Below are 227431 nucleotides of genomic sequence, written 5' to 3'. Positions count from 1 at the left end.
CCGGAAGGCCAACTGGCCACCGGCGACGACCGCCCCCAATGCCACCAGGTGCGCCGCCCCCTTCGCCAGCCATACCCCCAGGAACGGTGCGCCGAAGAACATCCAGGCGACGAGCGCGATCCCCGCGGCCATCATGGCGAGGCCCGCTATACGTTGTAATCCGTTGGTCATGCGGCCCATCGTCGCCTACCCGTTCGAGAGCGGGCCACTTCATTGGCGCGGGCGGCAACGTCAGACGTCCGCCGCCTCCCGCCCACCCGGATGGCGGTGCCGCCACGCCCAGAAGACGGTGCAGGACAGCACCGCCCAGCCGGCCAGCACCAGATACGGGAAGAGGTGCTGGTAGCCGCCGAAGTAGACGGCGGTGTGCTGGGCGTTGACCGAGGCGCCGGGCGGCAGCCAGCGGCCGATGTGGCCGAGGGCGGACGGGAGCAACGGCCAGGAGACCGCGCCGCCCGAGGACGGGTTGCCCAGCAGGACCATCAGGCCCCAGGTGGGGATCATCGCCCAGCGGCCCATCAGGGTGTTGAACATCGAGAAGACCATGCCGGACGCGAACATCGTCAGCGCGAGGATCCCCCAGGACTGCAGGAACGGCAGGTGCACCGCGCCCAGCCACCAGTCGACCACCGCGACGATGGCGAAGCCGCCGAGCAGCGCGTAGAGGACGGTGAAGGCGATCCGTTCGGCCGGGTTGAGGGCGCGGGCGTGCACGCTGAGCTGGATGGCGCCGACGAAGCCGATGACCACGGCGGCCAGTGAGATGTAGAAGAGGGCGAGACCGCGGGGGTCGCCCCTCTGGAGCGGCTTGATGTCCCGGATGCGGACGTCCACGCCCGCCGCCTCGGCGACCCGGGCGCCCGTCTCGGCCAGCAGCTGCGCCACCGACGCGCCCGTGGCGCCCGCCACATCCAGCTCCACCACCTGCCCGCGGGACCGCAGCACGGCGAACTCCCGCTGTTCCTCGACGGCCCTGGCGGCCCCGGCGTAGGTGCCGTACTCGGTCAGCCGCAGCGTGCCGTGCAGCGCCTTCTCCATGCCCGCGGCGAACGCCCGCCCCTTGGGGACGTCGCGCAGGCCGACCACGGCCGTCGGGATGCGCCGGGGCGTCGGATTGGCCATGGCGTAGGTGTAGGAGCCGGCGAAGAGGCCGGCGGCCGCGGCGAGGATGAAGACGAGGACCATCGCGGGAAAGAACGGTGATTTCTTGGCCGCCGTCCATTTCTCCCTGGCGGTCAGCGGCCGTCCGTGGGCGCCGTGCGGCGCGGAATCGCCACGCTGATCGGACATGGGAAACACGCTAAAGGACTATTCCCCGGCATACCCGTGCAGATCACCCACCTGCGCACAGTGCCGGGGCGCCCGTCCGCAAATGGTTCGCCACTCGATTCGGCGAGGTGAGATCCTGGGGGTCGTATGTCCAGTCAGCCTGCCTCCGCCCTGCCCGACGACACCGGGCCCACCCTGCCCGCTCTGTCGGAGCGACTTCCCGAGTTGATGCTGCGCGACCAGCAGCGGCTGGGGCGCCGTCTCGACGGCGCACGCCGGATCCGTAAGCCCGAGGCCCGCGCGGCCGTGCTCGCCGAGATCTCCGACGGCATCGACGAAGCGGAGCTGCGGGTCGCCCAGCGGCGCGCCGCCGTGCCGGAGATCACGTATCCGGAAGAGCTGCCGGTCAGCCAGAAGAGAGACGAGATCTTCGCCGCGATACGCGACCACCAGGTCGTGATCGTCGCGGGCGAGACCGGCTCCGGCAAGACGACGCAGATCCCGAAGATCTGTATGGAGCTGGGGCGGGGTGTCCGCGGCCTGATCGGGCACACCCAGCCGCGCCGGATCGCGGCCCGTACGGTCGCCGAGCGGGTGGCCGAGGAGCTGCGGACGCCGCTGGGCGAGGCGGTCGGCTGGAAGGTCCGGTTCACGGACCAGGTCGGCGGCGACACGCTCGTGAAGCTGATGACGGACGGCATTCTGCTCGCGGAGATCCAGACGGACCGCGAGCTGCGCCAGTACGACACGATCATCATCGACGAGGCACACGAGCGCAGCCTCAATATCGACTTCATCCTGGGCTATCTGGCGCAGCTGCTGCCCAAGCGCCCGGATCTCAAGGTGGTCATCACCTCCGCGACCATCGATCCCCAGCGGTTCTCCCGGCATTTCGGGGAGGCGCCGATCGTCGAGGTCTCGGGGCGTACGTATCCGGTGGAGGTGCGGTATCGCCCGCTGCTGGAGGAGGACGGCCAGACTGCGGCTGATTTCAAGGACGCCGACCGCGACCAGATCACCGCGATCTGCGACGCCGTGGACGAGCTGCAGGCCGAGGGACCGGGCGACATCCTGGTCTTCCTCTCCGGCGAGCGGGAGATCCGCGACACCGCCGACGCGCTGATAAAGAAGAACCTCCGGTCGACGGAGGTGCTGCCGCTCTACGCCCGGCTGTCGCACGCCGAGCAGCACCGCGTCTTCCAGCGGCATACGGGCAGACGGATCGTGCTGGCCACGAACGTCGCCGAGACCTCGCTGACCGTCCCGGGCATCCGGTACGTCATCGACCCGGGCATGGCCCGTATCTCCCGCTACAGCTTCCGCACCAAGGTGCAGCGGCTGCCCATCGAACCGGTCTCGCAGGCCAGCGCCAATCAGCGCAAGGGCCGCTGCGGCCGGACGAGCGACGGCATCTGCATCCGGCTCTATTCCGAGGACGATTTCCTCACCCGGCCGGAATTCACCGACGCGGAGATTCTCCGTACGAATCTGGCCTCCGTCATTCTGCAGATGACCGCGGCCGGCCTGGGCGACATCGAGAAGTTCCCGTTCATCGATCCGCCGGACCGCCGCAACATCAAGGACGGCATCGATCTGCTGAGCGAGCTGGGTGCGCTCGATGCGAAGCAGAAGGATCCGAAGAAGCGGCTCACGCCGCTCGGCCGCAAGCTCTCCCAGCTGCCGGTGGACCCGCGGCTGGCCCGGATGGTGCTGGAGGCGGACCGTAACGGCTGCGTCCGCGAGGTCATGGTCATCGCGGCGGCGCTGTCCATCCAGGACCCCCGCGAGCGGCCCTCGGACAAGCAGCAGCAGGCCGATCAACAGCACGCCCGTTTCAAGGACGAGACGTCCGACTTCCTGGCGTTCCTCAATCTGTGGCGTTATGTCCGCGAGCAGCAGAAGGCGCTGTCCTCGTCGGCTTTCCGCCGGATGTGCCGGACCGAGTTCCTGAACTATCTGCGGATACGCGAGTGGCAGGACATCTACTCGCAGCTGCGTACGGTCGCCAAGTCCATGGGCATTCACCTCAGCGAGGAGGATGCCGCACCGGACCATATCCACACCGCGCTGCTCTCCGGTTTGCTTTCGCATATCGGACTGAAGGACACGGACGCCAAGAACGAATATCTGGGCGCCCGCAACGCCAAGTTCGCGGTGTTCCCCGGCTCCGCGCTCTTCAAGAAACCACCGCGCTGGGTGGTGTCCGCGGAGCTCGTCGAGACGTCCCGGCTGTGGGCCCGGGTGAACGCCAAGATCGAGCCCGAATGGGTCGAGCCGCTCGCCCAGCACCTGGTCAAGCGCACCTACAGCGAGCCGCACTGGGAACAGAAGATGGCCGCGGTGATGGCGTACGAGCGGGTCACGCTCTACGGCGTGCCGCTCGTCGCACAGCGCAAGATCACCTACGGACGGATCGACCCGGAGACCTCGCGCGATCTGTTCATCCGCAACGCCCTGGTGGAGGGCGATTGGCGTACCCACCACCAGTTCTTCCATGACAACCGCAAACTGCTCGGCGAGGTCGAGGAGTTGGAGCACCGCGCCAGGCGCCGCGACATCCTCGTGGACGACGAGACGCTCTTCGATTTCTACGACCAGCGCATTCCGGCGGATATCGTCTCCGGCGCGCATTTCGACGCGTGGTGGAAGCAGAAGCGGCAGGACGAACCGGAGCTGCTCAACTTCGAGCACTCGATGCTGATCAATGAATCCGCCGAGGCCGTCACCAAGGACGACTATCCGGATTCCTGGCGCCAGGGAAAGCTGAAGTTCAAGGTCACGTACCAGTTCGAGCCCGGCGCGGACGCGGACGGTGTCACCGTCCACATCCCCCTCCAGGTGCTCAACCAGGTCGCCTCCGAGGGCTTCGACTGGCAGATCCCGGGGCTGCGCGAGCAGCTGGTGACGGAGCTGATCCGGTCGCTGCCCAAGCCGATCCGGCGCAACTACGTGCCGGCACCGAACTTCGCGGCCCGCTTCCTGGACTCCACGGTGCCCCTGCAGGGCGCCCTCACCACCTCGCTGGCCGCCGGGCTGCAGCGGATGGTGGGCGTGCCGGTGCAGGCCGCGGACTTCGACACCGCCAAGATCCCCGACCATCTGAAGGTCACCTTCCGGGTGGTCGACGAACGGCGCCGCAAGCTCGCCGAGGACAAGGACCTGGAGGCGCTGCGGCTCCAGCTGAAGCCGAAGACCCGGGCCGCCATCTCCAAGGCCTTCGAGCAGGCCGCCGAACGCCCCGCCAAGGACCGCACGGGCGAGGGCGCGGCGCCGGCCGGCCCGGAGCAGCGCACGGGGCTCACGTCCTGGACGATCGGCGCGCTGCCGCGCACCTTCGAGACCCGGCGCGGGGGCCAGCCGCTGAAGGCCTACCCGGCGCTGGTGGACGAGGGCAGCAGCGTCGCCGTACGGCTCTTCGACACCGAGGCCGAGCAGCTGCAGGCGATGTGGGCGGGCACCCGCCGCCTCATCCTGCTCAACGTCCCCGCCAACCCCGCCAAGTTCGCCCAGGACAAGCTGAGCAACCAGCAGAAGCTCGCGCTGTCCCGCAATCCGCACGGCTCCATCCCGGCCCTCTTCGAGGACTGTGTGACGGCCGCCGCCGACCGCCTGATCGCGGCACGGGGCGGCCCGGCGTGGGACGAGGAGTCCTTCCGGAAGCTGTTCGACGCGGTGCGCGCCGACCTGGTCGACGCCACGCTGAAGACCATCCAGCAGGTCCAGGAGGTGCTGGCCGCCTGGCAGGCGTGCGAACGCCGCCTGAAGGACACCACGTTCCCCTCGCTGCTGCCGTCGCTGACGGACATCAGGGAACAGCTGGCGGCGCTCATCAGGCCGGGCTTCGTGACGGCGCACGGCGCCAAGCGGCTGCCGGACCTGATGCGCTATCTGGTGGCCGCCGACCGCCGGCTGCAGCAGCTGCCCACCAACGCCGAACGGGACCGCACCCGGATGGCGAAGGTGAAGGAGATGCAGGACGAATACGCCTGGCTGCTGGAGCAGTTCCCCAAGGGACGGCCGGTGCCGGCCGCCGCCCGGGAGATCCGCTGGATGATCGAGGAGCTGCGGGTGAGCTACTTCGCGCACGCGCTGGGCACCGCGTATCCGGTCTCGGACAAGCGCATCGTGAAGGCCGTGGACGCCGCCGCGCCCTGACGGGCGGGCGGCCGGCGGCATCGAGTTCGACCGCACCCCCTGACCTGCTGTAGAGTCTTGCTTCGCAGCCCGCCGCAAGCGGAAAGCGAAACGCAAGGTCCTGTGGAGCAGCTTGGAGTGCTCGCCACCCTGTCAAGGTGGAGGCCGCGGGTTCAAATCCCGTCAGGACCGCACTATTTACGGCCCGTATCCCCAGTGGATGCGGGCCGTTTTGCTGTGCTCACAGCGCCCGTACGGCCTTCGGGCCCCTCCGGCCGTCTTGACGGCGGCACGGGCCCCCGGTACTCACAGAGAAAGCATGGGGGCCGGGGAGGTGCGTGCGATGAGGACTGCGGCAAGGCACGAGACGAGGGCGCTGTTGCGGGCCCATCTGTCGGCCGCCACGAGGTACCGCCATCTGACGCGGCACTGCCCCGTCTGCCATCGGCTGCTCCGGCTCGTCATGGAGCCGCGCAAGGGCCGCTCGGGGGCGCCCACACCCGCGGAGCCCGCCGCCTCGTCGCCGGCCGTCTGTGGGCGACCTGCGGCGGAGGACCAAAGTCCCCCCACTCAGTGACCTGTGCCGCCTGCCCCACCCGTCTTGCGGTGGGAGGCTGTTGAGGCGGGACCGGGGAAAACGCATTACCGCAGCCGCCGCGTCTCCTTCAAGAAGTGCACCATGTGACGGGTGTCACCGAACAAGTTTCACGAAGTGCGGAACTTACACCCGTCCTACAACCAGTCAATTTAATATGTGCAATTGCACCACCCTCCGAAGACCCCGGATCGAGGGAGCGGGTCCGCGCAGGCGGGCCCCTCCAGGACCCCTGACGGCACCCTGGCCGCCGCCGGAGGCGACGTCGGCGCCAGGCCGACCCGGCCGCCGCGAGCGGCCGTAGAGCGGCCGTACACAAAAAAGATCGCGCTGGACCCGGCGGAGTCCAGCGCGATCGGTGACGTACCCAGATGGTGCGGGTGTGGGGCCTGTTGGGGCAGGCACCGCGTCATATGGAGCTGTAGTGCGGCAATGCGGGGTGGAGCAGGTCGAGCTATGTGGTGCGATGTCGGCATTTCCCGGGTTGGGGGGCCCGAAAACGGCCTGGTTATGCGGTTATTCAGGCCTCGCTGCGCTGCTGCGGGATACCCGCGAGCAGTGCGCGGACCTCAGCCTCGCGGTAACGCCGGTGCCCTCCGAGCGTGCGGATGGACGTGAGCTTGCCTGCCTTGGCCCAGCGGGTCACCGTCTTCGGGTCCACGCGGAACATCGTGGCAACCTCAGCGGGGGTAAGCAGCGGCTCGGCGTCAGGGGTGCGAGCGGTCATGAGCGGCCTCCTCGGGAGAACCGAACCATCACGGTTCTTTCCTCTAAATTCTGCACCTTGACCCGCGTTGCCCGAAATGGCGGACGCGGGCCGAGTCGGTTATAGGACGAACGGCTTGTCCTCGGCACTACAACTACACCATCTGTCCAGCCACGTCGGCCAAACCGATGGAATTGCCCTCTGAGGTGTTCAACCTCGGCGGAAGCCGATGGACCATGCCATAACGGACAGTCACTCGACCGTGACGATCAGTCACAACGTGATCAGGTGTCACAGACTCCTCAAGGAGCGCAATACCGATCTATCCGCCCTTAGTTGGACGGAAGGAGCCCCGGTAAGGCTCCTTGTCCTATTTTGGCACGAGGGTACGTCTTGGAGGCAAGGCCCGAAGTCAGTGCTTTAGGTCACGCTTGTTCCAATAGCCCGGATCAGGACCTACGTCCCGCACCTGTGGCCCTCAGCTGGAGAACTGGCGCTCGCGTACCGCACGCCACCGTTCCGCGAGCTTCTCGTAGGCGGCGCCGGCCCGCTCGCCGTCCCCGTCGCGCAGCGCCGCCAGCCCCTCCGCCACTTCCGCGGCGGAACGGTCCTCGGCGAGCTGCCCTTCGGGCACCGCGTGCACCAGGCCTCCGTAATCCAGCTCCACGAGGGAACGCGGGTGGAATTCTTCGAGCCAGCGCCCCACATCTACCAGGCCGTCGATCAGCGGACCCTCTTCCAGGGAGTCCCGCAGCGTACGAAGTCCGCGCGCGACCCGCCGTCTGGCCTGCACCATTGGCGTCCGGTAACGCAGCAGGAGACCGTCGTCACTCTTGGTGAACTCCCGCTCGACGTCGTCGAACAGCACGAACCAGCGCACCGGGACATGCCAGGTGGCGGCACGGATCCAGGGCCGGGCCTCCGGGTTGCGCTCGCGCCACTGTTCGTAGTCGGTGGCCGCCTGCCGGCGCACCACCGGGGGCAGCGCCACGTCCAGCACCGACGCCGGCAGCAGCTCCTCCAGCCCCTCCAGGGCCTGCCAGCCGCGCAGCCGGGTGCGCCACGGGCAGACGCAGGTCACGTCGTCCACGACGGCGATGAACGCGTCCGCGCTCTCGTGGACCGGCACCGGTACCGGCGGCACCGGCAGCAGATCGGCCAGCGCCCGGCGCTGTTCGTCCTGCGCGGTGGGGGTTTCCTCGCGCTTGGCGTAGCGCGCCCAGTGAGAGCGTTCCGGCTCGGGGAACGCTGCGAGCGGCTCATAGACCCGCAGATACGCCACATACGGGACCATCACCGACGACGCCAAGGCCACGCCCGCTCCTTCACAGGAAAGTCCGTTCAAGGGCCGTTGAAAGGGAAGCCCGCCACCAGGAGCTGTCTGCCCCGCCCGGCCCGGGATACGGCAAATCGTCCCATGCCCTTCCCTCGCGAGGGGGTGATCCCCGGTACCCGGCCGATCAACCCGCAGCGCAGGTCTTACGCTCTTCACAACCGGCCCTCCCCACCCGCAGGGGGGCGTCCTCCGCGACTTATGGGAGTCACCACCGTGACTGACGTACGTCCTGCCTCCGTCAGTGTCGACGGCGGCGTTCTGCAGAGCCTGTTCCGGTCGGAGCAGGGCGGCCATGAGCAGGTCGTTCTCTGCCAGGACCGTGCCAGCGGCCTCAAGGCCGTGATCGCCATCCACAGCACCGTCCTGGGCCCCGCCCTCGGCGGCACCCGCTTCCACCCGTACGCCTCCGAGGAGGAGGCCGTACAGGACGCGCTCAACCTCTCGCGCGGCATGTCCTACAAGAACGCCCTGGCCGGGCTGGACCACGGCGGCGGCAAGGCGGTGATCATCGGCGATCCCGATGTGATCAAGACCGATGAACTGCTGCTCGCCTATGGCCGGTTCGTGGCTTCCCTCGGGGGCCGCTATGTCACCGCGTGCGATGTCGGTACGTACGTCGCCGACATGGACGTCGTCGCCCGTACGAACAAATGGACCACCGGCCGCTCCCCCGAGAACGGCGGCGCCGGCGACTCCTCCGTGCTGACCGCCTACGGCGTCTTCCAGGGCATGCGTGCCTCGGCCCAGCACCAGTGGGGCGACCCGACGCTGCGCGGCCGCAAGGTCGGTATCGCGGGCGTCGGCAAGGTGGGCCACCACCTGGTCGAGCACCTCCTCCAGGACGGCGCCGAGGTCGTGATCACGGACGTACGCACCGAGTCCGTGGACCGGATCCTCGCCCGGCACCCCCAGGTGACCGCCGTCGCGGACACCGAGACGCTGATCCGCACCGAGGGCCTGGATGTGTACGCACCGTGCGCCCTGGGCGGCGCGCTCAACGACGCCTCGCTGCCCGTGCTGACCGCCAAGGTGGTGTGCGGCGCGGCGAACAACCAGCTCGCGCACCCCGGCGTCGAGAAGGACCTGTCCGACCGCGGCATCCTCTACGCCCCGGATTACGTCGTGAATGCCGGCGGCGTCATCCAGGTGGCCGATGAGCTGCACGGCTTCGACTTCGACCGGTGCAAGGCCAAGGCGACGAAGATCTTCGACACCACGCTGGCGATATTCGCTCGAGCGAAGGCGGACGGCATCCCGCCGGCCGCTGCCGCCGACCGGCTCGCCGAGGCCCGGATGGCGGCGGGCACGCCCGCCTGACCTGCGGGGGGGCAGCTCGCCACGCGATCTCCTGGCCGAAAACATGCCCTTGCGCGGCCCGCCACGGGAGGTTGAGGAGACTTCGCTCACCACCCGTCGGCGGGTCGCCGTACAGGACAGGTTAAAATCGCAGATGACCAGCGGGGAAAGGGCGACCCGCAGGTCATGCCGAGCGGTGGGTGATGCGGGCGACGTACCGTATGGCCGCGGAAGCAGGTACCGTTAAAGCTCTACGGGCCGGTCTCTCTGTCGAGAGCCCGCTCTGAATCATGAACGCGTGTCAAGACTCTGGGGCCATTGAGCCCCGTCATTGAGGGGGTCGACCCATGGGGCGCGGCCGGGCCAAGGCCAAGCAGACAAAGGTCGCCCGCCAGCTGAAGTACAGCAGCGGTGGGACGGATCTCTCACGACTGGCCGACGAGCTGGGAGCATCGCCGTCGAGCCAGCAGCCGCCGAACGGGGAACCGTTCGAGGATGACGAGGACGACGACGACCCGTACGCCCAGTACGCGGATCGGTACAACGATGACGACGAGGACGAGGGAGACTCCTCCGACCAGCGTCGTCGCGCCTGACGCTCTGTGCGTACGCGGCACCGAGAAAAGCATCAAGGACCCGGTCCGGGCATGTGCCCGGAGCCGGGTTCTGTGCTGCTCAGGTAGTTCTGTGCTGCTCGGAGGATCAGAGGATCTGCGCTGCCCGAATGATGGCGGGTGACGGCGCAGCGCGCCGCCGGGGCCGCCGGTGCGGCGGCCCCCTGCCTCGGTTGGCTGTAGCCCGGCCGACCGCTCAGCCGGCGTAGTCGCCGGTCAGCGTCACGGCCTCGGTGTGCTCGCCGCGGTCGACGATCTCGCCGCTGACCCAGGCGTCCACTCCGCGGTCCGCCAGCGTGGTCAGGGCGACGTCCACCGACTCCTGCGGGACCACGGCGATCATGCCGACGCCCATGTTCAGGGTCTTCTCCAGCTCCAGGCGCTCGACGGAGCCCGCGGAGCCGACCAGGTCGAAGACCGGGCCCGGCGTCCAGGTGGAGCGGTCGACGGTGGCGTGCAGGCCGTCCGGGATCACTCGGGCGAGGTTGTTGGCCAGCCCGCCGCCGGTGATGTGCGAGAAGGCGTGCACCTCGGCCGTACGGGTCAGTGCCAGGCAGTCCAGCGAGTAGATCTTGGTGGGCTCCAGGAGCTCCTCACCGAGCGTGCGGCCGAACTCGGCGATCTCCTGGTCCAGGGCCATGCCCGCCCGGTCGAACAGCACATGACGGACCAGCGAGTACCCGTTCGAGTGAAGTCCGGAGGACGCCATCGCGATCACCGCGTCACCCGTACGGATGCGATCGGCGCCCAGCACCCGGTCCGCCTCGACGACGCCCGTACCGGCGCCGGCGACATCGAACTCGTCCACGCCCAGCAGCCCCGGGTGCTCCGCGGTCTCGCCGCCGACCAGCGCACAGCCGGCCAGGACGCAGCCCTCGGCGATGCCCTTGACGATCGCGGCGACCCGCTCCGGGTAGACCTTGCCGACGCAGATGTAGTCGGTCATGAACAGCGGCTCGGCGCCGCAGACGACCAGGTCGTCGACGACCATGCCGACGAGGTCGTGGCCGATGCTGTCGTAGACGCCCATCTTGCGGGCGATGTCGACCTTGGTGCCGACGCCGTCGGTGGCCGAGGCCAGCAGCGGGCGCTCGTACCGCTTGAGGGCGGACGCGTCGAAGAGGCCGGCGAAGCCGCCGAGCCCGCCGACGACCTCGGGGCGGGTGGCCTTCTTCACCCACTCCTTCATCAGGTCCACGGCACGGTCGCCGGCTTCGATGTCGACGCCCGCGCTCGCGTAGCTGGCACCAGTGGACTCTGCAGCGGACATGGCTGAGAACTTTCGTTGTGGGTGTGTACGAGCTCTACGGGCGACGCAGCGCGTCGGCGCCGCCGACCCCGGCCGTGAGCGACTGCACGCCGTCCACGTCGGACTTCGTCGGGGCCCCGGTCTCCGACTCCAGGAGGTGCTTGCCCAGCAGCCCCGGGTCGGGCAGCTCCATCGGGTACTCGCCGTCGAAGCAGGCGCGGCACAGATTCGGCTTGGCGATCGTGGTCGCCTCGATCATGCCGTCGATGGAGATGTACGCCAGGGAATCGGCGCCCAGCGACTTACCGATCTCTTCCACGCTCAGGCCGTTGGCGATCAGCTCCGCGCGGGTGGCGAAGTCGATGCCGAAGAAGCACGGCCACTTGATCGGCGGGGAGGAGATCCGGATGTGCACCTCGGCCGCGCCGGCCTCGCGGAGCATCCGCACCAGCGCGCGCTGGGTGTTGCCGCGGACGATCGAGTCGTCGACGACCACCAGGCGCTTGCCGCGGATGACTTCCTTGAGCGGGTTGAGCTTGAGACGGATACCGAGCTGGCGGATGGTCTGCGAGGGCTGGATGAAGGTCCGGCCGACGTAGGAGTTCTTGACCAGGCCGGAGCCGTACGGGATGCCGCTGGCTTCGGCGTAGCCGACCGCGGCGGGGGTGCCGGACTCCGGCGTCGCTATCACCAGGTCGGCGTCGGCCGGCGCCTCGGCGGCCAGCTTGCGGCCCATCTCCACCCGGGAGAGGTACACGTTGCGGCCGGCGATGTCGGTGTCCGGGCGGGCGAGGTAGACGTACTCGAAGACACAGCCCTTGGGCCGGGCCTCGGCGAAGCGGCTGCTGCGCAGGCCGTTCTCGTCGATGGCGACCATCTCGCCGGGCTCGATCTCCCGGATGAAGCTGGCGCCACAGATGTCCAGGGCGGCGGTCTCGGAGGCCACCACCCAGCCGCGCTCCAGGCGGCCGAGGACCAGCGGGCGGATGCCCTGCGGGTCGCGGGCGGCGTAGAGCGTGTGCTCGTCCATGAAGCAGAGCGAGAAGGCGCCCATGACCTTGGGGAGCACGCGGGGCGCGGCATCCTCCACGGTCAGCGGCTTGCCGTCCTCGTCGACCTGGCCGGCCAGCAGGGCCGTCACCAGGTCGGTGTCATTGGTGGCCGCGACCTGGGTCGCCCGGCCGCCCTCACGGGGCAGCGCGGCGACCATGTCCGCCAGCTCCGCGGTGTTGACCAGGTTGCCGTTGTGGCCGAGCGCGATCGAGCCGTGCGCGGTGGCGCGGAACGTCGGCTGGGCGTTCTCCCACACCGAGGCACCGGTGGTGGAGTAGCGGGCATGGCCCACGGCGATATGGCCCTGGAGGGAGCCGAGGGAAGTCTCGTCGAAGACCTGGGAAACCAGGCCCATGTCCTTGAAAACGAGGATCTGGGAGCCGTTGCTCACCGCGATGCCCGCGGACTCCTGTCCACGGTGCTGCAGCGCATACAGCCCGAAATAGGTGAGCTTGGCGACCTCTTCACCCGGAGCCCAGACACCGAAGACGCCGCAAGCGTCCTGGGGGCCCTTCTCGCCGGGGAGCAGGTCGTGGTTGAGTCGTCCGTCACCACGTGGCACGTCCCCGAGTCTAGGGCAGGTCGCGCATTCATCCGAACCGGGGATGGTCCCGAACCTGGATGACTGCATGAACGCAGCGTTAAGCGTGCTTGACGCGGCCGCGCGATCACGGCCAGGATTTCTGCTCATGCAGACCCCGCAGCCCTTGGCGCGCCTGGTGTGTCGCCGGGTGCCCCGCCTCGCGCGGCCTCTGGTGCGGCGCCGCCACGTCGACCTCGGTCACGTCGCCAGCGCCATCTGTCGCTGTGCGTCTGCGCAGTAGCCACGGGTAGCGACGTCTTCGCTCACGCGTCGGCGACACCCTCACTGAGCTGCGTCTTCTAGCGTTTTCAGCCACTCACCCTGTATGGCGGATTTTCCCTGCATCCGGCTTTTATGCCGAATGGGCCCCGTCCTGCCCGTGTGAGATACGCGACGCCCCGAGTGCCGCCGCCGTCCCCGGGGGCCGACGCGCCGCATCACGGCCCATCACGATCTCCCTGGAGAGCCGAACCGATGTCTTCCGTCGACCCTGCCCACCCTTCCGCGCCCGAAAAGTCCGATGGTTCCGCAGGCGCGTCCGCCATATCGCGGCGCAGTTTCGGCGGCCTGGCCGGCGGCGTGGGTGCCGTGGCCGCCGTGGGCGGTCTCGGTGCCGTGGCAGGCGCGCCGAGCGCCGCCGCCGCCGAACCGCCGCGGCCCCATGAGCGGGCGTTCCGCGCCGTACCCGGCCGCCATTCGCGCCGCCCCAACATCCTCTTCATCCTCGGGGACGACCTGGGCTGGGCCGATCTGTCCTCCTACGGATCGCCCGACATCCGTACGCCCCATCTGGACCGGCTCGCGCGACAGGGCGTGCGCTTCACCCAGGCCTACGCGGGCTCCGCGACCTGCTCGCCCACCCGCTTCAGCCTCTACACCGGTCGCTATCCGGGCCGTACGAAGGGCGGCCTGGCCGAGCCCATCGCCGACAAGAGCGTGGGGCTGGACCCGCACCACCCCACCCTCGCCTCGCTGCTGCGCACCGCCGGCTACGACACCGCGCTGATCGGCAAATGGCACTGCGGCTATCTGCCGGACTACAGCCCCACCAGGTCGGGGTGGAACACATTTTTCGGGAACTTCGGCGGGGCGCTGGAGTACTACTCGAAGCTGGGGCTCGCCGGGGAGTACGACCTGTACGAGGGCGACGCCGAGTACAAGGACCTGCGGTACTACACGCGGATCATCACCGAGCGGGCCGTCGACTACCTCGCGCGCGACCACGACAAGCCCTGGCTGCTCAATCTGAACTTCACCACTCCCCACTGGCCGTGGATCGCGGACGGCGACCAGGCGGAGAGCGCGAAGATCGTCCGCCGGATCAAGGCGGGCGAGCCGGGCGCGCTGTGGCACGAGGACGGCGGCTCGCTGGAGAAGTACCGGGAGATGGTCGAGGACCTGGACCGCTCGATCGGCGAGGTGCTGGCCGCGCTGAGGCGCTCCGGCCAGGAGGAGGACACCCTCGTCTTCTTCGCCAGCGACAACGGCGGCGAGCGGTGGTCGTACAACTGGCCGCTGTCCGGGAACAAGGCCTCGCTCCAGGAAGGCGGCATCCGGGTGCCGACCATCGTGCGCTGGCCGTCCCGGCTCGACGGCGGCCAGGTCAGCCATGAGCCGGTGTTCACCCCGGACTGGACGGCGACCCTGCTGGAGATCGCGGGGGCCCGCCCGGACCGCGCGTACCCGCTGGACGGTACGAGCCTGGCGGGCTATCTGCTGCGCGGTGAGCGGCTCGCCGAGCGCGATCTGTTCTGGCGGGTACGCGGCGAGCGGGCGCTGCGCCGCGGCGACTGGAAGTACTACCGGGGCAAGGACGGCAAGGACCGGCTGTTCGACGTGGCGAACGATCCCCGCGAGCAGGCTGACAAGGCGACGGACGACAAGCAGCTGCTGGGGCGGCTGCGGGCCGCCTGGGAAGCCGTGGACGGGACGCTGCTGGCCTATCCGGCGAAGTAACCGGCACGGGATCGGTACGGGACTCCGGTCAGCTCAGTACGGGCAGATACCCGCCGATGTCGGCGCGCTCACCGCTGGCGCTGACGGCCGCCGCCTCCAGCGCCTCGCCCCATGCCGCACGGCCGGTGGCGAGGCGCAGCCAGGTCAGCGGGTCGGTCTCGACGACGTTGGGCGGGGTGCCGCGGGTGTGCCGGGGGCCCTCGACGCACTGCACCACCGCGAACGGGGGCACCCGCACCTCCACCGACCCGCCGGGCGCCTTGACTGCCAGCGCGTCGGCCAGCAGCCGGGTGGCTATCGCCAGGGCCTGCCGGTCGTACGGGATCTCCGCGCCCAGCGCCGCCGCCAGGTCATCGGTGTGCACCACCAGCTCGATACACCGGGTGACCAGATAGTCCGCCACCCGCATCGCGCCGAGGCGGGTGGTGATGACGCGGTCGTCGGCGGTGCGCGGAAGCACCTCGGCGAGCTCCTCGGCGGTGCGCGTGAGCAGCTCGAGCGGATCGTGCGCGGCGGCCAGGGCGCGGGTGTCGTCGTCGATCCCGGCGGCGAACCGGACGGTGGCGGACGGCCAGTCCAGCAGCTCGGTCTCGACGGCCGGCGGGGCCGGCTCCCGCAGATTCCGCGCCACGCTGCCGATCGCCATCGACAGATGCGCGGCCAGCTCCCGCACCGTCCAGTCGCCGAGCCGGGTCGGCAGCGCGAACTGCTCGGGCGTCAGATCCGCCACGGCCTGACGGACCTGATCGAACTGGGCCGTGACGGCGGCACGGGTCTTCTTCGCGTCGTACTGGCGAACGCGCGGCTTCCGGGCGGCGGATGACATGAGATCAGCGTAGGCGGCACCACTGACAGCCGCCCCGGGATTCAGTGGCCCGGCGTCGCCACCGGCCCCGCAACGGCCACGAACCTCTCGCCGTTGTGCGGGACCCCGAGGCCACGCCAGGTGAAGGGCACGCCGTCGGCGGTGTCCGGTTCGGCGGTGTTCATGAGCTGGAAGTGGACGTGCGGTTCGGTGCTGTTGCCGGAGTTGCCGCACTGGCCGAGCTGCTGTCCGGCCCGTACCCGGTCGCCGGGACGGACGGTGAGCGAGCCGCGCCGGACGTGGGCGTAGAGCGCGTACGTACCGTCGCCCAGGTCGAGGATCACATGGTTGCCGATCACGCGCCGGGCGCCGCCCACCGGGCGGACGACCGCCTCGACGAGGAAGAAGTAGGCGAGCGCGAGCCAGGACGTACGGCTGAGGTGGTCGCGCTGGCCGTCCTCGGCGTGTACGACGGTGGCGTCGGCGACGGCGAGCAGATCCGCGCCGAACGCCGGGAAGTCCTCGTTGCGCCGCGCCAGGGGCCACCAGCCGAACCCGGGGCGGCAACGGTCCTCCGGCTCCGCCGTGATGTCGATGGCGTAGGCCTGTCCGTAGGCCCGTGTGCCATGACTGGGGACCTTGTCGGCGGGGCTGTTCAGCGCCCTCCAGCGGCCGGTGACGGGTGCGGCGATCGCTACCGCCTCGGCGGTGGACTCGGTCACCGGGCGCTCCTCGGCCCCGCCGGCCCTGCGGTTCACCCCGAGCCCGATCACCAGCCACAGGCCGAGCGGGATCCAGCCCCACCAGTAGAGGCCGTCGACGAAGTAGCTCGCGACGGATATCACCAGGAAGGCCGCCAGGCAGACACGGGCGGCCCACTGGGAGATCTTCCGCAGCGACCGGGACCGGGCGGACCGGGACCGGGTGGAATGGGTCTGGGTGGACTGGGTCTGGGTGGACTGGGTCTGGGACTTCATCGGTGTTCCCCCTGGAATCGGCCGGGCGGCGTCAGCGCTCGGCGGCGGTCAACATCACCAGCAGCGGTACGACCCGGGCGACCGGTACCTCGTATCGGCCGCGGGCGGCCGTGTGCAGCCAGCCGGCGGCGGTCAGCTGCCGCAGATGGTGGTAGATCTGGCCGGTCGTACCGGTGCCCTCGAGCTCGGTGAGTTCGGCGGCGGTGCACCGGCCACCGAGGATCTCGCGCAGCAGACGCAGCCGTACGGGCTGGCCGAGCGCCGCGAAGGACTCCGCGGCCTCGCCCCAGTCGCGGTCCAGCACGCTGTCGGTGACCAGGCCGTACTGCCACTCGTAGCGCTTGCCGGAGGGCGTCCGTACGGCGCCGGTGAACAGCACCCCGCCATTGTCCGCACCCAGCTCGGCGAGCTGCTCCTTCAGGCCGCGCAGGGCCCACAGGTCGTCTCCGGCGTCCCGTTCGGGCGCGGGCGCGGGCTCGGCAGCCCGCTCGGAGGCCTGCTCCAGCGCGGCCAGGCGGCGCTCCAGATCGGCGACCCGCTGCTCAAGATCCATAGGCAGATGTTACGTAATTACGTAATCGCTGACAAGTCTTGTCCCGGAAGCCGAAACGGCCCGCCGGGCGTACCGGCGGGCCGTTTCGTGGGACGTACGGAAGAGCAGCGCTCAGGCGATCAGCGCCGGGATCGTCGCCTCATGCGACTCCTTCAGCTCGCTCAGCGGGATGCTGAACTGCCCCTGGAGGTCGATCTCCGCGCCGTCGATCACGCCGATGCGGGTGGCCGGCAGCCCCCGCGCACCGCACATGTCGGTGAAGCGAAGCTCCTCGCTGCGCGGAACGGCGACGATCGCCCGGCCCGCGGACTCCGAGAAGAGGAAGACGAACGGGTCGATACCGTCCGGAACGACCAGGCGAGCGCCCTTGCCGCCCCGCAGGCACGACTCCACCAGGGCCTGGACCAGACCGCCGTCGGAGAGGTCGTGCGCCGCATCGACCATGCCGTCGCGCGAGGCCGAGATCAGGATCTCGGCAAGCAGCCGCTCACGCTCCAGATCGACCTTCGGCGGCAGCCCGCCGAGGTGGTCGTGCACCACCTGCGACCACGCCGAGCCGCCCAGCTCCGCGCGGGTGTCACCCAGGAGGTAGATCAGGTGGCCCTCGTCCGCGAACGCCATCGGCGTACGACGGTTGACGTCATCGATGACTCCCAGCACCGCGACCACGGGCGTCGGGTGGATCGCCACGTCGCCGGTCTGGTTGTAGAGCGAGACATTGCCGCCGGTGACGGGCGTACCGAGCGTCTGGCAGGCGTCGGCCAGACCACGGGTGGCCTCGGCGAACTGCCACATGACCGCCGGGTCCTCGGGCGAGCCGAAGTTGAGGCAGTCGGAGATGGCGAGCGGCTTGGCGCCGGTGGCGGCGACATTGCGGTACGCCTCGGCCAGAGCCAGCTGCGCACCCGCGTACGGGTCGAGCTTGGCGTACCGGCCGTTGCCGTCGGTGGCCACCGCCACGCCCAGGTCGGAGTCCTCGTCGATGCGCACCATGCCGGAGTCCTCCGGCTGGGCGAGCACGGTGTTGCCCTGGACGAACCTGTCGTACTGGTCGGTGATCCACGCCTTGGAGGCCTGGTTGGGCGAGGCCACCAGCTTGAGGACCTGCGCACGCAGCTCCTCGGCGTTGGCCGGCCGCGCCAGCTTGCCCGCGTCGTCCGCCTGGAGGGCGTCCTGCCAGTCCGGGCGCGCGTACGGCCGGTGGTAGGTCGGGCCCTCATGGGCGACGGAGCGCGGCGGTACGTCCACGATCTGCTCGCCGTGCCAGAAGATCTCCAGCTGCGAGCCGTCCGTCACCTCACCGATGACGGTCGCGATGACGTCCCACTTCTCGCAGATCTCCAGGAAGCGGTCGACCTTCCCGGGCTCGACGATCGCGCACATCCGCTCCTGCGACTCGCTCATGAGGATTTCCTCGGGCGAGAGGGAGGAGTCACGCAGCGGGACGGTGTCCAGCTCGACGCGCATACCGCCCGAGCCGGCGCTGGCCAGCTCGCTGGTGGCGCAGGACAGCCCGGCGCCGCCGAGGTCCTGGATGCCGTCGACCAGGTCTTCCCGGAAGATCTCCAGGGTGCACTCGATGAGCAGCTTCTCCTGGAAGGGGTCGCCCACCTGGACGGCCGGCCGCTTGGCGGGCTTGCTGTCGTCGAAGGTCTCCGACGCCAGCACGGAGACGCCGCCGATGCCGTCGCCGCCCGTGCGGGCACCGTAGAGGATGACCTTGTTGCCGGCGCCGGACGCCTTGGCGAGGTGGATGTCCTCGTGCTTCATCACGCCCACGCAGAGCGCGTTGACCAGCGGGTTTCCCTGGTAGCAGGGGTCGAAGACGACCTCGCCGCCGATGTTGGGCAGGCCCAGGCAGTTGCCGTAGCCGCCGATGCCGGCGACGACACCGGGGAGCACCCGCTTGGTGTCGGGGTGGTCGGCCGCACCGAACCGCAGCGGGTCCATCACGGCGACCGGCCGGGCGCCCATCGCGAGAATGTCGCGGACGATGCCGCCCACTCCGGTGGCCGCGCCCTGGTAGGGCTCGATGTACGAGGGGTGGTTGTGCGACTCCACCTTGAAGGTGACCGCGTAGCCCTGGCCGACGTCGACGACACCGGCGTTCTCCCCGATGCCGACGAGCAGGGCGTCGGTCTTCGGGGCCTTCTCGCCGAACTGCTTCAGATGGACCTTGCTGCTCTTGTAGGAGCAGTGCTCGGACCACATGACCGAGTACATGGCGAGCTCGGCGCCCGTGGGACGGCGGTCCAGGATCTCCCTGATCCGCTCGTACTCGTCCTGCTTCAGGCCCAGTTCGGCCCACGGCTGGTCGACGTCGGGCGTCTCGGTTGCGTGCTTGACGGTGTCGAGAGTCATGCGTTGACCAGCTTCTTCAGGATCGAGGTGAAGAATCCGAGGCCGTCGGTACGGCCCGTACCGATCAGCGGCTCGACGGCGTGCTCGGGGTGCGGCATGAGGCCGACGACATTGCCCGCCTCATTGGTGATGCCGGCGATGTCCCGGAGCGAACCGTTGGGGTTCTTGTCCAGATAGCGGAAGGCAACCCGGCCCTCGGCCTCCAGCATGTCGAGCGTGCGCTCGTCGGCGACGTACCGTCCGTCGATGTTCTTCAGCGGTACGGAGATCTCCTGGCCGGCCGTGTAATCGGTGGTCCAGGCGGTGGTGTCGTTCTCCACCCGCAGCTTCTGGTCGCGGCAGATGAAGTGCAGATGGTTGTTGCGCAGCATGGCGCCGGGCAGCAGGTGGGTCTCGGTGAGCACCTGGAAGCCGTTGCAGATACCCAGAACCGGCATACCGGCCTTGGCCCGCTCGATAACGGTCTCCATCACCGGCGAGAAACGGGAGATGGCCCCGGCCCGCAGGTAGTCGCCGTAGGAAAAGCCGCCGGGCAGGACCACGGCGTCGACCTGCTTGAGGTCCTTGTCCCGGTGCCACAACGGCACCGCTTCGGCTCCGGCCACTCGGACCGCACGCTGGGTGTCGCGGTCGTCGAGTGTGCCGGGGAAGGTAATGACTCCAATACGAGCGGTCATGATCCGGCCTCGGCCGGCTCGTCAACCCGAACGGTGAAGTCTTCGATAACGGTGTTTGCGAGGAAGGTCTCGGCCATCTCGTGGATGCGAGCGAGGGCGGCGTCATCGACCGGACCCTCCACCTCGAGTTCGAAACGCTTGCCCTGACGGACGTCGGCGATCCCCTCGAAACCCAGGCGTGGCAGTGCGCGCTGCACCGCCTGCCCCTGCGGGTCGAGGATCTCCGGCTTGAGCATGACGTCGACTACGACGCGTGCCACTGGCACTCCCGGTGGTGTGGTGCGTAAGGCGGTGACCTCACAGTACCGTGTTCGAAAATCTACGCGCATAGATATCCGGCACCTCCATCACGGTCCGGTATCGGCCGGAGTGCGCGCCAAGGAAAATCCTCGAAAAGATCTAGGGTCCGGATTGCGGAGGACACGCTGAGAAAATTAACTGGGCTTCACAATGCAATGCTCATCGCTGTACAAATGAAAAAGCATTGATCCCAATCAGCCGGATCTGCAGCATCGCCCCATGTCAAGACGGGGTTGCTGCACGAAAGGACCGATATCCGTGGCGCAGCGCGTAGTAGTAACGCTCTCCGATGACATCGACGGCGGAGAAGCCGCAGAGACGGTCACCTTCGGATTGGACGGGAAGTCGTACGAGATCGACCTCAATCCCGCCAATGCGAAGAAACTGCGCAGCGCACTCGCCCCGTTCGTCGAGGCGGGCCGCAAGCGGTCGAAGTCCGGCAAGGCCTACCACCGGACCGCAGTGACCCCCGACCCCGCGGCGGTCCGGGCCTGGGCCCGCTCCAACCAGATGGACGTCCCCCCGCGCGGCCGGATCCCCAAGAAGGTTTACGAGGCCTTCAACGCCGCCAACCACTAACCAACTTGCCGGCGCTCCGCGACCCCGTGCAGCCGACTTGCACAGCACCCCTACTGATCAGCTAGAGTCTGGAGCACGCCGAGGGGCGAGGCCGAAAGGCCGGACCTCACGGAGTCACGCGGGTGTAGCTCAGTAGTAGAGCGCCCCCTTTCCAAGGGGGAGGCGCAGTGTGCAATCCCTGTCACCCGCTCTGACTGCTCAACCGATCCTTGGCCGTAAGAAGTCAAAGGATCAGGTAGAGTAGCTGTCGCGCCGCTCGGTGAAAGCCGGGTGGATGCCTGCGGACGTAGCTCAGTTGGTAGAGCGCAACCTTGCCAAGGTTGAGGTCGCGAGTTCGAGCCTCGTCGTCCGCTCAAAAAAGAAGGCCCCGGTCATCGCGACCGGGGTCTTCTTCGTTTCCCGGTGGGCTCTCCCCCTTACCTCGCGTCCCCTTCCCTGCTTCCACCCGCGCAACTGACATTTGTCATCAGCTGCGATGACAGGTCGCACTGCCGGGAGCGCGGAAGCGGCGGAACGCTGGATACATGAACTTCGGGGAGACAAACGGCGGGGCTATCGCCCGCGGCAGCGCCAGGATCGCCCGATCCGGGGAGCGCGTGATCGACGTCACGGGCCTGCGCAGACAGTACGGGAGCGCCGGCCGGCGCTCGAGCGCACGGAAGAGCTTTGAGGCGGTGCGCGGGATCGACTTCTCCGTCGCACGCGGGGAGCTGTTCGCGCTGCTGGGGACGAACGGCGCGGGCAAGACCTCCACCGTCGAACTGCTGGAGGGGCTGGCCGCACCGACCGCGGGACGGGTGCGGGTGCTCGGCCACGATCCGTTCACCGAGCGGCGGCGAGTGCGGCCGCGTATCGGCGTCATGCTGCAGGAGGGCGGCTTTCCGCCCGAGCTCACACCCGCCGAGACGCTGCGGCTGTGGGCGGGGTGCACCAGCGGGGCGCGGCCGGTCGATGAAGCCCTCGCGTCCGTGGGGCTGGCACGTCGGGCGGACGTCCGGGTCAAGCAGCTCTCCGGGGGCGAGCGCCGGCGGCTGGACCTCGCGCTGGCCCTGCTGGGACGGCCCGAGGTGCTGTTTCTCGACGAGCCGACGACCGGACTGGACACCGAAGCGCGGCACCAGACGTGGGATTTGGTACGGGAGCTGCGCGACGGCGGGACGACGATCGTGCTGACCACGCACTATCTGGAAGAGGCCGAGGCGCTGGCGGACCGCCTGGCGATCTTGCACAACGGCCGGATAGCGGCGGCCGGACAGGTTGCGGAGGTGGTTGCCACGCAGCCCTCGCACATTTCCTTCGAGCTTCCCGAGGGCTTCTTGCTCGGAGATCTTCCGCCGCTGGGAGAGCTGGGCGTCGTCGGGCACGAAACGACGCGACGCACGGTCCGGCTGCGGACGGATGAGCTGCAGCGGGCGGCCACCGGACTGCTGGTGTGGGCGCGGGACAAGGGGATAGCGCTGCGTGGCCTGGATGTCAGATCCGCATCCCTCGAAGAGGCATTTCTGCAGATAGCAAAGGGAGCGGAGAAGGAGACGGAGACGGGGATGGAGACGCAGAAGGAGAACGAGAAGGAGGGGGCGAGCGTATGAGTGCGGGAGTGATGAACGTGGCTGTGGAGGAGTGCGCGGAAGTGCGTGCGGGAACCAGTGCAGGAACCAGCGCGGGAGCGCGGCTACTCGCCCTCGGGCGGGCGGAGTTGACGCTTCTCGGCCGTAACAAAACCGCGCTGTACATGACGCTTTTCGTGCCCGTCGCGCTCGCGTTCGCCATGAAACAGACGCTCGGCGGAATGGACCTGTCGGGGACGGGGTTGTCGATGGGCACGGTGCTGCTGCCCGCGACGCTCGGCTATGTCCTGCTCTTCGGCGTCTACTCGAACATGACCGGCGCGTATGTCGCCCGTCGCGAGCAGCTGGTTCTCAAGCGGCTGCGCACCGGCGAGCTGTCCGATCCGGAGATCCTGGCCGGGACGGCGCTGCCCTCGGCGGTGTTGGGGCTGGTGCAGTGTGTGCTGCTGGTCGTCCTGGGCGGAGTGGTGCTGGATGTCGAACAGCCCGACTCTCCTGATCTGCTGATCGCCGGGGTCCTGATCGGCATGGTCATCGTTGTGGCCTTCGCCGCGGCGTCGTCCGCGCTCGCCAGAACGACCGAAGCCGCACAGCTGGTCACGCTCCCGTTGATGGTGCTGTCGCTGGGCGGGTCCGGCATAACGGTTCCGCTGGACATGCTGCCGGACGGGATCTCGGCCGTACTCGAACTGCTGCCGCTGTCACCGGCGATGGAGCTGATACGGGCCGGCTGGACCGGCGAAGCGGATTCCGGGGAGGTCCTCAAGCAGCTGGTCCTCGGATTGGTGTGGGCGGGAATCGCGGTGTTGGCTGTGCAGCGGTGGTTCCGCTGGGAGCCGCGGCGCTAGCGGCGTACGACGGCAAGCGGGGCGTACGCCGAACGGGAACGGGAACGGGGGCAGAAACTCATGATCGGACGGCTGCTGGCGAACTGGCGGAAGCGGACCCGGTTTCAGCAGGTGGACGCGTATTTCCGCTGGACGCTGGCCCTCGTTCCCTGGATGACGGCGCTCGGCTGCGTGCCGCCGGTGGTCAGTGCCGCCGCCGAGGGGCCGCTGGTCCTCGCCCTGGCCCTCGTCGCCCTGGGGGTGAGCGTGGTCCAGGGGATCGTCATGATCAAGGTGTTCCGGCACGCTCTGCGGCGCTATCTCGGACAAGGCCCGGCACCGCACCGCCTGCTGATCGCCTCGGCCGCGCTGGCCCTCGTCATCGATATCGCGCTCTTCGCGCTGATGGTGATGAGGGCAAACGGCAAAAACAGCGGGGAGCTGGCCTATGCGGCGCTTGCCGCGGTGGGGGCGGTCACACCGCCCTGCATGGGCTACAGCCTCGCCGTGTCCAAGAGGCGGTACCTGGCCTCGACGGGCATCGCGGGTGTCGGACTGACGGTGCTGGTCGGATTGCTGACACAGATGTGGGGGTTGTCGCTGCTCGCCGCGGCCTACCTGGTCGGCGCAGGACTGTGGAGTTTTGCGCTGGCCCGGCCCTCGGGGTGGGTCATCGCCGTGTTCGGGGAGCTGGACGCGGCGCGCAGCACCCAGGCGCGGCTCGCGGTGGCCGAGGAACGGCTGAGGTTCGGCCGGGATCTGCACGACGTGATGGGCCGGAATCTGGCGGTGATCGCGCTGAAGAGCGAGCTGGCGGTGCAACTGGCCCGGCGGGAGCGCCCGGAGGCGGTTGACCAGATGGTGGAGGTGCAGCGGATCGCCCGGGAGTCGCAGCGGGAGGTGCGGGAGGTGGTGCGCGGATACCGAAAGGCCGACCTGCGGGCGGAGTTGGCCGGGGCGCGCTCGATATTGCTCGCGGCCGGCGTCGACTGCCGTATCGCGGGCGAGGAGGGTACGCAGCTGTCGCCGGTGGTGCAGTCCGCACTCGCCTGGGTCGTACGCGAGGGCACCACGAACGTACTGCGGCATGCCGCCGATGTCCGTCGCTGCACCATCCGGACCCGTGTCGATCCGCAGCGCTCCGTACTGGTGCTGACCATGGAGAACGACGGTGTCACGGCGCCGTTGGGTGCCATGCCCCGGCCCGCGTCCGGCAGTGGGCTCAAGGGTCTGCGGGAGCGGTTGGAGCCTTTGGAGGGGACGTTGGAGGCGGGTCAGGGGTCCGGGGGCTGCTACCGGCTGACGGTCGAGTTGCCGGTAGGGGAAGGGGCGGGTGGCGGTGAGCTTGTGGGTGTGGCCGACGGGATGGCGGGTGGGGTGAGTGACGGGTGAGTGAGCGGGCCATTCGGGTGCTGCTGGCGGATGACGAGCATCTGATCCGCGGGGCGCTGGCGGCGTTGTTGTCGCTGGAGGACGATCTGCTGGTGGTGGCGGAAGCCGCGTCGGGGCCGGAGGCCCGTGCGATGGGGCGGGCGCATGAGCCGGATGTGGCGGTGCTGGACCTGCAGATGCCGGGGGCGGACGGTGTGGCGGTGGCCACATCTTTGCGGGACGAGGTGCCGGGGTGCCGGTCGATGATCGTGACGAGCCATGGGCGGCCGGGGCATCTGAAGCGGGCGCTGGAGGCCGGGGTGCGGGGGTTCGTACCGAAGACGGTGTCGGCGCAGCGGCTGGCGGAGATCATTCGTGCCGTGCATGCCGGAAACCGCTATGTCGACCCGGAGTTGGCGGCGGATGCGATCAGCGCCGGTGATTCGCCGCTGACGGTCCGGGAAGCGGAGGTGCTGGAATTCGCCGGGGCCGGGGCGCCGGTCGCGGAGATCGCGCAGCGGGCCGCGCTGTCGCAGGGGACGGTGCGCAACTACCTCTCGTCGGCCACCGCGAAGCTGGGCGCGGAGAATCGCCACGCGGCGGCGCGCCTCGCCCGCGAACGGGGGTGGCTATAGTGGACCCCGCACCGCACGCTTCGGCGGCGGTCAGGCGGACGTAGCTCAGTTGGTAGAGCGCAACCTTGCCAAGGTTGAGGTCGCGAGTTCGAGCCTCGTCGTCCGCTCAGGGAAGTAACGGGAAGGCCCCGGTCGGTAGGGATATCGACCGGGGCCTTTTCGTGTGCCCTGGCGGGCCGCGCCTGCTACGACCAGGCCAGACCGGTCAGACGCTCGTAGGCCTCGATGTACTTGGCGCGGGTGCGGTCGACGATCTCCTGCGGGAGGGCCGGCGGCGGCTCCTCGCCCGTACGGTCCCAGGCCGCGGCCGGGGAGGTCAGCCAGTCACGGACGAACTGCTTGTCGAAGGAGGGCTGGGCGCGGCCCGGCTCCCACTCGTCGGCGGGCCAGAAGCGGGACGAGTCGGGCGTGAGGACCTCGTCGGCCAGGGTCAGCACCTTCTCGCCCCCGGGGCGCTCGTCGAAGCCGAACTCGAATTTGGTGTCGGCCAGGATGATGCCGCGCTCGCGGGCGATGTCACGGGCCCGGCCGTAGATGGCGAGGGTCGTCCGGCGGAGCTCGGCGGCGACGTCGGCGCCGACCTGGTGGGCGACCTCTTCGTAGGAGACGTTCTCGTCGTGGTCGCCGACGGCGGCCTTGGTGGCCGGGGTGAAGATCGGCGTGGGCAGTTCGGAGCCGTTCACCAGGCCTTCGGGCAGCGCCAGGCCGCAGACCGTACGGGACTGCTGGTATTCGGCGAGGCCGGAGCCGGTGAGGTAGCCGCGGGCCACGCATTCGACCGGGACCATGGCCAAGGACGTGCAGACCAGGGTGCGGCCGGCCCAGTCGGCCGGGGCGCCGGCCGGGACGTCGGTGGAGATGACGTGGTTGGGGGCCAGGTCGGCGAGCTGCTCGAACCACCACAGGGACAGCTGGGTCAGGACGCGGCCCTTGTCCGGGATGTCGGTGGGCAGCACCCAGTCGTACGCGGACTGGCGGTCGGTGGCGACCATGATCAGTTGGCCGTCGGCGTTCTGGTAGAGGTCGCGCACCTTGCCCGTGTGCAGGTGGGTAAGCCCCGGGACCTGCACAGGCTCGGGCTTTTCTACGAATCCGGACACGCTGCCTCCGCGTAGGTTGATCCAGGAGTCGCCACGATTCTCGCGCATACGGAAGGGGATCTTCGCCTCAGGGTGGCCGGGCCCCGATCAGGACACCGCGCGGGTTCCGCGGAGGGCGACGACGGCGAGGGTGAGGACGGCCAGGACAGCGGCGCCGGCGAGGATCGCGGGCGGCGAGAACGCACCGGTGAGCAGGGTGAACGCGTACGGGGCACAGAAGCCCAGGTAGCAGACGGTCCAGAAGCGTGCGGTGAGGCGGGCCAGCCGGTGCGGCGGGGCGAGGGCGGCGACCTCGGTCAGGCCGTATGCCACGCACAGTCCGTATCCGGCGCCGAGCAGGGCCGCGGCCGCCAGGGCGACGGCGGGCTGGGTGTGCGCCACGGCGAGAGCGGCGATCAGAAGGCCGACGGCGATGGCGGTCAGTCCGGCGAGGGCGGTGGCGATGCGGTGCCGGGCGGCGAGGCGGCGGGCGAGCGGGGCGACCAGGAGGCCGGCACCCGGGGTGACGGCGGTGACGATGCCGGCATAGACGGTCTGCCAGCCGTCGAGGTGGGCGTCGACGAGTCCGGGGACGACGGCGAAGGCGAGGGCGGGGGCGGCGAACACCCAGGGGGCGACGGGCAGGACGAGGCGGCGGAAAGTCCGGGCGAAGTCCTCGGCGGGGGCGGGAACTCCAAGCGCGGGCCCCGAGTTCACTGTGTGTAGCGGAGAGGTTCTGGAGGGTGAGGATTCAGGGGCGCGGGCGGCGGAGATGCCGGCGGCCGTGGCGAGGAGCAGATGGGGGACGTAGGCGATGACCATGGGGTGCGGGGACCACTGGGCGATGAGGGCGGCGGCGAGGCCGCCGGTGGCGAAACCCGCGGACAGAAAGAGGCCGGAGCGGCGGGCTGCGGCGCCGGGGGTGGCGGCGGTGCCGTACGGCGGGGAGGAGAGTTCCTTGATCCAGACGCTGCCCGCGGTGAGCAGGGCGCCCGCGCCGACGCCGGTCAGGAAGCGGCCGGGCCAGAGCAGCCAGGCGGCGGCCGGGCCCACCATCAGAAGACAGGTCGACAGAAAGGAGACGGCGAGAGCGACGTAGACGACAGGGCGGCGGCCGTGGCGGTCGGCGAGGGGACCGCCCAGGAGGAGGCCGGGGATCAGGCCGAGGACATAGACGGCGAAGAGAGCGGTGGTGGTGGCGGTGGTCAGACCCAGGTCGGCGCGGTAGGCGCCGAGGAGGGCGGAGAACTGGTTGGCGCTCCAGCCTGAGGCGGTCATCAGCCAGCCGGCACGGAGCCAGTGGCGGGCGCCGTGCGGGTGGCGGCCGGTGGCAGATATTGCGCCAGGGGTTGCCGTGGTCGTCATGAAGCCATGTGTACGGGCCGCGCGGGTGTTGGCGCCTCCCCCGTTCAGGAAAGGTGAACGGCCAGGGGAGTCGGCCGCAGCCCCCGCTTATCGTGGCGCGTATGGATCTGCGACGGCTGTCTTCCTTCTTGGCGGTGGTCGAGGAGGGGCACTTCGGGCGGGCGGCGGCGCGGCTGTTTCTGTCGCCGGCGGCGGTGACCGGGCACGTACAGCAGCTGGAGCGGGAGTTCGGCACCCCGTTGCTGGAGCGGAATCCCGTGGCGCCGACCCCGGCGGGGCGGCGGCTGGTCTCGCATGCCCGTGCGCTGCTGGCCGCGGCCAACGCCGCCATGGACGATGTGGCGGAGGCGGCACAGGAGACGCCGCCGACGCGGCCGCTGCGGGTCGGGGTGATGGGGCACGGATCGGCCGAGGTGACCCCGGCGGCGGTCAACGCCTTTCGCCGGGCGCGGCCCGAAGTCCCTTTGTCCCTTGTGCAGTTGACGTTCACCGAGCACTTCAGTGCACTGCGCGAGGACCGGGTGGATGTGGCGTTCATGCGGCCGCTGTTCCAGGCCGAAGGGATCGAGGTCGATGTGCTGACGACCGAGCAGCGGGTCGTGGTGGTGCCGGCGGCGTCCTCGCTCGCGGACGCGGAGCGGGAGGGCGTGCGGCTGGCGGACATCATCAACCTGCCCTTTCACCGCCTGCCTCCGCACACGCCGCGGCCCTTCACCGACTACCTGTATTTCGGCGAGGGCCAACGGCGCGGCCTCGACTACACGCTGACCCCGCAGGACTGCCTGACGAGCGTGGCCGCGGGCCGGGGCGCCGGCTCGGCACTGAAGTCGTTCGCGCGCTTCTACCCGTGGCCGGGGACGGTGTACATACCGGTGCTGGACGCACCGTGGGCGCACAGCGTGCTGGCGACCCGGGCCGGGGACGCGAATCCGGAGGTGCGGATCTTCCGTGCGCTGACGGTGGCGCTGGCACGGGAGCTGGGGCCGACGGCTTCTCGGTAGGGCTCGCGGAGGGAGGGGCGGGCCCTTGCGGCTTGCGGGCGCGCAGGGCGGCGTGGCCCGTCGGGCGGCGGGCCCGTACGACGGCAAGCCCCTGCGGCTGCGGGCCCGTACTGCGGCGGATTTTTGCGGCCGCGGCCCGTACAGCAGCGGCCCGTCAGGTGCGCGGACCTCCAAGCGGGCGGCCCGCCCGCTCGTGCGGGCGCGGCCGTCAGTCACGCTTGCAGATTCAGTCGCGCTTGCAGATGCGGTCCAGGAGGTTGGCCGTGGCGCGTTGGACGCGCTGGTCGACGTGGCCGGGGCGGTCCAGGGCCGGCGACCAGGCGAAGGTGCCAGAGGCGAAGACCAGGGCGCCGCTGGGGGCGCGGTAGAGGGAGGTCTCCTGATGGCGGGTGGTGCCTTCGCCGTCGCGGTACGGGGAGTGGGCGAGCAGAATGCGCCGGGTGTGGTCGGGGAGGGCCGTGCGCGGGAAGTAGCGGTCGGCCTCGCCCGCCACCAGGCCGGGAAGTTCGTCGCCTTCGTGGGCTCCGGTGGCCTCCCAGAGCCAGTGGTCGCCGTTGCGGACGACAAGGGGGGCCGGTTCGGGCACCCGGCCCGCGTACTGGATGCCCATCAGGCGCTGCTCCGGGTCGCCCATCTCGCGCCACAGGGACGGGCGGCCGGGACCCTGGCGTTTGCGGCAGTTGAGGAGGGAGTCCGGGCCGGAGGGGGACGGCGAGAGCTCGACCTGCCAGTACATGGTGTTGGCGGAGAGGAAGACCAGGGAGGTGCCGGAGTCGCGGGCGTGCTCGACCGTGCGGCGCATGGGGACCGACCAGTATTCGTCGTGGCCGGGGAAGACCAGGCCTCGGTAGCGCGTCGGGTCGACCCGGCCGGCGTGCAGATCGCGGGCGTCGGCGTAGGCGAGGTCGTAGCCGTAGCGCTCGGCCCAGCGGATGAAGTCATAGGCGTGGCCGACATGCAGGGGGAGGCCGGCTCCCGCGTACGGGCGGTCGAAGGAGACGGTGGTGGCGGCGTCCTGCTCGCCGAGCAGCGCGCCCTTCTCGTCCCACGCGTGGTAGAGGCTGGCGCCGGTGCGGCCGTCCTCCGGGTAGAGGTTGTACGCCTGCCAGGTGATGTCCGGCAGGAGCAGGAGAAGGTCGGCGGGATGGTCGTCGCGGACCGTGAAGGGGATGTGGGAGCGGTAGCCGTCGGCGGTGGTCAGGACGGCCACGTAGGCGCCGAGCTGCCAGTAGGCAGGGACCTGGAGGCGCCAGGACAGCCACCAGTGGTGGCAGGAGATCGTGCGGTCGACCGTGAGCGGAGTGGGCTGCACGATGCCGGCCAGGCGCGGGCTGGTCGTGATCTTGTAGGCGCCGGCCCCCGCGTAATGGCCGATGCGGTAGATGTCGATGCTGAACGGCTGCGGCGGGTCGACCGAGACCCGGAAGTCGATGGCCTCGCCCGGAGCCACCGCGCCGGTGCTGGCGAAGCCCTTGATCTGGCGGCGGACGTCATCGGCGGTGCGCGGGCCGTTGTGCTTCCGCGGCGCCGGAACCCGCAGATCGCCCTGGGCGACCGCGGGATCGACGTACCAGGGGACCACCTTGCCGGAGTCGAAGTAGTTCTCGCTGCCGCGCAGCCACGGCAGCGGTCCCTGCCCGAACGGGTCCGTGACCGCGTGGGCGAGAGCGCCCGACTCCCAGCGCCTGATCTGTTCCGTGCCCACCTTCCGCTCCCCTCCCGCGTCCCCATTGGCCGCGGCCGACATCGGCCGTTTCGGTATGACGGGTTGCGTTATGTCCCCACCGCACGCATGCGGCTCCATGCCCAGCACATCACATTACGCACCCACTTCGTCACCCTTCGTCGTGAATTTAGAGCCCCTTGGCCCGAAACACGAACTGGAGGGGAACATTCAGCCGGTGCGGCCGGGGCCTGAGCCCCGGCTCACACCAGCCTGACCGGCTTCTCCGGGCGGACGCCGACCGTCGTCAGCCAGCCACGGAGCGGTTCGGCGTCGCCGTCGTCCACCAGGCTGAGCACCGGGAGGCCGAGGTCGGCGCGGCGGGCGCCGTCGACCAGCAGGGCCGGGCCGTCCAGCCAGTCGAGGCCGGGGGTGGCACCCGCGGTGTCCACGGCGGCGCAGCACACCATGGCCGTGACGTGGTCGGCGAGCAGCTCGCGGCCCGTACGGGGCGGCTGCAGCGGGAAGAGCGGGAGGCCGCCCTCGGCCAGGCCGTCGCCCCAGGCCACGCCCGCCGCGGCGTCCTGCGCGAAGGTGCCGCAGGCGGCCTGGCGGGCCGCTTCCTCGCGCTCCTCGCGGGCGACCTCGGCGCCCAGCCGGGCGGCGACCAGGTCACCCGCGTGGTCGTCGCGGGCGAGCCGGTCGATGACCCGGGCGAGCGTCGGGCCCGCCGCGGCCGCCGCCAGGTCGTCGGCGGTCAGGCCGGGAGGCGGGTGGCCGGCGGGTGTGTGGCCGGTGGGCGTGTGGCCGGTGGGCGTGTGGTCGGTGGGCGTGTGGCCGGGCGTGTGGCCGGTGGGCCGGTCGGCCGAGGGCCGGGAGGCCGCGGCCGTACGGGCGGGGGTACGGGCGTACGAGCGGGCCGCGCCCGCCGCCGAACCGGCCGCCGTGCCCGCCGTCGTGCCCGCCGCCGTGCCCGCCGCCGTCGGCGTTCCGGCCGTCGGGCCCGGTCCCTGGCCGGCCGGCGGGAGGTCCGCCGCCGGAAGCTCGTCCAGGACCCGGTGCAGACGGGCCGCCTCCAGGCGCCACTTGCGGTCCACGACCTCCTCCGGGTACTGGTTCCAGCCCACCGGGGACCAGTCGGGGCCTGGCTCGGACGGGCCGCCGTGGAAGAGCCGGGCGGCCAGCAGGGAGGCGGCGCGGTCGATGGCGCCGGGCTCCTCCAGGAGGTCGCAGGCGGGCCGTTCGCCGAGCCGGGAGGCGAAGCCCTCGGCGAGGCGGTCGCGGCGGGAGAGCTCGGTGAGCGCGGAGACCACCCCGGCGTCCAGCCGGGACGGCCAGCGGCCCATCCGCCAGGCGGGCAGCGCCACCCGGGTCAGCAGCCGGTCCCAGCCCGCGTACGCCAGCCCGACCTGCTCCTGGGCAACGATCCGCAGGCCGTAGTCGACGCCCTGGGCGCGCTCGGAGGCGGCCGCGGCGACCCCCCGTTCCATGATCGTGGCGTGGTCGCGACAGGCCCGCAGCAGCAGCCGCGCCACCCGGCCGACGAACCGCAGCGGCAGACCGCGCAGCGGGCCGGCGGCGCGGGCGGAGACCGCGACGGCGGCGTCCAGCCCCCGGATGAAGCGGCGGGCGGCCGCTATGTCGGGGTGCGCGGACGGGCCGGTGCCGGCCACGACCGGGGCGAGCAGGGCGCGCAGCTCGGCGACCCGCATCCACCACAGGAACGGCGAGCCGATGACCAGGACCGGCGCCTGGGACGCCGGGTGACCGTCGACGCGGCGGGGCGGGCCGTGGGCGCGGTGCGTACGGTCCTCCAGCCAGCTGTCGCAGTCGGGGGTGAGCGCTATCGCGGACGGCGCCGGGACCTCGAGGCGCTCGGCGAGATCGCGCACCAGGCGGTAGAGATCGGGGGCCGACTTCTCGGAGACCGGCACGGAGGGGCTGAGCGCGGGCCTGGCGCGGGCCACGACCGCGGTGACCAGCACAGCGAGGAGCAGCGCCAGCACCGCGAGGCCGCTGACCGCCCAGCGGGCGGCGTCCCAGCCGGTGCTCGCGCCGAGATGGCCGGTCGCGCGGCCGGCGAACAGCACCACGGCAACCGCTGCGGGCAGCAGCGCCACGGCCATCGCTGTGCTGCGGATCCGCAGCACGGCGAGGGCGCGGGCGCGCGCCGCCAGGACGCCTGTTTCCGGACTTGCCACGAGCCTGTACACCCCCTGCTGTCCTGATGGAGCCGGACGGAGAGAACACGGGACGGACTGACGAAAATTGCGCATTGTGCGGGCAAGCGGGCTCGCTCGGGGGCGAGCCCACTTCACCACCACTGTGGCACCCGCCACTGACATCGCAATGCCGGTGAGCCACTTGCCGGACGCCGCCGCGGCAGCCGTGCCGATTTCCGGCGCGGCCACTGCAGGACGCTTGCGCGGCACCCTAGTTGGGGGCGGGGGCCCCGTCAGCGGATCCTTGGCGTCGTCACTCGATGGAATGGCTTTGGGTAAAGCCGGGAACCTACGCCCCCGGCCGCTTCCCAGGGCCTGCCGGACACGCCTCAGGCCTGCGCGGCCTCGTCCGCCACCTTGGCGGCGATGTCCGTACGGTGCTGGGAGCCGTCCAGGGAGATCCGGCCCACCGCACGGTAGGCGCGCTGCCGGGCGGTGGTGAGGTCGGAGCCGATGGCGGTGACGGACAGCACCCGGCCGCCCGCGCTGAGTACCGCGCCGGAGTCGTCGCGCTTGGTGCCCGCGTGCAGCACATACGCCTTGGGGGCGTCCTGCTCGGCGACGTCGGCGAGGCCGGAGATCGGGTCACCGGTGCGCGGGGTGTCCGGGTAGTTGTGCGAGGCGATGACGACGGTGACGGCCGCGCCGTCGCTCCAGCGCAGCGGCGGGAGGGCGGCGAGGGTGCCGGTGGCGGCGGCGTGCAGCAGACCCGCGAGCGGGGTCCTGAGGCGGGCGAGGACGACCTGGGTCTCCGGGTCGCCGAAGCGGGCGTTGAACTCGATCACGCGGACGCCGCGCGAGGTGATCGCCAGGCCCGCGTAGAGCAGACCGGAGAACGGGGTGCCGCGGCGGCGCAGCTCGTCGACGGTGGGCTGCAGCACGCTTGCCATGACCTCGTCGACCAGCTTGGGGTCGGCCCAGGGCAGCGGGCTGTACGCGCCCATGCCGCCGGTGTTGGGGCCCTGGTCGCCGTCGTAGGCGCGCTTGAAGTCCTGGGCGGGCTGGAGCGGGACGACGGTCTCGCCGTCGGTGACCGCGAAGAGGGAGACCTCGGGGCCGTCGAGGAATTCCTCGATCACCACGCGGTCGCAGGCCAGAGCGTGTGCGCGGGCCTCCGCGGCGTCCTCGGTGACGACGACGCCCTTGCCGGCCGCCAGACCGTCGTCCTTGACGACGTACGGCGCGCCGAAGGCGTCCAGCGCCTCGTCGATCTCTTCCGGGGTGGTGCAGACGTAGCTACGGGCAGTGGGAACGGCCGCGGCGGCCATCACGTCCTTGGCGAAGGCCTTGGAGCCCTCGAGCTGGGCGGCCTGGGCCGAGGGGCCGAAGACCGGGATGCCGCGGTCGCGTACGGCGTCCGCGACGCCCGCCACCAGGGGGGCTTCGGGGCCGACGATGACCAGGTCGGCCTCCAGGCCGACGGCGAGTTCGGCGACGGCCGCGCCGTCGAGGGCGTTGACCCCGTGCAATTCGGCCACCTCGGCGATACCGGCGTTGCCGGGAGCGCAGTGCAGCGCGGTGACGTCGGGGTCGAGGGACAGAGAGCGGCACAGGGCGTGTTCGCGGGCGCCGCCGCCGATGACGAGGACCTTCACGGGGGCAGCCTAGACGAACGCACCAGAGGGCCGGACGTCGGCCGTGCCCTGATCACACAAGGGCCGCGCAGCGGCCGGAAATCGTCCGCCGTCACCGGGGCAACTCTCCGGGGCAACTCTTTCGGGTGAGGCGCCCGGTCGCCTTATACCGGATCCACCACCACTTCTGGGCGGAAATCAGGCGATCTTGCGAGGGACGCCAACCGTTCGGCGGTAGGAATGGGGGCTGCGCGCAACGGCAGTCTCGTACTCCCCCATAGCCCCAAAGGCATGGGAGGGACCCCCGTCGCGCGCACCGCACGGATCCGTAAAGAGGGAGCACGGGTGAGTCAGCCGGAGATGCAGCCCGAGGGGCTTCCCCGGAGGGAGGGCGGGCAGAGGCGGGGGCAGGGCCGCGAATGGCGTTGGGACCGGTATCGCGACCGGGACCGGGACCGGGGTCGTTTCCGGGACCGGCAACGGGGCCGGGACCGGGAACACGACCGAGAACTGGAGCAGAACGAAGGATACGGCCGCGAGCGGGGCCGGGCGCAGGGCCGGGTCCGGGGCCGCGAGGACCTCGCCGGGCGGCTGTTCCCGCTCGGCGACTGGGGGGAACCGGCCGACCGCCTGGACGCGCTCTATCTGTGGACCGAAGAGGGCGCACTGCGCGCCGCCGACTGGTACCTCCACGACCGGCAGGCCAAGCGCCGCGGCGCGCGGGCGCTGCGGCTGGGGGCCGCGGCCGGGGTGTCGGTGGGCGGACTGCTGCCGCTGCTGGATTTCGCCGGGGCCTGCGACGGCGCGGCGCCCTGGGGCTATCTGTCGCTGCTGGTGGCGGCGGTGTGTGTGGGCTGCGACCGGTATTTCGGGGTGAGTGCCGGGTGGATGCGGGACCTTGCCACCGCCCAGGCGATCCACCGCCGGCTGGAGGCGCTGCAGTTCGACTGGGCGTCGGAGAGCGTGCGCGAGGTGCTCGGGCCGGCCGAGGGCACGGCGAGCGAGGCGGCGGAGCGCTGCCTGGGGGTGCTGCGGCGGTTCAACGAGGACCTCGGGGAGCTCGTACGGACCGAGACGGCGGACTGGATGGCGGAGTTCCGGGCCGGGCCGGTGCCGTCGGCGACGCAGGCGCTGGTGCCGTGGGCGGCGCCGCGGCAGGAGAGCGTGGAACCACCGACGCGGTTCATGCTGCCGCCGGGCACCCGGCCGAACATGCCGCGACAGCGGCCACCGGAGTCGGGGCGCTGAGGGGCGGCGCCCCCTGGCGGTGGGGCCGAGCGGCGGCCCCAAGTCCCCGAGCGGCGGCCCCAAGTCCGCGAGCGGTGGCCCCTAGGGGGCGGGCGAACACATCCCGTAGGGGATGCGAGCGCCCCCTTCGGGGCCACAACCGCGGGGGCTGCGGGCGGTATTCCCGCATTCCCGCAGACCGTGGGTGTCCGGCTGAGTTCTCGTGGAGGTCCGGCCGAATCCCGTCGGTGCCCAGGGCCTGTCCGGTGGATCGGCGTCGGACAGGCCCTAGCTGAAGACGATCATCGAGCCCTGCCCCAGGCTCCTGGTGGCCGCCGCATGCAGCCCCAGCCACACGTGCCGCTCCCTGGCGAACGGGCCGTCGTCCAGGGGGACGGCGCCCGCCCGCTCCTCCAGCGAGGTCGGCCCGGCCGGCGGTTCCGGTGCGGCCGGCGGATTGGCCGGATCGATCCCCAAGGACGGCGCAACCACTTCGAGTTCGCGCAGCAGGCCGTGCGAGGACCCCAACGGGCCGCCGCCCTCGAGGAGTTCGTCGTTGGCGAGCGGATGCGGGAAGTCGACCGGGACATAGGCGCCCGCGTGGTCGTAGTGCCAGACCAGGTGGGACTGCTGCGCCGTCGCCTCGAACATCTCCAGCAACTGCTCGTAGTCGCCGCCCAGTTCGTCCACCGGCGTCACCTCCAGGCCGCACAGGCGCAGGAGGTAGGCGCGGCGCAGGAAGTGCAGCGCGTCGTAGTCGAAGCCGGCGACGGGTGCGACATCGCCGGAGAGGCCCGGCATGTAGCTGAAGACCGGGACCGGCGGCAGGCCCGCGTCCGTCAGGGCCTTGTCGTAGGCGGCGATCTCTTCGGAGAACGGATTGTCGGGGCTGTGGCACAGCACGTCCACGAGGGGCACCAGCCACAGGTCACATGCCACGAGTGAGGGCTCGCTTCCGGTCGGGGGACGGGGCACCGGCGCGCACATCAAGCTAGGGGTACGGCTACGGGTACGACCCATTACGGCCGATGGTCGGGACAGCGTAGTGCCAGCTGCGCTTTCCCAGTAGTACTAGCTGCGGCACTACCCGCGCTTCCCCACGAGGGCAAGCGAGTGCTCGTTGTACTCGGCAATCAGCCGCTGGGCCTCGGCCAGGTCGTACTGGACCAGGGCTTTGGCCAGCTGAGTGTGGCCCTGCCACAGCCGGCCCTTGAGGTCGTCCATGCGGCGCAGCAGGGGCACCGCGAACATCCAGGTCTGGACGCGGACCCGGTCGAGGAAATCGCTGATGTACGGGTTGCCCACGACGCTGCCGAGTTCGCGCCAGAACCGCAGGTCGTAGCCGATCAGGACGTCCAGGTCACCGGCCCGTGCGGCCCGCTCGGCCTCGTCGGCGCGGCGGCGGATGGAGATCAGCACCTCGGCGGAGGTGGCGCGCAGTGCGCGCTCCGCGCCGCTGCGGAAGATGCCCTCGATGATCAGCGTGCGGGCCTCGACCATGGCGACGAAGTCGTCGGCGGTGAAGGCGTGCACCTTGAAGCCCCGGTGCTGTTCGACGTCGAGGAGGCCCTGGGCGCACAGGTCGAGCAGCGCCTCGCGGACCGGGGTGGCGGAGACGCCGTACTGCTCGGCGATCTCCTTGACGGTGAAGGGGTGGCCGGACGGCAGCCGGCCGGCCAGGACCTCGTCCCGCAGCGCGTCGGCGATCTGCTGGCGCAGCGTGCTGCGCCGTATGACTGAGCTGTCTCCGCCGACGGCCATCGTGAGCGTCTCCTTCGACGACATCATGACCGCGAAGGGGGGAGCGGCCCTGGTCAACGATAGGCGAGGGATGCGGCGGCCACGCGGCGTACCTGGGACGATACGTCCCGGGCAGGCGCACGGCCGCCGCTTCACGGGTCCGGTACGGGTCGTGTGCAGGGCCCGTACGGCCAGGGGGTCAGGCCGCGTCGGTGTGCGCGTCCGCCGCCGTCAGGGCCTCGTCGAGGGCGGTCAGGCCCTCCTTGACCTCGGCTTCGGTGACGGTGCAGGCGGGGACGACATGCGTCCGGTTCATGTTCACGAACGGCCACAGGCCGCCACGCTTGCAGGCCGCCGCGAATTCGGCCATCGGGGCGTTGGCGGCGCCGGCCGCGTTGTACGGCACCAGCGGCTCGCGGGTCTCCTTGTTCTTGACCAGGTCGAGCGCCCAGAAGACGCCCAGGCCGCGGACCTCGCCGACCGAGGGGTGCCGCTCGGCGATCTCGCGGAGCGCCGGGCCGATGACCCGCTCGCCGATCTCGGCGGCGTTCTCCACGATCCGCTCCTCGGCCATCGCGTTGAGGGTGGCGACGGCGGAGGCGCAGGCCAGCGGGTGGCCCGAGTACGTCAGGCCGCCCGGGTAGGGGCGCTGGTCGAAGGTGGCGGCGATCTCGGCGCTGATCGCGACGCCGCCCAGCGGGACGTAGCCGGAGTTGACGCCCTTGGCGAAGGTCAGCAGGTCGGGGGTGACGTCGAAGTGGTCGGCGGCGAACCAGTGGCCGGTGCGGCCGAAGCCCGCCATGACCTCGTCGAGGATGAAGACGATGCCGTAGCGGTCGCAGATCTCGCGGACGCCGGCGAGGTAGCCGGGCGGCGGGACCATGATCCCGGCGGTGCCGGGGACGGTCTCCAGGATGATCGCCGCGATGGACTGCGGGCCTTCGAAGGCGATGGTCTGCTCGAGGTGGGCGAGGGCGCGCTCGCACTCCTGCGCCTCGCTCGTAGCGTGGAAGGGCGAGCGGTAGAGGAACGGGCCCCAGAAGTGCACCACGCCCGCGGAGGCGGTGTCGGAGGGCCAGCGGCGCGGGTCGCCGGTCAGGTTGATCGCGGCGGCGGTGGCGCCGTGGTACGAGCGGTAGGTGGACAGCACCTTGGTGCGGCCGGTGTGCAGCCGGGCCATCCGGACCGCGTTCTCGACGGCCTCCGCGCCGCCGTTGGTGAAGAAGATCTTGTCGAGGTCACCGGGGGTGCGCTCGGCGATCAGCCGGGCGGCCTCGGACCGTACGTCGACGGCGAAGCCGGGGGCGATGGTGCACAGCTTGGCGGCCTGCTCCTGGATCGCGGCGACGACCTTGGGGTGCTGGTGGCCGATGTTGGTGTTGACCAGCTGGGAGGAGAAGTCGAGGTAGCGGTTGCCGTCGTAGTCCCAGAAGTACGAGCCCTCGGCGCCCGCGACCGGCATCGGGTCGATGAGGCCCTGCGCGGACCAGGAGTGGAAGACATGCGCGCGGTCGGCGGCCTTGACGGCTGCCCCGGCGGAGGGGTCGGCGGCGGAGGCGGAGGGCGTCGTGGTCACGGTCAGTACCTCGGATCGGGTCGCTCGGGCCGCCGGTGGACAGGCCCGGCGAACGCCCTCAGCCTAGGGATCACGGTCTGCCGCCCGGTACCGACAGTGTGTGTGACTCCACGCACGGCCGATGGACATAATGTCCTGAAACTGCGGGCTTCCCCGGTCGGCTCCCGCCCGCACCGCACGGCCTGGGGAGCGGCCGCCGGCGGTCGCACCGCGGATGACCGCCTCTGCAGCCAATCTGGTGGCCGCCGTGCCCGTTGCGGAGTGGCGGGACGCTGCATGATCTTCAGGCCCCGACTATGACGGCATGACCGTGAGCACAGCTGACAGGGCGTCATGGGCGGAGCAGGCGATGGCGGGCCTGTCGGACGAAGGGGTGCGCGTCGTCGCGCTGAGCTGGGTCGACAACGCGGGCATCAGCCGGGTCAAGGCCGTGCCGCTCGGCCGGCTGCCCCGGATCGCGGGCTGCGGCGTGGGGATGTCCCCGGTCTTCGACACCTTCCTCGTGGACGACTCGATGGCCCGCGTCGACGGGCACGGCGGCCCGACCGGCGACCTGCAGCTGCTGCCCGACCTGAACCGGCTCACCCGGCTCGCCGCGCAGCCCGGCTGGGCGTGGGCGCCGGCCGACCGCTACGGCCAGGACGGCGAGCCCTACCCGGGCTGCCACCGGTCCTTCGTCGGCCGCATGGTGCGGACGGCGGCCGACCTGGGGCTGAGCCTGCGCATGGGCTTCGAGACGGAATGGACCGTCGACCCCGGCCGTCTCGGGGACGGTCCGGCGTACGGGCTGGCCCGGCTGGCGGACTCCGGGGCGTACCTCCTCGACCTCGTCGACGCGCTCGCCGCACAGGGCGTGGAGCTCCTCCAGATCCACCCGGAGTACGAGCCGGGACAGTTCGAGGTGTCCACCGCCGCCGACGATCCGCTGGGCGCCGCCGACACCGCCGTCCTCGTGCGGCACACGATTCGCGCCGTCTCCCACACCCACGGTCTGCGGGCCTCCTTCGCCCCGCTGGCCACGCCCTCCGGCATCGGCAACGGCGGGCATCTGCACCTGAGCCTGTGGCGCGGCGAGGAGAACCTGCTGCACGGCGGGCAGGGACCGCGCGGTATGACGGCGGAGGGCGAGGCGTTCCTCGCCGGCGTGCTGCGGTCGCTGCCCGCCCTGACCGCCATCGGCTGCCCCACCCCGGCCAGCTACCTGCGCCTGGCGCCGTCCGCGTGGGCCGGCGCCTACCGGTGCTGGGGCTGGGAGAACCGGGAGGCGGCGCTGCGCTTCGTCACCGGGCCGGCGGGCGAGGCGCCCCAGCGCGCGAATGCCGAGGTCAAGTGCTTCGACCAGGCGGCCAATCCGTACCTGGTGGTGGGCTCGGTCATCGCCGCGGGCCTCGCGGGGTGCGAGGAGGCCCTGCACCTTCCGGAGGAGTACGCGGACGATCCGGCCCGAGCGGACGCCGACGAGCTGGCCCGGCGCGGCGTCGAGCGGCTGCCCACCAGCCTGAAGGACGCGGTCGGGCATCTCGAGGGCTCAGCGGTGCTCCGCAAGGCCATGGGAGACCACCTGTTCGGCGCAGTCCTCGCCGTGCGCGGCGCGGAGGAGCGGCTGTTCGCCGAGCGCACCCGCGTCGACACCGTGGAATCCACCCGCTGGCGCTACTGAACCGCACCACGAGGGTGCGGTGCGGTGCGGTGCCGTGCGGCAACGGTGATCATTCCGGCCTGCTGAGGCAGCGAGAGCGAGGGAGAAGCAATGCGCAGGGTGCAGGTGGCCTTGGTGACGTCCGGTGTTCCGGAAGAGCCCGACGACGACTTGGCCCCCTTGAGCGCGGCCCTGTCGCGGGCGGGGATCGAGGCGGTGACGCTGCCGTGGGACGGTCAGGTGGACTGGAGCCGGTTCGACGGCGTGCTGCTCGAATCGCCGTGGGACTATCCCAAGCGCCGCGACGAGTTCCTCGCCTGGGCCCGGCAGGTGGCGGACACCTCGGTGCTGTGCAATCCGCTCGAGGTGGTGGAGTGGAACAGCGACAAGCGGTACCTGGCCGACCTCGCCGCCGACGGCGTGCCGATCGTGCCCAGTGCCTGGACCGCGCCGGGGCAGGAGTGGACCGCCCCCGCGGAGGGTGAGTACGTGGTCAAGCCGTCGGTGTCCTGTTCGGCGAAGGACACCGCGCGCTACGGCCCCGGAGCGGCCGACCTGACGCGGGCCCGCCGCCATGCCGAAGACCTCCTCGGCCAGGGCCGCACGGTGCTCACCCAGCCCTACCAGCACGCCGTCGACGTGAGCGGGGAACTCTCGCTGATCTACCTCGACGGGGTCTACAGCCACGCCGTCCGGCGCAGCGCCCTGCTCAAGCCCGGCGCCGAGGTCCAGGACGGCCTGCTCTCCACGGCGACGATCACACCCCGCCGGGCCACCGGGCCGGAACGCGACTGCGCGGACAAGGCCGTGGCAGCCACGACCGGACGCTTCGGCACGCCGCTGTACGCGCGCGTCGACCTGGTGCCCGGCCCCGCGGGCACCCCGCTGCTGCTGGAATGTGAAGTCATCGAGCCCGTGCTGTTCCTGGCCGAGAGCACCCCCGCGGCCGACCTCCTGGCCAGAGCCCTGCTCCGGCGCCTGACGACCGGAGCCACGGAGCAGCCCCACGCCGTCATCCACACCCCGGCACCGACGCCGGCACCGCAGACGGTCCAGGAGGACGGCGCGTAGCCCAGCCGGCCGTCGGCCGTCGCGGCTGCCGGGGCCAGACCGGCACCCGGCCGCCATCGGGCCTCGGGCCGCCGCCGGGCCTCAGGCGGCCATCGGGCCTCAGGCGGCCGCCGGGAATGCCGTACGCACCGCCGGCTGCCAGTGGTGGGCGGCGAGTTCCGGGCGCAGCGCCGACAACCCCCCGCAGTATTTGGTGAATTCGGCGGCACGCACCCCATAGCCGCGCAGCAGCCGGTCCGCCTCGGTCAGATGGCCGGTGGTCTTGGTCTCGACGAGGACCAGCCCGCCGTCGGCCCGTACCGTGTGGCCGGTCTCCAGGTCGCGGCAGAGCAGGGCCGCGTCGCAGGTGATGCGCTGGCCGTTGGCGACGAAGGTGGCGCGGGTGTAGTCGGTCTCGAGGGAATGGCCCAGTTCGGTGGGGGCGGCGATGCCGTACGAGCGGTCCAGCACGGAGGCGAGGAAGCCGCGTGGGGCGTGGCCGAGGGCCGCGTCGCCGGGCAGCAGCGGCTGCCGGTGCTTGACGGTCTGTCCGCGCCGTCCCCGGAGCTTGATCTCGAACTGCCGCTCCCCGGTGTCCGCGTACAGCCGCTCGCGGATCTTGTAGCGCAGCAGGTGGCCCTGCCGGTGGTCGTGGAAGGACCGCAGGTCGGGGGTGTCGTAGTAGACGGAGCGGTAGCGGAACCAGCGGCGGCCGTTGATGCACAGCGCGGCGAACGGGCCGCCAGGCCGCCGCCGGTCGGTGAGCTCGGCCGCGAAGACGGCGAAGACCTCGACCGGGACGAGATAGCTGTGGTCGTAGCGGGCGAGGAGCTCGGCCCGTGCCTGAACGTCGGCGAGCGGGACCGGGCGCGCGGCCATGGCGGCGCGGGCGAGGGCTCGTACGGCGGGAATCACACGGTCTCCTTGCTGGGGAGGGGACGGGGGATCGTGCGGGACCGGGGAGCGGGTGGTGCGGTGACGCTTGGCGGTGCGGGGTGCTCGGCGTTGTGGGGCCGTTGGCGTTACGACGGCACTCGGCGTTACGGCGGTTGGCCGCGCTCTACGCTCCGTACCACTCGTTCTACGCTCTGTACCACGGGAAAGTTCCGGCACCCGGAATCGGACATCCATCACCATCACTTCCCGGACACGCGCTCAGAGTTGTGCCGTTGAGAGCACGCTGCCGCCGGCCGCGGCCCCAGGGACTGACCACGCCTGATGGCAGACCCTCGGCGCGGTACTGCGCGAGCCGCTGCGCGAACAGCTCGGCGGCGAGGAGGGCTTCCGGCGGGTGATGGCGGCGCTGGAGGAGCTGCCGGCGGCCGGCGGAGCGCACGAGCCGCCGCCCGTGGACGAGTAAGGGGCCCACGGCCTGCCGCACGCCGGCAGTGCCTCGGTATCCTCACCGCGGAAGCTGGCTGTGGGCAGGGCGGATGCGGGGGAAAGGGCGACGGATCGTGGAACAGCCGGGACGTGCTGGGCAGCAGGGGCGTTCGGGGCGGGTGGGACGGCCCGGAGGGCTGGCGCCGCTCAATGCCGGGGACCCACAGCGGATCGGGGACTACCGCTTGATCGCGCGCCTCGGTGAGGGCGGGATGGGCAAGGTGTTCCTGGCCCGTTCGGACCGTGGGCGTACCGTCGCCGTCAAACTCGTACGCGGAGAACTGGCCGGTCAGGAGGAGTTCCGGGCCCGTTTCCGGCGCGAGGTGCGGGCCGCGCAGCAGGTCGGCGGGGAGTGGACCGCGCCCGTACTGGACGCGGACACCGAGGCCGAAACGCCCTGGGTCGCCACCGGCTATATCGCCGGGCCCTCCCTCCAGCAGGTGGTCGGCGGCGGCTCCACCCCGCTGCCGGAGCGGACCGTACGGATCCTGGCGGCCGGGCTGGCCCGCGCGCTGCAGGCGATCCACGCGGCCGGCATCGTCCACCGGGACCTGAAGCCGTCCAACGTACTGATCACCATCGACGGCCCCCGGGTCATCGACTTCGGCATCGCCCGCGCCCTGGAGGCGCTGGCCGACAACGGCGTGACCCGTACCGGCGCGGCGGTGGGCTCGCCCGGCTTCATGGCGCCCGAGCAGGTGCGCGGCGAAACGATCGGCCCGGCCTGTGATGTCTTCTGCCTCGGGTCGGTCCTGATGTACGCGGCCACCGGGCGGCAGCCGTTCGGGACGATCGAGAGCAGCGTGCACGCGGTGATGTACCGCATCGCCCAGGAGGCGCCCGATCTCTCCGCGCTGCCCGCCGGGCTGCACGCCCTCGTCGCCGCTTGCCTGGCCAAGGACCCCGCCCAACGCCCCACGCCCGCACAGCTGGTGGCCATGGCGGAGGACTCCGTCGCGGCGGTCGCGGAGGAGGACGAGCCCTGGCTGCCGGGGGCGTTGATCGCCCGGCTGGGGCGGCACGCGGTGGAACTGCTGGAGGCGGAGCACCCCGAGGGCGAGACGGGCCCGGCGGTCGACGCGTACGGGTCCGCTCCCCGGCCCGCGCCGTACCCCGACGCGCGCCCCGGGATGCATGCCATGCCCACCGCCGTCTCGGCCGCGCCGCACACCCCGCCGCCGTCCGCACCCCCAGGCGGCCCGGCTCCCTACGCGCCCCAGGGGCAGCACGGGTACGTCGCCGCGCCGCCGCCCGGCCCGGTGGCGCGCCGACGTCCACGCCGCAAGCGCACCGGCTCCACCGTGACCGCCCTCGCCGCCCTGGCTCTCTGCGGGGCCGTCGCGGTCGGCGCGTACGCCGCGCTCAACCAGGACGACGACGCGCGGCCGACGGACGCCAACGGCAACAGCGGTCAGGGGTCGGCGCAGTCCGCCGGGAACAGCCGCATCCCCACGGGCTACCTGGGCACCTGGGAGAACATCGAAGGCAGCGTCCAACGCCTCACGCTCAAACAGGGCGCGCCCGGCGACACCGTGCTGACGATGACGGCCAACGGGGACGACTACCGCTGCGAGTTCACGGCCCCCCTGAAGCAGGCGGGGCCGCCGGTCCGGCTCGGGCCCTCCAAGGTCGTCTCGGGCCGCCCGGCCACGAGTTGCAGCCCCGGCTCTCCCAGCACCCTGAAGCTGGTGAACGGCAAGCTGCAGCGCTCCATGGAGGGCGGCCAACCACCGCGGTTGTACAGCAAGACGGGGTGACCTCGGAAGAACCGCACGTCCTCGAGGGGCCGTCGATCGTTTTCCGCTCGTGACGCCCCGTCGGCCGTTGTGCGACCCGCGGGTGCCTAGGCTCGGGCGGACGCCTGCTGCCGGAACGCCGTCACAGGCACAAAACGACACGGGAGGGCGTCCGGATGGAGGGCCTGCGCGGGCTGACCGCCGACGATCCGCAGTGGATCGGGGACTACCGGCTGCTCAGCCGCCTCGGCAGCGGCGGGATGGGCCGGGTCTACCTGGCCCGTTCCGAGGGCGGCCGGACCGTCGCCGTGAAGCTGGTGAAGACCGAGCTGGCGGCCGAGGAGGAGTTCCGGGACCGCTTCCGGGCCGAGGTCGCTGCCGCGCGCCGGGTCGGCGGCAGCTGGACCGCCCCCGTCCTCGACGCCGACACCGAGGCCGAGGTCCCCTGGGTCGCCACCGGCTACATCGCGGGCCCGACCCTGAAGACCGTCGTCGGCAACCGGGACGACGAGTACGGCCGGGCGGGAACGTACGGCCCGCTCCCCGAGCATTCCCTCCGCCACCTCGCCTACGGCCTGTTCTCCGCCCTGATCGACATCCACGGCGTCGGGCTCGTCCACCGCGACCTCAAACCGTCCAACGTCCTGCTCACCATCGACGGCCCCCGGGTCATCGACTTCGGCATCGCCCGCGCCCTGGACGCGGTCGGCGACCGGACCCAGACCCGTACGGGCGCGGTCGTCGGCTCGCCCGGCTTCATGTCGCCCGAGCAGGTCCGGGGCCGCCGCGTCGGCCCGGCCAGCGATGTCTTCTGCGTCGGCTCGGTGCTGGCGTACGCGGCCACCGGGCGGCAGCCGTTCGGCAGCGTCGCGGCCGGGGTGCACGCGGTGATGTTCAAGATCACGCAGGACGAGCCGGACCTGGCGGGCACGCCCGAGCCACTTCGCGGCCTGATCGAGGACTGCCTCGCCAAGGACCCGGCGGCACGCCCCGCCCCCGAGGAGATCGCCTCCCGGCTCGGCCCGGCGCCCGGCGGCAAGGCGGCCGCCCCCTGGCTGCCCGCCGAACTGATCGCCGGCCTCGGGCAGCACGCCGTCCGCCTCCTGGACACCGACACCCCGCCGGGCGGCCAGCCGCCGACCCTGACGACCACCCGGATCTCCCCCAGGCCGGCGCCGCGGCCCGAGCCGACCACCGCCGCCCCCGCGCGACGCCGCTGGCTCCCCTTCGCCGCCACGGCCGCCGTCGCAGTGGCCGCCACCGCCGTGGCCATCCCCCTGCTGACCGGTGGCGCGGCCGACGACGACTCCTCCTCCGACATCTCCGCCCGCTACATCGGCACCTGGTCGGGCCAGGTCCTGCGCGACGGCACCCCCACCGGCCAGCAGCGCCGCTTCGTGATCTCCCACGGCAAGGTCGGCGAGGTGGTCGCCAACAGCACCAGCCTCGGCGTGACGTACGAGTGCCGCAGCGACGGCAAGCTGGTGTCCGTCACGGCGGACGACGGCCGCCCGGCCCTCCGCCTGGACACCAAGGTCGTACGGTCCACCCCGCCCGGCCGTTGCGCCGCCCTCGGCGAACACACCCTGGAGCCGGGCGGCGCGGGCACGCTGACCTGGGCGGCGGCGGGCCGCACCGCCACCCTCCACCGCTCGGCCCCCGCCACCGAGACCGTCCCGGCCGGCTTCCTCGGCACCTGGCAGCGCCCGGACACCGACGGCTCCGGCACCCAGCGCCTGACCATCAAGCGGGCCCCGGCCGGCAGCACGGTCCTGACCGCGGTCGTCGAGGGCCCGGCCGGCTCCTGCACCGCACACGCCGACTTCTACGCGGTCGAGAACGGCAACCTCACCATCGGCCCGTCGGTCATCGACCACCCCGCCCCCGGCTGCGAGCCGAGCAGCACCTCGGTCCTCCGGCTCAACGACGACGGCACGCTGCGGCGGGAGTTCCTGGGCAAGGACAAGGGGCCGCGGACGTACTCCAGGGTCTCCGGGGACTCCGGGGACTCCGGCCAACGGGCCTCGGTCCGCTGACCGTGGACCGCTGACCGTGGACCGCTGACCGTTACGGCCAGCGCACCCGCGAGCCGCTGCGCCGGGGATCCTTCCGGCAGTCCGGCGTGACGTTGTCGTAGGTCGTCACCGGCTCACCGTCGAGCGCGAAGCACAGCTGGGCGTGGAGGAGTTCGGCCTCCACCGGCGAGAGCGTGAGCGCGAGGTCGCCGTCGAATGTGCCGTCCTGGCGCAGCCAGAGGTGGATGGCGTAGCGGCCCTCTTCGTCACGGTGGACGGGCTTGCCGGGTACGCGGCTGACGCGCAGCCCGTAGGGGAGGCCGTTCGGGCCGTTCATGCGACCACCGCCACGAGGTCCGCGTGCGCCACCTGACGCTCGTAGGCGGGGAGGTAGGGGCGGACGAGAGGGCTGGCGTCGTTGAGGAGCGGGAGGAGCAGGTCGGGGTGACGGCTTGGCCTGGGTGGCACGCGCACGATGCGGCGGCGGGCGGCGGACGGCGCATCAAGTGGCTTACGGCGTAACCCAGTTGCCGGCACGAGCCGCGAGAGCAAGCGGATGAGTGTCCGAACGAAGACGGGCCCGATACGGTGGACCATGTTGACGCTCCTAACAAGCGTTGGCCATGCCCCGGGGTGCCGCTAACACCGCCGGGGCGTCTTGCTTTGAAGGTAGCGCCAACGAGAATGCAGGTTCAACATGTTGTACCCGTACGGGAAAAACTGGCATATGCCGACGCAAGGAACCCCCCACCAGGGCGGTGAGGGGCTACCGGCTGCGTAGTCAGGGCGACTAGCCGAACGCGCCTGCCTTCGCACAGGCCAGGAAGCGCCGAAGCCCTTCTGTGGTCACCGCGATGACCACAGTGGCATCGTCACTCTCACGCATGAGGAAGTTGCCCTCACGGGCCGCCAGTTCAAGACAGTTGTCCGTATCGGTCGAGAACGACGACTTCTGCCACTGAAGATCCACTCTTCCCACGCCTCACAGTTGCTCGATCGCATCGCGAATGAAGTCCCGCGAGCGACTGGGGTCCAGGGAGCGCTGTTCGATGCGATCCAGCTTCACGCGATAGTTCGCGAGATGGGTCTCCGCATGCAGGAAGGAAGACCCTGTGGGGATATCCATCTGCACCGTATCGAGCTGCCTAACTGTCGCGTAGGCATAGAGAGTTGAGCTTCCCGTGTTGGGAAACCCACCAGCTGCAAACGGCACTACCCGGATCGTCACGCTCTCCCGGTCGGACTGCTTGAGCAGGTGGTCGAGCTGAGCCTTGGCCACCTGCCTGCTGCCGAAGCGCGTGCGCAGCGCCGCTTCGTGAATGAGAAACGTACATGCCGGCGGCTGCGGTCGGTCGAACAACTCACTTCGCCTGATGCGGAACGCGAGCTTCAGCTCCAGTTCGTCGGGCGACAGAGACGGCACCGACTCCTCGAAGACCGCACGGACGTAGTCCTCATGCTGGAGAAGGCCCGGCATGTGCATGATCTGCGCCGACCGCAGGGCAACCGCATGGTGCTCCATCTCCGCGAGATCCAAGACCGTCGCTCCGAGCACGTTCCGGTATTCGTCCCACCAGTTCGTTCCGCGCTCCCTGGCCATCTCGGCAAGCGCATCAATGTATTCGCCGTCGGGACACGAGTAGTTGGACGCCCAGACCCGCACGCGGTCCGCGCTGACACCAAAGCGCCCGGACTCAACATTGCTGACGGTGGTCCGGTCCGTGCGGTGCATCACGGCGGCCTCGTTGATCGTCAGATCGACGTGCTCACGCATCTTCCGCAGTTCCATACCCAACCGTCGCCGCCGCTCCGTAGGCGGCTTCCTCACCGGCATCGGCCTCCCCCTCCTTCCCGCTGCACAGACTAGCCGCGGCGGGAACCGGGGCATCCTCGGTCCGCCCTTGCCTCGGCCTCCGCCGCCTCCCGGATCCGGCGGATCTCATCGACCGCCTCCGCCGGGTCCGCGTCACCCGCGTCCACGAGCAGTTCCAGCTCACGCAGGCGCGCGGCGCGCTGCGGATGCCGTTGGATCGCGACGAACACCGCCCACGAATGAACCCACGCACGCAGCGGAGCGAGGCTCTGCGTCTGCAGTGCGTTCGTCGTCGCCTCGAACAGGTGCTGGGTGAGGGCGGGCACCTTACCTGGCGCGATCTCGCCGACCGCGGACCGCAAGGCGTCGGGGGTGAGGTCCGGCATGGGGGCCGGCGGCCCGTACGGGCCGGCGGACTGCGCGCTCAAGTTTGCCTCCGGACAGGCGAATCGGTCTCCGCACCGTACCGAGGCGTAGCCCGCTCCCGTACACACAAGGGCCCGCGCACCGCTGAAAACGGTGCGCGGGCCCTTGGCCGTAAAGCCGACTCGCGCTACGAAAGGAACGAGTTGATCTCGATCGTCTCGTCGCGGCCGGGACCGACGCCGATCGCCGAGATCGGGGCGCCGGACATCTCCTCCAGCGCCTTGACGTACGCCTGGGCGTTCTTCGGCAGGTCGGAGAAGGACTTCGCCTTGGTGATGTCCTCGGACCAGCCCGGCAGGTTCTCGTAGACCGGCTTCGCGTGGTGGAAGTCGGTCTGGGAGTACGGGAGCTCCTCGACGCGCTTGCCGTCGATCTCGTACGCGACGCAGACGGGGATCTGCTCCCAGCCGGTGAGGACGTCGAGCTTGGTGAGGAAGAAGTCCGTCAGGCCGTTGACGCGGGTCGCGTAGCGGGCGATGACCGCGTCGAACCAGCCGCAGCGGCGGTCGCGGCCGGTGGTGACGCCACGCTCGCCGCCGATGCGGCGCAGCGCCTCGCCGTCCGCGTCGAAGAGCTCGGTCGGGAAGGGGCCGGCGCCGACGCGCGTCGTGTAGGCCTTCAGGATGCCGATGACCCGGCTGATCTTCGTCGGGCCGACGCCGGCGCCGGTGCAGGCGCCACCGGCGGTCGGGTTCGAGGAGGTGACGAAGGGGTACGTGCCGTGGTCGATGTCGAGCAGGGTGCCCTGGCCGCCTTCGAAGAGGACGACCTTGTCCTGGTCGAGGGCGTCGTTGAGCAGCAGCGTCGTGTCGGCGACGTAGCCCTTGATCTGGTCGGCGTAGGTCAGCAGCTCCTCGACGACCTGGCCGGCCTCGATGGCGCGGCGGTTGTAGAGCTTGGTGAGCAGCTGGTTCTTGACGTCGAGCGCCGCCTCGACCTTCTGGGTGAGGATCGACTCGTCGTAGAGGTCCTGCACCCGGATGCCGGTCCGGTTGATCTTGTCGGCGTAGGTCGGGCCGATGCCACGGCCGGTGGTGCCGATCTTGCGCTTTCCGAGGAAGCGTTCCGTCACCTTGTCGACGGTGATGTTGTACGGCGTGATCAGGTGCGCGTTACCGCTGATCAGCAGCTTGGACGTGTCGACACCGCGCTCGTTGAGTCCGCTCAGCTCGGAGAGCAGGACCGCAGGGTCGACGACGACGCCGTTGCCGATGACCGGGGTGCACCCCGGCGAGAGGATTCCGGAAGGGAGAAGATGCAGCGCGTACTTCTGGTCGCCTACGACGACCGTGTGGCCGGCGTTGTTGCCACCCTGGTAGCGCACCACATAGTCAACGGATCCACCGAGCAGGTCGGTGGCCTTTCCCTTGCCCTCATCACCCCACTGAGCACCGAGCAGCACAAGTGCGGGCACAGGCGTACACCCCTTCCGGGCGGGGCATGTCCAACGTGCGTGGATGGCGTTAGCGTGCGTGTTCACGCGGACGTCATCGCTAGTGCCGTCGGACCGGTGCCCCGGAATAGACGAAGCCCCTGGCGCAATAGCGCAAGGGGCTCTTGCACCGAGATGCTACCTGAGGAAGGACCGAGGTGTCGGCGCAGCCTTCTGGGCACACTCCCGCAGACTCCGTTCGGGGGTACCCCCTGCTTGTGGTCATCGACCCGGTCGCGCGCAGTACGGACGGTGAATCCGTGCGGATCGCGAAGGATGTGCTGTGTGCCGGCGCGGGAGCGAAGATCTGCCTGCCGGAGGGCCCGGAGGAATTCGCGCGGGCGCTGGCCCGGCGCGGACAGCGGCGCCCGGTGGTGATCGGGGACGACCGCGCGCTGCTGCGGGTGGTGGGCCTGCTGCACAAGGAGCGGGAGCTGGCGCGGGTGGCCCTGGCGATGGTCCCGGTGGGCGCACCGGCCTCGGTCGCGCTGAGCCGGGCGCTGGGCGTGCCCACGGACACGGTGGCAGCGGCGCGGACCGTCCTGGACGGCGGGGAGCGGTCGATGGACCTGCTCACGGACGACAGCGACGGGATCGTGCTGGGCGGCCTGCGGATCCCTTGCGAGGGTGCGCAGGGGCATGGCGCGTACGTGCCGGGGGCTGGGGGGGCGCACCCGGTGGAGCATGCGGAGACCGTCGATGGCCACCGGCCCTGGTGGGGGTCGGCCGCGCGGACGGCCCGTACGGCGCTGGGGCTGCTGGCCCCGGCGGCGGGGCTCGGGCTCGGCGGGCGGCGCGGGCGGGTGCCGACGTATCGGCTGCGGATCGAGGCGGACGGGGTGGTGCTGGCGGATCTGGACCGGCCGGTGCGGGGGGTGTCGGTGGTGCCGGGGGCGGCGCGGGGCGGCTCGCGGGAGGGGGCTGGTGGCGGCTCTGGTGCTGCCGGGTCCGGTGGCGCGTCCGGGGATGGGTGCGGTGACGGGTCCGGTGGGCTGGCCGAGGTCGAGGTGCGCTGGCCGGGCGAGGCGCGGCCCGTACGGGCACGGGCACGAGCGGTGACGGTGTCCGGGGCGGACTTCCACTACCGGGCGGACGCGGTGGTGGGCGGGCCGGTGCGGACGCGTACGTGGACGGTGCAGGCGGGGGCCTGGCGGCTCACGGTGCCGAGGTGACGGTGCCGAGGCGAGCGGGCCGGGCCTTGTGGTGGGCGTGAGCGGCGGGCGGGCGGGTGGCGGTCTGCCGGGCGGCGATCGGTCGGCCGGCGGCCGTGCGGGCGGCGGTCCGCCGGCCGCCGCACCCGAGGCCAGTGGCGGCTGTCCAGATAGGTGAGCACGGCCAGGACCCGCCGTCGCCGGCCTCCCCCGCGACGTCGACGCGAAGCCACCGAGGCGCCCGTCAGCCCTCTTTGCCCTCGGTGCGCAGCTGATCGCGGTGGTTGCGCCAGCGCTCCATCATCCCGACGAGCTCGCCCTGTATGAACTCGAAGAAGGCGAGGGTTTCGCCGATCCGGTGGCCGGCCGGGGAGGTCTCGCCGAGGCTTTCGATGCCGTCGCGCAGGGTGGCTTCCCAGCGGGTGATGGCGCTGTCCCGGCGGGTCAGGGCCTCGTACCACTGGTCGCTGTGGACGCGGTAGCGGTCGCGGCGGGAGCCGGGCTCGCGTTCGCGGCTGACCATGTTGACCTGGGAGAGGTAGCGGACCGCGCCGGAGACGGCGGCGGGGCTGACCTGGAGGCGCTCGCCGAGCTCGGCCGAGGTCAGGACGCCGGAGTCGGAGGCCAGCAGGCAGGCGAAGACACGGGCGGGCATCCGCGGCATACCGGCGTCGACGAGCTGCGCGGCGAACCGTTCGACGAACTCCGAGACCGCCTCGGCGTCGCGCTTGTCCAGATCCCGCGGTACCGGCCGCTGTTCCTGCCGTCTCTGCTGCCCTTGCTCTGCCCGCTCTGCCATATCCGCATCATCTCCCCTGATCAGAACCGCGGCTCCAACTTAATACAGTTTCTTAACTTCACAAATTTGTGAAACTAGCGTACCTTCAAAATCATGACGAAGGCAATCTCTCCCTCTGCCGCGATCCGGGTGGCCGGACTCCACAAATCGTTCGGCCGGACCCACGCGCTGGACGGCCTCGACCTCGGCGTCGAGGCCGGCGAGGTGCACGGCTTCCTCGGGCCCAACGGCGCCGGGAAGTCCACCACGATCCGTGTCCTGCTGGGCCTGTTGCGCGCCGACGGCGGCACCGCCCAGCTCCTGGGCAAGGACCCCTGGCGCGACGCGGTCGCGCTCCACCGCCGCGTCGCCTACGTCCCCGGGGACGTCACCCTGTGGCGCAACCTCTCCGGCGGCGAAGTCATAGACCTGTACGGCCGGCTGCGCGGCGGCCTCGACACCGCGCGGCGGGCCGAGCTGCTGGAACGGTTCGAGCTGGACCCGACCAAGAAGGGGCGTACGTACTCCAAGGGCAACCGCCAGAAGGTCGCCCTGGTGGCCGCCTTCGCCTCCGACGTCGATCTGCTGATCCTCGACGAGCCGACCTCCGGGCTGGACCCCCTGATGGAGGAGGTCTTCCAGAGCTGCGTCGCCGAGGAGCGCGACCGAGGCCGTACGGTCCTGCTCTCCAGCCACGTCCTGTCCGAGGTCGAGGCGCTGTGCGACCGCGTCAGCATCATCCGTAAAGGACGGACCGTCGAATCCGGCTCCCTCGGGCAGCTGCGGCATCTGGCCCGGACCTCCGTCACCGCCGAGCTGGCCGGTCCGCCCAACGGCCTCGCCCGCCTTCCCGGCGTCCATGACGTGACCAGTCGGCCGATCGAGCGCGGTCAAGGACTCCGCGTGCAGCTGCAGGTCGACACCGACAAGCTCGGCGCCGTGCTGCGCTCGCTCAGCGAATCCGGCGTGCGCAGCCTCACCAGCACCCCGCCCACCCTGGAGGAGCTCTTCCTGCGCCACTACCAGGACGACGCCCGTGGGGACGCCCTACGTGGGGACGCCGTACGTGACGCAGGGGTGAGCGCACGATGACCGCCGTAGCAGCCGCAGCCGCCCTCGCCCCGGCCCGCGACCCCCGCCATCTGGCAGGCACCGGCGCCCTGTTGCGCCTCGCGCTGCGCCGTGACCGGGTGATGATCCCGGCCTGGGTGCTGGGCCTCGGACTGGCCGTGGCCGGTACGGGCTCGTCCTTCGCGGCCCTGTACGACACCGCCGCCAAGCGCGCCGGGCTGGCCACGTCGATGAACGCCAACGCCTCGCTGCGCGCCCTGTACGGCCCGGTCTTCAGCGACTCCATCGGCGGCCTGGTCGCCTGGCGGATGGCCGGCTTCGGCGCGGTCCTCGCCGCGGTGATGAGCCTGCTGATCGTCGTACGGCACACCCGCGAGGAGGAGGAGACGGGCCGTCAGGAGCTGCTCTCCGCGGCAATGGTGGGGCGCCGCGCGCCGCTGACGGCGGCGCTGCTCGCAGCCCTGACCGCCAATGCCGTGCTCGCCGCGCTGATCGCGGGCGGGCTGGCCAAGTCCGGGCAGCCGGCGGCCGGTTCACTCGCCCTCGGGCTCGTCGTCGGCGCCGCGGGCATGCTCTTCGCGGGCCTGGCCGCCATCGCCGCCCAGCTCACCGAGAGCGCCCGGCTGGCCAAGGGCCTGACCGGTGCGGTCCTCGGCCTCGCCTTCGCACTGCGCGCCGCGGGCGACGCCGCTGCCACCGCCGACGCTCCCCCTGGCTCCTCCGCGGGCGCCCCCACCTCCCCGATCACCTGGATCTCACCGATCGGCTGGGCCCAGAACCTCCGCGCCTACGCCGGCGAACGCTGGTGGGTCACCCTCCTCTTCGCCGCCGCGACGGCCCTGGCCATCGCCGCCGCCTACGTCCTGACGGCCCGTCGCGACATCGGCATGAGTTTCCTGCCGGCCCGCCCCGGCCCGGCCCGCGCGCCCCGCTCGCTGAGCGGCCCGTTCGGCCTGGCCTGGCGCCTTCAGCGCACCACCCTGCTGGGCTGGACACTCGGCTTCCTCTGCGCCGGCGCGCTCTTCGGCGGGATCGCCAAGGGCGCCTCCGACCTGGTCGGCGGCAATCGGCAGACCCTGGAGATCGTCCAGCGGATGGGCGGCCAACAGGGCCTGACCGACGCCTTCCTGGCCACGATGGCCGGCATGCTGGGCATGATCGCGTCGATCTACGCGGCCGGATCGGTGCTCCGGCTGCGCGGCGAGGAGACCGGCGACCGCGCCGAGCCCGTCCTGGCCGGCGCCGTCGGCCGCCTCCGCTGGGCCTGCGGCCACCTGGCCATCGCCTATCTCGGCACCGTCGTGATCCTGGCGTCCGGCGGTCTGGCCCTGGGCATCGGCTACGGCATCACCGCCCATGACGTCACCGGGCAGCTCGGCCCGGTGCTCGGCGCCGCCCTCTCCCAGGTCCCCGCCGTCTGGGTCCTCACCGGCGCGGCCGTCCTCGTCTACGGCCTGCTCCCGAAAGCCTCCTCCGCCGTCTGGGCCGTGGTGGGCGGCTGCCTCGCTCTCGGCTGGATCGGCCCGTCCCTGAAGTTCCCCCAGTGGGCGATGGACCTGTCCCCCTTCAGCCATCTCCCCAAGCTCCCGGGCTGCGAGGCCACGGCCGCTCCGTTCCTCTGGCTGCTGGGCCTCTCGGCCCTCTTCATAGCCGCAGGACTGACGGGCCTCCGCCGGCGCGACATGGGCTGACCCGCGGGCCCACCCACGGCGTGGGGGGGGGGGGGGGGGGGCCCGCCCCCCCGGCCCCCCCGCCCCCCCCCCCCCCCCCCCCCCCCCCCCCCCCCCCCCCCCGCCGGCCGCGCCCCCCCCCCGCCCCCGCCCCCCGCCCCCGCGGGGCGGGGGGGGGGGCCCGGGGGGGGGGGGGGGGGGGGGCCCCCCCCCCCCCCCCCGGGGGGGGCCCCGGCCCCCCCCCCCCCCCCCCCCCCCCCCCACTTCTCCCCCGCGCACCCGGTCCCGCTCTCGCTCCCGTTCCCGGTGCCGTTCCTGCTCCCGGTGCCGTTCCTGCTCCCGGTGCCGTTCCCGGTGCGTGAACCGGGCGTACGCAACACCATCCACAGGCTGTGGACAGAGCACACTCGCCGCCCGCCCGCCAGTCACCGTTCGCTATTTCACCTGGCGGTGCGATAACCCGCAGTAACTCTGGAGCGATAAGTAATCACGCCATTACTTTTCGTGTGCACGGTCGTGACCACGACCCAAGGCACCGGAGGGGTTCATGCGACGCATCACCACCAGGATCGGCATGCTCGCGGCGGCGGCTCTGCTCGCCGTCACAGCGGCCGGGCCCGCCCAGGGGGAGCAGGCGAGCGGCGCCGCACAGCGCACGAAGGCCGAGTCGGCGGCCTACTTCGTGATGACCGACATCACTCGCCAGGAATTCGTCATCAAGCTCACCGACCCCGCCAAGATCCAGCACGCACGGGACCTCCTGAGCGGCGCGACCACGTCGGAGCCGCACATCATCGGCAGGATCGACAAGCGCCCCGCGCCGTACAACGCCCGCTGGAGCTTCCACTACCGCCCGGACACGATCGGCTTCTTCGACTACGCCATCGAGGTGTGTGACGCCGTGACGCCGTATGTCGAAGACCATCTGGACGAGGCCGGCGGGCCGTTCCTGCCCGGGTTGGTCTGGTGCCCCTGGAGCTCCCGCCTGGTGGCGGAGATCGACCAGCCGTAGCCGGGCCTGACGCCTGGGGGCCGGCCGGCGCCGGTCAGCCCCCAGGCGTCACCAGCCGCGCCTCGTACGCGAACACCGCCGCCTGCGTCCGGTCGCGCAGCCCCAGCTTCACCAAGATCCGGCTGACATGCGTCTTCACCGTCGATTCGGCGACGACCAGATGCTCGGCGATCTCGCCGTTCGACAACCCCTGGGCGACCAGGATCAGCACCTCCGTCTCCCGTTCCGTCAAGTCGCCGATGCGTTCCTGGGCGGGGGCGCGCGGGGTGCCGAGGCGGGAGAATTCCGAGATCAGGCGCTTGGTGACGGTGGGGGCGAGGAGGGCCTCGCCGGAGGCGACGATGCGGACTCCCTCGGCGAGCTGGCCGGCCGAGGCGTCCTTGAGGAGGAAGCCGCTGGCTCCGGCGCGCAGCGCTTGGTAGACGTATTCGTCCAGGTCAAAGGTGGTCAGCACCAGGACCTTGGCGTCCGCGTCGGCGGCCACGATCTCGCGGGTCGCCTCCAGGCCGTTCATCTCTGGCATCCGGATGTCCATCAAGACCACGTCCGGCTTGAGGACCGCGACCTTGTGCACCGCCTGGCGGCCATCGACGGCCTCGCCGACGACCTCGATGTCCGGCATGGCGTTGAGCAGGACGGAGAAGCCCTCGCGGACCATCACCTGGTCGTCGACGATCAGTACGCGAATCATGCCGTGGTCTCCCCTGTTGCGTTGGCCGCCGTATGCGCCACCGGTATGAACGCCGCGACCTCGAAGCCGCCGCCCTCGGTGCGGTCGGCCGTCATCTCCCCGCCCAGCATCTGCACCCGCTCGCGCATGCCCAGCACGCCATGCCCGGCGCCCGGGGACGGCTTGGCGAGACGGCTCGGGGTGCCGTTGACGATCCGCAGACCGAGCCCGCCCAGAACGTAGGAGATCTCCACCCGGGCATCGGCACCGGGCGAATGCCGCAGGGCGTTGCTCAGCGCCTCCTGCACGATCCGGTACGCGGACAGCTCGACGCCCTGAGGCAGCGGCCTGGGCGAGCCCGTGATCACGGCCTCGACGGTCAGCCCGGCGCTGCGGACGCTGTCGAGCAGCGAGTCGAGGCTGGCAAGGGTCGGCTGCGGCGCCTCCGGGTCGCTCCCGGCGAACGCGTCCGGATCCTCCGAGCGGACCACGCCCAGGATGCGGCGCAGCTCGGTGAGCGCGGCCACGGCGTTCTCACGGATCGTCGCGAAGGAGGTGGCAAGCTCGGGCGGGGTGTTCTCGACGCGGTAGGGGGCGGCCTCGGCCTGGATGGCTATGACGGACATATGGTGCGCGACGACATCGTGCAGCTCGCGGGCGATGGTGGCGCGCTCCTCCAGGAGCGTGCGCCGGGAGCGCTCCTCGGCCGTGACGGTCTGGGTCTCGACGACCTGTCGGCGCTCCTCACGCCAGGCCCGTATCGCCGCCGCCGACACCAGCACCACAGCGGAGAAGACCGCCACCGGTGGCAGATCGCCCGTGCCGTCGCTGGTGAGCACCGACAGCACGGCCGCCACCGCGAAGGTGACCAGCCACATCTCCACGGCCAGTCGCGGACGGGTGCGCAGCACCACCAGGGTCATCACGGCGAGGTGGGTGGGGAAGGCGGCGCCCGAGAAGATGCTGCCGTACGAGGAGGAGAGGATGTCGCCGCCCAGTGACACGACGACGGCGAACAGCGACAGCCAGAACGCGCCCACCGGACGGAAGAGGGTGAGGGCCGGCGGGACGGCGACCAGTAGGCAGAAACCCACGGCGAGGACGCCGCGCACCGGACCCATGCCGTAGGACATGGTGAAGGACGCCATGAAGACGCAAACCGCGAACATCCCGACGGCGAAGTGCGGCAGCCAGCGCGCCCAGTGCCGCAGCTTCTCCGGCAGCCACGGCACCCATCGGGACACCTTGGCGTCCTCCAGCGGCGGCATCGGGCGGAAGGCGAAGGCGTCGACGAACAGGTCCTGGCGCAGTCGGTGCAGCGCGCCACGGGCTATCCGGGCCTCTGAGCGCAGGGTGCTCTGCGTCTGGGTCGTCTGGTTCACGCAGACAACGGTAAGCAAGACCGGGCGTCCGGGCGTCCCCTCCAGCGCGTATCTTCCACGTCCCCCCCAGGTACTACGCGGGCGAGCACTACGAGCGTGGGTCCACAAGGGTGAGGAGGTTCCGGCACGCCGCGGTGCCCGGGGTGACGGGGACGTAGTGGCCGACACCGGGCAGTTCCCGCAGGTCCGTCGCAGCGGGCGAGGCTGCGGCATAGCGGCGGGAGATCTCCAGCGGGACGTCCGGATCGGCGGTGCCGTGCAGGATCGTCACGGGGATGCCGGCCGGTGGGTGGCGCAGCGGGTCGGCCGCGGCGAGACGCTCCGCGAAGCCCGGCCCGTCGCCGCCGAGGAGCTCTGCCACCGCGCCACCGCTCAGGTCCAGCACATGGGCGCGAGCGAGATCGGCGACCGGCGAGACGGCGAGCACGCGGGTGACCGGGGTGCCGGGGCGGGCCGCGGCGAGCAGGGCGAGGTGGCCGCCCGCGGAGTGCCCGACGAGGACGAGGCCGCGGCCCGCTCCGGCACCGGCCCCGCCGTGCGGGGCTGCCGCACCGGCCCGCGCCCCGCCCGCTCCCGCCTCGTACGCCACCGCCTCGACGGCCGCCGCCACGTCCTCGAACGTCTGCGGTGCGCCGCCGCCCGCGCCCACCCTGCGGTACTCCGCGAGGGCGACCGGCAGCCCCCGCCCGGCCAGCGCGGCGGCGAGCGGCGAGAGATGACGGCGGTCGTAGGCGGCGCGCCAGAAGCCGCCGTGCAGCAGGACGACAAGGGGGCCGCCACCGCCGCCCCACGGCCCGTACAGGTCCACCACCTGGTCCGGATGCGCGCCGTACGCCACCGTCCGGTCCGGCGCCACCGGGGCGAGCCCCAGCAGCGCCGACTCCTCGTCCGGTGCGCTCACCCGCGGGCCCCGGCCGCTTCCGGGGCCTCCTCGGGCAGCGCCCGCAGCACCTCGCCCAGCACCCGTGCCGCCCGCTCCGCGTCCGCGAAGGAGGTGTAGAGCGGGGTGAAGCCGAAGCGCAGCACATCGGGTTGGCGGAAGTCGCCGACCACCCCGCGGCGGATCAGCTCCGCCATCACCTCGGCGGCCCCGGAGCACCGCAGCGACACCTGGCTGCCGCGCCGGGAGTGGTCGGACGGCGTGACGGAGCGGACCCGTCCCGGTGGCACATATGCGTCGACGCAGTCGAGGAAGAAGTCGGTCAGGGCGAGGCTCTTGGTGCGGACGTCCTCGATGGAGACGCCGTCCCAGACGTCCAGCGCCGCCTCCAGGGCGAGCAGCGACAGGACGTCGGGGGTGCCGACCCGGCCGCGGACGATGCCGTCGGCGGGGGTGTAGTCGGGGGCCATCCCGAACGGCTCGGCGTGTGAGTTCCAGCCGGGGAGCGGCGAATCGAAGCGCTCCTGCAGGCTCTCGCGCACATAGAGGTATGCGGGCGAACCGGGGCCGCCGTTGAGGTACTTGTACGTGCAGCCGACGGCGAGATCGACGCCGTACGCATCCACCCCGACCGGCAGCGCGCCGGCGCTGTGGCACAGGTCCCAGACGGCGAGCGCGCCGGCGGAGTGCAGCGCGGTGGTGATGCCCGGCAGGTCGTTGAGCCGGCCGGTGCGGTAGTCGACGTGGTTGACCAGCGCGAGCGCGGTGCGCTCGGTGACCTCGTCGGCGATCCGCGCGGGCTCGACCGGACGCACCGCGAGACCGGTCATCCGGGCCGCTGACCTGGCGATATAGCCGTCCGTCGGGAACGTGGTCGCGTCGACAAGGATCTCCGTACAGCCCTTGCCGGCCATCCGGATGCCGCCGACCACGGCCTTGAAGATATTGATGCTGGTGGAGTCGGAGACCACGACCCGGCCGGGCGCCGCCCCGATGAGCGGCGCGATCTTGTCGCCGACCCGCTCGGGGGCGGCCCACCAGCCGGCCTCGTCCCAGGAGCGGATCCGCAGCTCGCCCCACTCGCGGGCGATGACATCAGCTATCCGGCCGGGCACCGCACGGGGCAGCGCGCCGAGCGAATTGCCGTCGAGGTAGACCGTGTCGTCGAGGACGAAGCGGTCGCGGATCGTCGCGCCCAGCGAGTCGGCGGCATCCAGCTGCCCGGCCCGGTCGGCGTGTTCGCGGAGCCCGGTGTTCCGGGAGGTGTTCTCGGGGGTCTCAGACATGGCTGCGCGCCGTCCAGAGCTCGGGGAAGACGTTCTTACGGGCCCGCTTCTCCAGCCAGGCCACCCCCGCGGAACCGCCGGTGCCCATTTTCGATCCCATCGCGCGCCGGGTCGCCACCAGGTGGTCGTTGCGCCATCGCCAGACGAGTTCGCCGACGTCGGTCAACGCCTCGCCGAGACGGACCAGTTCGGACTCCTGCGGGCCGGCGTAGATCTCGGCCCAGACGGCCTCGACGGCCGGGTCCGGCTCGTAGCGCAGCTCCGGATCCCGCCGGACGACGGCCTCGGGGATGGCGTAACCGCGGCGCACGAGCAGCCGTAGCACCTCGTCCCACAGGCTCGGCTCCTGGAGCGCTTTCTCCAGCTCGGCGTACTCGCGCGGTGCGCCGCGGTGCGGCACCAGCATCGACGCGGATTTCTCGCCGAGCAGGAACTCCAGCCGCCGGTACATCGCGGACTGGAACCCGGAGCCCTCGCCGAGCGCGCTGCGGTAGGCGTTGAACTGCTCCGGGGTCAGCCGGGCGAGCGGCTTCCAGGCGGCGTTCAGTGCCTCCAGCTCGTAGGTGGAGCGGCGCAGCGCATCCATCGCCACCGGCAGGTCGTCGCGGCGCAACGCCTCGGCGGCGGTGTGCCACTCATGAACGATGACCGTGAACCACAGCTCCATGACCTGGGTGGTCACCAGGAAGACCATCTCGCCGGGGTCGTCGGAGAGCGGGTGCTGGAGGTGGGTGAGGACGCCCGCCTGGACGTAGTCCTCGTACGGGGTCGTGGTGCTGCTGCCGATGCTCAGATCGGGGGCGAACGGCGCCTCTGCGGCATCGTCGGCGGATGTTTCACGTGAAACGGCGTCGCCGGACGCGGCGGGAGGAGCGGGAGAAATCGGAGAAGGCTGCGACATGAGGGACTCCTCAGGTGCGAACTACCGGGTAGCGGTCCGCTCCTTCCTTGTCGGCTCGGGAGCCCCGGTCCCCTCAGGCGCGGTATGACCGGCCCACCTGAAATCATCCGTGCTGATCTCCAGCCGCGCAAGGGCCGACCGCGATCACGCGGCCGGCCCATCGGTCCGGGGTGTTCCCGGCGCTGCGGATCCCGTCAGGACAGCGTGTCGGCCGCGGTCGGGGAGGAGTCGCGCAGGAACGTCGTGCAGCGCTCGTACTCCTCCTGCTCGCCGATCGCCTGCGCGGCGCGGGCGAGGGCGTGCAGCGCACGGAGGAAGCCGCGGTTGGGCTCGTGCTCGAACGGCACCGGGCCGTGCCCCTTCCAGCCGGCCCGGCGCAGCGAGTCCAGGCCGCGGTGGTAGCCGGTGCGGGCGTACGCGTACGACTCCACGGTCCGGCCGCCCTGGAACGCGTCGTCGGCGAGCTGCGCCCAGGCCAGCGAGGAGGTCGGGTACTTCGCGGCGACGTCGGACGGCGCCGTGCCCGCGGCGAGCATCTCGCGGGGCTCGGGGTCGTCGGGCAGATGGGTCGGGGGCGGTCCCCCGAGGAGATTCTCGTGAATGGCCATGTTCCAAGTCTGCCTGGTCTCCGGCCCACGCCGCGGGGCCGGGCCCGGCGCTACCGCTCGCCGACGGCCTCCCCGGGCTTCGCGGGCCGGGTCTCGCCCGGGTCCAGCGGCGGCGCGCTCACCCCGCAGTGGTACTGGCAGTCCGGGTGGCACGGCTCCGGCGCCTCGGGCTCGGCGCCGCGCAGCACATCAGTCCGTACGGTCAGCCAGGCGATCAGCGCCCCGACCAGCAGAATCCCCGCGCACAGCGGCATCGCGCGCCGGAAGGTGGCCGCGAATTCGTCCGCCGAGCGGTACGCCGTCGGGCCCATGCCCGCGAGCAGCGGCAGCGCGGCGACCGCCACCAGCCCCGCGGCCCGCGCGGCGGCGTTGTTGATGCCGCTGGCCAGGCCCGCCCGGCCCACATCCACCGCCGCCAGCACGGTCGCGGTGAGCGGCGCGACCAGGGTCACCATGCCGGCGCCCAGCACCACCAGCGCGGGCAGCACATCGGCCAGGTACGACGCATGCACGCCGACCCGCGTCATCAGCAGCATTCCGGCGGCACACAGCACCGGCCCCACGGTGAGCGGGATCCGCGGCCCGATGCGCTGGCCGAGCTCCCCGGAGCGGGCGGACAGCAGCAGCATCAGAACGGTCGTGGGCAGCAGCGCCGTGCCGGCCTGCAGCGCCGAATAGCCCGCCACGACCTGGAGCTGGAGCACGGCGAGGAAGAAGAAGCCGCCGAATGCGGCGTAGACACAGACCGTCACGGCGTTGACGGCGGTGAACTGGCGGATGGCGAAGATCGACGGTGGCAGCATCGGGTCGGGACGCCGCCGCTCGACGTGTACGAACGCCGCCCCGAACAGCAGACCGAGCACCGCCGGGACGATCACCCCGGGCGTGGCACCCCCGTTCGGGGCCGCGATCAGCGCATACGTCACCCCGGCCAGCGCCAGCGCCCCCAGCACCGCGCCCGGCGCATCGAACCCGCGGTGCTCGCGCGCACCCTGCTCCCGGGTCTCCGGGACGTGCCGCAGCGCCACCGGCGCACACACCGCCGCCAGCGGCACGTTCAGGAAGAACACCCAGCGCCAGCCCGGCCCGTCCACCAGCCAGCCGCCGATGAACGGCCCGACCGCCGCGGCCACCCCGCCGAGTCCGGACCAGGCGCCGACCGCCCGCGCCCGGTCGTCCGGGTGGAAGACGGCCTGCATCATCGCCAGCGAGCCGGGCGTCAGCAGCGCCCCGCCGACGCCCTGCAGCGCGCGGGCCGCGATCAGCACCCCGGCGTTCGGCGCCAGCCCGCACAGCAGCGAGGCCGCCGCGAACCACACCACACCGATGACGAACACCCGTCGCCGGCCGTAGAGGTCGCCCAGCGAGCCGCCCAGCAGGATCAGCGAGGCGAGGGTGAGCATGTAGGCGCTGACGGTCCACTGCAGGACCGCCAGATCCGTGTTCAGGTCCCGGCCGATGGTCGGCAGCGCGACGTTGACGACCGTGCTGTCGAGCATCGCCATGCCGGATCCCAGCACGGCCGTCGTCAGCACCCACCGGCCCCGTGCCGACGCCAGCCGGACCCCACCGGGCGCGCTTGGTTCGCTCATGGGGTGAGCATGCCCGTTCGCTGCGCTTTGCTTGCGCCCCACGTTTTCGGCTTTCCCGCCGTGGTGGTGTTTCGCCGTTGCGCCTGCGGCCGTTCCGCTGCGCTTTGCCTTGGCCCCACGTTTTTGTCTGTCCCGCCATGGCGGTGTCTCGCCGTTGCGCCTGCGGCGGGCTGTGTCCGCTGCGCGGGGCTGTTCGGCTGCGGGACCGGCCCTACACGGCTCCGCCGCTACGGCCCGCCCCCTCCCCGTTGAGGGTGGGAAAAAGAAAGGCCGGTGGGGGTGCACGTCAGTGGTCAGCCGCACCCTGTGGATCACAGGTGCACCAAACCCTCAACGCACACCCCCACCGGCCCGTCTTCCACCCACCCGTGGGAGGGGCCGCGCCGCAGGACGGAGTCCGGAGGCGTGGTACCGCACCCGACAAACCCACGCCCGCCGCAGGCGTCACGGCGACAAACCACCACGGCGGGAAAGCCAACAACGTGGGGGGCCCGCCAAGCGCAGCGGACGGGTTACTTGATCTTGGTGCCCGTCGAGCGCAGGTTGGCGCAGGCCTGGGTCACGCGCTTGGCCATACCGGCCTCGGCCAGCTTGCCCCAGCTGCGCGGGTCGTAGGCCTTCTTGTTGCCGACCTCGCCGTCGACCTTCAGCACACCGTCGTAGTTACGGAACAGGTGGTCCGCGACCGGGCGCGTGAAGGCGTACTGGGTGTCGGTGTCCAGGTTCATCTTGACCACGCCGTTCTCCAGCGCGGTGGCGATCTCCTCCTCGGTGGAGCCGGAGCCGCCGTGGAAGACGAAGTCGAACGGGGCGGACTTGCCGTACTTGGCGGCGACGCCCTCCTGCAGGTCCTTGAGCAGCTCGGGGCGGAGGACGACGTTGCCCGGCTTGTAGACGCCGTGGACGTTGCCGAAGGAGGCGGCGAGCAGGTAGCGGCCCTTCTCGCCCAGGCCCAGCGCCTCGGCGGTGCGCAGCGCGTCGTCGACCGTGGTGTAGAGCTCGTCGTTGATCTCGTGGGTGACGCCGTCTTCCTCGCCACCGGTCGGGGTGATCTCGACCTCGAGGATGATCTTGGCGGCGGCGGCCTTGGCGAGCAGTTCCTGGCCGATGGCCAGGTTGTCGGCGAGGGTCTCGGCCGAGCCGTCCCACATGTGGGACTGGAAGAGCGGGTTCAGGCCCTTGGCGACACGCTCCGCGGAGACGTCCAGGAGCGGGCGGACATACCCGTCGAGCTTGTCCTTGGGGCAGTGGTCGGTGTGCAGCGCGACCGTGATGTCGTACTTGGCGGCCACGACGTGCGCGAACTCGGCGAGCGCAACGGCGCCGGTCACCATGTCCTTGTTGTGCTGACCGCCCAGGAACTCCGCACCACCGGTGGAGATCTGGATGATGCCGTCGCTCTCGGCCTCGGCGAAACCACGCAGCGCTGCGTGCAGAGTCTGCGTCGAGGTCACGTTGATGGCCGGGTAGGCGAACTTGCCTGCCTTCGCCCGGTCGAGCATCTCGTTGTAGACCTCGGGAGTTGCGATGGGCATCTGTCCGCTCCTTGTGTATGCGGGTGTGCGTTCTTGGCCCTGACCAGGGGGCGAGGACTTCGCCGGGGCCATCTTCCCAGACGCGGTCGATTGGTCCACCGCGCCCATCCGGCCTTCATGCAAAAGGGCGGTCGGTTTCACGTGAAACCGACCGCCCTTTGTGAAAGCCGCAGGTCAGGCGCGAGGTGACCGACCGAGAAGCGTGCTCAGCCCAGGCCGAGGTCGCCGAGCTGGTATCCGGTGATGTACGGAAGGCCCGCCTCGGCGATGGCCGATGCCGCGCCCCGGTCCACGATCGTCGCGACCGCAACGACCTCGGCGCCCGCCTCGCGCGCCGCCTCGACGGCGGTCAGCGGCGAGCCGCCGGTGGTGGAGGTGTCCTCGACGACCAGCACCCGGCGACCCTTGATGTCCGGGCCCTCGATACGGCGCTGCATACCGTGCGCCTTCTGTGCCTTGCGGACGACGAAGGAGTCCAGCCGGCGGCCGCGCGCGGCGGAGGCGTGCAGCATCGAGGTCGCGACCGGGTCGGCGCCGAGCGTCAGCCCGCCGACCGCGTCGTAGTCCAGGTCCGCGGTGATCTCCAGCATCAGCTGACCGACCAGCGGTGCGGCCACGCCGTCCAGGGTGATCCGGCGCAGGTCGATGTAGTAGTCGGCTTCCTTGCCGGAGGAAAGCGTCACCTTGCCGTGCACCACGGCCTTGTCCTTGATCTGCTGCAGCAGCTCGCCGCGCACGTCGTCACTCATGCGCACGAGCTTAGGCGGTGTCCCGGTCCAGGCTCCGCCAGCTCCAGGTCGTGGAGATCTCCAGCGGATCGATGGGCGTGACCAGGCGCGGCAGCGTATTGAGACCGTTCGGCGGGCCCGACTGCGGCTCCACGCAGACCGCCTCCTCCTGCTCGTCGTAGACCACGACCCACTCGGCGCGGCCGGCCACCTTCAGCCGGAGCCGTCCCGGCCAGGTCAACGTGAGGTCCAGACCCTGCGGCATCCCGAAGCAGTCGTCCCACGGCCCCGGCTTCGGCGTGATCCGCCGGCCGGTCGGCAGGTGGTCCGCGCCCCGCTCCTCCTGCCACTCGGCCGCGAAGTCGACGATGACGTCCTCGCCGCCGTCCCCCAGGTTCCGCAGGAACCACGGGTGCCAGCCGGCCTGCGCCGGGAAGGAGTCGGCGGCCGCCTCGACGCTCATGGTCAGGGTGAGCGAGCCGCCGTCCTCGGCGAGCTCGACCACCTGGGTCACCGTCCCCGGGTACGGCCAGGGGGCGGCCGGATCGGCGAGGTCGTAGGTGAAGACGGCCTGCGTCGCGCTCACTCGCGCGGTGTCCCAGTGAACGTTGCGGCCGGTGCCGTGGATGGCGTGCGGCGCGGCGTTGACCGGCATCTGGTGCAGCTCACCGCCATTGCGGAAGCGGCCGTGGTCGATCCGGCCGCACCACGGAACCATCGGGAAGCTGCCGTACTTGTCGCCCTGCCGCAGCAGCTCCAGACCGCCGACGCGGAGGCTGCCGAGGCGGCAGCCGTTGTCCGGATGCACGGTCACTTCGGCGTCCCCGGCGGCCAGCCGTACGCCCTCCGGCCGCGTCCGTGAAGCGCTCTGCGTGGTGTTGTCGGTGCTCACGGGACGACCCTAACGGTGGGCCGGCGCACCGCGCCTGCGCCACCGCCGACCGGCGCCGCCTCGGCTACCGCGCTCAACGCCGGCGGCGCAGCACCCGGCCGACGACCACGGCTGAGGCGAGCACCACCGCCGCGGCGGGCGCCGCCCAGCGCAGCGTCGCCGAGGCCGTGTTCACCTCGGGTGGCGGCACCGGCGCGTACCGTCCGCGCGGCGGCGCGTGGTCGACCTCCTCGGCGCTGCGCCCGATCATCGTCCGGCGTGCATGGGCGGCCTCGGCGGGCACGTCGCTCTCGGCATCGCCGTCGTACGCATGGTCGGAATCCCGCGCGGCGGCGCCGTCGAGCGCGGCATCCACGTCATCGAGGTCGTGCACGTCATCGAGATCCTGGCCCTGTACGGCGTCCGCATCGCTACGGGGGTCGAGCGACGGCGGCGGCACCTCGGTCTCGAAGATCCCCCGCCCGGCCGGTTCACCCGGCGGCGCCTCGGGCGGCGCCTGCACCGGCCGCTGCTTCAGATCCGCCGCCAGGTTGTCCGCGAAGCGGTCGAGCAGCCGGCGGCCCGCAGTCTCGGCGGACTGCTCGCCGACCTCGGCGAGCCGGCCGTCACTGCGCAGCGCACCGGAGCAGGCCAGCGTCGTACCGGGAGCGGGCTCGGTCGTCGGCGTCAGCCGCACGGTCAGCGTCAGCGCGACCGTCCCCTCGCCACGCGTCTCGGCGCCCTTCGCCTCGAAGATCAGCGCGGCGTCCTCCGCGGCGGATCTGCCGCCCTCGTCCGCGATCGTCAACGTGCCGCGATAGGTGATGGTGGAGCTGCCGATACGCAGCCGGAGGCGGCCCTCGGGGATGTTCGGGGCCGCGTCGGCGTCGAGCTGGACTCCCGGGACACAGCGCGCCACGCGCTCCGGCTCGGTGAGCGCCTGCCGCACGGTCCCGACGGGAAACGGGACGTACACCTCATGCTCCATGGCATGGGAGCCTACCCAGCACCCCCCGGCCCCGTGCCCGCTCCCGCACAACTTTCTGTGCACCCGCGCCGGACGGCCCGCTGCTCCGCCCCGTGGGCGTACCCTGCCCCGCGCTCACTCCTGGTACCGCGGGTGCATCAGCGTCGACGGCCGCACCGAGCGGATCCGCCCGCCGGCCGCGCCGCGCTCGTCATCGCGCAGCCCTTCGCGGGTGACGGCCGCCAGCGGGGGCGCGTCCGGTGCCAGACCCAGCCGGGGTGGCTGCCGCGCGGCCAGTACGAAGCCCCAGAACTTGATCCGTCCCTCAGCCGGCCCGGCGGTCGCGCTCCCCGGCGCGACGGGCGCCGGCGGAGCGTCCCGCCCGGCCAGGCCGACGGCCCGGTCCGGGGCGCCGGAGAAGTCGGCGAGCCGCCCCGGGACGCGGTACGCGACGGTCGCCAGGCCCACCGACCGCACCGTCGCCTCCACCGTCCAGTACGACCGTGGCCGCTGCGTCGGCGCCCCGGCGTGCACCACCAGCCGCCCGCCGGGGGTCAGCATCCGCGCCACGAGCCCGTAGAACTCCTGCGAATACAGCTTGGTGCTGGCGGTGATCCCGGGGTCGGGGAGGTCGCTGATGATGACGTCGTACGGCCGCGGCGCCCGGCCGCCGGCGGCCGCTCCGCCCTGCGCCCGTAGCCAGTCGAAGGCGTCCGCCGTCACCGTGTGCACCCGGGGATCGCTCAGGGAGTGGCGGTTGAGGTTGGCGAGGCCGGGGTCCGTGCGGGCCAACTTCAGGACGCCGGGGTCGAGTTCGACGACGGTCACCGAGCGGACCGCGCGGTAGCGAAGGATCTCGCGTACCGCCAGGCCGTCGCCGCCGCCGAGGACCAGCACCCGGCCGTGCGGGCCGCCCGCCATCGCCGGGTGCACCAGCGCTTCGTGGTAGCGGAACTCGTTGGCCGCGCTGACCCGCAGACGGCCGTCCAGATACAGCTCGAGCGGCCGGCCGGAACCTTTCCTCCCGCGCCCCGCACCGGCTCCGCCGCCCGTGCCGCCGGTCAGCACCACCTCCTGGACGCCGGTCTGCACCGCGACCCGAACCGCCGCGCCGTACACCGCGCGCCGGGCGGCCTGCTCGAAGGACGACGCCAGCAGCGTGCCCGTGGCGAGCAGGGCGAGCACCAGCACATTGACCAGGAGCAGCAGCCAGCGCGCGCGGGTGCTCAGGTCGCGGCGGAACAGCCACAGCACCAGCACGCCGCCCGCGACCGCGTTGACCCCGCCGGTGACCAGCGCGCCGGTCAGCTGGCCGAGGCGGGGCAGCAGCAGAAAGGGAAAGGCCAGCCCGCCGACGAGCGCGCCGACGTAGTCCGCGGCGAAGAGGTCGGCGACCGCGCCGCCCGCGTCCTGGCAGCGGACCCGCTGGATCAGCGTCATCAGCAGCGGCACCTCGGCGCCGATCAGGATCCCGATGGCCAGGGAGAAGCCGACGAGAGCGGAGCGGGACTGACCGAACCAGGCGAAGCAGGCGTAGAGCGCCATCGCGGAACTGCCGCCGACCAGCGCGAGGAGCGCCTCGACCACGCCGAAGCCGACCGCCGCCCGGCAGCGCAACCGCTTGGCGAGCAGCGCGCCGATGCCCATGGCGAAGACCATCACGGACAGCACGACCGACGCCTGGGTGACGGAGTCGCCGACCAAGTACGTTGCCAGCGCGACCAGTTCGAGCTCGTAGACCAGACCGCAGGCGGCGCAGACGAAGACGACGGCGAGGACGAGCAGCCGGCCGAGCCCGGACGGCACAGGCAGTCGCGCCGGCTCCATGGCCTCCGATGGCCCGAGGGCGCCGGTGAGGGCAGGCTCTGGCAGGTCGATCATGAAATGAACGCTACGTGACGGTTCCGTGCCTTTTTGTCACCCACACGAGTGCAGTCTCCGTTCTACACACGACCATTGCCGTCCATGTTGTTGCGCACGGGGCATGTCGTCATGCGCAGGGCATATGTATCTGTCGTGCCCGGGACATCCGGACATCGCGTCAGGGGCGGTGGGACGCGACGACACCGGGCACGCCCCCTGCCGGACCCGCGTCTAGACGGCCGCGACCGCGGCCCGTACGCCCACCCGCGTGCGGGTGGCCACCAGCCGGCCCTCCTGCGGATACGCGTGCCAGGTCCGCCAGCGCACCTGGCCGTGCTGACGCTGCGCCAGCATCGCGGTGAACGCATGCGGCGAACCGGGGAACGTCCCCGCGAGGCCGTGCGGATGCTCGGCGACCAGCGCGAGCAATTCCTGCGCACGCCCGGCGAAGGAGCCGTGCGACAGCGTCTCCACATGCGCGGCGAATTCGTACTCCCAGTCGCCCAGCCGCTTGGCGACGCCGAGGGGCAGCGGCGTACTGCTGCCCGGCATACAGGCGACCGTCTCGGAACACGTGCCGTGCTCCTCCTCGAGAAGCACCTGATGAGAGGCTCCGAGCAGCCTCAACTGCACCCGAGCATCGTCGAGTTGGAGATCCAGCACCGCCAGGGCCGGCAGAGGTTCCCGGCCGAGGGCCCAGGCGAGATCGGAGGCACGGGTATCGGTGTATGCCGTTTTCAGGGTGGTGAGCATGGGTCGGCTCCGCAAGCACGCAGTGGATGGTGGGCCGGCCCGCCCGAGAAGGATCAGGAATGTACGACTGCCTGCCGGCTCGTGCCCACGTGGGATGCGAGAACTGGGGGATTCTCTAAGGGAGAGGGAATCATGGATGGCAGGTCGACCACAGCGGTTTTACCCATCTTCGCCGGGTTTCCATCCCCTAGAGGGCCCCACAGTTCAGTTGTTCAACACGCAAGCACCCGGCGGACGTTGACCGTCCGGTCGCAGTCCGTCGGGTGCATATGCGGTCAAGCATGAGCCGTATGCATGTGTGCAGCTGAGGGGAGCATTGGCCGTCGTGGACAGGGCCGCCGGAAGGCGTCGCGACGGCCCTCGAAGGAGCTTTGGTACGACCTCGTACGGCCTCGGTCATGACCCTGCGAACCCGTAAGGCCTCGGTCATGGCCCCGATCGCGGCCCTGCGCGGGCGACGCGGCCCGCTCAGGAGCCCCCGCCGCCACCACAACCCCCACCGCCGCCGCCACCGCAGCCACCGCCCCCGCAGGAGGAGCCGCCGCCGCAGCCGCCGTGATGGCCGCCATGATGACCGCCGCTCGATCCGCAGCTGCTGCCGCCATCACCGCCGGCCCACCAGCTGCCGCCGGAACCGGAGCGGCCACGCTTGCGGCCGCCACCACCCCGCGAGGCCAGAGACACCAGCCCCATAACCACCACAACGATCACCAGAAAAGTCACGAATCCCACCTGCCTCACACTCCTTTCCATCCCCCGAAGCGAGGCATCGCTCCGTCCGGCGCCCCGTGCGCCGTCGCGGCACCGTCCGGCGCCGCTGACCGCCCTCTCCGGCGGTCGTCCATGTCTGTTGTGCGGGGCTGATGCCCGGGGCCCGGTGATCTCAAAGCACAGTTGAGGAACTCCAGAGGTTCGGCGGAGGATGGCGCGCATGGACCGACCGCTGCTCAATCGCCGCCTCGCCGAATTCGGCACCACGATCTTCGCTGAGATGTCGGCACTCGCCGTACGGACCGGCTCGATCAACCTGGGCCAGGGCTTCCCCGACGCCGACGGCCCGGAAGAGGTCAGAGAGGCGGCGGTCCGCGCACTGCGCGACGGCCGCGGAAACCAGTACCCGCCCGGCCCCGGCATCCCCGAACTGCGCGCCGCCGTCGCCGCCCACCAGGACCGCTTCTACGGACACCTCGGCCTGTCGTACGACCCCGACACCGAGGTCCTGGTCACGGCCGGCGCCACCGAGGCCATCGCCGCCTCGCTCCTGGCCCTCCTCGAACCGGGCGACGAGGTCATCGCGCTGGAGCCGTACTACGACTCCTACGCGGCCTGCATCGCGATGGCGGGCGGCCACCGCGTCCCGGTCACCCTCCGTGCGGACCCGGAGTCCGCCTCCTACCACCTCGACCTCGACGAACTCCGCGACGCCGTCACCGACGACACCCGCCTCATCCTCCTCAACACCCCCCACAACCCCACCGGCACCGTCCTCACCCACGCCGAACTCACCGCCGTCGCCGCACTGGCCGTGGAACGCGACCTCATCGTCATCACCGACGAGGTCTACGAGCACCTGGTCTTCGAGGGCGAACACACCCCGCTCGCCTCATTCCCCGGCATGCGCGACCGCACCGTCACCATCTCCTCCGCCGGCAAGAGCTTCTCCTTCACCGGCTGGAAGGTCGGCTGGGTCACCGCAACCCCCGACCTGATCTCCGCCGTCCGCTCGGCGAAGCAGTTCCTCACCTACGTCTCCGCCGGCCCTTTCCAGTACGCCGTCGCCGAGGCGCTCGCCCTCCCCGACAGCTACTACTCGGGCCTGCGCGACGACCTCCGCGCCAAACGCGACATCCTCGCCACCGGCCTCACTGACGCCGGCTTCCAGGTCTTCCGCCCCGCCGGCACGTACTTCATCACCACCGACATCCGCCCCCTCGGCGCTGCGCTGTCCAAAGAGGGCGACGGCTTCGCCTTCTGCCGCGCCCTCCCCGAACGCGCCGGCGTCGTCGCCATCCCCAACGCCGTCTTCTACGACCACAAGGACCAGGGCGCGCCGTACGTCCGCTTCGCGTTCTGCAAGCAGGAAGAGGTCCTGCGGGAGGCGGTCGGGCGGCTGCAAAAGCTCTGAGATACCGGGAGCCGCCGGGCCGTTACGGCCAGCTGCTACGTCCGACCGCTACGCGCCGTAGCCCTCGGGCGGGGGCGCATCCGGGTCCGGTGCCACCGGCGGCTCCTTCAGATGGCGGGCGAAGGGCGTGTCCCGGACCATCTCGCCCTTTATCTTGTGCCGGCGGACCCCATTGCCCCGGAATTTATGGATGCCGTCGATGAATTCGACGTTGAGTGCACATTCGAAAAGTTGCGCACTTTGCCGGCCGTCGCGTCGTGCGGGATGCCGGATCCCTTGTACCTCATGCAGCGCCCCCGTGGCCGGACCGTCGTTACTGGGGGGGCGGCCGGCATGGCGTCGAAGTCTTCGAAGAGGTAGGCGTAGACCTGGGCGAGGAACGCCCTCAGTTCCCGCTGGTCAGGGAATTGCACATAGGTCAGGTCGAACCACTGCTCCACCGTCATCGGCTGGTTGGCCACAAGGTGCTTCAGTCCCGTACGAATCGTGTCCTGATAGTCGGGCCAGGCCAGGTCGAACGTCTGCCGCAGCATGCCGAGATCGTCGACTGCCTCGACGCCGAGTATCCCGGCGCAGAAGTTCACCAGGCACCGGGCCGCCGTTACGCCCAGAACTTCTCCGGTGGCGGCGCCTCCGGATCCGGGGCCACCGGTGGCTCCTTGCGGTCGCCGTAGAAGTAGTCGTAGAGATCCTGCAGATAAGCGTACAGACGGTCGTCCTCCCAAAACGACACTCCCGTCATCCGCGCCCACTCCGTCGAGCTGGCGGGCCGCTCGCTCAGCAGGTATTCCAACGCTTCCTTGAGATGCCGGGCATAGGCCGTCTTCCTGACCGCCCCCGGTTTCATCGTATGAATTTCGTCAATCCATTCGACGTGCAGCGCACCACCGAAAAACCCACCCACCTGCGGGTCCGAAGCATAATAGGGAATGACAGTATCCGGGAAGCTCACGTATTCCTCTCCCTCCTGGGCTCGGGGAACATCGTCTTCAACTTGTGCCCGCCCGTACCATCGGGTTCATAATATGCAAATATATTCGCCCCCACTTGTAGAAATCCCGGAGTCTTTCGTCGCCCTTCCACCCCGGAATCCGCCACGCTGACCAGCGCATCGGCCGCCCGCGCATTACCGCCCCCTTCTCCGTAGCCCGCCCGAGCACCCGGTTGACCACTGTCGGCCAACCGCAGCCCCCACCCCCACGCGGACGCGGGCCCCGGAGCCAAGAAACAGCTCCGGGGCCCGCGCAGCCGGGATATCGATGTGGCGAGGCTCAGGCCTCGTCGTCCCCCGGCTTCTCGTCCGAGTCGCCTTCGATCTCGGCCTCGAGGCCGAGCTGCTCGACGAGCCACTTGTCGAATTCGATCGAGGCGCGGACCCAGCTGACCGTGCTCGAAACGAAGTGTTCGAGCGAGACGCCGGTGCCGATCAGCATCGACGCCTCACCGATCAGACGGACCGTGCCGTCGTCATGGGTGTGGGTGTAGGCCTTGGGCCACAGGGTCCGGCGGTTCCAGTCATCGATCGCTTCCAGCAGCTTCGACTTGTCATCGATGCCATGGGCGCGGTCGTAGAACGTGCGGACGGAGAAGATCTGCTGCTCCTCCTCGCCGCGGAACATGAAGTACGTGCGGAACTGCTCCCACGGGGCGGCGAGGTCACCCTCCTCGTCGACTACGTACTTCAGCTCCATCTGGTCGAGGAGCTGCTTGACCAGGTCCTGGTCAGGCACGACGGGACCATCAGGCCCCGACGGCTGCGGTTCGGGCTGGCCCCCGAAATTCGGAATCGAGGACGGGTCGATGCTCACCGTGGAATTCCCTTCGTATGGTCCCTGCCATCCTCCCCCACATCCGCCCCGTCCTGGCAAGTGCAGCCGGACGGGACGGTAAGCGGCGGAGACCGGCGGGTCAGGCGGTCCGGACGGGTACGACGGAGAGCCGGTCCCCGTCCACGTCCACCCGCACTGTGTCACCGTCCAGCACATCACCCGACAGGATCGTGCGCGCGAGCTGGTCCCCGATGGCCGTCTGGACCAGGCGGCGCAGGGGGCGGGCGCCGTAGGAGAGGTCCGGGGCCGGGGCGTCGACGACCGGTTCCTGACCCAGCCAGGCGAGCCAGGCCAGGGCGCGGTCGGTGACATCCAGGGTGAGGCGGCGGTCGGCCAGGCGCCGCTGGAGGTGGTCGATCTGGATCCGGGCGATGCGCTGGAGCTGGTCGGTGCCCAGGGGGTGGAAGACGACCAGGTCATCGAGGCGGTTGAGGAATTCGGGGCGGAAGGAGGACCGGACCGTCTCCAGGACCTTTTCCTTCTTCTGGTCCTCCTTGAGCAGGGGGTCCATCAGGATGTTCGAGCCGAGGTTGGAGGTGAGGATGAGGATGGTGTTACGGAAGTCCACCGTGCGGCCCTGGCCGTCGGTGAGGCGGCCGTCGTCGAGGACCTGGAGCAGGACGTCGAAGACCTCGTGGTGGGCCTTCTCGACCTCGTCCAGGAGGATGACGCTGTAGGGGCGGCGGCGCACCGCTTCCGTGAGCTGGCCGCCCTCCTCGTAGCCGATATAGCCGGGCGGAGCGCCGACCAGGCGGGCGACGGAGTGCTTCTCGCCGTATTCCGACATGTCGATACGGACCATGGCCCGCTCGTCGTCGAAGAGGAAGTCCGCGAGCGCCTTGGCCAGCTCGGTCTTGCCGACGCCGGTCGGGCCGAGGAAGAGGAAGGAGCCGGTGGGGCGGTCCGGGTCGGCGATGCCGGCGCGGCTGCGGCGCACCGCGTCGGAGACCGACCGCACGGCTTCGGTCTGGCCGATCAGCCGCTTGCCGATCTCGTCCTCCATGCGCAGCAGCTTCTGGGTCTCGCCCTCCAGGAGGCGGCCGGCCGGAATGCCGGTCCAGGCGCCGACCACGTCCGCGATGTCGTCCGGGCCGACCTCCTCCTTGACCATGGATTCCTTGGCGCCCGAGGCATCCTTGGACGCCTCCTGCTCGGCCTCGGCCGCCGCGGCCTCCTCCAACTCCCGTTCCACATCCGGGATTTCGCCGTACAGCAGCTTGGATGCGGTGTCGAAGTCGCCGTCGCGCTGGGCGCGCTCGGCCTGGCCGCGCAGCTCGTCGAGCTTCTCCTTCAGCTCACCGACGCGGTTGAGGCCCTGCTTCTCCTTCTCCCAGCGGGCGGTCAGCCCGCGCAGCTCCTCCTCCTTGTCGGCGAGGTCCTTGCGCAGCTTCTCCAGGCGCTGGACGGAGCCGGCGTCGGTCTCGTTCTTGAGGGCCAGCTCCTCCATCTTGAGACGGTCGACGGAGCGCTGCAGCTCGTCGATCTCCACGGGGGACGAATCGATCTCCATACGGAGACGGGAGGCGGCCTCGTCGACGAGGTCGATGGCCTTGTCGGGGAGGAAGCGGGAGGTGATGTAGCGGTCGGAGAGGGTGGCGGCGGCGACCAGCGCGGAGTCGGCGATCTGGACCTTGTGATGGGCCTCGTAGCGGCCCTTGAGCCCGCGCAGGATGGCGACCGTGTCCTCGACGGTCGGCTCGGCGACCAGCACCTGCTGGAAGCGCCGCTCCAGCGCCGGGTCCTTCTCGATCCGCTCGCGGTATTCGTCGAGGGTGGTCGCGCCGACCATCCGCAGCTCACCGCGGGCCAGCATCGGCTTGAGCATGTTGCCCGCGTCCATGGACGAGTCGCCGCCGGCGCCCGCGCCCACGACGGTGTGCAGCTCGTCGATGAAGGTGATGATCTGGCCCTCGCTGGACTTGATCTCGGCCAGTACGGTCTTCAGCCGTTCCTCGAACTCACCGCGGTACTTCGCACCCGCGACCATCGCGCCCAGATCGAGCGCGACCAGCCGCTTGTTGCGCAGCGACTCGGGGACATCGCCCTTGACGATGCGCTGGGCCAGGCCTTCGACGACCGCGGTCTTGCCGACGCCGGGCTCACCGATGAGCACCGGGTTGTTCTTCGTCCGGCGCGAGAGGACCTGCACCACGCGGCGGATCTCGTGGTCCCGGCCGATGACCGGGTCGAGCTTGCCCTCGCGGGCCGCCGCCGTGAAGTCCGTACCGAACTTCTCCAGCGCCTTGTACGTGCCCTCCGGGTCGGCGTTGGTCACCCGCTGTCCGCCCCGGCTCGCCTCGAAGGCGGCCAGCAGCTTCTTGGCGCTCGCGCCCTGCTGCTCGAGCAGCTCGCCGGTACGGCCGCCCTTGGCGGCGATGCCGATGAGGAGGTGCTCGGTGGAGACGTATGCGTCGCCTAGCTCGCGGGCGCGCTGCGTGGCGTCCGCGATGGCGGCCAGCAGGTCGCGGTCCGGCTGCGGCGGCGCGACGGTCGAGCCCTGGACACTGGGCAGGCCGGCGAGCTGACGCTCGGCGCCGGTACGCAGCGCGGCGGCGTCGGCCTCGACGCCGGCCAGCAGGTCCATGATGTTTTCGTTGTCCTGCCCGGCCAGCAGCGCGAGCAGCAGATGCGCGGATGTCATGTCCGCGTGTCCCGCGGTGACCGCTCGCTCATTGGCGGCGGCCAGCGCTTCCCGGCTCTTGTTGGTCAGCTCGGCGTCCACGGCCCGGTGTCCTCCCTGTGTGTTGTTCCGATATGTCTTGCAGATACCAACGTGCGATAAGTTGAGTCTATTCCACTCAAGGCTGCATCTCAGCCCTGCGGGTGAACGGCGACGAACGCGCCTTCGCCGCCGGTCCCGCCCGGTAACACTGGCCTTCGACCACTAGGAGGTGCAGCATGACGGCTATGGCACACGAGCCGATGCCCACGCAGGAAGACACCCTCCTGGAGGGCTTTCTGGCCCTGGAAACTCCGACCGGCTTCAGGGCCGAGCTCATCGAGGGGGAGATTGTTGTGTCACCGCCGACGCGACGGAGTCGTCATGGTCGTCGAGGTGACATCGAGCAGGCCCCACAAGGATCGGGGCGCCAAGCGCCACGGCTACGCTCGCGCCGGCATCCCGCTCTACCTGCTCGTGGACAGTGACAAGTCCACCACCACCCTCTTCAGTGAGCCGGAGGGCGAGGATTATCTGCTCGCCCGCTCCGCCCCCTTCGGTAAATCCCTCCCCCTCCCTTCCCCCTTCTCCTTCGACCTGGAGACCACCGACTTTCTCTGACTTCCGCAGAGTTTCACGACGGCCCGCGAACCCGTAGGGACGCGGGCCTACCCTTGCCCCCATGGCCCACGACCTCAACGCCCTCACCCCCGAGTACCTCGCCTTCTGGGACGAGTACTTGATGCCGACCCTCACCACGCTGCGTACGAACGGGACCCCGCATGTCGTTCCCGTAGGCGTCACCTACGACGCCGGGCAGCGGATCGCGCGGATCATCACCCGCAAGGACAGCGCCAAGGTCAAGAACGTCCTCGCCGCCGGGCCCGACGGCGCCACCGTTGCCGTGTGCCAGGTGGACCGCGGCCGCTGGGCGACGCTGGAGGGCATCGCCCGGGTGCGTACGGATGCCGAGTCGGTGGCCGACGCGGTGAGCCGGTACGCCGAGCGGTACCGACGAACGCCGGAGCCGAACCCCGACCGCGTCATGATCGAGATCATGGTGACCCGGGCGATGGGCCGGGCCTGAGGCCCGTACGGACACTCATGTGGTCCGGACCTGGCTGAAAACGGACGCTCCGTATCCGCCGTCGGGCGCTCACCTGGTACTCAGGACGAAGAGCCAGGAAAAAGAAACGGCAGGCACCGAACAGTTCCGCGCTCACAGCGGACCTTCTCGGCCCTCCTTCGAGCACAAGACGGCAGCTGGAGGCCCGCATGGCGCAGGCGCTGTGCACCGCTACGACTGTTCCTCGCCGCCCGGAATCGACCCCTCCGCATCCGTGCGCGGAACTCTGCCCCCGATGCGGCGGCCAGCTCGCCATCAACCAGGACGGCTGGAAGATCTGCCATGCCTGCGGTTATGCCTCGCCACCGGGCACAGCCCCTCCACCCCGGGCCGTCTGCGGGGGTATCGTCGCCCCCACAATCGCCACGCCCCGGAGGGCACGATGAACTCGGTCCGAGTGACGGCGATCGCCTGCCTGATGCCGCTGTCCGAGCTGGACGAGGATCCGTTTCTGGTCGACGACCGCAGCCAGCACGACATGTGCCAACAGTGGGCGGCAGCCCGTGACTACCACCTGACCTGCCGGCTCAGCCTGCACCAGCTGCGCGCCGACCACAGCGCGCTGTGGAGCGACGTCGAAGAGGGCCTGGTCGATGTGTTCGTGGCGCCCAACCGCCGGGCGCTGGAGAACGCCATCGACGGGGCCGACGAGTTCGGCGCACGGTGCGCGGCGGCGGGCGTGCGCCTGGAGATCGCCGACCTCGACGAGCCGGTCTACACGCTGGCGATGAAGTCGCATGTGCACCGCCGGCTGTCGATGCCGACGGCGGGATACAACGGCTGCTGAGGCCCGTACGTACGCCGAAGGGCCGGGGTTCGTCACCCCGGCCCTTCGGCGTACGGCTACGGCTCGCGGAGCCCGTTACCCGCGGAGCCCGCTACTCGGACCGCTTGTTGGGCCGCCACACCACCAGCGCGCTGGTCTGCTGCACATCCTGATACGGCACCAGATCGCGGCGGTAGGAGGCATGCACCGCTGCCTCCCGCTGCTGCATCGCGCTGGCCGCGCCCTCCAGGGCGCCCTGGAGCTCGGCGACCCGCTGCTGCAGGGCCGCGACCTGGTTCTCCAGCTCGATGATGCGCTTGATGCCGGCGAGGTTGATGCCCTCGTTCTGGGACAACTGCTGCACCGTACGCAGCAGTTCGATGTCCCGGGCCGAATAGCGGCGGCCCCGCCCGGCCGTGCGGTCGGGCGAGACCAGGCCCAGCCGGTCGTACTGACGCAGGGTCTGCGGATGCAGACCGGAGAGCTGAGCCGCGACGGAGATGACGTACACCGGCGACTCTTCGGTCAGTTCATACGGGTTACGACGCTGCCCGCCCCGGCTGTCCATCTCAAGCTCCCTTCGCGGCCTGGAACAGCTCCGCCCGCGGGTCCTGACCCGCGGTCGCCTCTCGATAGGACTCCAGCGATTCCTTCGCCTTGTCGCTGAGGTCACCGGGGACGATCACCTCTATGGTGACCAGCAGGTCACCTCGGGTGCCGTCCTTACGGGCCGCGCCCTTGCCCCGGGCCCGCATCGTGCGTCCGTTGGGAGTGCCGGCCGGCAGTTTCAGCGTGACCGGCGGGCCGCCCAGCGTCGGCACCTTCACCTCGCCGCCCAGCGCGGCCTCCGGGAAGGTGACCGGCACCGTGACGGTGAGGTTGTCGCCCTTGCGGCCGAAGACCGGGTGGGCGTCGACATGCACGACGACGTACAGATCGCCCGCCGGGCCGCCCTGCTCGCCCGGACCGCCCTTGCCGCGCAGCCGGATGCGCTGCCCGTCGGAGACGCCGGCCGGGATACGGACCTGCATGGTGCGGGCGCTCGTCGCGCGGCCGCTGCCCTTGCAGATCTCGCAGGGGTCCTGAGCGATCAGGCCCCGGCCCTTGCAGTCGGCACACGGGTCGGTGAGCGAGAAACCGCCACCGGCGCCGCGGCTGATCTGGCCGGTGCCGACACAGGTCGGGCAGACCCGTGGCGTACCGTTTTTGTCGCCGGTGCCCGAACACGCCTTGCACGGCGCCTGGCTGGACATCCGCAGCGGGACCGTGGCCCCGTCGACCGCCTCGGTGAAGCTGAGCGTCACCTCGGACTCGATGTCCTGGCCGCGCCGCGGCTGCGTACGGGTGCCCGCGCCGCCGCGGTTGAACAGGCCGCCGAAGACGTCCCCGAGCCCGCCGCCGAAGCCGCCGCCGCCCTGACCGCCGCCCTGGGTGCCTCCGAAGAGGTCGCCCAGGTCGAAGTTGAAGCTGCCGCCGCCCCCGGCGGGACCCGGCCGGTAGCCGCCGTTGCCGAACAGCGTCCGCGCCTCGTCGTACTCCTTGCGGCGCTTGCTGTCGCCCAGGACGTCGTTGGCTTCGGAGATCTCCTTGAAGCGCTCCTCGGCCTTGGCGTCGCCCTTGTTGGCGTCCGGGTGGAACTCGCGGGCGAGCTTCCGGTACGCCTTCTTGATCTCCGCTTCGGTGGCGTCCTTCGGGACGCCGAGGACCTTGTAGTAGTCCTTCTCGACGAAGTCCTTGGTGCTCATCCTCGACGTCCCTCCTTCCGTGCGGTTTTCTTCTGTGTCCTCACGTCAGCCCTCGTCCGGGCCACCGCTCTCCTCGTCCGAAGCCTTGGTGTCTTCTTCGGAGGCGGACTTGGCGTTCTGCGCGCCCGGCTGCGGCTCGGCGACGGCGACCCGCGCGGGGCGGATCGTTCGCTCACCGATGCGATACCCGGGCTGCAGGATCGCCACGCACGTGGTCTCCGTGACATCCGGTGCGTACGAGTGCATCAGCGCCTCGTGGATCGTCGGGTCGAAGGGCTCGCCCTCCTTGCCGAACTGCTGCAGACCCAGCTTGGCGACCACGGTCTCCAGCGATTCGGCCACCGACTTGAAGCCGCCGACCAGTTCGCCGTGCTCACGGGCACGGCCGATGTCGTCGAGGGTGGGAAGGAGTTCGGACAGGACGCTCGCCGCGGCGATCTCCTTGACCGTGACCCGGTCCCGTTCCACCCGACGGCGGTAGTTCTGGTACTCCGCCTGGAGCCGCTGGAGGTCCGACGTGCGCTCGTTGAGCGCCGTCCGCACCTGGTCCAGCTGCGCCGTGACGGCCGTGTCCTGGGCGTCTCGGGTGCTTTCGTTGGCGTCCCCGGCCGGGGCCGAGCCCGCCTTGTCGGCGGACTCGGCCTCCTGCGCCGCGTCTTCGGAAGCGGCGTCAGAGGGGACGTCGGGCTCCTTGTCGAAGCCCGGGGTCTCCTCCGTCACGCGGCACCATCCTTCTTGGGCTTCTCGTCGTCGACGATCTCGGCGTCCACCACGTCGTCCTCGGCCTTGGGCTGCTCACCGGCGGCAGCGCCCTCGGCACCGGCAGCGCCCTGCGCGGCCTGAGCGTCGGCGTACATGGCCTGGCCCAGCTTCTGGGAGACGGCCGCGACCTTCTCGGTGGCGGTGCGGATCTCGGCCGTGTCCTCGCCCTTGAGCTTCTCCTTCAGCTCAGTGACGGCTTCCTCGACCTCGGTCTTCACCTCACCGGGGACCTTGTCCTCGTTGTCCTTGAGGAACTTCTCGGTCTGGTAGACCAGCTGCTCGCCCTGGTTGCGGGCCTCGGCGGCCTCGCGGCGGGCGTGGTCCTCGTCCGCGTACTTCTCGGCCTCTTCGCGCATCCGGTTGACCTCGTCCTTCGGCAGCGAGGAGCCGCCGGTGACGGTCATCTTCTGCTCCTTGCCCGTGCCGAGGTCCTTGGCCGTGACGTGCATGATGCCGTTGGCGTCGATGTCGAAGGAGACCTCGATCTGCGGGACACCACGCGGGGCCGGCGGCAGACCGGTCAGCTCGAACATCCCGAGCTTCTTGTTGTACGCCGCGATCTCGCGCTCGCCCTGGTAGACCTGGATCTGCACGGAGGGCTGGTTGTCCTCGGCGGTGGTGAAGATCTCGGACCGCTTGGTCGGGATCGTCGTGTTCCGCTCGATGAGCTTGGTCATGATGCCGCCCTTGGTCTCGATACCGAGGGACAGCGGGGTGACGTCCAGCAGGAGGACGTCCTTGACGTCACCCTTGAGGACACCGGCCTGGAGAGTGGCGCCGCGGGCGACGACCTCGTCCGGGTTGACGCCCTTGTTGGCGTCCTTGCCGCCGGTCAGCTCCTTGACGAGCTCGGCGACGGCCGGCATACGGGTCGAGCCGCCGACCAGGACCACGTGGTCGATCTCGGACAGGTTGATACCCGCGTCCTTGATGACGTTGTGGAACGGGGTCTTGCAGCGCTCCAGGAGGTCCGCGGTCAGCTGCTGGAACTGGGCGCGGGTGAGCTTCTCGTCCAGGTGCAGCGGGCCCTCGGCGGAAGCCGTGATGTAGGGCAGGTTGATCGTGGTCTCGGTGGACGACGACAGCTCGATCTTCGCCTTCTCAGCGGCCTCACGGAGGCGCTGGAGGGCCATCTTGTCCTTGGACAGGTCGACGCCGTGGCCGTTGCTGAACTGCTTGACCAGGTAGTCGACGACACGCTGGTCCCAGTCGTCACCACCGAGGTGGTTGTCACCGTTGGTCGCCTTCACCTCGACGACGCCGTCGCCGATCTCCAGCAGCGAGACGTCGAAGGTGCCGCCACCGAGGTCGAAGACCAGAATGGTCTGGTCTTCCTTCTCGAGGCCGTAGGCCAGGGCGGCCGCGGTCGGCTCGTTGACGATCCGCAGGACGTTCAGGCCCGCGATCTCACCGGCCTCCTTGGTGGCCTGGCGCTCGGAGTCGTTGAAGTAGGCAGGAACGGTGATGACCGCGTCCACAACCTTCTCGCCCAGGTACGACTCGGCGTCACGCTTGAGCTTCTGCAGGATGAAGGCGCTCATCTGCTGCGGGTTGAAGCCCTTGCCGTCGATGTCGATCTTCCAGTCGGTGCCCATGTGGCGCTTGACCGACCGGATGGTCCTGTCGACGTTGGTGACCGCCTGGCGCTTCGCTACCTCGCCGACCAGCACCTCGCCATTCTTGGCGAAGGCGACAACGGACGGCGTGGTCCTGGCGCCCTCGGCGTTGGTGATGACGGTGGGCTCACCGCCTTCGAGAACACTGACGACGGAGTTCGTCGTGCCCAGGTCGATGCCGACCGCACGTGCCATTTCGATTCCTCCAGCTGACTTGAGTGGAACAGGCTCAAGAGTGCAACACCCGAGAAATCCTGTCAACAGAGCTGAGTCGAGCCCACTCAACTTTTATATGGCCCTTATCCTCACCAGCGCGTTTGTAAGGACGCCAGGGCGGCGGAGGGGGTTGCGCGACGACCGCGGGAGACTGACAGGAGACCGGAAGGAGCAGGGAGGAAGCGGGGAAGAAGCGCGAAAGAGGACCCAAGAAGACGGGGCCGCCCCCCGTGAGGGTTGCCTGCGCGACACAGATCACCGGCTGGGCGGCTTCATGGGGCCGCGGATACTGGGTACTCTCAGCGCAGACCTGAAAAGTTACCGCTTAGTAATCCCGGCAATTCCCCGTAGTCCCCCGCTCTCGCAGGCCCGAGGAGCCACCCATGCAACTCGCCGCGATCATTGTGTCGCTGGTCCTAATCGCGGTCGGCGTCGCGCTGTTCGGCCGTGCCATCCTGCAGATCTACCGTTTCGTACGGCTAGGCCAGCCCGTACCCGCCGGTTCCCGCACCGACGACCCCGCGCAGCGCACCCTCACCGTCGCCAAGGAATTCCTCGGCCACACGCGGATGAACCGCTGGGGCGTGGTCGGCGTCGCGCACTGGTTCGTGGCGGTGGGCTTCTTCTCGCTGCTGCTGACGATCGTCAACGCCATCGGCCAGCTCTTCAAGGCCGACTGGCTGATCCCGGTCATCGGCAACTGGCTGCCGTGGGAGCTGTGGGTCGAGGGGATGGGCACGATGACGACCCTGGGCATCCTCGCCCTGATCGTCATCCGCCAGCTGAGCAGGCCCGGCAACGCCGGCCGCAAGTCCCGCTTCGCGGGCTCCAACACCGGCCAGGCGTACTTCGTCGAGACCGTCATCCTCATCGTCGGCATCTGCATCGTCACGCTGCACGCCCTGGAGGGCGCCCAGCACGGCGTCGACCACTACGAGGCCGCCTACTTCGCCACGTACCCGCTGGTCGCGGCCTTCAAGGGCCTGAGCCTGAGCACCCTGCAGAACCTCACCTACCTCTTCGCGGGCATCAAGATCGCGACGTCCTTCATCTGGATGATCACGGTCGCGCTGAAGACGGACATGGGTGTCGCCTGGCACCGCTTCCTGGCCTTCCCCAACATCTGGTTCAAGCGCGAGGCGTCCGGCGACGTGGCGCTGGGCGCGCTGCAGCCGATGACCAGCGAGGGCAAGCTGATCGACTTCGAGGACCCGGGCGAGGACGACCAGTTCGGCGTCTCCCAGGTCGAGCACTTCTCCTGGAAGGGCATCCTCGACTTCTCCACCTGTACCGAGTGCGGCCGCTGCCAGTCGCAGTGCCCGGCGTGGAACACCGGCAAGCCGCTGTCGCCGAAGCTGCTGATCATGGCGCTGCGCGACCACTCGCACGCGAAGGCGCCGTACCTGCTCGCGGGCGGCGGCAAGGACGCGGAGGGCAACGAGAAGGCCACCGAGGAGCAGCTCAAGGACGTCCCCGCGGCCGCCCTGGCGGAGGCCGAGCGCCCCCTGATCGGCACCCTCGAAGAGAACGGCGTCATCGACCCCGACGTCCTGTGGTCCTGCACCACCTGCGGCGCCTGTGTCGAGCAGTGCCCGGTCGACATCGAGCACGTCGACCACATCGTCGACATGCGCCGCTACCAGGTCATGATCGAGTCCAGCTTCCCCAGCGAGGCGGGCACGATGCTCAAGAACCTGGAGAAGAAGGGCAACCCCTGGGGCCTGGCCAAGAAGCAGCGCCTGGCATGGACCAAGGAGGTCGACTTCGAGGTTCCGGTCGTCGGCAAGGACATCGAGGACCTCACCGAGGTCGAGTACCTCTACTGGGTCGGCTGCGCCGGCGCCCTGGAGGACCGCGCCAAGAAGACGACGAAGGCCTTCGCGGAACTGCTGCACATCGCGGGCGTCAAGTTCGCCATCATGGGCGGCGACGAGGCCTGCACCGGTGACTCGGCCCGCCGCCTGGGCAACGAGTTCCTCTTCCAGCAGCTCGGCCAGCAGAACGTCGAGTCCCTGAACACGGCCTTCGGCGAGGACAGCGAGGACGAGTCGACGAAGAAGCCCAAGTCGTCGAAGAAGATCGTCGCCACCTGCCCGCACTGCTTCAACACCATCGCGAACGAGTACCCGCAGCTGGGCGGCGAGTTCGAGGTCATTCACCACACGCAGCTGCTGCAGCACCTCATCGACGAGGGCAAGCTCATCCCCGTCACCCCGGTGGAAGGCCTGATCACCTACCACGACCCCTGCTACCTCGGCCGCCACAACAAGGTCTACACCCCGCCGCGCGAGATCATCGCCAAGGTGCCGGGCCTGCGCAACGAGGAGATGCACCGCCACAAGGAGCGCGGCTTCTGCTGTGGCGCCGGTGGTGCCCGGATGTGGATGGAAGAGCGCATCGGCAAGCGCATCAACAACGAGCGCGTCGACGAGGCCCTGTCCCTCAACCCGGACATCGTCTCCACCGCCTGCCCCTTCTGCCTCGTCATGCTCACCGACTCCGTCAACGGCAAGAAGAACGACGGCAAGGCGAAGGAATCCATCCAGGTCGTCGACGTGGCCCAGCTCCTGCTGGACTCGGTCAGGACCCCGGTCGACCCGTCGGGCGATGCGGAGTCGGAGGACGCGCCGGAGCCCGAGCCGGTGAAGTAGCGCCGCTCGCTCCCTGACCTACGGCCGGTCCCGCTCGCTGCGGGGCCGGCCGTCGGCGTTGGAGGCCTACACGTCCCCCTGCACCCGGCCGTGCTGATGCATGTCATGCCAGCCATCGGCATGCCGGTGCGCACTCCGACGGGTGCCCTCCCCCACGAAGCCGGCCTTGGTGGCCACCCGGCAGGACGCCTCGTTACGGTCCGAGTGCACCAGCTCGAGCCGGTGAAACCCGGCCTCGTCCAGTGCCCAGCCGGCCAGGGTAACCAGGGCCCGGGGCGCGACACCCTTCCCCCGAGCGCCCGGCAGCACCCAGTACGCGCACTCGGCGAGCCCCCGCTGAAGATCCATCCACCGAAGGGCCACCCGCCCCAGCACCTCGCCGCCGACGGCCCCCGTAACCGCCCACTGAGCCGCCCTCTCCTCCCGCCAGCCCCGCCCACAGGCCGCGACCCACTCCCGCGCCTCCTCCAGCGACGCCACGTGCCCCGAGTGCCAGCTCCGGATCGCCGGGTCCTCGTAAGCGCCCCGCACAACGGCGGCATCGCCGTCCGCCCAGGGCCGCAACACCAACTCCCCGTCCTGCGACCGCAGCGAGGGCTGAGCGGCGCAGGAGAGACTCCCCGCGGGGATGACGGGCGCGAACTTGAAGGTCATGATCGGCATCCTCGCCGCGGCAGGCGCCCGGCACCAGGCGGATTTCCGCCCCGACGCGTGCGCCTCTACGCGGCTCCGCCGTCGAGCCGGCCCGCCTGGACGGTCTGGAGGAAGTCCCGGAGGGAGTCGGGGGTGGCGGTGTGGGGCTGGTTCCCGCTCAGCGATCAACTCCTGTGCCCCAACGGGAAGTTCGTATGGCGCGAGATCGCACCGAAGGAGGCGGGCAAAGCGAGCGAGGCGAACGCCTTACGGTGCGGCCAGGCCGCCCAGCCCCCCGGCGCCGGGCCACGGCGGGCCCCGCCGCAGGCACGGTTTCGCCCCACGGGGCGCCCCCTGACATCATCGCCCGCATGGCTGAACGCGTGATCGCCGCATGTGACGGTGCCTCGAAGGGAAACCCCGGACCCGCGGGCTGGGCGTGGGTCGTCGGCGACGGTGCGGGCACCGCTGCCCGCTGGGAGGCCGGCCCCCTGGGCACCGCCACCAACAACGTCGCGGAACTCACCGCGCTGGAACGCCTACTGGCGGCCATCGATCCGGCCGTCCCGGCGGAGATCCGGATGGACTCGCAGTACGCGATGAAGGCGGTCACCACCTGGCTGCCCGGCTGGAAGCGCAAGGGATGGAAGACGGCGGCGGGCAAGCCGGTCGCCAACCAGGAGCTCGTGATGCGGATCGACGCGCTGCTCCAGGGGCGCTCCGTGGAATTCCGGTACGTGCCCGCGCACCAGGTGGACGGCGACCCGCTCAACGACTTCGCCGACCGCGCCGCGAGCCAGGCCGCCACCCTCCAGGAGCCCGCCGGCAGCGAGCTGGGCTCCCCGGTGCCGCCGCCCTCGCCCGACACCCCCCGGCCCGGTGGCACCCGCCGTCGCACCAACGGCTCACCCGCGAAAGCCGCGTCGTCCGCTACCCGGGGACGCGCCTCGGGGGCCTCGTCACGAACCCTCAACGCCAAGTTCCCCGGCCGCTGCCGCTGTGGCCGCTCCTACACGGCCGGCGAGCCCATCGCCAAGAACGCCGACGGCTGGGGACACCCGGCGTGCCGGGACGGCGCGGACGGCAGCTAGGGCCTGTCGCCGCTCCGCCAACGAGCCGGGCACCCGACGAAATCCAGTTGCCCCCCACACCCCCCGCCCCAACCATGACCGCATGGAAGACCACATGGACGAGGCCCCCCACGCCGCGCCCCCACCCCTCCGCATACGCCCCGCCGCCCCCACGGACGCCCCCGCCATCGCCGCCGTCCACCAGGCGTCCCGGCGCGCCACCATGCCGTACCTCCCGCCCCAGCGGCGCACCCACGACGAGGTCACCCGCTGGATCCGCGAGATCGTGCTGCCCAAGTGCCGCACCCTGGTAGCGGCCCGCGGCCCGGAGATCCTCGGCTACGCGGCCGTACAGCGCGATCTCCTCGACCACCTCTATCTCCGCCCGGACGTCCGCCGTACCGGCATCGGCACCCTGCTCCTCACCGAGGCACAGCGGCTCAGCCCCGAGGGCCTGACCCTCCATGTCTTCCAGCTCAACACCGGCGCCCGCGCCTTCTACGCCCACCACGGCTTCACGGTCATCGCCACCGGCGACGGCAGCGACAACATGGAGAACCTGCCGGACCTGACCCTCCGCTGGGCACCCGGCCGGCGCCAGTCCCCTCCGGGCTCCCCCTAGGGGATGTCACAGCTCAGCAGCAAACCACCGCCCACTCTCCGTGCCCGGCCACCGAGTCCGTGCGGACCAGGTACTTTCGAATACGTGGCTGGATTCAGGATGGGTCGCGGACGGGATCCCCGCACCGCACAGGACAGGCAGCAGCAGGCGCACCAGGGGCAGCAGGCTCCGTACGGCCGGCAAGGACCGTACGGGCAGCAGCAGCCCCCGTCCCCGCATGGGCAGTGGCAGCCGCCGCAGCCCCCGCAGGGCTATGGCGGCGCGCCGCAGGGCGGGCACGGCGAGCCGGAGTACTTCGGCGACGGTGGCTACGAGCCCCCACAGCCGTCGCACGCGCCGCACGCCGACGACAACAACGCCGGCCACACCCGCCAGTTCAGCATCGGCGAGGCCCCGGACTCGTACGACCCGCACCCCGGCCAGTACGACAACGGCCCCGGCCCCGACGGCCAGTACGCCGACGGCGGCACGTACCGCGCCGGCCAGGCCACCGCGCCGCCGGCCGGCCCCCGGCTGCACTGGAAGCAGCTGCTGTCCGGCATCGTGCTGCGCCCCGCGCCCACGTTCTGGCAGATGCGCGACCACACGGTGTGGGGCCCCGCGCTGACCGTCACCTTCATCTACGGCCTGCTCGCGGTCTTCGGCTTCGACAAGGCCCGCGAGGACGTGCTCAACGCCACCCTCTCCCAGAGCATCCCCTGGGTGGGGGTCACCGCCGTGGTGTTCATCATCGGCAGCGTGATCCTGGGCGCGGTCACCCACACCATGGCCCGCCAGTTCGGCGGCGACGGCGCCTGGGCACCAACCATCGGCCTGGCCATGCTGATCATGACGATTCCGGACGCTCCCCGGCTGCTTTTCGCCATGTTCCTCGGCGGTGACAGCCCGATCGTCCAGGTCCTGGGCTGGCTGACCTGGCTCGCCACCGGCTTCCTGCTCACCTCCATGGTCAGCAAGTCGCACGACCTGCCGTGGCCCAAGGCCCTCGGCGCCTCCGCCATCCAGCTGGTCGCGCTGCTGGCCCTGGTGAAGCTCGGCACGATCTGACCGCCGCTCTCCTCCGGCCATATGTACGCCGAAGGGCCCGCTACGGATGTCCGTAGCGGGCCCTTCGCGTACCGAAGCCGTCAGGCGAACCCGAGCCGTCAGGCAATCCGCCTCTCTCAGGCGAACCGCTGCCCGGCCGACCCGTCACACCCCTGCAACCGCAGCGGCTCCTTCGCCCCGCCCAGCGTCAGGCACAGCGACGTCGCCCCGGCCGGCCGGATGGTGCCGCCGCCGGCGTCCTCGCGTACGAACTGCTGGTTGGCCGCACCCGAGCAATTCCACAGCACCAGCCCGGCCCCCGGCTCATACCGCCCGCCGGGCACGTCCAGGCACCGGTCCTGCGTCAGCCCCACGTGGACCGACTTCTGCCCTGCGGCCGGGTCGTACCACCAGGTCTGATTGCGCTGCCCATTGCAGTCCCAGCCGCCCACAGCCGTCCCATTACGGCTGGAACCGCCGGTCGCATCCACACAACTGCCCGTACCGGCATTCTTCAGCGGCCGGTACGCATCGTCCCAGGCCCCGGCATACAGCGTCGGCTGCCCGCTGCTCGCCGGATCCGCGCAGGACGCCTCCCGTAGCCCCGACGCCGCGTACAGCTGCGTCAGACACGAGGCGAACGCGCCGTGCCCGCGCACATTCGGGTGGAACGACTGCCGCACCGAATTGGCGTCCGGCGGGAAGGGGTTGGAGATATTGACGTACAGCCCGCGGGCCCAGGCATCCTCCATGCACACCTCATGCCCATGGAAGAGCCGGGAGGCATCGAGATAGGTCGCCCCGGTGTCCTGCGCGGCCTTCCGCATCCCCCGTTCAAAGGCGGGCACCGCGGCATTACGCCCCCACCCCGCATCGGACGTATATCCGGTGCAGCCGCCCGGCAGCTTCCCGGGGAAACTCGGGTTGTCCTCCACATCGGGCCCGATAGGACTCGGATACGACATCACCACGAGCCGGTAGTCGCCATCCGCGTATCCCGCGTCCCGCATCACGGTCCGCAGATCATTCACCGTCTGCTCGACCTTGGGCACCAGCCCGTCGACCCGCGTCTGCCACCCCGGCTGGTATTTCGGCTCGCAGGTTCCCTGCAGCAGGAACCAGCGCTCGACGCAATCCGTCATCACCGGCCCGAACTGCAGATCATCATTGGCCCCGGCGACCAGCAGCACCATCTTCAGCCGCGTATTCCGGGCCTTGATCGCCAGACTGTCGCTCTGCACCAGCTCGTCCGGGTACTGCTTACTCCCGCCGATCCGGATATTGCCGCTGTACGCTCCCGAGCACGCGACGTTGTATGTCACATCCGCCGCAATGCCGGTCCGGTGAATCGCGGAATCCGGCGACCGATGACACCAATTGGTCGGCCCGTCCGTTCCCGGCTCGTACGTCCCGACGCCCTCCCCCGAGATCTCACTGTCCCCCAGCGAGATCAACGAGGTCTTACGCTCCCCGGCCGGCCGCTCTGCCGGATCGCCGTACAGTTTGGTGGCCTCCGCGGCCCGGATCTTCTCCAACTCGGGCGGCAACGGCTTCCCCGCCACGGCCGTGGAAGGGGCCACCGGATCGGCGGCGGCAACCCCGGCTCCGCCGACCCCGCCCACCACCAGCGCCGCCAGTCCACACACGGACCACAAAGCCGGCCATCGCGGCCGTCCCGAGCTTCGCGGCCGTCCCGGCCTTCTCGGTCTTCCCGGCTTTCCCGCCGTTCTCGCCCATCCCGCCCGCGCCATTGGGCCTCCCCTCCGGTCTGCTGTTACCGCCGGTTTCTACTCGGAGGTAGTCACCGGCGGAACAGACGGAACGGGATTGGCCGAAAGCCACGCAAGGCAAAGCGGTGGCGGGCGGCCCGCCTGTCAACTCCCTGACAAAGAAGGGGAGTCGGGGTATCACTCAGGCATCAAGAACCTGATTCTCCCGCCGCACCACGGGCGGCTCGACACTCCACGGGAAATTGATCCATTCGTCCGTGCGCTTCCACACGTACTCGCACTTCACCAGCGAGTGCGACTTCTCATAGATCACCGCGCTACGGACTTCCGCCACCGTGCCCTGGCAGAAGTCGTGGACCAGCTTCAGCGTCTTACCGGTGTCCGCGACATCATCGGCGATCAGCACCTTCTTGTCCGAGAAGTCGATCGCATTCGGCACCGGCGCCAGCATGACCGGCATCTCCAGAGTGGTCCCCACCCCGGTATAGAACTCCACATTCACCAGGTGGATGTTCTTGCAGTCCAGCGCGTACGCCAGACCACCCGCGACAAACACGCCACCCCGCGCGATCGAGAGCACGACGTCGGGCTCGTACCCGTCATCCGCGATCGTCTGCGCCAGCTCCCGGATCGCCCCGCCGAAGCGCTCGTACGTCAGGTTCTCCCGCACTCCACTCACGTATCTCTCTCAGACCTTCTGTCGGTGTACGCCGGCAACCGTTCAGACCTGCGTCAGACCTGTAACTCAGGCCTCTCACTCAGACCTGCGAACGGTGAAAGTTCATGAACGACCGCGACGGGGTCGGGCCGCGCTGCCCCTGGTAACGGGAGCCGTACCGCTCGCTGCCGTAGGGGTGCTCGGCCGGCGAGGTCAGCCGGAACATACACAGCTGCCCGATCTTCATGCCCGGCCACAGCTTGATCGGCAGCGTCGCGACATTGCTCAGCTCAAGCGTCACATGCCCGCTGAACCCCGGGTCGATGAACCCGGCGGTCGAATGCGTCAGCAACCCCAGCCGTCCGAGGCTGGACTTGCCCTCCAGCCGCGACGCGACGTCGTCGGGCAGGCTGATGACCTCATACGTCGAGGCCAGCACGAACTCACCCGGGTGCAGGATGAACGCCTCATCCCCCTCCGGAACGACCTCCCGGGTCAGGTCGGTCTGCTCGACGGCGGGGTCGATGTGCGGGTACCGGTGGTTCTCGAACACCCGGAAATAGCGGTCGAGGCGCACGTCAATGCTGGACGGCTGCACCATCGACGCGTCATAGGGGTCGATGCGCACCCGACCAGCGTCGATCTCGGCCCGGATGTCCTTGTCTGAGAGAAGCACGCAGACGAGGATACGCGCCCGCACCACCCCCACCGCACGACGAGGGCCCGACCCACCTGGGCCGGGCCCTCACTGCTTCTCTCCTACCGCTCCCCGCTGGTCCCCTACTTCTTCCCGCTACTTCTTCCTGCTACTTCTCTCCTGCTTCCGTGCCGTTCCTGCTCCCGCTGCGCATGCCCGTCCCGCTACCTCTTGGCGTATTCCACGGGCACCGACTGCCGCAGCCGAGCGCAGCGCGGGCAACGCAGCAACCGTCCGGGACCGAGCCGGTCGGTGGTCTGCATGGGGAACGAAGCGGTGCTGAACACGTGGCCCTCGGCGCAACGTACGACGGTGCGGTCCATCAAGTCCCTCTCCCAACTGCGTGGACAACAAAAGCCACATTAGGGGATGAACTGGATGCCCTCACACGCGGCACTCCGAGCACCCACCGTACGCCCCAACTCCCGCGCCCCGCAGCCGCATCCCGCCCCCGCGACACACCCGCCACCGCCCACCGAACCCCCGGGCGGCACCCCATCCGCACCCCGTCAGCGCCCCTCATCAGCGCCTCCTGCACACCGCATCCGCGCTCCCTCCACGCCCCGGAAATGCCAAATGCTCCGACGGGGAGCGATGGGGTAGAGTGTGCGACGATGCTTCGCTCTGCATTCCAGGGCGAATCACGCGGGTGTAGTTTAATGGTAGAACATGAGCTTCCCAAGCTCAGAGCGCGGGTTCGATTCCCGTCACCCGCTCCATGCGAAAGCCCCAGGTCGACGACCTGGGGCTTAGTTGTTTTCTCGTCCAATTTCGGGGCGCCGCACCACTAGCGCACCGCTAGACCCCCAATGGAGGGCCCAGCGGCGGCCCTGGGTCGGAAATCGAACCTCAACCCTGGGGTTAGCTCGAATCCTGAGATCCATTTTGCGTGACCCGCTCACGCCAACTGCTGTGCGAGGAACGGACGATGAAGGTGCATGGCGGGCGGGTTAGCCAATAGACCCGCAGGCCAGAAGGGGGATTCACTCGTCCGCCTGCCTTCGGCATGCCCCGGCCTCGGCCAGCATCAAGCCGCCCAGGAGCGGCCGATACCTGCCGAACCGGCGTCCTGGGCGGATCGGTTGGTCGGCCTAGAAGGGGCGCACCACTCGTGCACCACTAGGGCTCGTCCGATGGGTCCTGTAACTGCGTCACGTGTCCACCGGCCGGCATCCGGAACTCGTCGGCCCGACGCGCCCAGTCAGCCTGGGGCATGGCCGTGAAGTCCCCTGTCGCAGATGGGCCGTTCAGGAAGAAGGCCACCCGGTTCCGCTCGACTGCGGCAACGTGCTTGATCAGGCCGCCCAGCACAGCTCGCGGCCCCAGCCAGGTCGCGGATGGTCAGCTCGTCAACGGTCATGGCATCCGCCTTCCGTGTTCCTCTTCCGCCAAGCGGTCGTCTTCCGTCTCGGCGTGGACGGCGCGCAGGTGGTCCACGATCGGCCGGGGCAGCGAGTGTGTCCGGCTGCTCAACACGGTCAGCGGGACATTCGGGTGCCATGCGTTCCACGCGTTGCGTACCTCGTCGGCAGTCTTCGCGTCCTGGTCGTCGGGGTGTACGGGCCCGCAGGCATTCGGACTGACTCGTCTACCACCCGCAAACATCCCGTCCGATCTGCCGCCGCCGACCCGGACACGTCGAGCCGTGGGCACGGCCGGGATGGCTTGCGTGAGCCACGTCACTTGTCGGGGGTGCATAGCGGGGCAGGGGCCAGTGCCTTTATTGAGGGTGTAGGGGCGTGTTGAGGTGAGGGGGTGACGCTGATGGGGCAGTTGCGGGCCGATGAGTTCGACCGGTTCGTGGCGGCTCGGTGGTCGGCGTTGCTTCACCTGGCGCGGCTGTTCACCGGTGGCGACCGACACCGGGCCGAGGATCTACTGCAGGAAGCGCTCGTCAAACTGTGGTTTGCCTGGCCGAAGGTGGCCAAGGAGGCGCCCGAGGCGTATGCGCGCAGGGTCTTGGCCCGTGCTGCGGCTCGCTCGGCACGGCGTCGCTGGTGGGGCGAGCACCCTGTGGACCAGCTGCCCGACCCGCCCGAGGTGACAGACGAGACCGCTGCCGTGGACGAGCAGACCCGGTTGGAGGCCGTGTTGGCGTTGCTGCCGGCGCGGCAGCGGGCTGCGGTGGTGCTGCGCTACTACCAGGACCTGCCCGAGCGGGATGTCGCGGAGGTACTGGGCTGTCCGGTGGGTACCGCCCGTTCACTGACGTCACGCGGCGTTGCACGGTTGCGTCAGCTTCTGGCTGAGGCAGAGCCGGTGGAGTGAAGAGGGAGCTATGGATCACTTCGAGCAGGAGCTGGCGCGGATGATGCGCGACGGCCAGGAGGACACGCTCTATGAGGACCGGCACCGCGACCGACTGCACGCCGGCGTTCGCGCACGCCGGCGGGCTCGAGCGGCCTGGACGGCCACCGGATCAGTGCTGACCGTTGCCGGGCTCGGAGTCGGACTGATGGTCCTGCCAAGCTCCTTCGCTCAGGACGGCCCCACAGGCCCTCAGCACCGCCCCGGCACCCCCGCCGAGTCGGTCCCGATGCCGTCGAGACCCCGCCCCGTGCCCAGTGCCACGAAGGCGCCGATGCCGACCTGCACGTCAACCACCCGGTCGGTTCCGATGCCGACCTGCGCCCCAACTACCGGCCCGGTGCCGATGCCGACCCGCGCCCCGACTACCGGCCTGGTGCCGATGCCGTACCGTCCCTCACCCGCCGAGCCGGTTCCGACGCCGACACAAACCCCGACCGCCAGGTAGCGCCTTGGCCGCGGTCAAGCGGTCCCGATGGGTGTGTACGGAAGCCCAGCGTCCGTACGCCTGGGCGAGAGGGAGACGGCGACTTTTGCGCGCGCACCGCACCCTGGGCAACCAAGTCGGCCACGGGGTCCTGCCTCGGAACCCGCCGTGCGGGCGAGCTCCGCGCAGTACAGCCGCTACGTATTCGTCGATCCTCAAGACCGTCGCCTCCCTGCCCTAAGAGTGGCGGGAGGCGCAGGAGGCACCGTGCTCACCGCGTTCGCCCGAGCGTTCAAGACGCCCGACCTGCGCAAGAAGCTGCTGTTCACGTTGGGCATCATCGTGCTCTACCAGGTCGGAGCGCACATCCCGGTCCCTGGGGTGAAGTACGCGAACGTCGAGTTCTGCATGGAGCGGACCCACGCCAACAGCGGGTTGTTCGGCCTGGTGAACATGTTCAGCGGTGGTGCGCTGCTGCAGGTCACGATCTTCGCGCTGGGGATCATGCCGTACATCACGGCGAGCATCATCCTCCAGCTGCTGACCGTGGTGATTCCGCGGTTGGAGGCCCTCAAGAAGGAGGGGCAGTCCGGCCAGGCGAAGATCACCCAGTACACCCGCTATCTGACCGTGGCGCTCGCCGCCCTGGAGGGCACCGCCCTGGTGGCCGCCGCCCGCGCCGGTTCGCTCTTTCAGGGCTGCACGCGCCAGATCGTGCCCAACGGCTCGGTCTTCACCACCATCACGATGGTCATCACGATGACCGCCGGTGCGGCCCTGATCATGTGGCTCGGGGAGATGGTGACCGACCGCGGTATCGGCAACGGCATGTCGATCCTGATGTTCATCTCGATCGCCGCCCGCTTCCCGGGCGCGCTGTGGCAGGTCAAGCTTCAGGGCAAGCTCGCCGGCGGCTGGATCGAGTTCTTCGCGGTGATCCTGGTGGGCCTGGCGATGGTCGCCCTGGTGGTCTTCGTCGAGCAGGCCCAGCGGCGCATCCCGGTGCAGTACGCGAAGCGGATGATCGGCCGCCGGTCCTACGGCGGTACGTCCACGTACATCCCGCTCAAGGTGAACCAGGCGGGTGTGATTCCCGTCATCTTCGCGTCATCGCTGCTCTCCATCCCGGCGCTCATCGCACAGTTCAGCGGGTCGAAGGCGGCATGGGCGACCTGGATCGCCACCACCTTCACCAAGGGAGACCACCCCGTTTACCTCGCCGCGTACGTCTTGTTGATCGTGTTCTTCGCCTTCTTCTACGTGGCCATCAGCTTCAACCCCGAAGAAGTCGCCGACAACATGAAGAAGCACGGTGGCTTCGTCCCGGGCATCCGGGCCGGTCGCCCGACGGCCGAGTACCTCAGCTACGTCCTCAACCGGATCACGTGGCCGGGCTCGCTGTACCTGGGGCTGATCGCACTCGTACCAACAATGGAGTTGGTGCTGTTCAACGCGAACCAGAACTTCCCCTTCGGCGGGACAAGCATCCTCATCATCGTGAGTGTGGGCCTGGAGACCGTGAAGCAGATCGAGAGCCAGCTTCAGCAGCGCAATTACGAAGGGTTCCTCCGCTGATGCGAATCGTCCCCGTCGGACCCCCCGGGGGGGCGGCAAAGGTACCCGGGCCGCGTACCTCGCCAAGAACCTCGCGCGATCCCAGAGGTTCATCCCCGCCCTGAAGACATCGATTGAAGCTGATGGGATTCATGTCATGTCCCGATGCGCAGCTCGCCGACAGGCCCCGCTACCGGGGGAGTTGGGCATGGATGGTTTTGCCGGTTCCGGGGGCGGGGGTGATGGCCAGGTGGCTGGCAAGGTGGCGGACCATGTGCCAGCCGAAGCCACCGCCGCCGTTGAGATCAGGTGCGCGTTCGCGGGGGGCCGCTGAGCTGAGGTCGCTGACCGCGGCGGTCAGCGTGTCCGGGCCGGCAAAGAGTTGGAGGGTGTACCGGCCACCGCCGTGGCGCAGTGCGTTGGTGGCGAGTTCGGAGACCACCAGGAGGAAGGTGTCCGTGCGCTCGGGATCCGGTGCTGGAGTGAGGTTGTCAGCGAATGCGCGGGTCGCCTCGCGGGCCCGGTGGATGCTGTCCAGGCTTTCGCCCCGCACCACGGTCGGCACGGGATGAGAGGCGCTGGTGATCTTCATACCGTTCATGCGCGTACACCCCACCTGTGATCTGTTGCGCCCTTTTTGCCGTGGCAGGCAGCGTGCCCGCCCCTTCGGTTCCCACACCCCGGACAACGCGCTTCCTGGTGCCGTTTCCATCAGGCGCGGACGACAGAAGCTCGGCCATCACCTTGCCAGAAAATCTGTCATGGCGGCGGTAGACATGCGGCCTCTCGGGGTTTAGGCTTTTCGTCGTAGCCAAGAGATCGAAAGGCGTGGCAGAGGTCGAACTGCCGCGCGTGCAGCACCAGAAGAGGCACGGCAGTGGAGTCGCGGGGCCGAAAGGTATGCAGGTGGGCCCCGCGACTGACTGCCGGGCCGGGCGACCCCCGGGGCCGCGAGCGGAATCGCAGGATCCGCAGTAGCAAGCAGGCCGGCAGAAGGATGAGAAGGAGGCAGACACCATCAGGATCGCCCGGGCGAGGAAGTGAGTCCGCTCGGGTACCGCAGGCCCCGGAATGGAAGGTGGTCCCCGGTCACACATCCGCGATCCCCGCACTTCCCGCCCTCTCCCGGGCGACGGTGCGGAAACAGAAAGCCGGCACCACAGTAAGCCGGCAGATGGTGTTCAATCCCTCGGGGCCCTGGTGCGTGTTCGGCACCAGGGCCCCACGATGCATTCCCCCATCAGAGGTGCAAATGACCGCAGAAATCTCTCACGACCGTCTCAACGACGAGGACTACCCCGCCTACACCATGGGTCGAGCCGCCGAAATGCTCGACACCACCCCCGCCTTCCTGCGGGCCCTCGGTGAGGCCAAGCTGATCACGCCGTTGCGTTCCGAGGGCGGCCACCGCCGCTACTCCCGCTACCAGCTGCGTATCGCCGCACGCGCCCGCGAACTCGTCGACCAGGGAACCCCCGTCGACGCCGCCTGCCGCATCATCATCCTCGAAGACCAGCTCGACGAAGCTCAGCGCATCAACGAAGAACTGCGCACTTCACCCTCCGGGCCCCGCCGCAAGACCGACGCCTGAACTCCGCTTCCGCGCCCGCGCACGGCCGCCCGCGCCCCGGGGACGTTCAGTCACCGTCGGACAGGCCGGAGTCACAGCCGACCCACAGCAACCACGCAGACGAGCTCCGTCGATATCGTCGCCGGAGCTCTTCGCCGTCAGCCTGACGCCAACCGGGTTGAGCGCCACGGTCGCGGTATGCCCTGATCTCGCGGCAGCGTCCGAGGCTCCGCGCCTCTGATTCACCGGGAGCCGGGCGGGCCATCGGGACGTGGGACGGACGAGGCCCACGCGCCAGGACACTGCTGTGGTCAGCAGGCGGCGAGGGAGATGGCGATGTAGTGCGCAGTGAAGCCTGCCACCGTCAGGGCGTGGAAGACCTCGTGGAAGCCGAACCAGCGAGGTGAGGGGTCGGGGCGCTGGAGGGCGTAGACCACCGCACCCACGCTGTAGAGGAGACCGCCGGTCACGATCAGGGTGAGTACGGCCGCTCCGCCGGTGTGCAGGAAGTCGGGCAGGTAGCGCACCGGTGCCCAGCCCAGGGCCAGGTAGCAGGGGGTGTACAGCCATCGGGAAGCTGCGACCCACAGGACGCGGAAGGCGATGCCGACCAGCGCCCCCGTCCACACGATCCACAGCAGGACGGGCCGCTGGTCCGTAGGGAGGAGGAGCACGGCCAGGGGGGTGCAGGTGCCGGCGATGATGAGGAAGATATTGGCGTGGTCGAGACGACGCAGAACGGCCTCGCCGAGCGGCCCCCAGGTGCCGCGGTGGTAGATGGCGCTCGTCCCGAACAGCAGCAACGCGGTGAGGGAGTACACGGTGCAGGCCAGGGCGGCCTGCGGGGTCCGGGCCAGGCTGATGAGGACGACGCCTGCGATCAGCGCGGCGGGGACCGTTGCGGCGTGGAGCCAGCCACGAAGCTTCGGCTTGATCGGCTCCACCAGTCCGGCCGCCCGCTCCACCAGAGCGGCAGCCGGGTGAGAGCCCTCCCCGGCACTGTCACGGTGCGCTCCGCGGGGTTGGCCGGCTGGAGCACGTTCTCCCCTCACCGGGGCGAGGGGCACACTTCCGGATTCGGCGGCGTCGCGGGACACAGCTTCCGTCCTCCTTCGGACTGTCGGGCCTCGCTGACAACCAGGTAGCCACGGCAGGAGTCACCCCGCAACACCGTGTGGGGAGGTCAGCCTCGGACCGTCGGGCCTGCATTGCCACAGCGGTCCGGTCAGGCTCGGGCCGGGTGCCCCAGCAAGGCCGACGCCGTCTCCAGTGGCGTGAGACCGGTCGGTGGCACGAGCGCGGCAGCCGGGCGGCACACGAAGCCGAGGCGGCTCAGAGCTCGGGTCACTTCGCCGGCGGAGAAGTCACGACGGTCCTGCCGGGTGATGATCTCCCCGACCTGTTTGACGGGGTAATGGCGGCGGCCGATGAGCACGGACTCACCCGTGACGGGTTCGGGTTTGACGCCCTTCATCGCATCCTGCACCTCGGTCTTGAGCAGGTTGAAGGGGAAGCCGGCGATGACGACGCGCATAGTGCCTCTACAAGGTCGAAGAGAAGCCGGAAACGGATCACCGGCCCGGGCGGGGAGGTATCAACGGGTGAGGACGACGACGCCCAGGGCGTGCCCGTCCTCACCGATCACGGGTGAGGCCCGCAGCGCGCGTTGGCGCATGGCGCGTTCGGCGTCGTGTACAGACATCACGGGCGAAGTGAAGGGCCCCCGGTCGTAGACGATGTCCCGCAACCGGGTCTCCTCGGTGTACCAGGCCCCTTGGTGGTGGGCTGTCATCTGGGAACGGGTGATCAGGCCCGTACATCGCCCGTCCTCGTCACGGACGAGGAGATGGTCGGCACGGGCCCCGATGAGGACGGACAGCGCCAGGTCGACGATCATGTCGTCGCCGACCTGTGGTCCCGGCGACGTCATGACGTCGCCAGCTGCCTTGCCGGAGCAGTCCGCCTGGGGGGAGCTCTGAAGCATCAACGAAAGCCTCCGTGACGATGGTGATCCGACGAGCTGAGCGTGACCGTCCGGGACCGGCCTAGGCGGCCGGGGCCGAGGAGGTCTGCCGCGCCGTCGGGGTCGCGGTTCGGGATGATCCGGCGGCACGGCGGGCCTGGGCGGGGCGGCTGCGGCGGCCGCGCGTGGAAGAGCCGCTGCGCTTGGCGCGTTCGACGACTGGTGCGGCGATGGTGACCGGGATGCCGGAGGGTGCCTGGGCTCCGGTGATACGGCTCAGTTCGGCCTCGCCGGAGCGGACCTGGGTGGACTGCGGGGTGATGCCCGCGTCCGCCATCAGGCGATTCATGGTGCGGCGCTGGTTGGGCAGGACGAGGGTGACGACGCTGCCGGACTCGCCGGCGCGGGCGGTGCGTCCGCCGCGGTGCAGGTAGTCCTTGTGGTCGCTCGGCGGGTCGACGTTGACGACGAGGTCGAGGTTGTCGACGTGGATGCCGCGGGCCGCAACGTTGGTGGCCACCAGGACGGTGACATGTCCGGTCTTGAACTGGGCCAGGGTGCGCGTGCGTTGGGGCTGGGACTTGCCACCATGCAGGGCCGCGGCGCGCACGCCGCTGTTCAGCAGGTGCTTGGTGAGGTTGTCCACGGCGTGCTTGGTGTCCAGGAACATGATCGACCGGCCTTCGCGGGCCGCGATCTCGGTGGTGGTGGCGTGCTTGTCGGCACCGTGGACGTGCAGCACGTGGTGCTCCATCGTGGTGACCGCGCCCGCCGAGGGATCGACGGAGTGGACCACCGGGTCGGTGAGGTAGCGCCGGACCAGGAGGTCCACGTTGCGGTCCAGGGTGGCCGAGAAGAGCATCCGCTGCCCCTCGGGACGGACCTGATCGAGCAGAGCGGTGACCTGAGGCATGAAGCCCATGTCGGCCATCTGGTCGGCCTCGTCCAGCACGGTGATGGCGACCTGGTTCAGGCGGCAGTCACCGCGCTCGATGAGGTCCTTGAGCCGTCCCGGCGTAGCGACGACCACTTCGGCGCCGCCGCGCAGTGCGCTGGACTGCCGGCCGATCGACATCCCGCCGACGACGGTGGCCAGCCGCAGCTTCAGCGACCGGGCGTAGGGGGTGAGTGCGTCGGTGACCTGCTGGGCCAGCTCCCGGGTGGGGACCAGGACCAGGGCCAGCGGCTGGCGGGGCTCGGCGCGCTGTCCGCCGGTGCGGGCCAGCAGGGCCAGACCGAAGGCCAGCGTCTTGCCCGATCCGGTGCGTCCGCGGCCGAGAACATCGCGTCCGGCCAGCGAGTTCGGCAGCGTGGCGGCCTGAATGGGGAACGGGGCGGACACGCCTTCCGCGCCGAGGGCCGCCAGCAGTGCCGGCGGCATGTCCAGCGCGGCGAAAGTCTCGGCCGGGGGCAGGGCGGGAGTGTGGGTGACGGGCAGGGCGAACTCTCCCTGCAGAGTCGCGGGACGCCGTCCAGGGCCTCCGGAACGGCCCGTGCCCGAGCGGTTCGGCCCACCGGAGCGGTAGCCGCCGCGACCTGAGCCGGACGAGCCGGCAGAGCGGGAGTTGCGGTCATTCGTGCGAGCTGTGCGGTTCATGGAGAACCTTCCTCGATGCGGTACGTCGAGGAATTCCCGGCGGCAATAAGCCGCACACAAGAATCGCCAGAACGAACCGATGAAATGAGATGAAACGAAGCGGGGCGGAATATGTCGCCCCTGCACGCCGAAGCGGGACCGGCAACGCCACAAAGAAGAGCGAAGCAGTTGCCGGATCATGAATCCGGGCGGATTGCCCGTCGCGGGATAGCGGTCGGGAAATCGAACTCGCTGCCCGCACGCCGCTTGTGCGGCCGTTGCGGGGCACCCGGGAAACACCGAAAAGCAACGAGCTGGGGCCCGCACCCCAAGGTGCGGGCCCCAGCTACGATGTACGCGTCAGCGTCAGGCGGGAACGATGTTCTCGGCCTGCGGGCCCTTCTGGCCCTGCGTGACGTCGAAGTTCACCTTCTGGCCCTCCTGCAGCTCGCGGAAGCCCTGGGCAGCAATGTTCGAGTAGTGGGCGAAGACGTCGGCGCCGCCGCCATCCTGCTCGATGAAGCCGAAGCCCTTTTCCGCGTTGAACCACTTCACGGTGCCAGTAGCCATGTCATATCTCCTTCGGGGCAGTGCCCGGAGCCCACACCATGCGGGCTCCGTGTCGCTGCGTTGATTGCCCGTCCGGAAATAAACACCGGAAATACGAAAGCGCTCCGCCCTGTACGACAGCGAGCACGCTTGCAAGTCTTGGGAACCACAACTGCAACTGAGATCGACGGTAGCACGGTACTGGCGGCCATGCGCGGCACATGATCCCGACGGTTTCGAGAGGGTAAAAAACCCTTACCGCACCAGTGGCCATTTCTGCAGTTGCGGCATGAGATATTCAGTATCGGCGCTCGCCCCTATTCGACCGGAAATGCGTCGACCCCCTCGGCCACCGCCCAGGCTCCGCAGGCACGGGCCGAGCACCAGCCGTGCCTGGCCGAACCACACCACACCACACAACCGTCGGGGGCGGATCGCGGCGCGGCACGGCCTGTACCGGTCCACCGAATCAGCAGTCCAAGCGGGCGCGGGGTCAGAGCACTCATGGTCACCCGGGAGGACGAAACCCCGACGAACCTTTGGTTCGATTCCCGTCACCCGCTCCATACGAAAGCCCCGGGTCAGGGACCTGGGGCTTATCTGTTGTCCGGTCCACTCGTAGAGCGCGCGCCCTGCACGTGCCGTAACGCGCCTGCCGGCGGGCGGAGTTGGCGCCCACAAGCCCCCTCGCAGCTATGAACTCGCGGAGAGGCACGGTGGGGTGGATGCGGGCGCGGACCAGGAGATGCGCAGCCCTTTCCTGCCGCGGATCATGAAGGTCCTCGTCGGGACGACGGTTCAGATGCCGTCCGCCTCGGCCACCGTGAACGGCTGCGGCGTCCCGGGGCCCATCGGGCCGCCCTTGTCGAACTGGGAGCGGACGACGAGCGTCCGGCCGCGGCTGTGGACGATCGTGGTCGGGATCCGGAGCGCCTGGTCGGTGATGCGGCGCTCCATGCGGGCGGACGCGCCATCGTCGCCGACCTTCCACCGGCTGATGGCGTTGGTCACGTTGTGAACGACCCAGAGGGTGGTGCCGCGCATTTCGAGGCCGTCGCCGTGCAGCGCGTCTCCGCCGTGCAGGGCGACTTGGCGTACCGCGCCCGACGCGACGTCGACGCGGTAGAGGGTGCCCGCGTTCATGTCGACGGTCAGCAGATAACGGCCGGAGGGGTCGGCCACGATGCCGTTGAGTGCGACGCCGCCGGCCGGGGTGTTGGGGAGCGCACCGGCCAGGTCGTAGGCCGTGGTCAGCTCGGCACGCCCGCCGTGCGCGGCGGCCCGCGCCAGCTGCCGGGGCGTGACGCGGTAGAGGACACCCCGGTAACTGTCGGTCAGATAGGCGCTGCCGTCCGGGGCGATCGCCAGGTCGTTGACGAACGACTTGGCGCTCCCGGTCACGTCGAAGCGGGCGATGAGCTTGCGGTCGTGAAGGTCGTAGACGGCGACGCCGGCGGTCGAGTCGATGACCCACAGCCGGCCGGCGCGGTCGACCTTCAGGCCGTTCGCGGTGGTGCGCCGGTCGGTGCCGGACGGCAGGAAGACCTGGGCGGTGCGGTGGCCGGGCGTCGCCTTGTAGACGGCGCCGGTCGCGTATGAGCCGACGTAGATGTCGCCGGTGCGCGGGTCGGCGGCGATGCCTTCCGGGTAGACGCGGGCACCGGGCAGGTCGTACGCGGTGAAGACGCGGGCGCGGGTGTCGTGCCGGGCGGCGGTGTGCGAGGCCGGTGATGTGGCCGCGGGTTGGCCGCTCGCGGTGGCGGCGAGCGGCACGACGACGGCGGTCAGGGCCAGGGCGGCCGAGATCAGAGCGCGGCGTGTGAGCGCTTGGGACATGGGTGGGTGCCTCCCCGTTGCCGGCGCACGCGAGTGTCGTCCGCATGCGATCGAATGCACACGAAGCTACATTCGAACTCTAACTCTCGTCAAGACTCTAATTGTCGTATGGGTGTTCATTCCTGGGTGAGAGCTTCCCTGCTTTATGGCCGTTACGATGCGGAGATGACGTCCATGCCCGTGTCCGAGCGCCTCGGTTCTTCCATCAAGCGCGCCGAGCAGGCTCTGAACGGCGCCAAGCACGCGGCGCTGAAGCCGGCCGGTCTGACGGTCCCGCAGTACGCGGCTCTGCTCTACAGCTCCGAGCGGCCCGGCATCTCGGCCGCCGCGCTGGCGCGGGCGTGCGGAGTGACACCGCCGACCATGAACACGGTGCTGAAGAACCTCCAGGAGCGCGGTCTCATCGAGCGCACTCCGCACGAGTGGCACAAGAACGTCCTGGAGACCCGGCTCACGGATGAGGGCCGCGCCGTCATGGAGAACGCCGACGCGCGGGCGGTACCGGTGGAGCGGGCGCTGGCCGCCGAGTTCACCGACGAGGAGCGGGCAACACTTGTCGGCCTGCTCGGCCGGTGCGCCGCCCTGCTCGATTCCGTGCGGCCTGACTAGCTAGGGCCTGTCCGGCGGTGGAACGGCCGGGGCGGCAGCGGACGGACGAATTCCCCTTCGGGTCGGGACAGGGTCTCGTCACGTGCGGCACGCACCTTGGCGTCGAGGCCTTGCGCGACCTCCCGCTTCAGCCCTCCGCCCAGGCCGCCTCTTCCTCCTGTGCCGTGTCGTAGGCACCGCGCGCGGCGGTGACCTGCGGCAGATGCGCCTCGGACCAGTCATGGAGGGTCTGGAAGACCGGGACCAGGGTGCGGCCCAGGTCACTGATCTCGTACTCGACCCTCGGTGGGATCTCCGCGTGGTACGTGCGGATCACCAGGCCGTCACGTTCCAGCTGGCGCAGGCGCTGGGTGAGGACCTTGGGAGTGATGGACGGCACGAGCCGCTGCAGCTCGTTGAAGCGCAGCCGTCCGTGATGTTCGAGCACCCACACGATCGGGGTGGTCCAGCGGCTGAACAGCAGGTCAACCACCGGATTGATCGGACACGCCTGCTTCGCCGGCTCGGCCATGGTCCCTCCTCGTTCGCTGCGCGCCTGGCAGGTACCGGGCACTTTCCTCCAGGTAACCACTATATCGAGGAAAGTAACGTGGAGGGAGACAGTGACCCGGCACCGGCCGGACCGCGGACACCCGTCCGACCGCCGCCCGGCAACGGGCCCGGCCCCTGACGCGAAGGAGGCAGCACCATGACGTTCCCGACACTCCCCGAGCGGGAGGGGACGCGGCCCGAGACCGGGCCCGAGCTCCCCCACCTGCAGCTGAGCCAGACGAGCCCCCCGCAGATCCGCGAAGAGCTGCGGCAGTGGATGGCCACCACCCTGCCCGGCATCACCACGGGCCACAGCGAGGTCTCCGTCCCCAGCACCTGGGCGGTCTTCCTCGGCCGGAACATCCCGGACCCCGACGCGTTGCTCTTCCCGCCGCGCTGGGACGCGGAGTTCGTGCACCTGCACGCCGACGGCAGCCTCCACCTGGCCCTGGACCCGGCCGACCACGCCCGGTTCCTGACCTCCGGATGGGGCGAGAAGCACCCCCTCCACGACCGCGGCATCAACGCCGTCATGCTCTACGCCCCGCGCGACCGGGCCGAACTGGCAGTGGCCAAGCAGGTCATCACCGCCTCCTACCGGTACGCGACCGGACACGCCCCGGACACCACAACCGCCGCGGCATAACCCGGAACCGGCCGCGCCCCCACTCCGGGGCCGGCCGGACCGTCCCCACCCCCGGCCTGCCTGCCCGCCGCTCGCCGGCAGCTCGCCCGCACCCACTCAACGAGAGGCCACATCCATGTCCGCTTCCCCGTCCCCCGAGCACCCGCAGCGCAGCGCACAGCCCGCCGCCGTCCCGAGCGGCGCCGCCCGCGGAAAGAACACCAAGACCCGGGACATGACCGGCAAGATCCTGCTCACCCTGGTCGCGATGTTCACGGCGATCTCGCCCTATGTCGCCGACTGGAACCACACCCACGTACTGAACCCGCTCTGGCCCCCGCACGCCCGCTTCCACAACGGCCAGACCATGGCGATGGGCACCCTGCTCGCCCTGGCCGCCCTGTTCTTCATATGGCGCCGGCGCGGCGACGCCCGCACCAACCTCTACGCCACGATCGGCTTTGCCGTCCTCTACTGGGTCAGCCAGGCGCTGGCCATCCTCTACCCCGGCGCCGCCTACTTCGACCCGCAGTTCGACAAGCCCGACATGTACATCGCCGGACTCCCCGTCCAGGCCGTCATCGAGATCGTCATGCTCGGCCTCGTCACGACCGCGGCCGTGCTGCGCCGGCCGGCACTCGCGCGCAGCGCGTCGGACGACGGCTGACCGGCAGCGTGACGCGCCCAGGACCGGGCCCGCGGATCAATCGGTACGAGAGCGGCGCAGGCTGCGCGTGTGGCGGAATTCGCGTATGAGGATCTTCAGCATCGCGGAAACGGCGGGGCGTGCGGGGGCGGTCAGGAGGCCCGGTCCTTTGGCCCCGGCCGCGTCGGCGGTGGCCTCTTCCAGGGCGATCAGAGCCCGGACGAAGGGACGGTTGGCGGGCGGCAGGAACCCGGTCACACAGTGACTGGCGGCAAGGGCAGTGCGGGCCTGTTGGAGGAGGTGCCGCAGCAGGGTACCGACTCCGGGGGTTTCCTGGGCGTGTACGAGGTCCTCACGGGTCACGCCGTGGCTCGACAAGGTGTCCTGAGGGATGGTCAGCCTGTCGTCGGCCAGATCTTCGGCGAGGTCATTGGCGAAGTCGAGTCGCTGGCTGCCGTCTATGTAGGCGCGGCAGGCAGCGCGGTAGCCGGCAGGTTCGTCACCGGACACGAGCAGGCAGGCAACCAGCATAAAAGCGGGCAGTGAGTACTGGTCGAGGTAGCGCTGGTAGTCCGACTCCGCGGCAAAGCCCGTGAATTCGAGGTCGGTGGCCGCGGTGCGGAGAAAGTCCTCGACATGCCCGAGGAGCTGGGGATGGCAGGCGCCGGTGTGCAGGAGCGGGCGGATCACGGGGTGGTCGCTGATGCCGGTGGCCAGGGCCTGGCTCACCTCTTTCTCCCATGCCGCATAGGCGGCAGCGCGCTGGGGCAGCGGGCCGTGGTCGAGGAGGTTGTCGGTGTGGTGCATGAAGGCGACGGCGGCGATCAAGTGGGGGGCCAGGGGGCGCGGCAGGAGCAGTAGGACCGCGGTGTAGGCCGCGCGTTTGTAACGGGCCACCAGCGAACGCTGCCGGGTGAAGTCGTCGCGTATCTGCGGGTCGTGAATGCCCGCGGCATCCAGCCTGGTGGTCCACATGCTCATCCGGCGTTCCTTAGTTGACCCTGGCCTTCGTGATGGCGTCGATGATGCCGTGCGGCCGGCTCGCAGGTGAGGAAGCGGCAGGCCGTTTCCAGGGTCAAAAGCGGGCTCGAGCTGCTGATCAGCCGTCTGTGGCGGGCGAGGCCGGGCCGTGCTCGGCCTGCGTGGCTCCGCGGGACGCGGCAGCCGCGAGGTCGTCGCGGGTCGGACGCCGTGCCCACGCCGTTCGCAGCCCCAGGAACACCAGCAGCCCGAAGGGCGACAGCAGGATCGTGAAGACCAGCAGGGGCCCCATCAGCAGGGCGGGGATCCTGAGCCGTCTGGCCTCCCGGTACATCCACTGCCCGATGAGGAGATCCCAGGCGATGACCTGCGACCAGATGGCCCCCGCACCGTCCGCGAGTGCCGTCAGTTCGCGGAAGGTGCCGAGGTCCGGGCTGCTGACCGCGGTCCAGAGTTCGGGGAACACCGGGACGGCGAGCGCGAGATAGACGAGCAGTACGGGCACCACGGTCACCGGTGACCCGGCGATGCGGGCGGTCGGGCCCCACCCGGGGGCGAAGATCATGAGCAGCCAGACGGGTGCGGCCAGCCAGAAGGAGAGCTCGAAGAGGAATCCGGTCATGACACGAGCTCCTTCGAGGCACTGACGTCTTCACCAGTTGCCGTGCCCGCAAGGGGAGTCGGAACCCGCAGGGATCCGTACGTCCCGAGAATGACGGCCACCAGGATCAGGCCGGCCGCCCCCAGCGTCACGCCGTCCGGCTGGATCAGCGGCTGACCCCGCAGCGCCTGCCAGAGGAGCAGAGCGAAGGCGGCGGCGTACACACCCGAGGCGAGCAGCACCAGGCGCATCCGTACCCGGTCGTCGGCAAGGCGGGCGAAGCGCGGTGCGAGGGCGGTCAGCACCATGACCAGCAGCGGCAGGAGCTGCAGTGCATGCATGCCGACGAAGTGCGGGATCCGCAGATCTCCGCCGGTCGTCGACCAGCCGGTCAGCGGCATGGAGGGACCGCCGTCCGGCACGCCCACGCTGTGCGCGCCGACCACCTTGGAGACGCCGCGCCGCTGCCCCGGTGCGGGCTGCGTCATCAGGAATCCGACGGCAGCCCCGGCCAGCGCCAGGAAGATGCCCGAGCGCATCGCCCAGGCGGACGCACGGTCGGCGATTCGGGTGCGGAGCAACAGCACGGCGACGGCGAGCGTGCCGAGCCACAGGATAACGACCGTGACGGCCATCACGTTGAACAGCGCCTCGTCGAAGGGCGTTTCGTGGTTGAAGTGGCTGCGCTTCCCGCGCATCGTCTGCCCGGCGATGATCACCATCTCGACGAGGCCGGCCAGCGCGACGACCGTCCCCGCCCACCAGCCCACGCGTCGGCCTCGGGGGAGAAGCGACAGCATCCAGGCCAGGGAGAGGCAGTACGCCACGAAGGAGACCGAGAACTTGAGCGGCTTGAACCAGATCGGCGCGCCCACCAGCACACGGTCGTCGGCGACGAGCCCCACGGCCGATACGACCGCCATCACCACCATTGCCGCCGAGAACAGCACCAGCGGCCGATGCCACGACCGCCATGGAGCCGAAGGCCACCACGACGGCACAGACCACGAAGGCGGAAGTGATGAAGACATGGATGACTCCCCTCGTGGATAGCAGCACTATCCGCTATCCGATAGCTCAACTATCCATGAGGGGAGGCGAGCCGGCAAGGGCCGGCGAGGCGAGCAGGGCGAAGAAGGCCAAGGAGTGAACCGGCACTGGCGGCGGCTGCGGGCCCACGCGGACCCGCGCGGACCCGGCCCCGGAAGCGGCGGGGGCTTTACGACCGCAGACTCAGCGCCCGCTCCGGCGTGTTGGCCGCGTCCGGCACCGGCTCGCCCTTCAGCGCGAGGGCTACGGACCGGGCCACGAACACGCCCGCCTTCTCCTGCGCCTCCACGGTGCCGGCACCGAGATGCGGGGTGGCGACGACGTTTTCGAGGGTGAACAGCGGCGAGTCGGTGCAGGGCTCCTTGGCGTACACGTCGAGCGCGGCACCGGCCACCCTCCCCTCCACCAGGGCCTCGTACAGGGCGTCCTCGTCCACGATGCCGCCACGGGCGACGTTGACGACGCGTACCGACGGCTTGACCTTCTTGAGTTCCTCGCGCCCGATCAGTCCCGTGGTCTCCGCGGTCTTGGGCAGGTGGACGGTGAGGAAGTCGCAGCGTGCGAGGAGTTCGTCGAGCGGCAGCGGCTCGATGCCGTGTGCCACGGCCCGCTCGGGCGTCACGTACGGGTCATAGGCGATCACCTCCATGCCGAAGGCCGCCATCCGCTGGGCCACCAGCAGCCCGATACGCCCCAGCCCCACCACCCCCAGGACCTTCCCGGACAGCTCGGTGCCGGTGAACCGGCCGCGCTCCCAGCGGCCGTTCTTGAGTGTGGCGTCCGCCTGGGGAACATTGCGGGCCACCGCGAGGAGCAGCGCGCAGGTCAGCTCCGCGGCGCTGACGATGTTGGCGGTGGGGGCGTTGACCACCAGCACACCGGCTTCCGTCGCGGCGGGTACGTCGATGTTGTCGAGCCCGACACCGGCCCGGCCGATGACCTTCAACACCAGTGCGGCGGCGATGGCTTCGGCGTCGACCTGCGTGGCGCTGCGCACGAGCAGAGCGTCTGCGTCGGCGAGATGTTTCAGGAGCTCAGCGCGGTTCGTGCCGTCGCAGTGGCGGATCTCGTAAGCGGGACCGAAGGCGTCGGCGGTGGCGGGAGAGAGTCGTTCGGCGAGGAGGATGACGGGCTTGCTCATGGGAACGTCCTGGTGTGTGAGGGCACATGGGCGTATGGGCCCGTGCGCGTATGGTCCCGTCGGCGTATGGGCGCATGGGGACATGGACGGCCGACGGCCGCCCCGGTCGGGGGGCCGGGGCGGCCGTCTTTCGGTTGCGGATCAGTTGACGGTTCCGGTGCGGTCAGGTGCCGCTTCCGGTGTGGGTCACTTGTCGGTGGTTCGGGTGCTGCGCCAGCGGGTCAGTACGAGATGGGCCGAGAAACCGAACACCAGCCCCCAGAAGGCCGAGCCGATGCCGAAGAGGGTGACTCCCGAGGCGGTGGCCAGGAAGGTGATCAGGGCGGCCTCCCGGTCCTTCTCCTCCTTGACCGCGCCGCTCAGACCACCGGCCAGTGCCCCGAAGAGGGCGACTCCGGCGATGGCGGCGACCAACTCCTTCGGCAGGCCCGCGAAGAAGACCACCAGGGTGGTCCCGAAGGCCCCGATCAGGAGGTAGAAGGCGCCGCATGCGATGCCGGCGATGTAGCGGCGCTTGGGGTCGCGATGGGATTCGGGGCCGGTGCAGATCGCCGCGGTGATGGCCGCGAGGTTGATGGCGTGCGACCCGAAGGGGGCGAGCGCGGTGGAGACCAGGCCGGTCGAGCCGATGAGCAGCCGGTCCTTGGGCTTGTAGCCGGACGCGGTGAGCACGGCCATACCGGGGGCGTTCTGCGAGGCCAGGGTCGCCAGGATCATGGGCACCGCGATGCCGATGAGCGAGGCGACGGAGAACGCGGGCGTGGTGAACACCGGGCGGGCCAGCTCGATGCTGTCCAGGTGAATGTCCAGGCGCGAGGTGGCGGCGCCGGCCACCACGCCCGCGGCGAGCGCGATCAGTACCGCGTACCGGGGCAGCCATCGCTTGCCGAGCAGGTAGACCAGCAGGACGGCCCCGGCGATCCACGGTGCGGTCTTCAGCGAGGCGAAGACGCCGGTGCCGAAGGAGAAGAGGATGCCCGCGAGCATGGCGGAGACCACCGCCGTGGGCACCTGCCGCATCAGCCACCCGAACACCCCGGTCAGTCCGACCAGGGTGATCACCACGCCGGTGACGAGGAACGCGCCGATGGCCTCCGCGTAGGAGTAGGCCCCCAGGCTGGTGACCAGCAGTGCGGCGCCGGGCGTCGACCACGCGGTGATGACCGGCATCTTCGTCCGCAGGCTGAGCCCGATGCAGGTCAGGCCGCTGCCTATCGAGATGGCCCAGACCCAGGAGCCGGTCTGCGCCTTGTCGAGATGCCCGGCCGCGGCGGCGGCGAGCACGATGACCAGCGGTCCGGAGTACGAGACCACGACGGCCACGAAGCCGGCGAGGACCGCGGACAGCGACATGTCGCGCAACAGCCGCGGGCCCGGTGAGCCGACCGATTCCGACGGGTGGGCGGGGGCGGGCGACGAGGCGGTGGATGCGTCGACGGTGCCGGTGGTGTCGGTGTCGCTGCCGGTGGTACTGGCGTCGTCAGTGGTGCCGATGCCCCCGGTGGTGCTGGTGTCGTCAGTAGTGCTGGTGCTGCTGGTCTCGGAGCTCAAGATACGTCCTTCGCGGCGCGTTCCAGTGCCTGCTCCAGATCGGCCACGAGGTCGGCCGGGTCCTCGAGTCCGATGGACAGCCGGAGCATGTCCTTGGGGGAAGTGCTACCCGCTCCCTCGAAGGTGTAGCGGTGCTCGATCAGGCTTTCCACACCGCCCAAGGACGTGGCCCGGATGAACAGTTCGCAGTGTTCGGCCGCGCGCAGCGACCGCTTCCAGTCCCCGGCGACGTGCAGCGAGAGCATTCCGCTGAAGCCGCCGGTCATCTGCCGGGCGGCGACCTCGTGCCCCGGGTCGGTGGGCAGGCCGGGGTAGGCGACCCGGCTCACCAGCGGGTGCTCGGAGAAGTGCTCGGCCAGCGACATGGCGGTGGCCGAGATCTGGCGCATGCGCGGGTAGAGCGTACGTATCCCGCGCATCAGCAGATACGTCTCCCAGGGGCCGAGGATCGGACCGGTCAGGCGGCGGTGCAGGCGCAGCCGCTCCCACAGGGCCTGCTGCTCGTCGGTGAGCGCCGGCGCGGCCACGAGGAGCCCGGCCACCACGTCGTTGTGGCCGTTGAGGTACTTCGTCCCGGAATGCATGATCAGGTCGGCGCCGAGATCGAAGGGCCGGGCATGCACCGGGGTGGGGACGGTGTTGTCCACGCCGAAGAGGGCGCCGGCCCGGTGCGCGATGTCGGCGCAGGCCGCCAGGTCGGTCACCAGCCAGGTGGGGTTCGCCGGGGATTCCGCCCACAGCAGGGCGGTCGGCGCGGCGTTCACCGCCTCGGCCACCGCGTCCAGATCGTCCATGGGGACGCGTACGACCTCCAGGCCGCGCTGCGGGCCGAACTCCAGCAGCCACTTGGTGAGCCCGAAGTACATGGTCTGCGGCACCACGACCCGGGCCCCGGCGGGCAGGACCTGGAAGACGGCGGTGGCGGCGGCCATGCCGGAGGCGAACACCAGCGCATCCGAGCCGCCCTCGAGCCCGGCCACGACGCCCTCGAGCTGCTCGTAGCCCGGGGTGCCCTGGTCGCGCAGGTAGGCGAGGCCGGCCGGGGTGCGGTACTGGTCGTCGCGGGCGAAGGTCGCCCCCATGCTCACCGGCGGCGGCACGGCTCCGGTCGTCGGGCAGCGCCAGCCGTCGCCCTGCGCGGCTCGGGTCTCGACGCGGTACTCACGGGTCCAGGGGGTGTAGGTGTCGCGGTTGCTCATGATGTCCTCGTGATCAGGGCGGGCAGGGCGGTACGGAGGGCGAGTTCGGCGTCCTTCAGCGCGCGGGACGGCGCGCCGGGCGACGGGACGTAGTGGTTGTAGTAGCTGGACCCTTCGGTGTGCGGGCCGAGGAAGAACAGCGCGGACCGCACCTCCCCGGCAGGGCCGATGCCCTGTCCTTCGCGGGTGACATGGAGCCCCGGGACCCGGCGGCCGCGGACGGCCAGGGTGGCGACGCGGTCCGCCGCGACGAGGCGCCCGAGCAGGGAGGCGGGGAGCCGGTCCGCGCCCGGTTCGGCGACATGGCCGTGCACGACGTACTCCACCTCGACGGTCTCGGGCCGCGCCAGGCAGGTGGACTCCAGTCGCCAGGGGCCCGCTCCGGCCGGCGCGATGACCTTGGGCTGCGGGCCGGGGCCGAGCCGGAGCACGCCGGCGGCCAGCAACGACAGCAGTTCCGCCGACCGGTCCAGCTGCGGGCCGATCACCACGCGGTTGACCGTGGAGGTGAACTCCCCGAAGAAGTGCTCCAGCGAGGCGTCGTCCACTCCCGGGGAGTCGATGACGGCCCGGAGGGCGTCGCGGTGGTCGCGCAGCACCTCCAGGGCTTCCTTGACCGGGCTGACGCCCAGCCCCTCGCGGGCCTCGCTCAGGTCCTCCCCGACCTGAGCGGTGAACCACTCGGCGTACTCCGGCGCATCACGCCACTGCCGGTCGGTGAGCCGCTCGGCCAGCACCCCGTGCAAGGGGTAGGGGCCCAGCTCCGCCCGTACGGACGCCAGCGCGCCGTCACAGCCCAACCGGTCGACCCGGCGGGCCAGTTCCTCGCCCGCTTCTCCGGCGTCGCCGGTCTTTTGGGCCAGGACGGCCCGGTAGTAGGCCAGTTCCATCTCGGCCTCGACCAACGGCAGAACGTCTTCGGCGAACTGGAGCCGGCCGCCCTCGCGCACCTGGCGCAGGGCCAGAAGCCGGTCCGGCGTCAGCGCGAGCGGGGCGAAGCGGGCCCGGCCCGGGTTGAGGTACGGGCGGCTGCGCGAGGGCATCCCGGAACGGTTGGCCAGCACGATCCGCGGCTCGCGGCCGCTGGGTACGTAACGCAGGCCGCCGTCCTCCGCCGGCTCGTGCCGGCCGCCGCGCCCCAGGGTCAGGGCGGCGATCACGTCCATGGCCGTCAGGCCCATGCCCAGGACCGCGACCGCGTCGCCGGGGGCGAGGCGCTCGAGCGCCTCGGGCAGCGGGTAGGGGCGAGTGATCAGCCGTGGCTCAGCCGCCGGTTCGGAGGGCAGGTGGAGCGAGTGGTGTCCGACGGTCACGAAAACCGCGTCGGCTTCCAGGCGGGTGCCGTCGTCGAGGACGACGGTCTCCCCGCCGTCGGGGCCGGGCTGGATGTCGGTGGCTGTCGTGGCGTGCCGTATCAGGGTGAAGCCGGCGGGCGCCGCGGCGACGATGCGGTCGGCAGCCCAGGTGAGGTATTCGCTCAGCAGCCGGCGCGGCAGAAAGTCGTTCGGCCGGATCTCCCGTCCGTCCCCCGCCCGGACGGTGTAGCCGTCGTCGCCCAGGCCCAGCTCCTTTTCACGGCACCACTCGTACAAGGAGGGGCCACCCACCCGCGTGGGCCCGTCCACCATCTCTTCGTCTGCGAAGGCGGTGACCTGCGTGCACACGGTGTTGAGCAGGAGATAGTCGGGCTGGTCCGCGCGGTGGAAGCCGGGGCCGAGGGGCTGGGGGTCCACGAGGTGAACGGTGAGCGGGAAGGGCTCCGCCAGACAGTGGCTGACCAGCCGTTCCACGATGCCCAGTCCACGCGATCCGGCTCCCACGATGGCAAGCGTGGGGTGCTGCTCCCTGGTCACCATCGGCGCGTCTCCCCGAAGAAGTTGGGGACGGCAATGGCCGAGCCCGCGGCGCGGGCCTGCTCCAGGACGTATGCGCCGACCGCCAGGTCGAGGACGCCGAGGCCGAACGGCGAGAAGATCACCGGCCGGTTCGCCGCCAAGGAGACCTCGCCGTTCAGGACTCCGGCGAGCGTGCCGGTCACGAAGTCCCGTGAGCCGGTCAGCTGCTCGGCCAGGTGGGGCGAGGTGTTGGCCTTCAGGCAGTGATCCACATCGTCGACGATGTTGTCCGCTTCCAGCACCACCTCGGGCGCGAGGTCCCGCAGCGAGATGTTCAGCACGACCTGGCCGGGCTTGAACGGCGTGGTGACATACGGCTCGAGCGCGGTGGTGGCGAAGACCACGGTCTCGGCCTCCAGCGCGGTGCCCAGGTCAGCGGCGAACGACGCGGGGCGCTGCTGGGTGGTGCGCAGATGGTCGACCAGGGCCTGGCCGGACTCCTCGTGGAGGTCGTGCACGATGTACGCGTCGGGAGCGCAGCCGGCGGCGTGGAGATAGTCGCAGATGTTGCGGGCGATCACGCCGCCGCCGACGACCGCGATACGGGTGCCCTCAAAGCCGGCCGGGCGCAGTGTGGTTGCCGCGACGGCGGCGGACGCGGCCGTGCGGGCGGCGCTGATGTTCGCGGCTTCCAGGCAGGCGATCGGGTAGCCGGTCTCGTAGTCGTTGAGGATCAGCACGGCGGAGGCGCGGGGCTTTCCGGCCTCGGTGTTCTTGGGGAAGCTGGCGATCCACTTGATGCCCGCGAGCTGGACGTCGGCGCCGAGGTAGGCGGGCAGCGCGATGATCCGGGAGTCGGGCTTCTCGGGGAAGCGGAGGAAGTAGCTGTCGGGGTTGACGCTCTCTCCGGCTTCGTGGCTGCGATAGGCCTGGCTCACGATGCCGAGGACCTCGGCGCGCTTGTCGCTCAGTACCTCGCGTACGGTCTCGCCGGCCACCACATCGAAGTCAAACATAGAATTACACCTCTCCTCAGGCGCCGGCCTGAGAAATTTCTGAGATTTCCGGGTACATAAGTTCTGGCCATCGGTCGGCCACCCAGGAGTCGTCGTAGATCGTCTCCAGATAGCGCTCACCGAAGTCCGGCGAGACGGCTACCACGACGCTTCCCTCGGGAATCTCCTTGGCCTTTTCGCGGACCGCGGAGAGCACCGTCCCGCTGGATCCGCCAAGCAGCAGCCCGCGTTCTTCGGCAAGCGTTCTGCACATTTCCACGGCGTCCGCTTCGGAGATGAAGATGACCTCGTCGATTTTTTCCTCGTCGAGGATTTCCGGGCGTCTGCTGGTGCCGAGTCCCGGGATATGGCGCCGGGCCGGCGGGCCGCCGAAGGAAACGGAGCCGACCGAATCGACGGCGATGATCCGGGTGGCCGGGCTGTGCTGCCGGAAGAATTCCGCACAACCCATCAGCGTGCCGGTCGTGCCGGCCCCGATGAAGGCGTAGTCGACATGCCCGATCTCGTCGAGGATGGATCGGCCGGTGCGGTCGCGGTGCACCTGCGGACCGGCCGGGTTCGCGTACTGGTTCAGCCAGTACGTGTCCGGCTCGCGGACCAGGCGTTCACCGATGTAGTTGATACGGGACTGCAGGTAGCCGCCGTTGCCGTCGCGGACGTCGATCATGACGACCTCGGCTCCGAGCGCCTTCATGAGGCGCACCGACTGGGCGTTGGCGTTGGGGTCCGTCACACACGTGAGGCGGTAGCCTTTGGCCGCGCAGACCATGGCGAGAGCTACGCCGAGGTTTCCCGACGTCGATTCGATGAGGCGGGTACGCGGGAATTCGCGGCCCGATTCCTCGGCCTGGGCCACCAGAGCGATGGCCGTCTTGAGCTTTACCGAGCCTGCCGGATTGAGGCCCTCGAGTTTAAGGAAGACGGAGCTTCCGGGTACTAGGTGATCGACTCGGATGAACAAGTCATCCAGCACCAGATCATAAACTTCTTCCGCTATCACTGGAACCCAACGCTCTTGAGTGCGGGAATGCAGAAATTTGGCGTACGCCGAAATGCGAGGGCCCATGGGTTTAATGACTGCACCTGGCCGTGCGCAGAAATGCAGAAGAGCTGACGTTCCCCCGTTCGCCGCCTAAGTGCCCCCGTACCGCGGCTACAGCATCATCACATATGTCCGGACCGCCAGTCCAGGACATTTTTTGGTTTCGAATTGAACATTCCGAATGGAATTCAACATTCCCCCAAAAATGCTATCCGGAATACCGTCCCTCTTTTTCCTGTGGAAAGCGCTCAGCGCTCCGCCGAAGAGCCGGCGAACGGCCCTTGGGGCGCCCGGTCACGGCTGCGTTGGGACGTGGTGCCGGGCAGCGGACTCCGGACTGCCGGCTGTGGGCAGCGGGCAGCGGTCGTGATGCGGCGGTGGCGGGGTGTCGCGGCGACGCGGCGACCGTGGTCTTCCAGCCAACAACGCTGGAGATGTTCACCGTCTTGACGGTGGTGTGCGTACCGGTGCCCGCCCTACGGAACGGGCCCTTGACCGGCCGGCGCCGGGCCGCCGCAGCGCTCATAGCGCTGAACCGGGTTGCGTGCATGCGGCGTTCGGACCGGTCCGCGTAGGGCACTCCGCGAAATGGGGACACCGGCACCCGCGGCAAATCCCGAGGCGCGAGTCAAGATCCGAAAACCGATATGAAATCGCAGGTTTGACATTGGTTTCGCGCATTCGCGCGAGGCAAGCAAGGAGGGCATGAACAGTCCCCATGAACCCATGCCCGTAAACGACACCTACAGCCCCTATGGCCCCAACCCGGACGCCCCCAGGCGTAATCGGGACGGCGCCGGTGCAAACCGGGCAGCGTTGATAATCCACACGATCGCGGACATCGCCGCAGCTTTTCTCGCGCTGTGGATCCTGCTCTACCTGCTCGAGGCCAACGAGGGAAATGCCTTCGTCGGCTTTGTCCACGGTATGGCCGACTGGCTCGCCGGCTGGTCCCAGGACATCTTCACCATGAAGGTCGAAGGTCTGCGGATTTTCCTCAATTACGGTCTACCCGCCGTGATTTACCTTCTGCTCGGTCATGGGATCGCTGCTCGGGTGCGCCGCCTCTGACCGAATGCACGTCGAGTGCGGCAGGTATGCCGGTGAGGTCCGCGACCAGATCACACAGATACGTCGCGGACCTCACCTCGCAGCGTCGTCGGTCATTCCGCTCCGGCAAGCCGGGGCGGCGCCTGGATCCGCCCAGACCCTGATCCACCGGACAGGCCCTAGCCCGCCGGGCCGATCCAGATGGCGTCCTCGTGCCGGGTGTCGGGGGCGACCTCCAGCTGGACCTCCTTGGCGCCCTTCGGGGAGACGGAGTAGGTGAACCGGCTCACCGCCTGCTTGCCGGGCAGCAGCTTGCCGGAGAACGGCTCGGTCGCGCCGCCGCCGTCGAAGATGCTTCCCGCCGACACGCCATCGGCGTCCCGTACGGTCGGCAGCGCGCTGATGATGTCGATCGGCTTCTTGCTGCCGTTGACGATCGTGACCTTCCACTGGACCGCCAGATCGCCCTTCTCGTGACCGACGGCGAAGCCGCCCAGTTCGTACGGCGCGGGCTTGCCGATGGTGACCGTGATTCCGTCCTCGTACTTCCGCGGCTCGCCGAACCGCAACGGCTTGTCGGCGTCCGGGGCCGAGGGGGCGGCGGAGGGGGCGTGCCTGTTGCGGAACTCGTCCCTGGCTTTGTCGGCGGCGTGCTTCACGAGCAGCACGGTGAGAATCAGGCCGGCGATCGCCAGCACCAGCGTGAGGCCGCCCAGGATCGTGCCGGCGAGGGCCATCGCCTTGTGCGCGGCCAGGCCCTTGCGGGCCCGGCTGTGGCCGACCAGGCCGAAGATCAGGGCGAGCACACCGAGGAGGCCCGATATCCAGAACAGGAACGGGACGAGACCGAGGACCGTGCCGATGATGCCGATGGTCAGCGAGGCGACGCCAAGGCCATTGCCCACCTGGTGGGGGGCCGGAGGAATCGGCCCCGGGTAGTCGAACCGCGGCCGGTCGAGCACAGGCCCGTCGGGCGGCGGGGCCCAGGGGTCCGGGCTGGGGGTGTGTTCGGGCATCGTCATGCGCAGTCCTTCGAAAGAACTCTTGGACAGATCACCCTAACAAGCCCTTTACTGTTCCTTTACTTTGCGGTCAAGTTCCGGCGTACGTACGGCTTCACGGGCGACGGGCGCAGCCGGGCCGGACTTCGGTACGGCGGGCTCGCCGGCCGTACTCCTCGTCCTCCTCAGCAGGCACCGAGGTCCTGCCAGACGCCCCACTCGCCGGTGGTGCCGGGCTCCTCGCCCGTCGTCCACCACTTGGCCTTCCAGTTGTGGCCCTTGTGCGAGACCTCCTGGCCGCCGGTGTAGACCGTGCCGGTGGCCCAAGAGGCGGCCGTGCACTGGTTGCCGTTCCCGCCGGTGACGGTCAGGGCGTAGGTCGTGGTGTGAGTGCCGGCGGCGCCCGAACCCGTGACGCTGACCCGGTACGTGCCCGAGGCTGCCGCGGAGGTCGTGGCAAGGCTGAGCGTCGAGGAGCCGCCCGCCGTCACCGAGGCGGGGCTGAGTGAGGCGGTGACACCCGCGGGGACCCCGCTGACGGCAAGGTTCACCGTCTGCGCCTCCCCTGCCGTCACCGCGGTCCGCACCGTGGTGGTGGCCGAGCCGCCCGCGGCCACCGACCCGGACGCGGGGGTGGCCGTCACCGAGAAATCGTTCGCCGGGGCCGTGCCGCCGCTGGTGAAGGGCGCGAAGGCATGGGTGAAATCCCAGGTGTTCTGCTGAATGCCGGAGCAGTTGTCCGCGGCCGGACCTCCGGGGCATCCGCCGTTGTCCCGCTGAAGCGCCCAGAACGAGAGGGTGTTGATGCCCTTGGACACCGCCCAGTCGTAGACCTGGGCGGCGTTGGCCAGGGTGAAGGTCTCGGCCGGGCCGAAGTCGTCGACCCCTGGCATCTCGGTGATGCCGATCATGCCCCACACCTGGGCGGAGGTCCGGTCCGGGTAGAGCTGGGCGAGCTGGTCGTGCAGCCCCTGGGCCGCGGTCCGGGTGTCGTCGGCCATGTTGTGGGTGGCGTTGTCGTAGTAGTCGAACGTCATGATGTTCGCGACGTCCACCCGCGCGCCGTTGCTCACCGCGTTCTTCAGAACGGCGAGCCCACTGGCGGCGAGGCCTTGGGTCGTGGTCGGCAGCGTGTAGGAGACCTCGAGCTTGCGCCCGTTGGCCGCCGCCCAGTCCTGGACCTGCTTGATGGCCTTGTTCCGCCGGTCGATACCAGTGGCGTTGTCCAGCGAGTCGACCTCGACGTCCATGTCGAGCCGCGCGACGTCGTACGTCGTGATGACCTTCTCGTACGCGGCGACGATCTGGCTGACGTCCGTACAGCTGTCGGCGATCTCGGTACCGGTGGTGTCCGCGCTGTAGCCGCCGAACGAGGGGATGACGTCTCCGCCGTTCGCCTGGATGGTCTTGATGTCGTCGCCGAATGCGGCAGGGGAGATCGGCAGCCCGCTGTCGCCGTTCCAGTACGGCGTGCAGGAGCCCTTGGCGGCTGTCTGGATGAACGCCATCGTCAGGTGCTTCGCGCCGGACCGGGCGGCCAGCGCGGCGGGGCTCTCGCCGGTCCATGACTCGAAGAAGGGGGCGAAGACGTGGGCCGGCAGGGACGTTGCCGCCTGTGCGGTGCCACCGCCCACGACGGTCAGACCGGCCGCGGCCACGGCCGTGACGGCTGCGGTGAGGACGGCCCGGAGGGAGCGCATGCGTCTCATGTCTGTCCAGGTTGTGAGGAGGGTGAGGAGACGGACGGGAGGAGGGTCGCGAGGAGGAGGGCGGGAGAGGAGGGCGGGTGCCGCCAATTGCCCTTGTGCGCAGCGGTGTTGGGTATGGGATAGCCCCGTGGTCAGGGCATGTCAATGGACTGGACCAAATGAGGACTAGACCAATATGCGCCGGGGGCCGCCACGCTCCTGCCCGGCGCACGCACGGCGGGATGGACCACTGCCACACGCGACTCCCCGCCTGCGCCGGATACCGGCACCTGGACCCGCCGACCTTCGGCCGCCCCTCCGGAGGGGCGCGTAGATCAGAAAGTGGGGCGCCAAGTCCAGCCCCGCATCCCGGCATTCGTCGGGACATGTCCGGAGTAGGCGAGGCATCACCAAGAAATCTCCACGGAAGCATCACGAGCTCTGCGCGCTGCCTTCGGCCAGTGCCGTTAGCGTGACTGGCCGCTCGATCCCGCGTGCGAACGCGAAAACGCCGCCGGCACCCCTGGCGGCGCAGTCAGCACAGAAAGATCGCAGATGGACTACTGCTTGTCGTGCCGCCGGAGTCTCAACGGGGCACTCGTATGCCCCGGGTGCGGCGATTACGCACCGGACATAGCCCCGCCCGCCCACCGTCACCACACCGCGGCGCCCGCTGCCGCGACGATGTGGGATGCCTGGCGCGCGGAGGAAGCGCAGGAAACCGCCGCGTCGGCGCCCCACCACGGCACCCGGCACGCCGAAACCGCGCCGATCGCCGAGACCGCGCCGATCGCCGAGACCGCGCCGATGGCCGAGGCCGCGTCGATGACCAGCGGCGTGTTCGACGACGTACCGGCGGGCACCTCTGGCGCCGACGCGTCCAGCGGCTTCGAAGGCGCCGCGGCCACCGGCCAGGGCCGGGCGGCTCGGCGTCGGCAGCTGGCGCGTTGGAAGAAGCACCGCCGCCGGGCCACGGCCGCGACGGCCTTTGCCCTTGCCGGCGGTGCCCTGACCGTCGCTCTGATGCCGAACAAGGCTTCCACCACCCAGACGCAGGCGGCCGCGGCGCCGGAGCCGGAGACCGCGGCCACGCCCGGGACGGAGGCCACAGACGCGGCATCGGAGCACTCGGACTCCCGGGCTTCGCGGCATCCCGGCGCTCGCCCGTCCATGGCCACCGGCCGGCAGCAGAACACCTCCGCTGCCACGCCTGCCCATGCCGCGACGAGCCCGCAGTCGAAGTCCGCCACCCCGGCCCGCCCCCTCGCGGCCCACCCTGGCGCGGCGCCGCACACGACGTCCCGGCCGGCCAGGAGTGCGCACGTAGACCACGCCGCCGGCTCGGCACCAGCGGCGGCGGCAGCACCGGAGACGACCGCCCCCGCCTCCAGCGGACACTCCGACGCCGGCACGTCTCCGGCGAGCCCCGCGCCGACGACGCCGTCAGCCGATCCGACATCGCCAACGCACCTGTGTGTGTTGGGACTTGTGTGCGTGGGTTGATGGCTCCGCTGTCCTCGTCCGCCGGCCTCCGCATGCGCTGACCGGCTCCGGCGAACAGCCCCGGGCCGGCGGCCCGGGGCTGTTCGCTGTCCGGGGCCCGCTCGCCGGCCCGAGGCCGGGAGCGGCCGGTCACCGTGCTCATGCGCCCTGGCGGCTGCTGAGTTCCCGGTCGAGTGAGGTCTGGACGTACCGCATGGCTTCGGCCTGCGCCGGTTCCTGGGCCAGGGGCCACATGTCCTCGGGCGGGACGTCTTTCACATGGGTCTGGATCCACCAGACGTTGCCCCAGGCGTCCCGCACCCGCCCCACCCGGTCGCCGAAGAAGAGCTCCGTCATCTCCGTCACCGCGGTGGCGCCGGCCGCAAGTGCCCGCCGGTGGACGGCGTCCCCGTCCGCCACGTACAGCCGCAGGAAGGCGGGCGTGGGCGGCCAGGTGTCCTTCGCTTCGAACAGCATGACCAGCGAGTCGCCTATACGGACTTCCGCGTGCCCGATCGTGCCGTCCTCGTTGTGGACCCGGGCCTCCTCGACCGCGCCGAACGCCGCCACCAGGAAGTCGATCAGCTTGCCCGTGTCCCGGGCGATGACCCACGGCGTGACGGTCCGCAGACCGGACGGAACGGGCTGCACCTCGCGGTTCGTGTTCATCCCTCTCCTCACTCTCCTTCTCGGCCCTTCTCGGCGTGTCCCCGCCTGCGACGGCCGGCCCGAAACCGAACGGCAGCAGCAGTGACGCTCACGCTAAGCCCGCTATAGGACAGGTTCGGTCCTATAGCGGCGGCGGATCCTACCCGGGTGCGCGGTGAGGCGATGCGGGGATGCGGGGATGCGGGGATGCGGGGCGAAACGTACATCAGCGGCGACGTGGCACAGCCCGGAATCGGGCGACAGGAGGCCGTCAGGCCGAATCGGTGCGCTCCTGGCCGGTCCTGGCGTCTGCCGTGGAGCTCGGGCGCGGTGGATTGGTGCCGGTGTCGATGAGGATCTGTTGGGCCTGGGTGACGTTGTCGGCCTCGACAGCTCTGGCCATCGCGGCCCGCGCCGCATCGGGCGTGGCCTCTGGCGGGACCACCAGCAGCGCGAAGTGATCCCGGTCGCCGCGGGTGATGAGGACCGTGTCGTCACCGACCGGGAACGAGTCGATGTGCACGACCCGGTCGTCGATGACCAGCCGGGTGGGGAGCTCCTCCCAGGCACTCGCGTCCAGGCCGACGCGCGTGATGGGACCGAGATGCTCGGTCAACGTGGTGATCAGGGCGGGCAGCTCGGCGCCGATGTCGCGGGACCGCGGCCACCACGCGCCGTCGAGAATTCCCTCGCGGGACCGGGTCGTCTCGAGCCGCAGGAGAGCCGTGCCGGGCTTCACGGCCTGCTGGACCGCTTCCGGCAGGAGCCTGGGGAGGTGCGGGGTGTCGGAGTCGGCCATACGGTTCGTGCCCGTCCGCGGGTTCTGTGCACCCGCTGTACGCCCCCGTGGTGACATCGGCGTGCTGCCGCTGTGCGAGGTGTCCTCGGTAGCTTCACCGTACTCCGCGGGCCGGCCCTCCGCGGGTCGGCATGCGGCCTGTTCCGCAGGGCCGGCAAAGGGTCCACGTACCGGGAAAATGCCTGGTCACGCCGGGGTTGATGGGCCTTGGACCGGAGTAGGCTGAAAAGACCGGGAGTATTTCGCACACCGGCTCCGCTGCGGGTGTCATTTCCGGCGAGCAATAACACCGGGCAGTTGTCGACGAAGACGGGCCCGGGGGCAGGCGCACGCCATGACCGTGACCATCGACCGCACGACAGCAATTCATGAGCGCGCCCCCTCGCCATCGGCCGCCCGCTTGTCGCTGACACCGGCGGGCGCACCGCCGGGTCTTCTGGACGGCGCCTGGTGGCCGCGCTCCTCCGACCTCTTCCGCGAGCTGCCCGCCCTGACGGATGCGCTGGACAAGCGCTGGGGCCGGATCACGCATGTCACGGTGAACCCGGCGCACTGGCCCGTGATCCCCCGCAGCGTGCCGGTCAACGGCCATACGGTGCACGTGGGTTGGTTCGCGGCCGAGCAGGACCCGCACAAGCTGATCCTGCTCTCCTACACCGTCGGCCGCTGGGACCTGCTGGTGGTCCCACCGGAAACCGATCCGGCCGCCGCCGCGCGGCTGATGGCCGCCGCAGCCGTCCCGGGGAGCCTCCTGACCGCCGGCATGCTGATGGCCAACGAGGGCATGGCGCGCGACGTACGGGAGACGCGCGGCGGGGAGGAGACGTGGGAGTCCGAAGGCGGGGCTGCGTCCGCCGGGGCCGGGGACCTGGCCGGGGAACCGATCGGGGTCGCGGGCTCCGTCCGAAGGGGGTGAGGACGTGGAAACCGTCATCACCGTGGCCGTGATCATCGCCATGATCCTTGCCGGGATGTACCTGATCCTTCTGCTCAATGCCCAGCACGACGCCCGGATCGCCGCCTTCACCTTCGACGACGCCCTGCCAGGACCGGCCTTGGAGGCCGCGGGCGTCAGCGGCCTGCCCAGGACCTGGGGCCCGGGGCGTGACACCACCGGACCACGTCGGCCGCGCCGCATCCGCCGCGGTGCCGCACCACGCCCTGGTCAGGAGGCCACCATGGAATCCGCGCAGACCACGGAACCTGCGGCAGGACTGCCCGCGGCCGGGCGCGCCGAGGTACGTATCGTCGCCGCATCGCCCGAGACCGCCCGCCACGTCGCGGAAACCCTCCGCCGCTGCTACGCCACCACCGAACAGCGCAGCTACCCCGCGGGCAGCGACGGCGCCACCCGCCTCCACTTCACCGTGGACGCCACCCGCCCGGCCCGGCCCGCGCGGTCATGGCTGGCGTCCGGCCGGTCATCCGGGGACAACGGACCGCAGACGGACGAGATCTGAGCCGCCGTGCCTTCGTGGACGGGCCGCGCGGACGCCGAGCAGAAAGGGCGGGAGTCATGGCAACACTCCGCGAGCGGAAGACCTACCGCGAGAAGGTGATGGAGGCGCTCTACGAGGCCACGGAAGGCAACCGCCTGCTGGGAGTCACCGGCACGAAGCTGCGCGACGATCTCGCGATCGACGAACAGGACCTGGCCGCCGCCTGTACTTATCTGGTGGGCGAGGACCTGATCGCGGTCGACTGGGCGGCAGGCAATACACCCGCCATGGTCACGCTGACCCACCGCGGCCTTCGCCAGATGGAGGCCGAAGAGGAGGAGGGTGGCTGACACAGCGCCCGGACCGTTCCGGGCCACCGAGTGGCCTTCACCCCGAAAAGTACGGTATGCCGGAACGGTCCCTGTGAAGCTACCCTTGAGGTGGGTCCGCGCACTCTCACGTGCAACGACCCGGAAGGGCGGCCCCGGTGTGAAGATGCCGGGGCCGTTGTCATGGCCGCAGGCCGCAGGCCCGGGTGCGACTCGCAGGCGGGGCAGGAACCCCGCGCCGCGCAGGCCCGCGCGACCGGCCCGGCGACGAGGCGACACCCCTCGCCGTCCGTGATCAACGGCACACATACTGCCCGGTAACGTCGGCCCGCCGCGCGCCTAGAGTGAGGGCCCGATGGCCACCGCCGGATGCCCGTCGGAGGCCTGCACCCCTCGATCCGACCAGGGAGACTGCATGCGCTCTCCGAAGGACTTCTTCCGCCCGTTGGCCGTCGGTGCGCCGACGCCGGTGCGGGAAGTGCCGTTCCTGCCGTCCCGGATGATCCACTTCTTCGACCCGGGCAACGCGAAGATGGCGGCGAAGGTGCCGTCCATCGCCCCCACTGTTGACGTACTGCTCGGCAATCTGGAAGACGCGGTCGCCGCGGACCGCAAGGAAGCCGCCCGGTCCGGTCTGGTGGAGATCGCCAAGGCCACCGACTTCGGCGCCACGCAGCTGTGGACGCGGATCAACAGTCTCGACTCGCCGTGGGCGCTGGACGATCTGTTGACGCTGGTCACCGAGATCGGCGACAAGCTGGACGTGATCATGGTGCCGAAGGTGGAGGGCGCCGAGGACATCCACTACGTCGACCGGCTGCTCGCCCAGCTGGAGGCGAAGGCCGGCATCCAGCGGCCGATCCTGGTGCACGCCATTCTGGAGACCGCCTCCGGCGTCGCCAACGTGGAGGAGATCGCCGGCGCCAGCCCCCGGATGCAGGGCATCTCGCTGGGCCCCGCCGACCTGGCGGCGAGCCGCCGGATGAAGACGACCCGAGTGGGCGGCGGCCACCCCGGATATCTCGTCCGCGAGGACCCGCACACCGAGCACCCGGACGCGCCGCGGGCCACCTACCAGCAGGATCTGTGGCACTACACGATCGCGCGCATGGTCGACGCCTGCGCGGCGCACGGGATCCTGCCGTACTACGGGCCGTTCGGCGACATCAAGGACACCACCGCCTGCGAGGACCAGTTCCGTAACGCCTTCCTGCTCGGCTGCGTCGGCGCGTGGAGCCTGCATCCGGTGCAGATCGGCATCGCGAAGAAGGTCTTCTCGCCCGCACCCGCCGAGGTCGCCTGGGCCCGCCGGGTCATCGCGGCGATGGGCGACGGCACCGGCGCGGTGATGATCGACGGCAAGATGCAGGACGACGCCACGTACAAGCAGTGCCAGGTGGTCGCCGAACTCGCGGACGCGCTCGCCGCCCGCGACCCCGAGCTGCGTGACGCCTACGCGGCGGCCGAGTCCCGGCAGAACGAGGAGTAGCTCCCATGTCCGATGCGATCCTGCGGCCGCGCCGTTCCGTGCTCTACATGCCGGGCGCCAATGAACGTGCCCTGGAAAAGGCCAAGTCCCTGCCCGCCGACGCGCTCATCCTCGACCTGGAGGACGCCGTCGCCCCCGACGCGAAGGCCGACGCCCGCAAGCGGGTCGCCGCCGCGGCGGCCTCGGGGGAGTACGGCTACCGCGAGGTGACGATCCGGGTCAACGGGCCCGGCACCGCCTGGCACGCCGACGACTTGCGGGCCGCCGCCGAGGCAGGCCCGGACGCGGTCGTCGTGCCCAAGGTGGAGTCCGCCGCGACCGTACGGGAGGTGGAGCGGGCGCTGGAGGCGGCCGGCGCCCCGGACCGTACGGCGATCTGGGCGATGGTCGAGACGCCGCGGGCGATGCTGGACGCCCGTGCGGTGGCCGGCGCGAGCGAACGGCTCACCGTGCTGGTGATGGGCACCAACGACCTGGCCAAGGAGCTGCACGCCGAACACGTCCCCGGCCGGGCGCCGCTGCTGACCGGGCTGTCGCTGGCACTGCTGGCGGCCCGCGAGTCCGGCAAGGCGATCCTGGACGGCGTCTACAACGACGTGCGGGATGCGGCGGGGTTCGAGGCCGAGTGCGTCCAGGGGCGGCAGTTCGGCTTCGACGGCAAGACGCTCATCCACCCGTCGCAGGTCGCCCCCTGCAACCAGGTGTTCGCCCCGTCAGAAGCCGAGACCGAGCGGGCGCAAAGGATCATCGACGCGTTCGACCTGGCCACCCGTGAAGGGCGCGGAGTCGTCACCGTCGACGGCCGGCTGATCGAGAACCTGCACGTCGAGGACGCCCGCCGGATCCTCGCCCTGGCCGCCGCGGTCGCCGGGCGCTAGCCGGCCCCGCACCACACGCGGCCGCGGAGCCCCTCGCCGTCCGGTCAGGGCGAGGGGCGGAGGATGAGCGGGCCCTGCGGCGCGGAGGCGACGCACGGGCAAAAGCCGCGGCCGATCCGGTCGAGGACCGCCCGCAGCCACCGGACGTCCGCGGGTGCGGCGTGCCGCAGGCGCATCCGCCAGGCCTGCAGGGGGATCACGCGCAGCTCGTGGAGCGCTCCGGTGTCCGGCTCCAGCGAGGCGAGGTAGAGGGGGCGCAGGTCGTCCCGGTAGTGCTCGTAGCCGGTGATGCCCTCGTAGTCGTCGATGAAGTCACCGCAGCCGTGGAGGATGAGCTTCCCCCGGTAGGCCTCCAGAGGGCGGGGGTGGTGCGAGGAATGCCCGTGCACGACATCCACCCCGCCGTCGATGAGCGCATGGGCGAAGACAACCTGCTCGGGGGATACGGCGTAGCCCCAGTTGGAACCCCAGTGGACCGAGGCCACCGCCACATCGCCCGGCCGCTTCACCTGCCGTATCCGCGCGGCCATCGCGGCCGCCTCCGCAACCGAGGGCCCGGCCATGAAGTGCACCCCGCCATGGCTTGCGGTCGCGGCCCAGGTGCGCGGGATCCCGCTGGACGCCATGCCGAAGGAGAAGACCAGGACCCGGCGGCCGCCGCCCACGGGCACGACCGCCGGACGCATCGCCGCCTCGGCGTCCCCGCCCGCCCCTGCCGTCCGCAGCCCCGCGGCCGCCAGGGCGTCGAGCGTCTGGGCCAGTCCGGGGTGGCCGAAGTCCAGGACGTGATTGTTGGCCAGTACACAGACGTCGGGGCGGCCGGCGGCCAGGCAGGGCAGGTTCGCGGGGTTCATCCGGTAGTGAATTCCCTGACCGGGTGCGAAGGTGTCGTGCCGGGTGACACCGGTCTCCAGATTCACCACACGGGCGTCGGGCGCCGCTTCGTCGAGCGCCTCCAGTGCGTCCCCCCACGGCCAGGTGAAGTCGACCGGGCGGGGTATGGGGCCGCTCGCCGCCTCGGCCAGTTCGACGTAGACGCGGGCGTCGTGGACGTAGCCCTCGCGCAGCGTCGGGTCTCCGGGATACGGCAGGATCTGGTCGACACCGCGGCCGAGCATCACATCGCCGCAGAGGAACACCGTGACCAAGTCACTGCCCATTCCTCCAGGTTAAAGCCGTCTCTCCGGACCGGCACCGAGCAGCCCCGCCTCGTGGGCGAGGACGGCGGCCTGGACACGGTTGTCCAGGCCGAGGCGGGTGAGGATGCGGTTGACCCGGCTCTTGACGTTGGCCTGGGTCAGCCCGAGGTCGTCGGCGATCTGGAGGTTGGACCGCCCTCGGGCGACCAGTACGAGAACCTGCAGTTCGCGTTCGGTGAGCACGTCGAGGAGCTTGTCGCGGCCGGCCTGCGGGCGGGGCGCGCCGGGCACCAGCCCCGCCGGCAGTGCGGTGAAGGCGCCGATGAGCCGCTGTGTGACGCTCGGGGCGAGCATGGCCTCCCCCTCGGCGACGACGCGGAGGGCATGGGCGAGTTGGTCGGGCGGACTGTTTTTCAGCAGGAAGCCGCAGGCGCCCGCGCGCAGGGCCGCGTGCACATATTCGTCCAGGTCGAAGGTGGTCAGGACGAGGATGCGCGGTGGCGGTCCGGGATGGGGCCATCCGGTGAGGATGCGGCGGGTGGCCTCGACACCGGTCATGCCGGGCATCCGGACGTCCATGACCACGACGTCGGGGCGCAGCTCGCCCGCCATGGCGACAGCCTGCTCGCCGTCGGCGGCAGTGCCGACGACGGTGAAGTCCTCGCGGCGGTCGATGACGGCGCGCAGCGCGTCCCGCACCATCTCCTGGTCGTCGACGATGAGCACACGCGTGGTCACGAGGGCACCTTTCCCGGAGTCTCCCCGCATCTCTCCGTGGCTCGCGGGGTCGGCCATGGCCCCGTCCCGGTCACTCCTGGGGCAGCGTCGCGTCGGCCTTGTGCCCGGCCTCGACCTGTTCGATCCGCTGGGCGAACATCCTTGCCCCCTGGGTGAGCATCGGCTCGGCCTCGCCGCCCTCCACGAAGGTGGTGGCGACCACCGTGCCGACCCGCATGGTGAGGTACTCGCCCTGCAGCCCGCCCCCCTCCTTCGTGTAGGCCCGGCTCTCGTTGCCGATGGCGGGCTTGGACAGTGCAGGGTTCTTGGCGACCTTGGCGAGCTCGGCCTTCAGCCCGTCCTTGGCGTCCTGCCTGCTACCGAAGGCCGTGATCTCGAAGTTGACATAGTGCGTATGGGCGTCCAGGGCGAACTTGTCGTGGCCGAACCACTTTCCCTTGCACTGCTGCGGACTCGGGCAGTCGAGGTGCCCGTCCGCGGTGCCGACGTCGCCACTGACGCCCTGCAGGCCGCCCATCGCACGGATGTCGGGCAGAGCCTGTTTGACCTGCGCCTTCTCGCTGAGCACCGTGGCGGAATCCGGCACGGCGGACGGTGTCTTGGACGATGCGCCGCCGGTTGTCCCGGCGGACCCGCCGGAGCCTCCCCCGGATTGGCCGCCGCCACCGCAGGCCGTGAGGGTGGCGCACAGCGCGCCGGTCGCGGCAGCCATGGCCGGTGCGGTGCGCCAGGTGGGCCCGGTCGTCGGTATCAAGGCTCGTCTCCCCCGATGGCTGATCAACTCGTCCGCCAGATCATAGAGTTACCCGGCTTCCGGGGCCCGCTGGTCGCCGTTCGCCTGGGGAAGGGTGGCGCGCACCTGCCAGCCGCCGCGTGGGTGCGGGCCGGTGTGCAGGGTGCCGTCGAAGGCCGCGACGCGTTCGCGGAGGCCGATCAGACCGCGTCCGGCGCCGGGTACGGGCCGGTGGCCGGACGGGGCACCCGCACGAAGCGCGGGGGACGGCGGGCCGTTCTCGACCTCGATGGTCAGCGCCGCGGCGCCCTGGCGCACGGCGATCAGCACATCGGTGGGGCCGGCGTGCTTCAGGACGTTGGTCAGTGCCTCCTGCACGATGCGGTAGGCCGATATCTGCAGCGCGGGCGCCATCGCGCCGATCGGCTCGTCCAGCGTCGCGGTCACCCGGCAGCCGGCCGCCTCGACCGCGCCGATGAGCCGGTCGAGGTGCCGAAGGGACGGCTCCGGTGCGAGGTCCTCCTGCCGGGCGGTGAGCAGGCCCAGTATCCGGCGCATCTCGATGAGCGCGGTGTCGGCGGTCTCCGCGATGCGCACCACCCCCTTCAGCCCGCTCCGCGGATCATCCTGGAGCACCTCTTGGGTGGACCGCGCCTGTACGGCGATGGCGCTCACGTGGTGAGCGACCACGTCATGGAGATCGCGGGCGATGCGGGCCCGTTCGGCGACGACGGCCTGCCGCGCGTTGATTTCCTGTTCGGCGCGGAGACGGTCGTTGAGGTCGCGCAGCCGGCCGGCCTGGATGCCGATCCGCCGCCGCCCGTACCCCAGGAGCCAGGCGAGCCCGTAGAAGGCGACGAAGGTCGTCGCGGTGATCGGCTCCAGCGATCCGGGCTGCGGCGGCCCGGACCGGCCGCTCAGCAGATCCGTCGCCACCGCCGCGGTGAGCGACAGCGCGGCCCCCGGCGCACTCGTCGCCACCGGGGTGCAGCGGGCGAGCGCGTACACCGCGAAGATCAGCAAGTAGGGCCCCGGCGTCTTCCCGGGAACCGGATCGAGCGCCTCGAACGCGACGAAGGCGACGGTCATGGCTCCCAGGACCGCGCGGGGGTGACGGCTGCGCAGGCAGAGCGGAAGGGTCTGCAGCGCCCACAGCACCACACCGGCCGGGCTCGGTGCCGGGTCCCTGGCCGCCAGCGTCACCACGTCGAATGCGGTCAGGCCGCCGCCGAGCGCGAGGTCGGTCAGCCATGGCCGGGCGGCGAACCGGCGCTGTGCGCCGCGCAGGACTTCCTTCGGGTGTGTGGTCATCTCAGGCCGCCACGCTAGCGACCCGCGAGAGCGAGGTGATCCTCCTCTGGGGCCTGTCGTCAAACTCCCGTCGTTCGCCCGAAGGGCGGGCCCCGCGGCGCCTGGTGCGTGCGATCGCAAGGCGGAGGGTCGCCCCGATACTGGGCGTATCGGGACGAGCCCGACAACGCAGCGAGCGTGCGTGCCAGGCGTCGCGGGGCAGGCGGGAGTTTGACGACAGGCCCCAGGACGCATCGATAGTTGCGCGGCACCGCGGGGGATCGGCAATCAGGACGACGGATCGTGCGCGCGTCCGCTCCTAACGTCGGTCCCGACCACCATCGCCGCACCGAAGGGACCGATGAACACGATGGCCAACGACAGGCCCCCGACGCCGACTTGGCTGCGGTACGTACTGCTGGCGCTCGGCACCACGGCGCACCTCTTCGCCGTCGGCGGCCGCTGGGACATCGCCCCCGCGGCATGGATCTTCCCGGTTCTCCTGCTGCGCTTCACCCGCACCGGCCGCGCCTGGCCGGGCGCGCTGTGGGTCTGGCTCGCCCACACCGCCGCGGCAGCCTTCTGGCTCTTCGAGTCGGCGATGGGGTTCAGCCTCCTCACCCTCGCGGGAGCCGCCGCCCTCAGCGCGCTGCTGACGCTGCCGTTCCTCCTCGACCGGCTGCTGGTCGGCCGGTTGCGTCCGTGGATGTCGATGGCGGTCTTCCCGGCGGCGGTCGCCGGAGCCGAATTCCTCATCACGCTGCTGTCGCCGTTCGGCACCGCCTACGGCGCACTGGCCGTCACGCAGTACGGGGACCTGCCCCTGCTGCAGGTCATCTCGGTCACCGGCGCGTACGGCATCGGATTCCTGATCGCCTGGTGCGCCGCTGTGGTCAACCGGGCCTGGGAGACGGCCTCGTGGCGGGCGGCGCGCCGCGGCATCCTCACGTACGCGGCCGCACTGCTGGCCGTCCTCCTGGGCGGCGGGGCACGACTGGCTTTCCTCCCCTCCGAGGCACCGACGGTGCGGATCGCCGGCGTCACCGCCGACGCGTCGCTGATCCGCGCCCAGAAAGCGGCGATCGCGCGGATACCCGGCGGGCGTCGCGACCTCGCCGCCGCCTCTCCCGAGGAGGTCGAACCGGCCATGACGGCCGTGCGCAACGGCCTGCTGGCCGCTACCCGGCGGGAGGCCGCGGCCGGGGCGAAGATCGTGGTCTGGCCCGAGGAGGCGGTCAAGACCCTGGCGGCGAATGAAGCCGCCACCATCGCCGCGGCACGGGACCAGGCCCGCAGGTCCGGCATCTACCTGGAGATCGGCGTCGAGGTGTACAGCACGACCGCACCGGCGTACGGCCGCGACGAGACGCTCCTCATCGACCCCCGCGGAAAGGTGCTCTGGACGTATCAGAAGGCCCACCCCATCCCCGGCTCGGAGCCCTTCACCCCGGGGGACGGCCACGTCCCCGTCGTGGACACCCCGTACGGCCGCCTCGCGAACGTCATCTGCTACGACGCCGACTTCCCCGACATGATGCGCGTCCGCGCCGACATCATGCTCGTCCCGGCCCACGACTGGCGGGAGTACGGGCGCGCCCACACCCAGAAGGCCGCGCTCCGTGCCCTCGAGGGCGGATACGCGGTGGTGCGCCAGGACTCGGAGGGTGTGTCGGCCGCCTTCGACAACCAGGGCCATGTCCTCGCCACCACGGACTACTTCACCACCGGCCAACAGACGACGGTGGCCTATGTGCCGACGCGGGGTGTCACCACGCTCTACGACCGGATCGGCGACGGCTTCGCCTGGCTCTGCCTCGCCAGCGTCGTCGCACTCGGCGCCGTCGGCCTGACCGGGAATACCCGCCCGCGCCGCCGCCTTGAGTGATCACAGGGAGCACAGGTACCCGCCCGAGGGACCACAGGTCCCTGCACGTGATCACCGCACCGTCATCAGGCGAAAGGCAGCCATGAGCGAGTCGATTCCGGCCGGGACACCGGCCGTCCGCTATCTCGGAGGGCCCACGGCTGTCCTGGACATCGCAGGCGTCCGGCTGCTGACCGACCCCACCTTCGACCCGCCCGGCGACTACCCGATCGGCGAGCGGAAGCTGGTCAAGACCGCCGGCCCGGCTCTCGAACCGGCCGCGCTCGGGCCGATCGACGTGGTGCTGCTCTCGCACGACCAGCACCCGGACAACCTCGACCAAGCCGGGCGGGCCTACCTCGCCGATGCGCCCCTGGTGCTGTCCACCGCCTCCGCGCAGCGGCGACTCGGCGGGACGGTGCGGGCGCTGGCCAACTGGGAAGAGGTCGAGCTGCCGCGCCCGGACGGCTCGGCGCTGCGGGTCACGGGTGTGCCCGCCCAGCACGGACCGGACGGCTCCGAGCATCTGGTCGGCGAGGTCACCGGGTTCGTGCTGTCCGGCGACGGGGTGCCGACCGTCTATGTCAGCGGCGACAACGCCTCGTTGGAGGTGGTCCGTGCGGTCGCCCGGCGGTTCGGGGCGATCGATGTGGCGCTGCTGTTCGCCGGCGGCGCGCAGACCCCGCTGGTCGGCGACGCCTACCTCACACTGCCGAGCGATCAGGCCGCGGAGGCGGCACGGATCCTGGGCGCCCGGCAGGTCATCCCGCTGCACTTCGAGCACTGGGGGCACTTCACCCAAGGCGCCGGCACGCTCGTCGAGGCCTTCGAACGCGCCGGCCTCGCCTCCCGGTTGCGCCTGCTGAAGCCGGGTGAACAGACCGTGGTGTGAGCGGTCCGAGCGGTCGGCCCGCGTCAGGTGTCAGGCAGCGGACCGGGAGTGGGGCCGGCTGCCGGAATGCGGCTCGGCGAGGCGGCCGGCCGAGGGGACGCGGATACGTGCCTTGAGCACCTGGGCGCCGACGGCGAGGGTGACCCCCAGGACCAGCACGTAGAAGACGCCGATCTTGTGCAGATCGTCGAGGAAGAACCAGACGGAGGTCAGGGCGGTGAACCAGAACGCCACCAGCGCGAACCCGCCCGAGCGGGTGTCCCGGTAGCCGGCGGCGAGGCACAGTGCGGCGACGATGCCCAGGACCAGGGCGATGATGACGAAGCGGGTGTCCCAGCCGACGTAGCCGCGGGCGAGCTCGGACCACGCCGCCACGGCCTCCGCCACCGGTCCCCAGGCCACCGCGCACGCGAGCCGCGCCGACCACAGCAGCAGCACCGCCCCGGCAGCGGCGGCGCCCAGGGCGACGCGGTTGAACTGGCCGATCTCGATCATGTCGGTCCGGGAGATCATCAGCGACAGGAAGCAGCCGAGCAGCGCGACCGCGCCTTCGGCCGTCGGCTGGAACACCACGCGGGCCGGCCGACGGCCCGCGGACTGCGGCGGCTGCGGCGACTGCGCCTGCCGCGCGGAGCCCGGCGACGGCGGGAAGGTGGCCGCCTCCGGGGCGGGCGCCTCGGCCCGGGAGTCGAGGGTGGTGGGTGTGCGGACGGGGGCGGCCGGCACGGGGCGGGCGGCCGCGCCGAGTGCCGCCTTCATCGCGGAGGCGTCCGCGAAGCGGTCCGCCCGGTCCTTGTGCAGCGCCTTGACGATCAACGCGTCCACGGCAGGCGGCAGCTGGGGACGGAGCTGGGAGGGCGGCAGCGGTTCCGCGGCCAGGTGCTGGTGCATGACGGAGAACGGTGAGTCCCCGGTGTACGGGGGTCGCCCCGTCAGCAGCTCGTAGAGCAGACAGCCCACGGCGTACAGGTCGGTGCGGTGATCGGTCTCGTGGCCGTTGATCTGCTCGGGGGCCAGATAGGCGGGGGTGCCCACCGCCACTCCCGTACCGGTCAGCCGGGTGGCCACCTCGCTGAGCGCCTTGGCGATGCCGAAGTCGACGACCTTGACCGTGCCCGTACCGGTGAGCATGACGTTCGCGGGCTTGATGTCGCGGTGCACGATGGCATGCCGGTGGCTGTGCTCCAGGGCCTCGAGCACCTGGCCCGCGATGTCGACGGCCTGCGCCACCGGCAGCGCGCCGTCGCGCAGGACATGGCTGAGGGTCCGGCCCTCCACGTACTCCATCACCAGGTACGGCTCGGTGCCGGCGCCCCCGTCGTCCTCGCCCACGTCGTGAACGGTGGCCACGCCGGGGTGGTTGAGCGCGGCGGCAGCGTGTGCCTCGCGCTGGAACCGGGTGAGGAACTCGGGCTGCAGCGCCAGCTCGGCGGAGAGGGTCTTCACGGCGACGGTACGGCGCAACCGGTGGTCGACGGCCCGGAACACCGTGCCCATACCGCCCTGCCCGAGCTGCTCCACCAGCTCGTACCGCTCCCCCAATATTCTGTGCTCCACCGGATTCCTCCACGGACCGTCAACGTCAACACGCCGGAAGACGAACGGGAGCCCGTAGGGGTTCCCCCATCGCTGGTGGCAAGGGATCTGCGGCACCGGGGCAGGGCGTCTGCGGCGCCGGGGGCAAGGCCGGAATACCGGGTTCCGCACCGGCCGGACCGGCCCCGTATCCGCAAAAAAATCTCCGCAGCGGGCGCATCCATCGGGCCGCCTCAGGCGTCTCATGAGCAAGCGGCATTCCCATGTGACCGCACTGCAGGGGTATTTGGAGTATTCGATTGAAAATCCGCATTAAGGGCATTCGTCGCGCTTCCGCGGTAGCCGTCACCGCAGGAGCCGTCCTCACGGCCGGGGCACTCGCCGCTCCGGCGCAGGCCGCCACGCTCGCGGCCCCCACGATCACCGCCCAGGGCGGTTTCGTGATGAACAACGGCACCGGGAAAACCCTTTTCACCAAGGCCGCGGACACCCGTCGTTCGACCGGTTCCACCACCAAGATCATGACGGCTCGGGTGGTGCTCGCGCAGAAGAACCTCAACCTGGATTCCCAGGTCACGGTTCAGAAGGCGTACAGCGACTACATCGTCAACAACAACTGGGCCTCGTCGGCCAAGCTGATCGTCGGCGACAAGGTCTCCGTCCGTCAGCTGCTGTACGGGCTGATGCTCCCGTCCGGCTGTGACGCGGCCTACGCACTGGCCGACAAGTTCGGCAGCGGTTCCACCCGGGACGCCCGGGTGAAGTCGTTCATCGGCCAGATGAACTCCACCGCCAAGAGCCTCGGCCTGACCAACACGCACTTCGACTCGTTCGACGGCATAGGGAAGGGTTCGAACTACTCCACGCCGCGCGACCTGACGAAGCTCGCGAGCAGCGCGATGAAGTACTCCACGTTCCGTACGGTCGTGAAGACGAAGTCGACGAAGCAGAAGGTCACCACCAAGAGCGGTGGCTACCGCTACATGGAGTGGTCCAACACCAACACCCTGCTCGGCAGCTACTCCGGCACCATCGGAGTCAAGACCGGCTCGGGCCCGGAGGCCAAGTACTGCCTGGTCTTCGCCGCCACCCGCAACGGCAAGACGGTCATCGGCACGGTCCTCGCCGACTCCTCGGTGGCCGCCCGCACGACGTCCGCCAAGAAGCTGATGGATTACGGCTTCAAGAAGTAATCCGGCGGACCTGAACGGGCGAAGGGCCCGTCCCCGGCGCGATGCCGGGGACGGGCCCTTTCGTTTGCCGCCGAAACCGGCCCGCGCCGGTCACTCCCCGACCTCGATCAACGCCAGCGTGATGTTGTCCGGGCCGCCCGCCTCGATCGCGGCCTTCCACAGTTCGAATGCGGCCTTGCCGTTGTTGTGGTCGTGGGTCTGCAACAGGTCGTCGAGGATGTCCTCCGGTACCGGGTCGGTCAGGCCGTCGGTGCAGGCCAGGTACCGGTCGGAGGGGGAAAGGGGCGAGGCGGCGATGTGGGGGACGACGGGGGTGAAGTGGGGGGCGCCGCCCAGGGACTGGGTGATGAGGGAGGTGGTGCGGTGGCCCGGAAGGAGGGGCGGGCTGTCGTCGGTGGTCAGCTGGCGGAGGCCGGACGAGGTGGCGTTGAAGACCTTGCTGTCGCCGACGTTGAAGGCGAGGAGGGACTCCGGCAGGACGATGACGCCGGCGACGGTGGTCCCCATGGCGGTGAGGGCCGGATCGCGGCCCGCGGCGGCATAGACGGCGTGGTTGCAGACGTTCAGGGCGTCCCGTAGCGCTTCCTCGGAGTTCAGGGCCGGGCCGACGGTGGCCAGTTGACGGACGGTCAGTTCACTGGCCACCTCGCCGCCGGGCTGACCGCCGATGCCGTCGGCGACCGCGATGACGAGCGGATGGCCGAGCGGGAAGACCAGGGTCTGCGGGCTCTCGGTGACCGTGCCGCACAGCGTCCAGGGGCCGGCCACCAGACTGTCCTCGTTGTGGTCGCGGATCAGTCCGGTGTGACTGAGGGCGGTCACCGTGACGTACCGCATCACGGGCTCCCACCGCCGAGTGTGTGCCGCCGCATCAGCCGGGAGATGTCCTTCCCGGTGACGATGCCCACCAGCTGCCCCGCGTCGACGACGAGGATGCGCATGCCGGTGCGCAGGCTGATGCGGTCGAGGGCCTCGCTCAGCAGCTCTTCCGGGGTGGCGACCGCGCACTGGGAGAGGGGGACCGCCACGTCCCGTACGCGCAGACTCTCGCGGCCGGCTGCCGGCACCGTCGCCAGCCGGCGGATCTGCACGATTCCGCTGGGGCGGCCGTCGAAGTCGAGCAGGGGGAGGGAGGAGTGGTGGGAGGGCACGGCGACCTCGTCGATGAAGTGCTGGACGGTGAGCCAGTCGGCGCCGGTGGTGACGGGGCTGGTCATGGCCTCGGATACGCGTACTCCGCGCAGTGCGGTGTGGAGGGTGGCGTGCCGGCGCTCCGCACCGGCGACCACCATCACGAAGAGGCCGATGAAGACGAGCCAGAGGCCGATCGGCGCCCCGCGCAGAAGGAAGAACCAGCCGGCGGCCGCCATCAGCACTCCGGTCACCTGGCCGCTCCGGGAGGCGGTCAGATCGGCGCGCTCCCGGTCTCCCGTACGCCACCACAGCAGTGCCTGCACCACCCGTCCGCCGTCGAGCGGCACGGCGGGCAGCAGATTGAAGACGCCGAGGAAGAGGTTGGCCCAGCCGAGCCACAGCAGGACGACGGCGGGGACGGCCGCCCAGCCGGAGAGCGCGTGCAGCCCGATGCCCGCCCCGAGGGCGGCGCCGCCGATGACCAGGCTGGTGAGCGGGCCGCTGACCGCCACCAGGAAGGCCGCCGCGGCCGTCGTGGGCCGCCCCATCCGCGTCATACCGCCCAGCGCCCACAGCGTCACGTCCTCGACCGAGATCTGCTTCCGCCGGGCCGTGGCGGCGTGTGCCGTCTCGTGGAGGACCAGGCTGCCCATCAGCAGCGCGGCCCCCGCGACGCCGGCGAGGGCGTAGACGGCGGGCGAGCGTCCCGGGGTCCATACGGGCAGGGTCTGGCGGCCGAGTCCGTACGCGAACAGGACCACCAGCAGCGGCACGCTCCAGTGCATCCGCAGTGGTACGCCGACCACCCGGCCGAGACGGATCGAGCCGTTCATCGCCATCACTCAGCACACACCTTCACCACAATTGTCGCTCTTGGGTCGCCAAGGGGAGTCGGCCAGGGAGGTACGGGTCTGCCGGGACCGGGGGATACGGGCCTGCCGGGACCGGAAGGTCCGGGATGCCGGGTTCGGGAGCGACGGTTTTACCCTGGACGTACGTGCCGCGATGCGGGAGGTGTGTCATGAGCCGGAGCCACCACTTCCACACGGATCAGGGTGACCACTCGATCACCGTGAACGTCGGGCCCTGCCGGGAGGGCGAGATAGAACTGCTGGTCAACGGCAAGGTGGTCGCGTATCGCAAGGTGCACGGCCGGGGCATGAACGTGCTCAGCGGGGAACTGCCCGGAGAGCCGGTCCATCCGTTCCGGGTCCTGGTGCGGGAGCCGTATCTCGTGCCGTCCACTCCCCGATGCACGCTGGAGCTGGACGGGGTGGAGCAGCCGATGCCGGAGCGGTTGGTCCTCTGAGCGGCACACCGGTGCGGCCGCCCCGTTACGTGGCGTAGCCGGCAGGGAACGGCCGACCGCTGCCGGCTAGAGCCGCTCGCCGCGCACCCCCAGAAACGCTTCCCGCAACGCGACGAGTACGGGGTGCGCCGCGTCCATCCGGATGTCATCGACGGCGCCGATCGCCCGTACCCCGATGGTGGTGTTGGTCGCGAACGCCGCCCGCATGTCCGGGAGTTCCTCGACGGCAACGGGCGCGAGGGCGGAGCCGTGCCGCTCCCGGAGCAGGGCCATGGTGACGCCCGGCAGCACATCGGCCCGGGGCCACACCACCTTGCCGCCCGCCTCGACGAAGCCCACGTTCCAGGTGGGGCCCTCGGAGACCAGCCCGTCGGGCCCCACGAACAGCGCATCGTCGTATCCGGCCAGCTGCGCCGCCCGCCGCTGGTGCAGAGAGCCGAACAGCCCGGTGTGCTTCACCTGGGCCACCTCCCGCTGATGCCGGACGGTCCGCACCCGCAGCGGCGGCAGCGGCAGCGCACCCGCCGGCCGGAGGTTCACCAGCACATGGGGGTCGTTCGCGGCGGCCGGGCGGCCGATGTCCAGCCCGGGATCGAGGACGGTGACCCGTACGACGAACGCCCCGGGCCGGTCGCCAACGGCCTCACGCAGGTACCGGCGCACCAGATCAGGGTCGAGACCCGTACCGAAAACCGTCCGGCAGTCGCGCACCAGACGCTCCAGGTGCCGGGACAGTCCGCGCACGTGCTGGTCGTCCACGCGCATCGAGGTGAAGTGACCGTAGTTGGTGAGCGCGAGGGTGCGCAGGGCGTCGGGGTCTGCGGGGTGTCCGTTCAAGAGCGCCATGGGGGCGAGTGTGTCAGCGGGGGCGAGCGACAGGCGGTAGGTGCCGTGGGGCGGTCATGGGGCGTGGGCCGGTCATGCGGCCGGGGCCGGTCATGGGGCGTGGGGTGGCCACAGGGCGCCGGGCCCGCTCGGGACGTTAGCGGCGTGTTAGTCGATCACCAGCGGCACCGGACAGTCTTGTGTCCACGGAACGAAGCACCGGCGCACAGCACGACCGCCCAAAGCCACCAGGGGGACCCCATGTCGCACCACACCACGCTCCACCGCGGACGCAAGACCGCTGTCGCCACGCTGATCGCCGCCGCTGCCGCGCTCGCGCTCACCGCCTGCCAGAGCGGCGGCAAGGCCGACGCCGCGAGCTCCCCGTCCGCCGCGTCCGACGCGTCCTCCACGGGCTCCACGGGCTCCACGGGCTCCACCGGTGGCGACTCCGGCTCCTCCTCGAATGCGGGCTCCTCGGGCGGCTCCGCCAAGACCGGCGGTACGGACACCGCCAAGAACACCTCCGCATCCGGCTCCCAGGCCGACGGCGGGTCCCCCGCACGCGGCACCGGCGCCCGCTGCACCACCGACAGCCTGAAGGCCGGCTGGGGCTCCGACGGCGGCGGCCGCCCGGACATGAAAAGCGACGCGCAGCAGGCCGCCGCCGTGTGGCTGAAGAACATCGGCAGCAGCGACTGCGTCATCAGCGGCTTCCCGGGCGTCCAGATCAAGGGCACCAACGGCACCTCCTGGGACCTTCGCCGCTCCGCCAAGAAGCCGGTCGCCGTGAAGCTGAAGCCGGGCGCGCACACCTCGTTCACCATCACGCTGGTGCCCTCGGTCAGCGCCGGCGACAACAAGATCGAGCCCGGCCAGGTCATCATCACCCCGCCGAACGAGAAGAAGCACTTCCAGCTCCAGTGGCCCTACGGCGGCGCCATCCTGGACCAGTCGGGCGCCACCCACCCGGGCACCTTCGTCAACCCGGTCAACGTTCCCTGATGCCGGCAGCGTCCCGCCGAGACGCACCACGAAAACGCCCCGGAGCACTGCTCCGGGGCGTTCCGGTTTCTTTTATCGGACGCCGAGTCATCCGTCAGCCGGATTCTGTCGAAGCTGAAACTGCGGAGCCGCGTGCAGGCGGCAATTCTTGCGCAGCGGCAGGGGATTTCGTGGCGGGAGTGAGGGGACTGTCCCGGGCACCGGTTCGCCGTACACAGAAAGTGGCAGGCGACGGGCGGGAATTGCCTACCTGCGGATGATCCGGATGCCCCGGCCGGGCGGGACGCTGGTTCCTGTCACCAGCTCCGAAACCATCCCAAGGGACGAGGAATTTCATGAAGGGCATTGCGATCGGCATTTTCCTGGCGATCGTCGGCGTGATCCTCTGGCTGACCACAAAGGAGGTGGAGACGCCGATCATCTCGCTCCACAAGGCGGGTCTGATTCTGGCGGTCGTCGGCGGCGCGGAGGCCTTGTTCGCGCTGGTGGGGCTGGGGAGGAAGGCGGGGAAGTAGGGGGAGTAGGGGGAGCAGGAGGTAGCCGCCGCCTTTCCACGCTTCCGGTTTCCCCGGTTCCCCGGCCCGGTTTCCCGGCCCCGGTTTCCCGGTTTGCCAGTCCCCGACCCCCGGTTCCCCTTGTCCCCCTCATTCACCCACCACTACGGCCGGATCCAGCGGAGGCATCTCATGACACAGCCCCAACGACCGCGCGCGTCCCCGGCACCGCCCTCTTCGGTGACATCGTCCTCGCCCACCCCGGCAGCGACCGCCGCACGTCCGTGCGGAAGTGGCTCGACGAACGCCGCGGCCGCGCCGGAGGAGGCGGGACCGACAAGCTCTGATTCCGATCCGTACGGAGGGGGCCCCGGCAGGCCGCCGTGTGCCGCCCCTCGGTGCGAAGAAGTCGTGCCCCGTCCTCTTCCCCCGGCTCCCCCGAGCCGGCCGGTCCGGGCACACAAAAGGCCCGGCGGTGTACGGAGTGAGTGCCGTGCACCGCCAGGCCGTCCGCTCGCCGGCCGCCGCATCGCGGGCCGGGCACGGAAGGAAGAATCTCGGCACAGCGCACCGGCCACACCCGGCGTACCGCTGTGCGTAAGGGGTCCCGGGCGGCTCGCGCACCGGAACGCAAGGCAATGCCTCTGCGCCACACGGATGTCACTCTCCGCGCGGCGCGACAATCAATATCCCCCTCGGAAGTCCCTCTCGGAAGTCCCTCTCAGAGGTCCCCTTCAGAGGTCCCTTGCGGAAGCCCTCTCGGAATTCCCTCTCGGAATCCCGTCGGCGCGGAGTCCGCACGCGCCATCCCGCCACAACGGCCGGCGGGCCTGGCCAGACAGGTCCGCTCAGGTGGTGCAGGCGGTGTGTTCGCGACGACGGGCCGCCGGGATGGCGGCGGTGGCCTCATGCCCGTTGTTGGTGTGCAGCGCGGCCGCGGCGGGGACCGTGGGCAGGGGCTCGGTGCTGGTGACGAGGCGGCTGCGGGAGGTGGGGGAAGCGCCGTGGGCCTCGGCACGGATGCGTTGCTTGATGGTCGGCGGGAGCTGAGGGCCGGCCAACCTCCGCTGCGCGTAGCCGACTTGGCCGTAGAGCGGCAGGGCGGGTGTGGCGGGTGTGGGTGGCAGCGAGGGCTCGGTGCGCGGCCGGGCGATGGTGGGGGCCGCGGTGCGCGGGGCGGGGCCATTCAGCGCGGCCTCCCGGCGGGCCGCCGAGGCGTGGGCGGAGACGCCCAGAGACGCGAGCAGCTTGCCGAGTACGGCAAGGCATACCGCCCAGAACTTCATGACCTTGGTCGCTGCCATGGCCCCTCACTTTCGGTCGGGATCTCAGCGGGAGAGGTGTGGGTGGTGCACAGCCGCTGGAGATCTGTTGCGTTTTCTTATGATGAGTACGCAATGCGAGGATCCGAGGATCGACGCCCGCAAATCGGCGTTCTTCGGATGAACACCATCCGGATGGAGTAGCCGCCCCCGGTGGGCGGCCGGTGGGCGGCTGCCGAGCGGCCGGTGGCTCGGCTGGTGATCGGCCGGTGGCTCGGCTGGTGAGCAAGGGCTACGGGCACCGGACGGCGGGACGATGCGGCTGAGCGGCACGGTGCGGGCGGGCGGGCCCGCACCGTGCCGCTCACGTACCGGCCCTCAGCCCGACGGCTCGCCGTCGGCCATGCCGTTCCCCGCCATCCCGGCCATGGCCTCCACGGCCTCCGCCTCCGGCGTGTCCGGCGGGATGATCAGCAGGTCCCAGCGGCCCTGGCCGGCCGCGACCAGGCAGACCGTGTCCGGGCCCGGCCGGATCGTCCTGGTCCGGCGCAGGCAGACGACATGGTCCGCGACCAGGATCCGGGACGGCAGCGCGGACCAGACCGTGCCGTTCACCGTGGCGTGGGTGATGCGGGGCCAGTCGAAGGGCAACGCCTGGAGCAGCTCGGGGAGTTCGTCCAGCAGGTCGGTGGAGTGCGGCCACCAGGCGCCGTCGATGCGCCGGATGACGGGGCCGGGCGGGGCGATGGTCAGGCGGGATACGGGCGGGGGCTCCGGGTGCTCGTGGGGCGGTGGTGCCGGGTGTGCGGAGACGCGTGGGGCCGGGTGGTCGTGAACGGGCCCGAGGGGCGCGGTGGTCATGGTGTGCTCCTGGCGGTGCACAGAGGGAGGGGTCCTGGTTCCCGGTCTCAGCTCGCCTCGATGCGGCGGGCCGCGACCCGGTCGGGATCCGGCCAGCGCACGTTCCACACCCAGCCGGCACGTTCGAAGAGCCGGATCAGGGCGGCGGATACGTCGATCTGGCCGCGGTCGACGCCGTGGCGGGCGCAGGTCGGGTCGGCGTGGTGCAGGTTGTGCCAGCTCTCGCCGAAGGAGAGCAGGGCCAGCGGCCACAGGTTCGTCGCCCGGTCGTGGCGGCGGGTGCGGAAGGGCCGTTCGCCGATGACATGGCAGAGGGAGTTCACGCTCCAGGTGACGTGGTGCAGCAGTGCGATCCGGAGGAAGCCCGCCCACAGGAGAGCGGTAAGGCCCGTGACCCAGGTGCCGCCGATGGCCCAGCCCAGCGCGAAGGGCAGGCCGAGGGTGACCAGGCACAGCGCGGGGAACGCCCGGTCGACGGCGCGGATGCCGGGGTCGGCGAGGAGGTCGGGGGCGTAGCGCTCGTGCGAGGTGGGGTCGTTGCCGAACAGCCAGCCGATGTGGGAGTGGACGAGGCCGCGCAGCTGTCCGCCCAGGCTGGTGCCGTAGCGGTACGGGGAGTGCGGGTCCCCCGGGCGGTCGGTGAAGGCGTGGTGGCGGCGGTGGGTGGCGACCCAGTCGATGACATCGCCCTGGAAGCTCAGCGATCCGGCGACGGCGAGCACGATGCGCAGCCCGGGGGCCGCGGTGTAGCTGCCGTGGGTAAGGCCGCGGTGGAAGCCGACGGTGACGCCCAGGCCGGAGATGACATAGAAGACAGCCAGAAGGACGAGGTCGAGGGTGCCGACGACGCTGCCCCACAGGAGGGGGATGGCGATCCCCAGGCCCACGAAGGGGGCGATGACGATGATGCCGGTGATCGTCACGTACATCCGGCGGCCACTGCTCGGCGGGGCTTGGGTGCCGCAGGTGGGGAACGGCGAGGTGCCGTCGTACTCGGGCGGCGAGGGGTCGGGGGGACGGGTCGCGGACGTCACCGGTTGCCGCCCCTCCACGGCGAGTCGTTGCGAGTGGCCGGCGGGGGCTCCGGTGGCTCGGCGAGGGGGCCGTCCTGGGGCCGCCTCGGCGTGCGGTGAAGGAACGGCGGATGCAGGTCCGCGTGGTGATGGATGGCCATCCGCCCCGCCTGCTGCCCGTTGAGCCGGGCGAGGAACAGCACGCCCAGCGCGATCAGCGCCAGGAGCACGACCACGGTCAACAGAATCTGCATCGTGCCTCACCTCACGGGGTTCGACCGCTGGGGCCGATGGACGGCAGGTGCCGCGCCCGGGGCGGTCACCGTCATCCCCTCGGTGATTACACCGTACCCGTATGACTCTCCTAAATCCCCCTATAGCAGTTGATTGCGGATTTCATGCGCTGAGGGCCCCTCTCCGTAACTTCTACAAGCCTGTAGATTTTACTTCTGCATGACCAAATCCGCATGACCAAATCCGCGTGACCAGATCCACGCGACCAGACCTGACCCGACCTGACCTGACCACCAGACCTGTGCGACCGAAGGAGAGACCCATGGCCCTGTGGGACCGGATCAAGGATTCCGCCCAGACGATGCAGACCCAGCTCGTCGCCAAGAAGAACGACCTCAAGAGCGGCGCCTTCCGGGACGCGAGCATGGCGATGTGCGCGCTGGTGGCGGCCGCGGACGGAACCGTCGACCCGACGGAGCGCCGGCGCGTGGCCCAGCTCATCGCCACCAACGAGGTGCTGCAGAACTTCGCCGCGGACGATCTGCAGCGGCGCTTCGACGGCTACCTGGACAAGCTCACCGCCGACTTCGACTTCGGCAAGGTCGGGGTGATGCAGGAGATCGGGAAGGTGAAGAAGAAGCCGGTCGAGGCGCGGGCCGTCGTCCAGATCGGGATCGTCATCGGCGGCGCGGACGGCGACTTCGACAAGACGGAGCAGGGCGTGGTGCGCGAGGTGTGCTTCGCGCTGGACATCGCGCCGGCGGAGTTCGACCTCTGAGCACGAGGGGCGGGAGGGGGCGCCGCGCCCCACTCCCGCCCCTCCCGCATCTCAGACGCTCACGGCCTCAGACGTTCACGCCGAAGTCGGCCGCGATGCCGGCCAGGCCGGACGCGTAACCCTGCCCGACCGCGCGGAACTTCCACTCCCCGCCGTTGCGGTAGAGCTCACCGAAGACCATCGCGGTCTCGCTCGAGGCGTCCTCGCTCAGGTCGTAGCGGGCCAGCTCCACCCCGTCCGCCTGGTTGACGACGCGGATGAACGCGTTACGGACCTGGCCGAAGCTCTGGCTGCGGCTCTCTGCGTCGTGGATGGAGACCGGGAAGACGATCTTCGTGATCTCGGCGGGTACGGCGGACAGCGTGACGTTGACCGCTTCGTCGTCGCCGTCGCCCTCGCCGGTCAGGTTGTCGCCGGTGTGCTGGACCGAACCGTCGGGGCTGGTGAGATTGTTGTAGAAGACGAAGTGCGCGTCCGAGGCGACCTTGCCGGCCTCGGTGCACAGCAGGGCGCTGGCATCCAGGTCGTAGTCGGTGCCCGTCGTCGTCCGCACATCCCAGCCGAGGCCGACCGTGACCGCGGTCAGTCCGGGCGCTTCCTTCGACAACGAGACGTTGCCGCCCTTGGCCAGCGAGACTCCCATGGTTTCCCTCCGTGTCAGGCTTGTCGGTGTCGGACCCGGCGTCGATCCCGGTGCCGGTGCCCGTCACCGTGCGGAACTTCAAAAACTACAGGACTGTAGAAGTTGATGGCCCGGGACCGGCGGCATCGGCCACATCCCGGTTCCCCGGCCGGGCGCGAGGGCGCCGATAGGATGCCCCGACGTCCCGGCCAGCGGGACACCCCGGCGCGACGGGAGGCGACGGCATGGGAGGCACGCCCTTCGGAAACGCGCGCGGCGGTTCCCTCGGTGATTCCTTCGGCGGCCCGTTCGGCGACTCCGGACGCCAGCGCTCCCGGCGCCGCGGACAGGGCCAGCTGGAGGCCCAGGTGCTCGGCGCGCTGCACTCCTCGCCCGACCCCGTCACCGCCGCCTGGGTACAGGAACGGCTCGGCGGCGACCTCGCGTACACGACCGTGATGACGATCCTGTCCCGGCTGCACGCCAAAGGGGCCGCCACCCGCGAACGCGTCGGCCGCTCCTACGTCTGGACGCCGGCCGCCGACGAGGCCGGGCTGGCCGCGCTGCGGATGCGCCGCGTCCTGGACGGCGAGCCGAACCGGGATGCCGTCCTGACCAGCTTCGTCTCCGCGCTCTCCGCCCACGACGAGCAGCTGCTGCGCACCCTCCTGGACCGCGCGACGGGCGAGGACCCGGCCCTCGGTGCGGACCCGGAAGCGCGCGGAGGCTGACCGGTGGGTGTCTTCGTGTTTCTGCCGCTCGTTCTGCCGCTCACCGTGCTGCCGATCGCCCGGCTCGCGGAGCAGCATCTCCATCCGCGCGGCAGCACCCGCCTGCTGACCCTGCTCGCCGCCGTCCTCGGCCTGTGCAGCACGCTCTGCCTGGGGCTCTTGGTGGTCGTCGGGACGGCACAACTGCCCGGCAACCCGCTGCCCGACGGCTGGTCCGACCCGGAGGTGCGGGCCGCGGTGCCCGGCGCCGAGGTCGCCGGCGCCGCCGCGATCCTCGCGCTGGCCGCCGCGCTCACCGTGTGCGGGGCCGCGCTGCGCCGCCACCGCCGGATCCGCGCCCGTACGCACCGCGCGCTGGAGGTGCTGCCGGGCGGCTCGGACACCGCGGTGCTGCCCGACGACGATCCGTACGCCTACGCCGTGCCCGGCACCCCCGGCCGCTTCGGCCGCCCCGGCAGGCCCGGCCGGATCGCGGTCTCCCGGGGCATGCTGCGCAGCCTGGACGGCGATGAGCGGCGCGCCCTGTTCGCGCATGAGCGGGCCCATCTGAACTGCCGTCACCACCGCTACCTGCTCGCCGTACGCCTCGCCGGCTGCGTCAACCCCCTGCTCCTTCCGCTGCGTTCGGCGGTCGCCTTCAGCACCGAGCGGTGGGCGGACGAGGAGGCCGCGCGGGTGGTCGGCGACCGGCGGCTGACCGCCCGTGCGGTGGGCAAGGCGGCACTGATAGCCCGCCCCGCGCCGTATCCGGGGCTGGCGCACTTCGCGGCGCCCGAACCGGGGCCGGTGCCGCGGCGGGTGGCGGCGCTGCTGGCGCCGGTACCGCCGGCCCGCAGCTGGCCGCCCGCGCTGACGCCGGCGGGCCTGGCCGCCCTCGTCGCGGCCGCGGGCACCGCCGCCTCCGCCCTCTCCGCGCTGAACGCGGCGGTAGCCCTGTTCGTCGTTCTGAAGGCGGCAACGCCGCTGTGAAGGCAGACTTAGCGCCAGTACTCTCCAGCTGCCCGCCCGGAGCTGTGATCCGTCGCACACCGGCCGACTTCTCGATCAACTTCTACAGCGCTGTAGAAACTGTCGGTAGGCTTGCGTCCCACACATGCGCAACACGCGCGGCCGGAGGGGGAGATGGCGACGAGGTGCGGACTCCTGACCTGGGACTGCCCGCCTCCAGACGGGGAGGTGCGATGGGTCTATCAACCCGTGGAGGTCCAATACCCCGACGGCACATGGGAGTTGGGACGGATCAGCGCCTGGTGGACGGACGGGACGGGCGAGGTGTGGTGCCGACTGCGCACCGTGCCCGGCGGCCCGCCCCCGCAGTGGCTGCGCTACGACCCGGAGGCCGTACGGCTGCTCCCCAACACCGGAATCTGACGGCCCGCGGCCCCCTGCCGCGCACGGCCGCCGGCGCCGGCCCCTCCTCGCATACGAAGCATCTGAAGGACCAGAAGGGCCACCGGCGTGGATGACAGGCAGACCCAACAGCTGACGGGGGTCCGACGGGCCGACCTCGGATCCGGCGCGTCCCGGTCGGGTGACGCACCCGCCGCGTCCCGCCGCGCCGCCGGATCCCGCCGGGCCGCGAAGGGCGCCAGATCCGCGGACGGGACCGCCGGATCGTCCCGCCGCTCCGGCAAGGTCCGGATGACCCGCCGCGGCCGGATCTTCGCCTGGACCGGTGGCGTGATCGGCGCACTGCTGCTCGGCGCGGGCGGCGTCGGCGTGTGGGCGTACGTCCAGCTGGACGGCAACCTCCGTGGCGTGGACATCGGGGTCGACGGCGACCGGCCCGCCAACCTCAGCCCCGGCTCCAAGAACATCCTGCTTGTCGGCTCCGACAGCCGCGCGGGCGCCAACGCCAAGTACGGCAAGGGCCTGACCACCATGCAGTCGGACACGCTGATGGTGCTGCACATCGCCGCCAACCGTAAGTGGGCGACCGCGCTCTCCTTCCCGCGCGACTCCTGGGTGCGGATCCCCGCCTGCACCCGCGGCAACGGCACGAGGTCCACGCCTCACAGTTTCAAGATCAACGAGGCGTTCTCCATCGGCGGCGACAGCGGCGACGTCGGCAAGGCCGCCAGCTGCACCATCAAGACCGTCGAGCAGAACACCGGGCTGCGGATCGACAACTTCGCCTCGATCGACTTCCAGGGCTTCAAGGGCATGGTCAACGCCCTGGACGGCATCGAGGTCTGCCCCAAGCACGCCATCCACGACAAGAAGGCCCACCTCGACCTGGAGGCGGGCTGCCAGACCGTACGGGACGAGAAGGCGCTCGGTTACGTCCGTACCCGCTACAGCGTCGGCGACGGCTCCGACCTCGGGCGGATCGGCCGCCAGCAGGAGTTCATGAAGGCGCTGGGCAAGAAGGCCCAGGACAAGCTGACCAACCCCACCGCCCTCTACGACTTCCTCAAGTCGGCCACCAAGTCCGTCATCACCGACAAGGACCTCAGGGGCCTCGATCCGCTCACCAGCCTCGCCTCGACGGTCAAGGACATCCCCAGCGACCGGCTCACGTTCGTGACCGTCCCCAACTACTACCGCGAGGCCGACGTCCCCACCGACCACGCCAATGTGGTCTGGCAGTACCCGCAGGCCGCCGACCTGTTCAGCGATATCGCCCACGACCGCGAGATCGGCACCACCGGCAAGAAGAAGCTCGCCGAGGCCGCAAAGAACCCGGTGACCGCGCACTCCGTACGGGTCCGTGTCCTCAACGGCACCGGCACCCCCGGCCAGGCCGCCACCGCCGCCGAACAACTGCGCAAGCTCGGCTTCACGGTCACTGCGACCGGCAACGCCCCCGCCACGGACAAGACCACGATCACCTACCCCGCCGCCCTGAAGACCCAGGCAGAAGTCCTCTCCGGCCATCTGCACGGCACCAAGGCCGACGAGTCGGCCGGGGCGACACCGGGCGAGGTGACACTGACAGTCGGGCCGGACTTCGTGAAGGAGGCGGCCGGGGGGTAGTCCGGGGGCCGCCCGGGGCTGGTCCGTGGTGGTCCCGGGTGCTCGTACCGCCTTCGTCAGCCGGCCGTCGCCCGGGAGGCGCGGCACCCCCGGACGGCCGCCCACCCCACCAGAGCTCCCAGCGCCACGCCCAGGGAGTTGTTCGCCGGTATGCCGCGACCGCGGCAACGACAAGGAGCAGTGTGAGCGCCGCCATCACGGCGCCGTGCGTTGAAGAGGGCATACGGGGACCTACGCCCGCGTGGCATGTCGTGCCATGCAGGCACGGGGTGCCCGTCATGAGAAGTTCATGAACCGCCGCGCCGGGCATCCCCTGCCGTGCTTGTCCCGTCCATCCCTCAGGACCGCAGCCGCTCCACCGGCTTGTCGGTGTGGACCTCGATGTCATGCGCGGCCCTCTGCAGCAGCTGATGGCTGAGGTCCGACAGCGCCCGTGCCGCCGAGAGTTCGTCCCCGATGGCGGGCACATCCTCATCCGACGGATTGCGACGGGCCGTCCCCTGGCCGACCATCTGCCCGCCTTCCTTACCCTTCAGCCTGGCCTCGGCCCGTATTTCACTGCCGGATTCGGTGATGCTGATCTCCGCGTCCCACATCTTCTGCTCGGTCACCGGAAGCCTCCTCGTACGTCCCCACGCAGCGCTCGTACCGCCCCCACAAAAATCGTCGCACCACGGCGCGTCGGCCGCACATGGGGCAAGCCGCACCACAAGCCGGGGGTTTGCCCCATGGCCGGGGGCGCGACGGCCCGCCTAGCCTCGCCGAAGGGGACGCAGGGCGCAGCACGGCCGGCTCCCCGGCGATTCCTTCCAGGACGACGCCGTGGTGGCGAAGAAGATCACGGCGGTACGGCTGGACACCGCCTCCGGCGGGGTCACGCTGCGCGGCGGCAAGGCCGGCGGCAAGGTGTCGGTACACCGCGCGGTCACCTACCACGGCGACCGGCCGGCGGGAGCCACGCACCGCGTCGAGGACGGCGTCCTGGTGCTCGGCGGCTGCGGCGACGACTGCTCGGTGAGCTACACGGTCGAGCTGCCCGCGGGGCTCCCGGTGAGCGGGTCGACCTCGAACGGGGCGGTTCGCCTGACCAACGTGGGCGAGGTCGAGGTGACCACCGGCTCCGGTGACATCGGTGTCACGCTGGACCTGACCACCAGCAACGGGTCCATCACCGCCGGCCAGGTGCGCTGAACCGACGGGGAGGCCGACGAGCGAGCCGGCCGGTGAACCGACGGGCCCACGGCCAGGTCGCAAAGCTGCCAGACCGCGAGCCCGACCCGATCCAAACGGCGGGCCCCTAGGGCGGGACGGTCAGTCCTCCCCCTCCAGCTCGCCCTCCGTCTCCAGGAAGGCCTCGCGGAGCGCCGCCAGCGTCGCGGCGTCCGGCTTCTCCCACATGCCGCGGGATTCGGCCTCCAGGAGGCGCTCGGCGATGCCGTGCAGGGCCCAGGGATTGGCGTCCTGGAGGAAGGCACGGTTCTCGGGGTCGAGGACGTAGGTCTGGGCGAGCTTGTCGTACATCCAGTCGGCGACGACGCCGGTGGTGGCGTCGTAGCCGAAGAGGTAGTCGACGGTGGCGGCCAGCTCGAAGGCGCCCTTGTAGCCGTGGCGGCGCATCGCCTCGATCCAGCGGGGGTTGACCACGCGGGCGCGGAAGACGCGGGAGGTCTCCTCGACCAGGGAGCGGGTGCGGACCGTCTCGGGGCGGGTGGAGTCGCCGATATACGCCTCGGGGGCCTTGCCCTTGAGCGCCTTGACGGTGGCGACCATGCCGCCGTGGTACTGGAAGTAGTCGTCCGAGTCGGCGATGTCGTGTTCGCGGGTGTCGGTGTTCTTGGCGGCGACCGCGATGCGCTTGTAGGCGGTCTCCATCTCGTCGCGGGCCGGGCGGCCCTCCAGCCCGCGGCCGTAGGCGTAGCCGCCCCAGACCGTGTAGACCTCGGCGAGGTCGGCGTCGGTGCGCCAGTCGCGGGAGTCGATGAGCTGGAGCAGGCCCGCGCCGTACGTACCGGGGCGGGAGCCGAAGATGCGGGTGGTGGCGCGGCGTTCGTCGCCGTGGGCGGCGAGGTCGGCCTGGGCGTGGGCCCGGACGAAGTTGTCGGCGGCGGGCTCGTCCAGCCCCGCGACCAGCCGTACGGCGTCGTCCAGGAGGCCGATGACGTGCGGGAACGCATCGCGGAAGAAGCCGGAGATGCGCAGGGTGACGTCGATGCGGGGGCGGCCCAGCTCGGCGAGGGGGAGGGGCTCGAGACCCGTGACGCGGCGGGAGGCGTCGTCCCACACGGGGCGGACGCCGAGGAGTGCCAGGGCCTCCGCCACATCGTCGCCGGAGGTGCGCATGGCGCTGGTGCCCCACAGGGACAGGCCCACCGACTCCGGCCAGTCGCCGTTGTCGGTGCGGTAGCGCTCCAGGAGGGAGTCGGCCAGGGCCTGGCCGGTCTCCCAGGCCAGGCGGGAGGGGACGGCCTTGGGGTCGACGGAGTAGAAGTTACGGCCGGTCGGCAGGACGTTGACCAGGCCACGGAGCGGGGAGCCGGACGGGCCGGCCGGGACGAAGCCGCCGTTCAACGCGTGCACGGCATGGTCGAGTTCGTCGGTGGTGGAGGCGAGGCGGGGGACCACCTGACGGGCGGCGAAGTCGAGGATGGCGTGGACCTGCTCCCCGTACCCGTCGGCCACGGACGCCACCGCCGCCGGGTCCCAGTCGGCGTCCTCCATCGCCTGGACCAGGGCGCGCGCCGTCTCCTCGGCCTGGTCGGCCGTCGTACGGGTCGCCGCGGACTCGTCCAGGCCGAGCGCCTCGCGCAGGCCGGGCAGGGACGAGGTGCCGCCCCAGATCTGGCGGGCCCGCAGGATGGCGAGCACGAGGTTGACGCGCGCCTCGCCGGCCGGGGCACCGCCCAGGACATGCAGGCCGTCGCGGATCTGGGCGTCCTTGACCTCACACAGCCAGCCGTCGACGTGCAGGAGGAAGTCGTCGAAGCCCTCGTCGTCGGGGCGGGCTTCCAGGCCGAGGTCGTGGTCGAGCTTGGCGGCCTGGATGAGCGTCCAGATCTGGGCCCGGATGGCGGGAAGCTTGGCCGGGTCCATGGAGGAGATCGCGGCGTACTCGTCGAGGAGCTGTTCCAGCCGGGCGATGTCGCCGTAGGACTCGGCGCGGGCCATCGGCGGAACGAGATGGTCGACGAGGGTGGCGTGCACCCGGCGCTTGGCCTGGGTGCCCTCGCCGGGGTCGTTGACCAGGAAGGGGTAGATGAGGGGGAGGTCGCCGAGGGCGGCGTCGGGCCCGCAGGCGGCGGACAGCCCGGCGTTCTTGCCCGGCAGCCATTCCAGGTTGCCGTGCTTGCCCAGGTGGACCATGGCGTCGGCGCCGAAGCCGCCGTCGTCGGCGGAGGCCGCGATCCAGCGGTAGGCCGCCAAGTAGTGGTGCGAGGGCGGCAGATCGGGGTCGTGGTAGATCGCGATCGGGTTCTCACCGAAGCCGCGCGGCGGCTGGATGAGGATGAGGAGATTGCCGCGGCGCAGGGCGGCGAGGACGATGTCGCCGTCGGGGTTGCGGCTGCGGTCGACGAACATCTCGCCCGGGGGCGGCCCCCAGTGCTGCTCCACCGACTCCCTCAGTTCCTGCGGAAGGGTGGCGTACCAGCGCTTGTAGTCGGCGGCCGGGATACGGACCGGGTTGCGGGCCAGCTGCTCCTCGGTGAGCCATTCCTGGTCGTGGCCGCCGGCCTCGATGAGGGCGTAGATCAGCTCGTCGCCGTCGCCGGAGGCCAGCCCCGGGACCTCGTCCGTACCGAAGTCGTAGCCCTCCGCCCGGAGGCGGCGCAGGAGGGCGACGGCGGAGGCCGGGGTGTCCAGGCCGACCGCGTTGCCGATACGGGAGTGCTTGGTGGGGTACGCGGAGAGGACGAGCGCCAGGCGCTTCTCGGCGGCCGGGATGTGCCGCAGCCGGGCGTGGCGTAGGGCGATGCCGGCGACCCGGGCGGCGCGCTCGGGGTCGGCGACGTAGACCGGGAGGCCGTCCTCGTCGACCTCCTTGAAGGAGAACGGGACGGTGATCAGCCGCCCGTCGAACTCGGGGACCGCGATCTGCGAGGCGGCGTCCAGCGGGGAGAGCCCCTCGTCGTTCTCCTCCCAGGCGGCGCGCGAGCCCGTCAGGCACAGGGCCTGGAGGATCGGCACGTCCAGGGCGGCGAGCGCGCCGGCGTCCCAGGACTCGTCGTCGCCGCCGGCCGAGGCCTCGGCGGGCTTGGTGCCGCCCGCGGCGAGGACTGTGGTGACGATGGCGTCGGCGGAGCGCAGGGCGTCGATCAGCTCGGGCTCGGGGGCGCGGAGGGAGGCGACGAAGAGCGGGCGGGCGCGGCCGCCGGCCTCCTCGATCTGCTCGCACAGCGCGCTGACGAAGCCGGTGTTGCCGCTCATGTGGTGGGCGCGGTAGTAGAGCACGGCGATGGTCGGGCCGTCGGTGTCGCGTGCCTCGCGCTCCAGGGGACCCCAGGTGGGTGCGGGGGCGGGCGGCTCGAAGCCGTGGCCGGTGAGCAGCACGGTGTCGGAGAGGAAGCGGGCGAGCTGGTCGAGGTTGGCCGGGCCGCCGTGCGCCAGATAGGCGTGCGCCTCGGCCGCGATGCCCACCGGGACGGTGGACTGCTCCATGAGCTGGGCGTCCGGCGCCTGTTCACCGGTGAGCACGATCACCGGCCGGTGCTGGTCCTCGGCGAGCAGCAGGTCCAGTCCCTCCTGCCAGGCGCGGATGCCGCCCAGGAGGCGTACGACGACGAGGTCGGTGCCCTCCAGGAGCGCGGGCAGCTCATCGAGACCGAGGCGGGCGGGGTTGGCGAGCCGGTACGGCACGGGCCCGGTGGCAGCGCGGGCGCTGAGCAGGTCGGTGTCGGAGGTCGACAGCAGCAGAAGCATGCGAGCGCAGGCCTTCCTCGGGGTGTCCGCGCCCCGGGTGGTCGTAAGGACGGCGGGAGTTCCTGGCTCGCCCGGCACCGGCCGGGTTCACAGTGGCGGGACCGCGCCGGATTCTCACCGGGCTTCCTCCCTCGGGCCCTGGAGCCCGGCGCCGTCGCTGGCGTCCGGCGGGCCAGCCGGCCCACCGACCTGCATAGTAAGGGGCCGGGGGTGGGTGAGGTAAGCGGGCGTCGGGACGAGGCCGGATCCCTCCTGCGGGCCGGATCCGCGGCGCACCGTCGTGGGTATGCTCGCCGCCATGCCGCCCTCCCCCTCACCGCGCCCCCGTGGGGCCCAAGCACCCGTACGGGACCGCGGTGACGCCTGTCCGGGAGCGCTGCGGCTGCACTCCGCCGCGGACGGGCACCTGGCACGAGTACGCGTGCCCGCAGGCGACTTGACGGTACGTCAGGCGGTAGCGCTGGGTGACGCCGCGGACCGGCTCGGCGACGGCCACCTCTCCCTGACGTCCCGGGGAAACGTGGAACTGCGCGGTCTGCCGGACGACTGTGGCGCCCGCCTCGCGACCCTGCTGCGCGACGCCGGTCTGCTTCCCTCCGAACGCCACGAACGCATCCGCAACATCCTCGCCTCCCCCCTCGCGGGACTCGACCATCACACCCCGCCTGACGTGCGGTTGTGGGCTCGGCGGCTGGACGCGCTGCTGTGCGCGAGCGCGTCGGCGGCGGCCCTTTCCGGCCGGTTTCTGTTCGTCCTGGACGGCGGGCGGGGCGATGTGGCGGGGCTCGGCGGGGATGTGAGCTTGGTCGCAGAGAAGGACGCCGACGGTGACCTCGGCGCGCTGCTGCGGGTGGGGGATGACGCGGCGGCGGTACGGATCGCCGGGGCGGATGTGCCGCGCGCCGCACTCGCCGCGGCCCAGGCCTTTCTCGCGGCCGCCGAGACCGCCGGGACCGGTGCCTGGCGGGTACGGGAACTGCCGGCCGGGCATGCGCTGACGGCGCGTGGAGTGGCGGAGCGGCTTCGGGCGGCCGGTATCGGGGCGGAGTACGTCGCGGCGCGGGCGGGCGGCGCCGCGTACCCGGACAAGGCCGGCCCCGCCGCCCCCGGCGTCATCGAGGGCCCCGACGGCCGCCGCGCCCTCTCCGTCCTCGCTCCGCTCGGCCGCCTCTCCCTCGCCCAATGGCGTCTGCTGACGGCCACGGCGGCCGGCCACGGCGCCGGCGACCTCCGGCTCACCCCCTGGCGCGGCGTCATCATCCCCGGACTGCCGGCCGCAACCGCCGCCCCCCGGCTGCGCGAACTGGCCGCCGCCGGGCTGATCACCGACCCCGACTCCCCCTGGTACCGGATCGGCGCCTGCACCGGCCTCCCCGGCTGCGCCAAGTCCCGTACCGACGTACGCGCCGACGCGACGTACGCCGTGACCAGCGGCACCGTCCCCGTGCCCGCGGCGGGCGAGGGCCTGCCCGTGTACTGGTCGGGGTGCGAGCGCCGCTGCGGCCATCCGCAGGGGGGCGCGTATATCGACATCCTGGCCGGCGCCGGCGCAGAAGGCGGCTACCGGGCCTCCCTCGTACGCCCCGAAGCCGCCGCCACCGCTCCATCGACCCCCGCAACTCCCACCACCCCGAGGGCGCAGTGACAGTGTTCGACTACGAGAAGGACGGCGCGGCGATCTACCGCCAGTCCTTTGCCACCATCCGCGCCGAGGCGGACCTCGCGGGCCTGCCCGCCGATGTCAGCCAGGTCGCGGTCCGGATGATCCACGCCTGCGGCATGGTCGACCTGGTACGCGATCTCGCCTACACCCCCGGCGTGGTGGCCGCCGCCCGTACGGCACTGCGCGCCGGCGCACCGATCCTGTGCGACGCCAACATGGTGGCCAGCGGCGTCACCCGCAAGCGGCTGCCCGCGGACAACGACGTCGTGTGCACCCTCACCGACCCCTCCGTCCCGGACCTGGCCGCCCGGATGGGGACCACCCGCAGCGCCGCGGCCATGGAACTGTGGCGGGACCGCCTGGAGGGCTCCGTCGTGGCGATCGGCAATGCCCCCACCTCCCTCTTCCGCCTCCTGGAGATGATCGAGGAGGGCGCGCCCCGCCCCGCCGCCGTCATCGGGATACCCGTCGGCTTCATCGGCGCGGCCGAGTCCAAGGACGCGCTGATCGCCCACCCGTCGAAGCTGGACCACATCGTGGTGCGCGGGCGGCGCGGCGGCAGCGCCATGACCGCGGCCGCGATCAACGCCATAGCGAGCGAGGAAGAATAAGCGTGAGCGAGCAGCAGGCCGACGCCGGCGTGAGCGAACAGCAGATGACCGGGGCCGTGGGGCCGATGGAGACCGCGGGCCGTCTGTACGGCGTGGGGCTGGGCCCCGGCGACCCGTCGCTGATGACCGTACGGGCCGTACAGGTCATCGCCCAGGCCGATGTGGTGGCCTATCACAGCGCCCGGCACGGACGCTCCATCGCGCGGTCCATCGCCGCCGAGCACCTCCGCGCCGACCACATCGAGGAAGCGCTGGTCTACCCGGTCACCACCGAGTCGACCGACCACCCGGGCGGGTACCGGGGCGCGCTGGACGAGTTCTACGAGAAGGCCGCGGCCCGCCTCGCCGCCCACCTGGACGCCGGCCGCACCGTGGCCGTCATCTCCGAGGGCGACCCGCTCTTCTACGGCTCCTACCAGCACATGCACAAGCGGCTGGCCCACCGCTACCCGACCGAGGTCATCCCCGGCGTCACCTCCATCAGCGCCGCCGCGGCCCGCCTGGGCAAGCCGCTCGCCGAGGCCGACGAGGTCCTGACGATCCTGCCCGGCACGCTCGGGGAAGAGGAACTGACGGCCCGCCTGGCCGCCACCGATGCCGCCGTCGTCATGAAGCTGGGCCGCACCTTCCCCACCGTCCGCCGCGCCATGGAGCGCTCCGGCCGCCTCCCGGAAGCCTGCTACGTCGAACGCGCCACCATGTCCGGCGAACGCACGGAGCGCTTGGACGCCATCGACTCCGACACCGTCCCGTACTTCTCCGTCGCCGTCGTGCCGAGCCGGATCGCCAACCCGGCGCCCGAGGCGGACGACCCGGCTTCGGGTGAGGTGGTGGTCGTCGGCACCGGCCCGGCCGGCCCCCTCTGGCTGACCCCAGAGTCCCGCGGTGCGCTGGCCGCCGCCGAAGACCTCGTCGGCTACACCACCTACCTCGACCGCGTCCCGGTACGCCCCGGCCAGCGCCGCCACGCCTCCGACAACAAGGTCGAGTCCGAACGCGCCGAACTCGCCCTGGACCTGGCCCGGCGCGGCCGCCGGGTGGCCGTGGTCTCCGGCGGCGACCCCGGCATCTTCGCCATGGCCACCGCCGTCCTCGAAGTCGCCTCCCAGGACCCCTACCGTTCCGTCCCCGTACGCGTCCTGCCCGGCGTCACCGCCGCCAACGCCGCCGCGGCCCGCGCCGGCGCCCCCCTCGGCCACGACTACGCGGTCATCTCCCTCTCCGACCGCCTCAAGCCCTGGGACGTCATCGCCGAACGCCTGCGCTCCGCGGTGGCCGCCGACCTGGTCCTGGCCCTCTACAACCCCGGCTCCCGCAGCCGCACCTGGCAGGTCGCCAAAACCCGCGAACTCCTCCTGGAACACCGCGCCCCCGACACCCCCGTCATCCTCGGCCGCGACATCGGCGGCCCCGAGGAATCCGTCCGCACGGTCCGCCTCGCCGACCTCGACCCCACCCAGGTCGACATGCGCACCCTGCTCATCATCGGCTCGTCGCAGACACAGGCGGTACGGCGCGAGGACGGGACGGACCGGGACGTGGTGTGGACGCCTCGGAGGTATCCGGAGGGGTGAGAACGGGCCGACGGACCCTGCCGGGTTGGGCAGGGGCCGTCGGTTGTGCGCGCGGCGGCTACTTGGACCAGTAGGGGTCGCGGAAGTTGGGGGAGATATCGGTAAGGCCGTTGGGATAGTCCCCGTGGTCGATTTCGCCACTGTGGCCCGGATATTTGGTATCCGCAATACTGGCCTCAAAAGCTACGCTGTAGTCACCACCCCCCGAGAAATAGATCAAAACACCTTCGGGCGTCTTGTACCGAAAAGAAGTCCCCTTACGGTTCTCGAACTCAAGCTCATACCCCTTCGCCTTCCAGCGCTTTTCGACAACCTTGGCGAGCACCGCAATCTTCGCCTTCGAGAACCTGGTACGCACATAGCGAGTCCTGCCGACCGTAATTTCCCCGTTCACCTTATTCGTAAGCGAGTTCCTGTGTTGCGACATGCTGGCCGGCCCGTCGCTCCACTTAAGGGAAGGGTGGACCACCGCGACGGTGCCGTCCAGAGCGGAGTCAATCTTTTTAACCGCCTCCGCCACGTCCATCGAGGGACCGCTCAACGGCGCGGCACAGCCTACAAAAAAGCCAGATGCCACAAAGACTGCGCCAGAGGCTCCCATGCATACCGTTCGTCGACTCTTCACGCTCACCGCTCCTCTTGGGTGGTGACGTCATCCGTTCGGCCGGACACAATTCTTCCCATATTATTCAGTGATTCTGAATTTTCATCGAAGTAACTGGAATGTGCATCCAAGCCACCGGGATCCACAGCGAATCGATTCCCGCCAAATGCTCCACTGGCCGGGTCCTGACCAAAATGCAACTCATGCGGGTCGAGGATATGACCTACGATCCCAAACATCTTTTCGCTGTCGGAAGGTGCATGAGTAATGGGGTCGTTCTCAGCCGCCCCGGACCACACGTGATCCGCCCCAACACCCAGCTGCTCAGCCCTCTGCGCTCCGGTCCCAGGACTGCCAACAAAAATAATGTCGTCGGCAGGAATTCCACCCGCGCGCTGCGCCGCCTGACCCAGCGTAAACGACCCGTAACTGTGACCGATCGCCGTTACATGCGGCCGGTCACCTTGGTGGGTAGCTTGGACCCCATCCAGAAACTTTCCAAAGTCGGCACCGCCCCGCCTGCCGCGCGCTTCACCAGCAACTGCAACGTCATCTTCGTTAAACCCTTGGTCTACGTCGATCTGCGGAGCGTCATATCCAAGCCAGACAATTGAGGCAGTTTTACGATTCGATTCAGGATCCTGGGCGGCTTCCCAGACATTCTTAGCGCGATCCCCGTCGTCCGTTGCCACGTTCGAGAGCTCGGTGTTAAGACCCGGCACATAGGCAGCAACATCATCCGCGGTGTCAGGATCTCCATACGACAAGATGGCCCGCCCTTGCCCCTCCGGCCCGATGCCGAGCAGCAGCGGTTCCGGCTCCCGCCCGGTGTCCTTCACCAGACGGTCCCTGATCGCTTTGAAGCCGTCGTGCTGCTTCCTTGCGTCGTAAGGTACGGGCTCCGGATGCATAGCTATCAGTCGGTCAAGATTAACGCGATTGGCCTTGTCGCGAGTCTTTGCAGGTATCCCGTCGAGATTTCCGATGGCGCTTGGATTCAGCGCCAGCTGTTCCTCCCGCTCTTCGTCGCTCAGCCCGTTCCACCAGTCGTGGACCTTTTTCGGGTCTGTGCCCTTCGCGGGAGCCTTGGCCCCGTCCAGCCCGATCCCACGAACCGCGGCCTTGGAGATCAAGGACGCATCTCTTTGCGACTCCAGGCCGTCAACTTTCAGCCCTCGGCCGACCAATAGCCGTGAGAGCGCAATGCCGTATCGATCGTCCACCTCAATGGCAGCTCGCAGGGCGTCGATTATCTCCTTTTGACGAACCCTCCTTTCTTCTTCCTTTTTCTGCGCCGCCGGATCGGGATCGCTGCCGGGCGCATCCCCCTCATCCGCGTAGACCACTTCCCCGTTGGGGGTGACTTTGAAGCCCGCTCGGGTGATTTTGTCCAGCATCGCATGAAGCAGCTTCCGTATCGCCTGAAGTTCAGTGACGGCACCATCTATGCTGGTCCGAATCAGCGCACATTCCTGCGATGCGAACTGGAAGTTCTCATTGAGTCTCTTCATGCGCGACTGAGCAGCATCAGCCGCACCCCCCTGCCAGTCGTACAAGGGCCGACGCATATGACTGTCGACTCGATCACCGTAACCCGCGAGTCGCGAGGAGGCCTTCGCCCACTCCTCCTTGGCGCTCTCCAGTGCAGAAAATCGAAGATCGTTCAGTTGTTGAAAGGTCAGACTCATCGGGCATCATCCAAAAGGGCTGTCGTGGTGGGCTGACTGCGCAGGCTTCCGGCTGAACGACTGGGCGGTTGCCTCTTCGTTCTTTTCATACGTGTCAGCGGTTACCTGGAGACCCACCGCGATCGATCCGCATTCTTTCCCGACGTCATTGAGTCGGCCATGCCAAGCGCGATGAACTTTCATCAACTCTGCGGCAAAACCGAGCCCCTCCGCCTGCCCCGGCACGCCCTGGTGATATGCACTTAAGTCACCTATGGCAGCACCCATCCCGACGTACATCTCTTCGCCATGAGCGGCGGCCGCGCGCAGCGACTTAGGTTCGATATTGATGTCAGGCAAAACTCATCCCCCGATTTCCCCGTTACGTCCTGCGCCCCCTGCGCATTGGACGACGTCGCACCTTACGGCATCGCTTTCGAATTACCTTCGAATGCATCGCGCGATTCCGGCCAAATTTTCGGCCATGCAATGCCGACCCGTCCGGCGGCTCAGCTCGCCGGTTTACAGCAGACCGATGTCAGGGACGACCGAAAGGCCCCCCGGCCGGTCCCCCGCTGTTCTCGGTCACCCGGACGTCGGGGCGGTACTCAAGGGCTCCCGGCACAGGGCGCAGCGGTCCGTGCCGTCCCATTCGTCCCAGCCGAACACCCCTGGCGTCAGGGCCTCGCCCTCGAGTTCGGTGCGGACCGCCACGCGGTAGGCCCAGACGGCCGAGAGGTAGGGGTGGTAGACGTCGTGGAAGGCGGGTGACGTGTGCCCGGCGCCCGAGGCAACCGCCCGCTGAAGGGCGCGCAGGCGCTCGAACATCTCTTGCCCGGCGCCGGCGATGCCGGTGGTCGCATCGATGAACAGCCGCTCGCGTACTTCGTGGATCGCGGCGTCGTTCAGCGCCGCGCGGGCGGCAGCGTCGAGATCGGGCTCGGCGAACGGGTCCTGGGCAATGCGCCGCAGCCGCGTATGGCACACCCCGGCGGCGGTGATGAACTCGATGTACACCGCCCGCCGACGTGCCTCGCTGCTGCGGTCGGTCTCGTGGCGTTGACGGAGGCGATCCGCCAGGACGGTGCCGGAGATCGCCATCAGGCCGCCGCTCACCGTCGCGACGAGGGTCCCCCAGTCCATGCGTCCCCCTCACGCTGTCGTGGCGTCAGGCAGTATCGCTCAACTGGGCCTGTTCTGCGATCAATTCGCCCGACCCGGCGCCGTCCCCGAAAGGCGCCGCCACCACTCCACCGCCGCCGCCGGATCCGCCGCCTCCGGGACCCCTTCCGGCGTCGGCGGGCGGGTCACCACGATGACCGGAATGCCCGCCTCCCGCGCCGCCGTCAGCTTGGCGGCGGTGGCGGCCGCGCCGCTGTCCTTGGTGACCAGGACGTCGATGCGGTGGTTACGCAGCAGCTCGCGCTCGCCCTCCAGGGTGAACGGGCCGCGGTCCAGGAGGGCGGTCATCCGGGGCGGGTGCGGGGGTTCGGGGGCGTCGACCGAGCGGACGAGGAACCAGAGGTCGGTGAGGTGGGCGAAGTGGGCGAGGCCCATACGGCCGGTGGTGAGGAAGATGCGCGTGGCGGGGAGGGTGGGGAGGACCGCAGCCGCTTCTTCGAGGGAGGCGACCGGGTGCCAGTCGTCACCCGGGCCGGGGACCCAGCCGGGGCGGCGGACGGCGAGCAGGGGAACATGGGCGGTGGCGGCCGCCTGGGCCGCGTTGTGACTGATCGTGCCGGCGAAAGGATGGGTGGCATCGATGAGCGCGTCCACCGCGTGCTCGCCCAGCCAGCGGGCGAGGCCTTCAGGGCCGCCGAACCCTCCGATGCGGACCTCCCCGGCGGGCAGCCTGGGTGCGGCGACCCGGCCGGCGAGCGAGGTCGTCACGCGCAGGCCCGGCTCCGCCGCCAGGGTGGCAGCGAGGCGGCGGGCCTCGGTGGTGCCGCCGAGGATCAGGACGTGGGGAGCTGCGTGGGTCATGGGTGGCGGGTTCCTCCGTGGCTGATGCGCAATCGAAGGGTACGGGGACTGGGCGAGGCGGCCGCGCGGCCCAGCTCGCGCATACCGGGCTGCGGCACGGCTGGACGACCGGTGCCTGTGCGACGGCGGCCAGTACGGCCGCGTACACGGCCCTGCTGAGCGGCGCGTTCCCGGATCCGGTGACGATCACGCTGCCGAAGGGGCAGACGCCGTCCTTCGCGCTCGCGGTGGAAGAGCTGGCGCCCGGCCGGAGCAGCGCCATGGCCGGGGTGGTGAAGGATGCCGGAGATGACCCGGATGTGACGCACGGGGCGCTGGTGCGGGCGCGGGTGCGGGCGCTGCCGGCCGGGTCCGGGGTGCGCTTCGCGGCCGGGCCGGGGGTGGGGACCGTGACGCGGCCCGGTCTCCCCCTGGATGTCGGCGAGCCCGCGATCAACCCCGTACCGCGGCAGATGGTGCGCGAGCATCTGGCGGCGGTGGCCGAACGGTTCGGCGGCGCGGCGGGAGCGGCAGCCGACGTCGAGGTGGAGATCTCCGTCGATCACGGGGAGGAGATCGCGCGGAGTACGTGGAACCCCCGGCTGGGGATTCTGGGCGGACTGTCCATCCTCGGGACCACCGGGATCGTCGTTCCGTACTCCTGCTCGGCCTGGATCGACTCCATCCGGCGTGGGGTGGATGTGGCGCGTGCGGCGGGGCGGCGGCATGTGGCCGGGTGTACGGGCTCGACGTCGGAGAAGGTCGCCGTCGCGCTCCATCATCTGCCGGAGGATGCGCTGCTGGACATGGGGGACTTCGCGGGGGCGGTGCTGAAGTACATCCGGCGGCACCCGGTCGACCGGCTCACCCTCTGCGGCGGGTTCGCCAAGCTGTCCAAGCTGGCGGCCGGGCATCTGGATCTGCATTCGGCGCGGTCGCAGGTGGACAAGGGCTTTCTGGCCGAGCTGGCCCGGCGGGCCGGGGCGGACGAGGCGCTGGCGGGGGCGGTGGCGGTGGCCAACACGGGGCTGGCCGCGCTCCAGTTGTGTGACGCGGCGGGCGTGCCGCTGGGCGACCTGGTGGCGGCCACCGCCCGCGAAGAGGCGCTGGCGGTGCTGCGCGGGGCCCCGGTGGCCGTCGATGTCATCTGCATCGACCGGGCGGGGATGGTGGTGGGGCGGGCGGAGCCGCGGGGGCCGCAGACGTGCGGGTAGGCGGCCGGAGCGGTGTTACGGGAGACGGTATGCCGCCCGCGCGCCACCCGCGGCAGGAACACCACACCAGCCCCCACCGGCAACGTAGGGTGCAACAGCGTCCGTACCCCACCACAAACATCGGTACTGTCCTGCGGGATGGGTCTGAACACATAGCGGCAGCGAACGGCAGGTGCGGGGATAGGCTCGCCGCATGGCTGACTTTCTTCAGGTGTCCACAGCGACCGAGAATCGAGAGGCGGCTGTGAAGCTGGCTCAGTCGGTTGTGACGGCTCGGCTCGCGGCAGGAGCGCAGATCATCGGGCCGGTGGTCTCCGTGTTCTGGCACCAGGGCCAGTTCGGCACGGGGGAAGAGTGGCAGCTCTTGTTCAAGGCCCGCGCTGACCGGTACGCCGAGATCGAGGCACACCTGTTGGAGCATCACCCATGGAAGAACCCGGAAGTCTCAGCGGTTCCGATCGTCACCGGTTCGGCGGCATACCTGCGTTGGGTGGAAACGACCACGGCACCGGACCCGACAGACTGAGCCAGTCAGGCCCCTGCCCGGTCCAGCACTTCGGCCGCAGCCGGAAGTCCGCGATGCGAGCTGAGCTGTCGAAGGGTCGGTGCGATGCGCTGACGCGGGCGGACGGACGCCACGCCGGCCGACAAATCCAGTACACGGCCGATGATGTTCGCGGCCCGCTCGATCTCTCCGGCGGACAGGTATGCGTCGGCCAGCCAGGACAGGTACAAGCTTTTGTCCCTGGCGTGGGTGTCGTCGTACTTGCTGAGCGCGTCCTCCAAGACGGGGACCGCACGGAGCGGGCGGCGTAGTTCCCCGGGTGCCTGCCCAGCTGCGCGTCGCCTCGCGCGCGCAACGGCGACAAGAACCACGGCGCCGCACCCGGCAACGTACGGAGAAGCCCCTCAGGGCCGCTCCCGCCCCGCCGAGTACAGGTGGCTGTCCCGGAACTGCTCGGCGGCCAGGGTGCGCCCGACCATGATCACGGCGGTCCGGACCACGCCCGCCGCCTTCACCTGGTCGGCGATGTCGGCCAGGGTGCCGCGCAGGACGAGTTCGTCGGGGCGGGAGGCCATCGCGACGACGGCGGCGGGGCAGTCGGCGCCGTAGTGCGGGAGGAGTTCGGCGACGACCCGGTCGACGTACATCGCGGCCAGGTGGAGAACCAACAGGGCGCCGCTGCGGCCGAGGGTGGCCAGGTCCTCCCCCTCGGGCATGGGGGTGGCGCGCTGGGCGACGCGGGTGAGGATGACGGTCTGGCCGACGGTGGGGACGGTCAGTTCGCGCTTGAGGGCGGCGGCCGCGGCGGCGAACGCCGGGACGCCGGGCACCACTTCGTACGGCACTCCGGCGGCGTCCAGGCGGCGCATCTGCTCGGCGACGGCGCTGAAGACGGACGGGTCGCCGGAGTGCAGCCGGGCGACGTCGTGGCCCTCCTCGTGGGCGCGGACCAGCTCCGCCGTGATGGTGTCCAGGTCGAGCTGCGCGGTGTCGATGAGCCGGGCGCCGGGCGGGCATTCGGCCAGCAGCTCGCGCGGCACCAGGCTGCCCGCGTACAGGCAGACGCCGCAGGAGGCGAGGGTGCGGGCACCGCGCACGGTGATCAGGTCGGCGGCGCCGGGGCCCGCGCCGATGAAGTGGACAGTCAACGTTCCTCGTTCTCCAGATGCTCCGTAGGAAGGGCGGGCTTCACTGCCGCCCACTGGGTGACCGGCATCGCCTGCCGCCAGCCTGTGAAGCCGCCGACCGGGACGGCGTGTGCGACGGCGAGCCGGACGAGTTCGCCGCCGTGCCGCCGGTAGCGGTCGGCGAGCAGTGCCTCGGACTCCAGCGTCACGGTGTTCGCGACGATGCGGCCGCCCGGGGGCAGCGCCTCCCAGCAGGCGTCCAGCAGGCCGGGGGCGGTCAGCCCGCCGCCGATGAACACCGCGTCCGGCGTCGGCAGGCCGCCGAGCGCGGCGGGTGCCGGGCCCTGTACGACGCGCAGCGACGGCACGCCGAGCGAGTCGGCGTTACGGCCGATCCGCTCGGCCCGTACCGGATCGCGCTCCACGCTCACCGCGCGGCAACTGCGGTGCGTGCGCAGCCACTCGATGGCGATGGAGCCGGAGCCGCCGCCGATGTCCCAGAGGAGTTCGCCGGGGGCGGGGGCCAGCGCGGCGAGGGTGGCGGCGCGGACATGACGCTTGGTCAGCTGACCGTCGTGCTCGTACGCGGCGTCGGGGAGGCCGGGAACGAGGGAGAGGCGGAGGGATTCGGTTTCGCGGACGCAGTCGAGCGCGATGACGTTGAGGGGGTCGCCGGGCGGCCGGTCCCAGGTGGCCGCGGTGCCCTCGGCGGTGTGCTCGCGGTCGCCGCCGAGCTGTTCGAGGATCCGCATCCGGGTCGGGCCGAAGCCGTGGGAGCGGAGCAGCGCGGCGACCTGGGAGGGGGTGTCGGCTCCGGCGGACAGCACCAGCAGCCGGCGCCCGTCGTACAGCGCGCCGGCCAGATTCGCGGCCGGCCGCCCAACGAGCGTGACGACCTCCGTCTCCTCCACCGGCCAGCCCAGCCGCGCGCAGGCATACGAGACGGCGGACGGATGCGGCAGCACCCGCAGCTCGGGCGCCCCCTCGCCGCGTACCTCACCCAGCGTCCGCCCGATCCCGTAGAACATGGGGTCACCGCTGGCCAGCACACAGATCCGGCGCCCGGTGTGCTCGGCGAGCAGGCCGGGTACGGCGGGCCGCAGCGGCGACGGCCAGGGCACCCGCTTCCCCGCACACTCCCCGGGCAGCAGCGCCAGCTGCCGCGCCCCGCCGATCAGGACGTCGGCCTCGCGCAGCACACGCTGCGATGCGGCCGGCAGACCCTCCCAGCCATCGGCTCCGATGCCGACTACGCAGAGGGGTGGTGCGGGGCTCACTGCCGGTACCTCGGGGTTCGGGAGGGGATGAGAACGGGAGCCGAACTCTACTGACCGGTGCGCGGCTGCCGCCCGCTGGGGGAGCGGCGGCACCGGCAGCCGCTACCCGCCCTTATTGCATATAGTTTGCAATTACAGCCAAGGGAGAAGAACCCGGGAGAGATCGGAGGGGAGCGGCTCGGTGGGCTCGCCAGTGGTGCTGGGGATCGAATCATCCTGCGACGAGACGGGTGCGGGGCTGGTGCGCGACGGCCGGCTGCTCGGGCAGGCGCTCGCGTCGAGCATGGCGGAGCACGCCCGGTTCGGCGGGGTGGTGCCCGAGGTCGCGGCGCGGGCCCATGTGCACTCCCTCACCCCGGTGGTCCGGAGCGCACTGGACGATGCGGGGCTGCGGGCCGGTGACATCGGGGCGGTTGCGGTGACGACGGGGCCGGGGCTGTCCGGGGCGCTTCAGGTGGGTCTGGCGGGGGCCAAGGGGCTGGCGTATGCGCTGGGGGTGCCGTTGTACGGGGTGCACCACCTGGCGGGTCATGTCGCGGCCGACACCCTGGAACACGGTCCGCTGCCCAACCCGTGCGTCGCCCTGATCGTGTCCGGCGGCCACACCTCCCTCCTCCTCGTACGTGACCTGGCGCGCGACCCGATCGTGCACCTCGGCGACACCCTGGACGATGCCGCCGGCGAGTGCTTCGACAAGGTCGCCCGGGTCTTCGGGCTGCCGTATCCCGGCGGCCCGGCCATTGACCGGACAGCGCGCGAGGGGGATCCGCGCGCTGTCCCCTTTCCCCGCCCGCTGACTCCGGGGCCGCCGTCCACGAGCCCGCCCGGGAACCGGTTCGCCTTCTCCTTCTCGGGCCTGAAGACGGCCGCGGCCCGCTGGGCGGAACGCCACCACGCCGCCGGGCTGCCCCTCCCGCTCGCCGACGGCGCGGCCTCGCTCCAGGAGGCGGTGGCCGATGTCCTCACCCGCAAGGCCGTGGCCGCCTGCCTCGAGCACGAGGTCTCCACGCTGGTCGTGGTGGGCGGAGTTGCCGCCAATTCGCGGGTGCGGTCGCTGGCCGAGGAGCGCTGTGCGGCGGCCGGGATCGGCCTTCGGGTGCCGCCGCTGCGGCTGTGCACGGACAACGGCGCGATGATCGCGGCGGTGGGCGACCTGCTGGTGCGGGCGGGCGCCGAGCCCGCCCCGCTGGAGGTGTCCGTGGATCCGTCGGCGCCTTTGGAGTTCGCGGCGTTGCAGCCGGTCGCCGCGGCGTAAGTCCGGCCCCCGGTGCCCGCGCAGCGCCCGGCGTCCCTCGCGCTCTCCGTGGCGGCCGCCCCACCGGATACCGGCAAAGCCGGGATGACCTGCGCGAATAGGGCGCCAACGGCCGAGGTTGATACGGAAGTTGCCGGATCCGGGTGAGCGGCTAAAGTGCCTGGACGATCTTCGCTCACTCCTTCGCCGGACACGCAACAGGACACGCAGCAGGACGCCCAGCCGTACACACCACCGCACGTCGATTCGCTCAGGGGTTTCGCTCCCGCCGATCGTCCCGACACAATGCACGCCCCGCACCGCCCCGCCCCGCCCCGCACCGCCCGCAGCCGCCATCGCTCACGAGGACCTGTTTGATGTCAGCACGGATACCCTCCCGCCGTCAGGCAGCGCGCCCGCCGTTGGGAGCGGCGCTGCGCACCCTGGCGGCCGCTCTTGTGGTGACCGGGGGGCTGTGTGTGTGGGCGGTGATGCTCGCACCGCAGTCCGTACGGACGCTGGTGGCCTGCGGTGGTGGGGCCGGCGGGGTGTTGCTGAGCGCCGCGGTGGCGACCGCCGTGTATCAGGAGCGGCTCGTACGGCACTACCGGTCGCGGATCGGGGACATCAGGGCGGAGGCCGACCGGCTGGCCGATGAGGCCCTGCCCGCGCTGGTCGTTCAGCTGCGGGACGGCGCCTCGGTGGACACCGCGCTCAGCCGTACGACCACGCCCACGGCCGGGGCGCACCAGCGGATCCTGCGGACGCTCGCCGAGGAGGTCGGGCGCGGTGAGCGGATGCGGGCCGCGGCGATGTCCGCGTGTGCCAACGCCGCGGGCCGGGTGCAGGCGCTCGCCACCGGGATGCTCGCGGACCTGCGCGAGATGGAGGACCGGCACGGCGAGGAAGTGCTGGGCGATCTGATGAAGCTGGACCATACGACGGCGCAGGCGGGGCGGCTGGCGGACAGCATTGCCGTACTGACCGGTGCCCGGTCCGGGCGGCGCTGGAACAAGCCGATCGCGATGGAGAGCATTCTGCGCGGGGCGATGGGCCGGATCAGCGCCTATCGCCGTATCCAGCTGCACAGCAGCAGCAATGTCGCCATCGCGGGGCATGCGGCCGAGGGCATCATGCATGCGCTGGCCGAGATCATGGACAACGCGACGTCGTTCTCGCCGCCGCTGTCCCCGGTGCATGTGTATGTGGAGGAAGCGCAGGCCGGCGTGGTGGTCAGCGTCGAGGACAGCGGGCTGGTGATGGGTGAGGCCGCGCTGCAGCGGGCCCAGCAGTCGGTGTCCGCGGCCACGCTGGATCTGATGTCGCTGTCGGGGACGCGGCTGGGGCTCGCGGTGGTGGGCTGTCTGGCGCGTAAGCACGGGCTGAATGTGTCCTTCCGGCCGTCGGCGCGTGGCGGCACGGGAGTGGTGGTGCTGATCCCGCAGCAGTTGGTGACGGAGGCGCGGCCGCCGGCCCAGCGGGTGGAACAGCCCCCGATCGCCGACACGGTGGTGACGTCCCCGCGGGCCGCCGTCCCGGCTCCCCGGCGCGCGCCCGAGGCCGAGCCGGAGCCCCCGGCACAGCCCCGGCCCGAGAGTGCGCCGGCCCCCGGGGCCGAGCCCGCGTCCGAGACCCCCGCCCCCCTCCCCAGGCGCACCCCCCGGACTTCCGCTCCCCGGCGCGCGGCCGAGCCGGCCGGCGACGCCGAGCCCGAGGCGAAACCCGAAGCAAAGCCCGAGCCGACGCCCGAGCCGACGGCCGAGCCGACGGCCGAGCCCGCGCCCGCCCCGCCGACCGAATTCGGCGAAAGCGGCCTCCCCAAGCGCCGCCGCGGCCAGACCCTGGCCTCCGCCCCCATGGGTACGGGTCCGGCGCACGGCCGGACGCCCGCCGCCGGTGAGCCCGCGCGGCCCGTCCGCTCCCGTGCGGAGGCGGCGGCGCGGTTCCGCGCCTTCCGTGAGGCCGTCCAGGGCACGCCCGCCGCCGACGCCGCCGACGGCCCCCGTACCGACCCCGCCCCGGGCACCCCGGCCGGCGGCTCCCCCGCGTCACCCCCCGCACCCTCTCCAGCACGTCCGGAGGACGAGACCCGATGAACACCACCGACCACAGCCTTGATTGGATGCTGGAGAACCTCCTCCAGAAGACCCCGGGTGCCCGGCATGCGCTGGTCCTCTCCCGGGACGGGCTCAAGCTCTGCCACTCCAAGGACCTGACCGTCGATCAGGCCGACCAGCTGGCCGCCATCTCCTCCGGGATCCAGAGCCTGTCGCACGGCGCGTCCGTGGAGTTCGGGGACGGTACGGGCGGCGTACGGCAGGCGATGACGGAGTTCCACGGTGGCCTGCTGTTCATCGTGGAGGCGGGGAACGGCGCCCATCTGGCGCTGATCGCCGTCGAGGACGCGGACGTCGGTCTCATCGGCTTCAACATGAACGAGCTGGTGGAGCAGATCGGCGAGTATCTGCAGGCCGCCCCGCGCGGCGAGGGCGGGTCCGGCAAGCCGGGGCAGCCCGCATGAAACGGCTCGGTCCTGACGATGATCCGGACCGGCTGTACACCGTGACCGGCGGCCGCAGCCGGTCCGCCGACGACCGGACGCTCGACCTGGTGACCCTCATCGTCAGCGAATGCGATCCGGCTCCGGGCATGCAGTCCGAGCATGTCCGGATCCTCACCATGTGCCGTCGCCCGATGGCCGTCGTGGAGGTCTCGGCGGAGCTGCGGATGCCGGTGAGCGTGGTCCGGATCCTGCTGTCCGACCTGCTGGACCGCGGCCAGGTCACCGCCCGCCATCCGCGCACCCCCGAGACCGCCCAACTGCCCGCCGCCGACCTGCTGAAGGAGGTGCTCGATGCACTTCACCGCCTCTGAGAACCCCTCTGAGACCGCGGCCACGGCCGCAGCGGCCGGCACCGACGCCGACCGCATCCCGCTGAGCGCCACCGCCGACAACGGGCTGAAGATCGTCATCGTCGGCGGCTTCGGCGTCGGTAAGACCACCATGGTCCGCTCGGTGAGCGAGATCCGGCCGCTGAACACCGAGGAGACGATGACGCGGGCGGGCGTCGGCGTCGACGACCCCACGGGCGTGGAGGGCAAGTCGACCACCACCGTCGCCTTCGACTTCGGCCGGATCAGCATCAACGACAGTGCGGTGCTGTACCTGTTCGGGGCACCCGGCCAGGAACGCTTCTGGTTCCTGTGGGACCGGCTGTTCTCCGGCACGCTGGGCGCGGTGGTCCTGGTGGACACCCGGCGGCTGGACGACTCCTGGTACGCCATCGACCGGCTCGAGGCGCACGGGATGCCGTTCATCGTCGCGCACAACGACTTCGGCGGGGACCGGCACAGCCTGGAGCAGGTGCGCGAGGCGCTCGACCTCGCCCCGGAGGTGCCGCTGATCGCCTGCGACGCGCGGGACCGCGAGTCCAGCAAGGCGGTGCTGATCGCGCTGGTCGACCACCTCTACGCCCTGTCCCTCCAGGAGACCGCGGAGACCGCGCCGTGACCGAGCAGCAGCACCCCAAGACCGGCGGCTGCCCCCTGCGGGCCGGTACGGATGCCGTACCGCTGTACGGCACCGGCTTCAGCGACGACCCCGCGAAGCTCTACCGCGAGATGCGTGCGCAGTACGGGACGGTCGCGCCGATCCTCCTGGACGGCGGCATCCCCGGCTGGTTCGTCCTGGGCTACCGCGAGCTGCACCAGGTCACCAGCAACCCCGAGCTGTTCGCGCGGGATTCGCGGCGCTGGCATGCCTGGGACCGGATTCCCGAGGGCTGGCCGCTGATGCCGTTCGTCGGCCACCAGCCCTCGGTGATGTTCGCCGAAGGAGCAGAGCACCGCCGCCGGGCCGGGGCGATCAGCGATGCGCTCACCGCCATCGACCAGTTCGAGCTGCGGCAGATCTGCGAGCGGCTGGCGGACGGGCTGATCGACACCTTCGCCGGTTCCGGCGAGACGGATCTGATGGTCCACTACGCGGCCCGGCTGCCGCTGCTGGTCGTCGCCGAGCTGTTCGGCTTTCCGGGCATCGAGGTGTCCGAACTGGCCGCCGATATCGCCGCGTCGATGAACGAGGACGCCGGCGCGATCGCGGCCCATCAGCGGGTCGCGGCGCGGATGGCCCGGCTGGTGAAGGCCAAGCGGGCCCGGCCGGGCGCCGATGTGCCGTCCCGGCTGCTGGCCCACCGGGCCGGGCTCGCCGACGAGGAAGTGGTCATCGACCTGCTGGTGGCGATGTCCGCCGCCCAGCAGCCGACCGCCAACTGGATCGGCAACACCCTGCGGCTGATGCTGACCGACGACCGGTTCGCGGTCAGCCTCTCGGGCGGGCGGCGCAGTGTCGGCCAGGCCCTCACCGAGGTGCTCTGGCACGACACTCCGACCCAGAACTACATCGGCCGCTGGGCGGTGCGCGACACCCAGCTCGGCGGCCGCCGGATCCGTACCGGGGATCTGGTGATCCTCGGGCTGGCCGCCGCCAACACCGACCCTCAGGTACAGCCGGACTTCAGCGAGGCCGGTGCCGACGGCAACCAGGCCCATATGTCCTTCAGCCACGGGGAGCACGCCTGCCCCTACCCGGCTCCGGAGATCGCCGAAGTGATCGCCAAGGCGGCGGTCGAGGTGCTGCTCGACCGGCTGCCGGACGTGATGCTGTCGGTGCCGGCCGAGGACCTGGTGTGGCACCCGTCGCTGTGGATGCGCGGCCTGGTCGGCCTGCCGGTCGAGTTCACGCCCGCCTATACGCCGATTCCGGCGATGGGGGCACCGGGCTGGGTCTACGGGTGAGGGACCGGCCCCGTACGGGAGGTCGTCGGGGCGGTGGCGCCGGGGCAGTGGCGCCGGGGCAGTGGCGCCGGGGGCGGTCGCGCGCCCGCTCATCTGCAGGATGGTCCGGCCGTGTACCGGCTCCAGCTGCCAGTCGTAGTTTTCCGTGGTGAACACCGGCTCCTTGAAGGCCCGTTCGACGTCCTCGTACCGCGAGATGATGTAGCTCTGGGTGGCCTCGTGGTGCAGCAGCGGGAAGTCGTCGCGCAGCACGCGATCGGCGGCGTAGGGATCCCCGGCGAATTCCCGCGACAGGATGTCGGGGGCTTGTGACGCTTCTCGGTTCACGGGCAAGACGCCCCTCTATTGATGCATGGGACATGAACCGCGGCATCGCGAGCCGTCCGTACGACCAAGATCGTCTCTCCGGGCTTCCCTCATCAAGAGGGCGGCGGGCATCGGCGCCCCGATTCCGCGCGCCGGGCCGAATCTCCCGCGCGCCCGACCGCACCGCTCTGACCAGGCACGATACGCCGTTCGACGGTAATGACAACGGTCACCGGTGCAGCCTTTGGATCTTTTGCCCAAGTGCGGTTTGCTTCGCAAGGACGACCCAGGAAGGAGCGCGCCCATGACCGAGCACGCCCACGGCCACAGCCCCGCGCAGGCCACCTCACACGGCCATGCGCACAGCCACTCGCACGGCGTCTCCCCGGATGCCGATCGCCGCTGGCTGCGCGCCGCGCTCATCCTTCTCACCGCCTACATGGCGGTCGAGGTCGTCATCGGCGTCCTGGCCCGGTCGCTGGCCCTGATCTCGGACGCCGCGCACATGCTCACCGACGCGGTCTCCATCATCCTGGCCCTGATCGCGATGCGACTGGCCGCCCGCCCCGCCCGCGGCGGCTACACCTACGGCCTCAAGCGCGCCGAAATCCTCTCCGCGCAGGCCAACGGCATCACCCTGCTGCTGCTGTCCGCCTGGCTCGGCTACGAGGCGGTCCAGCGGCTGATCTCACCGCCCGCGGTCACCGGCGGTCTGGTCCTGATCACCGCCCTCTCCGGCATCGTCGTCAACCTCATCTGCACCTGGCTCCTCTCCCGGGCCAACCGCTCCAGCCTGAACGTCGAGGGCGCCTACCAGCACATCCTCACCGACCTGTTCGGCTTCGTCGCGACCGCCGTCTCCGGCCTGATCGTGCTGACCACCGGCTTCGCGCGGGCCGACGCGATCGCCACGCTCGTCGTCGTCGCGCTGATGCTGAAGGCCGGTACGGGTCTGGTCCGCGAGTCCGGCCGGATCTTCATGGAGGCCGCACCGGCCGGCGTCGATCCGGACGCGCTGGGCGATCACCTGGTCGCCGCCGACGAGGTCGTCGAGATCCACGACCTGCACATCTGGCAGATCACCTCCGGTCAGCCGGCGCTCTCCGCGCACATCCTGGTGGCCCCCGGCGGCGACTGCCACAAGGTCCGCCGCCGCCTCCAGGAACTCCTCAGCACCGAGTACGGCATCACCCACGCCACCCTCCAGGTCGACCACGTAGGCGAAGAGCCCGCCGCCCCCGACGTCCTGGCCCTCGGACCCGGCCCCGGCCCCGAACCGCACCCCACCGACCACTGCGAGGACTCCCACGGCCCGGTCCACCGGCCGGGCCCGCATCGCCACTAGCGACACAGCAGGCCTGTTGAGCTCGATGCGCCGGACGGGCCTGGTGACCTCAACGGGCTTGAGGTGCTTGATGAGCTTGGTGAGCTTGGTGAGCTAGACGGGCTTGGTGAGCTAGACGGGCTTGACGCGCTTGGTGAGTCATTTACCACCACATTGCTTTGACAACCGATTGCCCCCTCGTACACCCACTGTGGGTACAGTGCTGTAAAAGCAATGGCCCCATTTCCGCAAAGACTTGGCATGGTGCGGGCATGGGGCCGGTACGGGCCACGGGGAGGACGTATGGGCACGGGGTACGACGTCGAGAGCACGGCTCTACGGCGCTATGCGAACGCGGCGGACCAAGCGGCGGACCAGGTGGCGAAGATCCGCAGCCGCGTGGGCCAACTGGATCTGTCGAGCGGGGTGTTCGGCATGCTGTCGGAATCCGACAGCCTCAAGGCGGACTACGACAAGCAGTCCGAGGAGGCGGTGAACGACCTCCACGACGTCAAGGAGTCACTCAACACCATCGCCGACGGGATGCGCCTGACGGCCGAGGGCTACGACAACAACGAAGAAGACCAGGTCCAGGCCCTCGGCGGTGGTCACGCATGAGCGCGGCGCTCGAGCGCATCGGGTTCGACGTCGACTGGAGCAACCCGCTGGCCGGGGCGCTCGACTCCGTCATCCGGGGTGCCATCAAGAACCTCGGGCTCGACGAATATCTGGAAAAGGTCAGCGGCGACAACGAGAAGCTGATCGAGACCGCCCGGGAGTGGCGGGCCGCCGCCCGCGACATGCAGGGTGTCGTCGAGGATCTGCAGGCCGAGCGCCGGACGCTGCAGAGTTCGTGGACCGGAGAGGCCTCCGAGGCCTTCGGTGGGACCATGACCGAGTTCGAGAAGGCCCTCAAGGGCGAGGCCGAGGACATGATCACGGTCGCCGAACTCCTCGAGATGGCCGCGGAGTCGTGCACCGAGGCCGAGAACACGATGATCGAGCTGATCACCGAGATCGTCGAGGCGCTGCTGGTCGCCGCGGCGACGGCGGCGATCGTCGCGATCCTGACCGCGGGTGTCGGCGCCGCGATCGGACCGCTCATCGGCGCCGCGGGGGCCACGCACCGCGCGATGAAGGCCGTACGCATCACCGCCAAGCTGGCGGACAAGCTCAAGGATCTCGCCGACCGGATGCGGGCGCTGCAAAAGCTGCGGCGGGCGCGTATCAAGGCCAAGGCGCTGTGGCGGAACAAGAACGCCCGCAAGAAGCTGAAGACGGGCGTCAAGCAGGTCGTCAAGCGGGCTGCGGGCGCCAAGGCGGGGGGTGCGATCCTCGACGCGGGTCCTCTGGCGAACAGCGTGATCGAGCACCACACCGGCGTCGACGTCGGCGAGAAGGTCCACAACGCGGCCAACAAGGCCGAGGGCGCGCTCAACGACGCCACCGGCCTGAAGGCGGTCCATCTCGGCGACAAGACCTGGGACGTCGAGCACCAGGACCCGAGCTCCGCGCCCCCGCAGACCGAGCAGCAGAAGCAGTACGCCGACCGGCCCGACCCCAAGAGTTTCGATGAGCGCCTGGCGGAGGCCGCGCCGCGGTCGAAGCCGGTACGGGAGGTCTTCGGATGAGTCTTCGGGTCGCCTGGGGGAAGGTGCCGTACAAGGAGGCGAGGGAGCGCGCGGCGACGGCGCTGCCGGCCGGTGAGCGGCTCGTGCAGAGCGAAGTCGCTTCTCCCGGGCGGAAGTTGCCGAAGCCGTGGCGGTGGAACCGTCCTCGCGTCCTGGTCGGCCACCGGCTCCCGGGCGACCGCTGGGAAGGCACCAAGCGGAAGTTCTGGAGCATCTTCTGGCTCCTCGACGCCCTCTTCGAGCCGATCCCGGATCTCTTCGGGGGCCGGCGCAGAAAGGGCAAGCCGCTCAAGGGCGGCTGGGACAGCCTGGCGGGCCGGCTGGCCGCCGCGCTGTGGCCCCGCGTCCCGACCACCGACGCGCTGCCGGTGCTGCAGCTCACCGAGCGGTCGCTGCACGTCAGCTATGTGCAGCGGGGCCGGCGCCGGGGCGAACTCGGCCATGCCGAGGCGGGCTGGAGCGTGCCGGCCGGCCAGGTGGCCTGGGTCCGGCACCGTACCGACATCGACGCCGACACCTTCGAATTCGGCTTCACGGACGAGTCGTGGGCCCGGGTGGAGCTCCGCAGCCAGCACGCCGTGTACTTCACGGAGTGCTTTCCGCGGCCGTAACCGGCCGTGCCACCGCCGCGAGCAGCGCCCTGGCCTCGGCGTGCAGACGCCCGACGTCGATGTCGCGGCACGAGACCGCCGGCCCCAGGGAGGTCGGCTCCGGCCAGCCGGGGAACCGGTAGTACGACGGGTAGTGGAGGTACGGCCGGCACTCGCCGGCCGGCCGCCGCCCGATCGCCCTCTAAACCTCGTCGTCCGGGTAGTCCCACCTGATGATCACCTTCGCGGCGGGCGCCACCTTCTCCACCGCCTGGTGGACCCGGCTCTCGAACTCCGGCTGCCAGCGGCCGAGGCCGCTGATGATCAATGGGTACTCGGTGCCGCCCAGGACCTGGAGCTGGCCTTCCTCCTCGTCCAGCCCGAGGCCGACCGAGTGGGTCAACCCCTCGTCCTCCATCACTTCCTCAAGGGCGCTCAGTATCCGTTCCGCCTGCTCCGGGCCGGCCAGCTCGGTGACGGTCAGCTCAAGATCGATATTGACTGACATGACGTAAGGCTATGGGTACGGCTCTGGTCACGGGTACGGGGTCCGGTCTTGGCCGAGGCCCATCCGGGGTACCCCGCTCACCCGTTGGCACCGCCCCGGCTCGCGCCCCCCGCCCAGCCGGTCTTGCCTGGAGGTCTGAAGACCTGAAGGTCTGGCCACAGTCCCTCCCACCAGGAAGGACCGGACGCGATGTCAGCAAGCGCACCCGTACGCCTCCGCGGCCGGGTGACGGAGGCGGAACGCCTGCCCGAGCGGCCCGGGCGGCAGCCCGGCCGCGCGTCGGCCGCATGCGCGCTGCTGCTCATCGGAACGCTGCTCCTGCCGCTGAGCCTGGCCACCGTATGGGCGCGCAGCGAACTGACCGACACCGACCGGTACGTGGCCACCGTCGCCCCGCTCGCCGCGAACCGCGCCGTCCAGGACGCCATCGTCCACGACGTCACCAACGGGGTGATGGCCCATATCCGCCTCAACGGCCTCCTGAAGGCCATCCCCCGCGCCGAACGGGGCGCCCTGCTCAAGCGCTTCACTCGCGGCCTCCGCGAATTCGTCGACAAGCAAGTCCGGCAGGTCGTCACCGGCCGCTCCTTCCCCGCGGTCTGGACCGGCGTCCACCGCACCGCCCACCAGGCGCTGGACGGCAGCCTCACCGCCTCCGGCGACGCCCCGGTGACCCTCGACCTCACCCCCATCCTCGACCGCGTCCGGCACCAGCTCGCCGGCAACGGCCTGGGCATCGACATCGCCCACCGCATCCCGCGCATGGGCGCCGAGGTCGTCCTGCTGCGCTCCCCCGACGTCCCGCGCGCCCGCCTCGCCTACCGCGCCATCCGCACCGCCGCGCCCCTGCTCCCGTCGGCCGCCGCGCTCTGCCTGCTGGCCGGCCTGCTGCTGTCGCGGCGCCGACGACGCGCGCTGATCTGCGCGGGGGCGGGCTGCGCCGCCACGGCCGCCCTGCTCGCGGCGGCCCTCGCACTGCTGCGCGCCCACGCGCTGAAGGGGCTGCCCGCCGTCGTCCCCCGGGCGGCCGCCTCCGCGTACGCGGATACGCTCACCGGTTCGCTGCGCGACGGCGTCTGGCTCGTCATCGGCCTCGCCCTGGCGACGGCCGCGCTTGCGGCGGTGGGTCCGCCGACCGTCCGGGCCGTGCGGCGCCTGTGCACCACCGGGGCCTCGCAGGCGTGAGCCCGTCGCGTACACGGCCGCCCTGGAGGCCGACCCGCACGAGATGATCGCTACGTGAGCTTCGCTCCCCACGCGCGGCAGGTCCGTGACCGCGATCTTCCCCGGATGCGCCGCCGCCGGGCCTTGATACGCGCGGTAGGCGCCTACTGCCCCATCGGCTTCCACCCGACCTGGTCCTACCTGTCGACCGCGGGCAACCTGCGCAACGACGAACGAGCCCTGCTGCGCGCCCTCGACAAGCTGGAGCTGAGCCGCGCCACGTGGCTCGCCGAGATGCGGGCCTTCGCCGACCTGCGCCGCGCGGAGAAGCGGCAGCACCATCAGCGGACCCCGTCCGCGGCGGCACTCCTCCACCCCCTCGGCTGGAGGTGGCCCGGCCCGGAGGGACACCAGGTGATGTTCCGCGAGGTCGGCCTCCTCTGGACCGCGCACGGCGGCCCTTTCCCCGACGTCCCCGCCGCCGACAAGGGCGATCTGGCCTACCTGGATCTGCTGGTGGCCGGCTACGTCTCGACGTACCTCGACAACGGCGGCACCGCCGCCCCCGACCACGAGGCCCTGCTCCACGCCCTGCTGCCGGAGCTGCGCACCTCGGTTGCCCGCCTGGGCCGGGACCGGGCCTTTCGCAAGGCGTTCACCGACTTCCGCCGCCTGCTGAGGATGACCGAACTGATCCTCAACGATGCGATGCGCGAGGGCGATCACCCTGACGGAGCCGTCGCTTGACCACAGCAGAGCAATGCTTGGCCAAGACCGGCCGACCGGTGAGGAGTTGTGGCACCCGTCGAGGTGTCTCACCGGCTCGCTCGGCGATGCGCTGCGGATCGCGGAGAGCCGGGGCGGGCGGCTCACTGGCGGGTGACGTCTAGGCTGTCGGCATGACCTGCCAGTGGTGCCAAGGCACCGGATACACCCCCCGGGCCCTGGCCTACGTCTCCGGCGTGGACTCGTTCCGGGGGCCGGTGGAGACGGTGCACCGGTCGGGGGAGTGCAAGCACTGCCGGGGGACCGGGGCGTACGACTCGCGGCGGGATCCGACGTTGGAGCTCTGGCGCGAGGAGGGGCCGCAGGACGCCCTCTGAGACGACTCAGCCGTCGATCCCCAACCGGGTGGCGATCGGGCGGGGGACCTCGTACGGCCGTTCCGGGGGCAGCAGCCGTTGGGCCTGCGCGGCGCGGCCGCCCTGTATCAGCGTGGCGATCCTGTGGACGCGGTCGGTCAGGTCGGTGAGGCCGACCACCCACTCCTCGGCGTAGGTGCGGATCAGGTCGCGGCCGATGCCTACCTGGATGCTGTAGTGATTCAGCGGCGCGCCGCGCAGGGAGCGTTCGGGGTCCCATTGGACGTGGACGGGGGCGTCGGCGACGGCGGCCGGGTCGGCGGTCGTCAACACCGCTCGGGAGAGGGCCTCTTCCCAGCCGGTCCGGGTGATCCGGACGGCCAGGATCCGCTGCTGGCCAGGCTTGCGGGCCCAGTTGCTGCGGTGCATCAGCCAGCGGAACGACGGCTTGATCCACGTCATGCGGCGGAAGGAGAAGGGCGGCACGAAGCGGCCGGCCCGGAGGGCGGCGTCGGCGACGGCGGGTGCGTAGGCCTGGTAGACGACGAGGGTGTGGGTGTCGTGGTCGGCGCGTATCCGGCGGGCGGGGTCCTGGCGGGGGGACGACGGCGGACGACGGGGCTGACGTGGCGGGCGGGGCATCGGGGCAGCGTGCCGGGTGGAGGCAGGACGCGGCCAGTGGTTTTCGGGGCGGCGAGGGCGAAGGCACGGCCGCCCGCCAGGGAGGCGGGCGGCCGGTTCGGGGTTCCGGATTCCGGTACGGGGGCTCAGATCGCGACGACCGTCTTGCCCTGCGCCCGCCCGGTGCGGCTTGCCGCGAGGGCCTCCGGAGCCTCTTCCAGGGGGACCTCGCGGCCGACGAGGACGGTCAGGCGGCCCGCGTCGACCTGGCCGGCGAGGATTTCCAGAAGCTGGGGCGAGGGGCGGTTGACGAAGTTGAAGCCGCGCAGATTCTGCTCGGTGAGCGCGTCCGCATCGGCCGAGCCGATCAGCGAGACGGCCGTGCCGCCGTCCCGTACGGTCCGGGTCAGTGCGCCGAACTCCTCGGGGCCGCTGGTCATGTCGATCAGCACGTCGACGCCGTCCGGGTACCCCGCCAGGACCTGGTCCACGATCGGGCCCGCGGTGTGGTCGATGGTTTCGGCGGCGCCCAGATTCCGCATCAGCTCGGCCATGGCCGGGCGGGCGGTGGCCAGCACCTCGGCGCCGCGGCCGGCGGCCAGTTGGGTGGCGAAGGTGCCGACGCCGCCGGTGGCCCCGACGATCAGCACCCGGCGGCCCTCGCTGACCCGGGTCTCCTCGACCAGGTTGTACGCCGTCATCCCGGCCGTCGGCACGGCGGCGGACGTCGCGTAGGTGACGCTGCGGGCGGCCGGGGCGATCGCCTGCTCATCGGCGACGGCCATCTCGCAGTACGAGCCGCCGCCCCGTTCCGGCCGCTGGAACTGGCCGAACACCGCGTCCCCGACGGTGAACCGCCGCACACCGGTCCCGACCGCGAGCACCTCACCGGCCCCGTCCGTCCCCATGACCAGCGGGAAGACGGCCGGCACGGCGCTGCCGAACGTGCCGTCGGCGAGCTTCCAGTCGACCGGGTTGAGTCCGGCGGCGGCCAGCCGCACCAAGACCTCGCCCGGCCCTGGCTCGGGCTGTGGCAGATCCATGAGCTGCGGCTGTTCACCGAATGCGCTGACTGCTACGGCTCTCATGTGGCGTTCCCTTCCACCCTTCCGACCGGAGGCCGGAGTGGATCGTAAGCACGCCGGTGGGGCCGGATGCGGCAGGAGGAGAGGCGGTGTTCCGGAAGCAACTCGTATGGCCTTTGGTTTCGAGTCGTTTCGGGGGGTCCGGGCCCCCCGAAACGATCGGTCGCGGCCGCACTCGCAGCCGGGCTTGGGCCGTCCGGGCGGCCCGCGCCACCTACACCGCTTGCAGCGCGAGGGTCGGGGACAGCCGCGCGGCCCGTACCGCCGGGTAGAGGCCGGCCACCGTGCCGATCACCAGGGTCGCGCCGAAGCCGCCGCCGACCGCCCACAGCGGCACCACCCAGGGCATACCGCCGGAGGCCGCGAAGGCGTAGGTGGCGGCCGAGCCCAGGACGATGCCGGCCAGGCCGCCGAGGCCGGACAGCAGGAGGGACTCGGTGACGAACTGGAGGCGGATCTGGCCGCGGGTGGCGCCCATGGAGCGGCGCAGCCCGATCTCGTAACGACGTTCCAGGACGGAAATGATCATGGTGTTGGCGACGCCCACGCCACCGACGAGCAGCGCCACCCCGCCCAGCCCGAGCAGCAGATTCGTGAACGCGCCCTCGGTCGCCGCCTTGGCCTGGAGGGCCGAGGACGGGTCGGTGACCTGGACGTTGCGCGGGTTCTCCGGGTCGACGGTGTGCGGGATCAGATCGCGTACGTCCTGGACGGAGGCGTCGGTGGAGCGTTCGTAGATCGAGGTGGGATGGCCGTCGAAGGCGAGGAGACGGGTCGCGGCCGGCCGGCCGATCAGGGCGGAGCGCTCGATCTCCGGGGCGAGGGGGAGGGGGAGGGGGTTGAGGATGCCGATGACGGTGAAGTAGCGGCCGCCGATGTAGACCTGCCGGCCAGGGTGGGTGATGCCGAGCCGCTGGGCGGAGACATGGCCGAGGACGACGGAGGGATAGCGGCCGTTGGCGGCGTTGAGCCAGGTGCCGGACGCCATGGTGCCGCGGAGGGTGCCGAGGAGCCCTTCACGGGCGGCCTTGAGCGTGATGCCGCCGGTCTCCTCCGGCGGGATCTTCTCGCTGCGGCGGACCGACTGGCCGAGGTCCCCGGTGGCGCCGACCTGCTGGATGCCGTCGATGCGGCCCACCATCCGGGGGACTCCTTCGGCAGCTGCACCTTTTCGCCGAACATGCCCTGGCCGGGCGTCGCCACCAGCATGTTGGTGCCCAAGGCGTCCAGCTTGCGCAGGAGTTGGGCCTTGCTGGAGGCGGAGATGCCGACCACGGCGATCATGGTCGCGATGCCGATGGCGATACCGAGCGCGGACAGCACCACCCGCATGGGGCGGCTGCGCAGGCCGGCGGAGCCGACGTGGAGCACATCGCGCGGGGAGAGGGCGGCCGGGGAGAGTCTCGTACGTCGCATGCACCTCGCCGACACCTGCGACGGCATGCTCGACCGCATCGAGCACCTGGTCTCCGCACAGCAGCGGTTCGCCGCCAACGCCGCCCATGAACTGCGCACCCCGCTCGCCGTGCAGCGCGCCGCCGCCGAGATCGGCCTCGCCGACCCGGACCCGGCCAACGTACGGCGCATCCGCGGCAAGCTGATCGAGGTCGCCGAGGACAGCGAGCAGCTGATCGAGGGGCTGCTGCTGCTCTCCGTCTCCGACCAGGGGCTACAGCGCCGTGAGCCGGTCGCGCTCGGCGATCTCGCCAGGACCGTTGCCGCCGAGTTCGCCGATGACGCCTGGCGGCGCGGGGTGACCGTCGCCACCGACATCAGGCCATTGGCCGTCGACGGCGATCCCGTCCTGCTCGCGCATCTCGTCCGCAACCTGGTCGCCAACGCCATGGGGGCACCTCCCATGCCCGTCCAGGGCTATGGGGGAGGCACAACCACCCCGACGGCCGGATCACCCTCAGCGTCCATGACCGCACCCTGGAGATCACCAACACCGGCCCGGCCGTCCCCGCCGAGTCCGTCCCGTACCTCTTCGAGCCGTTCCGAAGCAGCCCCTGGCCGGCCGTACGGGACCCGATTGCCCCTCCCCGGGACCCGCTTGGCCGTCCCTCTGGACCCGCTTGGCTGTCCCTCTCGACCCGATTGCGCACATGACGGGACCGTGGCCTCAGGCCGGGCTTCAATGGCCAGATGATCCGGTTCGACTCCGTCACCAAGCGCTATCCGGACGGCACCACCGCCGTCGACGACCTCACCTTCGAGGTCGGCGAGGGCGAGCTGGTGACCCTCGTCGGCCCGTCCGGCTGCGGCAAGACGACGACCATGATGATGGTCAACCGGCTCATCGACCCCACCCACGGCACGATCCACGTCGACGGCTCGGACATCTCCGGCGTCGACCCAGTCAAGCTGCGGCGCCGTATCGGCTATGTCATCCAGCAGACCGGCCTCTTCCCGCACCGCACCGTCCTCGACAACACCGCCACCGTGCCGTTCCTGACCGGCTGGAAGAAGGCCAAGGCGCGCGAGCGGGCCGCCGAACTCCTCGACATGGTCGGCCTGGACCCGGCCGTCTACGGTGCGCGCTATCCCGAACAGCTCTCGGGCGGCCAGCGCCAACGCGTCGGCGTGGCCCGCGCGCTCGCCGCGGACCCGCCCGTCCTGCTGATGGACGAGCCGTTCGGCGCCGTCGACCCGGTCGTCCGCGATCGTCTGCAGAAGGAATTCCTGCGCCTCCAGGCCACCATGCACAAAACGGTGCTGCTGGTCACCCACGACATCGAGGAGGCCATCCGTCTCGGCGACCGGATCGCGGTCTACGGAGAGGGCCGCATCGAGCAGTACGACACCCCGGCCAGCGTCCTCGGCGCCCCCGCCTCCCCTTACGTGGCCGAGTTCGTCGGTACCGACCGGGCGTTGAAGCAGCTCTCGGTCACCGGCATCGACCGCGACGATCTCGAACGCCCCCCGTTCGCCCGCCTCGGCGAACCCGCCGCGGACGCGGCCACCCGCCTGCGCTCCGAGGGCGCCCGCTGGGCGGTGGTCCTCGACGAGGACGGCGAACTGCACGGCTGGGTGGGCACGGAGGAGCTGGCGGGGACGACCGGCCGGGTCTCCGACCACGCCCGCCGCATGGAGGCCTGGGTACCGGTCGCCGGCACCCTCAAGGCGGCCTTCAGCGAGATGCTCAAACACGACGCGGGCTGGATCGCGGTCCTCGACGGCCACCGCTTCCTCGGCGTCCTCACCCCGACCACACTGCACGAGGCGCTACGCCGCACCATCGACTCCGACGAACGGGGGGTGCCGCGGGAGCGGGCGGAGGTGGATTCGGTGCCGACGGAGTGAAAGCCGGCGGATCGACCGGCGGCGGTCTACCGGCGGCAGATCGACCGGTGGCATCGACCGGCGGCCGTGTTTCACGTGAAACACCTGATGGTTCCTGCCACCGGGAGCCGCCCCACCGCCCCGCTCTTTCCTCGCTATCTCCCGGCTATTTCCCCGACTTCTTCGGCAACAGCCCTTTGGACAGCAGGTAGTTGCGTGCCACATCCGCCGGCAGCCGCCGCCAGCTGTCCACCTGCTCATTGAGCTTCGCCAGGTCGGCGGTGGTCAGGACCGTATTCAGGCGGTTCAGCGCGGCGGCGGCCCGCGCGCTGCCCGCACGGGCGCGGTTGACCAGGGGGATGACGTTGTCGGCGTTCTGCAGCTTCTTGTCGTCGGCGAGCAGCACCAGGCCGAACTGGTCGAGGGTGGCGTCGGTGCTGGTGGTCAGCACCATCTGATCCTGGCCGTTCTGGACGGCCTGTTTGGCGGGTGTGGTGCCCACGCCCTTCGGGTCGACGGCAGTGATGTTGATGCCGTACGTCTTCCGCAGCCCCGGCGCGCAGAACGGCCGCTGGACGCATTCGTCACCCGCCGCCAGCCGCACCGGGAGCTTGGCGCGGCCCAGATCGCTGAGGGTCTTGAGGTGGTGCTTGGCGGCGTACGAGGCGCTCACCGCGAAGGCGTTCTGGTCGACGGCCCGGCCCGGCGGCAGCGCGGTCAGGCCACGGGGTGCGGTCAGCTTGCGCAGCGCGGCCATCGTCGCGCCGACGTCGGGCGAGGCGACCGGGGCGGCCTTGGGCCCGTGGTCCTTTGCGTTCAGCCAGTCCGCGAGGGTGGCGGCGTACTCCGGTACGACATCGATCTGGCCGCTCTCCAGCGCCGGTTCGTACAGCTCGCGGTTGCCGACGGTGAGGATGTCGGTGCGGTATCCGGCGTGGCCGAGCAGTGCCGCGTACATCTGGGCGAGCAGCTCGCTCTCGGTGAAGCCGGCCGAACCGATGGACAGCTGCCTGCTGTCCCCCGGCGAGGCGGTGATCGCGCCGCGTTTCTCCAGGGAGGGGCCGCTGCCGCAGCCGGCAAGAAGGCCGGCCATGACGACCGCCACGGCGAAGCGGGCACCCCTCATCGGATCCGTCCCCTCACCAGATCCGTCCCCTCACCGGACCCGCCCCCGCACCCACGACGGTGCGAACCTCTGCCCCAGTTCGAACGCCGCCTCCATCAGCAGCGCGAACACCGCGACGATCACCGCCCCGGCGACCACCTGCGGGGTGCTGGCGAGGTTGAAGCCCGCGGTGATGATCCGGCCCAGCCCGCCGCCGCCCACCAGCGCCGCGAGCGTGGCGGTGGCCACCAGCTGCACTGCGGCGATCCGGATACCGGTCAGGATCAGCGGAAACGCCAGCGGCACCTCGACCCGCCACACCAGCTGCGTCCCGGTCATCCCCATGCCCCGGGCGGCCCCCACCACGTTCTGGTCCACCTCACGCATCCCCACATACGCATTGGTCAGCAACGGCGGAATGGCGAAGAGAACGAGGGCAATGATGGTGGGCCACTGCCCGTACCGCCCGATGGGGGTCAGCAGAAGCAGCACCAGTACGGCGAACGTCGGCACCGCGCGGCCGATATTGGCGAGATTGACGGCCAGCGCGCCGCCGCGCCCCAGGTGGCCGAGCGTCAGCGCGATGGGCAGCGCGATCAGAGTGCTGAGGAACAGGCAGGCGAAGGTCAGGACGAGGTGCTGTTCGAGCCGGTGCCAGACGCCGTTCTCGCCGGACCAGTTGGTGGCGGTGGTCAGCCAGGACCAGACCGCGGAGAGGGTGTTCATGGCCGCCGCCCGGACGCCGTGCGCAGCCGCTTGACGCCTGTGCCTCCGGCCGGGCCCGCGCCTGTGCCGCGGCGGGCCGTCCGGGCGCGCGGCCGCGCCTTGCGGCCGGCCCGCCGCCAGGGCGTGAGAAGCCGTTCCGAACCGAGCAGCAGCAGGTCAAAGACGACCGCGATGATCACGCACAGCACGGACGCGGTGAGCACCTGCGCCTTGAAGAAGGAATTCATACCCGTGTAGATGAGGTTGCCCAGGCCGCCGTACCCCACGATCGCCCCGACGGTGGTGAGCGCGACCGCCGAGACGGTGGCGATCCGCAGCCCGGCCATCGCGGCGGGCAGCGCCAGCGGCAGCTCCACGGTGAGCAGTTGCCGCATCGGCCCGTATCCCATCCCACGGGCGGCCTCCTTGGCCTCCGCCGGGACACCGTCCAGTCCCGCCAGGATGTTCCGTACGAGCAGGGTGAGCGAGTAGAGGGCGAGGCCGACCACGACGAGGGTGGCGGACAGCCCGTAGACCGGCAGCAGCAGGGAGAACATCGCCAGCGACGGGATCGTGTAGATCACGGTGGTGATGCCGAGGACCGGTCCGAGCGTCCAGCGCCGCCGCCGGGCCAGCAGCGCCAGCGGGAAGGCGATCAGCAGTCCGAGCGCCACCGAAATCACCGTCAGCTGGATGTGCTGGGCGACCGCGTCCAGCAGGATCTGCCGACGGGTGCTCAGGTAGTCGCCGCAGATCCAGTCGTTACGGGCCAGGCAGTCGTCCGGCGGCGGTGCGGTCACGGTACGAGTCCATCCCGGCGGCGACGGGGTGTCGCGCCCACCGCGTCCAATCGGGGCCCGCGGAACTTGCCTCACGACTCACCGCACGACTCACCACGCGACTCGCCGCACCCCTCACCTCGTATCCCCTCACCTCGTATCCCCTCACGTACACACCCCATCTATACACGTCATGAATACACACTATGTATAGTTCCTTGAGTCCGTTCGGCCGATGGTCGGCGCGGTGGGTTATGCCCCGCCGCGCCGCGCTGCGCTCTGCCCGAAAACGCAGGCGGAGAGGCACATAACGGACGCCCGTACACCGCCCGCGTCCGAAAAGAGCCCCGCATGCCGAAGCAGAAGTCCGCGGCCCGCCGCACGTCCATAGCCGGGCTGCTGACGGCCACCTCCCTGGTCCTGGCCCTCAGCGGCTGCGCCTCCTACGACGTCACCGCCCCGGCCGACGCCCGCGCCGACGCACCGGCAGCCGCCGTCAAGGCCAAGGACGCAAAGGCCAAGGAGGACGCGAAGAACGGAGACGCCAGGAACGGGGATGCCAAGGGCACCGGCTCTGCCGACGTCGACTGCCGCACGGCCAAGTGCGTGGCCCTCACCTTCGACGCCGGCCCGAGCGAGAACACCAGCCGCCTCCTGGACATCCTCAAGAAGGAGAAGGTGCACGCGACCTTCTTCATGCTCGGCAAGAACCACATCGCCGAGCGTCCCGCCGAGGTCAAGCGGATCGACGCCGAGGGCCATGAGCTGGCCAACCACACCTGGTCCCACAAGATCCTCACCGACATCGAGCCGGCCGAGGCGAAGAAGGAACTCTCCCGCGTCCAGGACGCGGTCAAGAAGATCACCGGCAAGTCGCCCCAGCTGATGCGCCCGCCGCAGGGCCGGACCAACGAGGACGTCTCCCAGGTCAGCAAGGACCTCGGCCTGGCGCAGGTGCTGTGGAGCGTGACCGCCAAGGACTACCAGACCACCGACTCCAGCCTGATCACCAAGCGGGTGCTGGACCAGACCGAGCGCGACGGCATCATCCTGCTGCACGACATCTACAAGGGCACCGTCCCGGCCGTCCCCGGCATCATCAAGCAGCTCAAGAAGCGCGGCTACACGATCGTCACCGTCTCCCAGCTGCTCTCCCCCGCGAAGCCGGAGCCGGGCATGGTCTACCGCCCGTAGGCCCGGGTGGCTTCGGGACGCAGGCACGTAGACCCGTAGCCAAGCCGTAGCCATAGCCATAGCCATAGCCATAGGCATAGGCATGCGAAAGGGGGCGCCGATGCTGACCGGCGCCCCCTTCGCTCACTCTCTGCTCAGCCTCGCGACTGTTCCGCCTCCACCCGCTTGCGGTCGGCCGCACCGGGCGACGCGGCCGGCGCGTTGGACGGCATGCCCTTCCCCGGGACCGTGCCCTTTACCGGCGGAGTCCCCGGCTTGCGCGGCGGCTTGCCGGCCTCGGTGTCCTGCGGGAACGTCAGCTGCTGGCTCTGCCACTCCAGCGCCGGAACCACCTCGCGCCGCCAGGTGGCGAACTGGTGGCTGCCCTGCGGCAGGATGATGGAGTCGACCGTCATCGGCGACTTCGCCGCGTGGATGAACTTCATGGTCTCGCCGTAATCCTGCTCGCCCTTACGGCTGCTGGCCACCAGCGCGGAGATCTGCGGCGCGGGCAGGTGCTTCAGCCGCCACAACAGATCGTGCTCCCGCTCCCGCTTCGCGCCCTCCAGGCCGGCGCCGAAGAGGCTGCCGGTGGTCAGGTCGTCCTTGATGGCGTAGTCGCCGGAGAGCGAGACCGCCGAGGTGTAGACCTTCGGGTTACGCATCGCCAGCTGGAGCGAGCAGGTACCACCGGACGAGTACCCGAAGGCGCCCCAGGCGCTCGGGTCGTGGCCGACCCGGTAGGCCGACTTCATCGCGTCCGGCAGGTCCTTGGTGAAGAACGTCTCGGCCTTCGGCCCGCCCGGCACATCCACACACTCGGTGTCCCGCGGCGGCGCGATCGTCGGCCGGACCATCACGATCACGGTCGGCTGCATCCTGCCCTGCGCGATCAGCCGGCCCGCGTTCTGCGGCACCTGGAGGTGCTGCGCGAGGTTCATGATGCCGCCGGGGTAGCCGCTGATGACGACCATGACGGGGAACCGCTGGCGGCGGAACTGCTGCTGGAAATACTGCGGCGGCAGATAGACAAAGCCCGGGTTGATGGCCCGGGTGCGGCGGCCGATGATCCTTACGGACTCGACCTTGCCCACCTTGTCGGCGGGGCCCTTGGGCAGACCGGTCACCCGGTCGAGGCCCTGGGGACCGGCCGGCTGGATCAGGCCGCCCTTGATGTTGCCGACCGAGGCGTACTGCCCGTTGTTCTGGCTCACCGACACCGGGGCCTGCTCGTTGTTGCCCAGCAGCTCGTCCCAGTTGCCGTAGAACTCAAAGCTCGAATTCACCGCGAGAGCGAGCGCACAGACGATCGACACCTGAGTGACCACGATGGCGCCGAGCCTGCCCAGCACGGACCGCACGCCGCTCCGCGACAACCGCGGCCACAGCCACACCGTGGCGGCCACACAGGCCAAGGCCAGCACGATCACCGTGTATTCGAGCGACTGACTGGTCAGCCCCATGCGCCCACATCTCCCTCACCCTCGAAAGGGTTCTTGCCTACGTACCGGCCGCCTAGAGGCACAACGGGCGGCTCGGGACAATGGTCACCGCAGAAGACGGGCACACCTGCTTATCGGATACCTGAACGACTTAGTTCTTACCTATCTCTTGCTCAACCGTTTCCGGCGCGTGATGTCTGACGGGCGAAATCGGACGTCGAACGGGGACTGGGGCGTGGAGCGCGACTCTCTCCGGCGGCAGGGGCACCGGGTTCTCGTACGCGGCGCTGCGGCGTCGGGGCGCTCATGGCCAGGGGGAGTCGCGGCCGTGCGGGCTCACAGCCTGCGGGCTCACAGCCTGCGGGCTCACGGCCTGCGGTCTCACAGCCTGCGGTCTCACAACCCTGAAGGCTCACAGCCCCGGAGGCTCGGAGCTCGATGCCCGCGCGCCCTCACGGCCACACGCTCATCACAGAGGGCCGTCCCAACGCCCCCGGCCGTCCGGCCACCGGCCCCGCCGCACCCAGCGCATTCCCATCCGCCAAAATCCACAGATTCCCGTACGCATCGAACGTGATGTCATCCGGACAGGAAATCGCACCGACCCGGCCCTCCTCCGGAAATGCACCCGAAGTTACGCGACCAGATCAGCCAGATCGCCGCCGCACACCGCTCCTCGCGCTCACGCAGCTCCACAATCCGCCCGCGCTTACCGCCATTTCATGGATTTTCCTCACCCACAGCGGACTTGCCCGGCCCGCAGCGGACGTACCCGCTTGCCCCGGCCACTCCCATCCGCCTGCGCGAACCGATTCGCCTCATACGGTTCGTGCGCACATCGAACCGCTTGCCGAACCGCTTTCCGAACTGCCTGCCGAACCGCTCCCATTACCGCCGGCCGGCGGCCCCATTAACCCCGTATCGCCTGAGCCGTGCGGCAATCACCGGATCGGCGACGTAAGGGCTGTCCCGTAGCCCCCATCGGCGAAATACTGGTGGAATTCCCTGCACCCGGCAGCACCGCCCCCACGGCGTTGCGCCACCACCGCAGTTGCCCGCCCCGCACCGCCACGTCGTCGTTGCCGTAACCGAACTGCCCCGCCTGGGCTTTGGCCGACCGCCGACCCGGAGGAAAGACCGGCGCACCACACAGAATCGGACCACCCCACCGAAGGGCGACATTCCACGCACGCCGCCCAACCGTAACCAGCGCGACCGCCCGGACCAGCGAACGTCGCGACAGTCCACCGGCGATGACATCCCCGACATATTCGTTGTTACTCGCATGGGGCGTCTCCTGAAAAACAGACGTCGCCACAGCGATACCTGCAGGTCATGGCCGAACACCCGCCCGGATGCGGCCCGATCAACGGCAGGAACCTGCGCACGCTTCCCTCTACGACCCACAAAAGCGCCGACAGGAAATGTGCCGAACGATATGGCAACAACTACGATTCGGCGCAACGCTATGAGCTCGCCCGCCGCACGGCGGCGCAATCGTGAACTTCCGGTGAATCCCGGGCCGATACGATTCCGCGCAACGTCGTACGAACGGTCAAGACCTTCCGTACGCAGGGTCAATGGCCCGCAACCCCCTCCACACCCCCGGATCGCCCGCCACACAAGGCGCGGGGTCCCACGGTGAGGCCGGTGCAGGCCGCTACCCTTACGTATCCGTCCTGGTCAGGGACATGTCTGTGCTTCACGGACATTCGCCGCACCCACCACACGCAAGAGAGGTTCGCCGATGGGCATTCGGAGTCTGCTGCGCAACGCATTCGGTCGCTCCAAGGCGGCCCGTGAAGAATCCGGCGCGGCATCGAGCGGCGCCGATGCGACGCCGGAATCGGCAACAATCCCGGAGGCCCGCGAGGAATCCACCCCGGTCGCCGCCCCCGAGGTCCCCGCGGCCCGCACGGCCCCCGGCGAGACGCCGGCCCCGACCACGGCCACCCTTCCCGCACAGGGGAGCCCGGTGGACCGCGGCACGGAGGCGGCGACACCTTCGGTACGGGAGAAGGTCGAGCTCGACGAGGAGCCCGCGGCGGCCGAGCAGCCGACCGTCGCCGATGAGCCTGCCGTGACCGACGAGCCCGTTGTGGCTGAGGAGACCGTCGCGGACGACGCCCCTGCGGCGGAGAAGGCCGAAGTTGCCGTCGAGCCCGCCGTAACCGACGAACCCAGCGTCGCCGCAAAGCCTGCGACCGCCGAAGCGACCGAAGCCGCCAAGGCTGCCGAGGAGCCGAAGGCCGGCGAAGCAACCGAAGCAACCGAAGCAACCAGTCCGGCTGAGCCGGCCGAGACGACCAGTGCAGCGGACACGGACGCAGCCTCCAACGACCTCTCCGACCTCGTAAGCCAGGCGTTCGACAACCCGAAGGCCGCCGAGCCGGAGACGGAGACCGACGCGGAGCCGGAGACGGGGACCAAGGCCGAGGCGGAAGCCACCCCCGAGCCCGAGCCCGAGCCCGAGCCCGAGCCCGAGCCCGAGCCCGAGGCGGCCACGGCCCCGGCGGTCGAGGCGGAGCCCGCCCCGGAACCGAAGCCCGCCCCGGAACCGAAGCCCGAGGCAGCGGCACAGGAGAGCACCTCCCCCTCCCTCGCCAAGGTGGAGGCCGCCGCCCCCGCCCTCGTCAGCCTCTACAAGTCCGCCTCCACCACCCTGGCCAAGCACGGCCTCGCCACCCAGCGCGCAGCCGTCTACCTGGTCCTCGACCGCTCCGGCTCGATGCGGAACTACTACAAGGACGGCACGGTCCAGAACCTCGCCGAGCAGGCCCTCGGCCTCTCCGCCAACCTGGACGACGACGGCGTCGTCCCCGTCGTCTTCTTCTCGACCGACATCGACGGCACCGCAGACCTCGACCTCACCAACTACGAGGGCCGCATCGAGGAACTGCACGCCGGCCTCGGCCACATGGGCCGTACGAACTACCACTGGGCCATCAACGCCGTGGTCGAGCACTACAAGAAGTCCGGCAGCACCGCGCCCGCCTTCGTCATCTTCCAGACCGACGGCGCCCCGACCTCCAAGCCGGCCGCCGAAAAGGCCCTGTGCGAGGCGGCGGAACTCCCCATCTTCTGGCAGTTCATCGGCTTCGGCGACCCGGACGCCAAGGGCTTCGACTTCCTCCGCAAGCTCGACGACCTGGCCGTCCCGGAAAAGCGCGCCGTCGACAACGCCGGCTTCTTCCACGCCGGCCGCGACCCCCGCAGCCTCTCCGCCGACGAGCTCTACCAGCAGCTGATGGTCGAATTCCCCGAGTGGCTCACCGAGGCCCGCACCGCCGGCGTCCTCAAGGACAACTGACCACTCGGCACACGCACCACCCTCCGGCCGCGGCCGGGCCCCACCGGGCCCGGCCGCGGCCGTCGCTCTTTCAGGAAGTAGCCAGAAGGAAAGCCACGGATCGAATGGGCGATTCCGTGTGGAAATCTGGAGCTATTTAGCCCCTGGCTCCATATTCCTTTTCCTTGGCGCGGGAAACGGGGAGAGCAGGACGAGAGGGGGTGCCGAGTCCGCGCCGCCGCGCCACAGGAGGCGAGCCCCCGCCCCCTTACCTAGGCTGAATGGGTGATATGCCCTGATTGCCCCGTTTCGCCCGGCCCGGATGGCCGGCCGACAACCGGCGGAGGCGGGTCTCGATGAGCCAGGCGGACACCCCTCGTCCCACGCCCAACTGGGCCAGACCTCCCGACCCCCGCCGCTGGTGGGCCCTGGTGGTGATCGCGATCGCCCAGCTGATGGTGGTCCTGGACGCCACCATCGTGAACATCGCGCTGCCGTCGGCTCAGCGTGACCTGGGGATATCGGATGCGAACCGGCAGTGGGTGATCACCGCGTACACGCTCGCGTTCGGTGGGTTGCTGCTGCTGGGCGGGCGGATTGCGGATCTGGTGGGGCGGAAGCGGACGTTCATGATCGGGTTGGTGGGGTTCGCGATGGCGTCGGGGCTGGGCGGGGCGGCGCAGGGGGCCGGGATGCTGTTCGGGGCGCGGGCGTTGCAGGGGGCGTTCGGGGCGGTGCTGGCGCCGTCGGCGTTGTCGCTGCTCACCACGACTTTCAGTATTGGGAAAGAGCGAAGCAAGGCCTTTGGGATTTACGGGGCCATCGCGGGTGGGGGTGCGGCCATCGGGCTGATCGCGGGCGGGCTGCTGACCGAGTACCTGAACTGGCGCTGGTGTCTGTACGTCAATGTCCCGGTCGCCGTGATCGCGCTGGCCGGCGCGATGGTGTTCCTCCGCGACAAGCCCGATCGCGGCCGTGTCCGGCTGGACGTACCCGGTGTGGTGCTGGGCTGCGGCGGGCTCGTCGCGATCGTCTACGGGTGCAGTGAGGCGCAGCCGCTGGGCTGGGGTGACGGGCGGGTCACCGGGCTACTGGTGAGCGGCGTGGTGCTGCTCGCGCTCTTCGGGTGGTGGCAGACGAGGGCCCGTTACCCGCTTCTGCCTTTGCATATCGTCCGGGACCGGAATCGCGGCGGCGCCTTTCTGACCATGGCGCTGGCGGTTATCGCGCTGTTCGGAATGTTCCTGTTCCTGACCTATTACCTCCAGGTCGTGCTCGGGTATTCGCCGATCAGGGCGGGGATGGCGTTTCTGCCGATGACGGCGGCGATCGTCGTCGGCTCAACGCAGATCTCGGCCCGGCTGCTGCACCATCTCGCCCCGCGCCTGCTGATGGTGCCGGGCGCGCTGCTCGCCGCCGTGGGCCTGCATCTGCTGACGCATCTGACCGCCCGGCCCGCGTATGTCTCGCACGTGCTGCCCGCCGAGCTGCTCGTCGGCCTCGGGATGGGGCTGATCTTCATGCCGGTGATGGCGACGGCCACGTCAGGCGTCGCGCCGCAGGACTCGGGCGTCACGTCCGCGACCGTCAATACGGCACAGCAAGTGGGGGGTTCGATCGGTACGGCGTTGCTCAACACGATCGCGACGTCGACGAGTGCGACGTATATCGCGGCCCATCTTGCGCACGCGGCGAGGCGGACCGGGGGGCACGGCATTTCCCCCGTGCTGCGGAACGGGATCGTGAAGGACGGGGTGGTGAACGGGTTCACGGTGGCGATCGGGGTGGGGTCGGCGATCATGCTGCTGGCTGCCGTCGTGGCCGGTCTGATGGTCAATGGCCGGGCCGCCGAACCACCCGTTACGGCCCCCTCGCCCCGCACCTCGGACGCCCGTCAGTAGGGCACCGGCCGGTCAAAACAAGGGGCCGTCGCTCCGTCTCGAGAGGGCGGCGGAGAGGCCGGGCTGCGCGGAATGCGTACGGAGAGCGGATGACCGCCCAGTGGCCGCAAAGCCGCAAGGGGGACCGTGAACAGAGCCGCGAAGATGACCGCGAAGATGACCGTGCGGAGAGCCGTAAAGAGGGCCGTAAAGAGGGCCGTAAAAACCCGCGCGGGCCGCCACCCCCGGTCCAGTACGATATTGACGTTCCGTAAAGCAAATCATCACTCACCGTAGCGACTTGGGAGCAGCCGGCAATGGCTCGACACCTCATCACCAGCGCCCTTCCGTATATCAACGGGATCAAGCACCTGGGCAACATGGTGGGGTCCATGCTCCCGGCCGACGTGTACGCCCGGTATATGCGGCAGCGTGGCCATGATGTGCTCTACATCTGCGCTACGGACGAGCACGGCACCCCGGCCGAGCTGGCGGCGAAGGACGCGGGGCAGTCGGTCGACTCGTTCTGTGCGGAGCAGCACGACAAGCAGAAGGCGATCTACGAGGGCTTCGGTCTGGAGTTCGACTACTTCGGGCGGAGTTCGTCGCCGGAAAACGTCGAACTGACGCAGCACTTCGCGCGGAAGCTGCACGAGAACGGGTTCATCGAGGAGCGGGCCGTCCGCCAGGTCTACTCGAACGCCGATGAGCGCTTCCTGCCGGACCGCTACATCGTCGGTACGTGTCCGCACTGCGGCTACGACAAGGCGCGCGGCGACCAGTGCGAGAACTGCACCCGGGTGCTCGACCCGACCGACCTGATCGACGCACGGTCGGCGATCAGCGGGAGCGGCGACCTGGAGGTGCGGTCGACCAAGCACCTCTTCCTGCTCCAGTCGAAGCTGCAGCACGAGGTCGAGCGGTGGATCGACGAGAGCAGCGAGGACTGGCCGACACTGGCGTCGTCGATTGCGCGCAAGTGGCTGACCGAGGGGCTGCAGGACCGGGCGATCACCCGTGACCTGGACTGGGGCGTTCCGGTGCCGGCCGACACCTGGCCGGAGCTGGCGGCCGAGGGCAAGGTCTTTTATGTGTGGTTCGACGCTCCGATCGAATACATCGGGTCGACCAAGGAGTGGGCGGACAAGGCTCCGGACGAGCGCGACTGGAAGTCGTGGTGGTACGAGGCCAATGACGTCCGGTACACGGAATTCATGGCCAAGGACAATGTGCCGTTCCACAGCGTGATGTTCCCCGCGACGCAGATCGGCACCCGCGAGCCGTGGAAGAAGGTCGACTTCCTCAAGGCCTTCAACTGGCTGAACTACTACGGCGGGAAGTTCTCGACGTCCCAACAGCGGGGGATCTTCACGGACGCGGCGCTGGAACTGCTGCCGGCCGACTACTGGCGCTACTTCCTGATCGCCAACGCCCCGGAGTCGGACGACACCTCCTTCACCTGGGAGCTGTTCTCGTCGTCGGTGAACAAGGACCTGGCGGACACGCTCGGGAACTTCGTCAACCGGGTCCTGTCGTTCTCGCGCAAGCGGTTCGGGGACGACGTGCCGGCGGGAGCGGAGGCCGGCGCCGCGGAGCAGAAGCTGGGCGAGGAGATCGCGGGGCTGCTGGCGGAGTACGAGGGCCACATGGAGGTCCTGCAGTTCCGTAAGGCGGCCGCCTCGCTGCGCGCCCTGTGGAGCGCGGGCAACTCCTACCTGGAGGAGAAGGCCCCGTGGCTGGAGATCAAGACCGACAAGGAAGCGGCGGCGCTCACGCTGCGTACGGCGATGAATCTGATTCATCTGTACGCGGTCGTCTCCGAGCCGTTCATTCCGGCGTCGGCGAAGGCGATGCGGGGGGCGTTCGCGCTGGAGAACGACACGGCGGTCTGGGTCTCCCAGGAGGAGGCGAAGGCGCTGGCGTCGGTGCCGGCCGGGACGCCGTTCACGGTGCCGCCGGTGCTCTTCGCGAAGATCACCGAGGATGACCTGGAGGCGTACCGGGAGCGGTTCGGCGGCGAGGACGCCGCGTAACCGGAATCCGTATCGACGGTTGCGCGACGACCGTCGCGAGATGACCGTGGCGCGACGAGCGTGGCGCGACGAGCGTCGCGAGCTGAGGCCCCTGGACCGGATCCGGTCCAGGGGCCTTGCCCGTTCAAGGGCCCTGCTCGTCCAACGGCCTTGCCTGTTCAACGGCATTGCCTGTTCAGCGGCATTGTCAGTGCCGGGTGGCACGCTGGCCGAATGACCAGTGAACGTGCCGAGCGCACCACTCCCCCCATGACCGCCGACGAGCGGACGACCCTGGAGTCCTGGCTCGACTTCCACCGCAGCACCCTGGCCGCAAAGTGCGCGGGGCTGGACGAGGAGGGGGCGCGGCAGGCCTCCGCGGAGCCGTCGCCGATCACGCTCCTCGGGCTGGTCCAGCACCTGGCCGAGGTCGAGCGGACGTGGTTCCGGCGGGTGCTGCTGGGGGCCGAGCTGCCGACCGTGCGGGGCGAGTCATTCGACCCGACGGTGCCCGACGGAGGCTTCGCGCCGGCGGACGATGCCACGCTCGCCGGGACGCTGGCCCTGTGGCAGGAGGAGATACGGGCATCCCGGGCGGCCTGTGCGGGGGTCGCGCTCGATGTCACGGGAGTCTTCCGCGGCGCTCCGGTGTCGCTGCGCTGGATCTACGTCCACATGATCGAGGAGTACGCGCGCCACAACGGTCATGCGGACCTGATCCGGGAGCGGATCGATGGGGTAACGGGCGTGTGAGACCGCGCCGCTAAGCCGCCGGACGGGCCCCGCGCACACAGCGGGGGCCCGGAACCGACACCGGTCCCGGGCCCCTCGCCGCGTCACATCACTTCGTCGGCTTGTACGGCGTCGCCTTCGCCGGGCCCTTGCGGATGCTGAGGTGCAGCTCCTTCAGGCGTGACTCGTCGACCTCGCTCGGGGCGCCCATGAGCAGGTCCTGGGCGTTGCCGTTGAGGGGGAAGGCGATGGTTTCGCGGATGTTGGGCTCGTCCGCGAGGAGCATGACGATGCGGTCGACACCGGGGGCGATGCCGCCGTGCGGCGGGGCGCCGAACTTGAAGGCGCGGAGCATGCCGCCGAACTCTGCCTCGACGGTCTCCTTGTCGTAGCCGGCGATCCCGAAGGCCGTGTACATGACCTCGGGCTCGTGGTTACGGATCGCGCCGGAGGACAGCTCGGTGCCGTTGCAGACGATGTCGTACTGCCAGGCCAGGATGTCCAGCGGGTCCTTGGTCTCCAGCGCCTCCAGGCCGCCCTGCGGCATGGAGAACGGGTTGTGCGAGAACTCGATCTTGCCGGTGTCCGGGTCCTTCTCGAACATCGGGAAGTCGACGATCCAGCAGAAGCGGAACTCGTCCTCGACGAAGTGGCCGGCGCGCTTGGCGGCCTCGACGCGGACGGCGCCCATGATCTTGGAGACCTCGTCGAACTCACCCGCGCCGAAGAAGACGGCGTGGCCGGGCTTGAGGTCCAGGGCGTCGACCAGCGACTTGATGTCGTCCTCGGTGAGGAACTTGGCGATCGGGCCGGTCAGCACCGTCTTGCCGGCGTCCTCGCCGACGCGGACCCAGGCCAGGCCCTTCGCGCCCTGCTGGACGGCGAAGTCACCCATCTGGTCGAAGAACTTGCGCGACTGGTCGGCGGTGTCCGGCACGGCCAGGGCGCGGACGTGCTTGCCCGCGAAGGCCTTGAAGCCGGAGCCGGCGAAGACGTCGGAGACATCGACCAGTTCCAGCTCGGCGCGCAGGTCCGGCTTGTCGGAGCCGTACTTGACCATCGCCTCGCGGAACGGGATGCGGGGGAAGGGGGAGGTCACCTTGCGGCCGTTGCCGAACTCGGTGAAGAGCTCGGTCATCAGCTTCTCGACGGGCTGGAAGACATCTTCCTGCTCGACGAAGCTCATCTCGACGTCGAGCTGGTAGAACTCGCCGGGCGAGCGGTCCGCGCGGGCGTCCTCGTCGCGGAAGCAGGGCGCGATCTGGAAGTAGCGGTCGAAGCCGGCGATCATCAGCAGCTGCTTGAACTGCTGGGGGGCCTGCGGCAGGGCGTAGAACTTGCCGGCGTGCAGGCGGGAGGGGACCAGGAAGTCGCGGGCGCCCTCGGGGGACGTCGCCGACAGGATCGGGGTCGCCATCTCGTTGAAGCCGAGCGCCACCATCTTGTGACGGATGGCGGAGATCACGGCGGTGCGCAGCATGATGTTGCGGTGCATCCGCTCGCGGCGCAGGTCGAGGAAGCGGTACTCGAGGCGCTTCTCCTCGTTGACGCCGTCATCCGCGTTGATCGTGAAGGGGATCTGGTCGGCGGCGCCGAGCACCTCGACCTCGGAGACCTCGATCTCGATGTCGCCGGTCGGCAGGTCGGGGTTGACGTTGTCCGCGCCGCGCGCGCTGACCTTGCCGTCGATACGGACGACGGTCTCCTTGGTCAGCGAGCTGAGGGCCTCGTTCGCGGGGGTGCCGGGGCGGGCGACGAGCTGCACGAGACCGTAGTGGTCGCGGAGATCGATGAAGAGGATGCCGCCCAGGTCACGTCGATTGTGCAGCCAGCCGCTGAGGCGGACGTCGGTGTCGACGTCCGCGGCCCGGAGCTCGCCGCAGTTATGGGACCGGTACCGATGCATCGCTCATCCAAGTCGTCGCGATCGAGGTGGGGAGTTGTGGGGAAGGAACCGACCACAGGGCAGAAACGAACGCGAGGCTCGGATGCCTGGCCGCTCACCCCGTGGATCACCCGAAAGGCCACCCCAGGATTGACATAACCGCTCCAGGTTACCGTCCCCGCACGCCCCCCTTCATTGACATATACCCAACACGGCCGTGCGGGGGTGAAACCGGTCCGCGCGGCCGGAACGACGGTGACGTCCGGCTGGCTGGTCGCGTTCCGTCAAACACACCTAAAGTGATGCAATGCGCACCAAGGATCTCCTGGCCGCCATCGCGACCGGCCTGTGGCGCTGGGACAACGCATCGGGGCGGGTGACCCTCGACGCCGAAGCGGCCCGGCTGCTCGGGCTGCCCGCGGTGCCGGTGGACCTCAGTGAGGCCGCCGTACGCTCCCGTTTTCATCCCGTCGACTTCGCGGAGATCAACGGGGTGGTGCAGCTCGCGGTCTCCGAGGAGACGGTCGCCGAGGCGCGGCTGCGCATCGTGGACGAGCGGGGCCGGGTGCTGCGGATCGTGCGCTCCCGCTCCCGGCCGCGGCGGGTGAACGGCGATTTCGAGCTGATCGGCACGCTGCAGGAGGTCCCCGAGCCGCAGCCCGGCACCTCCGCCGCACACACCCCGATCACCGGCGACTGGCGGCGGTCGCGGGAGGCGTTCCTGCTGGATGCGGGCCGGGCGCTGGCCGAGGCGCGGTCCACCGCCGAGGTGCTGCGGGTCGCGGCCGGGCTGTCCATGCCCGGATTCATGCCGGACGGCCTGGCGGTCTTCGGTATCGAGGGCGACCGGGTCTCGGTCATCGGCCATCACGGACATCAGCCCGGCGATGAGCGGCCGTTTCTCGACATGCCGCTGAGCACCGACTATCCGGCCGTCGAGGTCATCCGTACCGGGCGGGCGATCTATCTCCCCACGCCCGAGCACTACCGCCGCCGGTATCCCGCGACGTGGCCGCTGGCCGCCCCGTTCGCGCGCACTTCATGGGCGTTCCTGCCGCTGGTGAACGCCGGCCGGACGATCGGCGCCTGGATGGCGGGGTTCGCGCAGCCGGTCGCCTTCACGCCGGACGAGCGCTCGGTGCTCACCACCGTCGCCCGGATGCTGGCGCAGGCGCTGGCCAGGGCCGGGGTGCAGGAGTCGCAGCAGGAGCTGGCGGTGGGGCTGCAGCGCAGCATGATGCCGACCGTGCAGCCGGACATCCCCGGCATGTCGGTGGCCGCGCGGTACGTCCCGACCGGCGGCGGCCTCGAGGTCGGCGGCGACTGGTACGACATGATCCCGCTGCCGTCCGGCCGCACGGCGCTGGTCATCGGCGACGTCCAGGGGCACGACGTACGGGCCGCGGGCCTGATGGGGCAGCTGCGGATCGCCCTGCGCGCCTACGCCTCCGAGGGCCACCACCCCGACGCGGTGCTCTCCCGCGCCTCCCGCTTTCTGGCCGGGATCAATGAGACCGAGGCCCGCGGCCAGGCCCAGGACCAGCGCTTTGCGACCTGCCTGTACATCGAGGTGGATCCGGCGACCGGGCTGCTGGACATCGCGCGGGCCGGCCATCCCGATCCGGCGGTCCGGCTGAGCGACGGCACGCTACTGGTCCGCCCGACCGCGGGCGGACTGCCGCTGGGCATCGATCCGGACACCGACTACCCCACGACCCGGTTCGTCCTGGAACCCGGCGAGACGATGCTGGTGTGTACGGACGGGCTGATCGAGACCGGCGGCCACGATCTGGAAACCGGGTGGGCGCGGCTGCGCGACATCATCGAGGAGTACGACGGCGGAGCGGATCCCGAGGGCCTGGAGAAGCTTGCCGACGCCCTCGTCCAGGCCGTGCACGGCCCGTCCTCGCATCACACCACCGGGCCGCTGGTGGACCGCCGCGAGGACGACATCGCGGTGCTGCTGCTCTACCGCGAGGGCGGCAGCTGCGGGGTGGGCGCGGGCGGCCCGCTGGAGCAGCGGCCCGTACGGCGCGCCGTCCTGTCCGTCGCCCAGGCCGAGCCGCAGCGGATAGCGGAGGCCCGCGCCCAGATCCGGGATGTGCTGCACGACTGGGCCGACGCGGATCAGGTCGACTCCGCGGTGCTGATGGTCTCCGAGATGGTCACCAACGTTTTGCTGCACACCGACGGCGATGCGCTGCTGGTCGCCGAGATCTCCGGCGAGCGGGGCGGCCGCCGCATACGGGTCGATGTCGCCGACAGCAGCGATGAGCTCCCACACCGCCGCAGCCCCGGCGAACTGGCGTCGTCGGGGCGCGGTCTGGTGCTGCTGGAGCTGCTGGCCGGTGCGTGGGGAGTGGACCCGCGCGGGGACGGCAAGTCGACGTGGTTCGAGCTCTACGAAGACGCGGGGGAGGCCGGCGGGGCGCCGTTCGGTCCGGTTGCGCCCGGCGGTGCCGCGCCGTCGGGGCCGGAGGAGCCGGACCCCTCCGGTCCGGCCGTGCCGGAGCCCGCCGCGTAATGCCGGCGCAGCTCGTGGAGCACGCCGGAGACGGCGGCGGTCAGCGGTACGGACAGCAGCATGCCGAGGATCCCGGCGACGCTCGCGCCCGCGGTGATCGCGAGCATGACGGTCGCCGGGTGCATCTGGACCGTACGGCTCTGGATCATCGGCTGCAGGACATGGCCCTCGAGGACCTGGACTGCCAGTACGACGCCGAGCGCCCAGAGCGCGATCACAAAGCCGCGGTCGGCCAGCGCGACCAGGATCGCCACCGCGCCCGAGATGAAGGCGCCGAGGTAGGGGATGTAGGCGCCGACGAAGACCAGCGCGCCCAGGCCGAAGGCACCTGGCACTTGCAGGATCAGCAGTCCCACCGTGATGCAGATGGCGTCGATCAGCGCGATGAAGGTCGTGCCGCGCATAAAGCCCTCGATGCTCTGGAAGCCGCGGCGGGCCATGCGTTCGAGCTGCGGCGCCGAGTTGCCCGGCGACCAGTCGTGCAGCGCGCGGACGGCCTTGTCCGAGTCGCGCAGGAAGAAGAACGTCAGCAGCAGGGCGAGGACCGCCGCGGCGATGGCCTGGCCGACGACGCTGACGCCGGCCAGCAGTCCGGAGGCCGCGGTGCCGCCGAACTTGGTGGCCAGGCTCTTGGCGTTGGAGGCGAGGTCGTTGAGCGAAGTGCCGGCCGTGCCGAAGTACTTGGAGAGGTCCTTGGCGGCCTGCTTGAGCGAGGCGATGATCTGGTCACCGCTGTCGATCAGCGCGCTGACCACGATGTAGCCCGCGCCGCCGACCACGATCAGCAGGACGGCGCAGGTCAGCCCGGCCGCCAGCGAGCGGTTGAACTTCATCCGCACCAGCCGCCGGTAGAGCGGCCCGAGCAGCCCGCTGCCCAGCAGCGCCAGCAGGACGGGCGTGACCGCCGCGCTCAGCTCGACGCACAGCCAGACGCCGACGGCCACCACGGACGCGATCAGCAGCCCCACCACGCACCAGGCCGCGGCGCGGCGGGCCTCGATGGGCAGCAACGGCCGTTCCGTCAGCGGCCGGTCGCTACGGCCTTGATCCGAGTCGTTTCGCACCGGAACAGTCCACCATGCCCGGTGGCCCGGCGGCCCGGCAGCGGGGCCCGAAACGGCAGGAGCGGCGTTTCACGTGAAACGCCGCTCGTCACCGGCGAACGGCAGGGCCAACGCGCGAAGCGAGGCGCACGTCCTCCTGCCCGCACCCTCGTACCGGCATTCCTCGGGTTCATGCCGGCAGGCTTCTGCCCCTCATGCGAGCGCGAAGGGGCGGTGTTTCACGTGAAACACCGCCCCTGGTAACACCGTTGGCGCTCGCTCGTAATGTCAGCGCTCGTCCGCCGGAATCGTCCCGAGGCGCCCGGCCTGAAAGTCCTCGAAGGCCTGGGCCAGTTCGGCATGGGTGTTCATCACGAACGGGCCGTAATGCATCATCGGCTCACGGATCGGCAGTCCGCCGAGCACCACGACCTCGAAGTTCGAGCTGCGCGACTCCTGGGTCTCGTCCGCCCGGATCGTGAGCGAGTCACCGGAGCCGAACACCACCGACTGGCCCATCCGGAACGGACGGCCCTCCGCACCGGCCGCACCGCGCCCGGCCAGGCCGTACGCCAGCGCATTGAAGTCCGCACGCCAGGGCAGCGTCACCTCGGCACCCGGGTTCACCGTCACATGCATCATCGTGATCGGCGTATGCGTGATGCCCGGACCCCGGTGGCCGTCGAGGTCCCCGGCAATCAGCCGCAGCAGCGCGCCGCCGTCGGCCGAGGTCAGCAGCTTGACCTGGCCACCGCCGATGTCCTGGTAGCGGGGGGCCATCATCTTGTCGCTCTTGGGCAGGTTGACCCAGAGCTGGAGGCCGTGGAAGAGCCCGCCGCTCGTCACCAGGGACTCCGGCGGTGCCTCGATGTGCAGCAGGCCGGAGCCGGCCGTCATCCACTGGGTGTCGCCGCCATTGATGACGCCGCCACCGCCGTGCGAGTCGCGGTGCACAAAGGTGCCGTCGATCAGATACGTGACGGTCTCGAAGCCGCGGTGGGGGTGCCAGGGCGTGCCCTTGGGCTCTCCGGGCGCGTAGTCCACCTCACCCATCTGATCCATCATGATGAACGGGTCGAGGTGCTTGTAGTCGATGCCGGCGAACGCCCGGCGCACGGGGAAGCCCTCGCCCTCGAATCCGCTCGGCGCGGTGGCAACGGCCAGCACGGGACGGGTGTGCGCCGCGACGGGCGCCGCCACACGCGGCAGGGTCAGCGGATTCTCTACGGTCACAGCTGGCATGACGGCCTCCTCGGTCGTTCGGCGTTCAACTTAGTTGAATGCTGAACAACTGGCAAGGCATGCGGCATTCCCGATGGGCGCAGCATGAGCGTTTCCGCAGGCCAGAAGGCCGAAAGAGCAAGAGACCGGAGCGGGCCACCTCAGGGCGGCCCGCCGGCCCGCCGGCCGTCAGCCGTACATCCGCCGCATCGCGAAGTCCACCATCTGCTCCACGGCCTTCGCGTCGAAGACCATCCGGTGATCGCCCTCCATGTCGAGGACGAAGCCATAGCCGGTGGGCAGCAGGTCGAGCACTTCGGCGCCGGTGATCACGAAGTACTTGGACTCCTTGCCCGCGTACCGCCGCAGCTCCTTGAGCGAGGTGAACATCGGGATCACCGGCTGCTGGGTGTTGTGCAGCGCCAGGAAGCCGGGGTTGTCACCGCGCGGGCAGTAGATCTTGGACGTGGAGAAAATGCCCTGGAAGTCCTCGGCCGACATCGATCCGGTGGTGAAGGCGCGCACCGCATCGGCGAGGGAGGGCGGGGACGGCTCCGGATACAGCGGCTGCTCGCCGTAGCCCCCGGAGGGCGGTTGCTGCGGCGGGGGCGGCGGCGCTCCGTACTGCTGCTGCCCGGGACCCGCGTTCTGGTCGTAGCCGTACATGCGGCACAGCGTACTGATTCGGCGATTGACCGGGGGACGCTCGTCACAGATGGGTGGTTAGGGGTTGCTTCTTATTACCGACGGGTAGCATCATCATGGCTACTAGCTGGTATTGCGTATTGAGGTCCCGCCTCTGTCGAGGTCTCTCACCTCCCGAACCCTTACGGAGCCGTACCCATGGGGCACTACAAGTCGAATCTCCGCGACATCGAGTTCAACCTCTTCGAGGTGCTCGGCCGTGACAGCGTGTACGGCACCGGACCGTTCGCGGAGATGGATGTCGACACCGCCAAGAGCGTGCTGTCCGAGATCGCCCGGCTGTCCGAGAACGAGCTGGCCGATTCGTACGCCGACGCCGACCGGAACCCGCCGGTCTTCGACCCCGACACCAACACCGCACCGGTGCCGGACACCTTCAAGAAGAGCTACCAGGCCTACATGGACGCCGAGTGGTGGCGCCTGGGCATCCCGGAGGAGCTCGGCGGCACCACCGCGCCCCGCTCCCTGCTCTGGGGCTTCGCCGAGACGATCCTGGGCTCCAACCCGGCCGTGTGGATGTACGCGTCCGGCCCGGCGTTCGCGGGCGTGCTCTTCGATGAGGGCACCGACGAGCAGAAGAAGTGGGCCAAGATCGCCGTCGACAAGGGCTGGGGCTCCACGATGGTGCTGACCGAGCCCGACGCGGGCTCGGACGTCGGCGCCGGCCGGACCAAGGCCGTCAAGCAGGAGGACGGCTCCTGGCACATCGAGGGCGTGAAGCGCTTCATCACCTCCGGTGAGCACGACATGTCGGAGAACATCCTTCACTACGTTCTCGCCCGCCCCGAGGGCCACGGTCCGGGCACCAAGGGCCTGTCCCTCTTCCTCGTTCCGAAGTACGAGTTCGACTTCGAGACCGGTGAGCTGGGCGAGCGCAACGGCGTCTACGCCACCAACGTCGAGCACAAGATGGGCCTGAAGGCCTCCAACACCTGCGAGATGACCTTCGGCGACCGCCACCCCGCCAAGGGCTGGCTGATCGGCGAGAAGCACGACGGCATCCGCCAGATGTTCATGATCATCGAGTTCGCTCGCATGATGGTCGGCACGAAGGCCATCGCGACGCTGTCGACCGGCTACCTCAACGCCCTGGAGTACGCCAAGGAGCGCGTGCAGGGTCCGGACCTGGCCGCCTTCACCGACAAGGCCGCGCCGCGCGTCACCATCACCCACCACCCCGACGTGCGCCGTTCGCTGATGACGCAGAAGGCCTACGCCGAGGGCATGCGCGCCCTGGTGCTCTACACCGCCACCGTCCAGGACGACATCATCGTCAAGGAGGCCGCGGGCGAGGACGCCTCCGCCGCGAACGCGCTGAACGACCTGCTCCTGCCGATCGTCAAGGGCTACGGCTCGGAGAAGTCCTACGAGCAGCTGGCCCAGTCGCTGCAGACCTTCGGCGGCTCCGGCTACCTGCAGGAGTACCCGATCGAGCAGTACATCCGGGACTCCAAGATCGACACCCTCTACGAGGGCACCACCGCCATCCAGGGCCAGGACTTCTTCTTCCGGAAGATCGTCCGCAACCAGGGCGCGGCGCTCACCCAGCTGTCGGACACCATCAAGAAGTTCCTGGCCGACGGTGTCGGCGGTGAGGGCCTGGAGCAGGCGCGCGGCGAGCTGGCGAAGGCCGCCGCCGACCTGGAGGCGATCGTCGGCACCATGCTGACCGACCTCGCCGCCACCGAGAAGGACGTCAAGTCCATCTACAAGGTGGGCCTCAACACCACCCGCCTGCTGCTGGCTTCGGGCGATGTCGTCATCGGCTACCTCCTCCTGAAGGGCGCCGCGGTGGCCCAGGAGAAGCTGGCCGACGCATCGTCGAAGGACAAGGCGTTCTACGAGGGCAAGATCGCGGCGGCGAAGTTCTTCGCGCACAACGTGCTGCCGGGCCTGACCGTGCAGCGCTCGCTCGCCGAGTCCATCGACCAGTCGCTGATGGAGCTGGACGAGGCCGCGTTCTAAGACCCTCTCCGGGGCGCTGCCGCCCCGTTCTTAGAGGTCTCTCAGAATCGGCGTTCAGACTGACGGTGCCCGCCTCTCTTCCCCCGGAGAGGCGGGCACCGTCATATCCGGAACCGGAAGCCCGCCCTCCCTCCGGAGCTTCGGTGTAGATCACACGCATCATGGCCGGAAGGGAGCGGCATCACGCCGCCTGCGCACCAGGAAAGCGGGGTCCGGCTCCTTATGCTGAAGTCATGAGCAAATCCGCCCGCTTTGATCGCGGCCACACCGATGACCTGATGTCTTTCCTTGCGGCCAGTCCGTCGCCGTACCACGCGGTGGCGAATGCGGCGGAGCGGCTGGAGAAGGCCGGTTTCCGGCAGGTCGCGGAGACGGAGGCATGGGACGGGACGAGCGGCGGGAAGTATGTGCTGCGGGGCGGCGCCATCATCGCGTGGTACGTGCCGGAGGGCGCGGCCGCGGCCACTCCGTACCGAATTGTGGGTGCTCACACCGACTCTCCCAATCTGCGGGTCAAGCCGATTCCCGACACCGGTGCGCGCGGCTGGCGGCAGGTCGCCGTCGAGGTGTACGGCGGCACGCTGCTCAACACCTGGCTCGACCGCGATCTGGGGCTCAGCGGGCGGGTGACGCTGCGGGACGGCAGCCACCGGCTGGTGAACGTCGACCGGGCGCTGCTGCGCGTACCGCAGCTGGCCGTGCACCTCGACCGGGCGGTGAACACCGACGGGCTGAAATTGGACAAGCAGCGGCACATGACGCCGATCTGGGGCCTGGGTGAGGTCGCGGAGGGCGATCTGATCGCCTTCGTCGAGGAGGAGATCGGCGTCGCGGCGGGGCACGTACGCGGCTGGGACCTGATGGTGCACAGCATCGAGCCGCCCGCCTATCTGGGGCGCGATCACGAGCTGGTCGCCGGGCCGCGGATGGACAACCTGATCTCCGTGCACGCCGGTACGGCCGCGCTCACCGCAGCGGCCGCCGCCGGAAGCGCGCTGACCACCATCCCGGTACTCGCCGCCTTCGACCACGAGGAGAACGGCAGCCAGTCCGACACCGGCGCCGACGGCCCGCTGCTCGGCACGGTGCTGGAGCGTTCGGTCTTCGCCCGCGGCGGCTCGTACGAGGACCGGGCGCGGGCCTTCGCGGGCACCATCTGCCTGTCGTCCGACACCGGCCACGCCGTCCACCCCAACTACAGCGAGCGGCATGAGCCGGGGCATCACCCGATGCCCAACGGCGGGCCGATCCTCAAGGTCAATGTGAATCAGCGGTATGCCACCGACGGCAGTGGCCGGGCGGTGTTCGCGGCGGCCTGTGAACGGGCAGAGGTGCCGTGGCAGTCCTTTGTGTCGAACAACTCGATGCCGTGCGGGACGACGATCGGACCGATCACCGCCGCCCGGCACGGCATCGCGACGGTCGACATAGGCGTAGCGATCCTCTCCATGCACTCGGCACGTGAGCTGTGCGGCGCCAAGGACCCGTATCTGCTGGCGAACGCCCTGACGGCCTTCCTGGAGGGCTGAGTTGGAATTCTCACTGCTGGGCCCGATCGCCGTCACCACCGGCACCGGGGAGCTGTCGCTCGGGCCCGCCAAACGGCGCAGCGTGTTGGCGCTGCTGCTGTTGCAGCCCAACACCACCGTCCCCCTGGAGCAGTTGATCGACTCCCTGTGGGAGGACGAGCCGCCCGAACACGCCCGCACGGTCGTCCAGGGGCATGTCTCGCGGCTGCGCGCGACCCTCGCCGAGGGCGGGGCGGCCGTGTACGGCATCGAGCTGACCACCCATGGATCGGCCTATCTGCTGCAGCTGCCGGAAGAGCTGATCGACGCCCACCGGTTCGGGGAGCTGGTGACGCTGGCGCGGCCGGAGGCGGCGCCAGCCGATGCCGTGCCACTGCTGCGCGAGGCGCTGGGGCTGTGGCGCGGCCCGGCGCTGACCGGCACGGTCACCAGCCCGCCGTTCGCGGCCGCGGCGCATGCCCTGGAGGAGCGCCGGCTGACGGCCGTCGAGGCGCTGGCGCGGGCGCACGGCGCGCTCGGTGAGCAGGAGCAGGCCGCGGCCATTCTCTATTCCGCGGCCGTCAACCACCCGCTGCGGGAAGGGCTGATCGCCGCGCTGATGCGGGCGCTGTTCCGGGCGGGCCGGCAGTCCGATGCGCTGGAGTGGTTCCATCGCACGCGGCGGCTGCTCAATGAGGAGCTGGGGGTTGATCCCGGTGAGCGGTTGAGCGGTGCGTATGAGGAGATCTTGCGGGCGGAGCGGGAGGGGCGGACGGCCGCACCTCCCTCCGGGGGCGCCGACAGGGAGCGCCCGGCCGCTGGGTCGGCGGCTCCTGCGGCCGGTCCGGATCAGGCGGCCGTGCAAGGCGGCACCACGGCGCCCGGCGCCCGGGACGGGGCCGGGCGGGCGGCGCCACGGCTGCTGCCCAGGCCGCCTGCCCGATTCCTCGGGCGTGAGGAGCAACTTGCCGCGCTGACCGATGTGCTGACGGACCACACGACGAGCGAGAGCCCGCTCGCGGTGGTCGCGGGACCGGCCGGCGTCGGCAAGACGGCATGCGCCGTGCAGTGGGCGCATCTGCACGCCGCGGCCTTCCCGGACGGACAGCTCTTCGCCGATCTGCGCGGCTTCGGCGAAGGCGACGAGGCACCGGCGGCCGAGATCCTGCGCGACTTCCTGCTCGCGCTCGGCACGCCCCCGGAGCGGGTGCCCGGCTCGGCTCAGGCGGCCTCCGCGCTGTTCCGGTCGCTGGTCGCCGAGCGCCGGCTGCTGGTGGTCCTCGACAACGCGCGCAGCTCGGCGCAGGTCCGGCCGCTGCTGCCCGGCGGGCCGCACTGCGCCACGGTCGTCACCAGTCGCAGCCGTCTCGACGGTCTGGTCGCCACCGACTGCGCCCGGCCGGTCGGCATCCAGGTGCTCGGCCACGAGGAAGGCGCGGCGCTGCTGGGCGCGATGCTCGGCCCGGAGCGGGTCGCCGAGGACCCGGCCGCCGCCCGGGAACTGGTGGATCTGTGTGACGGGCTGCCGCTGGCGCTGCGGGCCGCGGCCGCCCAGCTGACCGCCCGGCCGCGCTGGCGGCTGGCCCGGCTGGCCGCCGCGCTGCGCGACGAACAGCGGCGGCTGGCGCTGCTGTCGGCGGAGGACACCGGAATCGCGGCGGCGCTGCGGATGTCGGTGGCCCGGCTGTCGGCGGACGACGCCCGGCTGCTCAGCGCGCTGGCCACGAGCGCGGACGGGCATCTGAACGCGTCGGTGGCGGCGGCGCTCGCCGGGTACGACCCGGAGCGCACCCAGGACGGGCTGGACCGGCTGGCGGAGATGCATCTGGTGGACGAAGAGGCCACCGATGTCTACACGATCAGCACGCTCACCCAGCTGTTCGCGCGGGACGAGAGGGATGAGCGCGGCGAGAAGGGCGGCACCGGTAAGTGAGCGGCCTCGGCGGGCGAGTGCGGGCGGCGCGTTAGGCAAGTGTTAGCGGACCGGCAGCGGCGGGCGGCACTGTGGTGGACAGACCGCAGGACCGAGCCGGGGCGAACTGGACAGGACCAGTCTCGCGTCGGCCGGAACGCCCAGGGGGAGACCTGACATGGCACATCTCGAGCCCGCTTACCGCACCCGTACCGCCCACCGCCGCGCGCTGCGTATCGCCGCGGCCGGGATGGCCGTCGGCGCCGCGCTCACCCTCACCGCCTGCGGCAGCAGCCAGGACGACGCCGCCGCTCTCCAGACCTGGCCCACCGAGCAGTCCGTGCCCCAGGCCCGGGAGGCCAAGGCCCCCGCGGCCAAGGACGCCATCGGCCGGGGCGCGCAGGGGGCCGGCGCCCGGCACATCGCCTGTGATGCGGCGAAGATCCGTATCGTGGCGAAGCCGCTCACCCGGCCGGTCAACCACCTTCTGCTGGAAGCCACCAACACCTCCGGTGCCACCTGCGACCTCTACGCCGCGCCGTTCCTGGGGTTCGACGACGCGCAGTCCCCGCTCCCCCCGCTCCCGGACAGCAAGCCGCAGGCCGTGGTCACCCTCGCACCCGGCTCGTCCGGCTACGCCGCCGTACTGACCTCGTCCGCGGACGGCAGCGGACGCCACGGCCGCAAGGCGACCTCACTGAGCGTCAGCCTGCCCGGCCGCAGCGGCAGCGGCAGCGTGGACGGCGCCGCGAAGGTCGCGCTGCCGGGAGGCTCGGCATACATCGACGACAGCGCGTGGGTGACGTACTGGCAGTCGGACCCGAGCGACGCCGCCGCTTGGTAGGCCGCCTCCCCACCCGATGAACCAGGGCGCCCGCACCCCCGGCGGGCGCCCTTCCTCGTGCCGGAAACGCTCAGGCCGCGGCGGGTGGCGTCCCGTCATGTCCCAGCAATGCCCGTACGTCGTCCCGCTCTCGGCCTTTTCCCGCACGTCTGCGCAGGTCAGCGCCTGGTGCTCGGGCGGGACGTCCCATGGGACGGGAGGCGCCCTGCGGTCGCCCCACCCCGGAACACGATGGTTGCCGTCGCCGCGACCTGACCATCCGGTGGCACACCGAGCGCCAGTGGGCCGACCGGCCGTACACGGAGGGGAATGGGCATGTACGAGCACCAGCAAGGGAGCACGCCCCCGGCGGACGGCGCAAGCCCGGGGGACGTCATCGGGGATGGTGTCATCGGGAACGGCGGCAAGGAGCTGGGGCCGCGCTCTGCGTTCCGTAGGACCATGCTGCGCAGGGTGATACCCGGGGTCGCCGCGGCGGGCATAGGCATCGGCGCGTTCGCCGGATTCGCCCACGGCAGCGAGGGCGGCGCCGCGGCGGCCGGCGGGCACTCCGTGGCCACGACCAAACTCGCCCGCGATACCGCCACCAAGGCCGCCGGCGCCTCCGCGCTGACCGCCCGTGCCACCGGCGCCGGCTCCGTACGGCAGGCCGCGGCCGCCGACTTCCCCACCTGGGGCACACGATGGGTGGTGCACGCCACCGCCGACACCAACTCGCCCTCGGCCGGAATGATCAACAAGTCCGCGCCGGGGCAGGACCGGATAACCGCCGACTACCAGGTCGACACCGGCCGCAGGGTGTGTGAGGGCAACGCCTGCTCGACGTTCATGGCGCATATCACCGGCCCGGTCAGCGGATTCCTCAGCGTGGTCGCGGTGGACATCCCGCAGGACCGGCTGCCCGGGGTGCCGGTGCAGGGCAGCCCGCCGTCTCCGCCGTCGGGCGGTACCCGCCAGGAGGTGCTGAACCGCGCCGCGACCTGGCTCACCGCGAACGGCGGCGCCCAGGTCCCGTACAGCCAGGCCAAGGTCTGGAAGGACGGCTACCGCCAGGACTGCTCCGGCTATGCGTCGATGGCGCTCGGCCTGCCGACGCCCGGCACCAACACCGTGGGGCTGGCGGGCAACCGCGGCATCACCCGGCCCATCTCGGTGGGCGAGCTGAAGCCCGGTGACCTGCTGATCGACGCCTCCGGCGACAACAACACCCGGCATGTGGTGATCTTCGAGAAGTGGAACAACGACGCGCACTCCTCGTACACCGCGTACGAGCAGCGCGGCGGGCACGGCACCGACCACCGGAGCCTGACGTATGGACTGCCGGGCGGAGACGCCGAGTTCAAGCCGTACCGTCCGGTGAAGTTCGGCGACTGAGTGCGCCTTACGGGCTGTGATGTTTCACGTAAAACATTCCGCCGTTTCACGTGAAACGTCACCAACTGATCCGGGTCCGATCCGGATCGCGTAACGAGGGATACTTCCGCCACAGGGGAGCGGAAGTATCCCTCGCGCGCACATGTCCGCTGTGCTGGAATGCCAGACGTGCCTGGCAATCCGAACCAGCCCGCAAATGTCCGCCGAAAGCCCCTGGCCCCTCTTCCCGACGAACTCACCGGACCCATACGGGACTTCGTCACCGCGCTGCGCCGTATGCACGGCGAACTGGGGTACAGCCTCCAGGACTTGGCGGGCCGGCTGCCCGCCAGCCGCTCCTCCCTTTCGCGCTATCTGCGCGGCCAGAGCCTGCCGGACGAACGGCTGCTCGTGCAGTGGTGCAAGCTCTCCTTCACCGGCGAGGACCGGCTGCCGGCGCTGGTCGAGCTGCTGCACCGGGCCCATGAGGTGGCGGATGGTTTGCCCTCGCCCGTCCCGGAGGCCGAGGTTGATGCCGAGGCGGGGGACGCGGCCGCGGAGACACCGGCCCGCCGGCGGCGGCTGCCGCTGGTGCTTGCGGTGGTGGGTACGGTCGCCGTGCTGGCCGCCGCCGCGTTCGCCGTACCGGCCCTGACCGGCTCGGGGCCGGACGGGCCGCAGGGCACGGCAGCCGGCACCGGGTCCGCCCGGATCACCGTCCACAACGTCGAGCGGGCCTGCCGGCACAGCCGCGGCGAGAACTGTGCCCTCGGGCTGGCCCGTGACCCGTACGTCCCCTACCGCCGCTCCAATGTCGTCGGCCATGTCTGGCACGGCGATGTGCTGCACGCGCGGTGCCGGATCGCCAACGGGATCACGGTCACGGACGAGGCGGGCGGACACAGCAGCATGTGGTTCCAGGTCGACCACGACGGCGAGCAGGCGTGGGTGCCGGGCATCCGGATCCGCCCGGAACAGCTGGAGAACAGCGGTTTGCCCAGTTGTCCGGACTGATCCTGGAACGGCCGGCCAGGCGGTGCAGACCCCGCGGAACCCGTCCTGGTGCATCGACCGGCGATCGATATCGTGGCGGTGCCATGACAGACGCGCCTCGCTGATCCGTTGACTTTCTGGGGGACTCACCCATGACCGCACGCCGCTCCCGCCGCTACCGCGCCGCGTATACCGCGCTGGCCCTCGGGCTCGCCGGTTCGCTCGCGCTGACCGGCTGCAACAGCCACTCCTCCAAGAAGTCGAAGAAGACCTCTTCCTCGTCCCTGAAGGGCAAGAAGAGCAAGAAGCACAAGATCATCGGCGGGGGCGCGGCCACAGGTGCGGGTGCGGGTGCCGCGGCGAGCAGGCGGCGGAGCGCGTGCCGCCCCGTGCCTGGCTCGTTCACGTTCATCGCGGTGTCGGAACCGAGCCACGTGATCCTGAAGTACAAGAACAAGCGCAGCTCGTCCTGCTATCTCTACAACGCTCCGATGCTGTTCCGCGGCGAGGACGGCACCAAGGATATGCCCTACGACCGCACCAAGCCGCTGGCGTTCTACAACGGCGAGCCGGGGTTCATGGGAGACGGCCGGATCCAGGTCCAGGCGGGCGGCTACGCCTACGCGAGCATCCCGACCAAGACCGCCTCCGACAAGGGGAAGCCACAAGACCTCATGTACCTCGGGGTCACGCAGCCGTACAACAGCAAAATGCAGGGGACGGCCACGCCGCTGCACTTCGGGCGGTACGACAGGCATCCGTCCATCGGCAAGACCGCCAAGGTCGGCAACTGGTACCTGCAGAAGAGCATGGCCGAGATGAAGACCGACACCGGCAAGTGACCGGCCGGGCTCCGGGGTCGCCCCCGGAGCCCGTCTCGTCCGGTCTGCGGCCCTAGCCCTCCGCGTCCAGGCCCGCCAGCACGAGCGCCAGCCGGCTCGTCCCCCTGTCGACGACCCGTACCGGCACGCCCCAGTCCTGCTGGTGCACATGGCAGGCGGGGTACTCGATGGCGGGGTCGTCATCGCAGGACGCCGCCATGGCCGAGACGTGCAGCACGCCCTCGGTCACGCCGTCCGCGAGCACCAGATCCCGGCTGAGGTCGGTGTCCGGACCCGCGCCGGCGGCGAGCAGCTCCGGCGGGGTGGCGCTGACCAGCAGCCGCGTCGAGGGGCCGTAGCGGGTGTCGAGCTTCTGGCCCGCGGGGGCCTGGAAGACCACGTCCAGCCGGAGCTTGCCCGGGGCCACCTCGGTGGCCGCCCGCTGGGTGCGGTGCGCCACCGACTCGACGCGGACCGCCTCCTCGGGGAGCCGCAGCCGGGTCAGGCGGTGCCGCGCCGACTCCACCACCACGATGTCGTCGTCGGCCAGCACCGCCGCCGAAGGCTCCCGCAGATCGGTCGCCAGCGTCGTCACCTCGCCGCTCGCGGGGTCGAAGCGGCGCAGCGCGTGGTTGTAGGTGTCCGCAATGGCGACCGAGCCGTCGGGCAGCGCCGTGACACCCAGCGGGTGCTGCAGCAGTGCCTGGTCGGCGGCGCCGTCGCGGTGCCCGAAGTCGAAGAGACCGGTGCCGACGGCCGTCCGGACCTCATAGCCCTCGCCCTCGTCCGCGCGCTGCACCCATCGCACGGCGCTGGTCTCCGAGTCCGCGATCCACAGCCGGTCACCCGCCGCCGCGAGCCCGGAAGGCTGGGCGAACCAGGCCTCCGCCGCCGGACCGTCCACCAGGCCCTCGTTGGTGGTGCCGGCCGCGACCTGCACCGTTCCCGTGACCGGGTCGTATGTCCACAGCTGGTGCACACCGGCCATGGCGATCCACAGCCGGTCCTGCCACCAGGCGATGTCCCAGGGCGAGGAGAGATCCACCTCGCGGGCCGGTCCCGAGGTCGGCGAGCCCTGCCACCACTGCTTGCCGGTGCCCGCCACCGTCTCCAGCGCACCGGTCTCGGGGTCGAGGACCCGGATGGCGTGGTTGACGGTGTCCGCGACGGCGACCTTGCCGCCGGGCAGCAGCGCCAGGCCCTGCGGCTCGTTGAAGGAATCGGGCGTCAGCCCGCGCTCGCCGGTCCCGATCCGGCGGAGCACCCGCTCGCCGTCCGCCGCCAGCTCCACCAGCTGGTGCCGGGTGGTGTCCGAGACGAGGAAGCTGCCTCCGGGCAGCCGTACGGCCTTGCCGGGGAAGCGCAGGTCGGTGGCGACCGGCTCCGGCGGTACGTACGGGCCGTCGCCGCGGCGGAGCGTCCCCTTCTCGCCGTGCTCGGCGGTCAGCTCCTCGACGAGCTTCTCGATGGCGTGGGCATGGCCCTCGCCGGCGTGCTGGGCGACGACATAGCCCTCGGGGTCGATGACGACGAGGGTGGGCCAGGCCCGGACGGCGTACTGCTTCCAGGTGGCGAGCTCGGGGTCGTCGAGGACCGGGTGCTCGACCCCGTAGCGCTCGACGGCGTCCACGACCGCCTGGTGCTCGGCCTCGTGGACGAATTTCGGGGAGTGCACGCCGATGATCACGACGGTGTCGCGGTGGCGCTCCTCCAGCTCCCGCAGTTCGTCCAGGACGTGCAGGCAGTTCACACAGCAAAACGTCCAGAAATCGAGGATAACAATGCGTCCTCGCAGGTCAGACAGGGTGAGTTCATTACCGCCGGTGTTGAGCCAGCCGCCCTTGCCGATCAGCTCGGGGGCCCGGACGCGCGCACGTGAAGCCATGTGGACATTCAACGTCACCCCGGTGCCCGTGCATTCCGCAGGGGTCCCGGGGAACACCTCAGCCATGCAGCAATCACCCGGGGGACGGCCCCCGTACCCCCGCAAGTACCTCGTACGTGACCGGATTCTCGGCATCGGTGATGACTACTGGATCGAGGACGATCACGGGCGGCACGCCTTCCTGGTCGACGGGAAGGCGCTGCGGCTGCGGGAGACCTTCGAGCTGAAGGATCTGCACGGCCGGGTGCTGGTCACCATCCGCAAGAAGATGCTGGCTCTGCGCGACACGATGACCATCGAGCGGGACGACCACCCGCTGGCCACCATCAAGCGCAAGCGGCTCTCGCTGCTGCGCAACCACTATCGCGTGGAGCTCGTGGACGGCACCGAGCTGGACGTCAGCGGCAAGATCCTGGACCGGGAGTTCGCGGTCGAGTACGAGGGCGAGCTGCTGGCCGAGATCTCGCGGCGCTGGCTGACCGTGCGGGACACGTACGGGGTCAATGTCGTCCGGGAGGACGCGGACCCGGCGCTGCTGATCGCCGTCGCGGTGTGTGTGATCCGGCTGGCGGAGCGGGAGCACGGGGACGACTGAGGGCGCCCCGTCCGGTGCGGCTCGGCCGCTACGGCCGGTCGAGGCCCAGGACGCGGTCGCGCAGGACGGGGAAGTCGGCGCGGGTCTCGGCGACCTTGGCCGGGTCGAGATCCACGGTCAGCACCTCTTCGTCCGGCCCGGCCTCGCCGAGCACCTCGCCCCAGGGGTCGACGACAACGCTGTGACCGGCCTGCTCGACCCCGGCGTGGGTACCTGCGGTGCCGCAGGCCAGGACGTAGCACTGGTTCTCCACGGCACGGGCGCGGGCCAGCAGCGACCAGTGCGCGCGCCGGCGTGCCGGCCAGCCGGCCGGCACGAGCAGCAGCTCCGCGCCGTCCGCCGTCAACTGCCGGAAGAGTTCGGGGAAGCGGAGGTCGTAGCAGGTGGCCAGCCCCAGGACGGTCCCCGGCAGGCCAACCGTCACGGGCCGGTCGCCGGCGCCCAGCAGAACCGCCTCGCCCTGGTCGAAGCCGAAGCGGTGGATCTTGCGGTAGGTGGCGACGAGGCGGCCGTCGGGGGAGAAGACCAGCGAGGTGTTGTAGAGCGTGCCGTCGGCGGCCCGCTCGATGACGGATCCGGCGTGCAGCCAGACCCCGGCGTCCCGCGCGGCGGACGCCATCGCGTCATGCGTCGGACCGTTCAACGGTTCCGCCTCGGTGGCGAAGAGGCCGGCGGCGAACGCGCCGACCGGCCACAGCTCGGGGAGGACCACCAGATCGCTTTCGGCCTGGTCGCGTACGAGCGAAGCCACCCGCGTCCGCCGTGAATTGACGGATTCCGCCGGGTTCACGTCGATCTGCAGCAGCGAAGCGCGCACAGTACCACCGCCTAAGCTTTCGAACCGGGCCGCCGTCGAACATCCGCCTACGATGGTCACCCGAAAGCACTGCCGGGGTGCCCGTGCGCAGCGTAACTTAACTGCACAGACAGCAGCCCGCGTACGAACCGTCCGAGGGGTCCCGTGACCGTCCATCCCAGCCTTCAGCCCTCCATCGATGCCTGGACGCACTCCATAGAAGCGATAGCCGAGCTGGTGACTCCGCTCGTCGAAGGCGAGTGGAGCAGGGCGACGGACCTCCCAGGGTGGTCCGTGCGCGATGTCGTCTCGCATGTGATCGGCCTGGAATGCGAGATGCTCGGCGACCCGCGGCCGATCCACACCCTGCCGCGCGACCTCTACCACGTGCGCAGCGAGTCGGCCCGCCGCATGGAGGTGCAGGTCGACGTCCGGCGGCACCACACCGCGCCGGAGATGCTCAGCGAGCTCGAATACACCGTCATCCGCCGCTCCCGGCAGCTGCGCAACGAGACCCGTCAGCCGGACGCCGTGGTGCGCAGCCCGCTCGGCGAGGACCGTCCGCTGGAATTCGTGCTGCAGCTGCGGGCCTTCGACGTATGGGTGCATGAGCAGGACCTGCGCCGGGCGCTCGGCAAGCCCGGCAATCTCGACTCCCCCGGCGCCCATGTGACGCGCGATCTGTTGCTGAAGACGCTGCCCGGCACGGTCGCCAAGAAGGCCCAGGCGCCCGCCGATTCGGCCGTGGTCTTCGACATCAGCGGTCCGCTGGAGTTCATGCGCACGGTACGGGTCGACGCCGAGGGCAACGGCACGATCGACGGCAGCGTCTCGCTCGGCCCGACGGTGACGCTCGCCATGGACTGGGACACCTTCCACCAGCTGGCCTGTGGCCGCATCCGCCCGGCGGCCGTCGCCGAGCAGATCAAGATCGAGGGCGATCAGGAGCTGGCCTCGGTGATCCTGGACCACCTCGCGTCCACCCCGTAACCGACGCCGGTTTCACGTGAAACAGTGCGGCAAGGGGACGGGTCCGAAGACCCGTCCCCGAAGACATCACACCTGTGGGCGCCGCACCCATGGCTTCCGGCTCGGCCTCACGCCGGAACGTGGACGGCCTCGACCCGGCTGACGACGAGCCGCTCGCGCTCGCGGCGGGCCGCGCGGCTCCGCAGGCGCAGGATCTGCGAGACGCCGATCGCCTCCAGGACGAAGACCGAGGCGAAGGCGATCCGGTAGTTGTCGCCGGTCGCATCGAGCAGTACCCCGATGGCGAGCAGGGTCGTCATCGAGGCGGTGAAGCCACCCATGTTGACGATGCCGGACGCGGTGCCCTGACGCTCGGACGGGTTGGCGGGCCGGGCGAAGTCGAAGCCGATCATCGAGGCGGGCCCGCAGGCACCCAGCACCAGGCACAACGCGATCAGCAGCCCCATGGGAGCGTGATCGTCCGGCCAGGACAGGGTGATCGCCCACAGCAACGCGGTGGCGGCGACGGTGCCCAGGGCCAGCGGTGTACGGGCCGCGTGGTGGCGGGCGATGACCTGGCCGTAGATCAGGCCGACGGCCATGTTGGAGAGCACCACGAGGGTGAGCAGTTCTCCGGCGGTGCCACGGGAGAGGCCCTGCGCCTCGACGAGGAACGGCAGGCCCCACAGCAGCAGGAAGACCATCGCGGGGAACTGGGTGGTGAAGTGCACCCACATGCCCAGTCGGGTGCCGGGCTCGCGCCAGGCGTCCGCGATCTGTCGGCGGATGAATGCCGCGCCGGTGTGCTCGGCGGGCGCGGGCGGCGGCTCGTAGCCCTTGGGGTGGTCCTTGAGGAAGAGCAGCAGCAGGGTCAGGACGACGATGCCGCCCACCGCACTGGCGGCGAAGGTCGGGGTCCAGCCGAAGGTGTGCAGGAACCGGGCGAGAACGAGGGTGGAGATCAAGTTGCCCGCCATCCCGACAAGCGCTGCGATCTGCGCGATCATCGGGCCGCGGCGGGCCGGGAACCAGCGGGAGCCGAGGCGCAGCACGCTGATGAAGGTCATCGCGTCACCGCAGCCGAGCAGGGCACGCGAGCCCAGCGCCATGGGGTACGAGGCGGAGAGCGCGAACCCGAACTGGCCTGCGGTGTAGAGCACCACGCCGATGGTCAGCACCTTCTTGGCGCCGAGCCGGTCGACCAGCAGGCCGACGGGTATCTGCATGCCTGCGTACACCAGCAGCTGCAATATCGAGAAGGTGGACAGCGCCGAGGCGTTGATGTGGAAGCGCTGGGCGGCATCCAGGCCGGCCACGCCGAGGCTCGTACGGTAGGTGATCGCGACGAAGTAGACCGCGACGCCGATGCCCCAGACCGCCACGGCCTGCCGGCCGCCGGGCGGGTCCGAGGGCAGCAGGCGGGCGGCGGCGCCGGACCCGGAGCCGCCGGCACTTCCGCCGCTCATCGCGCCTCTCCCTGCGCGAGGTTGCGGACCCAGCTGACGTGCCGGTGGACGGCGTCGGTCGCCGCGTCCGGGTCGCCGTCCCGCAGCGCCTGGAGGATCTCGGCATGCTCGGCGATGTTCTTGGCGATCCGGTCCGGGTGCGCGTGCATAACGGCGACGCCCATCCGCAGCTGGCGGTCGCGCAGCTGCTCGTAGAGGCGGTCCAGGATCTGGTTGCCGGCGCTGCGCACGATGGCGGCGTGGAAGCACCGGTCGGCGACGGAGACGGCGGCGAGATCACCGGACGCGGACTGCTCCCGCATCGTCTCCAGCAGCTCGGTCAGCTCGCCGATCAGCGCCTCGCTCGCGGGCACGGCCTTGGCCGCCGCGTGCTTTTCCACCAGCAGCCGGGTCTCGACGACATCGGCGATCTCCTGCGCGGAGACCGGCAGCACCAGCGCGCCCTTCTTCGGGTAGAGCCTGATCAGCCCCTCGACCTCCAGCCGCAGCAGCGCCTCCCGTACCGGCGTCCGCGACACCCCCACGGCCTCGGCCAGCTCGCCCTCGGTGAGCAGCATGCCGCCCTCGTAGTGGCGCTGCAGGACGGCGTCCTTGATGTGCGCATAGACCCGCTCGGCGGCGGGGGGCTGCTTCGCGGGAGGGGAGCCGGTCTCTCTGGCAGAGGCGGTGGACGAAGATGGCATGCGCACAGGATAGATACAACGGGTATGCGTCCGACACGTGATTCCGCGATGCGGACAAAAGAGGGTGTGTTTGTGCTGGTACAGGCGTTATGGGGTCACTTGGCGGCCCGGCGCTCAGCCCGGCATCAGCCCCTGCGCGATCAGCCGGTCCACCACCTGGGAGTGGGCGGGCGCGCACCGATCGCGCGCCTCCCTACGGTCGAACCAGGCGTACTCGGCGATCTCCCGGCCCGGCTCGGGGGCAATCTCCTGGGGGCCACCGATGAAGCACGCCATATGCAGCCGGCGGCCGTTCTTGCCGTGTGCGACGTCGTGGATGACAAACGCCTCCGACAACTGCTCCACGGGAACGACCAGGCCGAGCTCTTCGGACAGCTCCCGCGACAGCGCCTCGCGCGCGGTCTCCCCCGGCTCGTACTTGCCACCCGGAAGGTAGAACGTGTCATTGCCCCGTGTCCGCACGCTCAGCAGCCGCCCCTCGCGCAGGTGCAGCCACGACACCGACCGCAGCGGCGCCTCCCGCTCCATGCGCATCAGCGGGTGGCCGGTCTCCTCGTCCGTCCGCCACGACCACTGCATGAACCCCAGATGCCGGTAGAACCGGCAGGCGCGCTCATTCTCCTCGAAGACCTCGAGGCTCAGCGCACCGCCCAGCGCCGCCGCATGCTCCACCAACTGCCGCCCGATGCCGCCCCCTTGGGCCTCCGGCGCCACGCACGGCCCGACGATGTCCACACCGCTCCCGGGGCCGGCGCGCCGGCGGGAGTCCGCCAGCCCGAGCATCCCCACGACCCTGCCGTCACGCTCGGCGACCCACTTCTCCGCCCGGACGAGAGGCACCTCGCGCAGGGCCCGCGCCCGCTCGCTCTCGCTCTCGCCCTCGATGAACGGGTGCGCCTGCCGCCAGGCCCGGGACCACAGATCGGCTACCGCTTCCCGGTCGGCCGCCCGATGACGCCTGATGATCGTTTCGCTGCTCACCCCGCCGACCGTAAACAGCCCGGCGAACAGCGGCAAACCCTTTCCCGCCCCGCTCCCCTCTATCGAAAGTGGGACCCAAGGGGGACTGGGGGTCCGACTCAGGGCTGACGTGACTCCGTACCTGACGCGTACGAACCGGGCCGGATCCCATGGGTGAATGGAGGCACGGAGCCGGACGGCTCCGACACTCAAGGGGAGTTGACCATGCAGCCCAGGACGAACGCCGGCCGCCGGACCCGGAACACCGTCGTGGTGGCACTGATCGTCGCCGCCGTCTGGGCGGGCACCACGGTGGCCCGGAACGCCGCACATGCCGATCCCGACGGCCCGACCGGACCGGTGGCGCACTTCAGCAGGGCCGTGGAGCTCATCCGGGGCTGAGTCATCGCGGGCGGAAACGGTCAGGGGCGGTGTTTCACGTGAAACACCGCCCCTGCTGCCGAGATCACCGAGATCAACCCGCCCGGCTCAGCCCCAAGTGATCAGCCGCTTGGGGTGTTCCAGGATCGCCGCGATGTCCGCGAGCAGCTTGGAGCCCAGTTCACCGTCGATCAGGCGGTGGTCGAAGGAGAGCGCGAGGGTGGTGACCTGGCGGGCCTTCACCTTGCCCTTGTGGACCCAGGGCTGGAGCTTGACCGCGCCGAAGGCGAGGATCGCGGACTCCCCCGGATTGAGGATCGGCGTACCGGTGTCGACACCGAAGACGCCGACGTTGGTGATGGTGACCGTACCGCCGGACATCGCCGCCGGGGAGGTCTTGCCCTCGCGTGCGGTGGCGACCAGCTCGGCCAGCTCCTCGGCGAGTTGGGGAAGCGCCTTGACGCCGGCGTCCTTGATGTTCGGCACGATCAGACCGCGCGGAGTGGCCGCCGCGATGCCGAGATTGACGTAGTCCTTGTAGACGATCTCCTGATTCGCCTCGTCCCAGGCCGCGTTGACCTCCGGGTGGCGCTTGATGGCGACCAGGAAGGCCTTGGCGACGAGCAGGAGCGGGTTGACGCGCAGCCCGGCCATGTCCGGGTCCTGCTTCAGCTCCTGGACGAGCTTCATCGTGCGGGTCACGTCGACGGTGATGAACTCCGTGACATGCGGCGCGGTGAAGGCCGAGTTGACCATCGCCTGGGCGGTGGCCTTGCGTACGCCCTTGACCGGCACGCGGCGCTCGCGGGCCGCGGTGCCGAGGACGCCGACGGACTCGGCCTCGGCCGGGGCCTCGGTTACGGCTGCGGCCACGGACGGCGCCGGGGCTGCGGCCGCGTGGACGTCCTCGCGGGTGATGATGCCGTCCGGGCCCGTGGGGGCGATCGTCGCCAGGTCGATGCCGAGATCCTTGGCGAGCTTGCGTACCGGCGGCTTGGCCAGCGGACGGCCGGGGGCCACCGCGACAGCCACCGGAGCGACCGGGGCGACCGGCGCCGGGGCCACCGGAGCGACCGCGGAACGCCCGTTCAGCTCGGCCTGCACCGGCTCCGGCTGGGCGGGAACACCCGGCTGCGGCTTGCGGGCCCGGCGCTTGGTCGAGGCCGGGGCGGCGCCGTAGCCGACGAGCACCGCCTGTCGGCCCTGCGGCTCCGCGTCCTCCTCGGCGGGCACGGCGGCCGCGTCCACGGCCGGGGCGGCGGACTGGTCCGGGGCGGGCCCGGCTCCTGGGTCGGTGTCCACGGAGATGATGGCGGTGCCGACATCGACGGTGACGCCCTCGTCGAAGTGCAGTGCGTGCACCACCCCGTCGTAGGGGCTGGGCAGTTCGACGGCGGCCTTGGCGGTCTCGACCTCACAGATGACCTGGCCGTCGGTGACGGTGTCGCCCGGCTGGACGTACCACTTGAGGATCTCGGCCTCGGTGAGACCCTCGCCCACGTCGGGCATCTTGAACTCGCGGAAGCGCTGAGCGCCTGTGGTGCTTGCAGTCATGGTCACGAACTCTCCTCGAACCCCTCAGTACGCCAGCGCGCGGTCAACGGCGTCCAGCACCCGGTCCAGCCCCGGAAGGTACTCGTCCTCCAGCCGGGACGGCGGATACGGGGCGTGGAAGCCGCCGACCCGCAGGACCGGGGCTTCCAGGTGGTAGAAGCAGCGCTCGGTGATCCGGGCGGCGATCTCCGCACCCGAGCCGAAGAAGACCGGGGCCTCGTGGACGACGACCAGCCGGCCGGTCTTCTCCACCGACGTCTGCACGGTGTCGAAGTCGATCGGGGAGATCGAGCGCAGGTCGACGACCTCGACCGACTTGCCCTCCTCGGCCGCGACCTTGGCGACGTCCAGACAGACCTTCACCATCGGGCCGTAGGCGACGAGCGTGAGGTCGGTACCGGCCTGGGTGACGCGGGCCTTGTGCAGCGGGTCGGGGATCGATTCGGTGTCCAGCCGCGACTTGTCGTGGTAGCGGCGCTTGGGCTCGAAGTAGATGACCGGGTCGTCGCCCGCGATGGCCTGCTGGAGCATCCAGTAGGCGTCGGAGGAGTTCGAAGGAGAGACGATCTTGAGGCCCGCGACATGCGCGAACAGCGCCTCGGGGGACTCGGAGTGGTGCTCGACCGCGCCGATACCGCCCGCGTACGGGATGCGGATGACGACCGGCACCTTGATCTTGCCCAGCGCGCGGGCGTGCATCTTGGCGAGCTGGGTGACGATCTGGTCGTAGGCGGGGAAGACAAAGCCGTCGAACTGGATCTCGACGACCGGACGGTAGCCGCGCAGGGCCAGGCCGATCGCGGTGCCGACGATGCCGGATTCGGCGAGCGGGGTGTCGATCACCCGGTCCTCGCCGAAGTCTTTCTGCAGTCCGTCGGTGACGCGGAAGACGCCGCCGAGCTTGCCGACGTCCTCTCCCATGACGAGGACCTTGGGGTCGGCCTCCATGGAGGTCCGCAGCGATGCGTTGATCGCCTTGGCGATGGTGATCTTCTCGTGGACGGCCATGGTCAGTTCCCCTCCGCGGCGGCATCGGCGTCGGCGAACGACGCCTGGTACGCGGCGAACTGCGCGCGCTCCTCATCGACGAGCGCGTGCCCGTCGGCATAGGCATTCTCGAAGATCGCCATGGGCTCCGGGTCGGGCATGGCGCGTACGACATCGCGGACCCGCTTGCCCAGCGCCTCGCTCTCCTGGTCGATGGCGGCGAGGTAGGCCTCGTCGACAAAGCCCTCGGACTCCAGATAGGTCCGCAGCCGCAGGATCGGGTCCTTGGCCTCCCAGGCGAGCGTCTCCTCGTCCGCCCGGTACTTCGTCGGGTCGTCGGAGGTGGTGTGCGCGCCCATGCGGTACGTGAACGCCTCGACCAGCATGGGGCCCTGGCCGGTACGCGCCCGCTCCAGCGCCGCCTTGGTCACCGCGAGGCAGGCCAGTACGTCATTGCCGTCCACCCGTACGCCCGGGAAGCCGTAGCCGCGGGCACGCTGGTAGAGCGGGACCCGGGTCTGCTTCTCGGTGGGCTCGGAGATCGCCCACTGGTTGTTCTGGCAGAAGAACACGACCGGAGCGTTGTAGACCGCGGAGAAGGTGAAGGATTCGGCGACATCGCCCTGGCTGGAGGCACCGTCGCCGAAATACGCGATGACCGCCGAATCCGCGCCGTCCTTCTGCACGCCCATCGCGTAGCCGGTCGCGTGCAGCGTCTGCGAGCCGATGACGATGGTGTAGAGGTGGAAGTTATTGCTGTTGGGGTCCCAGCCGCCGTGATTGACCCCGCGGAACATGCCCAGCAGGTTCGTCGGGTCGACGCCCCGGCACCAGGCCACACCGTGTTCGCGGTAGGTCGGGAAGACGTAGTCGTCATCGCGCAGCGCGCGGCCGGAACCGATCTGGGCGGCCTCCTGGCCCAGAAGCGAGGCCCACAGACCCAGCTCGCCCTGACGCTGGAGGGTGGTCGCCTCGGCATCGAACCGCCGCGTGAGGACCATGTCGCGATAGAGCCCACGCAGCTCTTCGGGGGACAGGTCGATCGCGTATTCCGGGTGCTCGACCCGCTTCCCTTCCGGGGTCAGCAGTTGTACGAGCTGGTCCTGCTCCGCCTGGTCGGGCCGGCCGGTGGCCTTGGCCTCGGTCGCCTTCTTCGCGGGCGACGCCTTTTTGGCGGTGGTGCGCTTGCTGCCGGCGCGGGTGGTTTTCCGCTGGGCAGTGCCTTCCACGGTCACGTGCTGCTCCTCCGTCTGTCCGGCCCCCGGGGTCCGCCGGTGGCCGTATTGCGGCTCACCCGGTATCCGATACGGCGCACGGGGTGTGTGCGATCGCGGCCGGATCCGGGTGGAACAAAGCGTCCCGGACAGTGGCCTGCTCTTTGCACGTTACCCAGTGCCAAAGCCTAAGTGAAAACGGCGCTGACCTGCGATTTTGCTTGGATTTCCAAGTAAATCGCGAAAGGTGCGAACAACTCCTGGTCACAGCGTTGCAGGCCGCCGGGACAACGGCACGTTATATCGGTGACCTGGAGCACGGGAAGAGTTTGGTGTGTGAGACTGAGGCCGTGCACGAAGACGGAAAAATCACGGTTTTCCTGCTCGATGACCACGAAGTTGTCCGGCGGGGCGTCCACGAAATGCTGTCGGGCGAAGAGGACATCGAGGTCGTCGGCGAGGCGGGTACCGCCGCAGATGCCCTGGTCAGGATCCCTGCCACCCGCCCTGATGTCGCCGTACTGGACATCCGGCTGCCGGACGGCAGCGGCGTGGAGGTCTGTCGCGAGATCCGCGCCCAGAACGAGGACATCGCCTGCCTGATGCTCACCTCGTTCGCCGATGACGAGGCCCTTTTCGATGCGATCATGGCCGGTGCCGCCGGTTATGTCCTCAAGGCCATTCGCGGCAATGAACTGCTCTCCGCGGTCCGCGATGTGGCGGCCGGAAAGTCCCTGCTCGACCCGGTGGCCACGGCGCGCGTCCTGGAACGGCTGCGCGGCGGCAACGGCGCGAAGGGCGACGACCGGCTGGCGAATCTCACCGAACAGGAACGCAAGATCCTCGATCTGATCGGCGAAGGCCTGACCAACCGCGCCATTGGCGAACGGCTCCATCTCGCCGAGAAAACGATCAAGAATTATGTCTCCAGCCTGCTCTCCAAGCTCGGTATGGAACGCCGCTCCCAGGCCGCCGCATATGTCGCGCGCAGGCAGGCGGAGAAACGCTGAAAGGGCCGCTCACCAGGTACGCAGCCCCGAAATCGCCTCCCCGCCCGATTCCCGTGGCCGGGACCTTGGTCCCGGCCTTTTCGGGGCTGCCGCCCCTACTTACCGTCGCGGCGGGAGGGCAGTCTGACGGCATGCCCTCCGACGAATACCGCGCGATGGAGCTGCTGGGCCGGACGCCCTACGGCCGGGTGTCGGCCAGCCGACGGGCGCTGCCGTTCACCAC

Annotated in this window: 206 protein-coding genes, 5 tRNA genes, 5 pseudogenes and 1 riboswitch (2 of these 217 only partly in view); of the genes and pseudogenes, 96 read left to right on the top strand and 120 right to left on the bottom strand. The window is 70.5% G+C overall.

Annotation, left to right across the window (positions count from 1 at the left end):
* Positions 1-171, bottom strand: the 5' portion of a protein-coding gene (locus ACZ4S3_RS15055; protein ID WP_467932388.1) for a hypothetical protein. Its footprint begins 33 nt before the window's first position; the window shows 171 of its 204 coding nt (coding positions 1-171); the start codon lies at positions 169-171; its stop codon lies beyond the left edge, outside the window.
* A 60-nt stretch (positions 172-231) separates the two neighbouring features.
* Positions 232-1290, bottom strand: a complete 1059-nt coding sequence (locus tag ACZ4S3_RS15050) for an ABC-2 transporter permease (RefSeq protein ID WP_467932383.1) — start codon at positions 1288-1290, stop codon at positions 232-234.
* Between the two features lie 126 nt (positions 1291-1416).
* Between ACZ4S3_RS15050 and hrpA the strand changes: the two genes are divergently transcribed.
* The 3 genes from hrpA (at position 1417) to ACZ4S3_RS15035 (ending at position 5980) form a co-directional block, all read left to right on the top strand.
* The gene (hrpA, locus tag ACZ4S3_RS15045) at positions 1417-5424 is read left to right on the top strand and encodes an ATP-dependent RNA helicase HrpA (RefSeq protein WP_467932379.1); all 4008 of its coding nucleotides are present in this window, start codon (positions 1417-1419) and stop codon (positions 5422-5424) included.
* A 96-nt stretch (positions 5425-5520) separates the two neighbouring features.
* A tRNA-Asp gene (locus ACZ4S3_RS15040) sits at positions 5521-5595 on the top strand.
* Positions 5596-5623: 28 nt separating this feature from the next.
* On the top strand, positions 5624-5980 hold the full coding sequence (locus ACZ4S3_RS15035) for a DUF6274 family protein (RefSeq protein ID WP_467932375.1): 357 nt from the start codon (positions 5624-5626) through the stop codon (positions 5978-5980).
* Positions 5981-6518: 538 nt separating this feature from the next.
* Here ACZ4S3_RS15035 and bldC read toward each other — a convergent pair.
* Together bldC and ACZ4S3_RS15025 are read right to left on the bottom strand one after the other, a co-directional pair.
* Positions 6519-6725 carry a developmental transcriptional regulator BldC gene (gene bldC / locus ACZ4S3_RS15030; RefSeq protein WP_003949541.1) on the bottom strand — a complete coding sequence of 69 codons (207 nt, stop codon included), beginning with the start codon at positions 6723-6725 and terminating at the stop codon, positions 6519-6521.
* 457 nt (positions 6726-7182) lie between these two features.
* Positions 7183-8019 (bottom strand): DUF8083 family protein, encoded by an 837-nt coding sequence (locus ACZ4S3_RS15025; protein ID WP_467932371.1) that lies wholly within the window; start codon positions 8017-8019, stop codon positions 7183-7185.
* A gap of 219 nt (positions 8020-8238) precedes the next feature.
* Here ACZ4S3_RS15025 and ACZ4S3_RS15020 point away from each other — a divergent pair, with 219 nt between their 5' ends.
* Both ACZ4S3_RS15020 and ACZ4S3_RS15015 read left to right on the top strand, forming a co-directional pair.
* Entirely contained in the window at positions 8239-9357 is a 1119-nt protein-coding gene (locus tag ACZ4S3_RS15020; protein WP_467932367.1) for a Leu/Phe/Val dehydrogenase, read from the top strand.
* 326 nt (positions 9358-9683) lie between these two features.
* Positions 9684-9932: a DUF3073 domain-containing protein gene (locus tag ACZ4S3_RS15015; protein WP_467932363.1), complete on the top strand. Its 249-nt coding sequence runs from the start codon at positions 9684-9686 to the stop codon at positions 9930-9932.
* A 214-nt stretch (positions 9933-10146) separates the two neighbouring features.
* Here the strand turns inward: ACZ4S3_RS15015 and purM are convergent, their stop codons facing one another.
* Positions 10147-11220, bottom strand: a complete 1074-nt coding sequence (purM, locus tag ACZ4S3_RS15010) for a phosphoribosylformylglycinamidine cyclo-ligase (RefSeq protein ID WP_467932359.1) — start codon at positions 11218-11220, stop codon at positions 10147-10149.
* 34 nt (positions 11221-11254) lie between these two features.
* Entirely contained in the window at positions 11255-12814 is a 1560-nt protein-coding gene (purF, locus tag ACZ4S3_RS15005; protein ID WP_467932355.1) for an amidophosphoribosyltransferase, read from the bottom strand.
* Between the two features lie 495 nt (positions 12815-13309).
* On the opposite strand from purF, the gene ACZ4S3_RS15000 reads away from it, so the two are divergent.
* Positions 13310-14791 (top strand): sulfatase family protein, encoded by a 1482-nt coding sequence (locus ACZ4S3_RS15000; RefSeq protein ID WP_467932350.1) that lies wholly within the window; start codon positions 13310-13312, stop codon positions 14789-14791.
* A 28-nt stretch (positions 14792-14819) separates the two neighbouring features.
* Here the strand turns inward: ACZ4S3_RS15000 and ACZ4S3_RS14995 are convergent, their stop codons facing one another.
* From ACZ4S3_RS14995 to purS, 6 genes are all read right to left on the bottom strand, one after another.
* A complete protein-coding gene (locus tag ACZ4S3_RS14995) occupies positions 14820-15617 on the bottom strand; it encodes a maleylpyruvate isomerase family mycothiol-dependent enzyme (RefSeq protein WP_467932346.1) in 798 nt (265 codons plus the stop codon).
* A 41-nt stretch (positions 15618-15658) separates the two neighbouring features.
* A complete protein-coding gene (locus ACZ4S3_RS14990; RefSeq protein WP_467932341.1) occupies positions 15659-16573 on the bottom strand; it encodes a M23 family metallopeptidase in 915 nt (304 codons plus the stop codon).
* A 31-nt stretch (positions 16574-16604) separates the two neighbouring features.
* Positions 16605-17126, bottom strand: a complete 522-nt coding sequence (locus tag ACZ4S3_RS14985; protein WP_467932336.1) for an ArsR/SmtB family transcription factor — start codon at positions 17124-17126, stop codon at positions 16605-16607.
* Positions 17127-17237: 111 nt separating this feature from the next.
* Positions 17238-19487 carry a phosphoribosylformylglycinamidine synthase subunit PurL gene (gene purL / locus ACZ4S3_RS14980; protein ID WP_467932332.1) on the bottom strand — a complete coding sequence of 750 codons (2250 nt, stop codon included), beginning with the start codon at positions 19485-19487 and terminating at the stop codon, positions 17238-17240.
* Positions 19484-20164 carry a phosphoribosylformylglycinamidine synthase subunit PurQ gene (gene purQ / locus ACZ4S3_RS14975; RefSeq protein ID WP_467932327.1) on the bottom strand — a complete coding sequence of 227 codons (681 nt, stop codon included), beginning with the start codon at positions 20162-20164 and terminating at the stop codon, positions 19484-19486. Before purQ ends, purL begins: the two co-directional genes overlap by 4 nt.
* On the bottom strand, positions 20161-20424 hold the full coding sequence (gene purS, locus ACZ4S3_RS14970; RefSeq protein WP_083106018.1) for a phosphoribosylformylglycinamidine synthase subunit PurS: 264 nt from the start codon (positions 20422-20424) through the stop codon (positions 20161-20163). Before purS ends, purQ begins: the two co-directional genes overlap by 4 nt.
* Positions 20425-20722: 298 nt before the next feature.
* Here purS and ACZ4S3_RS14965 point away from each other — a divergent pair, with 298 nt between their 5' ends.
* From ACZ4S3_RS14965 to ACZ4S3_RS14930, 8 genes are all read left to right on the top strand, one after another.
* Complete coding sequence (locus tag ACZ4S3_RS14965) at positions 20723-21043, top strand: histone-like nucleoid-structuring protein Lsr2 (protein WP_467932320.1); 321 nt, start codon at positions 20723-20725, stop codon at positions 21041-21043.
* A gap of 118 nt (positions 21044-21161) precedes the next feature.
* Positions 21162-21233, top strand: a tRNA-Gly gene (locus ACZ4S3_RS14960).
* Between the two features lie 90 nt (positions 21234-21323).
* A tRNA-Gly gene (locus ACZ4S3_RS14955) sits at positions 21324-21396 on the top strand.
* Positions 21397-21567: 171 nt separating this feature from the next.
* A complete protein-coding gene (locus ACZ4S3_RS14950) occupies positions 21568-22632 on the top strand; it encodes an ABC transporter ATP-binding protein (protein WP_467932316.1) in 1065 nt (354 codons plus the stop codon).
* Positions 22629-23459: an ABC transporter permease gene (locus tag ACZ4S3_RS14945; protein WP_467932311.1), complete on the top strand. Its 831-nt coding sequence runs from the start codon at positions 22629-22631 to the stop codon at positions 23457-23459. Before ACZ4S3_RS14950 ends, ACZ4S3_RS14945 begins: the two co-directional genes overlap by 4 nt.
* 60 nt (positions 23460-23519) lie before the next feature.
* Entirely contained in the window at positions 23520-24830 is a 1311-nt protein-coding gene (locus tag ACZ4S3_RS14940) for a sensor histidine kinase (RefSeq protein ID WP_467932308.1), read from the top strand.
* An 11-nt stretch (positions 24831-24841) separates the two neighbouring features.
* A complete protein-coding gene (locus ACZ4S3_RS14935) occupies positions 24842-25444 on the top strand; it encodes a response regulator transcription factor (RefSeq protein ID WP_467932540.1) in 603 nt (200 codons plus the stop codon).
* 34 nt (positions 25445-25478) lie between these two features.
* Positions 25479-25551, top strand: a tRNA-Gly gene (locus ACZ4S3_RS14930).
* Positions 25552-25629: 78 nt separating this feature from the next.
* Here ACZ4S3_RS14930 and ACZ4S3_RS14925 read toward each other — a convergent pair.
* Both ACZ4S3_RS14925 and ACZ4S3_RS14920 read right to left on the bottom strand, forming a co-directional pair.
* Positions 25630-26544 carry a phosphoribosylaminoimidazolesuccinocarboxamide synthase gene (locus ACZ4S3_RS14925; protein ID WP_467932302.1) on the bottom strand — a complete coding sequence of 305 codons (915 nt, stop codon included), beginning with the start codon at positions 26542-26544 and terminating at the stop codon, positions 25630-25632.
* Positions 26545-26631: 87 nt separating this feature from the next.
* On the bottom strand, positions 26632-27888 hold the full coding sequence (locus ACZ4S3_RS14920; RefSeq protein ID WP_467932300.1) for an MFS transporter: 1257 nt from the start codon (positions 27886-27888) through the stop codon (positions 26632-26634).
* A gap of 101 nt (positions 27889-27989) precedes the next feature.
* Here ACZ4S3_RS14920 and ACZ4S3_RS14915 point away from each other — a divergent pair, with 101 nt between their 5' ends.
* The gene (locus tag ACZ4S3_RS14915) at positions 27990-28889 is read left to right on the top strand and encodes a LysR family transcriptional regulator (RefSeq protein WP_467932295.1); all 900 of its coding nucleotides are present in this window, start codon (positions 27990-27992) and stop codon (positions 28887-28889) included.
* Between the two features lie 226 nt (positions 28890-29115).
* Here ACZ4S3_RS14915 and ACZ4S3_RS14910 read toward each other — a convergent pair whose 3' ends face one another.
* The 3 genes from ACZ4S3_RS14910 to purD form a co-directional block, all read right to left on the bottom strand.
* Entirely contained in the window at positions 29116-30594 is a 1479-nt protein-coding gene (locus ACZ4S3_RS14910) for a N,N-dimethylformamidase beta subunit family domain-containing protein (protein WP_467932290.1), read from the bottom strand.
* 221 nt (positions 30595-30815) lie between these two features.
* Positions 30816-32678 carry a hypothetical protein gene (locus ACZ4S3_RS14905; protein ID WP_467932538.1) on the bottom strand — a complete coding sequence of 621 codons (1863 nt, stop codon included), beginning with the start codon at positions 32676-32678 and terminating at the stop codon, positions 30816-30818.
* 425 nt (positions 32679-33103) lie between these two features.
* Positions 33104-34369, bottom strand: coding sequence for a phosphoribosylamine--glycine ligase (gene purD, locus ACZ4S3_RS14900; protein WP_467932287.1), 1266 nt, complete (start codon positions 34367-34369; stop codon positions 33104-33106).
* A 324-nt stretch (positions 34370-34693) separates the two neighbouring features.
* Between purD and ACZ4S3_RS14895 the strand changes: the two genes are divergently transcribed.
* On the top strand, positions 34694-35596 hold the full coding sequence (locus tag ACZ4S3_RS14895) for an SLATT domain-containing protein (protein ID WP_467932282.1): 903 nt from the start codon (positions 34694-34696) through the stop codon (positions 35594-35596).
* Between the two features lie 267 nt (positions 35597-35863).
* Here the strand turns inward: ACZ4S3_RS14895 and ACZ4S3_RS14890 are convergent, their stop codons facing one another.
* From ACZ4S3_RS14890 to ACZ4S3_RS14880, 3 genes are all read right to left on the bottom strand, one after another.
* Positions 35864-36514, bottom strand: a complete 651-nt coding sequence (locus ACZ4S3_RS14890) for a hypothetical protein (RefSeq protein ID WP_467932278.1) — start codon at positions 36512-36514, stop codon at positions 35864-35866.
* A 144-nt stretch (positions 36515-36658) separates the two neighbouring features.
* Positions 36659-37336, bottom strand: a complete 678-nt coding sequence (locus tag ACZ4S3_RS14885) for a GntR family transcriptional regulator (RefSeq protein ID WP_467932273.1) — start codon at positions 37334-37336, stop codon at positions 36659-36661.
* Positions 37337-37514: 178 nt separating this feature from the next.
* A complete protein-coding gene (locus ACZ4S3_RS14880) occupies positions 37515-38891 on the bottom strand; it encodes an aminotransferase class III-fold pyridoxal phosphate-dependent enzyme (protein WP_467932269.1) in 1377 nt (458 codons plus the stop codon).
* A 304-nt stretch (positions 38892-39195) separates the two neighbouring features.
* Here ACZ4S3_RS14880 and ACZ4S3_RS14875 point away from each other — a divergent pair, with 304 nt between their 5' ends.
* Together ACZ4S3_RS14875 and ACZ4S3_RS14870 are read left to right on the top strand one after the other, a co-directional pair.
* Entirely contained in the window at positions 39196-40551 is a 1356-nt protein-coding gene (locus ACZ4S3_RS14875) for a type I glutamate--ammonia ligase (protein ID WP_467932264.1), read from the top strand.
* 90 nt (positions 40552-40641) lie between these two features.
* Complete coding sequence (locus tag ACZ4S3_RS14870; protein WP_467932260.1) at positions 40642-41601, top strand: ATP-grasp domain-containing protein; 960 nt, start codon at positions 40642-40644, stop codon at positions 41599-41601.
* A gap of 99 nt (positions 41602-41700) precedes the next feature.
* Here the strand turns inward: ACZ4S3_RS14870 and ACZ4S3_RS14865 are convergent, their stop codons facing one another.
* The gene (locus ACZ4S3_RS14865) at positions 41701-42495 is read right to left on the bottom strand and encodes a polyphosphate polymerase domain-containing protein (protein ID WP_467932256.1); all 795 of its coding nucleotides are present in this window, start codon (positions 42493-42495) and stop codon (positions 41701-41703) included.
* A 518-nt stretch (positions 42496-43013) separates the two neighbouring features.
* On the opposite strand from ACZ4S3_RS14865, the gene ACZ4S3_RS14860 reads away from it, so the two are divergent.
* Positions 43014-44720, top strand: a complete 1707-nt coding sequence (locus tag ACZ4S3_RS14860; RefSeq protein ID WP_467932252.1) for a serine/threonine-protein kinase — start codon at positions 43014-43016, stop codon at positions 44718-44720.
* A 155-nt stretch (positions 44721-44875) separates the two neighbouring features.
* Positions 44876-46735: a serine/threonine-protein kinase gene (locus ACZ4S3_RS14855; protein ID WP_467932247.1), complete on the top strand. Its 1860-nt coding sequence runs from the start codon at positions 44876-44878 to the stop codon at positions 46733-46735.
* A gap of 31 nt (positions 46736-46766) precedes the next feature.
* Here ACZ4S3_RS14855 and ACZ4S3_RS14850 read toward each other — a convergent pair whose 3' ends face one another.
* The 6 genes from ACZ4S3_RS14850 to ACZ4S3_RS14825 all read right to left on the bottom strand — a co-directional run bounded on the left by ACZ4S3_RS14850 (position 46767) and on the right by ACZ4S3_RS14825 (position 50367).
* Positions 46767-47051, bottom strand: coding sequence for a hypothetical protein (locus tag ACZ4S3_RS14850; RefSeq protein ID WP_467932242.1), 285 nt, complete (start codon positions 47049-47051; stop codon positions 46767-46769).
* Positions 47048-47182 carry a hypothetical protein gene (locus tag ACZ4S3_RS14845; protein ID WP_467932238.1) on the bottom strand — a complete coding sequence of 45 codons (135 nt, stop codon included), beginning with the start codon at positions 47180-47182 and terminating at the stop codon, positions 47048-47050. The genes ACZ4S3_RS14850 and ACZ4S3_RS14845 overlap by 4 nt, the downstream gene beginning before the upstream one ends.
* A gap of 322 nt (positions 47183-47504) precedes the next feature.
* A complete protein-coding gene (locus tag ACZ4S3_RS14840; protein WP_467932232.1) occupies positions 47505-47684 on the bottom strand; it encodes a DUF397 domain-containing protein in 180 nt (59 codons plus the stop codon).
* A 12-nt stretch (positions 47685-47696) separates the two neighbouring features.
* Positions 47697-48548: a Scr1 family TA system antitoxin-like transcriptional regulator gene (locus ACZ4S3_RS14835; RefSeq protein WP_467932224.1), complete on the bottom strand. Its 852-nt coding sequence runs from the start codon at positions 48546-48548 to the stop codon at positions 47697-47699.
* Between the two features lie 29 nt (positions 48549-48577).
* Complete coding sequence (locus ACZ4S3_RS14830; RefSeq protein WP_467932219.1) at positions 48578-48955, bottom strand: hypothetical protein; 378 nt, start codon at positions 48953-48955, stop codon at positions 48578-48580.
* Positions 48956-49080: 125 nt separating this feature from the next.
* Positions 49081-50367, bottom strand: a complete 1287-nt coding sequence (locus tag ACZ4S3_RS14825; protein ID WP_467932215.1) for an adenylosuccinate synthase — start codon at positions 50365-50367, stop codon at positions 49081-49083.
* Positions 50368-50603: 236 nt separating this feature from the next.
* Between ACZ4S3_RS14825 and ACZ4S3_RS14820 the strand changes: the two genes are divergently transcribed.
* Entirely contained in the window at positions 50604-51557 is a 954-nt protein-coding gene (locus tag ACZ4S3_RS14820; protein WP_467932210.1) for a diacylglycerol kinase catalytic domain-containing protein, read from the top strand.
* A 223-nt stretch (positions 51558-51780) separates the two neighbouring features.
* Here ACZ4S3_RS14820 and ACZ4S3_RS14815 read toward each other — a convergent pair whose 3' ends face one another.
* Positions 51781-52335: a GbsR/MarR family transcriptional regulator gene (locus ACZ4S3_RS14815; RefSeq protein ID WP_467932205.1), complete on the bottom strand. Its 555-nt coding sequence runs from the start codon at positions 52333-52335 to the stop codon at positions 51781-51783.
* 93 nt (positions 52336-52428) lie between these two features.
* On the opposite strand from ACZ4S3_RS14815, the gene ACZ4S3_RS14810 reads away from it, so the two are divergent.
* The 3 genes from ACZ4S3_RS14810 (at position 52429) to ACZ4S3_RS14800 (ending at position 56067) form a co-directional block, all read left to right on the top strand.
* Positions 52429-53406, top strand: a complete 978-nt coding sequence (locus tag ACZ4S3_RS14810; protein ID WP_467932200.1) for an ABC transporter ATP-binding protein — start codon at positions 52429-52431, stop codon at positions 53404-53406.
* Positions 53403-55076 carry an ABC transporter permease gene (locus ACZ4S3_RS14805; protein ID WP_467932197.1) on the top strand — a complete coding sequence of 558 codons (1674 nt, stop codon included), beginning with the start codon at positions 53403-53405 and terminating at the stop codon, positions 55074-55076. Before ACZ4S3_RS14810 ends, ACZ4S3_RS14805 begins: the two co-directional genes overlap by 4 nt.
* Before the next feature lie 526 nt (positions 55077-55602).
* Positions 55603-56067, top strand: coding sequence for a BP74-related protein (locus ACZ4S3_RS14800; protein ID WP_467932192.1), 465 nt, complete (start codon positions 55603-55605; stop codon positions 56065-56067).
* Positions 56068-56101: 34 nt separating this feature from the next.
* Here the strand turns inward: ACZ4S3_RS14800 and ACZ4S3_RS14795 are convergent, their stop codons facing one another.
* From ACZ4S3_RS14795 to ACZ4S3_RS14735, 13 genes are all read right to left on the bottom strand, one after another.
* Entirely contained in the window at positions 56102-56758 is a 657-nt protein-coding gene (locus ACZ4S3_RS14795; protein WP_467932189.1) for a response regulator, read from the bottom strand.
* A complete protein-coding gene (locus tag ACZ4S3_RS14790) occupies positions 56755-58119 on the bottom strand; it encodes a sensor histidine kinase (protein WP_467932184.1) in 1365 nt (454 codons plus the stop codon). Before ACZ4S3_RS14790 ends, ACZ4S3_RS14795 begins: the two co-directional genes overlap by 4 nt.
* 88 nt (positions 58120-58207) lie before the next feature.
* Positions 58208-59020 (bottom strand): alpha/beta hydrolase family protein, encoded by an 813-nt coding sequence (locus ACZ4S3_RS14785; protein WP_467932180.1) that lies wholly within the window; start codon positions 59018-59020, stop codon positions 58208-58210.
* A complete protein-coding gene (kynU, locus tag ACZ4S3_RS14780) occupies positions 59017-60285 on the bottom strand; it encodes a kynureninase (protein WP_467932178.1) in 1269 nt (422 codons plus the stop codon). Before kynU ends, ACZ4S3_RS14785 begins: the two co-directional genes overlap by 4 nt.
* A complete protein-coding gene (locus ACZ4S3_RS14775) occupies positions 60278-61186 on the bottom strand; it encodes a tryptophan 2,3-dioxygenase family protein (protein WP_467932174.1) in 909 nt (302 codons plus the stop codon). Before ACZ4S3_RS14775 ends, kynU begins: the two co-directional genes overlap by 8 nt.
* A gap of 194 nt (positions 61187-61380) precedes the next feature.
* Positions 61381-61794: a DUF3151 domain-containing protein gene (locus tag ACZ4S3_RS14770; RefSeq protein WP_467932170.1), complete on the bottom strand. Its 414-nt coding sequence runs from the start codon at positions 61792-61794 to the stop codon at positions 61381-61383.
* Positions 61795-61844: 50 nt separating this feature from the next.
* Positions 61845-63386, bottom strand: a complete 1542-nt coding sequence (locus tag ACZ4S3_RS14765; protein ID WP_467932166.1) for an MFS transporter — start codon at positions 63384-63386, stop codon at positions 61845-61847.
* 512 nt (positions 63387-63898) lie between these two features.
* Positions 63899-64921 (bottom strand): class II fructose-bisphosphate aldolase, encoded by a 1023-nt coding sequence (gene fbaA, locus ACZ4S3_RS14760; RefSeq protein WP_467932162.1) that lies wholly within the window; start codon positions 64919-64921, stop codon positions 63899-63901.
* 206 nt (positions 64922-65127) lie between these two features.
* Positions 65128-65670 (bottom strand): orotate phosphoribosyltransferase, encoded by a 543-nt coding sequence (pyrE, locus tag ACZ4S3_RS14755; RefSeq protein ID WP_467932157.1) that lies wholly within the window; start codon positions 65668-65670, stop codon positions 65128-65130.
* A gap of 10 nt (positions 65671-65680) precedes the next feature.
* Complete coding sequence (locus ACZ4S3_RS14750; RefSeq protein ID WP_467932155.1) at positions 65681-66541, bottom strand: aldose epimerase family protein; 861 nt, start codon at positions 66539-66541, stop codon at positions 65681-65683.
* Positions 66542-66614: 73 nt separating this feature from the next.
* On the bottom strand, positions 66615-67508 hold the full coding sequence (locus ACZ4S3_RS14745; RefSeq protein ID WP_467932150.1) for an SRPBCC domain-containing protein: 894 nt from the start codon (positions 67506-67508) through the stop codon (positions 66615-66617).
* 114 nt (positions 67509-67622) lie between these two features.
* The gene (locus tag ACZ4S3_RS14740) at positions 67623-69368 is read right to left on the bottom strand and encodes a polyamine aminopropyltransferase (RefSeq protein WP_467932146.1); all 1746 of its coding nucleotides are present in this window, start codon (positions 69366-69368) and stop codon (positions 67623-67625) included.
* A gap of 213 nt (positions 69369-69581) precedes the next feature.
* On the bottom strand, positions 69582-70103 hold the full coding sequence (locus tag ACZ4S3_RS14735) for a DUF2617 family protein (protein ID WP_467932142.1): 522 nt from the start codon (positions 70101-70103) through the stop codon (positions 69582-69584).
* A gap of 931 nt (positions 70104-71034) precedes the next feature.
* Between ACZ4S3_RS14735 and ACZ4S3_RS14730 the strand changes: the two genes are divergently transcribed.
* Positions 71035-72228 carry a pyridoxal phosphate-dependent aminotransferase gene (locus ACZ4S3_RS14730; RefSeq protein WP_467932138.1) on the top strand — a complete coding sequence of 398 codons (1194 nt, stop codon included), beginning with the start codon at positions 71035-71037 and terminating at the stop codon, positions 72226-72228.
* A 149-nt stretch (positions 72229-72377) separates the two neighbouring features.
* On the opposite strand, the gene ACZ4S3_RS14725 is transcribed toward ACZ4S3_RS14730, so the two are convergent.
* The 4 genes from ACZ4S3_RS14725 to clpB form a co-directional block, all read right to left on the bottom strand.
* The gene (locus tag ACZ4S3_RS14725; protein WP_467932136.1) at positions 72378-72812 is read right to left on the bottom strand and encodes a hypothetical protein; all 435 of its coding nucleotides are present in this window, start codon (positions 72810-72812) and stop codon (positions 72378-72380) included.
* 17 nt (positions 72813-72829) lie between these two features.
* Positions 72830-73180 carry a hypothetical protein gene (locus tag ACZ4S3_RS14720; protein WP_467932132.1) on the bottom strand — a complete coding sequence of 117 codons (351 nt, stop codon included), beginning with the start codon at positions 73178-73180 and terminating at the stop codon, positions 72830-72832.
* A gap of 319 nt (positions 73181-73499) precedes the next feature.
* On the bottom strand, positions 73500-74036 hold the full coding sequence (locus ACZ4S3_RS14715) for a YbjN domain-containing protein (RefSeq protein WP_467932127.1): 537 nt from the start codon (positions 74034-74036) through the stop codon (positions 73500-73502).
* Positions 74037-74136: 100 nt separating this feature from the next.
* Positions 74137-76779: an ATP-dependent chaperone ClpB gene (clpB, locus tag ACZ4S3_RS14710; RefSeq protein ID WP_467932124.1), complete on the bottom strand. Its 2643-nt coding sequence runs from the start codon at positions 76777-76779 to the stop codon at positions 74137-74139.
* 176 nt (positions 76780-76955) lie between these two features.
* Here clpB and ACZ4S3_RS14705 point away from each other — a divergent pair.
* From ACZ4S3_RS14705 to ACZ4S3_RS14695, 3 genes and pseudogenes are all read left to right on the top strand, one after another.
* Positions 76956-77337, top strand: a pseudogene (locus tag ACZ4S3_RS14705) (Uma2 family endonuclease).
* Positions 77338-77398: 61 nt separating this feature from the next.
* The gene (locus ACZ4S3_RS14700) at positions 77399-77803 is read left to right on the top strand and encodes a pyridoxamine 5'-phosphate oxidase family protein (RefSeq protein ID WP_467932120.1); all 405 of its coding nucleotides are present in this window, start codon (positions 77399-77401) and stop codon (positions 77801-77803) included.
* Positions 77804-78224: 421 nt separating this feature from the next.
* The gene (locus tag ACZ4S3_RS14695; protein ID WP_467932116.1) at positions 78225-78629 is read left to right on the top strand and encodes a hypothetical protein; all 405 of its coding nucleotides are present in this window, start codon (positions 78225-78227) and stop codon (positions 78627-78629) included.
* 91 nt (positions 78630-78720) lie between these two features.
* On the opposite strand, the gene ACZ4S3_RS14690 is transcribed toward ACZ4S3_RS14695, so the two are convergent.
* Genes ACZ4S3_RS14690 through dnaK form a run of 4 tightly spaced genes read right to left on the bottom strand, consistent with a single transcriptional unit; the run spans position 78721 to position 82926 of the window.
* The gene (locus ACZ4S3_RS14690; protein WP_467932112.1) at positions 78721-79176 is read right to left on the bottom strand and encodes a heat shock protein transcriptional repressor HspR; all 456 of its coding nucleotides are present in this window, start codon (positions 79174-79176) and stop codon (positions 78721-78723) included.
* A 1-nt stretch (position 79177) separates the two neighbouring features.
* Positions 79178-80353: a molecular chaperone DnaJ gene (dnaJ, locus tag ACZ4S3_RS14685; protein ID WP_467932107.1), complete on the bottom strand. Its 1176-nt coding sequence runs from the start codon at positions 80351-80353 to the stop codon at positions 79178-79180.
* A 45-nt stretch (positions 80354-80398) separates the two neighbouring features.
* Positions 80399-81073, bottom strand: a complete 675-nt coding sequence (grpE, locus tag ACZ4S3_RS14680; protein ID WP_467932103.1) for a nucleotide exchange factor GrpE — start codon at positions 81071-81073, stop codon at positions 80399-80401.
* A complete protein-coding gene (gene dnaK, locus ACZ4S3_RS14675) occupies positions 81070-82926 on the bottom strand; it encodes a molecular chaperone DnaK (protein ID WP_467932099.1) in 1857 nt (618 codons plus the stop codon). Before dnaK ends, grpE begins: the two co-directional genes overlap by 4 nt.
* Before the next feature lie 404 nt (positions 82927-83330).
* On the opposite strand from dnaK, the gene ACZ4S3_RS14670 reads away from it, so the two are divergent.
* Positions 83331-85598, top strand: coding sequence for a (Fe-S)-binding protein (locus ACZ4S3_RS14670; protein ID WP_467932096.1), 2268 nt, complete (start codon positions 83331-83333; stop codon positions 85596-85598).
* 66 nt (positions 85599-85664) lie between these two features.
* Here the strand turns inward: ACZ4S3_RS14670 and ACZ4S3_RS14665 are convergent, their stop codons facing one another.
* The gene (locus ACZ4S3_RS14665; protein WP_467932092.1) at positions 85665-86252 is read right to left on the bottom strand and encodes a GNAT family N-acetyltransferase; all 588 of its coding nucleotides are present in this window, start codon (positions 86250-86252) and stop codon (positions 85665-85667) included.
* A 338-nt stretch (positions 86253-86590) separates the two neighbouring features.
* Here ACZ4S3_RS14665 and ACZ4S3_RS14660 point away from each other — a divergent pair, with 338 nt between their 5' ends.
* The 3 genes from ACZ4S3_RS14660 to ACZ4S3_RS14650 all read left to right on the top strand — a co-directional run bounded on the left by ACZ4S3_RS14660 (position 86591) and on the right by ACZ4S3_RS14650 (position 88970).
* Positions 86591-87322 carry a ribonuclease H family protein gene (locus ACZ4S3_RS14660; protein ID WP_467932537.1) on the top strand — a complete coding sequence of 244 codons (732 nt, stop codon included), beginning with the start codon at positions 86591-86593 and terminating at the stop codon, positions 87320-87322.
* A gap of 82 nt (positions 87323-87404) precedes the next feature.
* Positions 87405-87923, top strand: a complete 519-nt coding sequence (locus ACZ4S3_RS14655) for a GNAT family N-acetyltransferase (RefSeq protein ID WP_467932089.1) — start codon at positions 87405-87407, stop codon at positions 87921-87923.
* Between the two features lie 99 nt (positions 87924-88022).
* Positions 88023-88970, top strand: a complete 948-nt coding sequence (locus ACZ4S3_RS14650; RefSeq protein WP_467932535.1) for a Yip1 family protein — start codon at positions 88023-88025, stop codon at positions 88968-88970.
* A gap of 116 nt (positions 88971-89086) precedes the next feature.
* Here the strand turns inward: ACZ4S3_RS14650 and ACZ4S3_RS14645 are convergent, their stop codons facing one another.
* From ACZ4S3_RS14645 to dcd, 3 genes are all read right to left on the bottom strand, one after another.
* A complete protein-coding gene (locus tag ACZ4S3_RS14645; RefSeq protein WP_467932086.1) occupies positions 89087-90700 on the bottom strand; it encodes a ricin-type beta-trefoil lectin domain protein in 1614 nt (537 codons plus the stop codon).
* 160 nt (positions 90701-90860) lie between these two features.
* Complete coding sequence (locus ACZ4S3_RS14640; protein ID WP_467932082.1) at positions 90861-91358, bottom strand: phosphoribosyltransferase; 498 nt, start codon at positions 91356-91358, stop codon at positions 90861-90863.
* Between the two features lie 79 nt (positions 91359-91437).
* Entirely contained in the window at positions 91438-92013 is a 576-nt protein-coding gene (gene dcd, locus ACZ4S3_RS14635) for a dCTP deaminase (protein ID WP_467932080.1), read from the bottom strand.
* Between the two features lie 666 nt (positions 92014-92679).
* On the opposite strand from dcd, the gene ACZ4S3_RS14630 reads away from it, so the two are divergent.
* The 3 genes from ACZ4S3_RS14630 (at position 92680) to secY (ending at position 96343) form a co-directional block, all read left to right on the top strand.
* Positions 92680-92753: transfer RNA gene (locus ACZ4S3_RS14630), tRNA-Gly, on the top strand.
* Between the two features lie 1045 nt (positions 92754-93798).
* Positions 93799-94302 (top strand): SigE family RNA polymerase sigma factor, encoded by a 504-nt coding sequence (locus ACZ4S3_RS14625; protein ID WP_467932534.1) that lies wholly within the window; start codon positions 93799-93801, stop codon positions 94300-94302.
* A 733-nt stretch (positions 94303-95035) separates the two neighbouring features.
* On the top strand, positions 95036-96343 hold the full coding sequence (gene secY, locus ACZ4S3_RS14620; protein WP_467932076.1) for a preprotein translocase subunit SecY: 1308 nt from the start codon (positions 95036-95038) through the stop codon (positions 96341-96343).
* Between the two features lie 169 nt (positions 96344-96512).
* On the opposite strand, the gene ACZ4S3_RS14615 is transcribed toward secY, so the two are convergent.
* Entirely contained in the window at positions 96513-96923 is a 411-nt protein-coding gene (locus ACZ4S3_RS14615; protein WP_467932072.1) for an ATP-binding protein, read from the bottom strand.
* 651 nt (positions 96924-97574) lie between these two features.
* On the opposite strand from ACZ4S3_RS14615, the gene ACZ4S3_RS14610 reads away from it, so the two are divergent.
* Positions 97575-97913, top strand: a complete 339-nt coding sequence (locus tag ACZ4S3_RS14610) for a MerR family transcriptional regulator (RefSeq protein ID WP_467932068.1) — start codon at positions 97575-97577, stop codon at positions 97911-97913.
* A 290-nt stretch (positions 97914-98203) separates the two neighbouring features.
* Here the strand turns inward: ACZ4S3_RS14610 and trhA are convergent, their stop codons facing one another.
* The 6 genes from trhA to ACZ4S3_RS14580 all read right to left on the bottom strand — a co-directional run bounded on the left by trhA (position 98204) and on the right by ACZ4S3_RS14580 (position 103816).
* The gene (trhA, locus tag ACZ4S3_RS14605; protein WP_467932065.1) at positions 98204-98989 is read right to left on the bottom strand and encodes a PAQR family membrane homeostasis protein TrhA; all 786 of its coding nucleotides are present in this window, start codon (positions 98987-98989) and stop codon (positions 98204-98206) included.
* 128 nt (positions 98990-99117) lie between these two features.
* Complete coding sequence (locus ACZ4S3_RS14600; protein WP_467932064.1) at positions 99118-99426, bottom strand: SCO5918 family protein; 309 nt, start codon at positions 99424-99426, stop codon at positions 99118-99120.
* A gap of 60 nt (positions 99427-99486) precedes the next feature.
* On the bottom strand, positions 99487-99876 hold the full coding sequence (locus ACZ4S3_RS14595) for a CBS domain-containing protein (RefSeq protein ID WP_467932063.1): 390 nt from the start codon (positions 99874-99876) through the stop codon (positions 99487-99489).
* Between the two features lie 61 nt (positions 99877-99937).
* Positions 99938-101452: a DEAD/DEAH box helicase gene (locus ACZ4S3_RS14590; protein ID WP_467932062.1), complete on the bottom strand. Its 1515-nt coding sequence runs from the start codon at positions 101450-101452 to the stop codon at positions 99938-99940.
* 345 nt (positions 101453-101797) lie between these two features.
* Positions 101798-102001, bottom strand: a complete 204-nt coding sequence (locus ACZ4S3_RS14585; protein ID WP_069775160.1) for a cold-shock protein — start codon at positions 101999-102001, stop codon at positions 101798-101800.
* A gap of 777 nt (positions 102002-102778) precedes the next feature.
* On the bottom strand, positions 102779-103816 hold the full coding sequence (locus ACZ4S3_RS14580; RefSeq protein ID WP_467932061.1) for an SMP-30/gluconolactonase/LRE family protein: 1038 nt from the start codon (positions 103814-103816) through the stop codon (positions 102779-102781).
* 165 nt (positions 103817-103981) lie between these two features.
* On the opposite strand from ACZ4S3_RS14580, the gene ACZ4S3_RS14575 reads away from it, so the two are divergent.
* Positions 103982-104425, top strand: coding sequence for a MarR family winged helix-turn-helix transcriptional regulator (locus tag ACZ4S3_RS14575; protein ID WP_467932060.1), 444 nt, complete (start codon positions 103982-103984; stop codon positions 104423-104425).
* Between the two features lie 127 nt (positions 104426-104552).
* On the opposite strand, the gene ACZ4S3_RS14570 is transcribed toward ACZ4S3_RS14575, so the two are convergent.
* Positions 104553-104936: a winged helix-turn-helix transcriptional regulator gene (locus tag ACZ4S3_RS14570; protein WP_467932059.1), complete on the bottom strand. Its 384-nt coding sequence runs from the start codon at positions 104934-104936 to the stop codon at positions 104553-104555.
* 177 nt (positions 104937-105113) lie between these two features.
* Here ACZ4S3_RS14570 and ACZ4S3_RS14565 point away from each other — a divergent pair, with 177 nt between their 5' ends.
* Positions 105114-105602: a luciferase domain-containing protein gene (locus ACZ4S3_RS14565; RefSeq protein ID WP_467932058.1), complete on the top strand. Its 489-nt coding sequence runs from the start codon at positions 105114-105116 to the stop codon at positions 105600-105602.
* A 115-nt stretch (positions 105603-105717) separates the two neighbouring features.
* Positions 105718-106248 (top strand): DUF6640 family protein, encoded by a 531-nt coding sequence (locus ACZ4S3_RS14560; RefSeq protein WP_467932057.1) that lies wholly within the window; start codon positions 105718-105720, stop codon positions 106246-106248.
* A gap of 36 nt (positions 106249-106284) precedes the next feature.
* Here ACZ4S3_RS14560 and ACZ4S3_RS14555 read toward each other — a convergent pair whose 3' ends face one another.
* The 9 genes and pseudogenes from ACZ4S3_RS14555 to sbnA all read right to left on the bottom strand — a co-directional run bounded on the left by ACZ4S3_RS14555 (position 106285) and on the right by sbnA (position 116601).
* Entirely contained in the window at positions 106285-107208 is a 924-nt protein-coding gene (locus ACZ4S3_RS14555; RefSeq protein WP_467932056.1) for a squalene/phytoene synthase family protein, read from the bottom strand.
* A gap of 118 nt (positions 107209-107326) precedes the next feature.
* The gene (locus tag ACZ4S3_RS14550) at positions 107327-107830 is read right to left on the bottom strand and encodes an ABA4-like family protein (RefSeq protein ID WP_467932055.1); all 504 of its coding nucleotides are present in this window, start codon (positions 107828-107830) and stop codon (positions 107327-107329) included.
* The gene (locus tag ACZ4S3_RS14545; RefSeq protein WP_467932530.1) at positions 107827-108741 is read right to left on the bottom strand and encodes a hypothetical protein; all 915 of its coding nucleotides are present in this window, start codon (positions 108739-108741) and stop codon (positions 107827-107829) included. Before ACZ4S3_RS14545 ends, ACZ4S3_RS14550 begins: the two co-directional genes overlap by 4 nt.
* A 320-nt stretch (positions 108742-109061) precedes the next feature.
* A pseudogene (locus ACZ4S3_RS14540) lies at positions 109062-110000 on the bottom strand (hydroxyacid dehydrogenase); the annotation flags it as partial.
* 186 nt (positions 110001-110186) lie between these two features.
* On the bottom strand, positions 110187-111554 hold the full coding sequence (locus ACZ4S3_RS14535) for a benzoate/H(+) symporter BenE family transporter (RefSeq protein WP_467932528.1): 1368 nt from the start codon (positions 111552-111554) through the stop codon (positions 110187-110189).
* A complete protein-coding gene (locus ACZ4S3_RS14530; RefSeq protein WP_467932054.1) occupies positions 111548-112750 on the bottom strand; it encodes a trans-sulfuration enzyme family protein in 1203 nt (400 codons plus the stop codon). Before ACZ4S3_RS14530 ends, ACZ4S3_RS14535 begins: the two co-directional genes overlap by 7 nt.
* Positions 112747-114606, bottom strand: coding sequence for an FAD/NAD(P)-binding protein (locus ACZ4S3_RS14525; RefSeq protein ID WP_467932053.1), 1860 nt, complete (start codon positions 114604-114606; stop codon positions 112747-112749). The genes ACZ4S3_RS14530 and ACZ4S3_RS14525 overlap by 4 nt, the downstream gene beginning before the upstream one ends.
* Positions 114600-115601, bottom strand: a complete 1002-nt coding sequence (gene sbnB / locus ACZ4S3_RS14520; RefSeq protein WP_467932052.1) for a 2,3-diaminopropionate biosynthesis protein SbnB — start codon at positions 115599-115601, stop codon at positions 114600-114602. The genes ACZ4S3_RS14525 and sbnB overlap by 7 nt, the downstream gene beginning before the upstream one ends.
* Before the next feature lie 16 nt (positions 115602-115617).
* Positions 115618-116601 (bottom strand): 2,3-diaminopropionate biosynthesis protein SbnA, encoded by a 984-nt coding sequence (sbnA, locus tag ACZ4S3_RS14515; protein ID WP_467932051.1) that lies wholly within the window; start codon positions 116599-116601, stop codon positions 115618-115620.
* 768 nt (positions 116602-117369) lie between these two features.
* Between sbnA and ACZ4S3_RS14510 the strand changes: the two genes are divergently transcribed.
* On the top strand, positions 117370-117714 hold the full coding sequence (locus tag ACZ4S3_RS14510) for a hypothetical protein (protein WP_467932525.1): 345 nt from the start codon (positions 117370-117372) through the stop codon (positions 117712-117714).
* Positions 117715-117872: 158 nt separating this feature from the next.
* Here the strand turns inward: ACZ4S3_RS14510 and ACZ4S3_RS14505 are convergent, their stop codons facing one another.
* Positions 117873-118715 carry a DUF4190 domain-containing protein gene (locus tag ACZ4S3_RS14505; RefSeq protein ID WP_467932050.1) on the bottom strand — a complete coding sequence of 281 codons (843 nt, stop codon included), beginning with the start codon at positions 118713-118715 and terminating at the stop codon, positions 117873-117875.
* Positions 118716-118879: 164 nt separating this feature from the next.
* Positions 118880-120403 carry a chitinase gene (locus ACZ4S3_RS14500; RefSeq protein ID WP_467932049.1) on the bottom strand — a complete coding sequence of 508 codons (1524 nt, stop codon included), beginning with the start codon at positions 120401-120403 and terminating at the stop codon, positions 118880-118882.
* Positions 120404-120937: 534 nt separating this feature from the next.
* Between ACZ4S3_RS14500 and ACZ4S3_RS14495 the strand changes: the two genes are divergently transcribed.
* Positions 120938-121885 (top strand): SCO2400 family protein, encoded by a 948-nt coding sequence (locus ACZ4S3_RS14495; protein WP_467932048.1) that lies wholly within the window; start codon positions 120938-120940, stop codon positions 121883-121885.
* A gap of 138 nt (positions 121886-122023) precedes the next feature.
* On the opposite strand, the gene ACZ4S3_RS14490 is transcribed toward ACZ4S3_RS14495, so the two are convergent.
* Positions 122024-122533, bottom strand: coding sequence for a VOC family protein (locus tag ACZ4S3_RS14490; protein WP_467932047.1), 510 nt, complete (start codon positions 122531-122533; stop codon positions 122024-122026).
* A gap of 250 nt (positions 122534-122783) precedes the next feature.
* The gene (locus ACZ4S3_RS14485) at positions 122784-123311 is read right to left on the bottom strand and encodes a DUF5994 family protein (RefSeq protein WP_467932046.1); all 528 of its coding nucleotides are present in this window, start codon (positions 123309-123311) and stop codon (positions 122784-122786) included.
* A gap of 334 nt (positions 123312-123645) precedes the next feature.
* Between ACZ4S3_RS14485 and ACZ4S3_RS14480 the strand changes: the two genes are divergently transcribed.
* The 5 genes from ACZ4S3_RS14480 to ACZ4S3_RS14460 all read left to right on the top strand — a co-directional run bounded on the left by ACZ4S3_RS14480 (position 123646) and on the right by ACZ4S3_RS14460 (position 127446).
* Positions 123646-124227 carry a DUF5994 family protein gene (locus tag ACZ4S3_RS14480; protein ID WP_467932045.1) on the top strand — a complete coding sequence of 194 codons (582 nt, stop codon included), beginning with the start codon at positions 123646-123648 and terminating at the stop codon, positions 124225-124227.
* 262 nt (positions 124228-124489) lie between these two features.
* Positions 124490-124771: a hypothetical protein gene (locus tag ACZ4S3_RS14475; protein WP_467932521.1), complete on the top strand. Its 282-nt coding sequence runs from the start codon at positions 124490-124492 to the stop codon at positions 124769-124771.
* Positions 124772-124827: 56 nt separating this feature from the next.
* Positions 124828-125100: a hypothetical protein gene (locus ACZ4S3_RS14470; RefSeq protein ID WP_467932044.1), complete on the top strand. Its 273-nt coding sequence runs from the start codon at positions 124828-124830 to the stop codon at positions 125098-125100.
* A 394-nt stretch (positions 125101-125494) separates the two neighbouring features.
* Positions 125495-126568, top strand: coding sequence for an HpcH/HpaI aldolase/citrate lyase family protein (locus ACZ4S3_RS14465; RefSeq protein WP_467932043.1), 1074 nt, complete (start codon positions 125495-125497; stop codon positions 126566-126568).
* A gap of 5 nt (positions 126569-126573) precedes the next feature.
* Positions 126574-127446, top strand: a complete 873-nt coding sequence (locus ACZ4S3_RS14460; protein ID WP_467932042.1) for an HpcH/HpaI aldolase/citrate lyase family protein — start codon at positions 126574-126576, stop codon at positions 127444-127446.
* A 44-nt stretch (positions 127447-127490) separates the two neighbouring features.
* Here the strand turns inward: ACZ4S3_RS14460 and ACZ4S3_RS14455 are convergent, their stop codons facing one another.
* The 4 genes from ACZ4S3_RS14455 to ACZ4S3_RS14440 all read right to left on the bottom strand — a co-directional run bounded on the left by ACZ4S3_RS14455 (position 127491) and on the right by ACZ4S3_RS14440 (position 131367).
* Positions 127491-128606: a CapA family protein gene (locus ACZ4S3_RS14455; protein ID WP_467932041.1), complete on the bottom strand. Its 1116-nt coding sequence runs from the start codon at positions 128604-128606 to the stop codon at positions 127491-127493.
* 9 nt (positions 128607-128615) lie between these two features.
* On the bottom strand, positions 128616-129323 hold the full coding sequence (locus ACZ4S3_RS14450; protein WP_467932040.1) for a response regulator: 708 nt from the start codon (positions 129321-129323) through the stop codon (positions 128616-128618).
* Between the two features lie 70 nt (positions 129324-129393).
* Positions 129394-130077: a hypothetical protein gene (locus tag ACZ4S3_RS14445; RefSeq protein WP_467932039.1), complete on the bottom strand. Its 684-nt coding sequence runs from the start codon at positions 130075-130077 to the stop codon at positions 129394-129396.
* A 48-nt stretch (positions 130078-130125) separates the two neighbouring features.
* Positions 130126-131367: a sensor histidine kinase gene (locus ACZ4S3_RS14440; RefSeq protein WP_467932038.1), complete on the bottom strand. Its 1242-nt coding sequence runs from the start codon at positions 131365-131367 to the stop codon at positions 130126-130128.
* Between the two features lie 349 nt (positions 131368-131716).
* On the opposite strand from ACZ4S3_RS14440, the gene ACZ4S3_RS14435 reads away from it, so the two are divergent.
* Together ACZ4S3_RS14435 and ACZ4S3_RS14430 are read left to right on the top strand one after the other, a co-directional pair.
* Positions 131717-133231, top strand: a complete 1515-nt coding sequence (locus ACZ4S3_RS14435; protein ID WP_467932037.1) for a nitrilase-related carbon-nitrogen hydrolase — start codon at positions 131717-131719, stop codon at positions 133229-133231.
* An 82-nt stretch (positions 133232-133313) separates the two neighbouring features.
* The gene (locus ACZ4S3_RS14430; protein WP_467932036.1) at positions 133314-134102 is read left to right on the top strand and encodes an MBL fold metallo-hydrolase; all 789 of its coding nucleotides are present in this window, start codon (positions 133314-133316) and stop codon (positions 134100-134102) included.
* 30 nt (positions 134103-134132) lie between these two features.
* Here the strand turns inward: ACZ4S3_RS14430 and ACZ4S3_RS14425 are convergent, their stop codons facing one another.
* Positions 134133-135659 (bottom strand): protein kinase domain-containing protein, encoded by a 1527-nt coding sequence (locus tag ACZ4S3_RS14425; protein WP_467932035.1) that lies wholly within the window; start codon positions 135657-135659, stop codon positions 134133-134135.
* A 278-nt stretch (positions 135660-135937) separates the two neighbouring features.
* Here ACZ4S3_RS14425 and ACZ4S3_RS14420 point away from each other — a divergent pair, with 278 nt between their 5' ends.
* Positions 135938-136831 (top strand): D-alanyl-D-alanine carboxypeptidase family protein, encoded by an 894-nt coding sequence (locus tag ACZ4S3_RS14420; RefSeq protein WP_467932034.1) that lies wholly within the window; start codon positions 135938-135940, stop codon positions 136829-136831.
* Between the two features lie 90 nt (positions 136832-136921).
* On the opposite strand, the gene ACZ4S3_RS14415 is transcribed toward ACZ4S3_RS14420, so the two are convergent.
* Entirely contained in the window at positions 136922-137668 is a 747-nt protein-coding gene (locus tag ACZ4S3_RS14415; protein WP_467932033.1) for a PP2C family protein-serine/threonine phosphatase, read from the bottom strand.
* Positions 137668-138798, bottom strand: a complete 1131-nt coding sequence (locus ACZ4S3_RS14410) for a site-2 protease family protein (RefSeq protein ID WP_467932517.1) — start codon at positions 138796-138798, stop codon at positions 137668-137670. The genes ACZ4S3_RS14415 and ACZ4S3_RS14410 overlap by 1 nt, the downstream gene beginning before the upstream one ends.
* A gap of 188 nt (positions 138799-138986) precedes the next feature.
* Between ACZ4S3_RS14410 and ACZ4S3_RS14405 the strand changes: the two genes are divergently transcribed.
* The gene (locus ACZ4S3_RS14405) at positions 138987-139274 is read left to right on the top strand and encodes a hypothetical protein (RefSeq protein ID WP_467932032.1); all 288 of its coding nucleotides are present in this window, start codon (positions 138987-138989) and stop codon (positions 139272-139274) included.
* A 66-nt stretch (positions 139275-139340) separates the two neighbouring features.
* On the opposite strand, the gene ACZ4S3_RS14400 is transcribed toward ACZ4S3_RS14405, so the two are convergent.
* Positions 139341-140120, bottom strand: a complete 780-nt coding sequence (locus tag ACZ4S3_RS14400; protein ID WP_467932031.1) for an aminotransferase class IV family protein — start codon at positions 140118-140120, stop codon at positions 139341-139343.
* Positions 140121-140360: 240 nt separating this feature from the next.
* Between ACZ4S3_RS14400 and ACZ4S3_RS14395 the strand changes: the two genes are divergently transcribed.
* Both ACZ4S3_RS14395 and ACZ4S3_RS14390 read left to right on the top strand, forming a co-directional pair.
* A complete protein-coding gene (locus ACZ4S3_RS14395) occupies positions 140361-141104 on the top strand; it encodes a DUF4232 domain-containing protein (protein ID WP_467932030.1) in 744 nt (247 codons plus the stop codon).
* A 335-nt stretch (positions 141105-141439) separates the two neighbouring features.
* Positions 141440-141619, top strand: a complete 180-nt coding sequence (locus tag ACZ4S3_RS14390) for a DUF5708 family protein (RefSeq protein WP_467932029.1) — start codon at positions 141440-141442, stop codon at positions 141617-141619.
* A gap of 827 nt (positions 141620-142446) precedes the next feature.
* On the opposite strand, the gene ACZ4S3_RS14385 is transcribed toward ACZ4S3_RS14390, so the two are convergent.
* The 4 genes from ACZ4S3_RS14385 to ACZ4S3_RS14370 all read right to left on the bottom strand — a co-directional run bounded on the left by ACZ4S3_RS14385 (position 142447) and on the right by ACZ4S3_RS14370 (position 144988).
* Entirely contained in the window at positions 142447-142902 is a 456-nt protein-coding gene (locus tag ACZ4S3_RS14385; protein WP_467932028.1) for a DUF6344 domain-containing protein, read from the bottom strand.
* 336 nt (positions 142903-143238) lie between these two features.
* On the bottom strand, positions 143239-143721 hold the full coding sequence (locus tag ACZ4S3_RS14380) for a DUF5994 family protein (RefSeq protein WP_467932027.1): 483 nt from the start codon (positions 143719-143721) through the stop codon (positions 143239-143241).
* 47 nt (positions 143722-143768) lie between these two features.
* Positions 143769-144755 (bottom strand): acyl-CoA desaturase, encoded by a 987-nt coding sequence (locus tag ACZ4S3_RS14375; RefSeq protein WP_467932026.1) that lies wholly within the window; start codon positions 144753-144755, stop codon positions 143769-143771.
* Positions 144752-144988, bottom strand: coding sequence for a hypothetical protein (locus tag ACZ4S3_RS14370; RefSeq protein ID WP_467932025.1), 237 nt, complete (start codon positions 144986-144988; stop codon positions 144752-144754). Before ACZ4S3_RS14370 ends, ACZ4S3_RS14375 begins: the two co-directional genes overlap by 4 nt.
* Positions 144989-145290: 302 nt before the next feature.
* Here ACZ4S3_RS14370 and ACZ4S3_RS14365 point away from each other — a divergent pair, with 302 nt between their 5' ends.
* Positions 145291-145746 (top strand): tellurite resistance TerB family protein, encoded by a 456-nt coding sequence (locus ACZ4S3_RS14365; RefSeq protein ID WP_467932024.1) that lies wholly within the window; start codon positions 145291-145293, stop codon positions 145744-145746.
* 67 nt (positions 145747-145813) lie between these two features.
* Here ACZ4S3_RS14365 and ACZ4S3_RS14360 read toward each other — a convergent pair whose 3' ends face one another.
* On the bottom strand, positions 145814-146389 hold the full coding sequence (locus ACZ4S3_RS14360; protein WP_467932023.1) for a TerD family protein: 576 nt from the start codon (positions 146387-146389) through the stop codon (positions 145814-145816).
* Positions 146390-146613: 224 nt separating this feature from the next.
* Here ACZ4S3_RS14360 and ACZ4S3_RS14355 point away from each other — a divergent pair, with 224 nt between their 5' ends.
* The 4 genes from ACZ4S3_RS14355 to ACZ4S3_RS14340 all read left to right on the top strand — a co-directional run bounded on the left by ACZ4S3_RS14355 (position 146614) and on the right by ACZ4S3_RS14340 (position 150075).
* Positions 146614-147099 (top strand): BlaI/MecI/CopY family transcriptional regulator, encoded by a 486-nt coding sequence (locus tag ACZ4S3_RS14355; protein ID WP_467932022.1) that lies wholly within the window; start codon positions 146614-146616, stop codon positions 147097-147099.
* 3 nt (positions 147100-147102) lie between these two features.
* Positions 147103-148068 carry a M56 family metallopeptidase gene (locus tag ACZ4S3_RS14350; RefSeq protein ID WP_467932021.1) on the top strand — a complete coding sequence of 322 codons (966 nt, stop codon included), beginning with the start codon at positions 147103-147105 and terminating at the stop codon, positions 148066-148068.
* A 228-nt stretch (positions 148069-148296) separates the two neighbouring features.
* Entirely contained in the window at positions 148297-148470 is a 174-nt protein-coding gene (locus ACZ4S3_RS14345) for a hypothetical protein (RefSeq protein WP_467932020.1), read from the top strand.
* Between the two features lie 270 nt (positions 148471-148740).
* Positions 148741-150075: an LCP family protein gene (locus ACZ4S3_RS14340; protein WP_467932515.1), complete on the top strand. Its 1335-nt coding sequence runs from the start codon at positions 148741-148743 to the stop codon at positions 150073-150075.
* A gap of 338 nt (positions 150076-150413) precedes the next feature.
* Here ACZ4S3_RS14340 and ACZ4S3_RS14335 read toward each other — a convergent pair whose 3' ends face one another.
* The gene (locus ACZ4S3_RS14335; protein ID WP_467932019.1) at positions 150414-150686 is read right to left on the bottom strand and encodes a DUF1876 domain-containing protein; all 273 of its coding nucleotides are present in this window, start codon (positions 150684-150686) and stop codon (positions 150414-150416) included.
* A 211-nt stretch (positions 150687-150897) separates the two neighbouring features.
* Between ACZ4S3_RS14335 and ACZ4S3_RS14330 the strand changes: the two genes are divergently transcribed.
* On the top strand, positions 150898-151266 hold the full coding sequence (locus ACZ4S3_RS14330) for a hypothetical protein (RefSeq protein ID WP_467932018.1): 369 nt from the start codon (positions 150898-150900) through the stop codon (positions 151264-151266).
* 120 nt (positions 151267-151386) lie between these two features.
* Here ACZ4S3_RS14330 and cobN read toward each other — a convergent pair whose 3' ends face one another.
* Complete coding sequence (gene cobN, locus ACZ4S3_RS14325) at positions 151387-154989, bottom strand: cobaltochelatase subunit CobN (protein ID WP_467932017.1); 3603 nt, start codon at positions 154987-154989, stop codon at positions 151387-151389.
* A 56-nt stretch (positions 154990-155045) separates the two neighbouring features.
* Positions 155046-155118, bottom strand: a riboswitch (cobalamin riboswitch).
* Between the two features lie 169 nt (positions 155119-155287).
* Here cobN and cobG point away from each other — a divergent pair.
* The 3 genes from cobG to ACZ4S3_RS14310 are packed head-to-tail and all read left to right on the top strand — an operon-like array spanning position 155288 to position 158837.
* Entirely contained in the window at positions 155288-156634 is a 1347-nt protein-coding gene (cobG, locus tag ACZ4S3_RS14320; RefSeq protein ID WP_467932016.1) for a precorrin-3B synthase, read from the top strand.
* On the top strand, positions 156631-157263 hold the full coding sequence (locus ACZ4S3_RS14315) for a precorrin-8X methylmutase (protein WP_467932015.1): 633 nt from the start codon (positions 156631-156633) through the stop codon (positions 157261-157263). Before cobG ends, ACZ4S3_RS14315 begins: the two co-directional genes overlap by 4 nt.
* A gap of 44 nt (positions 157264-157307) precedes the next feature.
* Positions 157308-158837 (top strand): precorrin-2 C(20)-methyltransferase, encoded by a 1530-nt coding sequence (locus tag ACZ4S3_RS14310; RefSeq protein ID WP_467932511.1) that lies wholly within the window; start codon positions 157308-157310, stop codon positions 158835-158837.
* 58 nt (positions 158838-158895) lie between these two features.
* On the opposite strand, the gene ACZ4S3_RS14305 is transcribed toward ACZ4S3_RS14310, so the two are convergent.
* From ACZ4S3_RS14305 to ACZ4S3_RS14285, 5 genes are all read right to left on the bottom strand, one after another.
* A complete protein-coding gene (locus tag ACZ4S3_RS14305) occupies positions 158896-159468 on the bottom strand; it encodes a hypothetical protein (RefSeq protein ID WP_467932014.1) in 573 nt (190 codons plus the stop codon).
* Positions 159465-161129, bottom strand: coding sequence for an alpha/beta hydrolase (locus tag ACZ4S3_RS14300; RefSeq protein ID WP_467932013.1), 1665 nt, complete (start codon positions 161127-161129; stop codon positions 159465-159467). Before ACZ4S3_RS14300 ends, ACZ4S3_RS14305 begins: the two co-directional genes overlap by 4 nt.
* A 6-nt stretch (positions 161130-161135) precedes the next feature.
* The gene (locus ACZ4S3_RS14295; RefSeq protein ID WP_467932012.1) at positions 161136-161468 is read right to left on the bottom strand and encodes a hypothetical protein; all 333 of its coding nucleotides are present in this window, start codon (positions 161466-161468) and stop codon (positions 161136-161138) included.
* Between the two features lie 225 nt (positions 161469-161693).
* Entirely contained in the window at positions 161694-162251 is a 558-nt protein-coding gene (locus tag ACZ4S3_RS14290; protein ID WP_467932011.1) for a CchlQ, read from the bottom strand.
* 60 nt (positions 162252-162311) lie between these two features.
* The gene (locus ACZ4S3_RS14285) at positions 162312-163091 is read right to left on the bottom strand and encodes a cobalt-precorrin-6A reductase (protein ID WP_467932010.1); all 780 of its coding nucleotides are present in this window, start codon (positions 163089-163091) and stop codon (positions 162312-162314) included.
* 17 nt (positions 163092-163108) lie between these two features.
* Here ACZ4S3_RS14285 and ACZ4S3_RS14280 point away from each other — a divergent pair, with 17 nt between their 5' ends.
* Both ACZ4S3_RS14280 and cutA read left to right on the top strand, forming a co-directional pair.
* Positions 163109-164284 (top strand): cobalt-precorrin-5B (C(1))-methyltransferase, encoded by a 1176-nt coding sequence (locus tag ACZ4S3_RS14280; RefSeq protein WP_467932009.1) that lies wholly within the window; start codon positions 163109-163111, stop codon positions 164282-164284.
* Positions 164285-164477: 193 nt separating this feature from the next.
* Positions 164478-164810 carry a divalent-cation tolerance protein CutA gene (cutA, locus tag ACZ4S3_RS14275; RefSeq protein WP_467932008.1) on the top strand — a complete coding sequence of 111 codons (333 nt, stop codon included), beginning with the start codon at positions 164478-164480 and terminating at the stop codon, positions 164808-164810.
* A gap of 5 nt (positions 164811-164815) precedes the next feature.
* Here the strand turns inward: cutA and ACZ4S3_RS14270 are convergent, their stop codons facing one another.
* The 3 genes from ACZ4S3_RS14270 to cbiE form a co-directional block, all read right to left on the bottom strand.
* Entirely contained in the window at positions 164816-165070 is a 255-nt protein-coding gene (locus ACZ4S3_RS14270; RefSeq protein ID WP_467932007.1) for a hypothetical protein, read from the bottom strand.
* Positions 165071-165193: 123 nt separating this feature from the next.
* On the bottom strand, positions 165194-165937 hold the full coding sequence (cobM, locus tag ACZ4S3_RS14265; protein ID WP_467932006.1) for a precorrin-4 C(11)-methyltransferase: 744 nt from the start codon (positions 165935-165937) through the stop codon (positions 165194-165196).
* Positions 165934-167193, bottom strand: coding sequence for a precorrin-6y C5,15-methyltransferase (decarboxylating) subunit CbiE (gene cbiE / locus ACZ4S3_RS14260; protein ID WP_467932005.1), 1260 nt, complete (start codon positions 167191-167193; stop codon positions 165934-165936). The genes cobM and cbiE overlap by 4 nt, the downstream gene beginning before the upstream one ends.
* A gap of 181 nt (positions 167194-167374) precedes the next feature.
* Between cbiE and tsaD the strand changes: the two genes are divergently transcribed.
* The 6 genes from tsaD (at position 167375) to ACZ4S3_RS14230 (ending at position 173224) form a co-directional block, all read left to right on the top strand.
* Complete coding sequence (gene tsaD / locus ACZ4S3_RS14255; protein ID WP_467932004.1) at positions 167375-168448, top strand: tRNA (adenosine(37)-N6)-threonylcarbamoyltransferase complex transferase subunit TsaD; 1074 nt, start codon at positions 167375-167377, stop codon at positions 168446-168448.
* Between the two features lie 356 nt (positions 168449-168804).
* Positions 168805-170523 (top strand): sensor histidine kinase, encoded by a 1719-nt coding sequence (locus tag ACZ4S3_RS14250; protein ID WP_467932003.1) that lies wholly within the window; start codon positions 168805-168807, stop codon positions 170521-170523.
* Positions 170520-170948, top strand: a complete 429-nt coding sequence (locus ACZ4S3_RS14245; RefSeq protein WP_467932002.1) for a roadblock/LC7 domain-containing protein — start codon at positions 170520-170522, stop codon at positions 170946-170948. Before ACZ4S3_RS14250 ends, ACZ4S3_RS14245 begins: the two co-directional genes overlap by 4 nt.
* Positions 170945-171301, top strand: a complete 357-nt coding sequence (locus tag ACZ4S3_RS14240; protein WP_467932001.1) for a DUF742 domain-containing protein — start codon at positions 170945-170947, stop codon at positions 171299-171301. Before ACZ4S3_RS14245 ends, ACZ4S3_RS14240 begins: the two co-directional genes overlap by 4 nt.
* Positions 171282-171938 (top strand): GTP-binding protein, encoded by a 657-nt coding sequence (locus ACZ4S3_RS14235; RefSeq protein WP_467932000.1) that lies wholly within the window; start codon positions 171282-171284, stop codon positions 171936-171938. The genes ACZ4S3_RS14240 and ACZ4S3_RS14235 overlap by 20 nt, the downstream gene beginning before the upstream one ends.
* Positions 171935-173224, top strand: a complete 1290-nt coding sequence (locus ACZ4S3_RS14230) for a cytochrome P450 (protein ID WP_467931999.1) — start codon at positions 171935-171937, stop codon at positions 173222-173224. The genes ACZ4S3_RS14235 and ACZ4S3_RS14230 overlap by 4 nt, the downstream gene beginning before the upstream one ends.
* Before the next feature lie 48 nt (positions 173225-173272).
* Here ACZ4S3_RS14230 and ACZ4S3_RS14225 read toward each other — a convergent pair.
* Positions 173273-173551, bottom strand: a pseudogene (locus ACZ4S3_RS14225) (cytochrome P450); the annotation flags it as partial.
* Between the two features lie 283 nt (positions 173552-173834).
* On the opposite strand from ACZ4S3_RS14225, the gene ACZ4S3_RS14220 reads away from it, so the two are divergent.
* The 4 genes from ACZ4S3_RS14220 (at position 173835) to ACZ4S3_RS14205 (ending at position 177096) form a co-directional block, all read left to right on the top strand.
* Positions 173835-174875 (top strand): cation diffusion facilitator family transporter, encoded by a 1041-nt coding sequence (locus ACZ4S3_RS14220; protein WP_467931998.1) that lies wholly within the window; start codon positions 173835-173837, stop codon positions 174873-174875.
* 282 nt (positions 174876-175157) lie between these two features.
* The gene (locus ACZ4S3_RS14215) at positions 175158-175472 is read left to right on the top strand and encodes a DUF2563 family protein (RefSeq protein ID WP_467931997.1); all 315 of its coding nucleotides are present in this window, start codon (positions 175158-175160) and stop codon (positions 175470-175472) included.
* On the top strand, positions 175469-176485 hold the full coding sequence (locus ACZ4S3_RS14210; RefSeq protein WP_467931996.1) for a WXG100 family type VII secretion target: 1017 nt from the start codon (positions 175469-175471) through the stop codon (positions 176483-176485). Before ACZ4S3_RS14215 ends, ACZ4S3_RS14210 begins: the two co-directional genes overlap by 4 nt.
* Complete coding sequence (locus ACZ4S3_RS14205; RefSeq protein WP_467931995.1) at positions 176482-177096, top strand: hypothetical protein; 615 nt, start codon at positions 176482-176484, stop codon at positions 177094-177096. The genes ACZ4S3_RS14210 and ACZ4S3_RS14205 overlap by 4 nt, the downstream gene beginning before the upstream one ends.
* Before the next feature lie 181 nt (positions 177097-177277).
* On the opposite strand, the gene ACZ4S3_RS14200 is transcribed toward ACZ4S3_RS14205, so the two are convergent.
* Positions 177278-177583 (bottom strand): hypothetical protein, encoded by a 306-nt coding sequence (locus ACZ4S3_RS14200; RefSeq protein WP_467931994.1) that lies wholly within the window; start codon positions 177581-177583, stop codon positions 177278-177280.
* A 189-nt stretch (positions 177584-177772) separates the two neighbouring features.
* On the opposite strand from ACZ4S3_RS14200, the gene ACZ4S3_RS14195 reads away from it, so the two are divergent.
* From ACZ4S3_RS14195 to ACZ4S3_RS14185, 3 genes are all read left to right on the top strand, one after another.
* Entirely contained in the window at positions 177773-178768 is a 996-nt protein-coding gene (locus ACZ4S3_RS14195; protein WP_467931993.1) for a hypothetical protein, read from the top strand.
* Between the two features lie 54 nt (positions 178769-178822).
* Positions 178823-179494: a hypothetical protein gene (locus ACZ4S3_RS14190; RefSeq protein WP_467931992.1), complete on the top strand. Its 672-nt coding sequence runs from the start codon at positions 178823-178825 to the stop codon at positions 179492-179494.
* 152 nt (positions 179495-179646) lie between these two features.
* Positions 179647-179850, top strand: coding sequence for a hypothetical protein (locus ACZ4S3_RS14185; protein WP_467931991.1), 204 nt, complete (start codon positions 179647-179649; stop codon positions 179848-179850).
* 6 nt (positions 179851-179856) lie between these two features.
* Here the strand turns inward: ACZ4S3_RS14185 and ACZ4S3_RS14180 are convergent, their stop codons facing one another.
* The 4 genes from ACZ4S3_RS14180 to ACZ4S3_RS14165 all read right to left on the bottom strand — a co-directional run bounded on the left by ACZ4S3_RS14180 (position 179857) and on the right by ACZ4S3_RS14165 (position 182819).
* Complete coding sequence (locus ACZ4S3_RS14180) at positions 179857-180471, bottom strand: DUF4291 domain-containing protein (RefSeq protein WP_467931990.1); 615 nt, start codon at positions 180469-180471, stop codon at positions 179857-179859.
* Between the two features lie 125 nt (positions 180472-180596).
* Positions 180597-181538 carry an NADP-dependent oxidoreductase gene (locus ACZ4S3_RS14175; RefSeq protein ID WP_467931989.1) on the bottom strand — a complete coding sequence of 314 codons (942 nt, stop codon included), beginning with the start codon at positions 181536-181538 and terminating at the stop codon, positions 180597-180599.
* Between the two features lie 211 nt (positions 181539-181749).
* Positions 181750-182064: an ABC transporter permease gene (locus ACZ4S3_RS14170; RefSeq protein ID WP_467932505.1), complete on the bottom strand. Its 315-nt coding sequence runs from the start codon at positions 182062-182064 to the stop codon at positions 181750-181752.
* Positions 182065-182327: 263 nt separating this feature from the next.
* On the bottom strand, positions 182328-182819 hold the full coding sequence (locus ACZ4S3_RS14165; RefSeq protein ID WP_467931988.1) for a hypothetical protein: 492 nt from the start codon (positions 182817-182819) through the stop codon (positions 182328-182330).
* Between ACZ4S3_RS14165 and ACZ4S3_RS14160 the strand changes: the two genes are divergently transcribed.
* Both ACZ4S3_RS14160 and ACZ4S3_RS14155 read left to right on the top strand, forming a co-directional pair.
* Complete coding sequence (locus ACZ4S3_RS14160) at positions 182785-183684, top strand: sensor histidine kinase (protein WP_467931987.1); 900 nt, start codon at positions 182785-182787, stop codon at positions 183682-183684. The genes ACZ4S3_RS14165 and ACZ4S3_RS14160 overlap by 35 nt on opposite strands.
* Entirely contained in the window at positions 183681-184838 is a 1158-nt protein-coding gene (locus ACZ4S3_RS14155) for an ATP-binding cassette domain-containing protein (protein ID WP_467931986.1), read from the top strand. The genes ACZ4S3_RS14160 and ACZ4S3_RS14155 overlap by 4 nt, the downstream gene beginning before the upstream one ends.
* 145 nt (positions 184839-184983) lie before the next feature.
* Here ACZ4S3_RS14155 and ACZ4S3_RS14150 read toward each other — a convergent pair whose 3' ends face one another.
* From ACZ4S3_RS14150 to ACZ4S3_RS14140, 3 genes are read right to left on the bottom strand one after another with little or no spacing between them, the layout of a single operon-like run.
* Complete coding sequence (locus ACZ4S3_RS14150; RefSeq protein WP_467931985.1) at positions 184984-185943, bottom strand: ABC transporter substrate-binding protein; 960 nt, start codon at positions 185941-185943, stop codon at positions 184984-184986.
* A 30-nt stretch (positions 185944-185973) separates the two neighbouring features.
* Positions 185974-186648: an ABC transporter permease gene (locus ACZ4S3_RS14145; RefSeq protein ID WP_467931984.1), complete on the bottom strand. Its 675-nt coding sequence runs from the start codon at positions 186646-186648 to the stop codon at positions 185974-185976.
* Positions 186645-187427, bottom strand: a complete 783-nt coding sequence (locus tag ACZ4S3_RS14140) for an ABC transporter permease (protein WP_467931983.1) — start codon at positions 187425-187427, stop codon at positions 186645-186647. The genes ACZ4S3_RS14145 and ACZ4S3_RS14140 overlap by 4 nt, the downstream gene beginning before the upstream one ends.
* 330 nt (positions 187428-187757) lie before the next feature.
* Between ACZ4S3_RS14140 and ACZ4S3_RS14135 the strand changes: the two genes are divergently transcribed.
* Positions 187758-188600 carry a polysaccharide deacetylase family protein gene (locus ACZ4S3_RS14135; protein WP_467931982.1) on the top strand — a complete coding sequence of 281 codons (843 nt, stop codon included), beginning with the start codon at positions 187758-187760 and terminating at the stop codon, positions 188598-188600.
* Positions 188601-188734: 134 nt separating this feature from the next.
* Here ACZ4S3_RS14135 and ACZ4S3_RS14130 read toward each other — a convergent pair whose 3' ends face one another.
* Positions 188735-190042, bottom strand: a complete 1308-nt coding sequence (locus ACZ4S3_RS14130) for an alpha/beta hydrolase (protein ID WP_467931981.1) — start codon at positions 190040-190042, stop codon at positions 188735-188737.
* Positions 190043-191096: 1054 nt separating this feature from the next.
* A pseudogene (locus ACZ4S3_RS14125) lies at positions 191097-191409 on the bottom strand (phosphatase); the annotation flags it as partial.
* A 359-nt stretch (positions 191410-191768) separates the two neighbouring features.
* Between ACZ4S3_RS14125 and ACZ4S3_RS14120 the strand changes: the two are divergent.
* The 4 genes from ACZ4S3_RS14120 (at position 191769) to ACZ4S3_RS14105 (ending at position 197955) form a co-directional block, all read left to right on the top strand.
* Positions 191769-193331, top strand: a complete 1563-nt coding sequence (locus tag ACZ4S3_RS14120) for a vWA domain-containing protein (RefSeq protein ID WP_467931980.1) — start codon at positions 191769-191771, stop codon at positions 193329-193331.
* 410 nt (positions 193332-193741) lie between these two features.
* On the top strand, positions 193742-195211 hold the full coding sequence (locus tag ACZ4S3_RS14115; protein ID WP_467931979.1) for an MFS transporter: 1470 nt from the start codon (positions 193742-193744) through the stop codon (positions 195209-195211).
* A gap of 296 nt (positions 195212-195507) precedes the next feature.
* Positions 195508-197223, top strand: a complete 1716-nt coding sequence (gene metG, locus ACZ4S3_RS14110; RefSeq protein WP_467931978.1) for a methionine--tRNA ligase — start codon at positions 195508-195510, stop codon at positions 197221-197223.
* Between the two features lie 213 nt (positions 197224-197436).
* Positions 197437-197955, top strand: coding sequence for a DinB family protein (locus ACZ4S3_RS14105; protein ID WP_467931977.1), 519 nt, complete (start codon positions 197437-197439; stop codon positions 197953-197955).
* Positions 197956-198043: 88 nt separating this feature from the next.
* On the opposite strand, the gene aspS is transcribed toward ACZ4S3_RS14105, so the two are convergent.
* On the bottom strand, positions 198044-199840 hold the full coding sequence (gene aspS, locus ACZ4S3_RS14100; protein ID WP_467931976.1) for an aspartate--tRNA ligase: 1797 nt from the start codon (positions 199838-199840) through the stop codon (positions 198044-198046).
* A 286-nt stretch (positions 199841-200126) separates the two neighbouring features.
* Between aspS and ACZ4S3_RS14095 the strand changes: the two genes are divergently transcribed.
* Positions 200127-202343, top strand: coding sequence for an ATP-binding SpoIIE family protein phosphatase (locus ACZ4S3_RS14095; protein WP_467931975.1), 2217 nt, complete (start codon positions 200127-200129; stop codon positions 202341-202343).
* Here ACZ4S3_RS14095 and ACZ4S3_RS14090 read toward each other — a convergent pair.
* From ACZ4S3_RS14090 to ACZ4S3_RS14080, 3 genes and pseudogenes are all read right to left on the bottom strand, one after another.
* Positions 202295-203407, bottom strand: a pseudogene (locus tag ACZ4S3_RS14090) (AI-2E family transporter); the annotation flags it as partial. The gene ACZ4S3_RS14095 and the pseudogene ACZ4S3_RS14090 overlap by 49 nt on opposite strands.
* 267 nt (positions 203408-203674) lie before the next feature.
* Positions 203675-204628: a pirin family protein gene (locus ACZ4S3_RS14085; protein WP_467931974.1), complete on the bottom strand. Its 954-nt coding sequence runs from the start codon at positions 204626-204628 to the stop codon at positions 203675-203677.
* Positions 204629-204796: 168 nt separating this feature from the next.
* Entirely contained in the window at positions 204797-205273 is a 477-nt protein-coding gene (locus ACZ4S3_RS14080) for an SseB family protein (protein ID WP_467931973.1), read from the bottom strand.
* A 177-nt stretch (positions 205274-205450) separates the two neighbouring features.
* Between ACZ4S3_RS14080 and ACZ4S3_RS14075 the strand changes: the two genes are divergently transcribed.
* The 7 genes from ACZ4S3_RS14075 (at position 205451) to ACZ4S3_RS14045 (ending at position 214729) form a co-directional block, all read left to right on the top strand.
* Positions 205451-207277, top strand: a complete 1827-nt coding sequence (locus ACZ4S3_RS14075) for an acyl-CoA dehydrogenase (protein ID WP_467931972.1) — start codon at positions 205451-205453, stop codon at positions 207275-207277.
* 233 nt (positions 207278-207510) lie between these two features.
* Positions 207511-208806 carry a M18 family aminopeptidase gene (locus ACZ4S3_RS14070; RefSeq protein ID WP_467931971.1) on the top strand — a complete coding sequence of 432 codons (1296 nt, stop codon included), beginning with the start codon at positions 207511-207513 and terminating at the stop codon, positions 208804-208806.
* Position 208807: 1 nt separating this feature from the next.
* Positions 208808-210718 carry an AfsR/SARP family transcriptional regulator gene (locus ACZ4S3_RS14065; protein WP_467931970.1) on the top strand — a complete coding sequence of 637 codons (1911 nt, stop codon included), beginning with the start codon at positions 208808-208810 and terminating at the stop codon, positions 210716-210718.
* Between the two features lie 157 nt (positions 210719-210875).
* Positions 210876-211541: a DUF4232 domain-containing protein gene (locus ACZ4S3_RS14060; RefSeq protein ID WP_467931969.1), complete on the top strand. Its 666-nt coding sequence runs from the start codon at positions 210876-210878 to the stop codon at positions 211539-211541.
* Between the two features lie 315 nt (positions 211542-211856).
* The gene (locus ACZ4S3_RS14055) at positions 211857-212915 is read left to right on the top strand and encodes an NlpC/P60 family protein (RefSeq protein WP_467931968.1); all 1059 of its coding nucleotides are present in this window, start codon (positions 211857-211859) and stop codon (positions 212913-212915) included.
* A 159-nt stretch (positions 212916-213074) separates the two neighbouring features.
* Positions 213075-213908, top strand: a complete 834-nt coding sequence (locus tag ACZ4S3_RS14050) for a helix-turn-helix domain-containing protein (protein ID WP_467931967.1) — start codon at positions 213075-213077, stop codon at positions 213906-213908.
* A 131-nt stretch (positions 213909-214039) separates the two neighbouring features.
* Entirely contained in the window at positions 214040-214729 is a 690-nt protein-coding gene (locus ACZ4S3_RS14045) for a DUF4232 domain-containing protein (protein ID WP_467931966.1), read from the top strand.
* Positions 214730-214781: 52 nt separating this feature from the next.
* On the opposite strand, the gene ACZ4S3_RS14040 is transcribed toward ACZ4S3_RS14045, so the two are convergent.
* The gene (locus ACZ4S3_RS14040; RefSeq protein ID WP_467931965.1) at positions 214782-216593 is read right to left on the bottom strand and encodes an NHL domain-containing thioredoxin family protein; all 1812 of its coding nucleotides are present in this window, start codon (positions 216591-216593) and stop codon (positions 214782-214784) included.
* Between the two features lie 64 nt (positions 216594-216657).
* Here ACZ4S3_RS14040 and ACZ4S3_RS14035 point away from each other — a divergent pair, with 64 nt between their 5' ends.
* Positions 216658-217188, top strand: a complete 531-nt coding sequence (locus ACZ4S3_RS14035) for an LURP-one-related/scramblase family protein (protein WP_467931964.1) — start codon at positions 216658-216660, stop codon at positions 217186-217188.
* Between the two features lie 28 nt (positions 217189-217216).
* Here the strand turns inward: ACZ4S3_RS14035 and ACZ4S3_RS14030 are convergent, their stop codons facing one another.
* Positions 217217-218005 carry a carbon-nitrogen family hydrolase gene (locus tag ACZ4S3_RS14030; RefSeq protein ID WP_467931963.1) on the bottom strand — a complete coding sequence of 263 codons (789 nt, stop codon included), beginning with the start codon at positions 218003-218005 and terminating at the stop codon, positions 217217-217219.
* A 144-nt stretch (positions 218006-218149) separates the two neighbouring features.
* Between ACZ4S3_RS14030 and ACZ4S3_RS14025 the strand changes: the two genes are divergently transcribed.
* Complete coding sequence (locus tag ACZ4S3_RS14025; RefSeq protein WP_467931962.1) at positions 218150-218974, top strand: maleylpyruvate isomerase family mycothiol-dependent enzyme; 825 nt, start codon at positions 218150-218152, stop codon at positions 218972-218974.
* A gap of 107 nt (positions 218975-219081) precedes the next feature.
* Here ACZ4S3_RS14025 and ACZ4S3_RS14020 read toward each other — a convergent pair whose 3' ends face one another.
* The 3 genes from ACZ4S3_RS14020 to ACZ4S3_RS14010 form a co-directional block, all read right to left on the bottom strand.
* Entirely contained in the window at positions 219082-220419 is a 1338-nt protein-coding gene (locus ACZ4S3_RS14020; protein WP_467931961.1) for an MFS transporter, read from the bottom strand.
* Entirely contained in the window at positions 220416-221102 is a 687-nt protein-coding gene (locus ACZ4S3_RS14015; protein ID WP_467931960.1) for a GntR family transcriptional regulator, read from the bottom strand. Before ACZ4S3_RS14015 ends, ACZ4S3_RS14020 begins: the two co-directional genes overlap by 4 nt.
* A gap of 114 nt (positions 221103-221216) precedes the next feature.
* Complete coding sequence (locus ACZ4S3_RS14010) at positions 221217-222083, bottom strand: GNAT family N-acetyltransferase (protein WP_467931959.1); 867 nt, start codon at positions 222081-222083, stop codon at positions 221217-221219.
* A 204-nt stretch (positions 222084-222287) separates the two neighbouring features.
* Between ACZ4S3_RS14010 and ACZ4S3_RS14005 the strand changes: the two genes are divergently transcribed.
* Positions 222288-222464 (top strand): hypothetical protein, encoded by a 177-nt coding sequence (locus ACZ4S3_RS14005; RefSeq protein WP_467931958.1) that lies wholly within the window; start codon positions 222288-222290, stop codon positions 222462-222464.
* An 87-nt stretch (positions 222465-222551) separates the two neighbouring features.
* Here the strand turns inward: ACZ4S3_RS14005 and ACZ4S3_RS14000 are convergent, their stop codons facing one another.
* The 3 genes from ACZ4S3_RS14000 to pdhA are packed head-to-tail and all read right to left on the bottom strand — an operon-like array spanning position 222552 to position 226219.
* Positions 222552-223997 carry a dihydrolipoamide acetyltransferase family protein gene (locus tag ACZ4S3_RS14000; RefSeq protein WP_467931957.1) on the bottom strand — a complete coding sequence of 482 codons (1446 nt, stop codon included), beginning with the start codon at positions 223995-223997 and terminating at the stop codon, positions 222552-222554.
* Between the two features lie 24 nt (positions 223998-224021).
* On the bottom strand, positions 224022-225005 hold the full coding sequence (locus ACZ4S3_RS13995) for an alpha-ketoacid dehydrogenase subunit beta (protein ID WP_467931956.1): 984 nt from the start codon (positions 225003-225005) through the stop codon (positions 224022-224024).
* Positions 225006-225007: 2 nt separating this feature from the next.
* Positions 225008-226219, bottom strand: coding sequence for a pyruvate dehydrogenase (acetyl-transferring) E1 component subunit alpha (gene pdhA / locus ACZ4S3_RS13990; protein WP_467931955.1), 1212 nt, complete (start codon positions 226217-226219; stop codon positions 225008-225010).
* Between the two features lie 329 nt (positions 226220-226548).
* Between pdhA and ACZ4S3_RS13985 the strand changes: the two genes are divergently transcribed.
* Complete coding sequence (locus tag ACZ4S3_RS13985) at positions 226549-227208, top strand: response regulator (RefSeq protein ID WP_467931954.1); 660 nt, start codon at positions 226549-226551, stop codon at positions 227206-227208.
* A 131-nt stretch (positions 227209-227339) separates the two neighbouring features.
* On the top strand, positions 227340-227431 hold the beginning of the coding sequence (locus ACZ4S3_RS13980) for a pyridoxamine 5'-phosphate oxidase family protein (RefSeq protein WP_467931953.1). Its footprint extends 325 nt past the window's final position; 92 of the gene's 417 nt are visible here — the first part of the coding sequence; its start codon is at positions 227340-227342; the stop codon falls past the right edge of the window.

This window comes from Streptomyces sp. NPDC028368 (genome assembly GCF_055565615.1).
The sequence above is the reverse complement of the archived record's forward strand: the minus strand, read 5'-3'. Positions and strand labels throughout refer to the sequence as shown.

Bases quoted from the DNA above. Each gene is read 5' to 3' on its own strand.
- ACZ4S3_RS14995 (WP_467932346.1), bottom strand. From the start codon at position 15,617: ATGTCATCCGCCGCCCGGAAGCCGCGCGTTCGCCAGTACGACGCGAAG.
- ACZ4S3_RS14695 (WP_467932116.1), top strand. From the start codon at position 78,225: ATGAACTCGGTCCGAGTGACGGCGATCGCCTGCCTGATGCCGCTGTCC.
- ACZ4S3_RS14740 (WP_467932146.1), bottom strand. From the start codon at position 69,368: ATGATCGACCTGCCAGAGCCTGCCCTCACCGGCGCCCTCGGGCCATCG.
- ACZ4S3_RS14670 (WP_467932096.1), top strand. From the start codon at position 83,331: ATGCAACTCGCCGCGATCATTGTGTCGCTGGTCCTAATCGCGGTCGGC.
- ACZ4S3_RS14430 (WP_467932036.1), top strand. From the start codon at position 133,314: ATGAGCGAGTCGATTCCGGCCGGGACACCGGCCGTCCGCTATCTCGGA.
- ACZ4S3_RS14070 (WP_467931971.1), top strand. From the start codon at position 207,511: ATGAGCAAATCCGCCCGCTTTGATCGCGGCCACACCGATGACCTGATG.
- ACZ4S3_RS14290 (WP_467932011.1), bottom strand. From the start codon at position 162,251: ATGGACTGGGGGACCCTCGTCGCGACGGTGAGCGGCGGCCTGATGGCG.
- ACZ4S3_RS14940 (WP_467932308.1), top strand. From the start codon at position 23,520: ATGATCGGACGGCTGCTGGCGAACTGGCGGAAGCGGACCCGGTTTCAG.
- dnaK (WP_467932099.1), bottom strand. From the start codon at position 82,926: ATGGCACGTGCGGTCGGCATCGACCTGGGCACGACGAACTCCGTCGTC.
- ACZ4S3_RS14360 (WP_467932023.1), bottom strand. From the start codon at position 146,389: ATGGGAGTCTCGCTGGCCAAGGGCGGCAACGTCTCGTTGTCGAAGGAA.
- ACZ4S3_RS14530 (WP_467932054.1), bottom strand. From the start codon at position 112,750: ATGAGCAACCGCGACACCTACACCCCCTGGACCCGTGAGTACCGCGTC.
- ACZ4S3_RS14855 (WP_467932247.1), top strand. From the start codon at position 44,876: ATGGAGGGCCTGCGCGGGCTGACCGCCGACGATCCGCAGTGGATCGGG.
- ACZ4S3_RS14480 (WP_467932045.1), top strand. From the start codon at position 123,646: ATGACCGTGACCATCGACCGCACGACAGCAATTCATGAGCGCGCCCCC.
- ACZ4S3_RS14145 (WP_467931984.1), bottom strand. From the start codon at position 186,648: ATGAACACCCTCTCCGCGGTCTGGTCCTGGCTGACCACCGCCACCAAC.
- cobN (WP_467932017.1), bottom strand. From the start codon at position 154,989: ATGCTTCTGCTGCTGTCGACCTCCGACACCGACCTGCTCAGCGCCCGC.
- ACZ4S3_RS14555 (WP_467932056.1), bottom strand. From the start codon at position 107,208: ATGAGCATGTGGACCACCAGGCTGGATGCCGCGGGCATTCACGACCCG.
- ACZ4S3_RS14245 (WP_467932002.1), top strand. From the start codon at position 170,520: ATGAACACCACCGACCACAGCCTTGATTGGATGCTGGAGAACCTCCTC.
- ACZ4S3_RS14510 (WP_467932525.1), top strand. From the start codon at position 117,370: ATGCCCGTAAACGACACCTACAGCCCCTATGGCCCCAACCCGGACGCC.
- kynU (WP_467932178.1), bottom strand. From the start codon at position 60,285: ATGTCTGAGACCCCCGAGAACACCTCCCGGAACACCGGGCTCCGCGAA.
- ACZ4S3_RS14765 (WP_467932166.1), bottom strand. From the start codon at position 63,386: ATGAGCGAACCAAGCGCGCCCGGTGGGGTCCGGCTGGCGTCGGCACGG.
- ACZ4S3_RS14595 (WP_467932063.1), bottom strand. From the start codon at position 99,876: ATGCTTCAGAGCTCCCCCCAGGCGGACTGCTCCGGCAAGGCAGCTGGC.
- ACZ4S3_RS15020 (WP_467932367.1), top strand. From the start codon at position 8,239: ATGGGAGTCACCACCGTGACTGACGTACGTCCTGCCTCCGTCAGTGTC.
- ACZ4S3_RS14650 (WP_467932535.1), top strand. From the start codon at position 88,023: ATGGGTCGCGGACGGGATCCCCGCACCGCACAGGACAGGCAGCAGCAG.
- ACZ4S3_RS14545 (WP_467932530.1), bottom strand. From the start codon at position 108,741: ATGGTGGTGATGGCGGTCGTATCGGCCGTGGGGCTCGTCGCCGACGAC.
- ACZ4S3_RS14805 (WP_467932197.1), top strand. From the start codon at position 53,403: ATGACCGCCGTAGCAGCCGCAGCCGCCCTCGCCCCGGCCCGCGACCCC.
- ACZ4S3_RS14700 (WP_467932120.1), top strand. From the start codon at position 77,399: ATGGCCCACGACCTCAACGCCCTCACCCCCGAGTACCTCGCCTTCTGG.
- ACZ4S3_RS14095 (WP_467931975.1), top strand. From the start codon at position 200,127: ATGCGCACCAAGGATCTCCTGGCCGCCATCGCGACCGGCCTGTGGCGC.
- ACZ4S3_RS14170 (WP_467932505.1), bottom strand. From the start codon at position 182,064: ATGATCATTTCCGTCCTGGAACGTCGTTACGAGATCGGGCTGCGCCGC.
- ACZ4S3_RS14435 (WP_467932037.1), top strand. From the start codon at position 131,717: ATGGCCAACGACAGGCCCCCGACGCCGACTTGGCTGCGGTACGTACTG.
- ACZ4S3_RS14080 (WP_467931973.1), bottom strand. From the start codon at position 205,273: ATGTACGGCTACGACCAGAACGCGGGTCCCGGGCAGCAGCAGTACGGA.
- ACZ4S3_RS14415 (WP_467932033.1), bottom strand. From the start codon at position 137,668: ATGCGGTACGTCACGGTGACCGCCCTCAGTCACACCGGACTGATCCGC.
- ACZ4S3_RS14485 (WP_467932046.1), bottom strand. From the start codon at position 123,311: ATGGCCGACTCCGACACCCCGCACCTCCCCAGGCTCCTGCCGGAAGCG.
- ACZ4S3_RS14945 (WP_467932311.1), top strand. From the start codon at position 22,629: ATGAGTGCGGGAGTGATGAACGTGGCTGTGGAGGAGTGCGCGGAAGTG.
- ACZ4S3_RS14575 (WP_467932060.1), top strand. From the start codon at position 103,982: ATGACGTCCATGCCCGTGTCCGAGCGCCTCGGTTCTTCCATCAAGCGC.
- ACZ4S3_RS15015 (WP_467932363.1), top strand. From the start codon at position 9,684: ATGGGGCGCGGCCGGGCCAAGGCCAAGCAGACAAAGGTCGCCCGCCAG.
- ACZ4S3_RS14875 (WP_467932264.1), top strand. From the start codon at position 39,196: ATGACCGTGAGCACAGCTGACAGGGCGTCATGGGCGGAGCAGGCGATG.
- ACZ4S3_RS14235 (WP_467932000.1), top strand. From the start codon at position 171,282: ATGCACTTCACCGCCTCTGAGAACCCCTCTGAGACCGCGGCCACGGCC.
- ACZ4S3_RS14215 (WP_467931997.1), top strand. From the start codon at position 175,158: ATGGGCACGGGGTACGACGTCGAGAGCACGGCTCTACGGCGCTATGCG.
- dnaJ (WP_467932107.1), bottom strand. From the start codon at position 80,353: ATGAGCACCAAGGACTTCGTCGAGAAGGACTACTACAAGGTCCTCGGC.
- ACZ4S3_RS14060 (WP_467931969.1), top strand. From the start codon at position 210,876: ATGGCACATCTCGAGCCCGCTTACCGCACCCGTACCGCCCACCGCCGC.
- ACZ4S3_RS14250 (WP_467932003.1), top strand. From the start codon at position 168,805: ATGTCAGCACGGATACCCTCCCGCCGTCAGGCAGCGCGCCCGCCGTTG.
- ACZ4S3_RS14730 (WP_467932138.1), top strand. From the start codon at position 71,035: ATGGACCGACCGCTGCTCAATCGCCGCCTCGCCGAATTCGGCACCACG.
- ACZ4S3_RS15035 (WP_467932375.1), top strand. From the start codon at position 5,624: ATGCGGGCCGTTTTGCTGTGCTCACAGCGCCCGTACGGCCTTCGGGCC.
- cutA (WP_467932008.1), top strand. From the start codon at position 164,478: ATGGCTGACTTTCTTCAGGTGTCCACAGCGACCGAGAATCGAGAGGCG.
- ACZ4S3_RS14150 (WP_467931985.1), bottom strand. From the start codon at position 185,943: ATGAGGGGTGCCCGCTTCGCCGTGGCGGTCGTCATGGCCGGCCTTCTT.
- purL (WP_467932332.1), bottom strand. From the start codon at position 19,487: ATGACTCTCGACACCGTCAAGCACGCAACCGAGACGCCCGACGTCGAC.
- metG (WP_467931978.1), top strand. From the start codon at position 195,508: ATGGCTCGACACCTCATCACCAGCGCCCTTCCGTATATCAACGGGATC.
- ACZ4S3_RS14775 (WP_467932174.1), bottom strand. From the start codon at position 61,186: ATGTCGCAGCCTTCTCCGATTTCTCCCGCTCCTCCCGCCGCGTCCGGC.
- ACZ4S3_RS14460 (WP_467932042.1), top strand. From the start codon at position 126,574: ATGTCCGATGCGATCCTGCGGCCGCGCCGTTCCGTGCTCTACATGCCG.
- ACZ4S3_RS14570 (WP_467932059.1), bottom strand. From the start codon at position 104,936: ATGGCCGAGCCGGCGAAGCAGGCGTGTCCGATCAATCCGGTGGTTGAC.
- aspS (WP_467931976.1), bottom strand. From the start codon at position 199,840: ATGCATCGGTACCGGTCCCATAACTGCGGCGAGCTCCGGGCCGCGGAC.
- ACZ4S3_RS14200 (WP_467931994.1), bottom strand. From the start codon at position 177,583: ATGTCAGTCAATATCGATCTTGAGCTGACCGTCACCGAGCTGGCCGGC.
- ACZ4S3_RS14135 (WP_467931982.1), top strand. From the start codon at position 187,758: ATGCCGAAGCAGAAGTCCGCGGCCCGCCGCACGTCCATAGCCGGGCTG.
- ACZ4S3_RS14610 (WP_467932068.1), top strand. From the start codon at position 97,575: ATGACCGCAGAAATCTCTCACGACCGTCTCAACGACGAGGACTACCCC.
- ACZ4S3_RS14490 (WP_467932047.1), bottom strand. From the start codon at position 122,533: ATGAACACGAACCGCGAGGTGCAGCCCGTTCCGTCCGGTCTGCGGACC.
- ACZ4S3_RS14195 (WP_467931993.1), top strand. From the start codon at position 177,773: ATGTCAGCAAGCGCACCCGTACGCCTCCGCGGCCGGGTGACGGAGGCG.
- ACZ4S3_RS14185 (WP_467931991.1), top strand. From the start codon at position 179,647: ATGACCTGCCAGTGGTGCCAAGGCACCGGATACACCCCCCGGGCCCTG.
- ACZ4S3_RS14180 (WP_467931990.1), bottom strand. From the start codon at position 180,471: ATGCCCCGCCCGCCACGTCAGCCCCGTCGTCCGCCGTCGTCCCCCCGC.
- ACZ4S3_RS14655 (WP_467932089.1), top strand. From the start codon at position 87,405: ATGGAAGACCACATGGACGAGGCCCCCCACGCCGCGCCCCCACCCCTC.
- ACZ4S3_RS14770 (WP_467932170.1), bottom strand. From the start codon at position 61,794: ATGGCCATTCACGAGAATCTCCTCGGGGGACCGCCCCCGACCCATCTG.
- ACZ4S3_RS14990 (WP_467932341.1), bottom strand. From the start codon at position 16,573: ATGAAGTCCCAGACCCAGTCCACCCAGACCCAGTCCACCCAGACCCAT.
- ACZ4S3_RS14625 (WP_467932534.1), top strand. From the start codon at position 93,799: ATGGGGCAGTTGCGGGCCGATGAGTTCGACCGGTTCGTGGCGGCTCGG.
- ACZ4S3_RS14495 (WP_467932048.1), top strand. From the start codon at position 120,938: ATGGACTACTGCTTGTCGTGCCGCCGGAGTCTCAACGGGGCACTCGTA.
- ACZ4S3_RS14835 (WP_467932224.1), bottom strand. From the start codon at position 48,548: ATGCCGGTGAGGAAGCCGCCTACGGAGCGGCGGCGACGGTTGGGTATG.
- ACZ4S3_RS14985 (WP_467932336.1), bottom strand. From the start codon at position 17,126: ATGGATCTTGAGCAGCGGGTCGCCGATCTGGAGCGCCGCCTGGCCGCG.
- ACZ4S3_RS14735 (WP_467932142.1), bottom strand. From the start codon at position 70,103: ATGCTCACCACCCTGAAAACGGCATACACCGATACCCGTGCCTCCGAT.
- ACZ4S3_RS14950 (WP_467932316.1), top strand. From the start codon at position 21,568: ATGAACTTCGGGGAGACAAACGGCGGGGCTATCGCCCGCGGCAGCGCC.
- ACZ4S3_RS14380 (WP_467932027.1), bottom strand. From the start codon at position 143,721: ATGACCACCGCGCCCCTCGGGCCCGTTCACGACCACCCGGCCCCACGC.
- ACZ4S3_RS14800 (WP_467932192.1), top strand. From the start codon at position 55,603: ATGCGACGCATCACCACCAGGATCGGCATGCTCGCGGCGGCGGCTCTG.
- ACZ4S3_RS14105 (WP_467931977.1), top strand. From the start codon at position 197,437: ATGACCAGTGAACGTGCCGAGCGCACCACTCCCCCCATGACCGCCGAC.
- ACZ4S3_RS14035 (WP_467931964.1), top strand. From the start codon at position 216,658: ATGCAGCAATCACCCGGGGGACGGCCCCCGTACCCCCGCAAGTACCTC.
- ACZ4S3_RS14165 (WP_467931988.1), bottom strand. From the start codon at position 182,819: ATGATCGCCGTGGTCGGCATCTCCGCCTCCAGCAAGGCCCAACTCCTG.
- ACZ4S3_RS14405 (WP_467932032.1), top strand. From the start codon at position 138,987: ATGAGCCGGAGCCACCACTTCCACACGGATCAGGGTGACCACTCGATC.
- ACZ4S3_RS14600 (WP_467932064.1), bottom strand. From the start codon at position 99,426: ATGCGCGTCGTCATCGCCGGCTTCCCCTTCAACCTGCTCAAGACCGAG.
- ACZ4S3_RS14920 (WP_467932300.1), bottom strand. From the start codon at position 27,888: ATGACGACCACGGCAACCCCTGGCGCAATATCTGCCACCGGCCGCCAC.
- ACZ4S3_RS14355 (WP_467932022.1), top strand. From the start codon at position 146,614: ATGGGAGGCACGCCCTTCGGAAACGCGCGCGGCGGTTCCCTCGGTGAT.
- ACZ4S3_RS14175 (WP_467931989.1), bottom strand. From the start codon at position 181,538: ATGAGAGCCGTAGCAGTCAGCGCATTCGGTGAACAGCCGCAGCTCATG.
- ACZ4S3_RS14400 (WP_467932031.1), bottom strand. From the start codon at position 140,120: ATGGCGCTCTTGAACGGACACCCCGCAGACCCCGACGCCCTGCGCACC.
- ACZ4S3_RS14085 (WP_467931974.1), bottom strand. From the start codon at position 204,628: ATGCCAGCTGTGACCGTAGAGAATCCGCTGACCCTGCCGCGTGTGGCG.
- ACZ4S3_RS14810 (WP_467932200.1), top strand. From the start codon at position 52,429: ATGACGAAGGCAATCTCTCCCTCTGCCGCGATCCGGGTGGCCGGACTC.
- ACZ4S3_RS14465 (WP_467932043.1), top strand. From the start codon at position 125,495: ATGCGCTCTCCGAAGGACTTCTTCCGCCCGTTGGCCGTCGGTGCGCCG.
- ACZ4S3_RS14455 (WP_467932041.1), bottom strand. From the start codon at position 128,606: ATGGGCAGTGACTTGGTCACGGTGTTCCTCTGCGGCGATGTGATGCTC.
- ACZ4S3_RS14665 (WP_467932092.1), bottom strand. From the start codon at position 86,252: ATGACCTTCAAGTTCGCGCCCGTCATCCCCGCGGGGAGTCTCTCCTGC.
- ACZ4S3_RS14440 (WP_467932038.1), bottom strand. From the start codon at position 131,367: ATGACCACACACCCGAAGGAAGTCCTGCGCGGCGCACAGCGCCGGTTC.
- ACZ4S3_RS14130 (WP_467931981.1), bottom strand. From the start codon at position 190,042: ATGGGGCTGACCAGTCAGTCGCTCGAATACACGGTGATCGTGCTGGCC.
- ACZ4S3_RS14560 (WP_467932057.1), top strand. From the start codon at position 105,718: ATGTCCGCTTCCCCGTCCCCCGAGCACCCGCAGCGCAGCGCACAGCCC.
- ACZ4S3_RS14500 (WP_467932049.1), bottom strand. From the start codon at position 120,403: ATGAGACGCATGCGCTCCCTCCGGGCCGTCCTCACCGCAGCCGTCACG.
- ACZ4S3_RS14905 (WP_467932538.1), bottom strand. From the start codon at position 32,678: ATGGCCGTGGCGCTGCTGCCCGCAGCGGTTGCCGTGGTGCTGTTCGCC.
- ACZ4S3_RS14580 (WP_467932061.1), bottom strand. From the start codon at position 103,816: ATGTCCCAAGCGCTCACACGCCGCGCTCTGATCTCGGCCGCCCTGGCC.
- purM (WP_467932359.1), bottom strand. From the start codon at position 11,220: ATGTCCGCTGCAGAGTCCACTGGTGCCAGCTACGCGAGCGCGGGCGTC.
- ACZ4S3_RS14055 (WP_467931968.1), top strand. From the start codon at position 211,857: ATGTACGAGCACCAGCAAGGGAGCACGCCCCCGGCGGACGGCGCAAGC.
- ACZ4S3_RS14155 (WP_467931986.1), top strand. From the start codon at position 183,681: ATGATCCGGTTCGACTCCGTCACCAAGCGCTATCCGGACGGCACCACC.
- ACZ4S3_RS14615 (WP_467932072.1), bottom strand. From the start codon at position 96,923: ATGAACGGTATGAAGATCACCAGCGCCTCTCATCCCGTGCCGACCGTG.
- ACZ4S3_RS14550 (WP_467932055.1), bottom strand. From the start codon at position 107,830: ATGACCGGATTCCTCTTCGAGCTCTCCTTCTGGCTGGCCGCACCCGTC.
- bldC (WP_003949541.1), bottom strand. From the start codon at position 6,725: ATGACCGCTCGCACCCCTGACGCCGAGCCGCTGCTTACCCCCGCTGAG.
- ACZ4S3_RS14015 (WP_467931960.1), bottom strand. From the start codon at position 221,102: ATGCCATCTTCGTCCACCGCCTCTGCCAGAGAGACCGGCTCCCCTCCC.
- ACZ4S3_RS14365 (WP_467932024.1), top strand. From the start codon at position 145,291: ATGGCCCTGTGGGACCGGATCAAGGATTCCGCCCAGACGATGCAGACC.
- ACZ4S3_RS14075 (WP_467931972.1), top strand. From the start codon at position 205,451: ATGGGGCACTACAAGTCGAATCTCCGCGACATCGAGTTCAACCTCTTC.
- pyrE (WP_467932157.1), bottom strand. From the start codon at position 65,670: ATGAGTGACGACGTGCGCGGCGAGCTGCTGCAGCAGATCAAGGACAAG.
- ACZ4S3_RS14210 (WP_467931996.1), top strand. From the start codon at position 175,469: ATGAGCGCGGCGCTCGAGCGCATCGGGTTCGACGTCGACTGGAGCAAC.
- ACZ4S3_RS14475 (WP_467932521.1), top strand. From the start codon at position 124,490: ATGGAATCCGCGCAGACCACGGAACCTGCGGCAGGACTGCCCGCGGCC.
- ACZ4S3_RS14310 (WP_467932511.1), top strand. From the start codon at position 157,308: ATGACCGGGGCCGTGGGGCCGATGGAGACCGCGGGCCGTCTGTACGGC.
- ACZ4S3_RS14565 (WP_467932058.1), top strand. From the start codon at position 105,114: ATGACGTTCCCGACACTCCCCGAGCGGGAGGGGACGCGGCCCGAGACC.
- cobG (WP_467932016.1), top strand. From the start codon at position 155,288: ATGCCGCCCTCCCCCTCACCGCGCCCCCGTGGGGCCCAAGCACCCGTA.
- ACZ4S3_RS14505 (WP_467932050.1), bottom strand. From the start codon at position 118,715: ATGACGATGCCCGAACACACCCCCAGCCCGGACCCCTGGGCCCCGCCG.
- ACZ4S3_RS14220 (WP_467931998.1), top strand. From the start codon at position 173,835: ATGACCGAGCACGCCCACGGCCACAGCCCCGCGCAGGCCACCTCACAC.
- fbaA (WP_467932162.1), bottom strand. From the start codon at position 64,921: ATGCCCATCGCAACTCCCGAGGTCTACAACGAGATGCTCGACCGGGCG.
- ACZ4S3_RS14645 (WP_467932086.1), bottom strand. From the start codon at position 90,700: ATGGCGCGGGCGGGATGGGCGAGAACGGCGGGAAAGCCGGGAAGACCG.
- ACZ4S3_RS14585 (WP_069775160.1), bottom strand. From the start codon at position 102,001: ATGGCTACTGGCACCGTGAAGTGGTTCAACGCGGAAAAGGGCTTCGGC.
- ACZ4S3_RS14040 (WP_467931965.1), bottom strand. From the start codon at position 216,593: ATGGCTTCACGTGCGCGCGTCCGGGCCCCCGAGCTGATCGGCAAGGGC.
- ACZ4S3_RS14815 (WP_467932205.1), bottom strand. From the start codon at position 52,335: ATGGCAGAGCGGGCAGAGCAAGGGCAGCAGAGACGGCAGGAACAGCGG.
- ACZ4S3_RS14240 (WP_467932001.1), top strand. From the start codon at position 170,945: ATGAAACGGCTCGGTCCTGACGATGATCCGGACCGGCTGTACACCGTG.
- ACZ4S3_RS14005 (WP_467931958.1), top strand. From the start codon at position 222,288: ATGCAGCCCAGGACGAACGCCGGCCGCCGGACCCGGAACACCGTCGTG.
- ACZ4S3_RS14285 (WP_467932010.1), bottom strand. From the start codon at position 163,091: ATGACCCACGCAGCTCCCCACGTCCTGATCCTCGGCGGCACCACCGAG.
- ACZ4S3_RS14020 (WP_467931961.1), bottom strand. From the start codon at position 220,419: ATGAGCGGCGGAAGTGCCGGCGGCTCCGGGTCCGGCGCCGCCGCCCGC.
- ACZ4S3_RS14850 (WP_467932242.1), bottom strand. From the start codon at position 47,051: ATGAACGGCCCGAACGGCCTCCCCTACGGGCTGCGCGTCAGCCGCGTA.
- ACZ4S3_RS15000 (WP_467932350.1), top strand. From the start codon at position 13,310: ATGTCTTCCGTCGACCCTGCCCACCCTTCCGCGCCCGAAAAGTCCGAT.
- ACZ4S3_RS14525 (WP_467932053.1), bottom strand. From the start codon at position 114,606: ATGGTGACCAGGGAGCAGCACCCCACGCTTGCCATCGTGGGAGCCGGA.
- ACZ4S3_RS14340 (WP_467932515.1), top strand. From the start codon at position 148,741: ATGACCCGCCGCGGCCGGATCTTCGCCTGGACCGGTGGCGTGATCGGC.
- hrpA (WP_467932379.1), top strand. From the start codon at position 1,417: ATGTCCAGTCAGCCTGCCTCCGCCCTGCCCGACGACACCGGGCCCACC.
- ACZ4S3_RS14370 (WP_467932025.1), bottom strand. From the start codon at position 144,988: ATGCAGATTCTGTTGACCGTGGTCGTGCTCCTGGCGCTGATCGCGCTG.
- ACZ4S3_RS14885 (WP_467932273.1), bottom strand. From the start codon at position 37,336: ATGGCCGTCGGCGGAGACAGCTCAGTCATACGGCGCAGCACGCTGCGC.
- sbnB (WP_467932052.1), bottom strand. From the start codon at position 115,601: ATGTTTGACTTCGATGTGGTGGCCGGCGAGACCGTACGCGAGGTACTG.
- ACZ4S3_RS14050 (WP_467931967.1), top strand. From the start codon at position 213,075: ATGCCAGACGTGCCTGGCAATCCGAACCAGCCCGCAAATGTCCGCCGA.
- ACZ4S3_RS14385 (WP_467932028.1), bottom strand. From the start codon at position 142,902: ATGGCAGCGACCAAGGTCATGAAGTTCTGGGCGGTATGCCTTGCCGTA.
- ACZ4S3_RS14915 (WP_467932295.1), top strand. From the start codon at position 27,990: ATGGATCTGCGACGGCTGTCTTCCTTCTTGGCGGTGGTCGAGGAGGGG.
- ACZ4S3_RS13995 (WP_467931956.1), bottom strand. From the start codon at position 225,005: ATGGCCGTCCACGAGAAGATCACCATCGCCAAGGCGATCAACGCATCG.
- ACZ4S3_RS14795 (WP_467932189.1), bottom strand. From the start codon at position 56,758: ATGATTCGCGTACTGATCGTCGACGACCAGGTGATGGTCCGCGAGGGC.
- ACZ4S3_RS14000 (WP_467931957.1), bottom strand. From the start codon at position 223,997: ATGACTGCAAGCACCACAGGCGCTCAGCGCTTCCGCGAGTTCAAGATG.
- ACZ4S3_RS14745 (WP_467932150.1), bottom strand. From the start codon at position 67,508: ATGGAGCATGAGGTGTACGTCCCGTTTCCCGTCGGGACCGTGCGGCAG.
- ACZ4S3_RS14410 (WP_467932517.1), bottom strand. From the start codon at position 138,798: ATGAACGGCTCGATCCGTCTCGGCCGGGTGGTCGGCGTACCACTGCGG.
- ACZ4S3_RS14045 (WP_467931966.1), top strand. From the start codon at position 214,040: ATGACCGCACGCCGCTCCCGCCGCTACCGCGCCGCGTATACCGCGCTG.
- ACZ4S3_RS14470 (WP_467932044.1), top strand. From the start codon at position 124,828: ATGGCAACACTCCGCGAGCGGAAGACCTACCGCGAGAAGGTGATGGAG.
- ACZ4S3_RS14120 (WP_467931980.1), top strand. From the start codon at position 191,769: ATGGGCATTCGGAGTCTGCTGCGCAACGCATTCGGTCGCTCCAAGGCG.
- ACZ4S3_RS14300 (WP_467932013.1), bottom strand. From the start codon at position 161,129: ATGAGTCTGACCTTTCAACAACTGAACGATCTTCGATTTTCTGCACTG.
- purQ (WP_467932327.1), bottom strand. From the start codon at position 20,164: ATGACCGCTCGTATTGGAGTCATTACCTTCCCCGGCACACTCGACGAC.
- ACZ4S3_RS14690 (WP_467932112.1), bottom strand. From the start codon at position 79,176: ATGGACAGCCGGGGCGGGCAGCGTCGTAACCCGTATGAACTGACCGAA.
- ACZ4S3_RS14590 (WP_467932062.1), bottom strand. From the start codon at position 101,452: ATGAACCGCACAGCTCGCACGAATGACCGCAACTCCCGCTCTGCCGGC.
- ACZ4S3_RS14395 (WP_467932030.1), top strand. From the start codon at position 140,361: ATGTCGCACCACACCACGCTCCACCGCGGACGCAAGACCGCTGTCGCC.
- ACZ4S3_RS14390 (WP_467932029.1), top strand. From the start codon at position 141,440: ATGAAGGGCATTGCGATCGGCATTTTCCTGGCGATCGTCGGCGTGATC.
- ACZ4S3_RS15050 (WP_467932383.1), bottom strand. From the start codon at position 1,290: ATGTCCGATCAGCGTGGCGATTCCGCGCCGCACGGCGCCCACGGACGG.
- ACZ4S3_RS14205 (WP_467931995.1), top strand. From the start codon at position 176,482: ATGAGTCTTCGGGTCGCCTGGGGGAAGGTGCCGTACAAGGAGGCGAGG.
- ACZ4S3_RS14870 (WP_467932260.1), top strand. From the start codon at position 40,642: ATGCGCAGGGTGCAGGTGGCCTTGGTGACGTCCGGTGTTCCGGAAGAG.
- ACZ4S3_RS14860 (WP_467932252.1), top strand. From the start codon at position 43,014: ATGCGGGGGAAAGGGCGACGGATCGTGGAACAGCCGGGACGTGCTGGG.